Annotated in this window: 199 protein-coding genes, 1 tRNA gene, 1 pseudogene and 1 riboswitch (1 of these 202 cut by a window edge); of the genes and pseudogenes, 103 read left to right on the top strand and 98 right to left on the bottom strand. The window is 62.2% G+C overall.

The window, feature by feature from the left end:
- A protein-coding gene (putA, locus tag G7016_RS10145) for a trifunctional transcriptional regulator/proline dehydrogenase/L-glutamate gamma-semialdehyde dehydrogenase (RefSeq protein ID WP_181113603.1) crosses the window boundary here: on the bottom strand, positions 1-1,559 show its start. It extends 2,392 nt beyond the left edge of the window; only the first 1,559 of its 3,951 coding nucleotides appear in the window; its start codon is at positions 1,557-1,559; its stop codon lies beyond the left edge, outside the window.
- A 332-nt stretch (positions 1,560-1,891) separates the two neighbouring features.
- On the opposite strand from putA, the gene putP reads away from it, so the two are divergent.
- Positions 1,892-3,379 carry a sodium/proline symporter PutP gene (gene putP, locus G7016_RS10140; RefSeq protein WP_181113601.1) on the top strand — a complete coding sequence of 496 codons (1,488 nt, stop codon included), beginning with the start codon at positions 1,892-1,894 and terminating at the stop codon, positions 3,377-3,379.
- A 72-nt stretch (positions 3,380-3,451) separates the two neighbouring features.
- Positions 3,452-4,288 (top strand): 23S rRNA (adenine(2030)-N(6))-methyltransferase RlmJ, encoded by an 837-nt coding sequence (locus G7016_RS10135; protein WP_181113599.1) that lies wholly within the window; start codon positions 3,452-3,454, stop codon positions 4,286-4,288.
- Between the two features lie 15 nt (positions 4,289-4,303).
- On the opposite strand, the gene msrA is transcribed toward G7016_RS10135, so the two are convergent.
- The 4 genes from msrA to aceE form a co-directional block, all read right to left on the bottom strand.
- On the bottom strand, positions 4,304-4,951 hold the full coding sequence (msrA, locus tag G7016_RS10130; protein ID WP_181113597.1) for a peptide-methionine (S)-S-oxide reductase MsrA: 648 nt from the start codon (positions 4,949-4,951) through the stop codon (positions 4,304-4,306).
- A 59-nt stretch (positions 4,952-5,010) separates the two neighbouring features.
- On the bottom strand, positions 5,011-7,701 hold the full coding sequence (locus G7016_RS10125) for a sensor domain-containing phosphodiesterase (protein ID WP_181113595.1): 2,691 nt from the start codon (positions 7,699-7,701) through the stop codon (positions 5,011-5,013).
- Positions 7,702-8,097: 396 nt separating this feature from the next.
- On the bottom strand, positions 8,098-10,071 hold the full coding sequence (aceF, locus tag G7016_RS10120) for a dihydrolipoyllysine-residue acetyltransferase (protein ID WP_181113593.1): 1,974 nt from the start codon (positions 10,069-10,071) through the stop codon (positions 8,098-8,100).
- An 11-nt stretch (positions 10,072-10,082) separates the two neighbouring features.
- Positions 10,083-12,731, bottom strand: coding sequence for a pyruvate dehydrogenase (acetyl-transferring), homodimeric type (aceE, locus tag G7016_RS10115; RefSeq protein ID WP_181113591.1), 2,649 nt, complete (start codon positions 12,729-12,731; stop codon positions 10,083-10,085).
- A gap of 383 nt (positions 12,732-13,114) precedes the next feature.
- Between aceE and glnE the strand changes: the two genes are divergently transcribed.
- The 14 genes from glnE to G7016_RS10045 all read left to right on the top strand — a co-directional run bounded on the left by glnE (position 13,115) and on the right by G7016_RS10045 (position 30,567).
- Complete coding sequence (gene glnE / locus G7016_RS10110; RefSeq protein ID WP_181113589.1) at positions 13,115-16,033, top strand: bifunctional [glutamate--ammonia ligase]-adenylyl-L-tyrosine phosphorylase/[glutamate--ammonia-ligase] adenylyltransferase; 2,919 nt, start codon at positions 13,115-13,117, stop codon at positions 16,031-16,033.
- A gap of 53 nt (positions 16,034-16,086) precedes the next feature.
- Positions 16,087-17,136, top strand: a complete 1,050-nt coding sequence (gene waaF / locus G7016_RS10105) for a lipopolysaccharide heptosyltransferase II (RefSeq protein WP_181113587.1) — start codon at positions 16,087-16,089, stop codon at positions 17,134-17,136.
- On the top strand, positions 17,137-18,198 hold the full coding sequence (gene waaC / locus G7016_RS10100; protein ID WP_181113585.1) for a lipopolysaccharide heptosyltransferase I: 1,062 nt from the start codon (positions 17,137-17,139) through the stop codon (positions 18,196-18,198).
- Complete coding sequence (locus tag G7016_RS10095) at positions 18,198-19,322, top strand: glycosyltransferase family 4 protein (protein WP_181113583.1); 1,125 nt, start codon at positions 18,198-18,200, stop codon at positions 19,320-19,322. Before waaC ends, G7016_RS10095 begins: the two co-directional genes overlap by 1 nt.
- Entirely contained in the window at positions 19,319-20,125 is an 807-nt protein-coding gene (gene rfaP / locus G7016_RS10090; RefSeq protein WP_181113581.1) for a lipopolysaccharide core heptose(I) kinase RfaP, read from the top strand. The genes G7016_RS10095 and rfaP overlap by 4 nt, the downstream gene beginning before the upstream one ends.
- The gene (locus tag G7016_RS10085) at positions 20,125-20,859 is read left to right on the top strand and encodes a lipopolysaccharide kinase InaA family protein (protein WP_181113579.1); all 735 of its coding nucleotides are present in this window, start codon (positions 20,125-20,127) and stop codon (positions 20,857-20,859) included. The genes rfaP and G7016_RS10085 overlap by 1 nt, the downstream gene beginning before the upstream one ends.
- Positions 20,856-21,608: a lipopolysaccharide kinase InaA family protein gene (locus G7016_RS10080; RefSeq protein WP_181113577.1), complete on the top strand. Its 753-nt coding sequence runs from the start codon at positions 20,856-20,858 to the stop codon at positions 21,606-21,608. Before G7016_RS10085 ends, G7016_RS10080 begins: the two co-directional genes overlap by 4 nt.
- Entirely contained in the window at positions 21,609-23,045 is a 1,437-nt protein-coding gene (locus G7016_RS10075) for a lipopolysaccharide kinase InaA family protein (protein WP_181113575.1), read from the top strand.
- A 124-nt stretch (positions 23,046-23,169) separates the two neighbouring features.
- Positions 23,170-24,927, top strand: a complete 1,758-nt coding sequence (locus G7016_RS10070; protein ID WP_181113571.1) for a carbamoyltransferase family protein — start codon at positions 23,170-23,172, stop codon at positions 24,925-24,927.
- Positions 24,911-26,041 carry a glycosyltransferase gene (locus G7016_RS10065; protein WP_181113568.1) on the top strand — a complete coding sequence of 377 codons (1,131 nt, stop codon included), beginning with the start codon at positions 24,911-24,913 and terminating at the stop codon, positions 26,039-26,041. The genes G7016_RS10070 and G7016_RS10065 overlap by 17 nt, the downstream gene beginning before the upstream one ends.
- On the top strand, positions 26,041-26,937 hold the full coding sequence (locus tag G7016_RS10060) for a GNAT family N-acetyltransferase (protein ID WP_181113977.1): 897 nt from the start codon (positions 26,041-26,043) through the stop codon (positions 26,935-26,937). The genes G7016_RS10065 and G7016_RS10060 overlap by 1 nt, the downstream gene beginning before the upstream one ends.
- Positions 26,934-28,328, top strand: a complete 1,395-nt coding sequence (locus tag G7016_RS10055; protein WP_181113565.1) for a PIG-L deacetylase family protein — start codon at positions 26,934-26,936, stop codon at positions 28,326-28,328. Before G7016_RS10060 ends, G7016_RS10055 begins: the two co-directional genes overlap by 4 nt.
- A gap of 34 nt (positions 28,329-28,362) precedes the next feature.
- Positions 28,363-29,319: a glycosyltransferase family protein gene (locus G7016_RS10050; protein ID WP_181113562.1), complete on the top strand. Its 957-nt coding sequence runs from the start codon at positions 28,363-28,365 to the stop codon at positions 29,317-29,319.
- Between the two features lie 93 nt (positions 29,320-29,412).
- A complete protein-coding gene (locus G7016_RS10045; RefSeq protein WP_181113559.1) occupies positions 29,413-30,567 on the top strand; it encodes an O-antigen ligase family protein in 1,155 nt (384 codons plus the stop codon).
- Here G7016_RS10045 and G7016_RS10040 read toward each other — a convergent pair.
- On the bottom strand, positions 30,542-31,183 hold the full coding sequence (locus G7016_RS10040) for a lipopolysaccharide kinase InaA family protein (protein WP_181113556.1): 642 nt from the start codon (positions 31,181-31,183) through the stop codon (positions 30,542-30,544). The genes G7016_RS10045 and G7016_RS10040 overlap by 26 nt on opposite strands.
- 114 nt (positions 31,184-31,297) lie before the next feature.
- On the opposite strand from G7016_RS10040, the gene msbA reads away from it, so the two are divergent.
- The 3 genes from msbA to hldE all read left to right on the top strand — a co-directional run bounded on the left by msbA (position 31,298) and on the right by hldE (position 35,437).
- On the top strand, positions 31,298-33,100 hold the full coding sequence (gene msbA / locus G7016_RS10035) for a lipid A export permease/ATP-binding protein MsbA (protein WP_181113552.1): 1,803 nt from the start codon (positions 31,298-31,300) through the stop codon (positions 33,098-33,100).
- Positions 33,101-33,264: 164 nt separating this feature from the next.
- Complete coding sequence (locus G7016_RS10030) at positions 33,265-33,936, top strand: sulfotransferase family 2 domain-containing protein (protein ID WP_181113549.1); 672 nt, start codon at positions 33,265-33,267, stop codon at positions 33,934-33,936.
- 79 nt (positions 33,937-34,015) lie between these two features.
- Positions 34,016-35,437 carry a bifunctional D-glycero-beta-D-manno-heptose-7-phosphate kinase/D-glycero-beta-D-manno-heptose 1-phosphate adenylyltransferase HldE gene (gene hldE / locus G7016_RS10025; protein WP_181113546.1) on the top strand — a complete coding sequence of 474 codons (1,422 nt, stop codon included), beginning with the start codon at positions 34,016-34,018 and terminating at the stop codon, positions 35,435-35,437.
- A gap of 3 nt (positions 35,438-35,440) precedes the next feature.
- Here hldE and G7016_RS10020 read toward each other — a convergent pair whose 3' ends face one another.
- The 4 genes from G7016_RS10020 to G7016_RS10005 form a co-directional block, all read right to left on the bottom strand.
- Positions 35,441-36,412, bottom strand: a complete 972-nt coding sequence (locus G7016_RS10020; RefSeq protein WP_181113544.1) for a metal ABC transporter ATPase — start codon at positions 36,410-36,412, stop codon at positions 35,441-35,443.
- Between the two features lie 30 nt (positions 36,413-36,442).
- The gene (locus tag G7016_RS10015) at positions 36,443-37,255 is read right to left on the bottom strand and encodes an aldo/keto reductase (RefSeq protein ID WP_181113542.1); all 813 of its coding nucleotides are present in this window, start codon (positions 37,253-37,255) and stop codon (positions 36,443-36,445) included.
- The gene (locus G7016_RS10010; protein ID WP_181113540.1) at positions 37,252-38,424 is read right to left on the bottom strand and encodes an NAD(P)/FAD-dependent oxidoreductase; all 1,173 of its coding nucleotides are present in this window, start codon (positions 38,422-38,424) and stop codon (positions 37,252-37,254) included. Before G7016_RS10010 ends, G7016_RS10015 begins: the two co-directional genes overlap by 4 nt.
- Before the next feature lie 69 nt (positions 38,425-38,493).
- Positions 38,494-38,826 (bottom strand): DMT family transporter, encoded by a 333-nt coding sequence (locus G7016_RS10005; RefSeq protein ID WP_181113538.1) that lies wholly within the window; start codon positions 38,824-38,826, stop codon positions 38,494-38,496.
- 142 nt (positions 38,827-38,968) lie between these two features.
- Between G7016_RS10005 and G7016_RS10000 the strand changes: the two genes are divergently transcribed.
- From G7016_RS10000 to G7016_RS09975, 6 genes are all read left to right on the top strand, one after another.
- A complete protein-coding gene (locus tag G7016_RS10000; protein ID WP_181113536.1) occupies positions 38,969-39,208 on the top strand; it encodes a ribbon-helix-helix domain-containing protein in 240 nt (79 codons plus the stop codon).
- Entirely contained in the window at positions 39,208-39,618 is a 411-nt protein-coding gene (locus G7016_RS09995; protein WP_181113534.1) for a putative toxin-antitoxin system toxin component, PIN family, read from the top strand. The genes G7016_RS10000 and G7016_RS09995 overlap by 1 nt, the downstream gene beginning before the upstream one ends.
- 257 nt (positions 39,619-39,875) lie before the next feature.
- Positions 39,876-42,056, top strand: a complete 2,181-nt coding sequence (locus tag G7016_RS09990) for a TonB-dependent siderophore receptor (RefSeq protein ID WP_181113532.1) — start codon at positions 39,876-39,878, stop codon at positions 42,054-42,056.
- 58 nt (positions 42,057-42,114) lie between these two features.
- Positions 42,115-43,371, top strand: a complete 1,257-nt coding sequence (fes, locus tag G7016_RS09985) for an enterochelin esterase (protein WP_181113530.1) — start codon at positions 42,115-42,117, stop codon at positions 43,369-43,371.
- A gap of 35 nt (positions 43,372-43,406) precedes the next feature.
- The gene (locus tag G7016_RS09980; protein WP_181113528.1) at positions 43,407-43,619 is read left to right on the top strand and encodes an MbtH family protein; all 213 of its coding nucleotides are present in this window, start codon (positions 43,407-43,409) and stop codon (positions 43,617-43,619) included.
- Positions 43,616-47,581, top strand: a complete 3,966-nt coding sequence (locus G7016_RS09975; RefSeq protein WP_181113525.1) for an enterobactin synthase subunit F — start codon at positions 43,616-43,618, stop codon at positions 47,579-47,581. Before G7016_RS09980 ends, G7016_RS09975 begins: the two co-directional genes overlap by 4 nt.
- Positions 47,582-47,648: 67 nt before the next feature.
- On the opposite strand, the gene G7016_RS09970 is transcribed toward G7016_RS09975, so the two are convergent.
- From G7016_RS09970 to fepD, 3 genes are read right to left on the bottom strand one after another with little or no spacing between them, the layout of a single operon-like run.
- Positions 47,649-48,443, bottom strand: coding sequence for an ATP-binding cassette domain-containing protein (locus G7016_RS09970; RefSeq protein WP_181113523.1), 795 nt, complete (start codon positions 48,441-48,443; stop codon positions 47,649-47,651).
- A complete protein-coding gene (fepG, locus tag G7016_RS09965; protein ID WP_308812154.1) occupies positions 48,440-49,435 on the bottom strand; it encodes an iron-enterobactin ABC transporter permease in 996 nt (331 codons plus the stop codon). Before fepG ends, G7016_RS09970 begins: the two co-directional genes overlap by 4 nt.
- Positions 49,432-50,418 (bottom strand): Fe(3+)-siderophore ABC transporter permease, encoded by a 987-nt coding sequence (gene fepD, locus G7016_RS09960; RefSeq protein WP_181113521.1) that lies wholly within the window; start codon positions 50,416-50,418, stop codon positions 49,432-49,434. Before fepD ends, fepG begins: the two co-directional genes overlap by 4 nt.
- Positions 50,419-50,547: 129 nt before the next feature.
- Here fepD and entS point away from each other — a divergent pair, with 129 nt between their 5' ends.
- A complete protein-coding gene (entS, locus tag G7016_RS09955) occupies positions 50,548-51,783 on the top strand; it encodes an enterobactin transporter EntS (RefSeq protein ID WP_181113519.1) in 1,236 nt (411 codons plus the stop codon).
- 74 nt (positions 51,784-51,857) lie between these two features.
- Here entS and fepB read toward each other — a convergent pair whose 3' ends face one another.
- Positions 51,858-52,835, bottom strand: a complete 978-nt coding sequence (fepB, locus tag G7016_RS09950; protein ID WP_181113517.1) for a Fe2+-enterobactin ABC transporter substrate-binding protein — start codon at positions 52,833-52,835, stop codon at positions 51,858-51,860.
- 227 nt (positions 52,836-53,062) lie between these two features.
- On the opposite strand from fepB, the gene G7016_RS09945 reads away from it, so the two are divergent.
- From G7016_RS09945 to waaA, 5 genes are read left to right on the top strand one after another with little or no spacing between them, the layout of a single operon-like run.
- Positions 53,063-54,250, top strand: coding sequence for an isochorismate synthase (locus G7016_RS09945; protein WP_181113515.1), 1,188 nt, complete (start codon positions 53,063-53,065; stop codon positions 54,248-54,250).
- Positions 54,251-55,885 carry a (2,3-dihydroxybenzoyl)adenylate synthase gene (locus G7016_RS09940; protein WP_181113513.1) on the top strand — a complete coding sequence of 545 codons (1,635 nt, stop codon included), beginning with the start codon at positions 54,251-54,253 and terminating at the stop codon, positions 55,883-55,885.
- A 10-nt stretch (positions 55,886-55,895) separates the two neighbouring features.
- A complete protein-coding gene (locus tag G7016_RS09935) occupies positions 55,896-56,771 on the top strand; it encodes an isochorismatase family protein (RefSeq protein ID WP_181113511.1) in 876 nt (291 codons plus the stop codon).
- Between the two features lie 52 nt (positions 56,772-56,823).
- Entirely contained in the window at positions 56,824-57,579 is a 756-nt protein-coding gene (gene dhbA / locus G7016_RS09930) for a 2,3-dihydro-2,3-dihydroxybenzoate dehydrogenase (protein ID WP_181113509.1), read from the top strand.
- Positions 57,580-57,629: 50 nt separating this feature from the next.
- Positions 57,630-58,901, top strand: coding sequence for a lipid IV(A) 3-deoxy-D-manno-octulosonic acid transferase (waaA, locus tag G7016_RS09925; protein WP_181113507.1), 1,272 nt, complete (start codon positions 57,630-57,632; stop codon positions 58,899-58,901).
- Positions 58,902-59,068: 167 nt separating this feature from the next.
- Here waaA and G7016_RS09920 read toward each other — a convergent pair whose 3' ends face one another.
- Positions 59,069-60,502 (bottom strand): TolC family outer membrane protein, encoded by a 1,434-nt coding sequence (locus G7016_RS09920; RefSeq protein ID WP_181113504.1) that lies wholly within the window; start codon positions 60,500-60,502, stop codon positions 59,069-59,071.
- A gap of 102 nt (positions 60,503-60,604) precedes the next feature.
- A riboswitch (TPP riboswitch) is annotated at positions 60,605-60,711 on the top strand.
- 139 nt (positions 60,712-60,850) lie between these two features.
- Between G7016_RS09920 and thiC the strand changes: the two genes are divergently transcribed.
- A complete protein-coding gene (thiC, locus tag G7016_RS09915; protein ID WP_181113502.1) occupies positions 60,851-62,737 on the top strand; it encodes a phosphomethylpyrimidine synthase ThiC in 1,887 nt (628 codons plus the stop codon).
- A 52-nt stretch (positions 62,738-62,789) separates the two neighbouring features.
- Positions 62,790-64,088 carry a putative hydroxymethylpyrimidine transporter CytX gene (cytX, locus tag G7016_RS09910; RefSeq protein WP_308812153.1) on the top strand — a complete coding sequence of 433 codons (1,299 nt, stop codon included), beginning with the start codon at positions 62,790-62,792 and terminating at the stop codon, positions 64,086-64,088.
- On the opposite strand, the gene G7016_RS09905 is transcribed toward cytX, so the two are convergent.
- The gene (locus tag G7016_RS09905) at positions 64,048-64,791 is read right to left on the bottom strand and encodes an RsiV family protein (RefSeq protein ID WP_181113500.1); all 744 of its coding nucleotides are present in this window, start codon (positions 64,789-64,791) and stop codon (positions 64,048-64,050) included. The genes cytX and G7016_RS09905 overlap by 41 nt on opposite strands.
- A gap of 144 nt (positions 64,792-64,935) precedes the next feature.
- Here G7016_RS09905 and G7016_RS09900 point away from each other — a divergent pair, with 144 nt between their 5' ends.
- The 9 genes from G7016_RS09900 (at position 64,936) to G7016_RS09860 (ending at position 74,121) form a co-directional block, all read left to right on the top strand.
- Positions 64,936-65,553, top strand: a complete 618-nt coding sequence (locus tag G7016_RS09900; protein WP_181113498.1) for an NUDIX domain-containing protein — start codon at positions 64,936-64,938, stop codon at positions 65,551-65,553.
- Positions 65,544-65,996, top strand: a complete 453-nt coding sequence (locus G7016_RS09895; protein WP_181113496.1) for a DUF1249 domain-containing protein — start codon at positions 65,544-65,546, stop codon at positions 65,994-65,996. The genes G7016_RS09900 and G7016_RS09895 overlap by 10 nt, the downstream gene beginning before the upstream one ends.
- Positions 65,997-66,077: 81 nt before the next feature.
- On the top strand, positions 66,078-66,890 hold the full coding sequence (gene cpdA / locus G7016_RS09890) for a 3',5'-cyclic-AMP phosphodiesterase (RefSeq protein ID WP_181113494.1): 813 nt from the start codon (positions 66,078-66,080) through the stop codon (positions 66,888-66,890).
- Positions 66,891-66,944: 54 nt separating this feature from the next.
- Positions 66,945-67,553: a YqiA/YcfP family alpha/beta fold hydrolase gene (locus G7016_RS09885; protein ID WP_181113492.1), complete on the top strand. Its 609-nt coding sequence runs from the start codon at positions 66,945-66,947 to the stop codon at positions 67,551-67,553.
- A 29-nt stretch (positions 67,554-67,582) separates the two neighbouring features.
- Complete coding sequence (parE, locus tag G7016_RS09880; RefSeq protein ID WP_181113490.1) at positions 67,583-69,487, top strand: DNA topoisomerase IV subunit B; 1,905 nt, start codon at positions 67,583-67,585, stop codon at positions 69,485-69,487.
- Entirely contained in the window at positions 69,487-70,473 is a 987-nt protein-coding gene (locus G7016_RS09875) for an esterase-like activity of phytase family protein (RefSeq protein ID WP_181113971.1), read from the top strand. The genes parE and G7016_RS09875 overlap by 1 nt, the downstream gene beginning before the upstream one ends.
- The gene (locus G7016_RS09870) at positions 70,470-70,991 is read left to right on the top strand and encodes a retropepsin-like aspartic protease family protein (protein ID WP_181113488.1); all 522 of its coding nucleotides are present in this window, start codon (positions 70,470-70,472) and stop codon (positions 70,989-70,991) included. Before G7016_RS09875 ends, G7016_RS09870 begins: the two co-directional genes overlap by 4 nt.
- Before the next feature lie 7 nt (positions 70,992-70,998).
- A complete protein-coding gene (gene parC, locus G7016_RS09865; RefSeq protein ID WP_181113486.1) occupies positions 70,999-73,257 on the top strand; it encodes a DNA topoisomerase IV subunit A in 2,259 nt (752 codons plus the stop codon).
- 159 nt (positions 73,258-73,416) lie between these two features.
- Positions 73,417-74,121: a PqiC family protein gene (locus tag G7016_RS09860; RefSeq protein ID WP_181113484.1), complete on the top strand. Its 705-nt coding sequence runs from the start codon at positions 73,417-73,419 to the stop codon at positions 74,119-74,121.
- Between the two features lie 134 nt (positions 74,122-74,255).
- Here the strand turns inward: G7016_RS09860 and G7016_RS09855 are convergent, their stop codons facing one another.
- Positions 74,256-75,743 carry an AhpA/YtjB family protein gene (locus tag G7016_RS09855; protein ID WP_181113482.1) on the bottom strand — a complete coding sequence of 496 codons (1,488 nt, stop codon included), beginning with the start codon at positions 75,741-75,743 and terminating at the stop codon, positions 74,256-74,258.
- Between the two features lie 122 nt (positions 75,744-75,865).
- Here G7016_RS09855 and serB point away from each other — a divergent pair, with 122 nt between their 5' ends.
- Complete coding sequence (gene serB / locus G7016_RS09850; protein WP_181113480.1) at positions 75,866-77,071, top strand: phosphoserine phosphatase SerB; 1,206 nt, start codon at positions 75,866-75,868, stop codon at positions 77,069-77,071.
- Positions 77,072-77,097: 26 nt separating this feature from the next.
- On the opposite strand, the gene betA is transcribed toward serB, so the two are convergent.
- The 6 genes from betA to G7016_RS09820 all read right to left on the bottom strand — a co-directional run bounded on the left by betA (position 77,098) and on the right by G7016_RS09820 (position 84,288).
- Complete coding sequence (betA, locus tag G7016_RS09845; RefSeq protein WP_181113478.1) at positions 77,098-78,825, bottom strand: choline dehydrogenase; 1,728 nt, start codon at positions 78,823-78,825, stop codon at positions 77,098-77,100.
- A 75-nt stretch (positions 78,826-78,900) separates the two neighbouring features.
- Entirely contained in the window at positions 78,901-80,373 is a 1,473-nt protein-coding gene (betB, locus tag G7016_RS09840) for a betaine-aldehyde dehydrogenase (RefSeq protein ID WP_181113476.1), read from the bottom strand.
- Positions 80,374-80,447: 74 nt separating this feature from the next.
- Positions 80,448-81,047, bottom strand: coding sequence for a transcriptional regulator BetI (gene betI, locus G7016_RS09835; RefSeq protein WP_181113474.1), 600 nt, complete (start codon positions 81,045-81,047; stop codon positions 80,448-80,450).
- Positions 81,048-81,198: 151 nt separating this feature from the next.
- Positions 81,199-82,434 carry a choline ABC transporter ATP-binding protein gene (gene choV, locus G7016_RS09830; protein ID WP_181113472.1) on the bottom strand — a complete coding sequence of 412 codons (1,236 nt, stop codon included), beginning with the start codon at positions 82,432-82,434 and terminating at the stop codon, positions 81,199-81,201.
- Positions 82,431-83,276 (bottom strand): choline ABC transporter permease subunit, encoded by an 846-nt coding sequence (gene choW, locus G7016_RS09825; protein WP_181113470.1) that lies wholly within the window; start codon positions 83,274-83,276, stop codon positions 82,431-82,433. Before choW ends, choV begins: the two co-directional genes overlap by 4 nt.
- A 64-nt stretch (positions 83,277-83,340) precedes the next feature.
- A complete protein-coding gene (locus G7016_RS09820; RefSeq protein ID WP_181113468.1) occupies positions 83,341-84,288 on the bottom strand; it encodes a choline ABC transporter substrate-binding protein in 948 nt (315 codons plus the stop codon).
- Positions 84,289-84,717: 429 nt separating this feature from the next.
- On the opposite strand from G7016_RS09820, the gene G7016_RS09815 reads away from it, so the two are divergent.
- Both G7016_RS09815 and G7016_RS09810 read left to right on the top strand, forming a co-directional pair.
- Entirely contained in the window at positions 84,718-86,094 is a 1,377-nt protein-coding gene (locus tag G7016_RS09815) for an L-serine ammonia-lyase (protein WP_181113466.1), read from the top strand.
- A 406-nt stretch (positions 86,095-86,500) separates the two neighbouring features.
- Positions 86,501-87,604 (top strand): choline metabolism transcriptional regulator GbdR, encoded by a 1,104-nt coding sequence (locus tag G7016_RS09810; RefSeq protein ID WP_181113464.1) that lies wholly within the window; start codon positions 86,501-86,503, stop codon positions 87,602-87,604.
- 49 nt (positions 87,605-87,653) lie between these two features.
- Here the strand turns inward: G7016_RS09810 and G7016_RS09805 are convergent, their stop codons facing one another.
- The 5 genes from G7016_RS09805 to G7016_RS09785 form a co-directional block, all read right to left on the bottom strand.
- Entirely contained in the window at positions 87,654-87,908 is a 255-nt protein-coding gene (locus G7016_RS09805) for a hypothetical protein (RefSeq protein ID WP_181113462.1), read from the bottom strand.
- A gap of 106 nt (positions 87,909-88,014) precedes the next feature.
- Positions 88,015-88,503 carry a thioesterase family protein gene (locus G7016_RS09800; RefSeq protein WP_181113460.1) on the bottom strand — a complete coding sequence of 163 codons (489 nt, stop codon included), beginning with the start codon at positions 88,501-88,503 and terminating at the stop codon, positions 88,015-88,017.
- Positions 88,496-89,461 carry an L-carnitine dehydrogenase gene (locus G7016_RS09795; RefSeq protein ID WP_181113458.1) on the bottom strand — a complete coding sequence of 322 codons (966 nt, stop codon included), beginning with the start codon at positions 89,459-89,461 and terminating at the stop codon, positions 88,496-88,498. The genes G7016_RS09800 and G7016_RS09795 overlap by 8 nt, the downstream gene beginning before the upstream one ends.
- 3 nt (positions 89,462-89,464) lie before the next feature.
- Complete coding sequence (locus tag G7016_RS09790) at positions 89,465-90,361, bottom strand: BKACE family enzyme (protein WP_181113456.1); 897 nt, start codon at positions 90,359-90,361, stop codon at positions 89,465-89,467.
- A gap of 61 nt (positions 90,362-90,422) precedes the next feature.
- Positions 90,423-91,361 (bottom strand): choline ABC transporter substrate-binding protein, encoded by a 939-nt coding sequence (locus tag G7016_RS09785; protein ID WP_181113454.1) that lies wholly within the window; start codon positions 91,359-91,361, stop codon positions 90,423-90,425.
- A 163-nt stretch (positions 91,362-91,524) separates the two neighbouring features.
- Between G7016_RS09785 and G7016_RS09780 the strand changes: the two genes are divergently transcribed.
- Complete coding sequence (locus G7016_RS09780) at positions 91,525-92,457, top strand: GlxA family transcriptional regulator (protein WP_181113452.1); 933 nt, start codon at positions 91,525-91,527, stop codon at positions 92,455-92,457.
- 151 nt (positions 92,458-92,608) lie between these two features.
- Here the strand turns inward: G7016_RS09780 and G7016_RS09775 are convergent, their stop codons facing one another.
- Positions 92,609-93,358 carry a hypothetical protein gene (locus G7016_RS09775; protein WP_181113450.1) on the bottom strand — a complete coding sequence of 250 codons (750 nt, stop codon included), beginning with the start codon at positions 93,356-93,358 and terminating at the stop codon, positions 92,609-92,611.
- Positions 93,359-93,503: 145 nt separating this feature from the next.
- Positions 93,504-93,932, bottom strand: a complete 429-nt coding sequence (locus tag G7016_RS09770; RefSeq protein WP_181113447.1) for a lysozyme inhibitor LprI family protein — start codon at positions 93,930-93,932, stop codon at positions 93,504-93,506.
- Between the two features lie 273 nt (positions 93,933-94,205).
- On the opposite strand from G7016_RS09770, the gene G7016_RS09765 reads away from it, so the two are divergent.
- The 6 genes from G7016_RS09765 (at position 94,206) to etfB (ending at position 101,936) form a co-directional block, all read left to right on the top strand.
- The gene (locus tag G7016_RS09765) at positions 94,206-95,183 is read left to right on the top strand and encodes a dipeptidase (RefSeq protein ID WP_181113969.1); all 978 of its coding nucleotides are present in this window, start codon (positions 94,206-94,208) and stop codon (positions 95,181-95,183) included.
- Between the two features lie 60 nt (positions 95,184-95,243).
- Complete coding sequence (locus G7016_RS09760; RefSeq protein ID WP_181113443.1) at positions 95,244-95,774, top strand: DUF5943 domain-containing protein; 531 nt, start codon at positions 95,244-95,246, stop codon at positions 95,772-95,774.
- Between the two features lie 15 nt (positions 95,775-95,789).
- Positions 95,790-97,850, top strand: a complete 2,061-nt coding sequence (dgcA, locus tag G7016_RS09755) for a dimethylglycine demethylation protein DgcA (protein ID WP_181113440.1) — start codon at positions 95,790-95,792, stop codon at positions 97,848-97,850.
- A gap of 117 nt (positions 97,851-97,967) precedes the next feature.
- Positions 97,968-99,938 carry a dimethylglycine demethylation protein DgcB gene (dgcB, locus tag G7016_RS09750; protein WP_181113437.1) on the top strand — a complete coding sequence of 657 codons (1,971 nt, stop codon included), beginning with the start codon at positions 97,968-97,970 and terminating at the stop codon, positions 99,936-99,938.
- Entirely contained in the window at positions 99,935-101,155 is a 1,221-nt protein-coding gene (gene etfA / locus G7016_RS09745; protein WP_181113435.1) for an electron transfer flavoprotein subunit alpha, read from the top strand. Before dgcB ends, etfA begins: the two co-directional genes overlap by 4 nt.
- A gap of 10 nt (positions 101,156-101,165) precedes the next feature.
- Positions 101,166-101,936, top strand: coding sequence for an electron transfer flavoprotein subunit beta (gene etfB, locus G7016_RS09740; RefSeq protein WP_181113432.1), 771 nt, complete (start codon positions 101,166-101,168; stop codon positions 101,934-101,936).
- Between the two features lie 50 nt (positions 101,937-101,986).
- On the opposite strand, the gene G7016_RS09735 is transcribed toward etfB, so the two are convergent.
- Entirely contained in the window at positions 101,987-104,086 is a 2,100-nt protein-coding gene (locus G7016_RS09735; protein WP_181113429.1) for a TonB-dependent siderophore receptor, read from the bottom strand.
- Between the two features lie 168 nt (positions 104,087-104,254).
- Between G7016_RS09735 and G7016_RS09730 the strand changes: the two genes are divergently transcribed.
- Positions 104,255-104,965: an RHS repeat-associated core domain-containing protein gene (locus G7016_RS09730; protein ID WP_181113427.1), complete on the top strand. Its 711-nt coding sequence runs from the start codon at positions 104,255-104,257 to the stop codon at positions 104,963-104,965.
- Positions 104,966-105,011: 46 nt separating this feature from the next.
- On the top strand, positions 105,012-105,590 hold the full coding sequence (locus G7016_RS25570) for an RHS repeat-associated core domain-containing protein (RefSeq protein WP_258195130.1): 579 nt from the start codon (positions 105,012-105,014) through the stop codon (positions 105,588-105,590).
- 1 nt (position 105,591) lies between these two features.
- Here G7016_RS25570 and gbcA read toward each other — a convergent pair whose 3' ends face one another.
- The gene (gene gbcA, locus G7016_RS09720) at positions 105,592-106,887 is read right to left on the bottom strand and encodes a glycine-betaine demethylase subunit GbcA (RefSeq protein WP_181113422.1); all 1,296 of its coding nucleotides are present in this window, start codon (positions 106,885-106,887) and stop codon (positions 105,592-105,594) included.
- Between the two features lie 302 nt (positions 106,888-107,189).
- Here gbcA and gbcB point away from each other — a divergent pair, with 302 nt between their 5' ends.
- The 5 genes and pseudogenes from gbcB to G7016_RS25560 all read left to right on the top strand — a co-directional run bounded on the left by gbcB (position 107,190) and on the right by G7016_RS25560 (position 111,155).
- Positions 107,190-108,290, top strand: coding sequence for a glycine-betaine demethylase subunit GbcB (gene gbcB / locus G7016_RS09715; protein WP_181113420.1), 1,101 nt, complete (start codon positions 107,190-107,192; stop codon positions 108,288-108,290).
- A gap of 214 nt (positions 108,291-108,504) precedes the next feature.
- Positions 108,505-108,735 (top strand): hypothetical protein, encoded by a 231-nt coding sequence (locus G7016_RS09710; protein ID WP_181113418.1) that lies wholly within the window; start codon positions 108,505-108,507, stop codon positions 108,733-108,735.
- Entirely contained in the window at positions 108,732-109,034 is a 303-nt protein-coding gene (locus G7016_RS09705) for a cell division protein ZapA (RefSeq protein WP_181113401.1), read from the top strand. The genes G7016_RS09710 and G7016_RS09705 overlap by 4 nt, the downstream gene beginning before the upstream one ends.
- A 186-nt stretch (positions 109,035-109,220) precedes the next feature.
- Positions 109,221-110,291, top strand: a pseudogene (locus tag G7016_RS25565) (HAMP domain-containing protein); the annotation flags it as partial.
- A 126-nt stretch (positions 110,292-110,417) separates the two neighbouring features.
- The gene (locus G7016_RS25560; RefSeq protein WP_375139191.1) at positions 110,418-111,155 is read left to right on the top strand and encodes a methyl-accepting chemotaxis protein; all 738 of its coding nucleotides are present in this window, start codon (positions 110,418-110,420) and stop codon (positions 111,153-111,155) included.
- 81 nt (positions 111,156-111,236) lie between these two features.
- On the opposite strand, the gene G7016_RS09695 is transcribed toward G7016_RS25560, so the two are convergent.
- Positions 111,237-112,289 (bottom strand): threonine aldolase family protein, encoded by a 1,053-nt coding sequence (locus G7016_RS09695; protein WP_181113395.1) that lies wholly within the window; start codon positions 112,287-112,289, stop codon positions 111,237-111,239.
- Positions 112,290-112,481: 192 nt separating this feature from the next.
- On the opposite strand from G7016_RS09695, the gene glyA reads away from it, so the two are divergent.
- The 7 genes from glyA to fdhA all read left to right on the top strand — a co-directional run bounded on the left by glyA (position 112,482) and on the right by fdhA (position 121,311).
- Positions 112,482-113,735, top strand: a complete 1,254-nt coding sequence (gene glyA, locus G7016_RS09690) for a serine hydroxymethyltransferase (protein ID WP_181113392.1) — start codon at positions 112,482-112,484, stop codon at positions 113,733-113,735.
- Positions 113,736-113,750: 15 nt separating this feature from the next.
- Positions 113,751-115,001, top strand: a complete 1,251-nt coding sequence (locus G7016_RS09685; protein WP_181113389.1) for a sarcosine oxidase subunit beta — start codon at positions 113,751-113,753, stop codon at positions 114,999-115,001.
- A gap of 14 nt (positions 115,002-115,015) precedes the next feature.
- Positions 115,016-115,345 carry a sarcosine oxidase subunit delta gene (locus G7016_RS09680; RefSeq protein WP_181113386.1) on the top strand — a complete coding sequence of 110 codons (330 nt, stop codon included), beginning with the start codon at positions 115,016-115,018 and terminating at the stop codon, positions 115,343-115,345.
- Entirely contained in the window at positions 115,342-118,359 is a 3,018-nt protein-coding gene (locus G7016_RS09675) for a sarcosine oxidase subunit alpha (protein WP_181113383.1), read from the top strand. Before G7016_RS09680 ends, G7016_RS09675 begins: the two co-directional genes overlap by 4 nt.
- Positions 118,360-118,398: 39 nt before the next feature.
- Complete coding sequence (locus G7016_RS09670; protein ID WP_181113380.1) at positions 118,399-119,028, top strand: sarcosine oxidase subunit gamma; 630 nt, start codon at positions 118,399-118,401, stop codon at positions 119,026-119,028.
- A gap of 83 nt (positions 119,029-119,111) precedes the next feature.
- Positions 119,112-119,969: a formyltetrahydrofolate deformylase gene (gene purU / locus G7016_RS09665; RefSeq protein WP_181113377.1), complete on the top strand. Its 858-nt coding sequence runs from the start codon at positions 119,112-119,114 to the stop codon at positions 119,967-119,969.
- Between the two features lie 142 nt (positions 119,970-120,111).
- Entirely contained in the window at positions 120,112-121,311 is a 1,200-nt protein-coding gene (gene fdhA / locus G7016_RS09660; RefSeq protein ID WP_181113374.1) for a formaldehyde dehydrogenase, glutathione-independent, read from the top strand.
- Between the two features lie 116 nt (positions 121,312-121,427).
- Here the strand turns inward: fdhA and G7016_RS09655 are convergent, their stop codons facing one another.
- Complete coding sequence (locus tag G7016_RS09655) at positions 121,428-122,285, bottom strand: RHS repeat-associated core domain-containing protein (protein WP_181113372.1); 858 nt, start codon at positions 122,283-122,285, stop codon at positions 121,428-121,430.
- A 189-nt stretch (positions 122,286-122,474) separates the two neighbouring features.
- Positions 122,475-122,816, bottom strand: coding sequence for a hypothetical protein (locus G7016_RS09650; RefSeq protein ID WP_181113966.1), 342 nt, complete (start codon positions 122,814-122,816; stop codon positions 122,475-122,477).
- A 206-nt stretch (positions 122,817-123,022) separates the two neighbouring features.
- On the opposite strand from G7016_RS09650, the gene G7016_RS09645 reads away from it, so the two are divergent.
- Positions 123,023-123,586: a DUF2780 domain-containing protein gene (locus tag G7016_RS09645; protein ID WP_181113369.1), complete on the top strand. Its 564-nt coding sequence runs from the start codon at positions 123,023-123,025 to the stop codon at positions 123,584-123,586.
- Here the strand turns inward: G7016_RS09645 and G7016_RS09640 are convergent.
- Positions 123,583-124,470: an acyltransferase gene (locus G7016_RS09640; protein WP_181113366.1), complete on the bottom strand. Its 888-nt coding sequence runs from the start codon at positions 124,468-124,470 to the stop codon at positions 123,583-123,585. The genes G7016_RS09645 and G7016_RS09640 overlap by 4 nt on opposite strands.
- Positions 124,471-124,662: 192 nt before the next feature.
- Here G7016_RS09640 and rloA2 point away from each other — a divergent pair, with 192 nt between their 5' ends.
- Positions 124,663-125,166: a retropepsin-like aspartic peptidase RloA2 gene (gene rloA2, locus G7016_RS09635; RefSeq protein WP_181113363.1), complete on the top strand. Its 504-nt coding sequence runs from the start codon at positions 124,663-124,665 to the stop codon at positions 125,164-125,166.
- A gap of 4 nt (positions 125,167-125,170) precedes the next feature.
- Here rloA2 and G7016_RS09630 read toward each other — a convergent pair whose 3' ends face one another.
- Both G7016_RS09630 and G7016_RS09625 read right to left on the bottom strand, forming a co-directional pair.
- On the bottom strand, positions 125,171-125,878 hold the full coding sequence (locus G7016_RS09630; RefSeq protein ID WP_181113360.1) for a 3'-5' exonuclease: 708 nt from the start codon (positions 125,876-125,878) through the stop codon (positions 125,171-125,173).
- Positions 125,875-127,812 carry a putative nucleotidyltransferase substrate binding domain-containing protein gene (locus G7016_RS09625; protein ID WP_181113357.1) on the bottom strand — a complete coding sequence of 646 codons (1,938 nt, stop codon included), beginning with the start codon at positions 127,810-127,812 and terminating at the stop codon, positions 125,875-125,877. Before G7016_RS09625 ends, G7016_RS09630 begins: the two co-directional genes overlap by 4 nt.
- A 216-nt stretch (positions 127,813-128,028) precedes the next feature.
- On the opposite strand from G7016_RS09625, the gene G7016_RS09620 reads away from it, so the two are divergent.
- Both G7016_RS09620 and G7016_RS09615 read left to right on the top strand, forming a co-directional pair.
- The gene (locus G7016_RS09620; protein ID WP_181113354.1) at positions 128,029-128,472 is read left to right on the top strand and encodes a response regulator; all 444 of its coding nucleotides are present in this window, start codon (positions 128,029-128,031) and stop codon (positions 128,470-128,472) included.
- A 255-nt stretch (positions 128,473-128,727) separates the two neighbouring features.
- The gene (locus G7016_RS09615; RefSeq protein WP_181113352.1) at positions 128,728-130,065 is read left to right on the top strand and encodes an OprD family porin; all 1,338 of its coding nucleotides are present in this window, start codon (positions 128,728-128,730) and stop codon (positions 130,063-130,065) included.
- 131 nt (positions 130,066-130,196) lie between these two features.
- Here G7016_RS09615 and G7016_RS09610 read toward each other — a convergent pair whose 3' ends face one another.
- Positions 130,197-132,380, bottom strand: a complete 2,184-nt coding sequence (locus G7016_RS09610; protein WP_181113350.1) for a malate synthase G — start codon at positions 132,378-132,380, stop codon at positions 130,197-130,199.
- 276 nt (positions 132,381-132,656) lie between these two features.
- Between G7016_RS09610 and G7016_RS09605 the strand changes: the two genes are divergently transcribed.
- Positions 132,657-133,175, top strand: a complete 519-nt coding sequence (locus G7016_RS09605) for a glycine cleavage system protein R (RefSeq protein WP_181113347.1) — start codon at positions 132,657-132,659, stop codon at positions 133,173-133,175.
- A 205-nt stretch (positions 133,176-133,380) separates the two neighbouring features.
- Here the strand turns inward: G7016_RS09605 and rarD are convergent, their stop codons facing one another.
- From rarD to G7016_RS09580, 5 genes are all read right to left on the bottom strand, one after another.
- Complete coding sequence (gene rarD / locus G7016_RS09600; RefSeq protein WP_181113344.1) at positions 133,381-134,274, bottom strand: EamA family transporter RarD; 894 nt, start codon at positions 134,272-134,274, stop codon at positions 133,381-133,383.
- A gap of 50 nt (positions 134,275-134,324) precedes the next feature.
- Positions 134,325-135,299 carry a serine/threonine protein kinase gene (locus G7016_RS09595; RefSeq protein WP_181113342.1) on the bottom strand — a complete coding sequence of 325 codons (975 nt, stop codon included), beginning with the start codon at positions 135,297-135,299 and terminating at the stop codon, positions 134,325-134,327.
- Positions 135,300-135,349: 50 nt separating this feature from the next.
- A complete protein-coding gene (locus G7016_RS09590; RefSeq protein ID WP_181113339.1) occupies positions 135,350-137,254 on the bottom strand; it encodes a PhoX family protein in 1,905 nt (634 codons plus the stop codon).
- Between the two features lie 67 nt (positions 137,255-137,321).
- Positions 137,322-138,086 (bottom strand): TOBE domain-containing protein, encoded by a 765-nt coding sequence (locus G7016_RS09585; protein WP_181113336.1) that lies wholly within the window; start codon positions 138,084-138,086, stop codon positions 137,322-137,324.
- A 54-nt stretch (positions 138,087-138,140) separates the two neighbouring features.
- Positions 138,141-138,878, bottom strand: a complete 738-nt coding sequence (locus tag G7016_RS09580; RefSeq protein WP_181113333.1) for a ComF family protein — start codon at positions 138,876-138,878, stop codon at positions 138,141-138,143.
- A gap of 83 nt (positions 138,879-138,961) precedes the next feature.
- Here G7016_RS09580 and bioB point away from each other — a divergent pair, with 83 nt between their 5' ends.
- From bioB to G7016_RS09550, 6 genes are all read left to right on the top strand, one after another.
- Positions 138,962-140,020 carry a biotin synthase BioB gene (gene bioB, locus G7016_RS09575; protein WP_181113330.1) on the top strand — a complete coding sequence of 353 codons (1,059 nt, stop codon included), beginning with the start codon at positions 138,962-138,964 and terminating at the stop codon, positions 140,018-140,020.
- Between the two features lie 3 nt (positions 140,021-140,023).
- Positions 140,024-141,214, top strand: a complete 1,191-nt coding sequence (gene bioF, locus G7016_RS09570; protein ID WP_181113327.1) for an 8-amino-7-oxononanoate synthase — start codon at positions 140,024-140,026, stop codon at positions 141,212-141,214.
- Complete coding sequence (locus G7016_RS09565; RefSeq protein WP_181113324.1) at positions 141,207-141,917, top strand: alpha/beta fold hydrolase; 711 nt, start codon at positions 141,207-141,209, stop codon at positions 141,915-141,917. The genes bioF and G7016_RS09565 overlap by 8 nt, the downstream gene beginning before the upstream one ends.
- Positions 141,910-142,704, top strand: a complete 795-nt coding sequence (bioC, locus tag G7016_RS09560) for a malonyl-ACP O-methyltransferase BioC (protein WP_181113321.1) — start codon at positions 141,910-141,912, stop codon at positions 142,702-142,704. Before G7016_RS09565 ends, bioC begins: the two co-directional genes overlap by 8 nt.
- Positions 142,705-142,718: 14 nt before the next feature.
- Positions 142,719-143,399, top strand: coding sequence for a dethiobiotin synthase (gene bioD / locus G7016_RS09555; RefSeq protein WP_181113318.1), 681 nt, complete (start codon positions 142,719-142,721; stop codon positions 143,397-143,399).
- A 73-nt stretch (positions 143,400-143,472) separates the two neighbouring features.
- A complete protein-coding gene (locus G7016_RS09550; protein WP_181113315.1) occupies positions 143,473-143,763 on the top strand; it encodes a pyrroloquinoline quinone biosynthesis protein PqqE in 291 nt (96 codons plus the stop codon).
- 20 nt (positions 143,764-143,783) lie between these two features.
- On the opposite strand, the gene G7016_RS09545 is transcribed toward G7016_RS09550, so the two are convergent.
- The 3 genes from G7016_RS09545 to G7016_RS09540 form a co-directional block, all read right to left on the bottom strand.
- Positions 143,784-144,362 carry a hypothetical protein gene (locus tag G7016_RS09545; protein ID WP_181113312.1) on the bottom strand — a complete coding sequence of 193 codons (579 nt, stop codon included), beginning with the start codon at positions 144,360-144,362 and terminating at the stop codon, positions 143,784-143,786.
- A 796-nt stretch (positions 144,363-145,158) separates the two neighbouring features.
- Positions 145,159-145,635, bottom strand: coding sequence for a hypothetical protein (locus tag G7016_RS25555; RefSeq protein ID WP_258195135.1), 477 nt, complete (start codon positions 145,633-145,635; stop codon positions 145,159-145,161).
- An 81-nt stretch (positions 145,636-145,716) separates the two neighbouring features.
- Positions 145,717-146,718 carry a hypothetical protein gene (locus tag G7016_RS09540; RefSeq protein WP_181113309.1) on the bottom strand — a complete coding sequence of 334 codons (1,002 nt, stop codon included), beginning with the start codon at positions 146,716-146,718 and terminating at the stop codon, positions 145,717-145,719.
- Between the two features lie 316 nt (positions 146,719-147,034).
- Between G7016_RS09540 and tssI the strand changes: the two genes are divergently transcribed.
- From tssI to G7016_RS09515, 5 genes are all read left to right on the top strand, one after another.
- Positions 147,035-148,867, top strand: coding sequence for a type VI secretion system tip protein TssI/VgrG (gene tssI / locus G7016_RS09535; RefSeq protein WP_181113306.1), 1,833 nt, complete (start codon positions 147,035-147,037; stop codon positions 148,865-148,867).
- 166 nt (positions 148,868-149,033) lie between these two features.
- Positions 149,034-150,839: a phenylacyl-CoA dehydrogenase gene (locus tag G7016_RS09530; RefSeq protein ID WP_181113303.1), complete on the top strand. Its 1,806-nt coding sequence runs from the start codon at positions 149,034-149,036 to the stop codon at positions 150,837-150,839.
- Positions 150,840-151,053: 214 nt separating this feature from the next.
- Positions 151,054-152,340, top strand: a complete 1,287-nt coding sequence (locus G7016_RS09525) for a GGDEF domain-containing protein (protein ID WP_181113299.1) — start codon at positions 151,054-151,056, stop codon at positions 152,338-152,340.
- A 98-nt stretch (positions 152,341-152,438) separates the two neighbouring features.
- A complete protein-coding gene (locus G7016_RS09520) occupies positions 152,439-154,223 on the top strand; it encodes an acyl-CoA dehydrogenase C-terminal domain-containing protein (protein WP_181113296.1) in 1,785 nt (594 codons plus the stop codon).
- Between the two features lie 375 nt (positions 154,224-154,598).
- Complete coding sequence (locus G7016_RS09515; RefSeq protein WP_011063854.1) at positions 154,599-154,757, top strand: YqaE/Pmp3 family membrane protein; 159 nt, start codon at positions 154,599-154,601, stop codon at positions 154,755-154,757.
- Here G7016_RS09515 and G7016_RS09510 read toward each other — a convergent pair.
- The 25 genes from G7016_RS09510 to G7016_RS09390 form a co-directional block, all read right to left on the bottom strand.
- Positions 154,754-156,589 (bottom strand): S9 family peptidase, encoded by a 1,836-nt coding sequence (locus tag G7016_RS09510; RefSeq protein ID WP_181113293.1) that lies wholly within the window; start codon positions 156,587-156,589, stop codon positions 154,754-154,756. The two genes, G7016_RS09515 and G7016_RS09510, sit on opposite strands and share 4 nt — an antisense overlap.
- Complete coding sequence (gene pqqE / locus G7016_RS09505; RefSeq protein ID WP_181113290.1) at positions 156,555-157,703, bottom strand: pyrroloquinoline quinone biosynthesis protein PqqE; 1,149 nt, start codon at positions 157,701-157,703, stop codon at positions 156,555-156,557. Before pqqE ends, G7016_RS09510 begins: the two co-directional genes overlap by 35 nt.
- Positions 157,675-157,950, bottom strand: coding sequence for a pyrroloquinoline quinone biosynthesis peptide chaperone PqqD (pqqD, locus tag G7016_RS09500; protein ID WP_181113287.1), 276 nt, complete (start codon positions 157,948-157,950; stop codon positions 157,675-157,677). Before pqqD ends, pqqE begins: the two co-directional genes overlap by 29 nt.
- Positions 157,947-158,735, bottom strand: coding sequence for a pyrroloquinoline-quinone synthase PqqC (gene pqqC / locus G7016_RS09495; RefSeq protein ID WP_181113284.1), 789 nt, complete (start codon positions 158,733-158,735; stop codon positions 157,947-157,949). Before pqqC ends, pqqD begins: the two co-directional genes overlap by 4 nt.
- A gap of 60 nt (positions 158,736-158,795) precedes the next feature.
- Complete coding sequence (gene pqqB, locus G7016_RS09490) at positions 158,796-159,707, bottom strand: pyrroloquinoline quinone biosynthesis protein PqqB (protein ID WP_181113281.1); 912 nt, start codon at positions 159,705-159,707, stop codon at positions 158,796-158,798.
- A gap of 66 nt (positions 159,708-159,773) precedes the next feature.
- On the bottom strand, positions 159,774-159,845 hold the full coding sequence (pqqA, locus tag G7016_RS09485) for a pyrroloquinoline quinone precursor peptide PqqA (protein ID WP_003243383.1): 72 nt from the start codon (positions 159,843-159,845) through the stop codon (positions 159,774-159,776).
- 134 nt (positions 159,846-159,979) lie between these two features.
- The gene (gene pqqF / locus G7016_RS09480; RefSeq protein WP_181113278.1) at positions 159,980-162,454 is read right to left on the bottom strand and encodes a pyrroloquinoline quinone biosynthesis protein PqqF; all 2,475 of its coding nucleotides are present in this window, start codon (positions 162,452-162,454) and stop codon (positions 159,980-159,982) included.
- Positions 162,455-162,563: 109 nt separating this feature from the next.
- Complete coding sequence (locus tag G7016_RS09475) at positions 162,564-163,646, bottom strand: polysaccharide biosynthesis/export family protein (protein WP_181113276.1); 1,083 nt, start codon at positions 163,644-163,646, stop codon at positions 162,564-162,566.
- A 52-nt stretch (positions 163,647-163,698) separates the two neighbouring features.
- Complete coding sequence (locus G7016_RS09470) at positions 163,699-165,111, bottom strand: undecaprenyl-phosphate glucose phosphotransferase (RefSeq protein WP_181113273.1); 1,413 nt, start codon at positions 165,109-165,111, stop codon at positions 163,699-163,701.
- Positions 165,112-165,172: 61 nt separating this feature from the next.
- Positions 165,173-166,375 carry a glycosyltransferase family 4 protein gene (locus tag G7016_RS09465; protein WP_181113270.1) on the bottom strand — a complete coding sequence of 401 codons (1,203 nt, stop codon included), beginning with the start codon at positions 166,373-166,375 and terminating at the stop codon, positions 165,173-165,175.
- Positions 166,372-167,487 carry a glycosyltransferase family 4 protein gene (locus G7016_RS09460; protein WP_181113267.1) on the bottom strand — a complete coding sequence of 372 codons (1,116 nt, stop codon included), beginning with the start codon at positions 167,485-167,487 and terminating at the stop codon, positions 166,372-166,374. The genes G7016_RS09465 and G7016_RS09460 overlap by 4 nt, the downstream gene beginning before the upstream one ends.
- 53 nt (positions 167,488-167,540) lie before the next feature.
- Complete coding sequence (locus tag G7016_RS09455) at positions 167,541-168,791, bottom strand: hypothetical protein (RefSeq protein WP_181113264.1); 1,251 nt, start codon at positions 168,789-168,791, stop codon at positions 167,541-167,543.
- Entirely contained in the window at positions 168,757-170,067 is a 1,311-nt protein-coding gene (locus tag G7016_RS09450; protein WP_258195129.1) for a hypothetical protein, read from the bottom strand. The genes G7016_RS09455 and G7016_RS09450 overlap by 35 nt, the downstream gene beginning before the upstream one ends.
- Positions 170,036-171,283, bottom strand: coding sequence for a glycosyltransferase family 4 protein (locus G7016_RS09445; protein ID WP_181113261.1), 1,248 nt, complete (start codon positions 171,281-171,283; stop codon positions 170,036-170,038). Before G7016_RS09445 ends, G7016_RS09450 begins: the two co-directional genes overlap by 32 nt.
- The gene (locus G7016_RS09440) at positions 171,280-172,281 is read right to left on the bottom strand and encodes a glycosyltransferase (protein ID WP_181113964.1); all 1,002 of its coding nucleotides are present in this window, start codon (positions 172,279-172,281) and stop codon (positions 171,280-171,282) included. Before G7016_RS09440 ends, G7016_RS09445 begins: the two co-directional genes overlap by 4 nt.
- Before the next feature lie 19 nt (positions 172,282-172,300).
- On the bottom strand, positions 172,301-172,834 hold the full coding sequence (gene rfaH / locus G7016_RS09435; protein ID WP_181113258.1) for a transcription/translation regulatory transformer protein RfaH: 534 nt from the start codon (positions 172,832-172,834) through the stop codon (positions 172,301-172,303).
- Positions 172,835-172,844: 10 nt separating this feature from the next.
- A complete protein-coding gene (locus G7016_RS09430) occupies positions 172,845-173,630 on the bottom strand; it encodes a WbqC family protein (protein ID WP_181113255.1) in 786 nt (261 codons plus the stop codon).
- 32 nt (positions 173,631-173,662) lie between these two features.
- Positions 173,663-175,873: a polysaccharide biosynthesis tyrosine autokinase gene (locus G7016_RS09425; protein ID WP_181113252.1), complete on the bottom strand. Its 2,211-nt coding sequence runs from the start codon at positions 175,871-175,873 to the stop codon at positions 173,663-173,665.
- 111 nt (positions 175,874-175,984) lie between these two features.
- Positions 175,985-176,914: a glycosyltransferase family 2 protein gene (locus G7016_RS09420; RefSeq protein ID WP_181113249.1), complete on the bottom strand. Its 930-nt coding sequence runs from the start codon at positions 176,912-176,914 to the stop codon at positions 175,985-175,987.
- Positions 176,911-178,434 carry a lipopolysaccharide biosynthesis protein gene (locus tag G7016_RS09415; protein WP_181113246.1) on the bottom strand — a complete coding sequence of 508 codons (1,524 nt, stop codon included), beginning with the start codon at positions 178,432-178,434 and terminating at the stop codon, positions 176,911-176,913. Before G7016_RS09415 ends, G7016_RS09420 begins: the two co-directional genes overlap by 4 nt.
- A gap of 21 nt (positions 178,435-178,455) precedes the next feature.
- Complete coding sequence (locus tag G7016_RS09410; RefSeq protein WP_181113243.1) at positions 178,456-179,571, bottom strand: DegT/DnrJ/EryC1/StrS family aminotransferase; 1,116 nt, start codon at positions 179,569-179,571, stop codon at positions 178,456-178,458.
- A 65-nt stretch (positions 179,572-179,636) separates the two neighbouring features.
- Entirely contained in the window at positions 179,637-180,404 is a 768-nt protein-coding gene (locus G7016_RS09405) for a hypothetical protein (protein ID WP_181113240.1), read from the bottom strand.
- A 626-nt stretch (positions 180,405-181,030) separates the two neighbouring features.
- Positions 181,031-181,837: a carbon-nitrogen hydrolase family protein gene (locus tag G7016_RS09400; RefSeq protein WP_181113238.1), complete on the bottom strand. Its 807-nt coding sequence runs from the start codon at positions 181,835-181,837 to the stop codon at positions 181,031-181,033.
- Positions 181,838-181,841: 4 nt separating this feature from the next.
- A complete protein-coding gene (locus G7016_RS09395; protein WP_181113234.1) occupies positions 181,842-183,524 on the bottom strand; it encodes a flavin monoamine oxidase family protein in 1,683 nt (560 codons plus the stop codon).
- A 243-nt stretch (positions 183,525-183,767) separates the two neighbouring features.
- On the bottom strand, positions 183,768-184,226 hold the full coding sequence (locus G7016_RS09390; protein ID WP_181113230.1) for an Lrp/AsnC family transcriptional regulator: 459 nt from the start codon (positions 184,224-184,226) through the stop codon (positions 183,768-183,770).
- Between the two features lie 445 nt (positions 184,227-184,671).
- On the opposite strand from G7016_RS09390, the gene G7016_RS09385 reads away from it, so the two are divergent.
- The 3 genes from G7016_RS09385 (at position 184,672) to G7016_RS25095 (ending at position 186,802) form a co-directional block, all read left to right on the top strand.
- On the top strand, positions 184,672-186,105 hold the full coding sequence (locus G7016_RS09385; protein WP_181113227.1) for a DUF2723 domain-containing protein: 1,434 nt from the start codon (positions 184,672-184,674) through the stop codon (positions 186,103-186,105).
- 188 nt (positions 186,106-186,293) lie between these two features.
- Positions 186,294-186,470: a hypothetical protein gene (locus G7016_RS25100; RefSeq protein ID WP_258195128.1), complete on the top strand. Its 177-nt coding sequence runs from the start codon at positions 186,294-186,296 to the stop codon at positions 186,468-186,470.
- A 32-nt stretch (positions 186,471-186,502) separates the two neighbouring features.
- On the top strand, positions 186,503-186,802 hold the full coding sequence (locus G7016_RS25095) for an alpha/beta hydrolase (RefSeq protein ID WP_258195127.1): 300 nt from the start codon (positions 186,503-186,505) through the stop codon (positions 186,800-186,802).
- On the opposite strand, the gene G7016_RS09375 is transcribed toward G7016_RS25095, so the two are convergent.
- The 6 genes from G7016_RS09375 to rpsU form a co-directional block, all read right to left on the bottom strand.
- Entirely contained in the window at positions 186,799-187,944 is a 1,146-nt protein-coding gene (locus G7016_RS09375; RefSeq protein ID WP_181113224.1) for a Fic family protein, read from the bottom strand. The two genes, G7016_RS25095 and G7016_RS09375, sit on opposite strands and share 4 nt — an antisense overlap.
- A 147-nt stretch (positions 187,945-188,091) precedes the next feature.
- A tRNA-Ile gene (locus tag G7016_RS09370) sits at positions 188,092-188,168 on the bottom strand.
- A 59-nt stretch (positions 188,169-188,227) separates the two neighbouring features.
- Complete coding sequence (locus G7016_RS09365) at positions 188,228-188,947, bottom strand: GNAT family N-acetyltransferase (protein WP_181113221.1); 720 nt, start codon at positions 188,945-188,947, stop codon at positions 188,228-188,230.
- 174 nt (positions 188,948-189,121) lie between these two features.
- Entirely contained in the window at positions 189,122-190,972 is a 1,851-nt protein-coding gene (gene rpoD, locus G7016_RS09360) for an RNA polymerase sigma factor RpoD (RefSeq protein ID WP_181113219.1), read from the bottom strand.
- Positions 190,973-191,039: 67 nt separating this feature from the next.
- On the bottom strand, positions 191,040-192,998 hold the full coding sequence (gene dnaG, locus G7016_RS09355) for a DNA primase (protein WP_181113216.1): 1,959 nt from the start codon (positions 192,996-192,998) through the stop codon (positions 191,040-191,042).
- A gap of 225 nt (positions 192,999-193,223) precedes the next feature.
- Entirely contained in the window at positions 193,224-193,439 is a 216-nt protein-coding gene (gene rpsU / locus G7016_RS09350) for a 30S ribosomal protein S21 (RefSeq protein WP_002551877.1), read from the bottom strand.
- Positions 193,440-193,641: 202 nt separating this feature from the next.
- On the opposite strand from rpsU, the gene tsaD reads away from it, so the two are divergent.
- A complete protein-coding gene (gene tsaD, locus G7016_RS09345; protein ID WP_181113213.1) occupies positions 193,642-194,667 on the top strand; it encodes a tRNA (adenosine(37)-N6)-threonylcarbamoyltransferase complex transferase subunit TsaD in 1,026 nt (341 codons plus the stop codon).
- A gap of 34 nt (positions 194,668-194,701) precedes the next feature.
- Here the strand turns inward: tsaD and plsY are convergent, their stop codons facing one another.
- The gene (gene plsY / locus G7016_RS09340) at positions 194,702-195,271 is read right to left on the bottom strand and encodes a glycerol-3-phosphate 1-O-acyltransferase PlsY (RefSeq protein ID WP_181113210.1); all 570 of its coding nucleotides are present in this window, start codon (positions 195,269-195,271) and stop codon (positions 194,702-194,704) included.
- 72 nt (positions 195,272-195,343) lie between these two features.
- Here plsY and folB point away from each other — a divergent pair, with 72 nt between their 5' ends.
- Together folB and folK are read left to right on the top strand one after the other, a co-directional pair.
- Positions 195,344-195,697: a dihydroneopterin aldolase gene (gene folB / locus G7016_RS09335; RefSeq protein ID WP_181113208.1), complete on the top strand. Its 354-nt coding sequence runs from the start codon at positions 195,344-195,346 to the stop codon at positions 195,695-195,697.
- Positions 195,688-196,188, top strand: coding sequence for a 2-amino-4-hydroxy-6-hydroxymethyldihydropteridine diphosphokinase (gene folK / locus G7016_RS09330; RefSeq protein WP_181113205.1), 501 nt, complete (start codon positions 195,688-195,690; stop codon positions 196,186-196,188). Before folB ends, folK begins: the two co-directional genes overlap by 10 nt.
- 34 nt (positions 196,189-196,222) lie before the next feature.
- Here folK and G7016_RS09325 read toward each other — a convergent pair whose 3' ends face one another.
- The 11 genes from G7016_RS09325 to G7016_RS09275 form a co-directional block, all read right to left on the bottom strand.
- Complete coding sequence (locus G7016_RS09325; RefSeq protein WP_181113202.1) at positions 196,223-197,338, bottom strand: multifunctional CCA addition/repair protein; 1,116 nt, start codon at positions 197,336-197,338, stop codon at positions 196,223-196,225.
- Between the two features lie 51 nt (positions 197,339-197,389).
- Positions 197,390-198,952, bottom strand: coding sequence for a SpoVR family protein (locus G7016_RS09320; protein ID WP_181113199.1), 1,563 nt, complete (start codon positions 198,950-198,952; stop codon positions 197,390-197,392).
- Entirely contained in the window at positions 198,949-200,223 is a 1,275-nt protein-coding gene (locus tag G7016_RS09315) for a YeaH/YhbH family protein (RefSeq protein WP_181113196.1), read from the bottom strand. The genes G7016_RS09320 and G7016_RS09315 overlap by 4 nt, the downstream gene beginning before the upstream one ends.
- 121 nt (positions 200,224-200,344) lie before the next feature.
- A complete protein-coding gene (locus G7016_RS09310) occupies positions 200,345-202,267 on the bottom strand; it encodes a PrkA family serine protein kinase (protein ID WP_181113192.1) in 1,923 nt (640 codons plus the stop codon).
- 305 nt (positions 202,268-202,572) lie between these two features.
- Positions 202,573-202,899, bottom strand: coding sequence for a thiosulfate sulfurtransferase GlpE (glpE, locus tag G7016_RS09305; RefSeq protein WP_181113189.1), 327 nt, complete (start codon positions 202,897-202,899; stop codon positions 202,573-202,575).
- 17 nt (positions 202,900-202,916) lie between these two features.
- Positions 202,917-203,738 (bottom strand): symmetrical bis(5'-nucleosyl)-tetraphosphatase, encoded by an 822-nt coding sequence (locus G7016_RS09300; RefSeq protein WP_181113187.1) that lies wholly within the window; start codon positions 203,736-203,738, stop codon positions 202,917-202,919.
- The gene (gene apaG / locus G7016_RS09295) at positions 203,738-204,118 is read right to left on the bottom strand and encodes a Co2+/Mg2+ efflux protein ApaG (RefSeq protein ID WP_181113183.1); all 381 of its coding nucleotides are present in this window, start codon (positions 204,116-204,118) and stop codon (positions 203,738-203,740) included. The genes G7016_RS09300 and apaG overlap by 1 nt, the downstream gene beginning before the upstream one ends.
- A gap of 82 nt (positions 204,119-204,200) precedes the next feature.
- Positions 204,201-205,007 (bottom strand): 16S rRNA (adenine(1518)-N(6)/adenine(1519)-N(6))-dimethyltransferase RsmA, encoded by an 807-nt coding sequence (gene rsmA / locus G7016_RS09290; protein ID WP_181113181.1) that lies wholly within the window; start codon positions 205,005-205,007, stop codon positions 204,201-204,203.
- Positions 205,007-205,993, bottom strand: a complete 987-nt coding sequence (pdxA, locus tag G7016_RS09285) for a 4-hydroxythreonine-4-phosphate dehydrogenase PdxA (RefSeq protein ID WP_181113178.1) — start codon at positions 205,991-205,993, stop codon at positions 205,007-205,009. The genes rsmA and pdxA overlap by 1 nt, the downstream gene beginning before the upstream one ends.
- Positions 205,990-207,282, bottom strand: a complete 1,293-nt coding sequence (locus G7016_RS09280; RefSeq protein ID WP_181113962.1) for a peptidylprolyl isomerase — start codon at positions 207,280-207,282, stop codon at positions 205,990-205,992. The genes pdxA and G7016_RS09280 overlap by 4 nt, the downstream gene beginning before the upstream one ends.
- Positions 207,263-210,046: an LPS-assembly protein LptD gene (locus tag G7016_RS09275; protein ID WP_181113175.1), complete on the bottom strand. Its 2,784-nt coding sequence runs from the start codon at positions 210,044-210,046 to the stop codon at positions 207,263-207,265. The genes G7016_RS09280 and G7016_RS09275 overlap by 20 nt, the downstream gene beginning before the upstream one ends.
- Before the next feature lie 128 nt (positions 210,047-210,174).
- On the opposite strand from G7016_RS09275, the gene G7016_RS09270 reads away from it, so the two are divergent.
- The 3 genes from G7016_RS09270 to G7016_RS09260 are packed head-to-tail and all read left to right on the top strand — an operon-like array spanning position 210,175 to position 212,632.
- Positions 210,175-211,200 (top strand): aminoglycoside phosphotransferase family protein, encoded by a 1,026-nt coding sequence (locus G7016_RS09270; protein ID WP_181113172.1) that lies wholly within the window; start codon positions 210,175-210,177, stop codon positions 211,198-211,200.
- Positions 211,197-211,868 carry an N-acetylmuramate alpha-1-phosphate uridylyltransferase MurU gene (gene murU, locus G7016_RS09265; protein ID WP_181113169.1) on the top strand — a complete coding sequence of 224 codons (672 nt, stop codon included), beginning with the start codon at positions 211,197-211,199 and terminating at the stop codon, positions 211,866-211,868. The genes G7016_RS09270 and murU overlap by 4 nt, the downstream gene beginning before the upstream one ends.
- Positions 211,868-212,632 (top strand): TerB family tellurite resistance protein, encoded by a 765-nt coding sequence (locus G7016_RS09260; RefSeq protein WP_181113166.1) that lies wholly within the window; start codon positions 211,868-211,870, stop codon positions 212,630-212,632. The genes murU and G7016_RS09260 overlap by 1 nt, the downstream gene beginning before the upstream one ends.
- A gap of 81 nt (positions 212,633-212,713) precedes the next feature.
- Here the strand turns inward: G7016_RS09260 and G7016_RS09255 are convergent, their stop codons facing one another.
- On the bottom strand, positions 212,714-213,673 hold the full coding sequence (locus G7016_RS09255; RefSeq protein WP_181113163.1) for an alpha/beta hydrolase family protein: 960 nt from the start codon (positions 213,671-213,673) through the stop codon (positions 212,714-212,716).
- A 139-nt stretch (positions 213,674-213,812) separates the two neighbouring features.
- On the opposite strand from G7016_RS09255, the gene rpe reads away from it, so the two are divergent.
- From rpe to G7016_RS09220, 7 genes are all read left to right on the top strand, one after another.
- Entirely contained in the window at positions 213,813-214,487 is a 675-nt protein-coding gene (gene rpe, locus G7016_RS09250) for a ribulose-phosphate 3-epimerase (RefSeq protein WP_181113160.1), read from the top strand.
- Positions 214,484-215,302: a phosphoglycolate phosphatase gene (locus tag G7016_RS09245; RefSeq protein WP_181113157.1), complete on the top strand. Its 819-nt coding sequence runs from the start codon at positions 214,484-214,486 to the stop codon at positions 215,300-215,302. Before rpe ends, G7016_RS09245 begins: the two co-directional genes overlap by 4 nt.
- Before the next feature lie 66 nt (positions 215,303-215,368).
- Positions 215,369-216,850: an anthranilate synthase component I gene (trpE, locus tag G7016_RS09240; RefSeq protein ID WP_181113154.1), complete on the top strand. Its 1,482-nt coding sequence runs from the start codon at positions 215,369-215,371 to the stop codon at positions 216,848-216,850.
- 53 nt (positions 216,851-216,903) lie between these two features.
- On the top strand, positions 216,904-217,503 hold the full coding sequence (locus tag G7016_RS09235) for an anthranilate synthase component II (RefSeq protein WP_181113152.1): 600 nt from the start codon (positions 216,904-216,906) through the stop codon (positions 217,501-217,503).
- Between the two features lie 9 nt (positions 217,504-217,512).
- Complete coding sequence (gene trpD, locus G7016_RS09230; protein ID WP_181113149.1) at positions 217,513-218,562, top strand: anthranilate phosphoribosyltransferase; 1,050 nt, start codon at positions 217,513-217,515, stop codon at positions 218,560-218,562.
- Positions 218,559-219,365: an indole-3-glycerol phosphate synthase TrpC gene (gene trpC / locus G7016_RS09225; protein ID WP_181113146.1), complete on the top strand. Its 807-nt coding sequence runs from the start codon at positions 218,559-218,561 to the stop codon at positions 219,363-219,365. Before trpD ends, trpC begins: the two co-directional genes overlap by 4 nt.
- A gap of 36 nt (positions 219,366-219,401) precedes the next feature.
- Positions 219,402-220,118 carry a lipoate--protein ligase family protein gene (locus G7016_RS09220; protein WP_181113143.1) on the top strand — a complete coding sequence of 239 codons (717 nt, stop codon included), beginning with the start codon at positions 219,402-219,404 and terminating at the stop codon, positions 220,116-220,118.
- On the opposite strand, the gene crp is transcribed toward G7016_RS09220, so the two are convergent.
- Positions 220,103-220,741 (bottom strand): cAMP-activated global transcriptional regulator CRP, encoded by a 639-nt coding sequence (gene crp, locus G7016_RS09215; RefSeq protein WP_181113140.1) that lies wholly within the window; start codon positions 220,739-220,741, stop codon positions 220,103-220,105. The genes G7016_RS09220 and crp overlap by 16 nt on opposite strands.
- A gap of 186 nt (positions 220,742-220,927) precedes the next feature.
- On the opposite strand from crp, the gene G7016_RS09210 reads away from it, so the two are divergent.
- Together G7016_RS09210 and speD are read left to right on the top strand one after the other, a co-directional pair.
- Positions 220,928-221,371 carry an OsmC family protein gene (locus G7016_RS09210; protein WP_181113138.1) on the top strand — a complete coding sequence of 148 codons (444 nt, stop codon included), beginning with the start codon at positions 220,928-220,930 and terminating at the stop codon, positions 221,369-221,371.
- A 208-nt stretch (positions 221,372-221,579) separates the two neighbouring features.
- Complete coding sequence (gene speD, locus G7016_RS09205) at positions 221,580-222,374, top strand: adenosylmethionine decarboxylase (RefSeq protein WP_181113135.1); 795 nt, start codon at positions 221,580-221,582, stop codon at positions 222,372-222,374.
- 56 nt (positions 222,375-222,430) lie between these two features.
- Here the strand turns inward: speD and coq7 are convergent, their stop codons facing one another.
- The 4 genes from coq7 to hemJ all read right to left on the bottom strand — a co-directional run bounded on the left by coq7 (position 222,431) and on the right by hemJ (position 224,811).
- Positions 222,431-223,078 carry a 2-polyprenyl-3-methyl-6-methoxy-1,4-benzoquinone monooxygenase gene (gene coq7, locus G7016_RS09200; protein ID WP_181113132.1) on the bottom strand — a complete coding sequence of 216 codons (648 nt, stop codon included), beginning with the start codon at positions 223,076-223,078 and terminating at the stop codon, positions 222,431-222,433.
- 41 nt (positions 223,079-223,119) lie between these two features.
- Positions 223,120-223,458 (bottom strand): histidine triad nucleotide-binding protein, encoded by a 339-nt coding sequence (locus G7016_RS09195; protein WP_181113129.1) that lies wholly within the window; start codon positions 223,456-223,458, stop codon positions 223,120-223,122.
- Positions 223,459-223,529: 71 nt separating this feature from the next.
- Positions 223,530-224,303, bottom strand: coding sequence for an SDR family NAD(P)-dependent oxidoreductase (locus G7016_RS09190; RefSeq protein ID WP_181113126.1), 774 nt, complete (start codon positions 224,301-224,303; stop codon positions 223,530-223,532).
- 82 nt (positions 224,304-224,385) lie between these two features.
- Positions 224,386-224,811: a protoporphyrinogen oxidase HemJ gene (hemJ, locus tag G7016_RS09185; RefSeq protein ID WP_181113123.1), complete on the bottom strand. Its 426-nt coding sequence runs from the start codon at positions 224,809-224,811 to the stop codon at positions 224,386-224,388.
- A 132-nt stretch (positions 224,812-224,943) separates the two neighbouring features.
- On the opposite strand from hemJ, the gene argC reads away from it, so the two are divergent.
- Positions 224,944-225,978, top strand: coding sequence for an N-acetyl-gamma-glutamyl-phosphate reductase (gene argC, locus G7016_RS09180; RefSeq protein WP_181113120.1), 1,035 nt, complete (start codon positions 224,944-224,946; stop codon positions 225,976-225,978).
- Positions 225,979-226,098: 120 nt separating this feature from the next.
- The gene (erpA, locus tag G7016_RS09175; protein WP_181113117.1) at positions 226,099-226,449 is read left to right on the top strand and encodes an iron-sulfur cluster insertion protein ErpA; all 351 of its coding nucleotides are present in this window, start codon (positions 226,099-226,101) and stop codon (positions 226,447-226,449) included.
- A 49-nt stretch (positions 226,450-226,498) separates the two neighbouring features.
- Here erpA and G7016_RS09170 read toward each other — a convergent pair whose 3' ends face one another.
- The gene (locus tag G7016_RS09170) at positions 226,499-227,590 is read right to left on the bottom strand and encodes an anhydro-N-acetylmuramic acid kinase (RefSeq protein WP_181113114.1); all 1,092 of its coding nucleotides are present in this window, start codon (positions 227,588-227,590) and stop codon (positions 226,499-226,501) included.
- Entirely contained in the window at positions 227,590-229,017 is a 1,428-nt protein-coding gene (locus tag G7016_RS09165; protein WP_181113111.1) for a peptidoglycan DD-metalloendopeptidase family protein, read from the bottom strand. Before G7016_RS09165 ends, G7016_RS09170 begins: the two co-directional genes overlap by 1 nt.
- Before the next feature lie 219 nt (positions 229,018-229,236).
- On the opposite strand from G7016_RS09165, the gene tyrS reads away from it, so the two are divergent.
- Positions 229,237-230,436 carry a tyrosine--tRNA ligase gene (gene tyrS / locus G7016_RS09160; protein WP_181113109.1) on the top strand — a complete coding sequence of 400 codons (1,200 nt, stop codon included), beginning with the start codon at positions 229,237-229,239 and terminating at the stop codon, positions 230,434-230,436.
- Positions 230,437-230,686 lie beyond the last annotated feature (250 nt).

Genomic DNA, 230,686 nt, shown 5'->3' with positions numbered 1-230,686 from the left:
TCGTACAGCGGCTCGCCCATGCCATGCAGGCACTGGAACTCGTACTGGCCGGGGTAGTAGTTCTGGCCGGCAATCTGATAGATAGCCGCCAGGGTATGGGCGTTGTGAGTGGCGAACTGCGGGTAGATCGCTTCGGGCACCGACAGCAGCTTGCGAGCACAGGCGATGTAGGAGACGTCGGTGTAGACCTTGCGGGTATACACCGGGTAGCCCTCCAGGCCTTCAACCTGGGCACGCTTGATCTCGCTGTCCCAGTACGCACCTTTCACCAGGCGGATCATCAGGCGATGACGGCTGCGGCGAGCCAGGTCGATCACATAGTCGATCACGTACGGGCAGCGCTTCTGGTAGGCCTGGATCACGAAGCCGATGCCGTTCCAGCCTGCCAGCTGAGGTTCGAAGCACAGGCGCTCGAGCAGGTCCAGCGACAGCTCCAGGCGATCGGCTTCCTCGGCGTCGATATTCAGGCCGATGTCGTATTGCTTGGCCAGCAAGGTGAGCGACAGCAGGCGGGGATACAGCTCATCCATCACGCGCTCGTACTGGGCGCGGCTGTAGCGCGGGTGCAGGGCGGAAAGCTTGATCGAGATGCCCGGGCCTTCGTAGATGCCACGGCCGTGGGATGCCTTGCCGATGGAGTGGATCGCTTGCTCGTACGAAGCCAGGTATTTCTGCGCATCGTGTTCGGTGAGCGCGGCCTCGCCCAGCATGTCGTAGGAGTATCGGAAACCCTTGCTCTCGAACTTGCTGGCATTCGCCAACGCTTCGGCAATGGTTTCGCCCGTGACGAACTGCTCACCCATCAGGCGCATGGCCATGTCCACGCCTTTGCGAATCATGGGCTCGCCGCGCTTGCCGATGATCCGGCTAAGCGAGGACGTAAGCCCCGCTTCGTTATGGGTGGACACCAGCTTGCCGGTGAGCAGCAGCCCCCAGGTGGCGGCGTTCACGAACAGGGACGGGCTGTTGCCCAAGTGTGGCTGCCAGTTGCCGTTGCTGATCTTGTCCCGGATCAATGCATCGCGGGTACCCTTGTCGGGAATACGCAACAGCGCTTCGGCCAGGCACATGAGCGCGACGCCTTCCTGGGAAGACAACGAGAACTCCTGCAACAGGCCTTGTACCAGGCCTGCGCGGCCGGTGGCGTTCTTTTGATTGCGCAGCTTTTCGGCGATACCGGCAGCCAGCTTGTTGGCGGCCTCGGCCATCGGCGCGGGCAGGCGCGCCTGCTCCAGCAGCATGGGGACCATTTCCTGCTCGGGGCGGCGGTAGGCACCTGTAATGGCCGCACGAAGTACCGACTGCGGAAGGATGCTTTCGGCGAACTCCAGGAAGCATTGGTGAGCGTGGTCTGGCTGCACTTCGCCCGCGTCGTCATTGACGCTGGCTGCACTACCGTCGAGTTCGGTCAGGGACGCGCCACCCTCGAGTTTTTCGAGGTAATTGAAGATCGCTTGCTTGATCAGCCAATGCGGAGTGCGGTCGATGGACTGCGCCGCGGCTTTCAGGCGTTCGCGGGTAGGGTCGTCGAGTTTGACCCCAAGAGTGGTCGTCGCCATTTAATTATCCTCATAGGGTTGCCACTGTCGTGTGGCTTGTGCGTGGCGGCAAGATTATCCGTGGCCTTTGCGGGGTGCAACCCAGTGCAACCCAAAAAGTTGAACTATTTACGCCACGCAGGACGAGCGGGATTCAACGGCCGGATGCACAAAAAAGGTGCGAGATGCCGGTATTTGGTCAAGTTCGTTCGCAACCTTCGGCTGTAGGCGTGTAGGACCATTCTGAAACTGCCTAAGTCGCCTTGAAACGTCCGTTGGCGAGTCCCTAGGATGCCCCCTCTCGGTGCAACCAAGGTGCACCTCCAATAACAAGGACATGAGTATCCCGCCGAATGAGCCTTAGTAACCCTACGTTAATTTCTTTTCTGGTCTATATCGGCGTGATGTTGCTGATTGGCTTGCTGGCCTGGCGCGGCACACGCGATCTTTCCGATTACATTCTGGGCGGTCGCCGCCTGGGTGGCCTGGTCACGGCATTGTCCGCCGGTGCTTCTGACATGAGCGGCTGGCTATTGATGGGGCTCCCGGGCGCCATTTACGTCAGCGGCTTGTCCGAGGGGTGGATTGCCCTTGGCCTTGTGGCCGGCGCTTACCTCAACTGGCGGCTGGTGGCGGGCCGGTTAAGGATTCACACCGAGCACTGCGGCGATGCGCTTACCTTGCCGGATTATTTTGCCTCGCGCTTCAACGACACCAGCGGCGTTCTGCGGATTATTTCAGCGGTCGTGATTCTGGTGTTTTTCACCATTTATTGTGCCTCCGGCATCGTCGCCGGTGCCCGGCTGTTCGAAAGCACCTTCGGCCTGCCCTATGAACAAGCGCTGTGGGTGGGCGCCCTTGCGACGGTTGCGTACACCTTCATCGGTGGCTTCCTTGCCGTAAGCTGGACCGACACCGTACAAGCCTCGCTGATGCTGTTTGCCCTGATTCTCACGCCCATAGCGGTGCTGTTGGCCACGGGCGGGGTAGATACCACTTTCCTGCACATCGAAAGCGCCCACCCCGAAAGTTTCGATATGCTCCGGGGCACTACCTGGATCGGTATTGTTTCTCTGCTGGCCTGGGGCCTGGGCTATTTTGGCCAGCCGCATATCCTGGCCCGTTTCATGGCGGCCGATTCGGTAAAATCCATCGTCAAGGCACGGCGCATTTCCATGACCTGGATGATCCTCTGCCTGGCCGGCACTTGCTCTGTAGGCTTCTTCGGCATCGGTTATTTCCAGGCTAACCCTGAGCAGGCGGTGGCGCTGGCGGGTAACCCCGAGCGGATATTCATCGAGCTGGCGAAGATCCTGTTCAACCCCTGGGTAGCCGGTGTGCTGCTGTCGGCCATTCTGGCGGCGGTGATGAGTACGCTGAGTTGCCAGCTGCTGGTGTGTTCCAGCGCCCTGACCGAAGACTTTTATCGCCATTTCCTGCGCAAGTCGGCTTCCCAGCGTGAGCTGGTGTGGGTAGGCCGTGCCATGGTGCTGCTGGTTGCCGTGATCGCCATTGTGCTTGCGGCCGATCCGGATAGCCGGGTACTGGGGCTGGTGAGTTATGCCTGGGCCGGGTTCGGCGCCGCATTCGGGCCGGTGGTGATCATTTCGGTTCTGTGGAAAGGCATGACCCGTTATGGCGCGCTGGCCGGCATCGTCACAGGGGCCGTGACGGTCGTGCTATGGAAAATGTACGGGCACAGCGCCGTCTACGAAATCATCCCCGGCTTCGTGCTCGCCTGCCTGGCCATTGTGCTGGCAAGCCTGCTGAGTGAGCCTGGCGAAACCGTCAAACGGCAGTTTGAGGTAGCAGACAAAGCCTGGCGAGGCGACCGCGGCTGACCGCCACCCGGCCCTTCGCCTTTGGCGACAGGGCCGGGGCACGGTAAACTCCAGCACCCTGCAGGAGTAACCATGAATTACCGCCACGCCTTCCATGCCGGCAACCATGCCGATGTCTTCAAGCACTTGGTGCTTAGCCGCCTTATCGCGTCAATGTCGCGAAAGGAGCAACCCTTCGCTTACCTGGACACCCACGCCGGGGTCGGCTTGTATGACCTCCAAGGGGACCAGGCGAGCCGGACGGGGGAGTACCTGGAAGGCGTTACACGGCTGTGGGCGGTGGAAAACCCGCCTGAGCTGGCTGCGGATTACCTCCATGTTCTGCGCAAGCTCAACCCTGACGGCGATCTGCGTTATTACCCCGGTTCGCCGGAACTGGCCCGCCGACTGGCGCGGCAGCAGGACAGCCTGCAGTTCAACGAAAAACATCCCGACGATGGCCTGGCGTTAAAGGAAAACATGAAGCGCGACCCGCGCGTGGCGGTTCACAGAGGGGAAGGGTGGCATGTACCCCGGGCACTGCTGCCTACTCCCGAAAAACGCGCGGTCATGCTGATCGACCCGCCGTTCGAGCAGCCCGATGAACTGCAGCGCTGCACGCGTGCGATCAAGGAAAGTATCGCTCGCATGCGCCAGACCGTGGTTGTGGTGTGGTACCCGATCAAGGACGAGAAAGGCTTGCGCCGTTTCTATCAGGAGCTGACCAGTACCGGCGCGCCCAAGCTGCTCAAGGCCGAGCTGTTCGTGCATCCTGCGGATACAGACACCCGCCTCAATGGCTCGGGCCTTGCCATCGCCAACCCACCATGGGGGCTGGAGGAAGAACTGAAGGCCTTGCTGCCGTGGTTGGCCCAGTTGCTGGGCCAGACCCAAGGCAGCTGGCGCGTGGACTGGCCGATCCCCGAGTAACCGGGCGGGCAGCCCTTACGCGGGCAGGCAAACCCCGGTGCCACCGATACCGCAGTAACCGCCCGGGTTCTTGGCCAGGTACTGCTGGTGGTAGGCCTCGGCATAGTAGAAGGCCGGGGCGTCCTGAACGTCAGTGGTGATGTCCGGGTGGCCTGCCTTGCTCAGTTCGGCCTGGAACGCTTCGCGGCTGCCCAGTGCTGCGTGCAACTGAGCTTCGCTGGTAGTGAAGATCACCGAGCGGTACTGCGTGCCGATGTCGTTGCCCTGGCGCATGCCCTGTGTTGGGTTGTGGGATTCCCAGAACACCTTGAGCAGGTCCTCGTAGCGGGTTTCCTGCGGATCGAACACCACCATCACCACTTCGCTGTGGCCGGTAAGGCCGGAGCACACTTCTTCGTAAGTGGGGTTGGGCGTAAAGCCACCGGCATAGCCTACCGCCGTGGTGTACACGCCCGGCTGTTGCCACAGGCGGCGCTCGGCGCCCCAGAAGCAGCCCAGGCCGAAGTAGGCGACTTCCAGGCCGGCCGGGAAAGGCGCTTGCAAGGGGCGGCCGTTTACAAAGTGTTCGCCGGGCACGGCCATTGGCGTTTCGCGACCAGGCAATGCCTGCTGCGCGGTAGGGAGTTCGTTCTTGTTCACAAGGATTTCCGAGCGCAGGACCATGGTCTTCTCCGCGGTAGGTCAGTAACAGCCCTACAGTGTGCCTCAGGTGCGCGCTTGTGTCAGGTCGCCGGGCCGCGCGGGTATCGCTTGAGCGCGTCCACCAGGCGTGCCGACGGGATCGGTCGGTCGAACAGGTAGCCTTGGCCAACGTCGCAACGGTGGCGGCGCAGGAAATTCAACTGCTCTGCCGTTTCGATACCCTCGGCCACCACCTTCAGCTTCAGGTTATGGGCCATGGCAATCACCGCCGAGGTGATTTCCATATCGTCCTGGCTGGTGGGGATGTCGTTGATGAAGCTGCGGTCGATCTTGATGATGTCGATCGGGAATTTCTTCAAGTAGCTCAGCGAGGAGTAACCGGTACCAAAGTCATCCATGGCCAGTGACAGGCCCAGGCCCTTGAGTTGCCCAAGCAGTTGGCGAGTGTCTTCCGTGGCTTCGAGCAGCAGGCCTTCGGTAAGCTCGAGCTCGAGCAGGTTGGGGGCGAGCTTTTCTTCGGTCAGGATCTGGCTGATGGATGCCACCAGGTCCGGGTCGGAGAATTGTTTGGGCGAAAGGTTGATAGCTACGTGCAATGGGCCGTAACCGGCCGCGGTCAGCTGCTTGCTCATGCGGCACGCCTGGCGCACCACCCATTTGCCAATGGGGATGATCAGGCCGGTTTCCTCGGCCACGCTGATGAACTGGTCCGGGCGGATCATTCCTTTTTCAGGGTGGTTCCAGCGTAGCAGTGCTTCCATGCCCAGCAGCCGGCCCGTGCGCAGGCACAGCTTGGGCTGATAGAACACTTCCAGTTCGTTCTGGGTCAGTGCCCGGCGCAGGTTGTTCTCCACGAACAGCTTGTAACTGGCTTCCGCGTTCAGCGCTTCGGTAAACACCTGAACCTGATGCTTGCCGTTGGCCTTGGCCTTGTGCAATGCCAGGCCGGCGTTTTTCATCAGGGTTTGCGGGTCGCGCCCATGCAGTGGCGCGCAGGCGAGGCCAACCGAGGCGGTCACGTTGATCAGCTGGTTGTCGACGAACATTGGTTTGTCGAGCGTTTTAAGCACCTGCAGCGCCAGCTGCTGGCCGGCTTCGGGGTCGGTGTCATCCAGCAGAACGGCAAATTCATTACTGGCGAAGCGCGCCAGTGTGCCTGAAGGGCTCAAACTGTTGCGTAGCCGGCGGGCCAGGCTGATCAGCAGTTTATCGCCGGTCTGGTGCCCGAGGCTGTCGTTGATGCGCTTGAAGTTGTCGATATCCACCAGCATGAGCGCCAGTGGTGTGTCCACGTCGCTGGCGAAGCGCTCATCGAGGCTGCGGATGAATGCCGGCCGGTTCCCCAGGTTGGTGAGGTTGTCGGTATACGCCAGCCGCTCGATGCGCTGCTGGGCAAGCTTGGATTGCGTGATGTCCTCGTAGATACCGATGTAATGGGTGAGCTCGCGATGGTCGTTGAACACCTTCGAGATCGACAGCTGCCCCCAGTAGGGTTCGAGGTTCTTGCGCCGGCTTTTGAACTCTCCCTGCCAACTGTTGCTTTTGGCAAGGCTGGACGGTGCGTCGAACAGCAGTTCGCTGAGGTTTTCGAGGGCCGGCAGCTCGGAGAGGCGGTGCCCATGTACTTCATCTGAGGTGTACTGGGTGATTGCGGTGAAGCTGGGGTTCACGTACTCCACCACACCATCGCAGTTCACCAGCAGGAACGCGTTGGCGCTCTGTTCCACCGCGCGCTGGAACAGATGCAGCGCGCTGGTCGCAGTGCGGCGATTGTGATTGGTAATCACCTGGGCGAACTGGTCTGCCAGCTCGCCAGCGAAGGCAATCTCCTCGGACTGCCAGGCGCGCTCGGTGTGCTGCTCCAGGCACAGGATGCCCACTACCTGCCCGTCGACACGAATACTCGCGTCCAGCACCGATACGATGCCTCCATGCCGCGCCGCCGCCGTGAGGTTGCGAATGCGTGGATCGCCTGTTGGGTTGTTGGCATCTACCGCTCGGCTTCGATGCAAGGCATCCAGGTAGTCGGGATAACGGCTGGCATCGATCGGTGCCGGTACGCTGTAGGTCCGGGTGCCCGCGCTATACGCCAGGATCGGGACCAGCCGATGCCCTTCCAGGTGCCAAAGGCTGGTACCGTCAATCTCGAAGATCTCGCACGCGCTGCGGGTAATCAGCTCTGCCGCTTCGCGCATGGGGTCGTTGGTGGTGTAGCGCTGCCGCGCCAGGCGCAGGATCAGGTCCTGCTGGGCCCGAACGCGCTCCAGATGATGTAACTGCTCGCGCTGTGCCCGGTGGTTGACCTCCAGTGCAACCTGCAACTGGCCACTTGGGGAGTTCAGGTCCGCTTGCCCGACGTCGAAGGTATCGCCCGCCAGGTCATCCACGCCCAACAGGTAGCCGCGCAGCAGCTGGCGGTTGTGCTGCTTGAAGGGTTCGCCCACTTCAAGGATGTTCACCGGGCCATTGGCCGAGTGCAGCACGTAGCGCACCAGGTAGTAGGCGCGCCTGGCGAGCTGGGCCTGGATGGCGTCATGCAGCTGATAACGCGCTTCGGGCTCCATCAGGCTGGCATACGGCGAGCCGATCAGGGCGCACAGTTCGCTTGCTGGCAGGCCAAGGTCTTTCTCGCAGGCAGGGTCCAGGTACAGCAGGGCCCAGTTTGCCTCGTTCAGCCGTTCGAAACGGAGCATGCCCAGGCGCGAAGGCACGGGGAGCTGCGTAACGACCTCGGCCGCCATTCGAGTGGCGGCATCCGGGTGGCTTTTCATCGAGAACTCGCTTGAGAAATACGGTTTACACAGATCCGTCTGGTGGCAGTTGCTACGTGCAGCAAGGTTGCATCATGGCGCCTCGGCTGACAAGCGCTACAGTGGCCCTGTGCCTTCATCTGGCAGGTTAAGCGTCGGTTTTCCGCATTCCCTGCGTCGGTATAACGGCAGCACAAGCGGTTTACTGTAGTCGACGTTGAATTGGCGTCAAATGCACGGGCAATTGCCAAGCTGGAGGCGAGAGTAGCAGGTCTTCGCGACAGTCGGTGTATCCGTCATGAAACTTTGGGCACCGATCGAAAATGATAAAAAAACCCCGCCGAAGCGGGGTTGAGGTTTCGAGCGTAGCAGCTCAAAACAGGGTTGCCGCGCCACAGGGCAGCGCGGCGAAGTGGCTTAGAGCAGCATGGAGCGAATATCGCCCAATACGTCGCTCAACCGCTTGGTGAAGCGTGCGGCGGCAGCACCGTTGATCACGCGGTGATCGTAGGAAAGCGACAGCGGCAGCATCAGGCGCGGCTGGAATGCCTTGCCGTCCCACACCGGCGCCATGGCCGCCTTGGATACGCCCAGGATGGCAACTTCAGGCGCATTGACGATCGGCGTGAAGCCGGTGCCGCCAATGTGCCCAAGGCTTGAGATGGTGAAGCAGGCGCCTTGCATGTCGTCCGAGGCCAGCTTTTTGGTGCGCGCCTTTTCCGCCAGGGCGGCAGCTTCGGCAGCCAGTTGCAGCAGGCTCTTCTGGTCAACGTTCTTGATCACCGGTACCAGCAGGCCGTCCGGCGTATCCACGGCGAAGCCGATGTTCACGTACTTCTTGCGGATGATGGCTTTGCCGCTCGGTGCCAGCGAGCTGTTGAAGTCTGGCAGTTCCTTGAGCAGGAATGCGCAGGCCTTGAGCAGCAACGGCAGCACGGTGAGCTTCACGCCCGCTTTTTCGGCCACGGCTTTCTGGGCCACCCGGAAAGCTTCGAGCTCGGTGATGTCGGCCTGGTCGAACTGGGTCACGTGAGGCACGTTCAGCCAGCTGCGGTGCAGGTTGGCGGCGCCCACTTGCATCAGGCGCGTCATCGGCACTTCTTCGATTTCACCGAAGCGGCTGAAGTCCACCACCGGAATCGGCGGAATGCCGGAGCCACCTGCGGCCGCGGCGGCGGCAGGCGCCTCCTTGGCCTTGGCCATCATCGCCTTGACGTAAACCTGTACGTCTTCCTTGAGGATACGGCCATGCGGGCCAGTGGCGCCGACCTGCGCGAGGTCCACACCAAACTCGCGCGCCAACAGGCGAACGGCCGGGCCAGCATGGACCTTGCCGCTTGGCGCGGCGACGGGCGCCGAAGCAGCGGCAGGCGCGGCAGCAGGCTTGGCGGCCGGAGCGGGAGCTGCCGGTGCTGAAGCAGCGGGCGCGGCAGCAACAGGGGCGGCCGCGGCGGGTGCCGGGCTGCTTCCTGCAACTTTGAGCTTGAGGATCAGGTCACCCGTGCCAACTTCACTCTCCAGCTGGGCGATCACGCTTTCCACCACGCCCGCCTCGGGGCATGGAATTTCCATGCTGGCCTTGTCGGATTCCAGGGTGATCAGCGACTGATCTTTCTCAACCTTGTCGCCGGCTTTCACCAGCACTTCGATGATCTTGGCCTTGCCCGACGAGCCGATGTCCGGCACGTGGATATCTTTTACGGTGTCACCGGCCGGTGCGCTCGGGGCTGCAGCTGGCGCGGCGGCAGCGGGTTCCTTGGCCGTGGGCGCGGGTGCGCTGGCAGCCGGGGCAGCAGCGGAACCTGCGCCCTTGAGCTTGAGGATCAGGTCCCCGGTGCCCACTTCGTCGTTCAGGTTCACGCTGATGCTTTCGACCACGCCAGCGGCAGGAGACGGGATCTCCATGCTGGCCTTGTCCGATTCCAGGGTGATCAGCGACTGGTCCGCCTCAACGGTATCGCCAACCTTTACCTGGATCTCGATCACCTGGGCCTTGCCCGACGATCCGATGTCCGGCACATGCACGTCCTGGCTCGCGCCGCCGCCGCCGCTTGGCGCAGGTGCGGACGGCCGGGTTTCCTCGGCTTCGTCCGGCGCGCTCGGCTTGGCGACCACGGTAGGCTCAGGTGCAGCAGCCGGCGCGGCAGACGCCGAAGCGCCTTCGATTTCCAGCTCCAGCAACTCGTCGCCTTCTTTCAGGCGGTCGCCCAGCTTGACCTTGATGGCTTTGACCACGCCGGCCTTGGGGGCCGGCACTTCCATGCTGGCCTTGTCCGATTCGAGGGTTACCAGGCTTTGTTCGGCTTCGATACGGTCGCCGACCTTTACCTGAATCTCGATGACTTCCCCTTCACCGCTGCCGATGTCGGGTACGCGAATAAGCTCGCTCACGAATGTTCTCCTCAGCAGTCCAGGGGGTTGCGTTTGTCAGGATCGATGCCAAACCGGGCAATGGCTTCAGCCACTACTTTCGGTTCGATATCGCCACGGTCTGACAAGGCTTCGAGGGCGGCCAGCACAATGAAATGGCGGTCCACTTCGAAGAAGTGGCGCAGTTTCTTGCGGCTGTCGCTGCGGCCGAAGCCATCGGTACCCAAGACCTTGAATTCCTTGCTCGGAACCCACTGGCGGATCTGTTCGGCGAACAGTTTCATGTAGTCGGTAGAAGCGATAACCGGCCCTTTGCGGCCGCTCAGGCATTCTTCCACGTAGCTCTGCCGAGGCTTCTGCTCCGGGTGCAGGCGGTTGCTGCGCTCCACGGCCAGGCCGTCGCGGCGCAGTTCGTTGAAGCTGGTAACGCTCCACACGTCAGCGCCCACGTTGAACTCATCGCGCAGGATTTTCGCTGCCTCACGCACTTCGCGCAGGATGGTGCCCGAGCCCAGCAGCTGCACATGATGCGCGGCGTCACGGGTGTCGTCTTCGAGCAGGTACATACCCTTGATGATGCCGTCCTCGGCGCCGGCCGGCAGGGCAGGCTGAGCGTAGGCTTCGTTCATCACAGTGATGTAGTAGAAGATGTCCTGCTGCTCTTCCATCATCTGGCGCATGCCTTCGCGGATGATCACCGCCAGTTCATAGCCATAGGTGGGGTCGTAGCTGCGGCAGTTCGGAATGGTCGCCGCCATCAGGTGGCTGTGACCGTCCTCGTGCTGCAGGCCTTCGCCGTTGAGCGTGGTGCGGCCAGCGGTGCCGCCGACCAGGAAGCCACGGGTACGGCTGTCGCCGGCTGCCCAGGCAAGGTCACCGATGCGCTGGAAGCCGAACATCGAGTAGAAGATGTAGAACGGCAGCATCGGCTGGTTGTGGCAGCTGTAGGCGGTACCGGCGGCAATGAACGACGACATGGCGCCGGCTTCGTTGATGCCTTCTTCGAGGATCTGGCCCTTCTTGTCCTCGCGGTAGAACATCACCTGGTCTTTATCCACAGGCTCGTACAGCTGGCCTACGGACGAGTAGATGCCCAGTTGGCGGAACATGCCTTCCATACCGAAGGTACGGGCTTCGTCCGGGATGATCGGAACGATGCGGTGGCCCAGCTCCTTGTCCTTCACCAGTTGGGTCAGGATGCGCACGAACGCCATGGTGGTGGAGATTTCGCGGTCGCCCGAACCGTCCAGGATGGCCTTGAGGGTTTCCAGCGGCGGTACCGGCACGTTGAAGCTCTTGGCGCGGCGCTGGGGTACGAAACCACCCAGGGCGGTGCGGCGCTCGCTCAGGTACTTGGCTTCGGCGCTGCCAGGTTCGGGCTTGTAGAACGGCAGTTTTTCCAGGTCTTCGTCGCGTACCGGGATGTCGAAGCGATCGCGGAATTTACGCAGGCTGTCCACATCCACCTTCTTGGTGTTGTGGGCGGTGTTTTTCGCTTCACCGGCACCGGTGCCATAACCCTTGATGGTCTTGGCCAGTACCACGGTCGGTTGACCGTTGTGGTTGTTCACGGCGTCGTGATAGGCGGCGTAAACCTTGTACGGGTCGTGACCGCCGCGGTTGAGCTTCCAGATCTCGTCGTCGGACAAGTCGGCGACCATTGCCTTGAGTTCCGGGGTGTTGAAGAAGTGCTCACGGACGAACGCGCCGTCCTTGGCCTTGTAGTTCTGGTACTCGCCGTCGACCACTTCGTCCATGCGACGCTGCAGGATACCGTCGGTGTCCTTGGCCAGCAGTGGGTCCCAGAAACGGCCCCACACCACCTTGTTGACGTTCCAGCCGCCGCCACGGAACACGCCTTCGAGTTCCTGGATGATCTTGCCGTTGCCGCGAACCGGGCCGTCGAGGCGCTGCAGGTTGCAGTTGATGACGAAGATCAGGTTGTCCAGCTTCTCGCGGCCGGCCAGGGAGATAGCGCCGAGGGATTCCGGCTCGTCGCACTCACCGTCGCCCATGAAGCACCATACCTTCTGCTTACCCGCCGGGATGTAGCCGCGGGCCTCGAGGTACTTCATGAAGCGTGCCTGGTAGATCGCCTGGATCGGGCCCAGGCCCATGGACACGGTAGGGAACTGCCAGAAGTCGGGCATCAGCCAAGGGTGCGGATAGGAGGACAGGCCCTTGCCGTCCACTTCCTGGCGGAAGTTGTTCATCTGCTCTTCGCTGATCCGGCCTTCCATGAAGGCACGGGCGTAAACGCCTGGCGAGGCATGGCCCTGGAAGAAGATCAGGTCGCCGCCGTGCTCTTCGGTGGGGGCCTGGAAGAAGTAGTTGAAACCGATGTCATACAGCGTCGCGCTGGAGGCGAAGCTGGAGATGTGTCCGCCCAGGTCCGAATCCCTGAGGTTGGTGCGAACGACCATGGCCAACGCGTTCCAGCGAACCAGCGAGCGGATGCGGCGTTCCATGAACAGGTCGCCGGGCATGCGTGCTTCGTGGGTAACTGGAATGGTATTGCGGTATGGCGTGGTGATTGCGTAGGGGAGTTGCGAACCACTGCGGGTGGCCAACTCGCCCATGCGAGTCATCAGGTAGTGAGCGCGGTCTTCGCCTTCTTTGTCGAGAACCGACTCCAGGGCGTCCAGCCATTCCTGGGTTTCGACGGGATCGAGGTCTTGCATGGCTTGCTCCAGGGCGGAAAGGCCACCAGAATCGATGACCTGAGTTTGCGACTGGCCTTGTGGGCAGACGACATGAATTCTTGGATCACCGGTGGGTTGGCCCGGTGTCCTGTAGTTTTACTACAAATCAACGCTCATTTCATGTACCGCAGCGACCACGACAGTAGGAAAACTACAGGTAGTGGCTTTCCCACCCGGCGCCAGCCTGTAGCCGTTGCCGGTTCGTTAGACTAAAAACCAGCCTTGGAAAGGTTCCCTGTGATGCCTGCTGCCAAATTTATCCAGCTTTCAGCTATTTCTAGCCTTTGTTGGACAGTCCTGTCAGCTGCGATCTTTCATGCAAGTAGCGAGGCCTGCCGTGTAGGCGACCTGAAGGATAGACCATGAGCCGTCCAGCACTGATCCCCTTGCCCGACGTATTGCAGGCCACCGCGAGCAGCCGCGTGGCCGATTTCAAACTGGCGCTGCAAGGAATTGGCGGGCAATGGCCGGCGCACCACGAGCCAGCCCTCGCTCGGGTATTCGCCGCCAGTGACTTTGTGTACGAGCAGGCCAGCCGAGACCCCGCCATGCTGCTGGAGCTGGTCGCCGGTGATATCGATCGCGCATATGAAGTGGGCGAGTTGCGCAGGCGTATACACGAGGCAGTAGCCACGAGCGAAAACGAGGACGCCCTGGGCCGCGCGCTGCGTCGGCAGCGGGCCCGCGAGCAAGTGCGCATCATCTGGCGCGACCTGAGCCGCGTCACCGATCTTCAAGCCACATGCCGCGACCTGTCCGACCTGGCCGATGCCTGTATAGATGAGGCGTATCAGTGGTTATACCCCAGGCACTGCCAACAGTTCGGTACGCCCGTGGGGCGCCATTCAGGCAAGCCTCAGCAACTGATCGTGCTGGGGATGGGCAAGCTGGGGGCCGGGGAGCTGAACCTCTCCTCGGACATCGACCTGATCTTTGCCTATCCGGAAGGCGGCGAAACCGAAGGCGCGCGGCGCTCGGAAGATAACCAGGCGTTCTTTATCCGGCTGGGTCAGCGTTTGATCAAGGCATTGGACCCGGTGACCGTCGACGGCTTCGTGTTCCGGGTCGACATGCGCCTTCGCCCATACGGCTCGGCGGGGGCGCTGGTGCTCAGTTTCAATGCGCTGGAGCAGTATTACCAGGATCAGGGCCGCGACTGGGAGCGCTACGCCATGATCAAGGCCCGGGTAGTGGCGGGCGATCAGGAAGCCGGCGCGCAACTGCTCGACCTGCTACGCCCGTTCGTGTACCGGCGTTATCTGGATTTTTCCGCCATCGAAGCCCTGCGCACCATGAAGCAGCTGATCCAGCAGGAGGTTCGCCGCAAGGGCATGGCGGACAACATCAAGCTAGGCGCTGGCGGTATCCGCGAGGTGGAGTTCATCGCTCAAGCTTTTCAGCTTATTCACGGCGGGCGTGACCTCAGCCTGCAACAACGCCCCCTGCTTGGCGTGCTGGCGACGCTGGAGCGGCAGGGTTATTTGCCCGCCGAGGTGGTAGACGAGCTACGGGAGGGGTATGAATTCCTTCGCTACACCGAGCATGCCCTGCAGGCCATTGCAGATCGGCAAACCCAGATGCTGCCTGATGGCACCCTGGACCAGGCACGGGTAGCGTTCATGCTTGGCTTTGCAGACTGGCAAACCTTCCATGCCGAGCTGATGCGCTGGCGCGAGCGGGTGGATTGGCACTTCCGCGGGGTGATCGCCGACCCCGACGAAGATGAAGATAGCGGTGACGTGATGGTGGGCGCCGAATGGCTGCCGCTGTGGGAGGAGCGCCAGGACGATCAGGCCGCCATCGCGCAGCTGGCCGAAGGAGGGTTCCAGGCGCCAGCCAAGGCGCTGGAGCGATTGGCGAGCCTGAGGGCCAGCGGCCAGCTGCGGGCCATGCAGCGGATGGGTCGCGAGCGGCTGGACGCCTTTATCCCAAGGCTGCTGGCGCAGGCAAGCGAGCATGCCGAGCCCGACCTGGTGCTCGAGCGCGTGTTACCGCTGGTAGAGGCAGTGGCGCGGCGGTCTGCCTATCTCGTGCTGCTGACCGAGAACCCGGGCGCGCTGCGTCAGCTGCTGACGCTGTGTGCCGCCAGCCCCTGGATCGCCGAGCAGATTACCCGCTTCCCACTGCTGCTCGATGAGTTGCTGAACGAGGCGCGGCTGTTCCATCCGCCGCTGGCGCCGGAACTGGCCGCTGAGCTACGCGAACGGCTGACGCGCATCCCTGAAGACGACCTGGAACAGCAAATGGAAGCGCTGCGGCATTTCAAGCTGGCCCATAGCTTGCGCGTGGCGGCTGCAGAAATTGCCGGCACCTTGCCGCTGATGAAAGTGAGCGATTACCTCACCTGGCTTGCCGAGGCGATCCTCGCCGAGGTGCTGGCGCTGGCCTGGCGGCAGACCACCGTACGCCACGGGGCCCCCGCGCGGCCGGATGGCAGCCTGTGCGATCCAGGTTTCATCATTGTGGGCTACGGCAAGATGGGCGGGCTGGAACTGGGCCATGGTTCGGACCTTGATCTGGTGTTCATCCACGACGCCGATGGTGCAGCGGAAACCGACGGCGAGCGGCCTATCGACGCCGGCCAGTTCTTTACCCGGCTCGGCCAGCGGATCATCCACCTGCTCACGGCGCAAACCAACTCCGGGCAGCTGTATGAGGTAGACATGCGCCTGCGGCCTTCCGGCGCGGCTGGGCTATTGGTCAGTTCGCTGGGTGCTTTCCAGCGCTACCAGCAGCAGGAAGCCTGGACATGGGAGCATCAGGCACTGGTGCGCGCCCGGGTGTTGGTGGGGGACGCCAGCGTGGCCCGCGCATTCGAGGGCATCCGAGCCGAAGTGCTGGGGCGCGAGCGGGACCTGGCCCAGCTGCGCGAAGAGGTGAGCGAGATGCGCGCCAAGATGCGCGATAACCTGGGAACCCGTATCACCGCCGCCGGGCGTGGCGACAATGCCTTCGATCCGCAGGTGCCCTTCGACATCAAGCAGGACGCCGGAGGTATCGTCGATATTGAATTTATGGTGCAATACGCGGCCCTGGCCTGGTCGCGCGAGCATCCCGCGCTGCTGCGCTACACCGATAACATCCGTATTCTCGAGGGGCTCGAGCAGGCAGGGTTGCTACCGCCGTTCGAGGCCAGCCTGCTGAGAGAGGCGTACAAGGCCTACCGCGCTGTCGCGCATCGGCGTGCCTTGCAGAAGCAGGCAGGGGTAATCGCCGGGGACCAGTTTGTCGCCGAGCGCCGCGAGGTCATGCGAATCTGGGCCTGGTTCGGGCTAGGTTAAACTGAGAATCCACGGGGAAGGCGCCCGCTTCCCCGATCGTTTGCGGAAAACCCATGAGAATTCTGATCATCGGGCCCAGCTGGGTCGGCGACATGGTGATGGCCCAGACGCTGTTCCAGTGTCTGAAGGCCCGCCATCCCGATTGCCAGATCGACGTGCTCGCCCCTGAGTGGAGCCGCCCGATCCTGGAGCGCATGCCCGAGGTACGCCAGGCCCTCAGCTTCCCGCTGGGGCATGGCGTGCTGGACCTCGCCACGCGGCGCAAGATCGGCCGGTCGTTCAAGGGCCAATACGATCAAGCCATCGTGCTGCCCAATTCGCTCAAGTCCGCGCTGGTGCCTTTTTTTGCCAGCATCGCCCGGCGCACGGGCTGGAAGGGCGAGTTCCGCTACGGCCTGTTGAACGACATCCGGCCGCTGGACAAGGACCGCTACCCGCTGATGATCGAGCGCTTCATGGCCTTGGCGTATCCACCGGGCGAAGCGCTCCCTACGCCTTATCCACAGCCACGCCTGCGGATCGAACCCGCCAGCCGGGCCGCCGCGCTGGAGCGCTTCGGGCTGCAACTTGATCGCCCGGTGCTCGCGCTGTGCCCCGGGGCGGAGTTCGGTGAATCGAAACGCTGGCCGGCAGAACATTACGCTGACGTCGCCGAGGCGCGCATTCGTCAGGGTTGGCAAGTGTGGCTGTTCGGCTCCAAAAAGGATGAGCCCGTGGCCGAGGCGATTCGCGAACGGTTGATCCCGGGGCTGCGGGAAGAAGCAGTGAACCTGTGCGGCGATACTTCGCTGGCCGAAGCCATCGATCTGATGTCCTGCGCCGCAGCGGTGGTGTCCAACGACTCGGGCCTGATGCATGTGGCCGCCGCGCTCAATCGGCCGCTGGTGGCCGTGTACGGCTCGACCTCGCCCGGCTTCACCCCGCCGCTCGCCGATCAAGTGGCGGTGGTGCGCCTGGGCATCGACTGTTCGCCTTGCTTCGACCGAACGTGCCGCTTCGGCCATTACAACTGCTTGCGCCTGTTGGATTCGCAGCGGGTCATCGAAGCCTTGAAAGGCATGGACGCGACCGACACCGTCAACCTGATGGCAGGGGCCGAGTAAGTGCGGGTATTGCTGATCAAAACCTCTTCCCTGGGCGATGTGATTCATACGCTGCCGGCACTCACCGATGCCGCGCGAGCCATTCCCGGGATCCGTTTCGACTGGGTGATCGAAGAGGGCTTTCGCGAAATACCCACCTGGCACCCTGCCGTAGACAAAGTGATCCCGGTCGCTATCCGGCGCTGGCGCAAGAACCCTTGGCAAACGGTCAAGAGCGGTGAGTGGCGGGGTTTCAAACAGCAGATGCGCGAGCGCAGCTACGACCTGGTGATCGACGCCCAGGGGTTGCTGAAAAGCGCCTGGCTCACCCGGTACGCACGGGCGCCAGTGGCGGGGCTGGACAAACGCTCGGCGCGCGAGCCCCTCGCCAGCCGCTTCTATGACCGCAAGCTAGGGGTGGTGCGTGGCCAGCACGCGGTAGAGCGCGTGCGCCAGCTATTCGCCCTGGCGCTGGGCTACGACCTGCCCAATACCTTCGGCCAGTATGGCCTGAACCGTTCACGCCAGCTGGCGGTGCCTCATCCGGTACCGTTCGTGGTGTTCCTGCATGGCACCACCTGGGACAGCAAACACTGGCCCGAGGCCTACTGGCGTGAGCTCGCCGAGCGGCTGGGGTTGGCGAACATCGGCGTACGTTTGCCGTGGGGCAACGAAACCGAGTTTCGCCGTGCCCACCGTATTGCCGCCGGGCTGAGCAACGTTTCGGTGCTGCCCAAGCTCAACCTGGCAGGCGTGGCCGACGTGCTGATCAAGGCCCGCGCATGCGTGGCAGTCGATACCGGCCTGGGCCACTTGGCCGCAGCACTGGATGTGCCTACGTTGTCGCTCTATGGCCCCACTAACCCAGGGTTGACCGGCGCCTATGGCCGTACTCAGGAGCACCTGGGCAGCGATTGGCCCTGCGCGCCCTGCCTGCAGAAAAACTGCACCTACAAGCCCACCCCTGAAGACCTGCGTAAACACAACATCAAGCGTGAGTGGCCCCTGTGCTTCACTCGCGTAAACCCAGAACGAGTGGCAGGACGCCTGAGCGCGCTGTTATTGGCCGAGGACCTGCGTTGATGCAACTGGCTTTTGTGCTGTACAAATACTTCCCGTTCGGCGGGCTGCAGCGAGACTTCATGCGCATTGCCCTTGAATGTCAGCGGCGCGGCCACCAGATCCGTGTGTATACCCTGATCTGGGAGGGCGACGTGCCCGCTGGCTTCGAAGTGCTGGTAGCGCCGGTAAAGGCGCTGTTCAATCATCGCCGCAACGAGAAGCTGAGCGCCTGGATGGCGGCCGACCTGGCGCAGCGCCCGGTGGACCGCCTGATCGGCTTCAACAAGATGCCCGGGCTGGACGTGTACTACGCCGCCGATGGCTGTTACGAAGACAAGGCGCAAACCTTGCGCAACCCGCTGTACCGCCGCTGGGGCCGCTATCGCCACTTCGCCGAATACGAGCGCGCGGTGTTCGCACCCGAGGCCCGCACGGAAATCCTGATGATTTCCGAAGTTCAGCAACCGCTTTTCGTCAAACATTACGCAACGCCACAGCAGCGCTTCCATCTGTTGCCGCCGGGTATTTCCCAGGACCGCCGCGCGCCGGCCAATGCGGCCGAAGTGCGCGCGCAGTTTCGCCAGGAATTTGGTCTGGGTGAGCAGGATCGGCTGCTGGTACAGATCGGCTCGGGCTTCAAGACCAAAGGCGTGGACCGCTCGCTCAAGGCGTTGGCGGCATTGCCGGCCGCCCTGCGCCAACGCACTCGTCTGTTCGTGATTGGCCAGGATGATCCCAAGGTGTTCCAACTGCAGAGCACCGCCCTGGGCCTCAACGAGCAGGTGACGTTCATGAAAGGCCGCAGTGACATTCCGCGTTTTCTGCTGGGCGCCGACGCGCTCATTCACCCGGCCTACAACGAGAACACAGGTACCGTGTTGCTCGAGGCGGTAGTCGCTGGGCTGCCAGTACTGGTCACGGCGGTATGCGGGTACGCCCATTACATCGAGGAAGCGCGTGCCGGGGTTGTGTTGGCCGAACCGTTCGAGCAGGCCGAGCTCAATCGTGAGCTGCAACACCTGCTTGAAGATGACGCCGCCCGTGCCGAATGGTCGCGCAACGGGCTGGCCTTTGCCGACAGCGCCGACCTGTACAGCATGCCGCAGCACGCGGCCGACGTGATCCTGCAGGAGCGGGCCGCATGAAGCTGGTCCTTGCCGAGCCGTTCAAACACCTGTGGGCCAACACCGATCCCTTTGTTGCCGTAGAAGGCTTGCAAGGGGAGGTGTACCGCGAACTCGAAGGGCGTCGCACCTTGCGTACCGAGGTCGAGGGCCGGGGGTATTTCGTCAAGATCCACCGCGGCATCGGCTGGGGTGAAGTATTCAAAAACCTCTTCAGTGCCAAGCTGCCGGTACTGGGCGCCGGCCAGGAGTGGGCTGCCATCCGCCGGCTGCATGAAGTAGGCGTACCCACCATGACCGCCGTGGCGTTCGGTGAGCGGGGGGCAAACCCGGCCACGCAGCATTCGTTCATCGTGACCGAGGAGCTGGCGCCCACGATCAGCCTGGAAGACTACAGCCTGGACTGGCGCACCAACCCGCCGCTGCCCCTCACCAAGTGGGCATTGATTCAACGGGTGGCGCAGATGACCGGCGCCATGCACCGGGCGGGCGTGAACCATCGTGACTGCTATATCTGCCACTTCCTCCTGCACACCGATCGGCCGTTCAATGCAGCGGATTTCCGCTTGTCCGTGATCGACCTGCACCGTGCGCAAACCCGCCAGCGCATCACTCGCCGCTGGCGCGACAAGGACCTGGCCGCGCTTTATTTTTCCGCCCTGGACATCGGCCTCACCCAGCGTGACAAGTTGCGGTTCCTGCGGGCCTACTTCCAGCAACCGCTGCGCCAGGTGCTGCGCGACGAAGCCACACTGTTGGCCTGGCTGGAACGCAAGGCTGGCAAGCTGTACGCCCGCAAGCAGCGTTACGGGGACGCGCTCTGATGGCCGGCTGGAAGCTGGACCCTGCCGACGAAGACCTGGCTACGGTATTTGGCAGCCTGGATGCGGTCTTCGCCCTGGAAGGCGAGCGCCTGACTCGTGACATCTTGTCTGAATTGGTCAAGGTCGATCATGAGGGCGTGGCCTATTACGTCAAGCGATACACCGGCGCGGGTAAAGGGTTGCGCCGCTATCTGGGCAAGCCTCGGGTGAAAGCCGAATGGCAGAACCTCAAGCGGTTCGCCAAATGGGGCATTCCTACCGCGCATGTGGTGGGCTTCGGGCTGGAACGTGACAACGTGTCATTTGAGCGCGGCGCCATGATCACGCGTGAACTGCCCGCCACGGAGGACCTGCTGGCACTGGTGAAGCGCCAGGACCCCCGCCTGAAGGATCGGCAGTGGGTGGGGCATGTGAGCGCGCAACTGGCCCGCCATACGCGAACCCTGCACGATCACCACTTCACCCATAACGATTTGAAATGGCGCAACCTGCTGGTGGATGACGCGGGTACGCTTTACCTGATCGACTGCCCCAACGGGGCATTCTGGTGGGGCTTCATGCTGCGGTATCGCATCACCAAGGACCTGGCCTGCCTGGACAAGGTTGCCAAATACGAGCTTTCCGCTACCCAGCGGCTTCGGTTCTACCTGGCGTATCGCCGGCGGGAACGGCTCAATGCCTCGGATAAAAAACGCATCCGGCACATCGTCAGTTTTTTCGAGGGCCGGGAATGAAGCTCTTTATCGCACCAGGGGATCAGCCCCTGCTTGCCAGCCGTGGCTTGACCGATTTCGACACACTGTGGGCGCTACCGCTTACAGCCGTGGATGATGCGAACGTAGGGCGTGGCGGCTGGAGCCAGGTATTCCGGCTGGACGTGGGCGCGCAGGGCTTCTACCTCAAACGGCAGGCCAATTATCTGATCCGCAGCCTGCGCCACCCCCTCGGCGAGCCTACCGTGGCCCGGGAGTTTCGCAACATCCGCCGCTACGAGGCATTGGCCGTCCCGGCATTGGAAGCCAGTTATTTTGCCGAGCGGCGGCAGGGCGGTGAATGGCAGGCCATGTTACTGACCCGCGCCCTGGATGACTGGAGCGAACTGGGGGCCTGGCTGGCGCAGTGGCCCGTGCTCACGCCGGCCCGCCGTGCAGCGCTGGTACAGGCCTGTGGGGAGCTTGCGCGCAAGCTGCATTGCGCGGGGCTGGTTCATGGCTGCTTCTACCCCAAGCACATTTTCCTGCGCGCCGAGGGCGATGGCTTCGAGGCACGCTTGATCGACCTGGAGAAAACCCGCTCGGCCTGGCTGGGCCAGCGTGATCGGGTGCGAGACCTCGAGCCGCTGCTGCGCCGCGCATCGGCGTGGTCGGAGGTGGACATTCGGGGGTTTCTCGCCGCCTACCTGCAGGCGGCGCCCACCGATACGCAGATTACGGCGTGGATGGAGCAACTGCTGGTTCGTCGACGCCACAAGGAGACCCGTTAAATGACGTTGCTACAGCTGGCGCGGGCAGGCCGAACGCCGGAATTGCCTATCACGCTGTCGCTGGCCGACGCCGCCGGCCCAGCGGACCTGCAGCTGCTTTCTCTCTTGCGAGTGCTTCCGGGCCAGCGCTATGTAGGGGCGGGCGTATGGCGGGGCCGGGCGGTGCTGGCGAAATTGCTGGTAGGCCCCCGGGCGGCGCGCCAGTTTCAGCGTGAGCGCGACGGCGCGCGGCTGCTGGCTACGCAAGGCATTGCCACGCCCACGTTGCTGGCCGAGGGCTTGCGAGAAGGCGAGGGCGGCTGGTTGCTGTTCGAGTTCCTTCAGGGTGGGCAAAGCCTGGGCACCGCCTGGGACCAGGTAGAACGCCTGCCCCTGCTGGCTGACGCACAGGCCGAAGTTCTCGGCCAGGCGCTAGAATCGATTGCCGGCTTGCACGCCAAGGGCCTGTGGCAGGAAGACCTGCACCTGGACAACCTGCTGCGCAGTGGTGGGCGCGTTTATGTGGTGGACGGCGGAGGGGTGCGTGCCGAACAGCCTGGCCTGCCCCTGTCACGCCAGCGCGTGCTGGAAAACCTCGGAGTGTTCTTCGCCCAGCTGCCTCAAGGGCTTATGCCGTTCGTCGAGGAGCTGCTGGTGCATTACCTTCTGGCGAACAGTGAGCACGCGCTGCCACTGGAGGCGCTGGAAAAACAGATCGCCAAGGTGCGTGCCTGGCGCCTGCGGGATTTGCTCGCCAAGGCCGGCCGTGATTGCACGTTGTTCAGCGTAAGCCGAGGCCCATCGCTACTCAGGGCAATACCGCGCAGCGAAGAAGCCGCCATGCTGCCGGTGCTGGCCAATGCCGACCAGTTGATAGATCACGGCCACCTGTACAAGACCGGCGGCGCGGCTACCGTGGCCAGGGTTAACGCCAACGGCCGGCCGCTGCTGATCAAGCGCTACAACATCAAGGGCGTGGCGCACTGGTTCAAGCGATTCTGGCGGCCCAGCCGGGCCTGGCATTCCTGGATCGAGGCGCAGCGGCTGCGCTTTCTCGGTATCGCCACCCCCACGCCGCTGGCCGTGCTGGAAACCCGCACGTTCGGGCTGCGCGGGGTGGCTTATCTAGTGACCGAACACCTCGATGGCCCCGACCTGATGCAGTGTTTCAGCGGCCATATTGCAGATGGGCAAGTGCCCGAGGCGCAGTTGGTCGCGCTCGACGCCCTGTTCGCCGCGTTGATTCGCGAGCAAATCAGCCATGGGGACATGAAGGCCCATAACCTGTTCTGGTGGCAGGGCCAATGGGCCTTGATCGACCTCGATGCGATGGAGCAGCACGCGACCGCCAGTAGCTTCGCGGCGGCCTATGGCCGTGATCGCGCCCGCTTTCTGCGCAATTGGCCAGCCGACAGCCCGCTGTACCGTTTGCTGGACGAGCGCCTGCCGCGGTTGTGATAGCAGGGCTGCAACGGGACAGCAGGTATTGGGGCGCGGACGGTTGGGTTATACTCGCGCGCTTTCGATCAACAGCAATATTGGCGCCTTCGGGCGCGTATTGAGTACACAGAGGCACTGACCCTTGGCACTGACGATTCTCGGGCTGTCCGGCGCCCTCAGCCACGACCCTTCCGCTGCGTTGTACATCGACGGCAAGCTGGTCGCGGCCGCCGAAGAAGAACGCTTCGTGCGGGACAAGCATGCCAAGAACCGCATGCCGTACGAGTCGGCGAAGTTCTGCCTGGAGCACGCCGGCATCAAACCTGCCGATGTGGACGTGGTAGCCATCCCGTTCGCGCCCATCAGCCTGTTCGGCAAGGCCCGCTGGCACTATGCCAAGCGTTACTGGTATGCCCCCGACCGCGCGCTTGACGCCCTGCTGATGGGCAACCGGCGCTACAAGCGTTACCGCAAGAAGATCGTATGGTGCCTGGAGCAACTGGGCTTCGATCCGAAAAAGATCAAGATCGAGCCGGTGGAGCACCATCTGGCTCACGCCTCCAGTGCCTACCACTGCTCGGGTTTCACCGAGAAAACCGCCATCCTCGGCATCGATGGGAAGGGTGAGTACGCCACCACCTTCTTCGGCTACGGCGAGAACGGCAAGATCCACAAGATCAAGGAATTCTTCGACCCGGATTCCCTGGGTGGGCTTTACGGCGCGATCACCGAGTTCCTCGGTTTCGAGATGCTGGACGGCGAGTTCAAGGTCATGGGCATGGCGCCGTACGGCGATGCCAGCAAGTATGATTTTTCCCGCCTGGCCAGCTTCGAGAATGGCGAACTGGTGATCAACACCGAGTACGCGAACGTGATCGGCCTGCGTCGCTACAAGGAAAACGGCAAGGGCTTCTATTTCTCGCCCAAGCTGATCGAGTGGCTGGGGCCCAAGCGTGAAGGCGATATCGCCGACGAGCCTTACATCCACTACGCCGCGAGCATGCAGGCCCTGTTCGAAAAGCTCGCGCTGCAGATGATCGATCATTACCTGGGCGATGTGCTGAAGGAAACCGGCAAGCTGGCCTTCGCCGGTGGCTGTGCGCTGAACGTGAAGCTGAACCAGAAAATCATCGCCCGCCCGGACGTGAAAGAGCTGTTCGTGCAGCCGGCGTCCGGCGATGCTGGCACCGCAGTTGGCGCGGCGGCGTATGTTTCCCATGCCCGTGGCGTGCCGGTGGAGAAGATGGAGCATGTTTACCTGGGCCCGTCGTACTCCAACGAGGATGTGATCGCGGCCTGTGCGCGCCATCCGAACAAGCCCAAGGGCCGCAAGCTGGAGAACATGCCCAGGGAAATCGCCCAGATCATGGTCGAGGGCAACCCTGTTGCCTGGTTCCAGGGGCGCATGGAGTTTGGCCCGCGCGCGCTGGGCGGCCGTTCGATCATCGGCTGCCCGAGCGTTCCCGGCGTAGCCGACCGCATCAACCATCAGATCAAGTTCCGCGAACGCTGGCGCCCATTCTGCCCGTCGATGCTCGACACCGTGGCGCCGCAGATGATCAAGGTGGACCACCCGGCGCCCTTCATGACCTTCACCTTCGAAGTGGCGGAAGAATGGAAAACCCGCGTACCGGAAGTGGTGCACGAGGATGGTACCTCGCGTGCCCAGGTGCTCAAGCGTGAATACAACCCACGCTACTACGACATGATGAAAGCGCTCGAAGAACTTACCGGCAATGGCGTGTCGCTCAACACGTCGCTCAATCGCCGGGGTGAACCGATGATCTGCTCGCCAACCGATGCCCTGAACATGTTCTACGGCTCGGACCTGCAGTACCTGATCATGGAAGACATCCTGATCACCAAGGACGGCGCGAGCCCTCATGACCCAGTCGCCTGAGCGGCGAGTGCTGCAGTTCTGCCACGGCTATGACGGGCCTTTCCTCGATTGCGCCCGTCAATACGCCCGCCTGTTCGCAGGCCGCGGCTTTGCAGTCACAACTGTGTTCCTCACCGGCCGTGCCGACCCCCAGGTGGCGGCGGGCTGTGAGTCGAGCGAAGTGCTCTTCATGGGGCTTTCTTCCCGTGACGTGCGTGGCCTGAAGCTGGGCGCGATTCGCCAGCTTCGGGCGATCGCCGCCTCGCGAAATTTCGAATTTTGCATCGCCCATCGTTTCAAGCCGATCTATGTCGCGTTGTTGGCCACCGCACTGCCGGTGCTGGGCGTTCATCACGCCTTCGGGGATTATCAGCGGCGCGGGCGGCGCCTGTTCGCTCAGATCTTCAAGCAGCGCCTGGCCCTGCTCGGCGTTTCCGACGCGGTTCGCGACGACATACGCCGTTGCCTGCCGGGTTGGCCAGCCGATCGCATCCAGACCCTTTACAATCGAGTGGACGTTTCCGCCCGCGAGCAGGCCCTGATGAGTGCCAGCCAGGCCCGTGAAGCATTGGGGTTGCCGGCGCAAGGCTGGATTGTCGGCAACGCCGGTCGCCTCCACCCCGACAAGGATCAGGCCACCCTGCTGCGCGGGTTTGCTCAGGCCCTGCCTCGCCTGCCGGAGCATGCTCGGCTGGTGATCATGGGCGAGGGCAGGCTGGAGGTCCCTCTCAAGCAGCTGGCCGTTGAACTGGGGATCGCCGACCGAGTTACCTTTTCCGGCCAGGTCCCGGGGGCTTCGCGCTATTTCCGCGCTTTCGACGTCTTCGTGCTCAGTTCTGATCATGAACCCTTTGGGATGGTGCTGCTGGAGGCGATGGTGGCGGGTGTGCCGGTGGTCGCCACGGCGTGCGGGGGCGCGCGCGAAGTGGTCGAAGGGGCCGGTCTACTCTTCCCCCTCGGGCACGCTGCTGCGCTTGCCGACTGCCTCGCCGAGGTCGCCAGCTATGGTGACGAATGCCGAGCGGCGCTGGTAACCGCCATGGCCGAGCAGGTGAAAGCGCGGTTCAGCGATGAGTCGGTGAGCAAGCTGTTCTGGCAGCTGCCCGCGGTGGCCTGGTTGAGCGCCCAGGCATGATATTGAACCGAGTCCGGCAATGGCGAGAGCGTGGGTGGGAAGCTATAGACGCTCCTGCCTATGCCGATGCGTGGGCGCGCTTCGGTGGAAGCGTGGCAACCCATCCCGTATTCGTGGAGCGGCTGGCCACCTTGGCCGACATTCCAGTCCGTTACCTGGGCTGGCGACGCAACGGTGAATTGTGCGCTGCGATCCCGACTTGGGGGCGACACCTGGCGTTATCCAAAGAAGTGCTCAAACGTCACGGAAAGAAAGGGCTGTTCGATTTGGGCAACGCCGAAATCATCCTGCCAGCTCAGGCCGGGATCTTGGCACCGCTGCGTCATCTGGGCCGTTATCTGGGCGAACCGAACGTCGGCCGCTTCCAAGGGTTATCGGAACAGGCAGAGGCGCTGGCCCTTGCGCGGGAGCCCGAAGCGCTTTCCAAGAAGTTTCGTTACAACCAACGCCGTGAACTGCGGTTGCTGGAAGAGGCGGGCGGTCAGGTGCGCGCCGTGAGCGACTTCGCCCCGGCCGAGTTCGCCGCGTTGTATTGCGACCTGTTCGAGCGCCGCTGGGGGTTTCCTGCGACCGGCGCCGCCCGCATGGCTGAGGTGCTGGCCCTGTTGCAAGAGTTCATGGTGGGGTCGGTGCTGCTGCTCAATGACGCGCCCATCGCCGTGCAACTGATCTTCCGCGTAGAAGCCCCAGAATGGGTCAGCGTGGAATACGTGAACGGCGGCGTGGACCCCCAGACCCGGGAGTTCAGCCCCGGAAGCGTGCTCAGTTTCCTTAATACTCAAGCGGCCTGGGAAGACGCCCGGGCCCTTGGTAAACCGCTGCGGTTTTCCTTTGGGCGCGCGGATAGAGAGTACAAGGCCCGCTGGTGCAACCCGGCACAGGTGTTCAAGGTATGAGCCGCAAGCAAGCCTTGCTCAAACGCCACCGGCGCAACAAGCGCGTTGCGCTGCTGGCCGGCGTGGTTGTGTTGGTGCTTGCCGGGGTGTTTCTGGCCTGGTGGGTGCCGATCCTGCTAGGGATGCTGGGCTGGATGGCGCATGAGGCTTGGTTCGCGGACCATCTGTTTTATTCGCCCCGGCAGGATTATCAGTACCGCTTTCCTGAGGGCGCCGGCCGGCTTGACACACTTTGGGAAGGCGGCACCCTGAGCCTGGGTGAGCCATTGCCAGGTACGCAGTGGACGGTCATTGCTCAAGTGAACGTGCGTAGCACCTGGCTGGGACGTTTCCTCGACCCCGTGATCGAGATCGACGCAGGCACCGACAAGCAGACGTTCGAGCGGGGCTGTGCTGGCTTGCGCTATCTGAACCTCTCTGCGCACGGCCCCAGCTTGGGCGAGGGTGTTCGATTGGCCGGCCGTTTTTGTCGAATCAGCGGTACACCGAAGCTATGGGCCTTCGCCCAGCCGGATTACCGCGAGCAACGGTTGATGATTATCGCCCCGCATGCCGATGACGCGGAGCTGGCAGCGTTCGGGCTGTACAGCCAGGCTCGGGACCGTTGGATCGTTACGCTTACCGCGGGCGAAATCGAAGCCGAGCATTACCAGGCCATGGGCCTTGGACGCGAAGACGCGGCGCGGCTCAAAGGTCGGTTGAGGGCCTGGGACAGCGTCACCGTGCCGCGTTGGGGAGGGGTGCCGGAATCGCGTTGCGTGCAGCTGGGCTATTTTTGCCTACAGCTTGAAGCCATGCGCGCCGCGCCGCAGGAAGCAGTAGCCTCCCGTGAGGCTGGGATGGCTGATACTCGGCTGTTCCGCCAGTTCAACCCTTTGGCGCTGCCAGGGGATGACGGCCGCCCTTGCTGGGATAACCTCATAGCCGACCTTCGCGCGCTCATCAGCCTCGCTCGGCCTGACGTCATCGTGCTTCCACATACAGCCCTCGATCCTCACCCCGACCATATTCAGGCGCACCATGCTGTTCGCGAGGCCTTGCAGGGGCTGGAATGGCAGCCTTCGGAATTTCTCGGCTACGCCAACCATTTGCATGACAACGATCGCTGGCCCATGGGTAGCGCTCACGACGGTGTGGCGCTGCCGCCGGCCTTTGACAGCGAGGCCATTGCCTGGCCGGTCAGCCTGCCAGTGGAGGCCGAGGCGCGCATGAACAAAGCCATGGCGCTGGGCATGATGCATGATTTGCAGCCGCCGTTGCCGTTCAAGCGACGGCTGCGCCGGGCTTTGCAGCGTGTGCTCGCCGCTCGCCGCTGGGCGGTGGAAGGCGAAAACGAATTCTTCCGCAAGGCGGTGCGGCGGCACGAACTTTTCTGGCGTCTCGATCCATGACAGATGGCGGCCGCTGGTGCTTCGAGAGATGTCTATGAACGTTTTGTTTCTAGTGCAGAAAGATCAACGCGCCATTCTTGATGAGCTGTATCAGGGCGTTGCTGCTCACTGTACGTGTGATCTGCGGTGGCTGGACAGCGCGGATCAGCGCAACCTGCGCGCGTGGTTCAAGCGAAACGTAGACGTTACCCGTTACGACCGCATCCTGTTTTTCCTGCGGTTCAAGCAGGAAATCCGGCAGGTATCGTTCATCCGCACGGTGCCCAACCTGGTGATTCTCGAGCATGACGCTTATCAGAACTACATCACCTGCAAGTACACCGGTAAATTCAGCGAGCATTACCGGCACCTGCCATGGGTGCGAGTGATCAGCTCAGGCGCTCAGGTTACCCGGCGGCTGCGCGAAGAGGGTGTGGATGCCCATTTTGTGCCCAAGGGTTACGACCATACGCTGGTCGGTGAATTGGGTCTGGTTCGGGACATCGAGCTGGGCTTCGTGGGCAGTCTGAAAAGCGTTGCCTACGCCCAACGCAAGGCGTTCCTGGAATCCCTCGCAGCGGTGGAAGACCTGTTGATCACGCGTACCGAATCAGGCGCCGAGTACAACCACATGCTTAACCGCATTCGCTTTTTTGTGAGCGCGGATGTGGGCATGGGTGAATACATGATCAAGAATTTCGAAGCCATGGCTGCAGGCTGTGTTCTGTTCGCCTACGACCAGGGGGAAGAAGAGAACGCCGCTCTGGGGTTCACCGACATGGGCAACGTGGTGCTTTACCGGGACCTGGCGCAATTGCGGGAGAAGCTTTCCATACTGCGTGAGCAGCCAGCGCTCGCCGCCAGGATCGCCGCCCAGGGGCAGGCATTGGTGCAAGGCCGCTATGGGTTCAACAGCATAGGCGCACAGGTCGTGGAGTGCATGCGCGCTCCGTTACGTCCCACGCCGGTACCTGGTCGGCTGGCCCGCTTGCGCAATGCGTTGGGAATCTGAGCACAGCTTAATGGAAGCGTTCGGCACGAAGATGGTATCTACCAAACAAGCGACGCATGCCGATGAACATTCTAGAGAGGCTAAGGGGTCGTTTTGCTAAGCCAGTCCTTCCAACGTTATTTCACTGCGCTGCTGGTGGCTTTCGTCCTGAGCTTTGTTGTTCAAGGTTCGGCGAAGTGGACCAATAACCTCTTCTACGCGTTCATTGCGCTACCTGGCCTGGTCGCGTTGATCCGTAACCGCGGCTTCGGCCTGTTCAAGCAGCCACTGGCTGTCGGATGGCTGGTATTCCTGGGATGGTGCCTGATACCGGCGATGCGGGAGGAGGGCATGCAGTTCTATAAACACATCGTTTATACCGGCCTGTTCGTGTTTATCGTCGCCGCCCTGGCGCAGGGGGAGTTTTTACACCGAGGCGAGGTGGCCCGGGCGCTGTTCTGGATCATCAGCCTGTATATCTACGTGTGTGCCGGCTATGCCTACCTTGAGCACGGCGTAGCGTTGGGCGCACGGGTGGACCTTTTGCCCGCACGCATGGAAAACGTGATCTACACCAGCATCTGGCTGGTCTGTGCGTTGGGATTGAGCTTGCCGGTCTGGACCCGCGAGCGCCGCCATGCGGAAATGGTAGCCGCGGCCGTGCTGTCATTCATTGCCGTGGCGTTCGTGTTGCAAACCCGTACGGGTATCGTCGGCGGCGTTTTCCTGGCCGGGATCTGGAGCCTGTACAGCATTTACCGCAGCCCGCGCGTCGGCGGTGCAGTGGTAGCGGTACTGGCGCTGGGCGTGGCGCTTACGCTGTGGTGCCTGTGGCACGAGCCATGGGTTGCTTCGTTGATAGGCCGGGGTGATTCATACCGAACCGACTTGTTCCGGATCATGACAGGCGAGTGGGAACGGTGCGGATGGCTGCTGGGTTGCGGGGTGAATTTCCACACCACGCAAACTCTGCCAGGGGGCATACCTATCCCTCACCCGCATAACATCTTCGTGTCGCTGGGGCTTTATACCGGGGGGGTATCGCTGGCGATCTTCCTTCCCCTGATGGCCGCAACCCTTTGGCAGGCCTGGCGGCAGCGCAGCCCCTGGGGCCTTTACCTGGCGGCCGCGCTGCTGATGCTCAACTTCGACGGCAGCAAGATCGTAGGCAACCCCGACGAGTTGTGGCTGCTGGTGCTGCTGCCAGCGGCGGTGATCCTTGGGGGTACCCTTTCCCGCGGGGTCAGGCCGCCGCCAGTGCCTCATTGACCGCCGCTGCGGGGCACACATGCTGCCCTGCCATATACCCGGTGACAAAGGCCTCGCTATCGGCACATAACCAGGCGCGATCCTGAGGGTAACGCAGCATATGCTTGAAGTTGCGCTCACGTAACGAGCGTTTGAGCGGGCGCCGATAGAGGCGCAAGTCTGCAATGTCGATCAGGCCCAGCTCACCTGTGGGGGTGAGCACTACGTTACCCAAGTGAGCGGAGCGGAAATACACGCCGTTTTCGTGCAGTTGCGCAATGAACTCGCCCAGTTGCGCCCGCAAGGGGGCATGAGCGGTGCCAGCCTCGATCAGCTGCCGCAATGTCACGCCGGGCAGGGGTGCGTAATGCACCGCGTCGCGCTCGATCTCGCCAATGCGATATACGGCGTTCACCTGCGGGCAGGGTATTCCCCTGGCCGCAAGGTGACGGCAGTTGTCGGCGAAGCGCCGGGCATAGGGATACCAGGCGGCCGAGGTCAGCAGCCGCTTGCGCCTGAACAGCTTGAGCATAGAGCCATCCTGGAGCCGCAGCACCTTGTCGCCCGAGCCATCGGCTTCCAATACCTTGGCCCCGTTTCTCAATGCCAGATAACGGCGGTGATCAAGCGCTTGCATCAATACTCCTGCATAGGCCCTCTGACGCGGGGCAGGCGCGTATGGTAGCGCACCCGGGCTGCATGATGGCCCCCTGTGCTACACTGCGCGGCTCTTTCAATACGATGATTTCTCATGAGCAACCCTGAGCCCTCCGCGCCCTCGAGCCTGAAGATCTATCTACGGCTGTTGTCTTACATGCGGCCGTACGTAGGCCTGTTCAGCTTGAGCATCGTCGGTTTCGTGGTGTTCGCCTCTACTCAGCCGATGCTGGCGGGCATTCTCAAGTACTTCGTCGATGGGCTGAACAACCCCCAGGCCGTGCTCTTTCCCACGGTGCCTTACCTGCGGGAGCTGCACCTCCTGCAAGCCGTACCTATATTGATCGTGCTGATCGCGGCCTGGCAGGGGCTGGGCTCGTATCTGGGCAACTATTTCCTGGCCAAGGTATCCCTTGGGCTGATCCACGACCTGCGCCTGGCACTGTTCGATAAGTTGCTCGTGCTGCCCAACCGGTACTACGACACGCATAACTCTGGCCACCTTATTTCACGCATCACCTTCAACGTCACGATGGTCACCGGTGCGGCCACCGACGCCATCAAGGTGGTCATTCGCGAGGGGCTGACTGTCGTATTCCTGTTCGGCTACCTCTTGATGATGAACTGGCGGCTGACGCTTGTGATGCTGGCCATTCTGCCGGTGATCGCCATCATGGTGAGCAGTACCAGCAAGAAATTCCGCAAGCAGAGCAAAAAGATACAAGTCGCCATGGGCGATGTAACCCATGTCGCCTCCGAGACCATCCAGGGCTACCGGGTGGTGCGCAGCTTCGGTGGCGAGCGCTACGAGGCCGAGCGCTTTCGCAAGGCGAGCCAGAGCAATACCGACAAGCAGCTGCGCATGACCAAGACCGGAGCGGTCTATACGCCGATGCTGCAGCTGGTGATCTACACCGCCATGGCCGTGTTGATGTTCCTGGTGCTTTGGCTGCGCGGAGACGCCAGCGCGGGGGATCTGATTGCCTACATTACCGCCGCCGGCCTGCTGCCCAAGCCCATCCGCCAGCTTTCGGAAGTAAGTTCGACCATTCAACGTGGCGTGGCGGGCGCCGAGAGTATTTTCGAGCAGCTCGACGTGGCTCCTGAGGTGGATACCGGGACCATCGAACGCGAGCAGGTCAGCGGCCGGCTGGAGGTTCGTGGGCTGAACTTCAAGTACCCGGACACCGATCGGCAGGTGCTGCGAGACATCAGCTTCACGGCAGAGCCCGGCCAGATGGTAGCGCTGGTCGGCCGCTCGGGCAGTGGTAAATCGACCCTCGCCAATCTGATTCCGCGCTTCTACCACCATGGGGACGGGGAGATCCTCCTGGATGGCGTTGAGGTGCAGGACTACCGGCTTCGCAACCTGCGCAAGCATATCGCTCAGGTGAACCAGCAGGTAACACTGTTCAATGACACCGTAGCGAACAACATTGCCTATGGCGACTTGTCGGGGGCGCCTCGAGAGCAGATCGAAGCTGCCGCGACTGACGCCTTCGCCCGGGATTTCATCGAGCAATTGCCCCAAGGGTTTGATACCGATGTCGGAGAAAACGGTGTTCTGCTATCTGGCGGTCAGCGCCAACGCCTGGCCATCGCCCGGGCACTGTTGAAAAACGCTCCGTTACTGATCCTCGATGAGGCCACCTCAGCCCTCGACACTGAATCGGAGCGGCACATCCAGGGCGCGCTGGACCATGTGATGAAGGGCAGGACCACACTAGTGATCGCCCATCGCCTGTCCACCATCGAAAAAGCCGACCTTATTCTGGTGATGGACCAGGGCCGCATCGTAGAGCGCGGAACGCATCAGGAACTGCTTGCCTTGAATGGTTTCTACGCCCGCCTTCATGCGATGGGTCTGGAAGAGCCTGGCAAAATGAACCTCGCTTGAGAGTGGGCTAGCCGACCAGCGTGAGGGATTGCCTCCCGCTGGCCGTGCGTACTGCTCCTGATACGCTAACGGACGAAGCGGTGATGTATCTTCAATGGCAGTTTGCTAGTGTCGGCTATAGCCGATACGGCACGGGCCGGGAGGGGATATTTTCCTGTTTTATAGTGAAGCGATTTCTACCTGCAAGCACCTCCGGCCGCCTGGCCCGCAACGAGCCCCTCAACCCTGCTTTATTGCGGGGGCCGGCGCGGCTTCCCGAGCCATTCCGCGCCAACCGCTGCTTGTTCATCAATGTGTTCGGCTGCGAGGGTGACGCTGTCCACGCCGCCTTGTTCGGCCACACCAATCCTGGCCACGTACCGCTGCGCTGGTACGAGCACAAGTTTCCAGAGCACTACGCCGGTGCTTTCAAATTCGCCTTTGTGCGCGACCCGGTAGAGCGGGCATACGTCGCCTGGGCGCGGTTGATGGAGGCACGCCTGTTTCAGGCTGCCGAAGCCTGTGAGGACATGGATGCGGATGAGGGCTTCGACGGGTTCGTGGCGCACACTCTGACGCCGGAGGTTCTGCGCACCTACCCCGAATTCGCCCCGCAGACAGACTTCCTGGTCGATGCCCAGGGCGTGCTTCGGCTCGACTTTATCGGCTACTACGAAACCCTGATGCGTGATTTTGGCTCATTACGGGATTTTCTCTGCATTCCCGCCGTACTGCCCTGGTCTGCTCCTGCTTACGAACGTACCCCGCAGCGGGTGCGCTATGCGGTTGGCCCGGCGGCCCGCAAGCGCCTGCGCCAATTGTATGCGCGGGACTACGCGCTGTTGGGCTACGACTGAGCCGCCGGGCACTGGGGCTCGGGCCACGCTCGGCCCTGTGATACTATCGCCGGCCTGTTAACTGTAGATGGGTTGGGCCATGAAGTTGTCGATGCCGCGTTTCGATCAAGCACCTGTCCTGGTGGTCGGTGATGTGATGCTCGACCGCTATTGGCATGGCGGCACTTCACGCATCTCCCCGGAGGCGCCCGTGCCGGTGGTGCGGGTAGAGCAGATCGAGGACCGCCCCGGCGGCGCTGCCAACGTTGCCCTGAACATCGCCGCCCTTGGCGCGCCTGCGTCGCTGGTTGGCGTTACCGGCGAGGACGAAGCCGCCGAAAGCCTTGCCGCGAGCCTGCGTGCCGCCGGGGTGAAGGCCAGTTTCCAGCGTATCGGCCACCAGCCCACCATCGTCAAGCTGCGGGTAATGAGTCGTCATCAGCAACTGCTGCGCATCGACTTCGAAGAGCCCTTTGCCACCGACCCGGTGCAATTGAGCAACGATGTAGAAGCATTGCTGGCGGGCGTGAAGGTGCTGGTGCTCTCTGATTACGGCAAGGGCGCGCTGCAGAACCACCAGGCGCTCATCGAAGCCGCCCGCAAGCGTGGCATCCCGGTATTGGCCGATCCCAAGGGGAAGGACTTCACCCGTTACCGCGGCGCGACCTTGATTACCCCCAACCTGAGCGAGTTCGAAGCCATCGTGGGCCGCTGCGCCGACGAAGCCGAACTGGTGGCCAAGGGCGCCACGCTGATGGCTGACCTGGAGCTGGGCGCCTTGCTGGTCACTCGCGGCGAGCATGGTATGACCTTGCTGCGCCCAGGCCACCCGGCGCTTCACCTGCCCGCCCGTGCCCGCGAAGTATTCGATGTGACGGGTGCCGGTGATACGGTGATTTCCACGCTGGCCGCTGCCATCGCCGCCGGAGAAGAGCTGCCCCATGCCGTGGCACTGGCCAACCTGGCGGCTGGCATCGTGGTCGGCAAGCTGGGTACCGCCGCCATCAGCGCACCGGAGCTGCGCCGGGCTATCTCTCGCGAGCAGGGCTCGGAGCGCGGCGTGCTCACGCTGGATCAGCTGCTGCTGGCCATTGATGATGCCCGTGCGCACAACGAGAAAATCGTGTTCACCAATGGCTGCTTCGACATTCTGCATGCCGGCCACGTGACCTACCTCGAACAAGCCCGGGCTCAGGGCGATCGGCTGGTGGTTGCCATCAACGATGACGCTTCGGTCGCCTGCCTGAAGGGGCCGGGCCGCCCGATCAACAGCGTGGACCGGCGTATGGCCGTGCTTGCCGGCCTTGGCGCGGTGGATTGGGTAGTGAGCTTCCCTGAAGACACGCCCGAGAACCTGCTGCGCCAGGTAAAGCCAGACGTACTGGTAAAAGGCGGCGACTATTCTGTAGACCAGGTAGTGGGTGCGGACATCGTCAAAGGGTATGGCGGAACCGTGCGGGTGCTGGGGTTAGTGGCAAACAGCTCCACCACCGCCATCGTCGAGAAGATCCGCAACCGCTGACCTTCAGCCTTTATCACCCCGGCCGAAGCGCGCCAGCCGAATAAGCGCCTTGGCCCGGGTGGTAATGCGCCGCAGCCGGGTTTTCGGCCTGGCTGGGGCATTCACCCCTTGGCGTGCCAGCCATTCCCGCCAGCGCACCCGCTCCTCGCGTACCACCCAGCCTTCCTGGCGGCCGAAACTTTCGGCCAGGTACAGGCCGCGGGTGGGCGCAGGCACCAGTTTGCCCTTGCGCAGGGTATAGAGCTCGGCCAGCGGCGCGCCGTTTTTCAGCGGGATGAGGTACAGGTCGGGCCGGCTGCGATTGAGCCGGGTCACCAGTTCGCCTTTCTCCAGCCGCTCGTCCACGTGATACAGGCTCAGCCCGCGAACCTCCTTGGGTATCTCCAGGCGCATGTCATACACCAGCTGCAACGAGGCAGTGGGCTGATGAACATAGGCGCGCGGGCGTTCGATCAAGGTCAGGCTGCCGCTGCGTACAGGCAGGGCATCGCCGTTGCAGGGGCGCAAGCTGAAGGGCGCGGTTTCCCGATAGCGCAGGGCAGGGCTGTAGGGGGCGGGTAGCCAGGTGTCCTTGAACCGCCCATTCAGCCAGCCCTCAGGCGTTTCGAGCAGGCATTCTTCGGCTATTTCCTGTACAGCGGTGTGCAGTGGGATATTGAGCTCGTGGGCCGGCACATACCCCGATATCAGCTTGAGCACCACATCGCCCCGGTCGATCCGCTGCTGGCGCACCAGTACCCAGTATTCCCGCCCTTCCCAGGCGAGGGTAAGGCGAACGGAGATGCCAAGGTTGGCCAACTCCAGGCGAAACCGCTGCGGATCCTCGATCGTCACGGGCTTGCGCTTTTCGAGGGTCTGGCTGAAGTTGATCGGCATGCCGGTGCCTTGGTAGGCCAGGCCATCAGGCCCGGCTTCGACCATCAGGGGCAGGGTCTTGAAGTTGCCTGGGTTGCTACGGCGAAGGGTGCGCGGCATGAAAATTCCTTATCGACGTGCCGCCCCACCTCAGCGCTTGCTCAGGACCGTGGCGGCGGTGGCCACGTTATGGGCCAGATGCACAGGATTGATGGTGCCGACTATCGCAGCGGTAACGCCGGGCTGCATGAACAGGGCCTCGAAGCTCGCCCGTACCGGGTCGATGCCCGGTTGCTGACACGCATGGCCGCTGGCCAAGGCTTTCTTGATCAGAATACCTTTGCCATGTGACGACGCGTATTCAATGACCGGCCGCTCCGCCTGTTCGTTCAGATTGTAGGTGACCATGGCACAATCGCCGATTTCCAGGGCCTTCAGGCCACCGGCAACGGTCTTGCCGGAAAAACCATAGGCGCGGATCTTCCCTTCCTGCTTCAGCCGGGCAAGGGTTTCATAGACATCGGTGTGCTCGAGAATGTGCAGGTCATTGCCGTCCGAGTGCACCATCACCAGGTCGATGCAGTCCGTTTCCAGCCGTTGCAGGCTGCGCTCTACCGAAAACCGCGTGTGCGCGGCGCTGAAGTCGAAGCGCGACTGGTTGTTCTCGAACTCTTCCCCCACCTTGCTCACGATCACCCATTGGTCACGCTGGCCGCGCAGCAACGGGCCCAGGCGGGTTTCGCTGTGGCCATAGGCGGGCGCCGTGTCCAGCAGGTTGATCCCCAGCCCCTGGGCCTGGCGGAGCAGGGCAGCAGCTTGCTGGTCATCCGGGATGGTGAAGCCGTTGGGATACTTCACGCCCTGATCGCGGCCGAACTTCACGGTGCCCAGGCCCAGCGGCGAAACCATCAGGCCAGTGGAGCCCAGCGGCCGTTGCAAACCGTGCAGCGTAGGCAGGCTCATGGCAGCACCGCCCAGGCGGGTACGCCCAGCGGGGGCTGTGGCAGCTCTGGCAGGCCGGGGGTGGAAATGGGTTGCAGGCCGTCGTGGGCGAGGGCGGCGATCACCCGGTCGGCGAAGTCCGGGGCCAGCGCCAGCTTGGTGGGCCAACCCACCAGCAGCGGGCCTTCTGCCGCGAGGAAGGCATTGTCTGGGCGCACAAGCCCGGACTGTGCCGGCTCGGCGCGGTCCACACGCAGCGTGGCCCAGTGCACATCGGTGAGGTCTACCCACGGCAGCAACTGGCTCACTTCGTGACGCGCCGCGGCGATCTGTTGCGCCTCGTCCCGGGCCACGCCTTCGGCTTCGGCCAGGTCGCCACCGAGGTACCAGACCCATTGCCCGTCCGGCGCCGGGTGCGTGGTCACGGTCATGCGAGGCTTGGGCCCGCCACCCAGGCAGTGGGCATACAGCGGTTTGAGTGCGGCCCCCTTGGCCATCACCATGTGCAGCGGGCGGCGTTGCATGGCAGGCTGTTTTATCCCCAAGGCGGTGAGCAGGGCCTCGTTGCCCGCGCCTGCGCTGAGCACGATGCGCTGTGCACGTATTTCCCGGCCATCCACCAACAGCCCCACAGGGCGGCCATTTTCGGTCAGTGGTTCGATATGCCCGGCGGCCAGCAGGCTGCCATCGGCGAGTTCACCCAGGCGCTGTACCAGGCTGGGCACATCCACTACCAGCTCGGCCAGGCGGTACACCTTGCCTTTGAACGCCGGGTTCTGCAGAGCGGGCGGTAGCTGATCACCCTTTACGGCATCCACGCGGCCACGTACGGCCTTGCTGGCGAAAAAGCTGGTGAGGTTGCCGGCCAAGGTGCCGGGCGACCACAGGTAATGCGCTTCGGAGAGCAGGCGCACGCCGCGCAGGTCCAGCTCGCCGGTGCCGGCCAGGGCTTCGCGCCAGCGGCGTGGCATGTCGGCGATGGCTTCGGAGGCGCCAGTGAGCGCACCGTGCAAGGCGTATTTGGCGCCGCCGTGGATGATGCCCTGGGACTTCAAGGTTTGGCCGCCGCCCAGGCTGCCTTGCTCCACCAATACGGTGGACCAGCCAGCCCGGCGCAGGCGCGCGTTCAGCCATAGGCCCGCGACGCCAGCGCCAACGATCAGCACATCAGTGGAAATAGGGGTGGGCATTGGGTACCTCGGTGCGCCAGACAGGCGCCCAGTATACCTGACAGGCTTTCCCGGGGCGGTTACCGCGCTTCAGTGCCCTGCCGTGCGCGAGAACAGCTGGATCACCACCACACCGGCCACGATCAGCGCCATGCCCGCCATGGCAGGTACGTCCAGCCGCTGCCCATAGATGAACAACGCCGCGATGCTCACCATCACGATCCCCATGCCCGCCCAGATCGCATAGGCGATCCCCACCGGAATGCTGCGCACCACCAGGGTCAGCATAAAGAAGGCAATGCCATAGCCCACGATCACCAACACCAGCGGCAGCGGCGTGCTAAAGCCCTTCACGGCCTTCATCGAAACGGTGGCGATCACTTCGGCGCAGATGGCGATGGCAAGGTAGTAATAGGCGGTCATGGGATGTCCTTGTTTGTTTTGGGGCATTCTAGAGACCTGCTAGATGCAGTGATAGCCGCTTGGCACTGTATGTCGCGGGCTGGATTGCCGACAGCCCTCCCGTGAGTGTATAAGTGCATAAACACCTATCTGGAGGTATCTCATGAATACTGTGCGTTGGAATGTGGCGGTCTCGGCTGATACGGACCAATCCTTACGTATGTTTCTCGCTAGCCAAGGCGGCGGGCGCAAGGGTGACTTATCGAAGTTCATTGAGGAGGCAGTACAGGCGCACATTCTGGAGCTCAGTGCAAAGCAAGCCAAAACGGCGAATAGCCATTTGAGCGAGGCAGATATCGACGAAGCAGTAGAAGAAGCGCTTACGTGGGCACGTGGTCACTGATGCGGGTTGTGTTGGATACCAATATTCTGTTCAGTGCTTTGATCTCGCCTCGTGGTGCCCCGGACACGATTTATCGAGCGTGGCGCGACGCCAGGTTTGAAGTAGTGACCTCTCGCGTCCAGCTCGATGAGATTCGACGAGCCAGTCGCTATCCCAAGCTCCAGGCCATACTCCACCCTGCCAAGGTGGGCACCATGATCAACAACCTGCAACGGGCCGTGGTGCTGGAGCGTTTGACAACGGAGGCAGAGGCGGCCGATCCGGATGACGCATTTCTGCTTTCAATGGCGATTGAAGGAATGGCTGATTATCTCGTAACTGGTGATCGCCGGGCGGGGTTGCTGCAACGAGGCCACATAGGCCGGGCCCGCATCGTTACTGCCCTTACATTCTGCAAAGAAGCGCTGTAACCCCTCCCCTCCAAATGTATCAATCCGCAAATAAGATGCTATGGATTTGCGGATGTTATTGAGATTGATTACCATCCGAGCGCCTTGGCGATGCAGCGTACTGCGTCGCCAGGGGGATTGCATGCTGCCACTACTCTTGGCTGGCCGGCCTGACCATAGACGGGTTGGACGCTGCCCGCAGCGCCGCCGGGGCTGAACGCTCCGTGCAAGGCCCGCGCGCCGGCTTGCTTTACCGTTCGGAATACAAAGGACAATCGATGAACGTTCACCGGGGAATCACGCACTTATTCACAGGCAGCCGCCCGCAGCGCCTGCTGCTGGCCAGTTTGCTGGTACCGTTTCCGCTGAGTGCCTTGGCCGAAACCGTTACCCTGCAAGCGCCTGCCGTGGAGTTGGACACGCTCACCGTAGAGGGCAACCGGCTGTACGACATGCCGCCCTCCGAGCAGACCGGCGGCTATACCACCGAATCCGCCACCGTGGGCACCAAAACCCCGGCCGCCCTGCGTGACATTCCCCAGTCCACCACCAGCTACACCAACGAATACATCCGCGACCGGCAGTTCGTGCACCTGGACGACCTGGCCAAGTACACCGCCGGCCTGCGCGTGCTCACCAACGACAGCGGGCGTTCGTCGATCTATGCCCGCGGCTACGAGTATGATGAATTCAATATCGACGGCCTGCCGGCGCCCATGGCCAGTATCTTCGGCACCGTCCCGTCGCTGGTGGCGTTCGACCGGGTAGAAGTGATGCGTGGCCCGTCGGGGCTGTTCAACAGCACCAGCGAACTGGGCGGCGTGGTGAACATGGTTCGCAAGCGCCCCACCGCCGAGTTCCAGGGCCACGTGGAAGCGCGCTATGGCACCTGGGACCAGAATTACCAAGAGGTGGACGTGTCCGGTCCGCTGGATGAAGCCGGGCGCGTGCGTGGGCGCTTTATCGCCTCGCGCTCGGACACCAATGGCGAAGTCGATTACAACGCCAACACCAGCAATACCTACTACGGTGCGCTGGATGTCGACCTGAACGACAGCACCCAAGTCTCGTTCGGCCTGCTGCATGAAGTGAAGAACATCACCCCCAACAACGGCTACCCAACCGACGCGAAGGGTAACTTGCTGGACTTCAGCCAGTCGAAATTCTTCGGCGCCGACTGGAACTACTTCGACGGCAAGACCACCGACCTCACCGCCGAGCTGACGCACCGCTTCGACAACGGCGGCTACGGGCGTATTGCCCTGCGCGGGTCGCAGCGCGAAACCAACTACATGTATGCCTTTACCGGGGCGGCAGTTCAGGCCAACGGCAATACCACCCTGCGCGCCAGCAACCGCGACTTCGAGCAGGATGCGTTCTCGATGGACGCCAGCTACAGCCAGCCGTTCGCGGCGCTGGGGCAGGTGAGCGAGTTCGTGGTGGGTACCGACTACAAGCACTACAACACCACCTACAAGGACGGCAGCAAGGTCTTTGGCACGATCAACGTCAATACCTACGACCCGACGGATATTGCCAAGCCGGCCAAGTTCTATACCACTCAGGTCGATACCGACGAGCAGGAGCTGGGCCTGTACTCGAAGGTCACCTTCCGGCCGATTGCCCGCCTCGCCTTGATCGGTGGCGCGCGCCTGAGCAGCTATCGTGGCGAGGGTTACACCACCACGCTGGCCAGCGGCGCCAAAACCGGCAGCGACCGCGACGTCAACGGCCACGTTACCCCTTACGGCGGCATGGTCTTCGACCTGGACGAGCACCATTCCCTGTATGCCAGCTACTCGCAAGTGTTCAAGCCGCAATCCAACGTTGGCCAGAACGGGAAGCTCATCAAGCCCCATGAGGGCGAGCAGTTCGAAGTGGGGATCAAGGGCAGCTACTTCGACGGCGGCCTGAACGCACGCGTGTCGGCCTTCCAGCTGAACGACAAGAACCGCGCGGTGAACCCGGTCGACGCTAATGGCACCAGCATCACCAGCTATTACGTGGCAGGGGGCAAATCCCGCATCCGCGGCGCCGAGTTCGAAGTGAGCGGCAACCTCACCCCCAACTGGGATGTGCTGGCCGGCTACACCTACATGAAGACCGAGAGCCTGGAAGGCGCACCCAACACCACCTTCATGACGATGCCGCGGCACCAGGCCTCGCTGTGGACCAAGTACACCCTCGATGCTGGCCTGCTCTCGGGCCTGAGCGTGGGTGGGGGTATCACCGGGATGAGCGACTTCTACATGGAAAGCAACAACACCAAGGTGGCCGCCCCAGGCTATGCCACCGTGGATGCCAAGTTGTCCTACCCGGTCACCAAGCAGCTCACCGCCACCCTGGACGTGAACAACCTGTTCGACCGCGAGTACTACTCGCGCGTGGGGTCGGTCTCCACGTTCAACTTCACCGGGCCTTCTCGTAGCATGACCGTAGGCGCCCGCTACGACTTCTGATCGCCCCCGGGCCGCTGCCAGCACCTTAGCCGGCAGTGGCCACGCCTGGAACGAGCTGATGCCAAACGCGATACGCAGCCCTGTGCTGCAACGCAGCGACACCGGAACCGAGCAGTGGTGGCAAGCCATTGCCGCGCAGGGTACGCCGTTGATCGAAGCGGCGAGCCCTGGCCACTGCCGGCTCACTTTTTTATGGCGCGACCCACAAGGGTTGGCTGAACACTCCACTACCCAACGGGTGTGGATCAACATCACCGGCGTGACCGATCACCACCAGGCAAAAGGCCCGCAAAGCCTCGAGCGGCTGGCCGGCACGGACGTGTGGCATTTCGAGATTGAGCTGGCCGATACCTGGCGCGGCAGCTACAGCCTGATACCCAGCCAAAACGCCAACGGCCCGGGCGAGGGGCGCGAAGCACTGCGTAGCTGGTGGAAAACCCGTTTTGCCGCCGCCCGCCGAGACCCCCTCAACCGCCAACGGGGCTGGACAGGCCAACGCGGGATCGAAGTGTCCACCGCGCAGTTGCCCGATGCGCCACCGCAGCGCGCCTGGGCGGCGTTTGACCGTGGCGACCTGTGGCCGGCGCCGGGCTTCCCTGAGCTGCACCGCCTTGAATGGAACAGCGCACGGCTGGGCAATCAACGCCAGGTTTGGATTGGTGGCACTGGCGCAGCGGGAGATGCGCGTCGGCCTTTGGCAATGCTGCTGGATGGGCGGTTCTGGGCCGAGACGGTGCCCGTGGGCCCGGCGTTGAGCCAGCTGACCGCCGCAGGTGAGCTTCCTGGCGCCGTTTACGTGTTGATCGACAACATCGACAGTGCCCACCGCGCCCGTGAACTCACCTGTAATCCCGACTTCTGGATAGCCGTGCAAGAAGAATTGCTGCCGCTGGTACGCCAGTGTGCCGCGTTCAGCGAGGCGGCGGGCAGCACCGTTGTCGCGGGCCAGAGCTTCGGCGGGTTGTCGGCACTGTATGCCGGCCTGCATTGGCCTGAACGGTTCGGCTGTGTGCTGAGTCAGTCTGGTTCGTATTGGTGGCCACGGCGCCCGGCTGAACACGCGGGAGCGCCGGGCGGCTGGCTCATCGAGCAGATCGAACAAGGGCTGGGCGCAGGCGCCGGCCTCAAGCTGTACCTGGAAGCCGGCACCCGCGAGCCATTGATCCAGGCTGCTCATCAGCAGTTGCTGCCCCTGTTGGCGAAGCGGGGCTGGGCCCACGTCTGGCGGCCGGTAGATGGCGGCCATGATGCCCTGTGCTGGCGTGGCGGGCTGCTCGATGGGCTTGCCGCGCTGTGGGCGGATATGCCCCGCTAGCTGCATTTGTTTTTGACTTGGAAAAGGATACGCACGTGGAACAGCTCAACCCCTTCGATGACCCTCAACAGGTGTGTTTCGTCCTTGCCAATGCGCGTGGGCAATACAGCCTGTGGCCGGACGTCGCCCCCGTGCCCGCCGGCTGGCGCCAGGTGCACGGCCCGGCAAGCCGCGAGGCCTGCGGGGCGTGGGTTGAGCTGACCTGGACAGACCTTTGCGCGCCCGCCGCCAGCGGGGTGGCCAAATGAGCGAGAACGCGTTGATGAATCCGGTTCGCCAGCAGTTACGTGAAATGCCCCTGGTGGCCGCGCAGCCCGGGATCTGGATCGCCGACCAGCTGACCCCTCACCACAACGCTTATGCCGTGGCGCACTACGTCGAGCTGGAGGGCACGCTTGACGTTCCGGTGCTGTTGCAGGCGATCGATGCCGGGGTGGCAGAGGTAGATACCCTGCGGCTGGTGTTCACCGAGCACGACGGCGTGCCTGCCCAGCGGTTCGATCCAGGCGCACCTTTGCCGGCAGCGGCGTGCGTAGACCTGCGCGGCCATCCTGACCCGCATGGCGCCGCCATGGCCTGGATGCAGGCCGACCTGCGTCAAGACCTGCGTGCCCAGGGCAAAGGGCTGCAATGGGCGAACATGCTATTGCGCACCGGCGACCAGCAGTGGTGCTGGTACCAGCGTTATCACCACCTTGCCTTGGACGGTTACAGCTTCGCCGGCCTTACTCGGCGCATAGCGCAGCGTTATACCGCGGCCATGCGTGGCGAAGAGCCAGGGCCGTCGCCGTGGACGCCGTTCGCGAATGTGGTGGAGGAATACCAAGCTTATGAAGCCTCGGAAACCTGCCGGCAGGATCGCGATTTCTGGGCAGAGAAAGCGCGCCAGCTGCCACCGCCTGTGACTCTTTCGCCCGCGCCGCTGAGCGGCCAGGTACCGACTACCCAATTGCTGCGTGAACGCTGCGTGGTGCCACCAGAGCTGATGCAGCCGCTGCTGGCCGCCGCCGAGCCCCGCCGCCTGGGCACCGCCGATATTGCAGTGGCGCTGGTGGCGCTGTGGCTTTCGCGGCTGGGCGGGCAGGACGACTTTACCGCGGGCTTCATCTTCATGCGCCGCATGGGTTCGGCTGCGGCCAGCGCCGCGGGCGCCGTAATCAACGTGCTGCCCATGGAAATGCACATTGGTGCCGACGACGACCTGTTCGACCTGGCAAAAAGCGTATCGAAGGAAATGAAAACCCTGCGCCGGCGCCAGCGCTATGAAGCCGAGCAGATCCAGCGCGACCTGGGCCGCGTGGGCGACGCGGAGCCTTTGTATGGGGCCGTGGTCAACCTCAAGTTGTTCGAATTCCAGCTGGATTTCGACGGCGTGCCGGGTATTACGCATGCCCTGGCTGCTGGCCCTGTAAGGGACCTGGAGATCACCCTTTACCTGGACCAGGCCCAACAGCTCACCGTTGAGGTGCTCGCCAACGCCGAGCGTTATGACGCCCAGGCCCTGGCGCGCCATGTGCAACGGTTTGCCTTGCTGGCCCGCCAGTTTGCCCAGCAACCGGCCCTGCCTTGCAGCGCGGTTGACCTGCTGCATGCCGAAGACCATTCGCTGCTGGCAACCGTCAACAGCACTGCTCGGCCGCTCACGGATGACACCCTGGTTACGCTCCTGCGCCGCCAAGCGGAGCTCACCCCGGCTGCGGCGGCCTTGTCCGACGCCGAGCATCAACTCAATTACCGAGAGGTCCGTGAGCAGGTAATCGCCCTTGCCCAACGGCTGGTGCAGCAAGGTGTGCAGCCAGGCGATACCGTGGCCGTGGCGCTGCCGCGCTCGGTGTTTCTGTCCCTGGCGTTGATGGCAATCGTGGAGGCGGGCGCGGCGTACCTCCCTCTGGATACGGGCTACCCGGATGATCGCCTGGCGCTCATGCTCGAAGACGCCAACCCGCGGCTGGTGCTGGCGTCCGAGGATCAAGCCACGCGGCTGGCGGGCTTCAGTACCAGCCCCATGCTGCGGTATGACGCGCTGCTACAAGCCGATTCGGCCCTGCCGCGCAACTTCAGCGGCCCGCAACCTTACAGTGCGGCCTACATCATCTATACGTCGGGCTCCACCGGCCGCCCCAAAGGGGTAGTGGTAGGGCACCAGGCAATCGTCAACCGGCTGCTATGGATGCAGCACCAATACCCCATCGGCCTGGCCGACACCGTGTTGCAGAAAACGCCGAGCAGTTTCGACGTGTCGGTGTGGGAGTTCTTCTGGCCGCTGATCGTCGGCGCGCGGCTGCACATGGCGCCACCCGAGGCCCATCGCGACCCTGAAGCGCTGCAGCTGCTGATCGAGCAGCAGCGGGTTACCACGATGCACTTCGTGCCGTCGATGCTTGCGGCCTTCGTCGCCACCCTTGACGACCCTGTTGCGGTTAAGCGGTGCAAACCGCTGCGGCAGGTCTTCTGCAGCGGTGAGGCACTGCCCGCCGACCTCTGCCGTCGCTGGCAGCGGCGTACAGGCGTGGCGCTGCACAACTTGTATGGCCCTACCGAAGCCGCCGTGGACGTGAGCTGGTACCCGGCATACGGCGAGGCATTGGCGGGGGTAACCGGGGCCAGCGTGCCGATTGGCTACCCCGTATGGAACACCGGCCTGCGCATCCTTGATCGCTGCCTGCGCCAGGTGCCGCCAGGCGTGGCCGGGGACCTTTACCTTACCGGTGTGCAGCTGGCCCACGGGTATCTCGGCCGAGCGGAGCTTACCGCCAGCCGGTTCGTGGCAGACCCTTATGGCAACGGCGAGCGTATGTACCGCACCGGCGACGTGGCGCGCTGGCTGGAAAGCGGAGCGGTAGAATACCTTGGGCGTAGCGACGATCAGTTGAAGATCCGCGGCCAACGCATCGAGCTGAACGAAATCGACCACGCCTTGTTGGCCTTGCCCGGTATCGCGCAGGCGGTCACCCATGCTCGCGTGCTGGGCGAGGCGGCCAACGCCACCGGCGGCGATGCACGCCAATTGGTGGGCTACGTGATCCCGCAGGCCGGTGCTCAGCTGGACTTGCCTGCTCTGCGCGCCACGCTGGCCGACCGCTTGCCGGCACACATGGTGCCGGTCGCTCTGGTCGAGATGGAGGCGTTCCCCCTTGGCGCTACCGGGAAGCTGGATCGCAAGGCATTGCCGTTGCCAAGCGTGCAAGGTGAAAGCCGAGGCAGGGTGCCAGCGCAGGGGTTGGAGCAAACCATCGCGCACGCGTTCGGGCGCATTCTGGAACGCGATGAGGTAAGCGCCGACGACGATTTCTTCGCGCTGGGCGGGCATTCGTTGCTGGCCATGACGCTGGCGGCGAACCTGCGGCGTGAATTGCAGCGGCCGGTCTCGGTAGGCCAGGTAATGATCGCCTCCTCTGTGGCGCGGCTGGCCAGCCTGCTCGAAGCGCAGCAAAGCGAAGCCGAGGCACAGGCCGCCGGTACCGATAGCTTGCTGCCGCTGCGGCAGGGCAATGGCCCTACTTTGTTCTGCTTCCATCCAGCTTCCGGGTTCGCCTGGCAGTTCAGCGTGTTGCAGCGCTACATCGACCCGCATTGGTCCCTGCTGGGCATCCAGTCGCCCCGCGGCATCGGGCCGTTGCAGCATGGGCAGCACCTGGACGACGTGTGCGATGCTCACCTCGAATTGGTTCGCGGTGTGCAGCCCAAGGGGCCGTATCATTTCCTGGGTTATTCACTCGGCGGCACCCTGGCCCACGGCATCGCGGCACGGCTTCGCGCCGCAGGTGAGGAGGTGGCATTCCTGGGGCTGCTGGATACCTATCCGCCCGAGACGCAGAACTGGGACGAGCGCGCTGGCAAGAACCAGCTCGATCCCGAAGTGCTGGCGGAAGTGAACCGTGAACGCGAGCAATTCCTTGCCGCGCAACGGGGCGTGCTGGGCGAAGCGGGAGGCGAGGGCGGCACGCGGCTGTTCGACCATATCGAAGCCAACTACGCCGACGCTGTGCGCCTGCTGGCCACGGCGCGCAGTGCCCGCTTCGAAGGCATCGCTACTCTGTTCGTGGCGGAGAAAACCCTGCCATCAGGGATGGAGGTTACTCAAACCTGGGGCCGCTTCGTGAAAGGGCTTGAGGTGCAGCGGCTGGATTGCGCTCACGTGGATATCATTTCGCCGGCCATGCTGGCGCAGGTCGGCCCCATGATCAACCGCGCGCTGAAGGCCCTGTAGCGCTTATTCGCAAGCTCCGCCTGCGGCTTCGCCGGATGGCCGGCCCCGTTGCTACAGAGGCCGCTGCCTAGCGGCTGCCCAACGGAATGATCAGCGGCGTATGCGCTACCGGGTCTTCGATGATCATGCAGCGCAGGTCGTATACCTGCTCGATCAGCTCCACGGTAACGATGTCCCGGGGAGGGCCGCAGGCGACGATCTTGCCGTCGCGCATGGCAATCAGGTGGGTCGCGTAACGGCACGCCTGGTTGAGGTCATGAAGAACCACCGCCAAGGTATGCCCATGGTCTTCATTGAGGTGCTGGAGCAATTCCAACAGTTCGATCTGGTGGGTGATGTCCAGCCAGGTGGTGGGCTCATCCATCAACACCAACGGCGTTTGCTGGGCCAGTACCATGGCGATCCACACCCGCTGGCGTTGCCCGCCCGACAACGTATCCACCGGCTCGGCCCATAAGTTATCCACACCTGTGGCCTGCATCGCCTTTTGTACCGCGCGTTCGTCTTCGTCGCGCCAGCGGCTCAGCAGGCGCTGGTGTGGATAGCGGCCGCGGGCAACCAGGTCTTTCACAGTAATGTCGCCCGGCGCGCTGGCGCTCTGGGGCAGCAAGCTCAAACGGCGCGCGACTTCCTTTGTGGGGTATTGCTGAATGGCCTGGCCGTCGAGCCACACTTGGCCGCTGGCCGGTTGCAACAACCGGCTGAGGCTGCGCAGCAAGGTGGACTTGCCGCAGGCATTCGGGCCGATGATCACCGTCAGCTCGCCTTCAGGGATGCTGACCGACAGGTCCTTGGCAACCACTTTGCCGTCGTATGCCAAGGTGAGATCGGTGGCGTAAAGGCGGCTGGACGGTACGGTCATTTACGGGCCTCGCGAATCAGCAGAGCAATAAGGTACAAGCCGCCAACGCTGACGGTAATCAGGCCAACAGGCACTTGGTAGGGGCTAAGCAAGTGCTGCGCGGCAACGTCTGCACTGAGCAGCAAAAAGGCGCCGCACAGCGCGGCCATTGGCAGTGTGAGCGCCTGGCCGCTGCCAAGGCGGCGGGCAATCTGCGGAGCTGCCAGCGCGACGAAGGCAATGGGGCCTGCAACAGCGGTAGTGGCGGCGGTAAGCACAATACCTGCCAGCATCAGCCACAGGCGCGACCGTTCTACCGGCACGCCCAGCGCGCAGGCTGTGTCGTCGCCCATCTCCAGCAGGCGCATGCGGCGGCTGAGCAGCAGCGCGGCGGCCAGCGCCCCGGCGATGATCAGCAACGCCGGAAGCGCCTTCGCCCAGGTCACGCCGTTGAGCGAACCCGCGTTCCACAGGCCTGCGGACACTGCGGTATCGAGCGTGGTATTGGTGACCAGCCAGTTGTTGACCGCTAGCAAAAATGCACGCATGCCCAGGCCGATCACGATCAGCCGGAGCGCGCTCATGCTGCCGGTCCAGGCCAACTGGTAAACCAGCAGGGCAGTCACCAGGCCACCAGCGAGGGCTGCGCCAGTGCTGGCAAGCATGCCGCCCTCGAACATCACCACCCACACCAGTACACCGGTATACGCGCCCAGGTTGAACCCCAGAATGTCCGGGCTGCCCAGCGGGTTACGCAGCAGCGACTGGAAGATCGCACCGCTCACGCCCAGCGCGGCGCCCAGGCAGAGCGCAACCACCACCCGCGGCAGGCGCCATTCCATCACGATCATTCGCGTGCCTTTTGGCCCTTGGCCAAGCAAGGCGTCCAGCAACTGTTCGGGGCTTAGCGGCAGGGTGCCTTTACCCAGGGAGTACACGCCCAGCCACAAGCACGCCGCCATCAGTGCCAGCGCACACCCTTGTACGCGGCGCCGCTGCGTGACCCGGCTCACAGTGCCACCAGCCGGCTGCGCCGCGCCAGCAGCACCAATACCGGTGCGCCAATCAGGGCGGTCATGATGGACACCCGCAGTTCGGTGGCGGTGAGCAAGCGCCCAAGTGTGTCCGCCAGCAACAGCAGCAGGGGCGTGATCAGCAAGGCCGCTGGAAGCAGCCGTGCGTGAGATGGCCCGGCGACTCGCCGGGCCATGTGGGGCACCATCAGCCCAACGAACGCGATCGGGCCAACCAGCGCCGTAGTGGCACCGCACAGCAGGGTGATACAGCCTAGCCCCAGCAACTGCGTACGCAGCACGCCGGTGCCCAGCGCGGCGGCGAGATCATCACCCAGGCCAAGGCTGTCCAGTGAGCGCGCCAGGGCCAGGCTGAGCAGCACACCGGCCACGATGGGCGGCGCCGCCCAGCGCAATAGCGTCAGTTCGCGGATATCCAGCGAGCCCGCTTGCCAAAAACGCACCTGGTCGTGGACCAACGGGTTGAGCAACGAGATGCCGGAGGCAATGCCTTCCAGCGCAGCGCCCAGGGCCACGCCCACCAGCAGCAGGCGCACGGGGCTGAAGCGCCGGCCGCTGGCCATGCCGGTAAAGGCGACCAGCAGCGAAGCCGCGAGCGCGCCGGCACAGGCGAAGGTGAGATATGCAAACGGGCTGTGCGCTGAAAAGAACGCAATGCCGACCACAATGGCGAAGCTGGCGCCGGCATTCACGCCAAGCACGCCGGGGTCCGCCAGCGGGTTGCGAGTAAGGGTTTGCATCAGCACGCCCGCAGTGCCGAGCGCCATGCCTGCCACAAGCCCAGCCAGCGTGCGGGGCAGGCGAGCGTCGGTTACCAGTGTGCAAACGGGAGTGCCGCAGTCGGTGGTGAGGGCTTGCCAAACATCAGCCAGGGGGACATGGCTGGCGCCCACTTGCAGGCTCAGCGCGATAGCGGCCAGCAGCGCGACTACCAACCCCGCGAGGGAAAAAACAAAACGCATGAAGTCACGATACTCAGTGAATACGGATGTATCTTCGCTAATACGAAGCATTCTCTGATGAGATGAGTTGTCAGAATGCTAACATGGCCCGCAACCCCAAGGTAGAAACCTTTCCCCACCGTGGTGCCCATGAGTAAACCTTCACTGTTCATCGACCTGAGCCTGCTCAAAACGCACGCTGCGTTTCGGACCGTATTCATTGCCCGGCTGATCTCCATTCTTTCTCTCGGATTGCTGGCCATCGCTATCGCTGTGCAGGTGCAAAGCATTACCCAGTCGCCGGCTCAGGTTGGCCTGTCGGTCACGCTTACAGGGGCAGGCATGTTCCTTGGTTTGATCCTCGGCGGCGTGATGGCCGACCGGCACGAGCGGCGCCGGCTGATCCTTCTGTCCCGGGCCAGTTGTGGGCTGGGCTTTCTGGGCCTGGCGGCAAACGCGGCATTGCCCGAGCCTTCATTGCTGGCGATCTACGTATTGGGCTGTTGGGATGGCTTCTTTGGAGCTATCGGCGTAACCGCCTTGTTGGCAGCGACGCCGGTATTGGTAGGGCGAGAGAACATGGTGCGCGCTGGGGCCATCAGCATGCTTACCGTTCGCTTCGGTACCATCCTGTCGCCCGTGATCGGCGGTGTGCTGCTCGCCCGTGGCGGCGTGCTGTGCAACTACCTCGCCGCCGCGCTGGGTACCTTGATCACAGTGTTGCTGCTGTTGCGCTTGCCGGCTTTGCCTGCGCCGGCCGTTCAAAAAGAGCACCCGCTGCGGGCACTGGTGAGCGGCTTCGCCTTTTTGGGTACCAACCGGGTGGTGGGCGCGGTGGCGTTGGTAGGCGCCCTCGTGACCATGGCGAGCGCGGTACGGGTGCTGTATCCCGCGCTTGCGCCCCACTGGGCGGTAAGTGCGAGCGAGCTTGGCCTGATGTACGCCGCCACGCCTTTGGGTGCCGCCTTGGGCACCATCACCAGTGGGCGCGTTGGAGGCTATGCCCGGCCCGGTCGGTTGATGTTGCTCACGGCGGTCGGCGCGTTTGCCTGCATCGGCGTGTTCGGGCTGGTGCCGAATCTCCCACTGGCGTTGCTGTGCCTTGCAGTGTTCGGCTATCTCAGCGCAGTGAATGCCCTGTTGCAGTACGCCGTGATTCAGGCGCAAACCCCTGACGCATTGCTGGGCCGTATCAACGGCCTGTGGACCGCCCAGAACGTGTGCGGCGATGCCATCGGCGCTGCGTTGCTGGGCGCCCTGGGTTCGCTACTGATGCCCGCGCCAGCGGCAACAGTGTTCGGCATCGCGGCAGTGGTGGCAGGGTTGCTGATCGCGGTGGGCATGACCGGGCTGCGGCGCCTGCGCAGTGAGGCGGTGAGCGCTTAGCGGCATTCAGCCTGGGCATGCCTGTTGCCGGAACCGCATGCCGCGTAGGAGTGGGCGTAGCCCGCGAACCCGACCTACCGGCCGAACGCCGCTTCCAGCCGATCCAGCAGGTGCCCGGAACTGTAGTAGTCGAGGCGGAAGGTGTCGTTACCCAGCGCATACACGTGCTGATCTTTCACCGCAGGCAGGTGGGCGAGCAAGGTATTGCCTTTGATAGCGTCGGCGTCGGCCTGCTCGCCGGCGAACATGAGCCAGGTTTTCCCGGTCAGGCCGCTGGCCAGGTGTTCCCCACCTATCTGAAGAATATCCTTGCGCTTGCCCTGGCTGATGACAGTGGGCAGGTCGGTGGGTGGCGGCGTGAGTTCAAACCCCAGCGATGCCAGCAACCGACCTTGGGCAGATTCAGCTGTCCACAGGTTCGCCTGGCGTGCCGGCGCGTTGTACACAAATGCCGAAACCGGCTGCGGCGGCAACTTCAACCGCCCCTTGAGGGCAGCCACCCGTGCGTCGAAGTCGTTGATGCGCGCCGTGGCCTGGGCTTCGTGGCCCGTGGCGCGGCCGAGCAATTCCACCACGCCTTGCCAGCTATGGTCGTCGTAATCCACCACAAGTGTGGGGGCGATTGCGGAGAACTGCTCATACAGCGCCAAGGCCGAGTCGGCGCCCGAGGCGCTCACAATGATCAGGTCCGGCGCTTCGGCCGCTACCGCTTCAGCGCTGGCCTCGCCGATATACAGGCGTTTTACCTGGTGCTGCGCGGCTACGTCGCTCCACTGGCGAAAGAAGCCTTGGCTATCGGCGAAACGGTTATTGGGCGCGGTAGCCCCGCTGGCGACCACCGGCGCGTCAATGGCCAGCAGCGAACCGGTAAGCGTCACGCTGGTGGACACGATGCGCTGTGGTGGTTGATCGAGCGTTACCGCGCCATTGCGGGTGACCACCTTTCGTGGCCAGCCTTCCTCGGCCTGAACGCCAAGGGATAGCCCGGCAAGCGCAATGAATGCCAGCGCGGCGACGGTGCGACAAAACAGGCGGGGGGCACGCGAGATCATCCGAACTCCAGGCTATATGCGAAAGGCTCGCATTCTCCCCGCCACTCGGCCGCAGCGCAACCTGTGCATTCCCCCGTATCAGTGGCCGTTGCGTACATCTTTGTAATCAAAGCCTTACATCTCGGAACGGGCCGTTCCGCTCGGTTGCCATCATTGACAGTGGCACCCCGGGTACTTACCCTGAAATAGATTGATAACAATTCTCGTTAAGCTTTTGGTGACATTCAATGACCAAACTGACGCCGGCTGCGCACCTCTCTAACACAGAGGCAGCGGCCAAGGACCCTGAATTCCTGTTTCGCTCAGGCACCCGCTGCTTGCGTGGCCAAGGTGTGTTCTCGGCTATCACCACCCCGGCTGCGGGTGCCGAGCGCGATGGTGGCGCCTTGCTTGCCGCGGTGGAGCAAGCGTTCGCCGACGCCCGAGCTGCGGGTATCGAGGAGCCGGTGCTGATGGGTGCGATCCCGTTCGATACCACGCAGCCGTCTTGCCTTTATATTCCGCGCAAGCATCGCTGGATCGAAGGCGAGCCTGCGGCCATCGTGCCAAGCGTCGAGGCGACGTTGCCCGTGGTGGTGAGGCAGCGCAGCGTGCCTGACGAAGCAGGCTTCAAGGGGGCGGTAAGCCAGGCTATCGCCAACTTCCGCAGCAGCACCATTCGCAAGGCAGTACTGTCGCGGATGTTGGAAGTGGAGCTTGACCAACCAGTGAAGGTCGAGGAGGTGCTTGGCCGGCTCGCGAGCCAGAACGCCCATGGCTACCACTTCCGCATTCCTCTGCCAGAGCAGGGCGAACTGATCGGCGTAAGCCCTGAGCTGCTGGTACGCAAGCGCGGTAGCCGCGTGTACAGCAACCCGCTGGCGGGCTCGGCCAAGCGCCAGGCGAACCCCGAAGAAGACCAGCGCACCGCAGATGCCTTGCTGGATTCGGAAAAAGACCACTACGAGCACCGTCTGGTGATCGAGGACATCCGGGCAGTCATGGCGCCGGAGTGCAGCAGCCTTAACATTCCGGACCAGCCGTCACTGCTCAGTACGGCGGCCATGTGGCACCTGTCCACGGCCATCGAAGGCGAGCTGCGCGACCCCCGCCGCTCTTCGCTTCAGTTGGCGTGCCAGCTTCATCCCACCCCCGCCGTATGCGGCGCGCCAACCGACCTGGCCCGCAAGCTGATCAACCTCGTGGAGCCTTTCGAGCGAGGCTTGTTCACCGGCATGGTGGGCTGGTGCGACGCCGCCGGTAACGGGGAGTGGGTCGTCACCATTCGCTGCGGAACGGTCGTGGAAAACTGCCTGCGCCTGTTCGCCGGTGCCGGTATCGTCGAAGCATCCGACCCTGCGGCCGAATGGGCCGAAACCCAGGCAAAGCTGGGCACTATGCTGGCCGCGTGCGGCCTGGCCACGGAGAAGCACTGAATGACCATCGCCTTTACTCCCTGGCCCGCCGACCTGGCCGCGCGCTACCGTGAAAAGGGCTACTGGCTGGACGTGCCCATGACGCACATCCTCGAGCAGCAGGTTGCGGCTCGCCCGAACGCGCCCGCCATCATCTGCGGCGAGCGCACCTTCAGTTATGCCGACATCGATGCCAGTTCCACCCGCCTGGCGGCTGCGCTTTACCGCCAAGGCTTGCGCACCTATGACACGGCGCTGGTGCAACTGCCCAACGTGGCTGAATTCTTCGTCACTTACCTGGCCTTGCTCAAGCTGGGCGTGGCCCCAGTGAACGCGCTGTTCAGCCATCAGCGCCTCGAATTGCTGGCGTATGCGAAGCAAATTCAGCCCAAACTGCTGATCGGCTCGCTGAATCACGGCCTGTTCGCCAACGAGCAATTCTTGCAGGAACTGCGCGAAGTGGCGCCGGCCCTGGGCACAGTAGTAGTGGACGCAGGCGCACACACGATGCCGTCGGGCGCGCTGAGCCTGGCTGATTGCCTGGCCGAGCCCGCGGACGGTTTTGTGGCGCAACCCACAGCTGCCGATCAGGTTGCCTTTTTCCAACTTTCAGGCGGCAGTACCGGCACGCCGAAGCTGATCCCGCGCACTCACAACGACTACTACTACAGCGTGCGGCGTAGCGTGGAAATCTGCGGGCTCAACCCTGCAACGCGCTTCCTTTGCGCCTTGCCCGCCGGCCATAACTACACCATGAGCTCCCCGGGTGTGCTGGGCGTATTCGTGGCGGGCGGCTGCGTGGTGATGGCCCGCGACCCGGAGCCGCTTAGCTGCTTCGCGCTTATCGAGCGCCATCAGGTGAACTGGGTACCGCTGGTCCCGCCCGCCGTTGCCCTTTGGCTAAAGGAAGCACCCGCGCACCGGCAACGCCTGGCGTCGTTGAAGGTAATCCAGGTCGGGGGCGCGAACTTCGCCGAGGCGCTGGCACGTCGCATTCCGCCGGAACTCGGCTGCCAGTTGCAGCAAGTATTCGGGATGGCCGAAGGCCTGGTGAACTACACCCGGCTGGATGACGACGCCGAGCGCATCTTCACCACCCAGGGCTGCCCGATGAGCCCCGACGACGAAGTACGGGTGATGGACGCGCAAGGCAATCAGGTGCCTCAGGGCCAGCCCGGAATGCTGGCTACCCGCGGCCCCTACACCTTCAAAGGCTATTACCTGAGCCCGGAACACAACACTCAGGTATTCGACGCCGAGGGCTTCTATTACTCCGGCGACCTGGTAGAGCAGGACGCACAGGGCTACCTGCGGGTAGTGGGGCGAGTGAAGGACCAGATCAACCGAGGTGGCGAAAAAATCGCCGCCGCCGAGGTGGAAAACCTGCTGTTGCAACATCCCGGCATCACCCATGCCGCCGTGGTGGCCATACCCGATGAACTCATGGGCGAAAAAAGCTGCGCCTGCGTGGTGGTCAGCGACACCAGCCTCAAGCCCGCCGCGCTTCGCAAGTATTTGCGCGCTCAGGGCGTAGCCGAGTTCAAGCTGCCGGATCGCTTCCAGTTCCTGGAGCAGATCCCCCTGACCGCAGTTGGCAAGATCGACAAGCAGCGCCTGCGCACCGCGCTTCAGGCTACTCACTCAGAACAGGTATAAGGTTCGTTCAATGGCTATTCCAAAACTGGCTTCCTACCCGCTGCCAACGCCGGACACCTTCCCGGCCAACAAGGTCAAGTGGACGCTGGAACCTTCCCGTGCCGTGCTGTTGATTCACGACATGCAGGCGTATTTCACCGCCTTTTACGGCGAAGACAGCCCGCTGGTGGCCGCGCTGATCGAGCGCATCGGCAAGGTACGCGACTGGTGCCATGCGCAAGGCATCCCGGTGGTGTACACCGCGCAGCCTACCGAGCAAAGCCCGCAGGATCGTGCCCTGCTCAATGACATGTGGGGCCCGGGCCTGACTACCGCAGACCCTGCCTTGCAGGATGTGGTCGCCCCGCTGGCGCCCGCGCGCAACGATACGGTGCTGGTGAAGTGGCGCTACAGCGCCTTCCAGCGCTCGCACCTCGAGGACCTGATGAAGGAATGGCGCCGCGACCAGCTACTGATCTGCGGTGTGTACGCCAACATCGGCTGCATGGTCACCGCCACCGACGCCTTCATGCGTGACATCCAGCCCTTCTTCATCGGCGATGCATTGGGTGATTTCTCCGAGGAAGAACATCGCCTTGCCCTTCGCTACGTGGCCACCCGCTGCGGCAGCGTGATTGGTTATCAAGCCGTGATCGGCGAAGCGGCCACGCGTTTTGATCAGGCCTGGCTGCTGGGCCAGCTCGAACCCTACCTGGATGCCGAGGATGACCTGCCTGAAGGCCCGGACAACCTGATGGATTACGGCCTGGACTCGGTACAGGTGATGACGCTCGTCTCGGCCTGGCAGCGCCAGGGCCTGAACGTCAGCTTCGCCGAGCTGGCGGGCCAGCCCACGCTGGATGGCTGGTTGAAGATCATTGCGAGCAAGCAGGCTTCGGCCGCCTGACCCTTCCTTGAACACGGCCAGGCTGCACGCCTGGCCGCTGGAGCTTTTACGTATGAACACTCTGGATTTTGCCGGCAAACGTGTATGGGTCACGGGCGCGGGCCAAGGCATCGGCCTGCACACGGCGATGCGCTTTCAGGCGGCGGGCGCCGAAGTCGTTGGGCTGGACAAGCACTTCGCCGAGTCGGACTACCCGTTCCGCACGGTGGTGATGGATGTGACCGACCCCCAGCAGGTGGAGCAGGTGTGCCAGCAGCTGCTGAACGAGCGGCGCCGCGTGGATGTGCTGGTCAATGGCGCGGGCATTCTGCGCCTGGGGAACAGCGATGATCTTAGCCTGGAAGACTGGAATGCCTCGATGGCGGCAAACGCCACCGGGCCGTTCCTGTTGTTCCGCCAACTGGTGCCGGTATTCAAGGCCCAGCGCAGCGGCGCCATCGTGAGCATCGCGTCCAACGCGGCCCATGTTCCGCGCCTGAACATGGCCGGCTACTGCGCGTCCAAGGCAGCGCTGGTGGCTCTGAACAACTGCGTAGGCCTTGAGCTCGCGGCCCATGGCGTGCGCTGCAATCTGGTGTCGCCCGGTTCCACCGATACCCCCATGTTGCGCGCCATGGTGGGGGATGAGGCAGGCCTTCAGCGGCTGGTGGACGGGCTGCCGGAGCAGTACAAACTGAGCATCCCGCTGCGCAAGATCGCCCGGCCGGATGAAATCGCCAACACCGTGCTGTTCCTGGCCTCGGACCTGGCGAGCCATATCACCATGCAGGACATCGTGGTGGACGGCGGCGCTACCCTCGCTGCCTGACGCGGCAGGGGCGGTGTAAGGGGAAGGGGCTTGGGGTACACTTTCGCGCCATGAACAGAACCCTCTATACCGCCCTGTTTCACCTCGGTTTGCCTTTGATCGCCGTGCGCCTCTGGTGGCGTGCGCGCCGTGCCCCGGCGTACGCCAAGCGTATCGGCGAGCGCTTCGCCCATGGCCTGCCACCCATGGCGAAGGGCGGGCTGTGGGTGCACGCGGTGTCCGTTGGAGAGAGCATTGCCGCAGCGCCGCTGGTGCGAGCGCTGCTGGAACGCTATCCCGACCTGCCGCTCACGCTCACCTGCATGACACCCACCGGCTCGGAGCGCATCCGTGCATTGTTCGAAGGCAACCCGCGGGTGCAGCACTGCTACCTGCCCTATGACTTGCCGTGGGCAATGGGGCGCTTTCTCGACCATGTACAGCCTCGGCTGGGCATCGTCATGGAAACCGAGCTCTGGCCGAACCTGGTGAATCAGTGCGCCAGGCGCGGTATTCCCGTGGCGTTGGCCAATGGGCGGCTATCCGCGCGGTCGGCGCGGGGTTATGCCCGTTTCGCCGGGCTTACCGCGCCCATGCTGCAGCAAATGAGCCTGCTCGCTGTGCAGACCGAAACCGAAGCGCAGCGTTTTCGTGACCTGGGCGCCCGGCCGGAAGCCGTGACTGTTACCGGTTCGATCAAGTTCGACCTGCACCCGGCCCCTGATTTGCCTGAGCGCGCCCAGGCGCTGCGCGCCCAATGGCAGGCGCTCGGCCGCCCGGTGTGGATCGCGGCCAGCACACATCAGGGCGAGGACGAGATTATTCTCGCGGCGCACCGCGAGTTGCTGCGCACCCACTCCGATGCCTTGCTGGTGCTGGTGCCCCGCCACCCTGAGCGCTTCGCACAGGTGGGTACCCTGGTTGAGCAAGCGGGCATGAGCGTGGCTCGTCGGGCGACCAACGAAGCAGTCGGGCCCGGTATACAGGTGTTGCTGGGCGATACCATGGGCGAGTTGCTGCTGCTGTACGGCACGGCGGACATCGCCTTCGTGGGCGGAAGCCTGGTCCCCAACGGTGGGCATAACCTGCTCGAACCCGCCGCGCTGACCAAGCCCGTACTCAGCGGCCCGCACCTGTTCAACTTCCAGGACATCGCCGAGCGGCTGACCGAGGCCAAGGCGCTGCAAGTGGTAGACGATGCCAGCGGGCTGGCCGACGCCGTGCGCAACCTGATCGAACTGCCCCAGGCGGCTCGCCGCATGGGTGAGGCCGGCCTGGCGGTGATGCGCGCAAATCAGGGGGCTCTGGAGCGGCTGCTACGGGCAGTAGGAAAGCTGGCCTGACCAACTACAGGATTTGCAGGAGGCTTTAACCCTGTAGGAAGCAACTGTCTTGAGCTGTTTTCTGCCCATATTCGCGAGCTCCGCCTGCGGCTCCGCCCGTCTCCTACACCCGCACTGTTCAGCCTGTGGGAAGCGGGCGTCAGCTCGCGAATAAGGGCTTCAGGCGCTCACCGATTCGGCTTGAGCAGCGCCTTCGCCTGGGCTTCCAGGTCGGGCGGCAGAAAGTCCTTGTCCGGGTTGTAGTTGGGGTTAAGGTACTGCCCCAGGTCTTGCAGGTCTTGCGGGCTCAAAGTGCCCGCGGCCTGCTTCAGGCGCAGGTTGTCGAGGATGTAGTCGTACCGGCTGTCGTTGTAGTCCCGCACGGAGGCATACAGCTGGCGCTGGGCGTCCAGCACATCGACGATATTGCGCGTGCCCACCTGATAGCCGATTTCGGTCGCTTCCACCGCGCTCTGGTTCGAAATGATCGACTGCTTGCGCGCCTTCACCAGTTCCACATCCGTGTTCACCGCCCGATGCAGGTTACGCGTGTCCTCCACCACCTGGCGGCGCAGGCCTTCGCGGCGGTATTCGCTCTGGCTGAAGCGTTGATAGGCCTCGCGAACCTGGGAGCTGGTCAGCCCGCCGCTGTACAGCGGGATCTCCAGCCGCAAACCGATGGTGCGCCGCTCTACATCACCGCCATACACCACGCCATTGTTCGACGGGTTGCTCAGCTCGAAATTATCGTTGTCACCTTTTTCGTACTGGGCAACCGCATCGAGCGTGGGCGCGTGCCCGGCTTTACGCTGACGCAGGGTTTGCTGCGCCGCGTCCACGGCGAAGTTACTGGCCAGCAGTTGCAGGTTCTGCTGGGTCGCGGTGTCTACCCAGGCACGAGCATCGTTGGGCAACGGCGGTAGCACCGGCAGGGTATGGACCACGCCCTGCAAGGCGTTGTATTCCCGGTTGGTGAGGGTGATCAGCGCCTGAAAGGCATCGGATACCTGGCGCTCGGCCGTGCTGCGGTTGGCCCGGGCCGTGTCGTAGCTGGCCTGCGATTGCAGCGTGTCGGTCTTGTCGGTGAGGCCCACGTTGAACCGTTCATTGGACTGGTCCAGCTGCCGGCGGAAGGCATTTTCTTCGGCGCGTGCGGTCGCCAGCCCGTCCTGGGCGCGCAGTACGGCAAAGTAGCGTTCAGCGGTTTGCAGAATCAGGTTCTGCTCGGTCGCCGACAATTCCAACCCGGCCTGCTCATCGGCGGCTTCGGCTGCCTTGAGCTGGAACCAGCGGTCGGCGCGGAAGATCGGCTGGCTCAGCGTGGCGCGGTAGGACGTGCCGCTGCGGTTGGCGGTCATGGCGGGTTTGTCCAGCGCCTGGCGCGTGTCGTTCACGTCCGCGCCGGCCGACAGGTTCGGCAGCAGCCCGGCGCGGGCCTGGGGAACGGATTCCTGGCGGGCGGCAAAATCGGCGCGGGAAGCCGCCAGGTCGGCGTTGTTTTCGACGGCCTGCTGATAAACGCTCATCAGATCGGTCTGGCTGGCCAGCGGCGCGGTTGCGGCCTGGGCCCCGGTAGCCAGCACGCCGATTGCACCTACCGCCATCCGTATCGCGCGAAACATAGTCAGTCCCTTGTCATGAATTCAGCCCAGCTTCGGACCGCTGGCGAGGCAGTATTATCCAGGGAGGTTGGCGTTGCCACTGGTATGTCGCTAGACTCTGCCTCGTTCTTGTCGGGGTGCCCCAAGCGAGGGGCTGAGATCGGATAATTCCGGATCCCGTTGAACCTGATCAGGTTGATGCCTGCGTAGGGAACAAGATTTCTCGCTTTCCCGGCGAGTCCTCTTGTGCTCGGTCCGGGAATGTCGTTTGCAAAAACGCATTGCTCCGTTCCGGCACAACTCCGCTGCCATAGGGCTATTCCGTTCCAGGTTCACTCCGACGCCCCTTTGCCTGGCTGGAGAACCTGTATGAGCGAACAACGCCACAACGCATCCCACCTCAGTGAGTCGGCCCAGGTCGACCAGCAATCGGTGCAACCTTTCCCGCGGTCTCGCAAGGTGTATGTACAAGGCTCACGGCCCGACATTCGCGTGCCGATGCGGGAAATCAGCCTCGAGGCAACGCCTACGGATTTTGGTGGCGAGATCAACCCGCCGGTGTTCGTCTACGACACGTCCGGCCCCTACACCGACCCTTCGGCGCACATCGACGTGCGCAAGGGCCTGGCCGATGTGCGTTCAGGCTGGATCGACGACCGTGGCGACACCGAGCGTTTGCCCGGGCTGAGTTCCAGCTTTGGCCAGCAGCGCCTGGCGGATGCCGAGCTCACCCGGCTGCGTTTTGCCCATGTGCGAAATCCGCGCCGGGCGAAGGCGGGGGCGAACGTAAGCCAGATGCACTACGCCCGGCAGGGCGTCATCACCGCCGAGATGGAATACGTCGCCATCCGCGAAAACATGAAGCTGCAAGAAGCACGAGCAGCTGGGTTGTTGGCCGAGCAGCACGCAGGTCACAGCTTCGGCGCCAACATCCCGAAAGAAATCACCGCCGAGTTCGTGCGCGATGAAGTGGCCCGCGGCCGCGCGATCATCCCCGCCAACATCAACCACACCGAACTGGAGCCGATGATCATCGGCCGCAACTTCCTGGTGAAGATCAACGGCAACATCGGTAACAGCGCCCTGGGCTCGTCCATCGAAGAAGAAGTGGCCAAGCTCACCTGGGGCATCCGCTGGGGCTCGGACACCGTGATGGACTTGTCCACCGGCAAACACATCCATGAAACCCGCGAGTGGATCATCCGCAACTCCCCGGTGCCGATCGGTACTGTGCCCATCTACCAGGCATTGGAAAAGGTAGGGGGCGTGGCCGAAGACCTGACCTGGGAGCTGTTCCGCGACACGCTGATCGAGCAGGCGGAGCAGGGCGTGGACTATTTCACCATCCACGCTGGCGTGTTGTTGCGCTACGTGCCCCTCACGGCAAAACGGGTAACCGGGATTGTCAGCCGTGGCGGTTCGATCATGGCCAAATGGTGCCTGGCCCATCATCAGGAGAACTTTCTGTACACGCATTTCGAAGAGATCTGCGAAATCATGAAGGCCTACGATGTGAGCTTCTCGCTGGGTGACGGTTTGCGCCCGGGCTCCATCGCCGATGCCAACGACGCCGCGCAGTTCGGTGAGCTGGAAACGCTGGGCGAATTGACCAAGATCGCCTGGAAGCACGATGTGCAATGCATGATCGAGGGCCCGGGCCACGTGCCCATGCAGCTGATCAAGGAGAACATGGACAAGCAGCTGGAATGCTGCGACGAGGCGCCGTTCTACACCCTTGGCCCGTTGACCACCGACATTGCGCCCGGCTACGACCACATCACTTCGGGCATTGGCGCCGCGATGATCGGCTGGTTCGGCTGCGCCATGCTGTGCTACGTCACACCCAAGGAGCACCTGGGGCTGCCCAACAAGGATGACGTGAAAACCGGGATCATTACGTACAAGATCGCCGCCCACGCCGCCGACCTCGCCAAGGGGCACCCCGGCGCGCAACTGCGCGACAACGCGTTGTCCAAGGCGCGCTTCGAATTCCGCTGGGAAGACCAGTTCAACCTCGGGCTGGACCCCGACACGGCCCGGGCCTATCACGACGAAACCCTGCCGAAGGAATCGGCCAAGGTCGCGCATTTCTGTTCCATGTGCGGGCCGAAGTTCTGCTCGATGAAAATCACCCAGGAAGTACGCGAGTACGCCGCCAACCAGATCCCCAGCGTGGAAGTGAGCGCTGAAGAAGGGATGCGGCAACAAGCGCAGCGGTTCAAGGCTGAAGGTAGCCAGCTGTATCAGAAACTCTGACCCGTGCGCCTGGCATGGCCAGGCGTTCTCCCTTGCTCGCGAGAAACACCCCGTGACTCAATATTCCCCTGATATTCCCGTTACCCAGGAGCGCCGCGTATTCGGCGCTCGCGACCTGTTTACGCTGTGGTTTTCCCTCGGTGTGGGCCTGATGGTGCTACAGACCGGCGCGCTGCTTGCGCCCGGGCTGGGCCTGGCCCATGGATTGTTGGCGATTGTGCTGGGCACGCTGGTAGGTGTGCTGTTGCTGGCCGCCGCTGCGGTGATCGGCACGGACACTGGCCTGTCCGCCATGGCCTCGCTGAAAACCAGCCTTGGGCGTCATGGCGCGGCATTGCCCGCCGTGTTGAACCTGCTTCAGCTCATCGGCTGGGGCGCGTTCGAGCTGATCGTGATGCGGGACGCAGCGAGCCTGTTGGCGACCACACGGTGGGGCGAGGCCAGTGCGTGGGCCAATCCATTGCTTTGGACGCTCGCCTTTGGCGCATTGGCAACCCTGCTGGCAGTGAGCGGGCCGCTGACCTTCGTGCGTCGTGTATTACGCAAGTGGGGGATCTGGCTGCTGCTGGCGGCGTGTGCCTGGCTTACCTGGAACCTCTTTGCCACCGCAGACCTGGCAGGCCTGTGGCAGCGCGCTGGCGATGGTTCGCTGGCATTCGCGGCAGGCTTCGACATCGCCATTGCCATGCCGCTGTCGTGGCTGCCATTGATTGCCGACTACTCGCGCTTCGGCCGTTCGGCGGGCAAAGTGTTCAAGGGCACCGCGCTTGGCTTCCTGCTTGGCAATGTGTGGCTGATGGGCCTAGGCGTGGCTTACACGCTCGCCTTCGCGCCCAGCGGCGAAACCAATGCCCTGTTGCTGGCGCTTGCAGGCGCCGGGCTGGGCATTCCGCTGTTGCTGATTCTGCTGGACGAATCGGAGAACGCCTTCGCGGACATTCATTCGGCGGCAGTATCCAGCGGGCTGCTGGTGCGGCTGAAAGTGGAACACCTGGCCGTTCTGGTAGGCGTTGTGTGTACCCTGATCGCCGCGTTCGCGCCGCTGGCCCAGTATCAGAACTTCCTGTTCCTGATCGGCTCGGTGTTCGCGCCGCTGTTCGGCGTGGTGCTGGTGGACCATTACCTGCTACGCCAGCGCCGCGCGCCAAACGCCTCCCCTACGTGGCGAGGCGCTGCGCTGGTGGCCTGGGGCGCGGGTATCGTGCTTTATCAAGCCTTGGCCCATTACTGGCCAGACCTTGGCGCAACGCTGCCCTCGCTGATACTTGCCGGGCTGCTGCATCTGGCGCTTTCGAAGGTACTGGGCCCGGTCAGCGGCGGGGGCGTAGCTCCGGCCGGATCACCCCGTTGAGGCGCGCATAAGGAATCTTCAGCTCCACGTGCCCCATGGCATACGGGGCGATGCTATAAACATTGTATTTGAGCACGACGGCGTCGGATGCCAAGGCAATGTTTTCGGTGCGCTGGAAGGGCCAGTTCTTGACGAATTCGGCGTCCTGGTCCAGCTTTTGGGCTATCAGCCAGCCCCGGTGGGCTTCCTGGGCCGCCAGCCAGAATGTGGCTTCCTGGCCTGGAACCACCATATCGGCCAGCGTCAGCGCCTTGTGCTGTTGGCGCGACCAGGTCACGAACCCTCTGCCCGGCAGGCCATGGGCGCCGCCGGTGTCCAGGTAGCTGGACAGCTCCACGATCACCAGCCCGTCATGCTGTTCCCTTACCTTTGCCTGCAGGTAAGTGGAATAGCTGGCCTGGGCCGTACTCAGAAATTGCTGTTCATACGCCGGTAACGAGGTTGCCGGCGCCAGGTCAGGGTTGTCGCGGGTCATTTGCAGCAGGCGCTGCTGTACCAGCGTGTCGAGCGCCGGTTCATCGGGAAAATGCACGGTATCCAGGTTCACCAACGGGCAATCTGCGGTGGTGCAGCCGGGCTTGATGTGCTCCCACGCCTCGCGCTCGGTTTTCAACGGTTTGTCGTAATCGGGTTGAAAAAGGCTTTGGCAGGCGCCAAGACTCAACGCGAGAAGCGCCAGCGCTGAAACTTTCAAGGGTGACATGGAATTCCCTGGCAATGATGAAGTCGGGGTTGGACTATAAACGCAACGATGAGTTCGCCATAGCTTGGGCGCTCTGGATCAGGCACGCGGGTTGCACGCCACTGAAGGAAGATGCAACTTTGATGATGGAAAAAGAGGATTCGTATGACAGACGCTAACCATTCGTTGCCAACAAAGGTCGAAATTACCCGGCGCGAGAACTGCTTCACCGGTTTCTACAAGGTCGACAAGCTGTTCCTGCGCCACGAGTTGTTTGCCGGTGGGCTAGGCAAGGAAATCAGCCGGGAATTGTTCGTCCGCCATGACGCCGTGTGTGTGCTGCCCTACGACCCCCAGCGCGATGAAGTGGTGCTGATCGAACAGTTCCGGGTAGGCGCGATGGGCAAGGTGGGCAACCCCTGGTTGATCGAGATGGTTGCTGGTCTGATCGACAAGGATGAAACCCCCGAAGCGGTTGCGCACCGCGAAGCGGAGGAGGAAGCTGGGCTGGAATTTCAGGCGCTGTGGCCGATAACCAAGTACTTTCCTTCGCCCGGCGGCAGCGATGAGTACGTCCACCTGTACCTGGGGCGTTGCACCAGCGAAGGGGCCGGTGGGTTGCACGGGCTGGAGGAAGAAGGCGAGGACATTCGCGTACGGGTGTGGGCATTCGAGGATGCGCTGCAGGCGGTACGGGATGGCAGGATCATCAATGCGGCCGCGCTGATTGCCATTCAATGGCTGGCACTGAACCGCGAAGAAGTCAGGGGGTTGTGGAAGTGAATCTGTTGCGCGAACGCTACCGGGTCGATCTGGCCGGGTTGCAGGCGGCCTGCGAGGCCAACTACGCACGCCTGATGCGGCTGTTGCCTGGCATGCGTGGCGAGCAGCGTTCGCGCCAGATCGGCATGACCCAGGGCGATCAGGCCTTGGGCGTGCTGAGTATCGAAGTGACCCAGGCCAGCCCTTACACTACTACCTTGAGTGTGAGCCAGAAGCACAGCCTGCCCTGGCTGCCGGTGCCGCGCATGGAAGTGCAGGTGTACCACGATGCACGCATGGCCGAAGTGATCGGCGCCCAGCATGCCCGCCGCTTTCGCGGCATCTATCCCTACCCCAACGCGGCCATGCATCAGCCCGATGAAAAAGCCCAGCTGAATCTGTTTCTCGGCGAGTGGCTGAGTCATTGCCTGGCGTGTGGCCACGAATACGAGCACGTCAGGTAGGTAATGGCGCGCTACCCGCATATCGCGCTTTTCTCGTAACCGCACCATAATCCCCCCAGTATCCGTACCGGGAGACGGCCCTTGCCGAACCGCCAACTCACATCCGAATCCTCCGTGTTGCTGCTGCAACTGACCGACAGCCATCTTTTTGCCGAGGCCGAGGGTACGTTGCTGGGCATGAACACCGCCGACAGCCTGCGTCAGGTCATGGCGCAAGTGATGGCCGAGCAGCCGGCCGTGGACCTGATGCTCGCCACCGGCGACCTGTCCCAGGACGGCACGCTGGAGTCGTACAAGCGCTTCCAGGAAATGACCGCCAGCATCAAGGCGCCACACCGCTGGATGGCGGGCAACCACGATGAAGCAGCCGTCATGGCAGATCATTTCGGCCACACCGAGCTGATGGAGCAGGTGGTCGATATCGGTAACTGGCGCATTACGCTGCTGGATTCTTCCGTGTCGGGCTCCGTGCCCGGGTGGCTTGCCGACAGCCAGCTCGCGCTGCTGGAAAAGGCCCTGAAGGAGGCACCCGAGCGGCACCATCTGGTGTGCCTGCACCACCATCCGGTGTCCATCGATTGCAAATGGATGGAGCCCATTGGCCTGCGCAACGCTGACGCTTTTCTCGCGATCATCGACCGCTATCCACACGTTCGGGCACTTCTATGGGGGCATATCCACCAGCACCTGGACCGCGAGCGCAACGGCGTGCGCCTTCTGGCCACACCTTCGACGTGCGTGCAGTTCGAGCCATTGAGCGAAGATTTTTCCGTTGACCGTGTAGCGCCGGGCTATCGTTGGCTGCAACTGCATCCGGATGGTCGCCTGGATACCGCTGTTTCAAGGGTGCCGGATTTCGAATTCGCACCAGGCTTCGGCGGCAGCGGCTATTGATTCTGTACGGCTGAGATACACTCGGCCGTTTCGATTTATCCGCAGGAGGCCCGCGTGGCCGCTTCTATCTTATATATCCACGGGCTGAACAGCTCACCGGCCTCGCAGAAGGCGCGCCAGCTTATTGCCGCTGCGGCGCAGGTCGATCTGCACGACCGCTTGCAGGTGCCGGCGCTGCATCACCATCCGCGGCAGGCCATGCTGCAGTTGGAAGAAGCAATTGTAACCCTGGGTGAACCGTTACTGGTCGGTAGCTCCCTTGGCGGCTACTATGCGACCCACCTGGCACAGCGGCACGGGCTGCGTGCCCTGCTGATCAACCCGGCGGTGAATCCGCATCGGTTGTTCGACGGCCACCTTGGGATGCAGCGCAACCATTACACAGGCGAGCAGTGGCAACTCACTGAAAGCCACGTGCACGCCCTGGCTGATCTGGAGGTGCCACCACCGGTAGCCGGAGCGCGTGTTCAGGTGTGGCTGCAAACCGGGGACGAAACCCTCGACTATCGGCGTGCCGAAACGTTTTACCAAGGCTGCACCGTGGATGTGTGCCCGGGTGGCGATCATGGCTATCAAGGCTTCGCCCAGCGCTTGCCGGAACTGTTCCTGTTTGCCGGCCTGGAGCCAGCACGCTGCGCGGCCATCGACCTGGCCGCCCTGTGAACCTTTATTACGATTGACGAAGAGAACCCATGGCCACTCCCAGCGCTAGCTCTTATAACGCCGACGCCATCGAAGTCCTCTCGGGCCTCGACCCGGTGCGCAAACGCCCGGGCATGTACACCGACACCCAACGGCCCAACCACCTGGCCCAGGAAGTCATCGACAACAGTGTGGACGAAGCCCTGGCGGGGCATGCCACGTCCATTCAGGTCATTCTGCACGCCGACCACTCCCTCGAAGTAATCGACGATGGCCGCGGCATGCCCGTGGACATTCACCCCGAGGAAGGCGTCCCGGGCGTTGAATTGATCCTCACCAAGCTGCATGCGGGCGGCAAGTTCTCCAACAAGAACTACCAGTTCTCCGGCGGCTTGCATGGTGTGGGCATCTCGGTGGTCAACGCTTTGTCCACGCTGGTGCGCGTACGTGTGAAGCGCGACGGCCAGGAATACGAAATGTCCTTCGCCGACGGTTTCAAGGCCAGCGACCTCAGGGTCATTGGTACCGTGGGCAAGCGCAATACCGGGACGAGCGTGTATTTCTCGCCCGACCCGAAATACTTCGATTCGCCAAAGTTTTCCATCAGCCGTCTCAAGCATGTGCTCAAGGCCAAGGCGGTGTTGTGCCCGGGGCTGTCGGTCACCTTCGAAGACAAGGCCAGCGGCGAGAAAACCGAATGGCACTACGAAGATGGCCTGCGCTCCTACCTGGCAGACGCTGTCAGTGAATTCCCGCGCCTGCCAGCCGAGCCGTTCTGCGGCAGCCTGGCCGGTAACAAGGAAGCCGTGGACTGGGCGCTGCTGTGGCTGCCCGAGGGCGGCGATTCGGTCCAGGAAAGCTACGTCAACCTGATCCCCACCGCCCAGGGCGGTACGCACGTGAACGGATTACGCCAGGGCTTGCTCGATGCCATGCGCGAGTTCTGCGAGTTCCGCAACCTGCTGCCGCGTGGGCTGAAGCTGGCGCCGGAAGACGTGTGGGAGCGGATCGCCTTCGTGCTGTCCATGAAAATGCAGGACGCACAGTTCTCGGGGCAAACCAAAGAGCGGCTGTCCTCCCGCGAGGCTGCGGCGTTCGTGTCGGGCGTAGTGAAAGATGCCTTCAGCCTATGGCTCAACGCTCATCCGGAGCTGGGCCTGCAATTGGCCGAACTGGCGATCAACAACGCCGGCCGCCGGCTGAAGGCCAGCAAGAAAGTCGAGCGCAAGCGCATCACCCAAGGCCCGGCACTCCCGGGCAAGCTGGCCGATTGCGCCGGGCAGGACCCGGCCCGCGCCGAGCTGTTCCTGGTGGAAGGGGATTCGGCCGGTGGCTCTGCGAAGCAGGCGCGCGACAAGGAATTCCAGGCGATCCTGCCCCTGCGCGGGAAAATTCTGAACACCTGGGAAGTGGACGGCAACGAAGTGCTCGCCAGCCAGGAAGTGCACAACATTGCCGTGGCCATCGGGGTAGACCCCGGCGCCAGCGACATGAGCCAGCTGCGCTACGGCAAGATCTGCATCCTTGCCGACGCCGACTCCGACGGGTTGCACATCGCCACGCTGCTGTGCGCCCTGTTCGTGCAGCACTTCCGCCCGCTGGTAGACGCAGGCCATGTGTACGTGGCCATGCCACCGCTGTACCGCATCGACCTGGGCAAGGAGATCTACTACGCCCTGGACGAAGCCGAGCGCGACGGCATTCTCGATCGCCTGGTGGCCGAGAAGAAACGCGGCAAGCCCCAGGTTACGCGCTTCAAGGGGCTGGGTGAAATGAACCCGCCGCAGCTGCGTGAAACCACCATGGACCCGAACACCCGGCGCCTGGTGCAGCTCACTCTGGATGATTTCGCGCAAACCACCGAAATGATGGACATGCTGCTCGCCAAGAAGCGCGCGGGCGATCGCAAGAACTGGCTGGAAGCCAAGGGCAACCTTGCCGAGGTGCTTAGTTGATCCGTGCCGCGTTCGCGGCCTGGTTGTTGCTCGGTAGCATCGCGATCGCCCAAGGAGGCGAAGCGGTGCCCGAACTCACCTTGCAGGGCGAATACCCGGTGGAAGGCATGCGCGGCGGTAACCTGTCCGGCTTGGCATTGTGCGCGGGCGAGTTATGGGCCGTGTCAGACCGCGACGACGATCAGGTATACCGCATGGACCGTACAGCGGCAGTGTGGCAAGGCCGGCCGCTCGCCTTCGAAGCGCCAGCGGCGCCTGACATGGGCTTACCCTGGAGCATCGTGCTTCGGGCCACGGCGGCCGGCTGGATCCGCGGCGGTAGCCAGGATTTCGAGGGCATCGCCTGTGATAACCAGCAGCAGCTGTATCTGGTAAGCGAAGCCAAAGCCAGTGTGCTGCGCGTTACCCAGAGTGGCGACGCGCAGTGGTTGCCTCTGCCGGCCGGTATGGTGGCCGAGGCGCGTCAGCAGGGGCTGTTGCATCACTTCAACGCGATCTTCGAAGGGCTTGCCATTACACCTGACGGCAAGCGCTTGTGGCTGGCGGCGGAGCGGGAGCAGCGCGGCCTGCTGGGTTTGACCTTGGGCGCGGATGGCTGGGCGTGTGGAACACCTTGCGTGTTACTAAGCGAGGGCGGCTCGGAAGAGGTGCCACCACCGATGCGGATCGGCCTGAGCTACGCCAAGGATTTTTCGGACCTGGCGTACTTCCAGGGAAAACTGTTTACGCTGGAGCGCAATGCCTACAAGGTTTGCCGACGCAACCCTGAAACGGCTGCGGTAGAGCGCTGCTGGTCCTTCGCTGAGGCGGGCTTGCAACCTTCAAGGCGTTACGAAAAACCCTACGGCCTGACCGAAGCCCTCGCACTGGATGACGACGGCGCCTGGATCGGTACGGATAACAACGACTGGGTGCGCGCCGACGGCGAGCAACGCCCTGTGGTATGGCGCTTCGCTGCGCCCGCCGGCGGCTGGGGCGCCCCGTGAATTCCCCTCCGGGCCGCCTGGCAGGGCGCTGGTTGCTGGCCTTGGCGTGGATCGCCGGGTTGTTCCTGGCGTCGCGCTTCTTTGGTGACTGGGAACAGAAGCAGGAAAACCCCAACCGGGAGGTGGCGTCCACGCACGGCGCCGGTTTTGTGGAGGTACGCCTGCAAGGCAATCGCCAAGGCCATTTTGTCGCGGACGGGCGGGTGAACGGCCAGGCCGTGAGCTTTATGGTCGATACCGGCGCGACCGAAGTCGCGATCCCTTCCCAGGTGGCCGGCCGGCTCAGCCTTGAAAAAGGCGCCCCGGTGATGCTCAACACAGCCAACGGTGCTACCCAGGGTTACCGCACCCGGCTGTCGAGCCTGGAGCTGGGCGATATCCGCTTGGCTCAGGTGAGCGCCGTGGTAGTGCCCGGGTTGCCGGGCGAACAGATATTGCTGGGCATGAGTGCCCTGAAACGACTTGAATTTACCCTGCGTGACGGCAACATGCTGTTGCGCCAGAACACCCAACGATGAGGCTTGCATGAGCGAATCAACCGATCTCAGCCTGGACGGCGTTGAGCGCCGGTCCCTGGCTGACTTCACCGAACAGGCCTACCTCAACTATTCCATGTACGTGATCATGGACCGCGCCCTGCCGCACATCGGCGATGGGCTCAAGCCCGTGCAGCGGCGGATCGTGTACGCGATGAGCGAACTGGGGCTGGACGCCGACTCCAAGCACAAGAAATCCGCGCGTACCGTGGGTGACGTGCTCGGCAAGTTCCACCCTCACGGTGACTCGGCCTGTTACGAAGCCATGGTGCTGATGGCGCAGCCCTTCAGCTACCGCTACACGTTGATTGACGGGCAGGGCAACTGGGGAGCGCCGGACGATCCCAAATCCTTCGCCGCCATGCGCTATACCGAAGCGCGCCTGTCACGCTACTCCGAAGTGCTGCTCAGCGAGCTGGGGCAAGGCACGGCGGATTGGGTGCCCAACTTCGACGGCACGCTGGACGAGCCGGCGGTGCTGCCTGCACGGCTGCCCAACATCCTGCTCAACGGCACTACCGGTATTGCCGTAGGCATGGCAACGGACGTTCCGCCGCACAACCTCAGGGAAGTGGCCACGGCCTGCGTGCGCCTGCTGGACGAACCCCATGCCACGATCGAGCAGCTGTGCGAGCACATGCCAGGGCCTGATTACCCCACCGAGGCCGAAATCGTCACGCCGCGGCACGAACTGCTGAAGATGTACGAGAACGGCCGTGGTTCGGTGCGCATGCGGGCGGTTTATCGGGTGGAAGACGGCGATGTTGTGGTCACTGCGCTGCCGCATCAGGTGTCCGGTGCCAAGGTGCTGGAGCAGATCGCCGCGCAGATGCAGGCCAAGAAGCTGCCCATGGTGGCCGACCTGCGCGACGAATCGGACCACGAACACCCTTGCCGCATCGTGATCATTCCGCGCTCGAACCGCGTGGATGCCGCCGAGCTGATGCAGCACCTGTTCGCTACCACCGACCTGGAATCCACCTACCGGGTCAACATGAACATCATTGGCCTGGACGGCCGGCCGCAGCTGAAAAACCTGCGTACGCTGCTGCAGGAATGGCTGGAGTTCCGGGTACGCACGGTGCGCCGTCGCTTGCAGTTCCGCCTGGACAAGGTCGAGCGCCGCCTGCACCTGTTGGAAGGCTTGCTGGTCGCCTTCCTCAACCTCGATGAAGTGATCCATATCATTCGCACCGAGGACCATCCAAAGGCGAAGTTGATCGAACGCTTTGCCCTGTCTGAAACTCAGGCCGATTACATCCTTGATACCCGGCTGCGCCAACTGGCGCGCCTGGAAGAAATGAAAATCCGCGACGAGCAGGATGCGCTCGCCAAGGAGCGAGAGAAACTCCTGGCCCTGCTGGCCAGCGAGAGCAAGCTGAAGAAACTGGTGCGCGGTGAGCTGATCGCTGATGCCAAGACCTACGGCGACGACCGCCGCTCGCCGATCGTGGAGCGTGCCGAAGCCCGGGCGCTGTCTGAAAACGAGCTGATGCCGACCGAGCCAGTCACCGTGGTGCTGTCGGAAAAAGGCTGGGTGCGTTGCGCCAAGGGGCATGATATCGACGGTACGGCGCTGTCCTACAAAGCCGGCGATGGGTACAAGGCGGCGGCGCCGGGCCGCTCCAACCAATATGCAGTATTCATCGACTCGACCGGCCGCAGCTACTCGCTGCCTGCCCATAGCCTGCCCTCCGCGCGGGGCCAGGGTGAACCCCTGACTGGTCGCCTTACGCCACCGCCTGGGGCGCAATTCGAATGCCTGTTGCTGCCAGACGACAACGCCCTCTACGTGATTGCTTCCGACGCCGGCTACGGCTTCGTGGTGAAAGGCGAAGACCTGCAAGCCAAGAACAAGGCCGGCAAAACACTGTTGAGCTTGCCGAACGGAGCCAAGGTAATGGCGCCGCGGCCGGTGAAAGACCGAGAGCATGAATGGGTCGCGGCGGTCACCACTGAAGGCCGCCTGCTGGTATTCAAGGTGGCGGACCTGCCTCAGCTGGGCAAAGGCAAGGGCAACAAGATCATCGGCGTGCCAGGTGATCGCGTGGCGAGCCGAGAGGAATATGTCACCGACCTGGCGATCATTGCCGACGGCGCGACCCTGGTGCTTCAAGCCGGCAAGCGAACGCTGTCACTGAAAGCCGACGATCTCGAGCATTACAAAGGTGAACGCGGGCGGCGCGGCAATAAACTGCCGCGTGGCTTCCAACGCGTGGATGCGTTGCTGGTGGAACCCTCCGTCTGAATCCTGCCGCGCGGGGAGTACTTTCTGGCGGGCGGTCATGGGATGCTGGAGTCCTGCGCGGTATTCACGGATGATATGGGCCCTGTGGCGCTCTGCTGATAGCGCCCTTTGGTATCGGTATCACTGCGGCCAGCCGAATCGGGCTGCCTGGACGGAATCATGACTTTTCTGCGCCTCCCTTTCGCTGTACTTCTGACCGGTGTGCTCGGCCTGGCCGGCTGCAGCGTTCACCAGCCGGTGGCCTTGTATCAACTCAACGGTGGTAATCCGGGTCAGCCAAAGCACACTACCGGTATGGCGGTATTGCTGGGGCCAGTCTCGGTGGCTGATTACCTTCAGCGCGAAACCCTGCTGCAACGGCAGAAAGACGGCAGCCTGACCGCCGCCACCGATGGCCGTTGGGCGGGTAGCCTCACCTCCGACATCGACCAACTGCTATTGCGGCAACTGGCTTGGCGGCTGGATACCCAGCGCGTGATGCTGGCGCCTACTGTGGCCAACTTCACGCCGGATGCCCAGGTGCTGTTGTCCATTACCCGGCTGGACTCCGGGGCTAACCAGCCTGCGATATTGGATGCCCAGTGGCGCGTGCTGGATCGGCGTGGCCAGGTGCGAGACAGCCGCCTTGTGCACCTTGAAGAAAAACACACCGGTGACACTGCCGCGCAGGTCCAGGCTCAGGGCGTACTGCTGCAACGCTTGGCTGAACAGTTGAGCGCAGCGGTCAAGCCCCTGGCGAATCAGCCAGCACTGGCCGATGAGCGCAAGTCCGCGCCCGCTCAGGTGAAAAAAGAAGAGCCCGAAAAACAGAAAATCCCGCTGGCCACGCCCGTGCGGACGAACATGGAAGTGTTCAGGTTCTGATTCCCTCAATGCCATAAGGCCTGCGCAGCGCGCTGTAGGAGGGGGCGATAGCCCCCGAACCTAGCGTGTGCAGGTCCATTCCCGGGCTCCGACCGGTCTCACAAGGGTCCGGCCCTCTTAGGAAGGCCCCCGCCTCAGGGCTTGACGCGGCGCTCTGCGATGCGCGCCAGCTGACGTTCCAGCAGCGACGGGTAAGGCTCCAGCAAACGCTCTACGCAGGAAGCACCCTCGGGGCTTGCGATGGAGCGGATGCGCGCGCGTTGGCGGATGAGCGGGTCTTCGTTCACCTTGCGCTCTACCAGCAGCAGGTTGCGGCTGTGTTGCGACAAGGCCAGCGCGGCGCGGGCTGGCTCGGTTGCCAACACCGCCGCCTCGTCCATGCCGTGCAGCTCGCCAGCAAGGGCGAGGCCCAATTGCAATTGGAGCGTGATGCCGCTGTCCGCCACTTCGATCTGAAGCTCGTGGCCCAGGGCGCGCAGCAGTTCTCCACAGCAAATCGCATTGGTGAGGTAATCATCACCGCCATCGTTGCTGTGGAAAAGCACCAGGCTGCTGCCATCCGAGGGGTGTTGTACATGGCCTTGGTACAGGGAGGCTGCCTGGTTCAGGAAGGAACGGTAGCGATCAACCAACTCCTGCAAGCGGGCGCGAGGCAGCCGCTTCAGTTGCTCCTGGGAACCCAGTTGCACCGCCAGCACAACACTGTGCTGGGGAATGGAAGGGGCGAGCGGGGCAGCAACCTCGGTTGCGGGGCCGGGCACAGACAGATCGCCCAGATCGGCAAACGCGTCATCGTCCTCTTCATCTTCATCAGCCAACACTCGCCGGCCAGCGGCTGCTGGCTTGGCGGGGGTGCCGGTGAATGGCGCGAAGGCAGGTGCAGCTTCCTCCTCCTCGTCCACAACCTCGGGTTCAGGCTCTGGCGGAGGCTCGGGCGCATAGCGGGCATGCAGGTCGCGAGCAACGTCGCCGATCTCATCCTGCCGTTCGATCGCCGGCGTGTAAGGGTCGATATGGCGCAGCCACACCCGCAACTGCAGCAATGGCGTGGTGAGGTGGCGACCAATACGCAGGCTGAACGCCAAGGCCAGGGCGAGCAGAATGGCACTGAGAATGCCCATACTCTGCAGGCTGATGGTCATAGGCTGCTGGAATTCTTCCATGTTCAGGCTGACCCGCAGCGTACCGGTGGTCACGTCCTGGAACGACAGGCGGGTTTCATATACCCCGCCCGACATGGTCAACAGACCCGGCTTGGGCTTCTGCCCTGCTTCGGCGATCACCCGGTTGTCACCGCTGTAGATAGCCGCATGGGCTACCAATGGGTTCTTGGCCAGGTTATTCAGCAGCACGTTGAGGCTGAGGATGTCATTGGACACCAGCAGCTCGGTGGCGGAGACGGCGGTTTGCGTGGTCAGGCTTTGCCCTAGCGCATCCGCCTGCTCGTGCATGGCCTGCTTGAACTGCAAACCCATCACGCACGCGTAGATTACCAGCGCCACGGCGACCAGAATCACATTGTGGGTAGCGATGCGCAGGGCAATCGGCACGCGGCGATGACGCAAGGCCCGAAAGATCAGCAGGAAGAAATTATCGTTTTTGACTGGCGTGGGCCGGTTCACTGCGCTCGGCTCTTGAGGCTGGAAGTGCTGCGCAGTATAACGACCGACCCCTGGGGTTCAAAGCGCCGCCAGGCCTGGAAACTGGTTAGAATGCGCTTTTTTTGCCAATACCGAGGTGGGTCGTGCCTGAATTCGTCCTGATCAACATCACCGGCCGCGATCGGCCAGGGCTGAGCACCGCACTGATGGGCGTGCTCGCCGAGGGCGGCGCGAGCCTTCTGGACGTCAGCCAGAACGTGACCCACGGCGCGCTTGCATTCACGGCCGTGGTCGAGCTCACGGTGACCCCCGCGCAAACCCTGCAGGCAAGCCTCGAGGCTGCCTGCACGGGCCTTGGTGTTCAGGCGCACATTCAAGCGGTGGCCATGCCCGAGTATGCCCATTGGGCGCAGGCCCAGGCTCAGCCCAGGTATGTACTCAGCGTGCTGACCCATGGCCTTGTGGCGGCCCAGCTACACGAGGTAACCCGGATTGTCGCCAGCCACGGGTTGGAAGTGGAGCGCATTGACCGCCTGTCGACACCGGCTTACCTGGACGGCGCCACCTCGGCCACCCACGGTTGTGTGGACGTTCGCCTGCAGGGCTCGCCAGCCGACCCCCAGGCCTTGCGCGCCGAGCTCCTGGAAGCCGCACGCGTTTTGAACGTGGACATCGCGCTGCAACTGGATGATATCAATCGTCGCCATCGCCGGCTGGCTGTGTTCGACATGGATTCCACACTGATCCAGGCCGAAGTGATCGACGAGCTGGCCAAGGCTGCGGGCGTAGGCGAGCAGGTTTCGGCCATCACCGAGCGGGCGATGCGTGGCGAGCTCGACTTCCGCGCGAGCTTCACAGAGCGCATGGCACTGCTCAAAGGCCTGGACGTTAGCGTACTGGATGAAATCGGTGCCGCGCTGCGCCTCACCGACGGCGCCGAGGCGTTGTTCGCGGGGCTGAAACGGCTGGGTTACAAGACGGCCATTCTGTCCGGAGGGTTCACCTATTTCGCCCGGCAGGTACAGGCCCGCCTCGGCATCGACTACGTGTACGCCAACGAGCTGCAAGTGGAAGACGGCAAATGCACGGGTGTGGCGGTGGAGCCCATCGTGGATGCCCAGCGCAAGGCTGACCTGCTGCGCGAACTTGCGGCCCGGGAAGGCTTGAGCCTGGAGCAGACCATTGCCGTAGGGGACGGCGCGAACGACTTGCCGATGCTGGCAATTGCCGGCCTGGGCGTGGCCTTCCGTGCCAAGCCCCTGGTGAAGGCCTCGGCAAAGCATTCCATCTCGACGCTGGGGCTGGAAGGCGTGCTCTACCTGCTGGGCGTGGAAGACCGGTTGTTGTAGCGCCTGGTCGCGGGCAAGCCCTGCTGCTACGAGAAGCTTGGGTGCTCCCTAGCCGGCTCGGTGGGCAGTATCGGCCGCATCGGCTTGCCCCGTACCGGCGCATCGCCTGCCACGTAGTAGCTGGCCGTGCTGCGTGGCAGCGGCTGGCGGCCGCGAATCCGGTCGGCGATTTTCTCGGCGATCATGATGGTCGGGGCGTTCAGATTGCCGGTGGTGATGATCGGCATGATGGACGCATCCACTACACGCAACCCTTCCATGCCGTGCACGCGGCCCTGCTCATCCACTACCGCCATGTCGTCCGTGCCCATCTTGCAGGAGCATGAAGGGTGGAACGCTGTTTCCGCATGTTCACGAATGAAAGCGTCCAGCTCTTCGTCGCTTTGCAGGTGTGCGCCGGGTGAAATTTCGCGGCCGCGGTAAGGGTCCAGGGCTGGCTGGGCCATGATCTCCCGGGTGATGCGAATGCCATCGCGAAATTCCTGCCAGTCCTGCTCGGTGGCCATGTAGTTGAACAGGATGCTGGGGTGCTGGCGCGGATCGCGAGACTTGATCTGTACCCGACCACGGCTAGGCGAGCGCATCGAGCCCACGTGCGCCTGGAAGCCATGTTCCTTCACGCCGTTGCTGCCGTTGTAATTAATCGCCACCGGCAGGAAGTGATACTGAATGTTCGGCCAGGCGAATTCCGAACGGGTACGGATAAAGCCACCGGCCTCGAACTGGTTGCTTGCGCCAATGCCGGTACCGTTGAACATCCACTCGGCGCCGATGGCCGGTTGGTTCCACCACAGCAACGACGGGTACAGCGACACCGGTTGGGTGCAGGCGTACTGAAGGTACATTTCCAGGTGATCCTGGAGGTTTTCGCCAACGCCCGGAAGGTCGTGTACCACCGGAACGTCCATTGCCTTGAGCAGCGGCGCGGGGCCAACGCCGGAGCGCTGAAGGATCTGTGGCGAAGCGATCGCGCCAGCGCACAGCAGCACTTCCTTGCGAGCCCGGGCTTCCACAAGCGTGGTGCCTTCGCCCTGCAAATACGCCACGCCCACGGCGCGTTTGCCGTCGAACAGAATGCGGTCCGTGAGGGCGTGGGTGACGATGGTCAGCGTTTTGCGCGCGCGGGCCTGATCCAGGTAGCCGCGGGCGGTGCTGGCGCGGCGGCCTTTGGGGGTCACGGTGCGGTCCATCGGGCCGAACCCTTCCTGCTGGTAGCCATTCAGGTCTTCGGTGCGCGGGTAACCCGCTTGCACACCTGCTTCGACCATGGCGGCGAACAGCGGGTTGTTGCCGGCCTTGGGCGTGGTAACGCTCACCGGGCCGTCGCTGCCGTGGTAGTCATTGGGCCCGATGTCGCGCGTTTCGGCCTTGCGGAAGTAGGGCAGGCAGTCCAGGTATGACCAGTTCCCCAGCCCGGGCAATTGCGCCCAGCCGTCGTAGTCCAGCGCATTGCCGCGGATGTAGCACATGCCGTTGATCAGCGACGAGCCACCTAGGCCCTTGCCGCGCCCGCATTCCATGCGGCGGTTGTTCATATGGGGTTCGGGGTCGGTTTCATAGGCCCAGTTATAGCGGCGCCCTTGCAGCGGGAAGGCCAGGGCGGCGGGCATCTGGGTACGAAAATCGGCGCGGTAATCGGGGCCGCCGGCTTCGAGCAGCAGCACGCTCACGTCAGCGTCTTCGGTGAGGCGGGTAGCCAGTACGTTCCCGGCCGAGCCGGCACCGATGATGATGTAGTCGTATTCGTTTTTCATAGGGCACCTTTTGGATGCGGCGGCTTGCCAAGTAGGCAAGCCGCAGGAGAACACCAGGCGTCAGAGCACTAGGGTTTAAAACACGGAGGCGTAGTCGCCCAATTCCACCTGAACGGATTTGATCCGGGTGTACTGGGCCAGGGACGAAATGCCGTTTTCACGGCCCACGCCCGACTGTTTGTACCCGCCCACTGGCATTTGCGCGGGCGATTCACCCCAGGCGTTGATCCAGCAGATACCGGCTTCCAGGCGATGGATAAGGCGGTGGGCGCGGTTCAGGTCGGGTGTGACCACGCCAGCGGCCAGGCCGAAGTCCGTGTCGTTGGCGCGGCGGATCACTTCGTCTTCATCGCTGTAGGCAAGGATGCTCATCACCGGCCCGAAGATCTCTTCGCGCACGATGGTCATCTCGTCGGTGCAATCGGTGAACACGGTTGGCGCAACGTAGGCCCCCTGGGCCAGGGCACCGGTCTGCAGGCGGTCGCCGCCACACAGCAAGCGCGCGCCTTCGGCCTTGCCCTTGGCGATATAGCCGAGCACGCTTTCCATATGCTGGAAGCTCACCAGCGGGCCGAAGTTGGTGGCTTCGTCCAATGGATCGCCCACCCGAATACGCTGCACGCGTTCCAGTACCTTGGCTTCGAAAGCATCCTTGAGCGCGGCTGGCACGAAGACACGGGTACCGTTGGTGCAGACCTGCCCCGAGCTGTAGAAGTTGGCCATCATTGCGATGTCCGCGGCCTTGTCCAGGTCGGCATCTGCGCAGATGATCAGCGGGGACTTGCCGCCCAGCTCCATGGTCACTTCCTTGAGCGAGGAGCTGGAAGCGCTGGCCATAACCTTTTTGCCCGTGTCGGTACCGCCGGTGAACGACACCTTTTCAATACGCGGGTGCTCGGTCAGCCAGGTGCCCACTTCACGGCCGCTGCCGGTGAGCACGTTGAACACACCGGCGGGCAGGCCGGCTTCGGTGAAGATCTCCGCCAGCTTGAGCGTGGTAAGCGAAGTGACTTCGCTCGGCTTGAAGATCATGGCGTTACCGGCGGCCAGTGCCGGCGCGGATTTCCACAAGGCAATCTGGATCGGGTAGTTCCACGCACCGATACCGGCGGTGACGCCCAGCGGCTCGCGACGGGTATAGACGAAGGAGGTGTCGCGCAGCGGAATCTGCTCGCCTTCGATGGCAGGCACCAGGCCGGCGTAGTACTCCAATACGTCGGCGCCGGTCACGATGTCCACGTAGCGGGTTTCGGAATAGGCCTTGCCGGTGTCCAGGGTTTCCAGGGTGGCAAGCTCATCGTTGCGTTCACGCAGCAGATCAACGGCGCGCCGGAGGATGCGCGAGCGCTCCATGGCGGTCATCGCGGCCCACACCTTCTGGCCTTTTTCGGCGCTGGCCACGGCTTTTTCCACGTCTGCCGCAGTAGCGCGCTGCACCTGTGCGAGCACTTCGCCGGTTGCCGGGTTGATGGCATCGAAGACGCCGTCACCGCTGGCGTCCACGTAGCCGCCGTCGATATAAAGTTTTTGCAAGCCGAAACGGGCCATGTCGTTCCTCGCAGTGTCCGAGGGTGCTCCGCAACAGGCAGGAGCACCAGGTTAAGGCGAAACGGCCCGCCAGCTCAGGCGGCGAGCTCGGGTTTCGCCAGTTGCATGTCCAGGTATTCATAGGCGATGCGCAGCGCCTGCTCGGTATCGAACGCATCCCCGGAAAGCGCACCGCGCAGCCACAGGCCGTCGATCAGCGCAGCCAGGCCCCGCGCGGCATTACGCGCTTGGGTCACGGGCAGAACCCGGCGAAACTCGCAGCACAGGTTCGAATACAGCCGGTGGTCGTTGATCCGCTGCAACCGGTGCAGCGACGGTTGATGCATGCTGGCGGCCCAGAAGGCCAGCCAGGTTTTCATTGCCGGGCCGTTGACTTGGCTGGCGTCGAAGTTGCCTTCGATGATCACCCGCAAATGCGCCCGGGGGCTGTTGTCTTCCAGCGCACGGCGGCGCTCGGCGACACTGATTGCCAGGGCACGCATCAGGTAGCCCATGGTGGCCGCGATCAGGCCGTTCTTGTCCTGAAAGTAATGGCTGATGATGCCGTTGGACACGCCGGCGGTCTTGGCGATTACCCCGATACTGGCGTCGGCCATGCCTACCTGATCCACCGCCTGCAAGGTGGCTTCGATCAGTTGCTGGCGACGTATGGGCTGCATTCCCACCTTTGGCATCGGTGCTCTCCTCATGGCCCGGCAACGAGCAGTGCTCGACAACAGCGGGGCCAGTCTAATTTATTTTGATTGACCGTTCAAATAACAAAAGCGACCTCGGGGGTCGCTTTTGGGGTGGAGTGCAGTTTACCGCGTGGGCCGCGGCTGCCTGTCAATTGGCTTTGCGCAATGGCACTACCGCGTCATGAAGGGGGGGCGCCTCAGCCGGATGCCCCAGGCTTTTACCCAGCAGCGCGTGATACAGCTCGGTGTCTCCGAGTATGCCGACGATACGGTTCTGCTCATGTAGCACCAGCTTGTGGCCGGTGTGGTAACGGATCTCCAGCGCTTCGCGCATACCGATTTCAGCGCCCACAAGCGTTGGGCGGCGGCCGAGGCTTTCCACGGGCTGGCCGGGTTGCCAGGTTTGCACATCCATCGGGCCATCGCCCAGGCGGCTGCTTTTGAGCGTGTTCTGTTCGCTCAAGCCGAACCAGGCGTTGCTGCCTGGGTCCAGGCATACCTCGCCGTCCAGGCGGCTGCAGGCGGACAATGGTCGCATCAGGCTGCGGCCGCAGAGCACGTTCAACGGGTTGGTGTGGGCCACGAAAGTGCGTACGTAATCGTCGGCCGGGTTGAGCACGATTTCTTCCGGGCGCGAATACTGGATGATCTTGCCGTCTTTCATGATGGCGATGCGGCTGCCCAGCTTGAGCGCTTCGTCCAGGTCGTGGCTAACGAACACGATGGTTTTCTGCAACTTGCGCTGCAGGTCCAGAAGCTCATCCTGCAGGCCTTGGCGAATCAACGGGTCCAGCGCGGAGAAGGGCTCGTCCATCAGCAGGATGTCGGCATCCATGGCCAATGCCCTGGCCAGCCCCACTCGTTGCTGCATGCCGCCGGAGAGTTCGTCCGGCTTTTTATTGCGCCACTGGGTCAGGCCCACCAGCTCGATCTTTTCGTCCACCAGCCGGCGGCGTTCTTCGCTAGGCCGTGCCTGCATCTCCAGGCCGAAGCTGATGTTCTCGCGAACGGTAAGCCAAGGCATGAGGGCGAACTTCTGGAACACCATGGCGATACGCTTGGTGCGCATCATTTTCAGTTCAGCGGCGGTGCAGGAGGCAATGTCGATCTGGCTGCCTTCGTGCTCCACGAACAGCTTGCCGCGGCTGACCGTGTTCAAGCCGTTGATGCAGCGCAGCAGGCTCGATTTGCCGGAGCCCGAAAGCCCCATCAGTACGCAGATCTCGCCCTTGTTTACCTCGAGGTTGGCTTTCTCCACCCCCACCACCTGGCCGGTGCGCTTGAGGATTTCCGGCCGGCTCAGGCCTTCGTCCAGCAGCTTGAGCGCTTCCTTTGGATGCTTGCTGAATACGACGTCTACGTCTTCGAAGCGAATGATGCTCATGCGTCACCTCCGATTTTTACATCGGGTTGTTTGCAGATACGGTCCAGCATGATCGCCAGCAGCACGATCGCCAGGCCCGCTTCGAAACCGAGGGCAATGTCAGCGGTGTTCAGAGCGTTCACCACCGGCTTGCCCAAGCCGTCTGCGCCTACCAGGGCGGCAATTACCACCATCGACAGCGACAGCATGATGCATTGGGTTACCCCGGCGGCGATGCTGGGCATGGCGTGGGGCAGCTCGATGCGTGATAGCAGCTGCCTGCGCGAACACCCGAAAGCCTTGCCAGCGTCCATCAACTCTTGCGGCACGTCGCATATCCCCAGGTAGGTCAGGCGAATCGGCGCAGCGATGGCGAACACCACCGTTGAGATAAGCCCCGGCACCACGCCCAGCCCGAACAGGGTGAGGGTAGGGATCAGATAAACGAAGGTGGGTACGGTCTGCATCAAATCCAGCACAGGCCGCATGAAGGTATAGAACAGCGGGCGGTGGGCCGCAATGATGCCCAGCGGTACCCCAACGGCGACGCACACCACGGTGGCGAAGGTCACTTGGGCAAGGGTTTCCATGGTTTCCTGCCAGTACCCCAGGTTGAGGATGAGCAGGAATGACAAGGCGACGAATATCGTGAGACTGATCTTGCGCTGAATGTAGTACGCCAGCCCGGCAAAGATGGCGACCAGCGCGAGCGGCGGGAACCACGTGAGCCCGGCCGTGAGGCCATGAATCATTGCCTCTAGGGTCGAGGCGATCCAGTCGAAGACGCTGGCGCCGTGCTGGGTCAGCCAGTCGACGAAGGCGGCGATGTGTTCGCCTAGCGGAAGTTTATGGTCTGTCAGCATGGTATCGGTACCTGCCTGCGGTGGAGAGCGGTTCCCGGCAGGCTGGCTGCCGGAGGTTCAGCAGTTATTGCGCAAGTTTGGCCTTGGCGGCTTCAAGCCCTGGCTTGCCATCGAGCGTGGTTACGCCGGCGAGCCAGGTGTCGAGCACCTGAGGGTTCTTCTTCAGCCAGGCCTTGGCGGCAGCGTCTGGCTTCATCTTGTCGTCCAGCACATTGCCCATCAGCCCGCTTTCCATGTTCAGGGTGAAGGACAGGTTTTTCAGCAGTTGCCCAACGTTGGGGCACTGCTCGGCATACCCCTTGCGGGTATTGGTATAGATGGTGGCCTGGCCGAAGTTCGGGCCAAAGTAGTCGTCGCCGCCGGTCAAGTACTTGATCTTGAAACGGGTATTCATGGGGTGTGGTTCCCAACCCAGGAACACAATGCCGGTGTGGCGCTTCTCGGCACGGTCCACCTGGGCCAGCATGCCCGCCTCGCTGGATTCCACCATCTTGAACCCTGCATCTTTCAAGCCGAAGGCGTTTTTATCGATCATCGACTGGATCAAGCGGTTGCCGTCGTTACCGGGCTCGATGCCGTAGATTTTCCCGTCGAGCTTGTCCTTGAATTTTGGCAAGTCGGCGAAATCCTTGAGGCCGGCGTCCCACAGGTCCTGGGGCACGGCCAAGGTGTACTTGGCGTTTTCCAGGTTTGCCCGAAGGGTTTCCACGGTGCCGGCCTCGCGGTACGCCTTGATGTCGTTTTCCATGGTGGGCATCCAGTTGCCCAGGAACACATCCATGTTCTTCCCGTCCGCCAGCGACTTGTAGGTCACTGGCACCGAGATCATGGTGGTTTTGGTCTTGTAGCCCAATGATTGCAATACCGCGCTGGTCACCGCGGTGGTCACGGTGATGTCGGTCCAGCCGACATCAGAGAAGTTCACGGTGCTGCATTGCGCCGGGTCCGCGGCGTGGGCGGCCACCGGTAGACACAACGCGGCGGCCAGCAATAGCGATGGTGCAGCTCTCATCGGGTGGACTCCTTGGTGTTTTCTATGCGGCGAATGCCGTTATGGGAAGTGCGGGCCGTCGCTGTCGCCAGGGCGGACAATCGCGCCAGCCAGGGCGCCGTTCAAACGGGACGCTTTTGATCATCCAACAGCGCCGGGCAAACGCCTACTGGGTGGGTCGCATCCAGTACAGGGGGGGTCGTATCCAGTACCGATGAGGTCGTATCCAGCCACCGGCCGGCCTCGGCGTGCCCCGGAATCCCGTTACAGCCGCGTTCGGACGGGTAAAACCCTGAGAGGGCGCTGGGCGCTGGCGAGCAAGGCTGGGTCGGTTGCAGACTCCTCGCGCCCTGGCAAAAGGCGAATGATGCAGCCAAAGGGCGGCTGCCGATCTAGCCTGGCGGCCGTTTCAACCGGCGCTCAACGGCGCATTCAGGAGGTTTGCCGGCCATGGCAATCAGCGTGTTCGACCTGTTCAAGATCGGCATCGGGCCATCCAGCTCTCATACCGTAGGCCCGATGCGCGCGGCAGCGCTGTTCGCCGCGCGTTTACGTGAACTCAAGGTGCTTGCCCGGGTAAAGCGTGTGGAAGTGCGGCTATACGGTTCGCTGTCTGCAACCGGTATTGGCCATGGCAGCGACAACGCCGTGATCATGGGGCTCAGCGGCGCCTGGCCTGACACAGTAGCCCCGCACACCATCTTGCCTGCGGTGGCGGCGCTCAAGGCCGGCGAACCCCTGATGCTCGACGGCCAGTTCCCGGTGGCGTTCGACTGGCAACGGGACATGCGCCTGCTCGATGAAAACCTGCCGTATCACCCCAATGCGATGACCCTTGTGGCGGAAGGCGCCGAGGGGGCGCTGCTGGAAGAAACCTATTACTCGGTGGGTGGCGGGTTTGTAGTGGATGCCGCGCAGGCCGCGTCCGGCCGGCTGGACAACGACTCCACCGAGCTGCCCTACGATTTCGATACGGCCGCCCAACTGCTCGAGTTGTGCGAGCTGCACGGCCTGCGCGTTTCGGCCCTCATGCTGGAGAACGAAAAGGTGTGGCGCAGCGAGGAAGAGATCCGGGCGGGGCTGTTGACCATCTGGGCTGCCATGCAGGCTTGCGTGCATCAGGGCTTGGCGGAGGAGGGCGTACTGCCGGGCGGGCTGAACGTACGCCGCCGCGCCGCGCGGCTGCACCGAAGCCTGCAGGAGCTGGGCAAGCCCAACGTGATCGGCTCTACGCTCACCGCCATGGAATGGGTGAACCTCTTTGCCCTGGCGGTGAATGAAGAAAATGCCGCCGGTGGCCGGATGGTTACGGCGCCCACCAACGGCGCTGCGGGGATCATTCCCGCCGTGCTGCACTACTACATGAAATTCAGCGAACACCCTAGCGACGATGACGTGGTCAATTTCCTGCTCGCCGCGGCAGCTGTGGGAATTCTTTGCAAGAAGAACGCGTCCATTTCCGGCGCTGAAGTGGGCTGCCAGGGGGAGGTGGGTAGTGCCTGCGCCATGGCCGCGGCGGGCCTGGCGGACGTGCTTGGGGCTACCCCGGCGCAGTTGGAAAACGCCGCTGAAATCGGCCTTGAACACAACCTGGGCCTGACCTGCGACCCTGTGGGCGGGCTGGTGCAGGTGCCGTGTATCGAGCGAAACGCGATTGCCGCAGTCAAGGCCATCAATGCCGCGCAAATGGCGCTGCGGGGCGACGGCAGCCACTTCATTTCCCTGGACCGGGTTATTCGCACCATGCGCGACACGGGTGCCGATATGCACGACAAGTACAAGGAAACCTCCCGGGGTGGCTTGGCGGTAAGTGCTATCGAGTGTTAAGGCTAGCGTGTGTGCCTGCGGCGCTCCTCAGGTGCACAGGCGCCCGTTGATGGCCATGTGCAATGCATGAGGCTGCGCGTTTTTTGCCCATTAGCCCACGGGCCGCTGCCTTTTGGCGCGTCGAGACGCCCTTCAGCGGCTGCAGATGCGTCCCTGGGTGACAGCGCTTCCCTGGGTGGGCCACGCTTGCGCCGAGCATTGCTACCGAAGTGCTCAACGCCGGTGGGTGACGGCGCGCCGTGGGTGGCGGGCGCGGTAATGGCGACGTCGGCCCTAGACTGATTGCGACGTCGTTTTTAGTCTTTATTGAATGCGCATTCAACTTTCGGCATGGCAATTGCTCCGGTTATCTGCAGAAAAAGAACCCTTAGCCTGGGGTCAACCTTCCGCATGAGGAGATACCGCGATGATGTCGTTCAACTCCGGGGCCCAACCTCAGACCCGTACGCCACAATCCATCGGCTTTTTGCTGCTGGATAATTTCACGCTGATTTCCCTCGCTTCGGCGGTCGAGCCCCTTCGTATGGCAAACCAGCTCTCGGGCCGAGAGCTGTATCGCTGGACCACCCTGAGTGCCGATGGCGGGCAGGTGTGGGCAAGCGATGGCCTGCAGATCACCCCGGACGCCGCGATGCACCAGGCCCCGGTGATGGACAGCGTGATCGTGTGTGGCGGGGTTGGCATCCAGCGTACCGTCACCCGCGAGCACGTGACTTGGCTGCAAAGCCAGGCACGGCAATCCCGACGCCTGGGCGCGGTATGCACAGGAAGCTGGGCACTGGCCTGTGCTGGCCTGTTGGATGGCTTCGATTGCAGCGTTCACTGGGAATGCCTGGCCGCCATGCAAGAGGCTTTCCCCAGGGCCACCATGAGCACCCGCCTGTTCACGCTGGACCGTAACCGTTTCACCAGCTCCGGCGGTACTGCGCCACTGGACATGATGCTTCACCTGATCAGCCGTGATCATGGCCGTGAGCTGTCAGCCGCCATTTCGGAAATGTTCGTGTATGAGCGTATTCGCAACGAGCAGGACCATCAGCGCGTGCCGCTCAAGCACATGCTGGGGACTAACCAGCCCAAGCTTCAGGAAATCGTGGCGTTGATGGAGGCCAACCTGGAGGAGCCGATCGATCTCGACGAGCTTGCCGTGTATGTGTCCGTGTCTCGCCGCCAGCTGGAGCGGCTGTTCCAGAAATACCTGCACTGTTCGCCGTCGCGCTACTACCTCAAACTACGCTTGATCCGGGCGCGGCAGTTGCTCAAGCAAACCCCGATGTCGATCATCGAAGTCGCCTCGGTGTGCGGCTTTGTGTCCACGCCTCACTTCTCCAAATGCTACCGGGAATACTTCGGTATCCCGCCTCGCGACGAACGTGCAGGCTCCAACACTGCCCAGCAGGTGGCCATGCTGCCGATTCCCCAGGCCATGGTGCTGGCGCCGTTGTCCGGCCCGTTGGCCGCGCTCAGCCAGGCGCGCAATGAGTCCACGTTCGCGAGCGTCAGGGTTTAGCCCTCAACGCGCCGCTTTAATAATGTAGGAGGAGGGCCGAGACTGCGGATCAGGCCCGCCCGAACTGTGCCAGCGCGGGCAGCAGGTTACGGTCTATAGCCTGGCGCACGGCCGGTAAAATGGTCGCGCTGCCACCCAGCAGTTGCTCCACAAGGCCGCGCAGCGCCTTGGCGCGGTGAGCATCCAGCCCACGCACAGCGCATTCACATGCCTGTTCCGCACTGGCCCCCGCGGGCATCTCGAAGCCCAGTGCGCGCAATTTTCCCAACAGGTCATCCTGGTCGATCAGGTCGGCGTGCATCATGGTCGGGTACTCTCGTTCGGTGAGTTTTCCCGATTGTGGTCAGCGCTACCCATGCCTGCAATAGCGAGCCGCAATCGTGGCACGGGCGGGCATGAACACGTCGTTTTCAGCCATGATTCGTCAGCCCGGGGGCTGTGATCACTCGGCCGATGTAGCGGGCTGGAGAAAGGCTCGGCTGCTGATGCTTCATCATCGCCAACTGCTTCAGCGCCTTGGTTCCAAACGGTGCGGATCTGGGCCCTTCGAGGGCCACATGCAATAACACCTGTTCGCTCGCTGCCAGTGTCTCCGGGTCAGCGGGGCGATGCAGGCTGTGGTACAGCCATACCCGCTTCTGGTCATGGGCGAGCAGCTGCGTATGCACCTGCACTGGCTCGTCACGCTTCACCTCGTGAAGAAAGTTAAGGTGGCATTCGAGCGTAAACAATGAATGGCCGCTGGCCTCGCGGCCGTCGGCGTCCAGCCCGATACTGTCCATGAAACCATCGGTGCCATAGCTGAACACCAGCAGGTAGTATGCATCGCGCAGATGGCCGTTGTAGTCCGTCCATTCAGGCAGCACGCGGCCTTCCCAGGTAACCCAGGGTTCACTCATGGTCGCCGATCCCGTGTTGGTGTTTGGCCTGTGCCACGGCCGCCAGCACACCTAACAAGGCATCGTCCCGGTAACGCTCCAGCGCGGCGATGCTGTGCTCTCCGAGCTGCGCCGAGGTGCCGTCCACTACATCGTCGATCAGCCGCTCGGTAAGGGGCGGGGCGGACAGGTACGTCCACGGCAATTGCAGGGCCGGGCCGAACTGCTGCATGAAGTGGCGCATGCCTGCATTGCCGCCCGCCAGGGTGTAGGTGAGGAAGGTGCCCATGAAGGCCCAGCGCAGCCCGGCGCCAAAGCGGATCGCGTCGTCGATTTCCCCTGTGGTAGCCACGCCGTCATTGACCAGATGCAAGGCTTCACGCCATAGCGCTTCAAGCAACCGGTCGGCGATAAACCCTGGCACCTCTTTGCGCACATGCAGGGGGCGCATGCCCAGGCTGCGATAAATGCTTTGTGCTGCTTCGATCGCTTCGGGCACCGTGTGCTGGCCGCCGACCACCTCTACCAGCGGCAGCAAATAAACCGGATTGAACGGATGCCCGACCAGGCAGCGCTCAGGGTGCAGGGCGCTGGCATAGAAGTCGCTGGGCAACAGGCCAGAAGTGCTGGACGCAATGATGGCCAGAGGCTTTGCCGCTGCGCTGATGGCAGCGTGCAGTTCAAGTTTCAGTTCCAGCCGTTCGGGCGCGCTTTCCTGGATAAAGTCGGCGTCGGCCACGCAGGCTTCAATGCTGTCTACCACGCGCAGCTTGGCGGGCGAGGCGCCCGGTGCGAGGCCTTGCTTTACCAGCGCCGGCCAGGCGTTGGCGACTCGCTGGCGCAGATTTGCTTCGGCGTTGGGCGCGGGATCCCAGGCGATCACATCAAGGCCGTGGGCCAGCGCCCTGGCTACCCAGCCACTCCCGATCACGCCACCGCCCAGTGCGGCAAAGGTTTTTACCTCAGTGATGAGTTCCATGGCTTATACCCCTTCGCCGCGGCGAGCGAGCTTCATCTTTGCGCGCCCCTGGGCCGGCGTGAGTACGCGGGCGCCCAGGCGGGTAAGGATCTCTGCGGCCCGCTCCACCAACTGGCCATTGGTAGCCAGCACGCCTTTTTCCAGCCACAGGTTGTCTTCCAGCCCCACGCGCACGTTGCCGCCGAGCAGCACCGCTTGTGCCGCCATGGGCATTTGCATACGGCCAATGCCGAACGCGGCCCAGGTCGCACCGACGGGGATGTTGTCCACCATGGCTTTCATCGTGGTGGTGTCCGCCGGGGCGCCCCAGGGAATGCCCAGGCACAGCTGGAACAGCGGATCGTCCAGCAGCCCTTCGGCGATCATTTGTTTGGCAAACCACAAGTGGCCGGTGTCGAAAATCTCCAGTTCGGCTTTCACGCCGAGCTCGGTGATCCGCCGCGCTCCAGCGCGAAGCTGATCGGGCGTGGACACATAAATGCTGTTGCCGTCGCCGAAATTCAGGGTGCCGCAATCGAGCGTACAGATTTCCGGCAACAGCGCTTCTACGTGGGCGAGCCGGGTCAACGGCCCCACCAGGTCGGTATCAGGGCCGAATTCCATGGGCTGTTCGCCCGGGCCGATCTGCAGGTCGCCGCCCATGCCCGCGGTGAGGTTGACGATGATATCCACGTCCGCTTCGCGGATGCGCTCCATCAATTCTCGGTACAGCGACACATCACGGCTGAAGCGCCCGGTATGTGGGTCGCGCACATGGCAATGGACCACCGTGGCGCCCGCCTTGGCAGCCTCTACCGCCGCTTCGGCTATCTGCTTGGGGGTTACGGGCACAAAGGGGCTTTTGCCGGTGGTGTCGCCTGCGCCGGTAAGGGCACAGGTGATAATCACGTCGTGGTTCATGGCATTTTCCTTGAGACGAGCCTGCCCGTGCGCTGAAGTCAGCACATAGGCAGGAGCAGGGTCAGTTGGCGGTGAGGCGCAGGTTGCTGTCGCCGGGCTTGCCGTCAAAGGTGGTCACACCCTGGAGCCAGCGGCTGCGGTCCTGGGGGTGGTCCTTGAGCCACTGGCGCGCGGCATCGAGCGGATCCTTGTGGTCGAGGATCGGCTGCATCATCCGGCTTTCGTCGGCGGCGCTGAAGGTGAGGTTGGTCAGCAAGCGGTCCACGTTGGGGCAGCGGCTGGCGTAGTCGGGCGCGGTGACGGTCCACACGGTCGCTTGCCCTTCATTCGGGCCGAGGGCGTTCTCGCTGCCGCTGAGGTACGTCATGTCCAGGTTCACATTCATGGGGTGCGGGGCCCAGCCGAAGAACACTACGGCTTCCTTGCGCTTAACCGCCCGGCTGACCGCCGAGAGCATCCCGGCCTCGCTGGATTCCACCAGCTGGAAATCCCCCAGGCCGAAGCGGTTGCTGGCGATCATCTGCTTGATCTGGGTGTTGGCGCCCGAGCCCGGTTCGATGCCATAGAGCTTGCCGCCCAGTTGCGTTTTGAAACGAGCGATATCGCTGAAGCTTTTAAGCCCCTGATCGGCCAGGTAGGTCGGCACCGCCAGCGTGGCGCGGGCATCCGCCAGGCTAGGCGCTTGCAGTACGCGCACCTGCTTCTGCTCCACGAATGGCGTGAGGGTAGCGGTCATCAGCGGGTTCCAGTACCCCAGGAACAGGTCCAGGCGTTGATCGCGAATCCCCGCGAAGATGATCTGTTGGGAGGCGCTGGTCTGGCGGGTTTCATACCCCAGCCCATCCAGCAGCACCTGGGCCATGCCACTGGTGGCGATTACATCGGTCCAGTTCACCACGCCAAGGCGCACATTCTTGCAGCTCTCCGGCTCTGCGGCTTGGGTGAGGGGAATAGTGGTAGCGGTAAGCATCAGCAGACAGCAGCGGATCAACCTCTTCATGGCGGTAGTTCCTCTGGCAGGGCATTTATAGGTAGGGGTGTCTGTGCACCTTGAGCGAGAGGTTACCCCCGCAGGCGCAGCGGCAAGCGCACTGTGGCGACGGGGAGTTGCACGCCGTCGACCGCCGCGTTATTAACCAGGCCATACCCGCGGAGCCGAGCCGATGCCTGAAGTGTTCCATTTTTTGCTGCTGCCTGGTTTTTCGGCGCTGGGTTTCATCAGCGCGATCGAGCCCCTGCGAGTCGCCAATCGCTTCCGCCCGGGGCTTTACAAGTGGGAAGTGCTTAGCCTGGATGGCGGGGCGGTATTGGCCAGCAATGGCATGTCGGTGAACGTGGATGGTGGCTTGAGTGAGTTGCTCGCACCCGCGCGCGTGTTTGTGATTGCCGGCTTTGACCCACTGAAAAGCGTGTCGCTGCCCTTGCGGGGATGGTTGCGCCGGATTGCGGCGCAGGGCGGCACGCTTGGCGGTATTGATACTGGCGCCTTTGTGCTGGCGGCCACCGGGGTAGTCGATACGGCCCGGGTGACCTTGCACTGGGAGGCGCTGGATGCCTTCAGGGAGCGCTGGCCGACCATCGAAGCCACGCAGGAACTCTTCGAGATCGATGGCCGTATTATCACCTGCGCCGGTGGCACCGCCTCGATCGACCTGATGCTGGACCTGATCGCCCAGGCCCACGGGAGTGAGTTGGCCATCGAAGTGTCCGAACAGTTCGTGCTGGGGCGGATCCGGCCACGCCAGGATCACCAGCGCATGGCGGTGGCGTCGCGCTACGGTACGCGCAACCGCAAGCTGGTGCAGGCCATCGGGGCCATGGAGCAGCGCATTGAAACCCCGCTGAGCACGCTGGCACTGGCTGACTGCGCGGGTGTTACGCGGCGCCAGCTGGAACGGCTGTTTCGGCTGCATTTGCAGGAAACGCCCAGCAGCTTTTATCTGGGTATACGCCTGGAAAAAGCCCGCCAATTGCTTCGGCAAACCGACATGAGCGTAACCGAGGTAAGCATTGCCTGTGGCTTCGAGTTGCCGTCCTATTTCACCCGGCGTTACAAGGCGCGGTTTGGTCGGCCGCCGCGTGAGGATCGACTGTAGCTATGGTTCTGCCCTACGGCGAACGGGTCATCGGCAGTGGCCCGCAGCCATCTGAGCGTTTTTAGATAACGTGCAGCGTGAGTCGCTCAGTCGTCTTCGCGTTCCCGCCGCAGCACCAACAGCAGGGCCACTGGTGCTTTGCGAGGGGGCGTCAGATACCCAGGTCCAGGAGGTCATCGACTTGGGATGCCAGTTTCTGGCGGACTCTGTTGCGCTGGCCTTCGAAGGTCCGAACGCTGAACGTGCCTTGTTGTGAAGCGTGATACACACGAGTGGACGCTTTCTCGAACTCCCGGTTCACCGGGTCGCCAACGGTTACCGTGCGGTCGTAGACGATCTGGAAGCTTTTCATGTGCATGAGTGGTATGCCTTGCGGGCTCATTTCGCAATCCACGGCCTGAAAGGTGCTCGACTTGCCCGACATACTGGTGGAGCTGTGCTCGAACATGCGGTTGGCCTTCGGCGCGTGGGCAATGGCACGGAAGCCTCGGCCCAGGCAGCGCGTCATGCGATGGCCTGGGCTCAGCTCCCGAGCAATGAGGCTTACTGCCACCTGCGCAAGGGTGGACTTCTCCTGCTCCATCGCTGCTTCGGTGTGCGCCGCGCCCGTCATGTTCCAGCCCAGCTTCGTCAACCCAGAGGTGTAGAAGTTGTACCACTCTTGTTGCTGGGTTTCCTTGTTGAAGACTTTTTCGGACGCCAGCCCCATCAGTCGCATGCTGGCCGCTACATCCTCGGCTACGATGGCTGGCACGTCCTTGGCGAAGATACAGACAGTATTGCCGATGAGCAGTACTCGCTCCCTGCCTTCTTTCCTCAGCGCATCGATAGCGGCTTCGACGTGGGTTTTGGGCACTTGCAGCCCATCTACAAATGCTTCCCTGACGGTGTCGTCAGCCATTATTACGTTCCTTGTGCAGGGAGGCGAATGCCCCGTTGAGTGACGGCCGCCCTCGGCGGGGACCGGCGTGCACTATGATGGGAACGAAGAATGGAGATAACAGGCAAGGCTTTCCGGCCAACAGGTATGGCCGGGGGAGGTTCGATCACTGATCGGGCGCGTCGTTTTCGTCGCCCTGGGTGCCGATGGTTTGCAGGTACTCGCTGCGCTCGTCGCTGCGTTGGGCCATGCAATCGTTGAGCGCGGTCTGGCTGGACGTGCCGTCCTTGTCGGCTTCCAGTATTTCCACGGCGCAGTCGGCGTCGCGCAGCTTGTGCCACAGGTCCTGGGCGGCTTTCACCTTGGCCAGGTACTCCTTGAGCACAGCTGGCTGGTCGCCATATTGCGCACTGACACGGGCGTTCAGGCCGTTGTAGGCATCGTTGAGCTCAGCCTCTGCGGTTTTTCGGTTATAGACCGAGCAATCCAGGCTCTGCTGGCTGGTTTCCACGTTGTCGCACGGCGTAGGGCCGTCTTCGTCGGCCGCCTGAGCACCCACGGCGATGAACGCCAGTATCCATAACCACGATTTCATTACCACGCCCCTGGGCCGTGCGAAAAGATTCACGGATTCTGGCTCAACCTCCGCCTGCTGAACAGCCAGGGGGATGGATTTCATGTTCAGAAGCGCTGTACAGCCCTGCATGTGGCCTGCTTTGGCCGGGTACGGGCCACCTTGACGCTTTTGGCATTTGATCGGTCGCTTTTGCATCCGGGCCCGCAGGCGCGGGGGCATATGCTGGCCCCCAAAGCGCCGGCAAACGATCTGGCGTACCGCTGACAAGGGGACAGCCTGATGAGCCCAGCTTTGAGCCCGGCCGAACTGCACGCCGACAGCATCGTCATCGACGGGCTGATCATCGCCAAGTGGAACCGCGAGTTGTTCGAGGACATGCGCAAAGGCGGCCTTACCGCCGCCAACTGCACGGTGTCGGTATGGGAAGGTTTCAAGGCCACCTGCGACAACATTGCCGCCAGCCAGAAGCTGATCCGTGAAAACAGCGACCTGGTGATGCCGGTACGCACCACCGCCGATATCCGTCGCGCCAAGGAGCAAGGCAAGACCGGCATTCTGTTCGGCTTCCAGAACGCCCATGCGTTCGAGGACCAGCTCGGCTACGTGGAAATCTTCAAGCAGCTTGGCGTGGGCATCGTGCAGCTCTGCTACAACACCCAGAACCTGGTAGGCACTGGCTGCTACGAGCGCGATGGCGGGCTGTCGGGCTTCGGCCGCGAAGTGGTCGCCGAGATGAACCGCGTTGGCATCATGTGCGACTTGTCCCACGTGGGCTCGAAAACATCGGAAGAAGTGATCCTGGAATCCAGGAAGCCAGTCACTTATTCCCACTGCCTGCCGCTGGGCCTGAAGGAGCATCCCCGCAACAAGTCTGACGCGGAGCTGAAGTTCATCGCCGACCACGGTGGCTTCGTGGGCGTGACCATGTTCGCGCCGTTCCTGGCCAAGGGCATCGATTCCACCATCGACGACTACGCCGAAGCCATCGAATACGTGATGAACATCGTAGGCGAGGATGCCATCGGCATCGGCACCGACTTCACCCAGGGGCATGGGCAGGAGTTCTTCGAGTACCTCACCCACGACAAGGGCTACGCCCGCCGCCTGACCAACTTCGGCAAGATCATCAACCCGCTGGGCATCCGCACCGTGGGTGAATTCCCCAACCTGACCGAAACGCTGCTCACGCGCGGGCACAGCGAGCGGGTGGTTCGCAAGATCATGGGCGAAAACTGGATGAACGTGTTGGCCGACGTCTGGGGCGAATAGCGGTACGGCTACACCGCTGATCACGATTGATAGCAACTTTTTTGACTGGAGTTAAGTTCCATGGCCAAGCACGCCCCTGAATTACCCATCGAAGTCGACAGCGAAACCGGCGTCTGGACCAGCGATGCCCTGCCCATGCTCTATGTGCCCCGCCATTTCTTCGTCAATAACCACATGGGCATCGAGGAAGTACTCGGCGCCGATGCCTACGCCGAAATCCTTTATAAGGCGGGTTACAAGTCGGCCTGGCACTGGTGCGAGAAGGAAGCCGAATGCCACGGCCTGGAAGGCGTAGCGGTATTCGAGCACTACATGAAGCGCCTGAGCCAACGCGGCTGGGGCTTGTTCAAGATCCAGGACATTGACCTGGAGCAAGGCACCGCCAGCGTGAAGCTGGAGCACTCCTGCTTTGTGTACGTGTACGGCAAGGTTGGCCGCAAGGTGGATTACATGTTCACCGGCTGGTTCGCTGGCGCCATGGACCAGATTCTTGCCGCCCGTGGCAGTGAACTGCGCACCGTGGCCGAGCAGGTGTACAGCGGTGCCGAAGAAGGTCACGACGACGGGCTGTTCGTAGTCAAGCCGCGCTAGGGTCGGAGAAAGCAAATGGCGTTCGAAGCGATGTTCCAGCCGATCCAGATCGGCAAACTGACGATCCGCAACCGCGTACTGAGTACGGCGCACGCCGAGGTGTATGCCACCGACGGCGGCATGACCACCGAGCGTTACATCAAGTATTACGAAGAAAAGGCCAAGGGCGGCATCGGCCTGGCCATTTGCGGTGGGTCGTCCAGCGTTGCCATCGATAGCCCGCAGGGCTGGTGGAAGTCGGTAAACCTGTCCACCGACAGGATCATCCCGCATTTCCAGAACCTCGCCGACGCCATGCACAAACACGGCGCCAAGATCATGATCCAGATCACCCACATGGGCCGACGCTCGCGTTGGGATGGGGAACACTGGCCTACCTTGATGTCGCCGTCCGGCATCCGCGAGCCTGTGCACCGCGCCACCTGCAAGACCATCGAGCCGGAAGAGATCCAGCGGGTGATCGGCAACTACGCCCAAGCTGCGCGCCGAGCGAAGGCGGGCGGGCTCGACGGCGTGGAGCTTTCAGCCGTGCACCAGCACATGATCGACCAGTTCTGGAGCCCCCGGGTCAACAAGCGCACCGACGAGTGGGGTGGCAGCTTCGAAAACCGCATGCGCTTCGGCCTGGAAGTGCTCAAGGCCGTGCGTGCCGAAGTGGGCGATGATTTCTGCGTGGGCCTGCGCATTTGCGGTGATGAATTCCATCCCGATGGCCTCAGCCATGAAGACATGAAGCAGATCGCGGCCTACTACGACGCCACCGGCATGGTCGACTTCTTCGGGGTAGTGGGCTCGGGCTGTGACACCCATAACACACTGGCCAACGTTATCCCCAACATGAGCTACCCACCCGAGCCGTTCCTGCATCTGGCAGCCGGCATCAAGGAGGTGGTGAAAGCGCCGGTACTGCACGCACAGAACATCAAGGACCCGAACCAGGCAACGCGGATTCTGGAAGGCGGCTATGTGGATATGGTGGGCATGACCCGCGCGCATATCGCCGACCCGCACCTGATCGCCAAGATCAAGATGGGGCAGATAGACCAGATCAAGCAATGCGTGGGCGCCAACTACTGCATCGACCGCCAGTATCAAGGGCTGGACGTGCTGTGCATTCAGAATGCTGCCACCTCCCGTGAATACATGGGCGTGCCCCACATCATCGAGAAAAGCACCGGGCCACGCCGCAAGGTTGTGGTGGTGGGCGCAGGCCCGGCAGGCATGGAGGCCGCGCGTGTCTCCGCCGAGCGGGGCCATGACGTGACCCTGTTCGAGAAGAAAGAGCAGATCGGCGGCCAGATCACCATCGCCGCCAAGGCCCCTCAGCGCGACCAGATCGCCGGCATTACCCGGTGGTTCCAGCTGGAGCTGGCCCGCCTGAACGTGGACCTGCGCCTGGGCACCGCGGCCGATATCGACACCATCATGGACCTGCGCCCGGACGTGATTGTGCTGGCCAACGGTGGCCACCCATTCATGGAGCAGAACGAGCACTGGGGCGCGGAAGAAGGGCTGGTGGTCAGCAGCTGGGACATCCTTGACGGCAAGGTAGCGCCGGGCAAGAACGTGCTGGTGTACGACACCATCTGCGAGTTTACCGGCATGTCCGCGGCCGACTTTTTGGCCGACAAAGGCAGCCAGGTAGAAATCGTCACGGACGACATCAAGCCCGGCGTGGCCATGGGGGGTACCACCTTCCCTACGTACTACCGCAGCCTGTACCCCAAGGAAGTGATCATGACCGGCGACCTGATGCTGGAAAAGGTCTACCGCGAGGGGGACAAGCTGATCGCACTGCTGGAGAACGAATACACCGGCGCGAAGGAAGAGCGCGTGGTGGACCAGGTGGTGATCGAGAACGGCGTGCGGCCAGACGAAGCCTTGTATTACGGCTTGAAGGAAGGCTCGCGCAATAAAGGCCAGATCGACGTGGAAGCGTTGTTCGCCATCGAACCGCAACCGTCGCTCAGCCAGCCGGGCGAGGGCTACCTGCTGTTCCGGATCGGCGACTGCGTAGCCCAGCGCAACGTGCACGCCGCCCTGTACGACGCCCTGCGCCTGTGCAAGGACTTCTAAGGCACAACACCCCCTGTAGGAAGCGGGCGTAGCTCGCGAATCTGGCTACATGAAATCGCGGCGAGCCGTTCGCAGGCTGGCGCCAGCTCCTACAGGATTATCAGAGGCTTGCGCCCTATGCTCGACACCATTCTCCCCATCCTGCTCTTCGCCGCCGTGGCGCTCACGCTGTTGGGCGCCGCCCGCCGGGTTGCCCTGTGGCGCCAGGGGCGCGCGGCCAAGGTCGACCTGCTCGGCGGGTTGCTGGCCATGCCGCGCCGCTATCTGGTGGACCTGCACCATGTGGTGGCCCGCGACCGCTACATGTCCAATACCCACGTGGCCACGGCGGGCGGCTTTGCCTTGGCGGCAGTACTTGCCATTGCGGTGCACGGTTTTGGCTTGCACAACAAGGTGCTGGGCTACGCGCTGCTGGTGGCCACGGCGGTGATGTTCTGTGGCGCGCTGTTCGTATACAAGCGCCGTCTCAACCCGCCGTCGCGCCTGTCCAAGGGGCCGTGGATGCGGCTACCGAAAAGCCTGCTGATGTTCGCCGCCAGCTTCTTCATTGCCACGTTGCCAGTGGCGGGCCTGTTGCCAGCGGACTTCGGCGGCTGGGTGCTGGCGGCCATTCTCTTCGTTGGCGTGCTGTGGGGTGTGAGCGAACTGTTCCTCGGCATGACTTGGGGTGGCCCGCTCAAGCACGCCTTTGCCGGCGCGCTCCACCTGGCCTGGCACCGCCGCGCCGAGCGTTTCGGTGGAGGCCGTTCCAGCGGGCTCAAGCCGCTGGATCTGGCCGACACTGCCGCGCCACTGGGCGTGGAAAAACCCAAGGACTTTACCTGGAACCAGCTGCTGGGCTTCGATGCCTGCGTGCAGTGCGGCAAGTGCGAAGCCATGTGCCCCGCCTTTGCCGCAGGGCAACCGCTGAACCCGAAAAAGCTGATTCAGGACATGGTAATTGGCCTGGCTGGCGGCACCGATGCGCGCTTCGCCGGCAGCCCGTACCCATCTGCCGATGGCAAGGGCAGGCCGCTGGGCGAGCATGGCGGCAATGCGCACCAGCCAATCGTCAATGGCCTGGTGGAAGCGGATACGTTATGGGCCTGCACCACCTGCCGCGCGTGTGTGGAAGAGTGCCCCATGATGATCGAGCACGTGGACGCCATCGTGGACATGCGCCGCCACCTCACCCTCGAAAAAGGTGCCACGCCGAACAAAGGCGCCGAGGTGCTCGAGAACCTTATCGCAACGGATAACCCGGGAGGCTTCGCGCCGGGCGGGCGGCTGCATTGGGCAGCGGACCTGGACCTGCCATTGATGGCCGAGGTGAAACAGGCTGACGTGTTGTTCTGGGTAGGCGATGGTGCGTTCGATATGCGCAACCAGCGTACCCTGCGTGCCTTCGTGAAGGTGCTACGGGCAGCGAAAGTGGACTTTGCCGTACTTGGCCTCGAGGAGCGGGACAGCGGCGACGTGGCGCGTCGGCTGGGGGATGAGGCCACCTTCCAGCAGCTGGCCAAACGCAATATCCACACCTTGGGGCAGTACCGGTTCAACCGCATCGTAAGCTGCGACCCACACAGCTTCCATGTACTGAAGAATGAATACGGCGCCTTCGGTGGCAACTATGAGGTGCTCCATCACAGCACTTACATGGCCGAGCTGATGGCAGCGCGGAGGCTTAACGTTGGCACGCACCGCGGTGGCAGCGTGACCTACCACGACCCGTGCTACCTGGGCCGCTATAACGGGGAATACGAAGCGCCGCGCCAGGTACTGCGTGAGCTGGGCATCGAAGTGAAGGAAATGGAGCGCTCTGGCTTCAGGTCCCGTTGCTGCGGCGGCGGAGGTGGCGCCCCCATTACGGACATTCCGGGCCGGCAGCGCATTCCAGACATGCGTATGAACGACATTCGCGAAACCGGCGCCGAGCTGGTAGCGGTGGGCTGCCCGCAGTGCACCGCCATGCTTGAGGGTGTGGTTGCGCCCCGCCCGGACATCAAGGACCTCGCAGAGCTGGTGGCCGATGCCTTGATCGATGATGCGCCTGCCCCTGTCAGAAAGCCCGACATCACCCAGCGAGCCCCGGCGGAGGTTAACCCATGAGCGATGTGATACGGCGTGACCCACACGCGGAATGGATTGCCCGCAACCGCCTGCATCCGCTGCACGCCAGCCTGCAAGCCCAACAAGCAAGCTGGAGCGGGCCCACGGGCGTAGTACGCAAGAACCCTCATGCAGTAGGGTTCATCGGGCCAAACGGCATTCGGCGCATCGACCGCAGCGGCGCCGAACAAGGTGGCAACGTCCGGCGCATGGCCACTGCCCAGGTTCAGTTGCCGCTGCATCAAGTACCCATGCCAGCGTTCTACGTGGCGGTGGTGCCTGACATGGTCGGCGGCCGCCTGACCGCTCACGACCGTGATCTGCTTGGCCTGGCACGCCAGTTGGCGGGCGCGGATGGTGCGGTGCTCGCCGTGGTGTTCGGCGAGCACAAAGAGACGACCTTCGATACGGCGGGGGTAGACCGCTTACTGCGGCTCGAGGGGCATGAATACACGGGTTATGCGCCGGAGCAACGCATCCAGGCGCTGCACGCGCTGGAAAGCCAGCTCAGCCCGCGCCACTGGTTGCTCCCCGATAGCCGTGACGGCGGTGGGGAAATGGGCCGTCGCCTCGCCGCGCGGCTGGGTGAACGGCCCGCCACAAGGGTGTGGCAGGTCAAGGATGGCCAGTGCACCGGCCGCGCCGGTGCCGGGTATCAGGACCTCACGCAAGCGTTGCCACGGATGATCCTCGCTGCAGCCGAATGTGCCGAGCCGGTGAGCGAGACCCGCCATGAAGCACTCCCGCTGATGCTGGAGCCACCGGCGGTGCGTACGTTGTCGCGGATCGAAGACGGCGGCGCGGTAGCCGTGGACCCTGCCGCGATCCCCATGGCCGAATCCGAATTCATTGTGTCGGGCGGCAACGGCGTGAAGGACTGGACGTTGTTCCACCAGGCCGCAGTCGCCTTGGGTGCCACCGAAGGCGCCTCGCGGGTGGCCGTGGACGATGGCTTCATGACGCGCGACCGGCAGGTCGGTGCCAGCGGCACCTGGGTAACTGCGCGGGTGTATGTGGCGATTGGAATCTCCGGGGCCATTCAGCACCTTCAGGGGATCGGTGCCTGCGACAAGGTGGTCGCGGTGAACATGGACCCGACCTGCGACATGATCAAGCGCGCTGATCTTTCGGTCATCGCGGACAGCAGTGCAGTGCTGCGTGCCTTGATCGAGGCGATGGCCAAACGGCGCAATGGCGCCGAACGAAACGCTGCCTGAGGCCTGCCCAATGAAAAGCAAGATCGTAACCCTGGTATCCGTAGGCGCTCACCCCGCGTCCGGCCGCGCCCGCCGGGCCGAGCATGACGCTCGCGCCGTTGAGCTGGGCCTTCGCCTGGCGGGCGAAGCGCTCGAGGTATTGCATGTGGGTGACCCCGCCGAGCCGGCACTGCGGGACTACCTTGGCATGGGCCTGTCACACCTGGATGTGCTGGAACAACCGGCCAACGGCGACGCGCTGCCCGGGCTGGTTGAATACCTGCGTGATGCCAGCGTTCAGATGGTGCTGGCGGGTAGCCGGTCAGAAACAGGCGAAGGCTCTGGCATGCTGCCCTATCTGCTGGGCGAGCGGCTGGGCTGGCCGGTGATCACAGGGCTGGCGGAGATCGAGCGGATCGACAATGGCATCGCGCAGGTGTTGCAGGCATTGCCTCGCGGCCAGCGACGCCGCTTGAACGTGCGCCTGCCGTTGATTGCGACGGTGGACAACGCCGCGCCCAAGGCTCGGCAAAGTGCTTATGGCCCTGCCCAGCGCGGTGAACTGCTGGCCCATGAAGTGGAAATCGTGCAGGACGAATTGTTGACCACCGTGGAGCTTCAACCGGCCCGGCCCCGGCCCAAACGCCTGAAGGTGATCAAGGCCAAAAGCGGTGCAGACCGGATGAAAGCCGCCACCGCCAAGGCCAGCGGTGGTGGCGGCAAGGTGCTCAAGGGTGTAAGCCCCGAGGAAGGCGCCGAGGCGATCCTCAAACTGCTGGTTGAAGAGGGTGTTGTTCGCTGACCCGTTGCAGGAGGGGCGGGGCCGGCATCCGGCGAAGCCCCCGAACCGCTTCAGAACGTCACACTGGCTGTCAGCCTCGCCGTGCGTGCTTCCCCTACGTTCACCTGCAGCTCGCTACCCGTGCTGGAGGGGTAGTACTGCTTGTTGAACAGGTTATCCACGTTCAACTGAAGGCGGGTTTTGTAGCCGGCGGTGGGCAGGTCCCAGCGCAGAAATGCATCGGCGACGGTGTAGCTGCTCATCCAGTAGCTATTGTCATCAGCCCCGGCCCGCTCGCCTACGTAACGAGCACCTGCGCCTGCATGCCATTGGCCGAAGTTGTCCGGCACCATGAGGTGATGGCTCAGGTAGAGGCTGGCGGTGTGCTTTGGCGCATCGGCCAGGCGATGGCCTTCATTGTCAGGGTCGTCGAGGATTTCCGTATGGGTGTAGGCATAGGTGCCGATCACATCCCAGCGTGGCGCCAGTTGCCCGGTCACGTCCAGTTCCAGGCCGCGCGAGCCTACCTTGCCAGCCGCTTCCGCGTCGTCATCAGTGCCGGTAACCACATTGGTCTTCACGATATCAAACAGCGCCACATTGACGTTAAGCGCCTGTGAAGGCGTGAACTTGGCGCCCACTTCGTAGCTGCGGCCTTCCTCGGGGTCGAAGGTGCGGCCGGTACCGTCATTGGCGTCGACCACCGTATCGTTGGGCACGAATGAGCGGCTGTAGTTGCCATACAACGCCCACGTATCGGTTGGTTGATACACCATGCCGGCGAAGGGGATGAAGGCTTCGCCGTTGTCGTCGCGGTTGACCACCTTGGTGACCAGGCCCTGAGCGCTGTACTGGTCATAATGCTGCTGGCGAGCACCAAATACCGCGATCCAGCGATCGTTCAGGTGCCAGTTGTCCTTGAAGTACACCGAGGTGGAAGTCAGCTCGTTGCGCAGGTTGCTCGTGGCAGGGCTTACCACGCTGGGCTCGGCCAAATTTCCATAGGTCGGGTTGTAGATATCGAACCCTTTCACGGCTGTATTGCGATACGTCTTGCCCCGGTACTTGTCGCTGGCTTCGTTATCAATGCCCACCAGTAGCTCATGGCGCTGCCCGAGAATGTACTGCTCGCCGATGAAGTCCAGGCTGGCGTAGCGGGTTTCGTAGTCGTAATGGCCGCCATTGGCCGCGCGTGTGAGTTTGCCGTTAACAAGCGTGCTCGGTTGCGCGATAGCCAGGCTGTAGCGGTCGTTGTTCCAGCCGTAGGTGACGCGGGTTTTCCAGGTGTCGCTCAGCTGGTATTCAAATCGGGCCTGCGCCGTTTCCGAAATACCGACGGTTTTCGCCCATTTTTCGTCCAGCCGCTTGCTGTAACTCACCTCGGCAGGGTGCCCGTTCACGAACACCGTGCCGCGGTCGAAGGGGCTGCTGTAGTCGGTGTATTCGTACGACAGTGTAAGGGTGGCGCGGTCCCCGGTCCACGTCAGGGACGGTGCCACCAGCGTGTGCTGATCTGTGCCGTAGTTGCGCCAGTAATCCTCGTGTTTCTGCTCCGCAATCAGCCGGTAAGCCAAGCCCGTGTCACCCAATGGGCCCGTGGTGTCCACGCTCAGGGTGCCGCCCCCTTCGCTGTAGGCGGACCCAGTGACCGTGGTGCTTTGGACGTATTGCGGCTGCTTGCTGATGACATTGATCAGCCCTCCGGGGTCAAGCGCGCCGTATAGCAAAGAGGCGGGCCCCTTGAGGACCTCCACATGGTCGGTGGTAGCGTTCAGGTTATGGCCTACTACCGAGCGTACGCCGTCGCGCAGGATCGAGCCGTCGTCGTTCGTGCCGAAGCCACGCTTGACCAGCGCATCCTTGGTATTGCCCAGGGTATTGCCCTGCGAAACGCCGCTGACGAATTTCATGGCATCGTCCAGCGAAGTAGCGCTGAAATCCTGGAGGGTTTGCTGGGTGACCACGTTTACGCTCTGGGCTTCGTCACGCACGGGCACTTCAGACTTGCTTGCGGTGCTGGCGCTTGCGCGGGTGTAACCCTCTTCCACAGGTAACGCGCTTTCCTGTACCTGAGTAGGTGCCAGTTCGACGGTATCGGCGTGTGCGAGGGTGGCGGGTGGTAGCGAAAACAGCGCGACCGCCAGAGCGGACCTGGAGACGTTGAGGTGCATGAAGAGAGAAGCCTGGGAATGGACTGATTTTAATGAGAACGATTCTAATTCGTTCCTGAGGGTGGGTATAGGTAAATCGTTTCATCTGGCAACTACCTGACAGAAGTGCCAGGTAGCCGCGCAGGGAAGACTTACCTAATCTTCCAGCCAGGCTCAGGGGAAGATGGCATGCCTGATAGATTGTTGATGGCCGACCGTGCCGGCACTGTCTTGGCCAGGCGGTGGGGCGTACGTACTTGTCGCCACGGCTATACCCCCTTCGGCGCGTTGCAGCCTTGTGGGGTATGTAGCCAATCAGCGTTTACCGGCCAATGGATGGAGCGGACGGCAAGGCTGTACATGCTGGGCGAGGGGTATCGCGGCTATCAAACAACGCTGGGCCGATTTGCCCAGCCTGATCGGCACAGCCCGTTTGGTGAGGGCGGTCGCAATGCTTACGCCTATTGCGCGGGGGACCCTATGAACCGAGTGGATTGGACAGGCCGCGCTTTCACGCCTCTTATACTCGGCGGCCTTGCGAGTGGTATCGCCACCACGGCCCTGCAGCTGGCAAGCCTGGGTAGCAAAAGCGTGAAATCCACACCACGTCCGATGCTATGGGGTACCAGGCTCGCACTCTTGGCAGGGGCGGCCTCAGTGGTGTCTGCGGTGATCGCGGGCGTCCAGCAAGGGGACCGCCCCGCCCAGGATTCCCTGGCCTGGGTGAGCATCGGCCTGGGCGTTGCCTCGTCGCTGCTTCGCGCCTCCGTTTACGCCCCAATGGCTCGAAAGGCAGGCTGGCGAAAGGTTTTAGGGCGTGTATCCGGGCTGCGAAGGGAAAACTATTACCAAGGGGCCTATCAAGTTGGAGTGGAGGAGGTCGGCTATGCCCTGCGCTGATCACAGCCGGAAGGCCCTTTTGGGCCATGACTGCGCAGGGACCGTATTGCGCCGCTTGAAACTACGGGTCGTATACCAGCCGTTCGGGTACGAAGCCGTTCCAGACACGGCAGGCCTGCTCGGCTACACAGGGCAGCGACGCGAGCCGTGGGGCGGGTACCAGCTGGGCAATGGCCGCCGCCTTTATCAGCCCGCCACGATGCGGTTCTGCCAGCCGGATGCCCTGTCACCGTTTGGCCAAGGCGGCCTTAATGCCTATACCTATTGCCAGGGCGACCCGGTTAACCGACATGACCCGAGTGGCCAGGAAGCCTTGGACCTGCTGAGCGATATCATGGGCGCGCTGGGGATCGTGGCCTACGGAGCGATGATGTTCACAGGGTACCGGGTTTCGCCCCCCTCGAAACTGATGGTCGGGGTAGACGTCACGCTGATGGCGGGCAGCAGCGCCGCATGGGTGATCGGCATGGTTACTGACAGCGATGCCGCAAAAATCGCATCCGTTGCCGCCACTACCCTTACCGCGCTAGGTAGAGGGGCACTGGCGGTGCAATGGGGGCGCCAGGCCTTTGGGCGTCGGCCCCCTCGAGCTATCGAGCTTGTTGCCGTGCGTAGGCCACAGTGACCTACTCGTGCGCCGCCACACCCTTTAAATACGCCGCCGGCTCGGCGCCAAGGTTATTAAGCATCCGCTCGCTGTACCAGTCGATGAAATTGACCACGCCAAACTCATAGGTTTTCGAATACGGCCCAGGTTGATACGCCGTTGAATTGATGCCCTTCTGGTTTTCTTCGGCCAGGCGACGGTCTTGGTCGTTGGTGGCGTCCCATACCTGGCGCAGGCGAGCAGGGTCGTAATCCACGCCTTCCACGGCGTCCTTGTGCACCAGCCACTTGGTAGTAACGATGCTCTCCTGCGCGCTGATCGGCCATACGGTGAACACGATCACGTGGTCGCCCATGCAGTGGTTCCAGGCATGGGGCAGGTGCAGGATGCGCATCGAGCCCAGGTCCGGGTTCTTGATCCGACCCATGAGCTTGCTGCACCCAGGCTTGCCGTCCATGGTCATGGAAACGGTGCCCTTGAGCAGCGGCATGCGCACGATGCGGTTGCGCAGGCCGAAGCTGGTGTGCAAGTAAGGGATCTTCTCCGCTTCCCAGGCCGCAGCGGATTCGGCCACATGGTCCTTGAAGGCCTGGCTGGCGCGCGGGTCGTTGGTGTCGTCCCACTCCAGCAGGGTGTTGAGCAGTTCCGGATGAGAGCCGTTGCAGTGGTAGCACTCGCGGTTGTTCTCGAGCACCAGCTTCCAGTTGGCTTTTTCACGCAGGGTGGTTTGCACAGCCACTTTGGTGTTCTCCATGTCGTAGGGCTCCATGTAATGAGCCAAGGTATGGAGGAACTCGTCGATGGCGGGCGGGTTGTCCGCCAGGCTGATGAAGATATACCCACCGGCGTTCTTCACGTGCACGGGCTTCAAGCCGTACGCCTTCATGTCGAAGTCATCGCCCATTTCGCTGCCGGCGAACAGCAACCGGCCGTCCAGCTCGTAGGTCCATTGGTGGTAAGGGCATACCAGCTTGGCGACCTTGCCTTTTTCGCCCGCGCACAAGCGCGAGCCGCGGTGGCGGCACACGTTATGGAAGGCATGGATGGCGTTGTCTACGCCGCGCACCACGATCACCGGGTTTTTGCCGATCTCCAGCGTGAGGTAGTTACCCTTCTTCGGGATTTCACAGGTCATGCCAGCGATCAGCCACTCCTTGTGGAAGATCTCCTGCATATCGATCTCGTGGAGCCTTTCGTCGGTGTAGAACGGCTGCGGCAACGAGAACGTGCGCTCCCGGGTTTGCAGCATATGGGCGGTGGCACTGCGCGCGGGTTCCAGCGGATCGCCAAGGCTCAGGTTCTGGGTGACGTCCATCGTTAAAATCCTCAAGGCCGGCGCGCCGGCGGCAGGGCTGTAGGGGCGCGCGGGATCGCGCTTCACGGTGGCGCCGCAACCTTGCATCGAGGCTGCGACCGATATGTGGCGAGTGTGCTTGGGAGCAGGCGGCGAACCTTATCCATGGGCGACATGGCCGAATCCGTTCCCGACCACCCGAGCCAGTGCTGGCAAGGCTGGTCGCCATGAGCATGCCGATGTCGCGAACAGGAAAGTTCGCTGCACGGGCGCCACGCAGAATCGGGACCACAAGGCCGGTGGTCGGCTATGGAGTGGCAAGCATGTCTGATAATTTCCTGAACCCGGTCACCACCCAGACCTGGGCCAATGGCCGTCATGTCGTTCGCTGCGTCAAGGTGATTCAGGAAACCTGGGATGTACGCACGTTCTGTTTCATGGCCGACCAGCCGGTAATGTTCTTCTTCAAGCCCGGGCAGTTCGTGACCCTGGAGCTGGAAATCGACGGCCAGCCGGTGATGCGCTCCTACACCATTTCGAGCTCACCCTCGGTGCCCTACAGCTTCTCCATTACCATCAAGCGTGTGCCGGGCGGGCGCGTTTCCAACTGGCTGCATGACACCCTGCACGAGGGCCAGGAGCTGGCGGTGCATGGCCCGGTGGGGCTGTTCAATGCCATGGATTACCCCTCTACCAGGGTGTTGTACCTGAGCGGCGGGGTGGGGATCACCCCGGTGATGTCCATGGCCCGTTGGTTCTATGACACCAACGCCAATGTGGACATGATCTTTGTGCACAGCGCCCGCTCTCCCAAGGACATCATTTACCACCGCGAGCTGGAGCAGATGGCGGCGCGTATTCCCAACTTCGCGTTGCATATCATTTGTGAGAAACACGGCCTGGGTGAACCCTGGGCTGGATACCGGGGTTACCTGAACCGCCCGATGCTCGAGCTCATGGCACCGGACTTCCTCGACCGGGAAGTGTTCTGCTGCGGTCCTACCCCGTACATGACGGCAGTGAAACGGCTGCTTGACCAGGCCGGCTTTGACATGCGGCGCTATCACGAAGAATCCTTTGGCGCCACGCCCCCCGAGGCGCGCGCGGATGCGGTGGAACAAGCCGAGCAAGCCGCCGACGCGCCGGAGGTACCCGCCGCAGACCTGCACCAGGTGGAGTTCGTGGACACCGGCAAGAGCATCCGCGTAACCCCGGGGGAAACAGTCCACGCCGCAGCCGCCAAGCTGGGGCTTACCATTCCCAAGGCCTGTGGGATGGGCATCTGCGGCACCTGCAAGGTGCTCAAGCTCAGCGGCGAGGTAGAGATGGAGCACAACGGGGGCATTACAGAGGAAGACGAAGCCGAGGGGTACATCCTGGCGTGCTGCAGCGTGCCCAAGGGGGATGTGCGGATCGAGTATTGAGGGAGGGTGGAGCTGCGGGGCATGTCGTCGACCGTTGGTCCGTTGTCACCGTAGCCCGGGAACCCGGCATCTATCCTCGAGTCCATGCCCAACGCGAAGCGGCAGGCTTCATCTTGTATTTTCATGCCTGTTCATACCTTCGCGCTGGCGAGGCGCGCGCTTTTTTCTTATCGTACGCGCCCTTCATCTTCACCCCTGGTTTCGAGTACCTCTCATGTTGGAAGCATCCCTTAACAAACTAGAAACACTGGTCGGCGAACTGCTCGAGCAGAACCGTCAATTGGCCGAGGCGAATGGCAAGCTGAGCGCCGAGCTGGCGCAAGCCCGGGATGAGAACGACAGCCTGCAGATCTCCCTGCTGGAGCAGGAAGAACAGCAAGGCGCTACCGCGGCGCGCATTCAGGCCCTGATCCAGCGCGTCAGCCCCGAACCGGCTGGCGCATGAGCCAGAACACCACGCGGGTAGTCGAAATCCTCGGCAGCGACTACACCCTGCGTGCCCCGGCCGATCAGGAACAAACCTTGTTCGATGCGGCAATGATGCTCAAGGCGAGCCTGGCCGAGACCAAGAAGAAGCACCCCACATTGCTGGGCGACCGCTTGTTGGTGCTCACCGCCATGAACATCTGCTCTCAGTTGCTGGAGGCTCGTCGTGAGCACCAGCTGGCGCTGGAAGAATACGAAAGCCAGGTCAACGCCACGGTAGAACAGCTCGAGCGGACCGTGGGAAAGGCGGCGGAGTAATCAACGCCGCTTCGCTCACTCAGCCAGCATAAGCCGCTTGGTCGCCCCGCTGCAGCAGGGTTGAGCAGTGAAGCGCTGCTTGCGGTCCACTGAGGGCAAGGCGCGGTGCCGTACCGCGCCGCTGGGCGCGCGAGCTACTGGCAGTACGCCTGTGGGCGCGTGGCAGGTACGCCTCGAGGAGCCACCATGCAGCTTTGGCAACGCAGTATCCAGTGGAAGTTGATCTTGAGCATGGGCGCAGCGCTGATTATCAGCCTGCTGATCGTGGTGGGCTTGTATACCGCTGTGATCGACCGCCTGGCCAAGCGTTACCTGGTTGACACGGCGTTGCCGGCCAGCATCGAGGCGACTCGCAACGACATCGAGCGCCTGCTGGCCGGGCCTCTGGGTGCTGCGAGCGCCATCGCCAGCAATGCCCTGCTGAAGGAATGGCTGGCGAGCGGTGAAGACCCCTCCCAGGCAGATGCCTTCGTGCGTTATCTCGCCGGCGTAAAGGCCGAACAACAAGCATTCACCACGATGATCGCTCCGGCAGGGTCGGGGCATTACTACACTGCGTCTGGCCTGGAACGCACGCTAGATCGAAAAGACCCCAAGGATGCCTGGTTTTACAGCTTCCTGGACAGCGGCCAGGCACGCTCGCTGGCCATTGATACCGATGCCGCCACCGGTGCGCTCACGCTGTTCATCGACCAACGGGTTGAGGCCAACGGCCGGCCATTAGGCGTGGCGGGGCTAGGGCTGAGCCTGGAAAAGCTGGCCACGCTGGTGCGCAACTATGCCTTCGGAGCTAGCGGCAAGGTTTACCTGGTACGTCCCGATGGCATGATCCAGGTGCATCCGGATGCCCACTTCAGCGGCAAGCGAACCCTTACCGAGCAGATCGGCGCCGCCGCCGCCGGTGCGCTATTGGGTAAAACCACCCTGACGGACGCTCGTTTCGAGCGCAACGATGAGCCCTGGATCGCGCTTGCCTTGCCCCTGCGAGAAGTGAACTGGACATTGGTTGCCGAAGTGCCGGAAGCGCAGATCTTTGCCGAAGCTCATCAAGCTACCGTTACCGCCAGCCTGATCGGCCTGGGTGTAGCGCTGCTGTGCCTGGCCCTGGTGGTATGGCTGGCGCGCAGCCTGGTGCGGCCTATCCGCCAGGTTACCTCGGCACTGGTGCAGATCGGCAGCGGCGGCGGGGACCTTACCCACCGCCTGGACGAGGCACGCAAGGACGAACTCGGCGATCTGGCCCGGGGCTTCAACCGTTTTCTGGCAAGCCAGCGAACGCTTATCGGCGAGGTGCTGACCACTACCGAGCGGCTGGGCCAAACCGTAACCCGGGTGAGCGAAGTGGTGGAGAACACCACGGCCCGCGCCGCCCGGCAGCAGGAAATGACCGACATGGTCGCCACTGCGGTGCATGAAATGGGGCTGACGGTGCAAGAGATCGCCCGAAACGCGGGCACGGCGGCAGGTGAATCACAAGCGGCGAGGGATGAAGCCGCGCAGGCGGGCCGGGTGGTCGAGGGATCGCTCACGCACATCCAGCGCATGAGCGACGATATTGGCCTGGCTGCCGAGGCGGTGGAGCAGCTCGCCAACGAGGTTGCCTCTATCGACCAGGTGCTTGGCGTGATCCGGGGTATTTCTGAGCAAACCAACTTGCTGGCGCTGAACGCCGCAATCGAGGCGGCGCGCGCCGGGGACCTCGGCCGAGGCTTTGCGGTAGTGGCCGATGAAGTGCGAACCCTGGCGCAGCGTACCCAGGCCTCCACCGACGAGATCCAGGCCATGATCCAGCGCTTGAAGCAGGGCGCGGAGAACGCGGTCGTTTCCATGCAGGCCGGGCAAGCGGCGACCGGTACGGGGGTAGCCGCGAGCCAGCGCACAGGAGCGTCGCTCGCGGCGATCAGCGGCCAGGTGGAACGAATCAGCGATGTGAACCATCAAGTTGCCACCGCTACCGAAGAGCAGTCGGCGGTCACCGAGGAGATCAACCGTAACGTGCAAGGTATCTCCGACCTGGCCAGGTCGACTGCGGCTGAAGTGCGCGACTGCCGCGAGCAATGCCAGACGCTGATGGCCCTGGCCGAGGCGCTCCGGCGGCAGATGGGTGGTTTCAAGCTGTAGTCGCCCACCGATCGCTGTGGGAGCAGCTTCGCCTTATTGGAAGCGGGCGAAGCTCGCGAAATGTGTCGCCCTAAAGCAGATTTACAAGGGCGCAGCGATGCCGTCCACTACCGCACGAATGTCCGCTGCCAGCTCCCGCACCCGGGCTTCACTGGTGTCCCACGAGCACATGAAGCGCGCGCCGCCGCCGATAAAGGTATAGAACCGCCAGCCACGGCCCTGTAGTGATGCCAGCGCTGGCTGAGGCATATTCAGGAACACGCCGTTGGCTTCTACCGGGAACATCAGGCTCACCTGAGGGATGTCGGCAATCAGCTCTGACAACAGGCGGGCACAGCCGTTGGCGTGCCGGGCATGGCGCAGCCATGCGTCGTTTTCCAGCAAACCTACCCACGGCGCCGATAGGAAGCGCATCTTCGACGCCAACTGGCCTGCTTGTTTGCAGCGGTAATCGAAGTCCTCGGCCAGTTCCTTGCGGAAGAACAAAATCGCCTCACCCACGGCCATGCCATTCTTGGTGCCGCCAAAGCACAGTACGTCCACGCCAGCCTTCCAGCTCAGCTCGGCCGGGCTGCAACCCAGCGAGGCGCAGGCGTTGGCGAAGCGGGCGCCGTCCATGTGCAGGTTAAGCCCCAGTTCGCGGCAGGTTGCACTGATGGCCTTCAACTCATCGGGCCGGTACAGCGTGCCCACTTCCGTGGCCTGGGTCAGCGTGACCACACGAGGCTTGGGGTAGTGGATATCCTGGCGCTTCAAGGCAATCTCACGGATAGCCTCAGAAGTGAGCTTGCCGGCTTCGCTGCGAGCGGTCAGCAATTTGGAACCGTTGGAGAAGAACTCCGGCGCACCGCATTCGTCGGTTTCCACGTGGGCGACGTCCGAGCAGATCACGCTGTGGTAGCTCTGGCACAAGGCCGACAAGGCCAGCGAGTTCGCGGCCGTGCCATTGAAGGCGAAAAACACCTCGCAGTCGGTTTCGAACAAGCGGCGGAAATGGTCCGCCGCCCGGGCCGTCCATTCATCATCGCCATAGGCGCGCTGATGGCCCTGATTGGCCAATTCCATTGCCGCCCAGGCTTCCGGGCACACGCCAGAGTAGTTGTCGCTGGCGAATTGTTGGCTTTGCTCGTACATGGGGCACTTCCATAGTAGGTACCCGGGCTACTGTACGCCGCGCAGGGCTGGAGCGGTATGGGAGTGAAGGTTCCGTTCATGTCGTAATCGCACCGATGCGTGGCGCCCATAGGCATCTGACGCACCGGGGCCGAGCCTACCATCGACCCCACTGCACCTATGACAGGCGCCATCCGCGCTGGGAGATCCGCGATGTTCAGCAAGCAAGACCAGATTCAGGGATATGACGACGCACTGCTGGCAGCCATCAACGCCGAGGAGCAGCGCCAGGAAGACCATATCGAGCTGATCGCGTCGGAAAACTACACCAGCAAGCGTGTGATGGAAGCCCAGGGCAGCGGCCTTACCAACAAGTACGCCGAAGGCTACCCGGGCAAGCGCTACTACGGCGGTTGCGAGCATGTGGACACGGTAGAGCAACTGGCCATCGATCGCGCCAAGGCGCTGTTTGGCGCCGACTACGCCAACGTCCAGCCGCATTCCGGCTCGCAGGCCAATGCCGCCGTGTACCTGGCGCTGCTGCAACCGGGCGATACCGTGCTGGGCATGAGCCTGGCGCACGGTGGCCACCTTACCCACGGCGCCAAGGTGAGTTTCTCCGGCAAGTTGTACAACGCCGTGCAGTACGGCCTGGACACGGCCACCGGGCTGATCGACTACGACGAGGTCGAGCGCCTGGCCCTGGAATGCAAGCCGAAGATGGTCATCGCCGGTTTCTCCGCCTACTCCAAAACCCTGGACTTCGCCCGCTTCCGTGAAATCGCCGACAAGGTAGGCGCCTACCTCTTTGTGGACATGGCCCACGTGGCTGGGCTGGTGGCGGCCGGGCTGTATCCGAACCCGCTGCCCTATGCCGACGTTGTGACCACCACTACCCACAAGACCCTGCGCGGCCCACGCGGCGGGTTGATCCTGGCGCGCCATAACGAAGAGCTAGAAAAAAAGTTCAACGCCGCGGTGTTCCCCGGTGGCCAGGGTGGCCCACTGATGCATGTGATCGCCGCCAAGGCCGTGTGCTTCAAGGAAGCCTCGGAGCCGGGCTTCAAGGTGTACCAGCAACAGGTGATCGACAACGCCCAGGCCATGGCCGGGGTATTCGTGGACCGTGGTTACGACGTGGTATCCGGCGGCACCGACAACCATCTGTTCCTCGTTAGCCTCATCCGCCAGGGGCTCACCGGCAAGGCAGCGGATGCGGCCCTGGGCCGTGCCCATATCACGGTGAACAAGAACGCCGTGCCTAACGACCCTCAATCCCCGTTCGTGACCTCGGGCCTGCGCATCGGCACCCCGGCGGTCACCAGCCGCGGCTTCAGGGTGGAACAGTGCCAGGTGCTGGCGGGCTGGATCTGCGACATTCTCGACAACCTCGGCGACGCCGACGTGGAGGCCAACGTGGCTGCCCAGGTCAGCACCCTGTGCGCCGAATTCCCGGTTTACCGCTGAGCTGGAGTACCGATCATGCAGCGCTATTCAGGCTTTGGCCTCTTCAAGCACTCCCTCAGCCACCACGAAAACTGGCAGCGCATGTGGCGCACGCCCACGCCCAAGCCTGTGTATGACGTGATCATCGTAGGCGGTGGCGGCCACGGCCTGGCTACGGCGTACTACCTGGCCAAGGAACACGGCATCACCAATGTGGCCGTGATCGAGAAAGGCTGGCTGGGCGGCGGCAACACCGCCCGTAACACCACCATTGTGCGTTCGAACTACCTGTGGGACGAATCCGCCCACTTGTACGAGCACGCGATGAAACTGTGGGAAGGGCTGTCCCAGGACATCAACTACAACGTGATGTTTTCTCAGCGTGGCGTGTACAACCTGTGCCACACCCTGCAAGACATGCGCGATTCCGAGCGCCGGGTGAGCGCCAACCGCCTCAATGGCGTGGACGGCGAACTGCTCAATGCCCAACAGGTTGCCGAGGAAATCCCTTACCTGGATTGCTCGAAAAATACCCGCTACCCGATTATCGGCGCCACGGTTCAACGCCGGGGCGGGGTGGCTCGCCACGACGCGGTCGCCTGGGGGTATGCCCGTGCCGCCGACGCGCTGGGCGTGGACCTGATTCAACAAACCGAGGTCACCGGTTTCCGCAAGGAAAACGGCGTGGTCATCGGCGTGGAAACCAACCGAGGCTTCATCGGCGGCAAGCGTGTGGGCGTGGTTACCGCCGGTAATTCGGGCTACATGGCCAGCCTGGCCGGCTTCCGCCTGCCGATTGAATCCCACCCGTTGCAAGCGCTGGTGTCCGAGCCGCTCAAGCCCATCATCGACAGCGTGATCATGTCCAACGCCGTGCACGGTTACATCAGCCAGTCCGACAAGGGCGACCTGGTGATCGGCGCCGGTATCGACAGCTGGGTCGGCTACGGCCAGCGCGGCTCGTACCCGGTGATCGAACACACCTTGCAAGCCATCGTGGAAATGTTCCCCGTGTTGTCGCGGGTGCGCATGAACCGCCAGTGGGGCGGCATCGTCGACACCACGCCCGACGCCTGCCCGATCATCAGCAAAACGCCGGTGAAGAACCTGTTCTTCAACTGCGGCTGGGGTACCGGCGGCTTCAAGGCTACGCCGGGCTCGGGCAACGTGTTCGCCGCCAGCCTGGCAAAAGGCGAAATGCACCCGCTGGCCAAACCGTTTTCCATCGACCGCTTCTACAACGGCGCCCTCATCGACGAGCACGGCGCCGCCGCCGTGGCCCACTGACCGGAGACACCACCATGCTGCATATCTTCTGTCCGTATTGCGGCGAAGCCCGTTCCGAAGAGGAATTTCAGGTGGCCGGCCAGGCGCATATCCCGCGCCCACTCGACCCTGCCGCCTGCACCGACGAGGAGTGGGGCACCTACATGTTCTTCCGCGACAACGTGCGCGGGATTCACCATGAGCTGTGGCTGCATGCCACCGGTTGCCGCCGCTACTTCAACATGAGCCGCGACACGGTCACCTACGAGATTTTCGAAACCTATCCGATCGGTGCCAAACCGCAGGTCACGCAAAAGCCCTCCGCGGCGCAGCCAGTGACCCGCGCGCAAGGGGAAAAGGTATGAGCCAGGTCAATCGCCTGTCCAACGGCGGCCGTATCGACCGCAACAAACGCATCGAATTTACCTTCAACGGCCAGCGCTATACCGGCTTTGAAGGCGACACGCTTGCCTCGGCCCTGCTGGCCAATGGCGTGGATGTGATCGGGCGCAGCTTCAAGTATTCGCGCCCGCGCGGCATCGTCGCCGCTGGCGCCGAAGAGCCCAACGCCGTGTTGCAGATCGGCGGCACCGAAGCCACCCAGATCCCCAACGTGCGCGCCACGCAGCAGGCGCTGTACGCCAACCTGGTCGCCAGCAGCACCAACGGCTGGCCGAACGTGAACAACGATTTGATGGGCATCCTCGGCAAGGTGGGCGGCAAGCTTATGCCGCCGGGCTTCTACTACAAGACGTTCATGTACCCGCAATCCTTCTGGATGACCTACGAGAAGTACATCCGCAAGGCTGCCGGGCTTGGCCGTTCGCCGACCGAGATCGACCCCGACAGCTACGACTACATGAACCAGCACTGCGATGTGCTGATTGTGGGCGCGGGCCCGGCCGGGCTTGCAGCGGCGCTGGCGGCCGCGCGCAGCGGGGCGCGGGTGATCCTGGCGGACGAGCAGGAAGAGTTCGGCGGTAGCCTGCTGGACACCCGGGAAACCCTCGACGGCAAGCCTGCGGCCGAGTGGGTCGCCACCGTGCTGGCCGAGCTGAGCGGTATGGCGGACGTGACCCTGCTGCCACGCTCCACGGTCAACGGTTACCACGACCATAACTTCCTCACCATTCACCAGCGCCTTACCGACCATCTGGGCGAGCGCGCGCCAATCGGGCAGGTGCGCCAGCGGGTTCACCGTGTGCGGGCCAACCGCGTGGTACTGGCAACCGGTGCTCACGAGCGGCCGCAGGTGTACGGCAACAACGATTTGCCCGGCAACATGCTGGCCGGGGCGGTTTCCATCTATGTGCGCCGCTACGGTGTGGCGCCTGGCAAGCAGCTGGTACTGGGCACCAACAACGATCACGCTTACCGGGCTGCGCTGGATTGGCTTGATGCAGGCCTGCAAGTGGTCGCCATCGCCGATGCCCGTCCCAACCCGCGGGGCGCACTGGTAGAGGAAGCTCGCGCCAAAGGCGTACGAATCCTGACCAGCAGCGCGGTACTTGAAACCCGCGGTACCCGCCGGGTAACCGGGGCCCGCATCGCTGCCATCGACGCCAAGGCCATGAAGGTACTCAGCCCGGGCGAATGGCTGGAGTGCGACCTGGTCGCGAGCTCCGGTGGCTACAGCCCTGTGGTTCACTTGGCGTCCCACTTGGGCGGGCGGCCGATCTGGCGCGAAGACATCCTCGGATTCGTACCGGGCGAAGCGGCGCAAAAGCGTGTCTGCGTCGGCGGCATCAACGGTGTGTACCCGCTGGGCGACGCCTTGGCGGACGGCTTTGAAGGTGGCGCGCGCGCTGCGGCGGAAGCAGGCTTCAAGATCGTGGAAGGCGTGGTGCCCACAGCCGTAAGCCGCCTCGAAGAACCTACCCTGGCGCTGTTCCAGGTGCCCCATGACAAATCCACCGCACGCGCACCGAAGCAGTTCGTGGACCTGCAGAACGACGTGACCGCAGCGGCGATCGAGCTGGCCACCCGCGAAGGCTTTGAATCCGTGGAGCACGTGAAGCGCTACACCGCGCTGGGCTTCGGTACCGATCAGGGCAAGCTGGGCAATATCAACGGCCTGGCCATCGCGGCGCGGTCCCGTGGCATCTCCATCACCGAGATGGGCACCACCATGTTCCGCCCCAACTACACGCCGGTGACCTTCGGCGCGGTGGCTGGGCGCAACTGCGGCCACCTGTTCGATGCCGTGCGCTTCACCGCGCTGCATGCCTGGCACGTGAAGCAGGGCGCGGAGTTCGAGGATGTGGGCCAGTGGAAGCGCCCTTGGTACTTCCCGCGCCGTGGCGAGGACCTGCACAGCGCCGTGGCCCGCGAGTGCAAGGCCGTGCGCGACAGCGTGGGCCTGCTCGACGCCTCCACCCTCGGCAAAATCGACATTCAGGGCCCGGATGCCCGTGAGTTCCTGAACCGCGTGTACACCAACGCGTGGACCAAGCTGGACGTGGGCAAGGCCCGCTACGGCTTGATGTGCAAGGAAGACGGCATGGTGTTCGATGACGGCGTGACCGCCTGCCTGGCCGACAATCACTTCCTGATGACCACCACCACCGGTGGCGCGGCGCGCGTGCTGCAGTGGCTTGAGTTGTACCACCAGACCGAATGGCCGGAACTGAAGGTGTACTTCACCTCGGTCACCGACCATTGGGCCACGCTCACGCTGTCGGGCCCCAACAGCCGCAAGCTGCTGAGCCATGTCACCGACATCAATCTGGACAAGGAAGCGTTCCCGTTCATGACCTGGCAGGAGGGCAAGGTGGCTGGCGTGCCGGCGCGTGTCTTCCGCATCTCGTTCACAGGTGAGCTGTCCTACGAGGTGAACATCCAGGCCGACTACGCCATGGGCGTGCTCGAGGCCATCGTCGAAGCCGGCAAGGCCTACAACCTCACGCCGTATGGCACCGAGACCATGCACGTGCTGCGGGCCGAGAAGGGCTTCATCATCGTGGGCCAGGACACGGACGCCTCCATGACGCCGGACGACCTGAACATGGGCTGGTGTGTGGGCCGTACCAAGCCCTTCCCGTGGATCGGTTCGCGCGGCATGAGCCGCGAAGATTGCGTGCGTGAAGACCGCAAGCAACTGGTAGGCCTCAAGCCGGTTGACCCCAACCGCGTACTGCCTGAAGGCGCGCAACTGGTGTTCGATCCCAAGCAGCCCATTCCCATGGACATGGTGGGCCACGTGACCTCCAGCTACATGAGCCCCACGCTGGGCCGTTCCTTCGCGATGGCAGTGGTGAAAGGCGGGCTCAAGCGCATGGGCGAAAAGGTGTGGGCCCCGCTCGCCGACGGCAGCGCCATCGAAGCGGAGATCTGCGGTTCAGTGTTCGTGGACCCAAAAGGCGAGCGGCAGAACGTATGACCGGCACCGGCACCCACGACATTTTTGAAGGGCTTTGAAATGAGCACAGCCAACGTATACCAACAGCGCCCCGATGCCCCGGTGAAGGCCGAGACCCCTCTGCATCATGCAGACCTTGCCAGCCTGGTTGGCAAGGGTAGGGCAAGTGCAGGCGTAACCCTTCGGGAAAAGAAACTGCTGGGCCATCTCACCCTGCGCGGCGATGGCAATAACCCCGCATTCGCAAGCGGGGTGCATAAGGCGCTCGGCCTGGAGCTGCCGGTTGCGCTCACCGTGGTGGGCAGTGGCGATACCACCCTGCAATGGATGGGGCCGGACGAGTGGCTGTTCATCTGCCCACGCGGTGAGGAATTCGCCGCCGAGCAGCGCCTGCGCGATGCATTGGACGGGCAGCACATCCAAGTGGTGAATGTGAGTGGCGGGCAAACCGTACTGGAGCTTACCGGGCCGAAGGTCCGTGAGGTGCTGATGAAATCTACCAGCTACGATGTACATCCAAACAACTTCCCCGTGGGCAAGGGTGTGGGGACGGTGTTCGCCAAGTCGCAGTTGATTATCCGGCGCATGGGCGAGGACACCTGGGAACTGGTGATTCGCCGCAGCTTCGCCGATTACTGGTGGTTGTGGCTGCAAGATGCCAGCGCGGAGTACGGGCTGGCTGTGGTGTAGGGGTGGGCGTAAGCCCGCGAACAACTGATCTACCCCGTTCGCGGGCTATCGCCCGCTCCTACGGCTTTTTTACGGAGAACCCCATGAGCCGCGCCCCTGATACCTGGATACTCGCCGCCGACTGCCCCAGCCGGCTCGGCACAGTGGACGCGGTCACCCGCTACCTGTACGAGCAGGGTTGTTACGTCACCGAGCACCATTCTTTCGATGACAGGCTCTCCGCACGGTTTTTCATCCGGGTGGAATTCCGCCAGCCCGAAGGCTTCGATGAGCAGGGCTTTCGCGCCGGTCTGGGCGAGCGCGTCAGCGAGTTCGGCATGCGCTTCGAGCTCACTGCGCCGCAGTATCGGCCCAAGGTGGTGATCATGGTGTCCAAGGCAGACCACTGCCTGAACGACCTGCTGTACCGCCAGCGCATCGGGCAGCTACCCATGGACGTGACGGCGGTGGTTTCCAATCACCCCGACCTTGAGCCCCTGGCGCGCTGGCATGACATTCCGTACTACCACTTCCCCCTGGACCCGGCCGACAAGCCAGCCCAGGAACGCAAAGTGATGGAGGTGGTGGAAAGCACCGGCGCGGAGCTGGTGATCCTTGCTCGGTACATGCAAGTGCTCTCGCCCGAGCTCTGCCGGCGCCTGGATGGCTGGGCCATCAACATCCACCATTCACTGCTGCCCGGCTTCAAAGGCGCCAAGCCTTACCATCAGGCCTATAACAAGGGCGTGAAGCTGGTGGGCGCCACGGCGCATTACATCAACAACGACCTGGACGAAGGGCCGATCATTGCGCAAGGCGTGGAAGTGGTAGACCACGCCCATTACGCCGAAGACCTGGTCGCCAAGGGCCGAGACATCGAATGCCTCACCCTGGCCAGAGCAGTGGGTTATCACATCGAGCGGCGGGTGTTCCTTAACGCCAACCGTACAGTCGTTCTGTAGGCGCCTTTCACTTCGTAGGAAGCGGGGCCGGCCATCCGGCGAAGCTCGCGATTAGATTTTTACCCCTATTCGCGAGCTTCGCCCGCTTCCTACCGGTAAGGATCCTACAGCCAACAAAACAACAATAGCGAGGTGAACGAGCATGGCTGACAATCGTGGCGTGGTGTACCTGGGAACCGGCAAGGTCGAGGTGCAATCCATTGCGTATCCCAAGATGCAAGACCCCCGCGGGCGCAAGATCGAGCATGGGGTGATCCTGCGCGTCGTTTCCACCAACATCTGCGGCTCGGACCAACACATGGTGCGCGGCCGTACCACTGCCCAGGTTGGGCTTGTGCTCGGCCATGAAATCACCGGCGAAGTGATCGAAAAAGGCAGTGACGTCGAAAACCTGCAAATCGGCGACCTGGTATCGGTGCCGTTCAACGTGGCGTGCGGCCGTTGCCGCTCCTGCAAGGAGCAACACACCGGCGTATGCCTGACCGTAAACCCGGCCCGTGCTGGCGGCGCTTATGGTTATGTGGACATGGGCGACTGGACCGGCGGCCAGGCCGAATACGTGCTGGTGCCGTATGCCGACTTCAACCTACTCAAGCTGCCTGACCGCGACAGGGCCATGGAGAAGATCCGCGACCTCACCTGCCTCTCGGACATTCTGCCCACTGGCTACCATGGGGCGGTCACCGCAGGCGTCGGGCCTGGCAGTACCGTATACGTGGCCGGCGCCGGCCCGGTTGGCCTTGCGGCTGCCGCCTCTGCTCGTTTGCTGGGCGCCGCCGTGGTGATCGTGGGCGACGTGAACCCGACCCGCCTGGCCCATGCCAAGGCCGTAGGCTTCGAGATCGCCGACCTGAGCCAGGACACCCCATTGCATGAGCAGATCGCCAACCTGCTGGGCGAGCCTGAAGTGGACTGCGCGGTAGACGCCGTAGGCTTCGAAGCGCGCGGCCATGGCCATGCAGGCGCTCAGCAGGAAGCCCCGGCCACTGTGCTCAACTCGCTGATGCAAATCACCCGGGTGTCCGGAAAGATCGGCATTCCTGGCCTTTACGTTACCGAAGACCCGGGTGCCCACGACGCTGCCGCCAAGGTGGGTGCATTGAGCATTCGCTTCGGCCTGGGCTGGGCAAAATCCCACAGCTTCCATACCGGCCAAACCCCGGTGATGAAGTACAACCGCCAACTCATGCAAGCTATCATGTGGGACCGCATCAACATCGCCGAAGTGGTAGGGGTGCAGGTGATCAGCCTCGACCAGGCCCCGCAGGGTTACGGCGAGTTCGATGCCGGTGTGCCGAAGAAATTTGTAATCGATCCGCATCGGTTGTTTAGCGTGGCTTGATTGCAGTAACTGGCGATAGCGTGAAAAGAGCAGAGCCTAAAACCTGATATTTCTGGTTGCAGGCTTTGCCTGGATGTTGATTACGGTCATTATCTCTCGGGTAATGACAGCAGATATTAAGGATCGAAATAAACAGGCTTATAGCTATTGACGGGGTTAGGAAACTTTGCAACGGTATGGCTGCTTTTGAAATCAAAACTACCATCTATATTTGCACGGATTAACTGCCTGGATCTGGTAGGGGACTTGATATCGTACGAAATCCCGTGGACAGAAATCGGCCCTTTGTAAGATTTCGTGACGAGACCGGTGCGCTCTGCCACGACCTTGCCGATTGGCTTGCCAATCTTGGGTATGTCACCTGAGTAACAGATTAACGTTCTTGCCGTTCGGTATGAACTGAAATCCGGTATGTGGTTCGAAATTAGCCGCATCATTTGCTCGGGGCTTCCTGCCATATCTTTAGTAATCTCGGTATAGGATCTATCATCAATAATATTGCCATGGCTGACAATATTAAGCCGTTTGCCCTGCTTGGTGAAATCATCGAAGGTATATAAGGCATCGGTAATTAGCATGACGCTATTGGTCTCACCTATCCCGAACGCATCTCCGACAAAACCTAGAAAACTTGATTTCCATTTTCCAAGTGTATTGAAGAGCTGAGGAAATCTTCCATTCGTATCATGATAATTCGCCGGATCTTGGGCGGCATAACCGTAAGCATTAACCCCTCCCCTGCCGAAGGGGCTGAGCTTATCTGGCGAGCCAAACCGGCCCAGTGTTGGAAAATACGGCCTGTAGCCGTTCCCAAAGAGGTAAATCTGCCCGCTACGCTCCTTCCAATGGCCGTTCAGGCTGGTTGAGATAGCGGACGGACCGCACCAACCGAAGGGTAGGTAGCGCCGTCTGGATTGGCCCTCACTGAGCACGGTTTGACTGTGAGCACAGCTAAGCACGATCAGTTCGCGCATGGGACTTTTCTCCAGAGAGCAGGGAATGAGTCAAACATGCTGATCACATTCGGTAAACCTGGCAAAACGCTAGGTAGGAAGCATTTTGAGGGAGCTTAGCGTTTCCTGGGCCTCGCCCAGTTAGTCGGCTGCGCCGGGCCATCGGTACGCCGGCGCGAGCAGGGCTGGTGAAGAATCAGCTGGCAATGTTCACGCCCGAAAACTCCAGACGATTTCTATAACGCGCACAGAAATCACGACATAAAACAGAACAATCAGTATCTGTAGAATCAGGTGATAGCGCAGCTTGCCCAATCGACGAACGCCGTCGCTGATATTCAGAATCATCAGCACGGCCGATACGGCAATGATTCCCCAACCTGCCAGGTTTGTAGCGATGGGGCTAAAGAACACACGATGGTCGGTTTGTATGGCGTTGGTGCCTGCTGCGAATAACAGTGCGCAAAGCACCATATTCTTGAAACTGTCGAATACCCGGGTGTTCAGGTCGTTGTCGAGCAAGTCCAAGTAGCGCGTCCAGTATTTTTTCAATGCCATGGCTCCCATCGGGCCGGCGCTCCGGTGGCCGCAGCCCGGCGGCCGGCGTTCCGGTTTCACCGGTGATTATAGGGCATGCTCAGTTGGAGCCTGGTTCGCCGGCTGCGCTGACTCTTACAAGTTGGCCTGACAGACCAGCGGTTGAACCCTTCGGCTGTCTCGCGTCCAATGGGGGTCTTTTGTATCAGGAGCAGTACCCGATGCGTATGTCCCCCAGCCTGTTGGCTTTTTCCTTCGCCCTCGTGGCAAGCCAGGCCATGGCTTTCAACCTCAACGACGCGGTCAACGCTGCGTCCACTCTGCAAAATGGCAACCAGAACGGCGCGCCGGTAGCCGCCGCGGCGCCAGCGGCGGGGTTGCTCAACACCCTGGGTACCCAACTCAAAATTACTCCCGAACAGGCCATCGGTGGCACCGGTGCGATGCTGGGGCTGGCCAAAAATCAGCTGCCACAATCGCAATACACCGAATTGACCAAATCCGTACCCGGGCTGGACAAGCTCTCTGGCAATAACGCGCTGGGCGGCCTGGTAGGGCTAAGCGGGTTGATGGGCAAGGCGGACAGCAACAAGGCGAGTGCGCTGAACAACGCCCTTACCAATGTGAAAACCACTCAAGACATGAACAGCGCGTTCAGCCAGCTGGGCATGAACAGTGGAATGGTGACGCAGTTCGCGCCAATCATCCTTCAATACCTCGGCCAGCAGGGTGCTAGTGGCTCCGCCTTGCAGAGCCTGGCCTCGGTGTGGGGCACCCAACCTTAACCGTGCCGTGCCCGCAGCGCTTCGATGCGGGCATCCTTCTCTGCCCACAGATGGTTGATCCAGCCCTGAACATGCTGGCGGAACGCAGGATCGTTCTCGTAATCGCCCTGCACCAACGCCGGGTCAATGGCCCTGGATTGAATATCGATGATTACCTTGGGCACGCGCCCGCACAGCAGGTCCCAGAACCCGGGAATGCGCTGGCTGGGGTACACCACGGTTACATCGAGCAGCTGATTGAGCTGTTCGCCCATGGCTGCCAGCACGAACGCCACGCCGCCGGCCTTGGGCTTGAGCAGGTGGCGGAAGGGGGACGCCTGCTGGTCGTGCTTGGCCTGGGTAAAGCGCGTGCCTTCCAGGTAGTTCACCACCGTCACGGGCTGGCGCTTGAACAGCTCGCAGGCCTTGCGGGTGATTTCCAGATCCTTGCCACGCAGTTGCGGGTGCTTGTCCAGGAACGCCTTGCTGTAGCGCTTCATGAAGGGGTAATCCAATGCCCACCATGCCAGGCCCAGCAAAGGTACCCAGATCAGCTCTTTCTTGAGGAAGAACTTGAAGAACGGCGCGCGGCGGTTGAACGCCTGGATCAACGCAGGAATGTCTACCCACGATTGATGATTGCACACCACCAGGTACGAGGCGTCCAGATGCAGGGCTTCAAGGCCGCGGATATCCCAGCGGGTAGGCGTGCATAGCGCAAAGATTGCCTTGTCGATTTCTGCCCACGTTTCGGCGATCCACATCACTCCACGTGAAGCGCTGTCGCGCAGGGCGGCAGGCGCGATCAGCTTGAGCAAAGCCAGGATGATCAGCGGGCCGATCAGCACCAACGTGTTGAGCAACAGCAGCGAGGCGGTAAGGCAGCCTTTAAGCAGGTGGAGCATGGAAAAACTCGTATGCATGGTCAGGGCCGCAATGATACGGGCCCGCCGTGGCCGCGCCAAATACAGACGGCTGAGCGGGACTTCACCAAATTTTTACTTTTTGTAAAGGGCATAGCCCTTACCTTAGGCGTTTGGCGAACTAATGCAGGTGCCGGAATCTAACTCCTCGCGCCCCTGAAAAGGAATGAACACGTGAAAGCTGTCTTTGCCCTGCTGTCCTTGCTGTCGCTCTCCGCCATGGCCGCCGAGCCAACGCTGTATGGCCGCTACGAGTACTTCAAGTTGCCGGAAATCGGGCAAACCCTCAAAGCCAAGATGGACACCGGGGCGCTTACAGCCTCGCTGTCGGCACGCAATATCGAAACCTTCACCCGCGATGGCGAAGACTGGGTGCGTTTTCGCCTGGCTACCCGGGACGCGGATGGGAAGGTGTACGAGCACAAGGTCTCGCGCATGAGCCGGATCAAAAGCCGCGCCGATGAAAACGAAGGCGAAGAAGAGAGCGTGGAAGTGGCCCACCGCCCGGTGATCGACCTGGAGCTGTGCCTGGGGGACGTGAAGCGCACCATCGAGGTCAACCTCACCGACCGCAGCGGCTTCAATTATCCCTTGCTGATTGGCGCCAAGGGCTTGCGCGAATTCGATGCTGCGGTGAATCCAGCGCGGCGTTATGTGGCGGGCCAGCCTGAGTGCTGATGAGTCAGAAACGCGGCTGATGCTGTAACCGGTGCCAGCGCGCCAAGGCTTCCTGCAGCGCCAATGGCGTGGCCAGCCCTTGCCGACGTGCCCGGCTGAACAGCATCAGCGCAAGTTCGGCGGTGAGCAGGGCATCGGCGCTGGCGTTATGGCGCTCCCCGGTTTGCAAGCCGAACTGGCCTGCCCAGTCATCCAGGCTGTGGTTGTGGGTGGCCAGCTCAGGGCACAGAAGTGGGGCTACCTGCGCAAGGTCGATGAAGGGCGCGCCCCACTGCAACCCAAGGGTAAGCTTGATCGCTCGGCTCAACATGGATTGATCGAAGCTGGCATGAAAGGCCAGCAGCGGGCGGCCCTGCAACCATTCGAGAAAGCCCAGCAATGCCTCGGCGGGCGGCGTTCCGTTGGCAACTGCGGAGGGGCTGAGCCCGTGGATCAACACGCTCGGCCCGGGCTTGCTCCAATTGGCGGCCAAGGTGCATTCGAACCCTTGCCCGAGCGGAATAATCTGGCCCTCCAGCGCAACCACGCCAATGGCCAACAGCTGATCCTTTTGCGGGTGCAGGCCTGTGGCCTCGACATCTACCACGGCCCAGGGTTGTGCCTCCAGCGGGGTATTTGCCAGGGGCGCAGGAGGTATCAAAGCGGCCAAGCGGCGTGCCTGCTCTGGTGAAAGCTTCACGGGGCGGGGCTTGAATCGGTCGAACAGGCTCACAGCTGGTACCGTGCGGCGAGGCTGCCTTGCAGCCGCTGAGCCTGACGCAGGGATTCACGCAATATGCGCCGGTCCAGCTGGTTGAGCGTATCGGGGTCCAGGCGGTTGGACCACGGCAAGTGTTCCCGGCTCTGCGCCTGGTGATGTTGCAGCCGCAGTTGCTGAATAAACGCATACGCTTCCTCGTAGGCCGCTGAATCCTGAGCATCAATGATGCCCCGCTGGGCCAGTTGGCGAAGGCGCTCTACCGTGGGCGTTGCACTGATGCCATTGGCCAGGGCCAGCAGCCGGGCGCCGTCGACGAAGGGCCCCAGGCCCTGTGTTTTCAGGTCTAGGGTAGCGGTGCGCTCGCTGCCTTTACGCGCCAGCACAAACTCCCGAAAGCGCCCTACCGGGGGGCGCTGGCGTAAGGCATTGCTGGCCATCATGCGCTGGAAAATCCCGTTATCTGCCACCTGTGCCAATAACCGCTGCTGCAGCCAGTAACCCGGGTCCGGATCACCCCATACCGTTCGCAGGTCGAAAAAGATGCTCGAAGCCAGCAGGTTTTCAGGTGTGGTTTCTCGCACGAAGGCCGCGAAGCGTCGCGACCATTCGGCACGCGAAAGGCACAGCTCGGGGTTGCCGGCCATGACGTTTCCGGCACAAAGGGCAAAACCGCAGTGGGCGAGCGCCTGGTTGATCTGATGAGCCAGCGGCAGCAGCTTGCCGCGCAACTCTGCGGCGTGCACGGCATCGTCCGCCTCGAACAGCAGGCCGTTGTCCTGATCGGTGTACAGCGTTTGCTCGTGGCGGCCCTCGCTGCCGAAGCTGAGCCAGCTGAACGGCACGCCGGGATCGCCATACGCCGCGACCGTGAGCTCGATCACGCGGCAGACGCTGTGGTCGTTCAGCAGCGTCACGATCCGGGTGATCTGAATGGACGATGCGCCAAACGCGAGCATTCGTTCTACCAGCGGGCCGATGTCCTGGCGGATTGCAGTAAGGCTGTCGAGTGTCGGCGCGGTGCGGATGGCCCTGGCCAGGTGAACCAGGTCCACGCGCTGCAACGAAAACAGGTCTCGCTCGGAGATCACGCCACATAGCCGCCCGTCCTTCACCAGGCACACATGTGCGATGTGCCGCTCGGTCATCGCCAGCGCAGCTTCAAAAGCGGTGGCGTCCGGTGACAGCGTGAACGGGGCGGTTACCATCCGTTCCGCTATGGGCTGGTTGAAGTCGGCATCGCTCTCGGCCGCAAGCTCGCGCAGATCGCGCAGGGTGAATATGCCCACGGGCGCCTGCTCGGCATCCACCACCACAATGCTGCCTACTTGCTGCTCGTGCATGGCCTTGACCGCGAGCCTTACGGGCAGGGTGCTATCGCAACTCACAGGGTGGCGCAGGGCGAGATCGCCCAGGCGGGCGTTCAGTGAGTACTGGCTACCGAGGGTTTCTGCGGCTTGCCGGCGCACTTGCTGATTGACCTGGTCCAGCAAGCTGCTCACGCCGCGCAAGGCGAAGTCCCTGAAGGGCGCTGACAGGGCAAACAGATGAATGAAGCTCGCCTTGGGTAACCGCAGGCAAAAGGTGTCGTCACCGGCAAGGTGCTTGGTACGGGTGGCCCGCTCGCCCAGCAGCGCGGCCAGGGGGAAGCATTCGCCGCTGGCGATCTCGAAGGTGGTTTCGTTGCCGCCGCCCGCGATTCTTGGTCGCTCACCCACTACACGGCCCTGTTTGACGATGTAGAAGTGCTCTACCGGGCCTTCATCGGGCTTGAGAATGCTTTCGCCGCTGGCGTAGAAGCGCAGGTGGCATTGCTCTACCAGATAAACCAGGTGTGCCTGTTCCATCTGGCTGAAAGGCGCAAAGCGCTGAAGGAACTGCAACGTGCCGTGCACGTTCTGCAGAACTGCGGTTTTTCCTGCCTGAACGTACGCGTCTGCCTTGCTCATGGTGTGTATCGTTTTTTTTATGTTCTGTGGTCATCGTCCGCCCGCTGGCTACTGCTGCCCATTGGACGTAAGTAGTAGGTATCGGTTGTGAAATATGCCTTTTTTCCGTTGGCAACCCGGGGGCTATGCTTCACCTTATGCACCCGACCCAGCGTGGCCGTGGCGGTTAGCCAAGGCCTGCGGTCGTATGTTTGCATGTGACGGATGGCGAGGCTGATGTCTGATCTGGATATCCTCAGCGACGAGGAACGCGAGGCGCTCAATGAGCTTTTACGGGTGCCCACACTGGCGCCCCTGCGTGCGTTGGTGGTGGACGACGACCGGGATTCCCGCGACCTGTTAGCTGAAATACTCGCCTTGCACGGTATCGAGTGCACCACTGCGAGCAATGCCAGCACCGCGTTCGAGCTGCTGATGCAAGACCGGGGGCTTGGCTTGCTTATCACCGATCTGCGGATGTTTCCCGCTACAGGGCTGGACTTGATCCGCCAGATACGCGAATCGGAAAGGGCTGCCCTTCCGATCATCATCATTTCGGGCGACGCGGCGGTGCAGGACGCGATCGAGGCTATGCATCTCAGCGTGGTGGACTTCCTTCTGAAGCCCATCGACGCTAACCAATTGCTGCAGCTGGTCCGCCGAGAATTGGGTATTAGCTGAGAAATTTTAAGATTTATTAGCTATAACCATGTGCTCGCATGGCAGGGCGTTGCGAAACCTATAAATCTCTATAAAACATAGACTTATAAGCATTGAAACGGCGCCCTCTGCTATCGGAGGGTTGCGCTGATCGGAAAAAAACCTCTTTAAAGGTGCAACCTTTGTTGCAACTCCTGCAAGGCACCGTTGCAAAGGCTGTATTGGTGCTGATATTTATGCTCCCGCAAAAATTAGAAACACAATGGGGAGCACCAAATGACCGTTACCAACAAGGCCGCGCTTGGCGCGTTCGCCGCACTCAGCGCAAGCCTTCTGCCTTCGCTGGCACATGCCGATTTCATCAAGGACAGCAAGGCCACGCTGGCACTGCGTAACTTCTATTTCAACAATGATTACCGGGAGCAAACCTCCAGTGCCGGCAGCAAGCTAGCTGAGTGGGGGCAAGGGTTTGTGCTGGATTACAAGTCGGGATACACCGACGGCACTGTAGGCTTTGGCCTGGATGCGCAGGCACTGCTCGGGTTGACCTTGGACAGTGGCAGCGGCCGCCATCAAGGCAGCAGCATGATCCCGTCCGAATCCAATGGTGACCCAGTGGACTCCTGGAGCCACGCAGGCGTGACCGGGAAAATGCGCTTCTCCAAGACCGAGCTGCGCTACGGCAACCTGCAGCCCAAGCTGCCAATCCTTGTTTCCAACGATGGTCGTGTACTGCCCCAGACCTTCGAAGGTGGCATGATCACTTCCAACGAGATCGACAAGCTCAAGCTGGTGGCAGGGCGCCTGGAACACGCGGTGGGGCGTGCTTCCACCAACCGCACCGGGTTGGCGGTAGCAGGCGGAACCCAGGAAAGTAACGAGTTCTGGTTCGGCGGCGGTGATTATCTGGTCAACGATCAACTCACCGTGCAGTACTACTACGCCAACCTCGAGGACTACTACAAGCAGCACTTCGCCGGCCTGGTGCACGTGTACCCGATCAGCAAGGACTCCTCGTTCAAGACCGACCTGCGTTACTTCAAGACCGATGCAGACGGCGCCAACGATTCGGCCGCTGGCCGTACCGCAGGCTACAAGCTGAGCGGCTACAGCAATGGTACCGGCGGCAAGATCGACAACGACACCTGGAGCGCCATCTTCACTTACAGCCTGGGCGGCCATGCGTTCACGGCCGGTTATCAGAGCGTGTCGGAGAACAGCAACTTCACCCAGCTGAACCAAGGCGGGCTTCCTAACGAAGGTGCGACCGGCACCAGCGTGTATCTGTTCACCGACCGGTTGATCTCCAGCTTTATCCGCGCCGGCGAGCAAACCCGCTTCGGGCAGTACGCCTATAACTTCAGCGAGGTGGGTGTACCCGGCCTTACCGCTTCGGTTACCTACCTCAAGGGTACCCAGATCACCGCTGCTAACGGCAACGGCCACGGTGAAGAGTGGGAGCGCGACATTGCTGTGGACTACGTGGTCCAGAGCGGTTCGTTCAAAGGCGTTGGCCTGGGCTGGCGTAACGGCATGCTGCGCACCAACGTGGGCGGCGACTATGACCAGGACCAGAACCGCCTGATCCTGAGCTACACCCTGCCGTTGTTGTAATAGAAGGCCCGGCCCGCTACGGGCCGGGCCGAACGCTGTAGCAGCCCGCCTTGGCGGCGACCGGCCCGACAGGGCCGCTTGTGTCGGGGCGGCTTCGTCGCGAGCAGGCCAGCGTGGCCCGCCCTTCGCTGCTACAGGGTGGTGCGCTGTAGGGCCTTGTACTCCCGGCGCCGGCGGTGCAATACCGGCTCGGTGTAGCCATTGGGCTGTTTGGCCCCTTCGAGTACCAGCTCCAGCGCAGCCTGGAACGCGATGTTGCCATCGAAGCCCGGGGCCATTGGCCGGTAGGCCGGGTCGTTGGCGTTCTGCCGGTCCACTACTGGCGCCATGCGCTTCAGGCTTTCCACTATCTGAGCCTCCGTCACCACGCGATGGCGCAACCAGTTCGCCAGCAGCTGGCTGGAAATGCGCAGCGTCGCGCGGTCTTCCATCAGGCCGATGTCGTTGATGTCCGGCACCTTGGAACAGCCCACACCTTGATCGATCCAGCGCACCACATAGCCGAGAATGCCTTGTGCGTTGTTATCCAGTTCATTGCGGACCTCATCGGCCGACCAGTCGGTATTCGGCGCCAGGGGAATGCTCAGGATGGCGTCCAGTGAAGCGCGTTCACGCGTGGCCAGTTCGGCCTGGCGAGCGAAAACATCTACCTGGTGATAGTGAAGTGCGTGCAGGGTAGCCGCAGTAGGCGAGGGCACCCAGGCGGTATTGGCGCCGGCCTTCGGATGAGCAATTTTCTGCTCCAGCATGGCGGCCATCAGGTCTGGCATGGCCCACATGCCTTTGCCGATCTGCGCACGCCCTTGCAGGCCGCAAGCCAGGCCAACATCCACGTTCCAGTTTTCGTAGGCCGCGATCCAGGGCTGCGCTTTCATCTCGGCCTTGCGTACCATCGGGCCCGCTTCCATGGAGGTATGGATCTCGTCCCCGGTGCGGTCCAAAAAGCCTGTGTTGATGAACACCACGCGTTCCCGCGCGGCCTGGATGCACGCCTTCAGGTTTACGGTGGTACGCCGCTCCTCGTCCATGATGCCCATTTTCAGGGTATTCGCGGGCAGGCCGAGTACGCCTTCCACGCGGGCGAACAGCTCATTGGCGAAGGCCACTTCTTCCGGCCCGTGCATCTTGGGTTTCACGATATACACCGAGCCGGTGCGGCTGTTGCGGCGGCCCCCGTTGCCCTTGAGGTCGTGGAGCGCCGCCAGGCTGGTGAACAGCGCGTCGAGAATGCCTTCTGGCACTTCGTTCCCGTGTTTGTCGAGCACGGCATCGATGGTCATCAAGTGGCCAACGTTGCGCACGAACAACAGAGAACGGCCGTGCAGGGTGAGCTCGCCGCCGCTTGCGGTGCGGTACACCCGGTCCGGGTTCATGGTGCGGGTGAACACCTTGCCCTGTTTGCTCACCTGCTCGGCCAGGTCGCCTTTCATCAAGCCAAGCCAGTTGCGGTAAACGATGACCTTGTCGTCCGCGTCCACGGCGGCAACCGAATCTTCACAGTCCATGATGGTGGTAAGCGCCGATTCCATCAGTACGTCTTTAACGCCTGCCGCGTCGGTCTGGCCGACAGGGCTGTGGGCGTCGATCTGGATTTCGAAGTGAAGCTGGTTGTGCTTGAGCAGCACGCCGGTGGGCGCTTCGGTGTTGCCCAGGAACCCCACAAACTGCTCAGGGACGGCCAACCCGACGCGTTCTCCGTTGGCCAGCGAAACCACCAGCGCATCGCCTTCAATGACATAGGCGGTAGCGTCGGCGTGGGAGCCGCTCGCCAAGGGCGCGGCCTGATCAAGGAAAGCTTTGGCAAAGGCGATTACCTTGGCGCCACGTGCCGGGTTATAGCCGCGGCATTTCTCTGCGCCTTCGGCCTCGCTGATGGCGTCGGTACCGTAGAGCGCGTCGTACAGCGAGCCCCAGCGCGCGTTGGAGGCGTTCAGGGCGAAGCGCGCGTTCATCACTGGTACCACCAACTGAGGCCCGGCGAGGCGGGCGACCTCTTCGTCTACGCCTTGTGTAGTGGCGTGGAAGTCGGCCGGCTCTTCCAGCAGGTAGCCGACCTCCTTGAGGAAGCTTTTGTACGCGACCGGATCGTGCGGCTGGCCTTGACGCTCGCGATGCCAGCCGTCCAGCGTTGCCTGCAGCGCATCACGGCGCGCCAGCAGCGTGCGGTTCTTTTCGCCCAGCTCATGGATCACCCGATCGGCCCCGGCCCAAAACGCCTCGGCAGTAACGCCGCTGCCTGGAATGGCTTCGTTGTTCACGAAGTCCAGCAGTACCCTGGCAACCCGCAGGTCGCCTACGTTGACGTAATCGGTCATTGCTTGCCTCACTCTGTGCCAGTGGCGTCGAAGGACGAAATTGGTGGTATGTAGTGCTTTTTTCGCGATACTACATGAGCTGTTCCATAAGGCAAAACAAGACTGAACAGTCACGCTCCAAGGCTCTGTGGAAGCCGTTGCCGCCTCGCCGCCCAAGCATAACCCGGACAGTCGCCAGGCTGAAGTTTCTTGTCTGGTTGGTCAACAAATTACCTGGCATCAGCGGTATCGCCCTACCGGCCTATACTAGCGGTTCACTTCACAGGGAGACGCACCGTGGACCAACTGGTATTGACCGTATTGGCCCAGGACAAGGCCGGGCATGTGGAGCGCATTGCTAATTGCGTCGCCGAACACCATGGCAACTGGCTTGAAAGCCGGATGGCACGAATGGCAGGGCAGTTCGCGGGCATTCTGCGGGTGGACGTGCCCGCCGTGAACCGAGCGGAACTGGTGGACGCCCTCCAGCAACTGAGCACGCACGGTATACGGGTACTGGTGGAACAAAGCAGTAGCGCCCAGAGCGAAGTGCTCAAGCGCGTGATCCTGAGCGTAACGGCCAATGACCGGCCCGGCATCGTGCGGGACATTTCCCGGGTGCTTGCCGCGCAGGGCGTGAACGTGGAGCGTTTATCCACAGACGCATCGCCCGCGCCCATGACCAATGAATTGCTGTTCACGGCCGAAGCCCAGCTGGCCGTGCCGGAAACGGTCAATCTCGACGCACTGCAGGAGAGCCTGGAGGCACTGGCGGATGAATTGATGGTGGATTTGAAGCTGCGACCCGAGCCTTGAGGTTATTCATGGAAAACTTGAACGGGGCTGTGGATAAGCTGGGGGGTGACGGCTGCAAGCCAGCAATGGCGCGGGCTCCAACGAACAGGTCAAAAAACGAGCAATTTCAGAGGCTTGTGCACAAACTGCGTGGACCAGCCTGTGGATAAGCTTGGGAGACTCCTCTGAAAGCCAGGCGGGCCAAGGCTTTCAGAGGGTTGATCATTTAATGACCAGCGTTTCGACGCAGCACTTGCCATACGTCCACGCTATACACCGCCAGCGCCAGCCAGATAAACCCAAAGGCGGTCAGGTTCGCCGCGCTGAGGTGTTCGTCATAGAAGGTCACTGCCAGCAGCAATACCAGGGTAGGGGCTACATACTGGAGAAAGCCCAGGGTGGCGTAGGGCAGGTTGCGAGCCGCCGCGGTGAAGCACAGCAAAGGCACCAGCGTGACCGGGCCCGCTGCAACCAGCAGCAGCGCCACCGGTGTGCTCCAGAACGCAGGCTGGGCGGTCATGGCGTCGCCATGGAACAGCAACCAGCCGAGCGCCAACGGCAGCAACATCCAGGTTTCCACCAGCAAGCCGGGCAGGGCGGGCACCGGCGCCTGTTTGCGGATCAGCCCATAAAACGCAAAGCTCAACGCCAGCGCCAACGACACCCAGGGCAGGCTGCCCACCAGCCACAATTGTTGCACCACACCGATAACTGCCAGGCCGACCGCCACCCACTGCAAACGGCGTAGCCGTTCTCCCAGCAGCAACATCCCGAGCAGCACGTTTACCAATGGGTTGATGTAGTAGCCAAGGCTGGCTTCGAGCATGCGGCCGTTGTTCACGGCCCACACGTACACCAGCCAGTTGCCCGCAATCAGGGTGCCGCTGGTCATGAGGATCAGGAACCGTTTCGGGTTATCCACAAGGGCTTTCCACCAACCCGGATGCCTCCACACAAGAATGGTGGCGACCGCAAACACGGCCGACCACACTACGCGTTGGACGATGATCTCCATCGAGGGAACGCTTTGCAGGGTTTTGAAGTAGATGGGGAACAACCCCCAGGTGATGTAGGCAATCAGGCCCAATACGTACCCGCGCCGCGGGTTGGCGGTTTGCATGGTGCTTCCTTGTGGTTTCTTGTGGTTCTACGGTGTTACGGATGAGGCGGTCAGAACAGCCGTAGCGGTTCTTCATTCAAGGCCGCGAGCTGCTCGCGCAGGGCCAGCACCTGGTCACCCCAATAGCGCTCGCTCCCGAACCAGGGGAAGCTACGGGGAAACGCCGGGTCGTCCCAGCGGCGCGCCAGCCACGCGCTGTAGTGCAGCAGGCGCAGGGCCCGCAGGGGTTCGATGAGGTTGAGCTCGCGTGGGTCGAAGTCGTTGAACTCGTTGTAGCCGTCCATCAGTTCGGCCAGCTGGCCGAGCTTTTCATGCCGCTCGCCGGCAAGCATCATCCACAGGTCTTGAACGGCCGGGCCGGTGCGGCAGTCATCCAGGTCCACGAGGTGGAACACTTCTTCGCGGCACATGATATTGCCGGGATGGCAGTCACCATGCAGGCGAATGCTGGTAAAGCGCGTGCTGGCGAATACGGCTTCGACGCGCGCCAGTAAATCCCGTGCTACCGAGGAGTAAGCAGGCAACAGGCTTTTGGGGATAAACCCGCCATCCAGCAACGTGGCAAGGGAAGCACTGCCGAAGTTATCCACCGTCAGCGCTTCGCGGGCCTGGAACGGGCGGCTGGCGCCTACCGCATGCAGGCGGCCCAGCAGTTGGCCGAGACGGTAAAGCTGGTCAAGGTTGCCAGGCTCCGGCGCCCTGCCGCCACGGCGGGGGAACAGCGCAAAGCGAAAGCCGGCGTGCTCGAACAGGCTCACCCCGTCGCGCACCAGGGGCGCAACCACGGGCACTTCACAGTCGGCCAGCTCGGCGGTAAACGCATGTTCTTCCAGAATTGCCGCATCGCTCCAGCGGCCGGGCCGGTAGAACTTGGCGATCAACGGCTCGCTGTCCTCGATCCCAACCTGATACACGCGGTTTTCATAGCTGTTGAGGGCCATTACACGCGCATCGCTCAGGTACCCGATGCTTTCTATGGCATCGAGTACCCGGTCGGGAGTAAGTGTGTCGAAGGGGTGGGACATTTCAGCTCCTGGGTGCGCCTGGCTTCACATGGTAGCGCAGACGCCTGTGCTCAGGTGCCTATCAATCCGCCGTCTTCACGGGTAATCGCCATGACGGACGAACGCGGCTTGCCGTTGGGCAGGTGCTCGGGGAACGTCGAGCCGCCGTTTTCGCCAGGGTGCTGGATGCCCACGAACATCGTGCGGTAGTCGGGCGCGAACGCGATGCCGGTCACCTCGCAACCTACCGGGCCCACCATGAAGCGGCGGATTTCGCCGGTAGCCGGGTCAGCCGCGAGCATCTGGTTGTTGCCCATGCCGGCGAAATCACCGCTGTTGCTCATGTCGCCGTCGGTCAATATCCACAGGCGACTGCTGGCGTCGAAGCCAAGGCCGTCGGGGCTGTTGAACATGTTCAGGGCGGTGATGTTCGAGGAGCCACGCTTGGCCCCGTCCGGGTGGGCGCTGGGGTTGCCCGCTACCACGAACAGGTCCCACTCGAAGGCCAGGGCGCCGTGGTCACCGGCCTGGGGCTTCCAACGCAGGATCTGCCCATACACGTTTTTTTCCCGAGGGTTAGGGCCGCCTACTGGCTGGCCGTCTTCGCCACGCTTGCTGTTGTTGGTAAGCGTGCAATACACCTGGCCGTCCAAAGGGCTGACCACAATCCACTCGGGGCGGTCCATGCGTGTAGCCTTCAGCGCGGTAGCGGCAAGCCGCGCATGCACCAGCACCTCAGCCTGGCTGGCGAACCCGCTGGCGGCGTCCAGGCCGGGCTGGCCATGGGCAAGGGCTACCCATTCACCGTGGCCTTTGGGATGGTCGGCATCGCCGTTGCCAGCGTCGAAGCGCGCCACATAGAGCGTGCCGTGATCGAGCAAGTCCCGGTTGGCCGCCGGATTGGCATGGTCGATCCGGTCGCGGCTCACAAACTTGTAGATAAACTCGCCACGTTCGTCATCGCCCATGTACACCACGGCGCGGCCATCGCGGGTTTCGCTCACGGCCGCGTTTTCATGCTTGAAGCGCCCCAACGCCGTACGTTTCACGGGCGTGGACTTCGGGTCGAACGGGTCGATCTCCACCACCCAGCCGTGGCGGTTCAGCTCATTGGGGTTGCGTGACACATCGAAGCGTTCGTCGTGAGGGTGCCAGCCGATGTCCTTGCTGGCCGGGGCCAGGCCGTAACGTTTCTGCGCCGCGTCCAGCGGTTGATCGGGCTGGGTGCAACCGAAGCAGTCGGTGAAGTTCTCTTCGCACGTGAGGTAGGTGCCCCAGGGGGTTTTGCCGTTCGCGCAATTCTGGAAGGTGCCCAGCACCTTCAGGCCGCTGGGGTCGGCGGCGGTCTTGAGTAACGCATCGCCGGCTGCCGGGCCACTGAAGCGCAACGGGCTGTTGCCATGGATACGGCGGTTGTAGGGGGAGCCCTGGACGAATTGCCAACGGCCGTCCTGGCGGCGTACTTCGATCACCGATACGCCTTCCACGGCCAGTGCCTTCTGCACCTCTGCGGCCGAAGCCGGCATGCCGCCGTGCTCGAACAGGTAGCGGTAGTTGGTGTACTCGTTGTTAATGGCCATCAAGGCGCGGTTGGGGTCGTCCGGGAACGGGAAGAAACTCATGCCGTCGTTGTTGTCGCCGAACTGGCCGGCATGGGTAGCGGCATCGGCGCGGCCGCTGGGATCGAACGCCGGGCTGTCGGCATGCAGGGGCTGGCCCCAGCTGATAAGCACCTGGGCCTTGTAGCCCGGCGGGAGCGTGACGGTATCGGTGGTGGCTGCAGCGATCGGGCCGAAGCCCAGCAATGCACTGCCGGCCTTCTCTACAGCTTGGGCGAGCGTGCTGCGAGCCAGCAGGCCGCCGCCTAAAAACATCGCAGCCCCGCACAGCGCGCCGGCACCGATGAAGCGCCGGCGGCTCAGGCCTACATATCGCTCCAGATCAGTGGGGCGGTCATCTTCTTGATAGTGTTCCATGGTCAGGCTCCCGGCGGTTCAGCCAGCCACGTTAACCACGCACCATGAAGTTTTTGTTACTTAAGTCTCAGAAAGGCCGGCCCAGCAACACCGAGCCGGGCTCGAAGCTGACGGCAACCTCGGCACCGCTTTCCAGGCCAAGCGTGTGCCGGGTGGTGTTATCCACAAGCGCGCAGAGGGTTTGCCCGTTGGGGAGGTTCATCCGTACTTCGCTGGAGCCGGCGTCGGTGGGCTCGATGGAATTGACCTGGGCGGCCAGCCTGTTGGCCGTTCCGTCGCAGGGGGCGTGCCGATCATGCACCGTCAGCCAGCCAGCTTTCATCAGGGCTACCACGTGGGTGCCCGCGGTGAGGTGCAGCCGATGGGTGCTCTCACGGGTAATGGCCGCGCAGATGTGCAGGCCCCCGCCGAGGTCCAGATGAACCCTATCGTGCGCGCCATCTTCCTCGACCGAGGCCACCGTGCCTGCCAACTGGTTGCGCGCGCTGGTCTGGAGCATCAGGCGACCCAGCAGGTCGAGGTCGGCACTGTCCTCCGCGGCTTCGAGCACCTGCGCCTGCAAGGCTTGCAGCCGTTGATACAAGCGCAGCAGGCGCTGACCTTCTTCGCTCAGGCGCGCGCCGCCGCCGCCCCGGCCGCCAACGCTGCGCTCGACCAGAGGCCGAGCGGCGAGGTTGTTCAGCTCGTCGATCGCGTCCCACGCGCCCTTGTAGCTCAGCCCTGCGGCCTTGGCGGCCCGGGTGATCGAGCCTTGCTCGGCGATGTGCTGCAACAGGGCAATGCGCTGCGGGCGATGGGACAGGTAATGGGACAATGCGGCAGGTAGCGACATGGTAACGGTACGAGAGGGGCAAAGCCGAGACCTTGCGCCCCTGCCTTCGAGGCGTCAAGCGCAGGGCGGCGCTGGCGTACGGGCCAGGCAGTACACGTCCACCCGGCGTGCCCCGGCCTGGCGCAGCAGCGTGGCAAGCGCCTTTACCGTCGCGCCGGTAGTAACCACATCATCCACAAGCGCCAGGTGCAACCCTTTCACCATGGCGCCCGGCGACATGGAAAACGCGCCCTGCAGGTTGCGTTGGCGCTCCGCCAGGTTCAAACCCTGTTGAGAGCGGGTGTCGCGGGTGCGCAATAACATACGGCTATCCCCTGTGAGCCCCAGCGCGGCGGCCAGCCACTCGGTCAGCAATTGGCCTTGATTGAAGCCGCGCGTACGCAGCCGTTTCGCCGACAGCGGAACGGGCAGCAATCGGTCCGGCCGCGGCAGGCCTTCGGCGTAACGGTGTTCGAGCCAGGCCGCCATCCGATGGCCGAGCAGGTGGCCCATGGGCCTGTCGGCCTGATGCTTGAAGCGTTTGATGGCAGCGTCCAATGGAAAGTCATACGTCCAGGGTGCTTCCACGCATTCGAAGGGGGGCGGTGACCATTGGCAGGCCGAACAGGCCGGGCCCTCAAAAACCAGCGGCAGCGCACAGTGTACGCACGCGGCACCCGCCCATGGCAGGTCGCCTTCACATCCGCTGCACAGCGGATAGGGGTTGTCCCCTCCGCCCCCGCACAGATAACAGCGTTGATTAAATTTTGAGCATATGTCGACCAGCAGGTCGCGTAGCGGTTGACAGCGCATAAGGCCTTCCTTGACCATTTGTTTCATACCGTGACCCGCCCGGCGTTCGCCTGGGCACCTCAGCATAGAACAAGGAACCCCCGATGAGCGCCAGCCTGCAAAGCCCGCTGCGTCATGACTGGACGTTGGCCGAAGTAAAGGCCCTGTTCACCCAGCCGTTCAACGACCTGCTGTTCCAGGCTATGAGCGTTCACCGCGCGCACTTCAACCCTAACGAGGTTCAAGTGTCCACGCTGCTGTCGATCAAGACCGGCGCCTGCCCCGAGGACTGCAAGTACTGCCCGCAATCCGGCCACTACAACACCGGCCTGGAGAAGGAAAAGCTGCTTGAAGTGCAGAAGGTGCTCGAGGAAGCCGCGCGGGCCAAGGCCATCGGCTCTACCCGCTTCTGCATGGGCGCCGCCTGGAAGCACCCTTCGGCCAAGGACATGCCCTATGTGCTGGAGATGGTGCGCGGCGTGAAAGCGCTGGGCCTGGAAACCTGCATGACCCTGGGTAAGCTGGATCAGGAGCAGACCGTGGCGCTGGCCCAGGCCGGCCTGGACTATTACAACCATAACCTGGACACCTCGCCAGAGTTCTACGGCAGCATCATTACCACCCGTACCTACGGTGAGCGCCTGCAAACGCTGGCGTATGTACGTGACGCGGGCATGAAGATCTGCTCCGGTGGCATTCTTGGCATGGGTGAGTCGCTGGACGACCGCGCCGGGCTGCTGATCCAGCTCGCCAACCTGCCAGAGCACCCGGAATCGGTGCCGATCAACATGCTGGTGAAGGTCGCCGGCACGCCGCTGGCCAACGCCGAAGACATCGACCCGTTCGACTTCATTCGTATGCTGGCCGTGGCCCGTATTCTGATGCCGCAATCCCACGTGCGGTTGTCTGCCGGGCGCGAGCAGATGAACGAGCAGATGCAGGCCCTGGCTTTCATGGCCGGCGCGAACTCCATTTTCTACGGCGACAAACTCCTCACCACCGCCAACCCGCAGGCCGACAAGGACATGCAGCTGTTCGCGCGCCTGGGCATTCGCCCCGAAGCCCGCGAAGAGCACGATGACGAAGTTCATCAGGCGGCGATCGAGCAAGCGCTGGTGGAGCAACGCAGCGGCGAGCTGTTCTATGACGCAGCGTCTGCCTGAGGCATGGCAGCGGACCTTCAGGCGCGCATTGCCGATCGCTTGAGCGAGCGGCGCGCCAACAGCCTGTATCGCCAGCGACCCTTGCTGGGCAGCCCGCAGGGGCCCGAAGTGATCGTGGACGGCCAGCCGTTGCTGGCATTCTGTAACAACGACTACCTGGGCCTGGCCAACCATCCGGATGTGATCGCTGCCTGGCGCAGCGGTGCCGAGCGCTGGGGCGTTGGGGGCGGTGCGTCGCACTTGGTGATTGGCCACAGCGCGCCTCACCATGCACTCGAAGAGGCGCTGGCGGACCTTACCGGTCGGCCTCGTGCGCTGTTGTTTTCCACAGGCTATATGGCCAACCTTGCTGCGGTCACCGCGCTGGTGGGGCAGGGCGACAGCGTATTCGAAGACCGGCTTAACCACGCCTCCCTGCTGGACGCCGGCTTGCTGAGCGGCGCGCGGTTTTCGCGCTACCTGCACAACGACCCTGCCAGCCTGGCATCCCGGCTTGAAAAAGCGCCCGCTGGCGGCGCCTCGCTGGTGGTCACGGACGGTGTGTTCAGCATGGACGGCGATGTTGCCGAGCTGCCGGCACTGGCGCAGGTAACCAAGGCCCGCAACGCCTGGCTGATGGTGGACGATGCGCATGGTTTTGGCGTGCTTGGGGCGCAGGGCGGTGGGGTGGTGGAGCATTTCGGCCTGGGGCTGGATGACGTACCGGTACTGGTCGGCACCTTGGGCAAGGCGTTCGGTACCGCTGGCGCTTTTGTGGCCGGCAGCGAGGCGCTGATCGACTACCTGGTGCAGTTCGCCCGCCCTTATATCTACACCACCAGCCAGCCGCCCGCGCTGGCCTGCGCCACGCTTAAAAGTGTGGAGCTGGCGCGCCATGAAGGCTGGCGGCGGGAGCATCTGGCCGCACTGGTGCGGCAATTCCGTAGAGGCGCCGAAGCATTGGGGCTTAGTCTGATACCCAGTGATACCCCCATTCAGCCAATCGTTATTGGCGATAGCGGCCGGGCCATGGCCTGGTCCCGGCGGTTGCGCGACCAGGGCTTGCTGGTCACCGCCATCCGCCCGCCCACGGTGCCGGCCGGCAGCGCGCGTTTGCGAGTGACCCTGTCTGCGGCGCACACAGAAGCGCAGGTAGCCCGGTTGCTCGATGGCCTGGTGGCTTGCCAGGCACTGCCGGAGCTGGGCAATGAGTGAAACGCTCGCCCTGCTGCCGGGGTGGGGGCTTGGCCCGGCGGCATTGGCACCCTTGGCCACGGCGTTGCGTGCGGCGCGGCCGCAGGCCATTGTCACGGTCCATTCGCTGCCTCAGTCGGCCGACCCTGAGCAAGCCCTGGCCGAGCTTGATCAGGCCATTCCTCCGGGCGCTTGGCTGCTCGGCTGGTCGCTCGGCGGCATGCTTGCGGTGAAGCTGGCCGAACGTCGAGCCCGCACTTGCCCGGGTGTCATCACGTTCGCCAGTAACGGGTGTTTCGTGGCGCGCGACGGTTGGCCCGCTGCCATGGCCTCGGAGACGTTCAAGGCCTTTTCAGCCCATTGCACGGCAGACCCGGCCGGTACACTCAAGCGTTTCGGCTTGCTATGTATTCAAGGCAGCCAACGCGGGCGCGCACTGCTTAAAGGCCTGAACCCCGACACCACCTACGCCACGGCCCAAGGCTTGGCACTGCTGGCTGCGTTGGATAACCGCGCTGCATTACAAGCGATCAGCCAGCCGCAACTGCACGTTTATGCCACTGCCGACGGGCTGGTGCCCACGAGCGCTGCATCTGCAGCCGAGCGCATTGCCCCGGCAGCTTGTATCGAGACGTTTGAAGGCAGCCATGCCCTGGTGCTGGAAGCCCCTGACGTATTGGCCAGCCGGGCATGGGCATTTATCGAGGAAGCAACCTATGAATGACGCGACGGCGACGTTGCCGGACAAACGCCAGGTGGCGGCGTCGTTCTCCCGCGCTGCCCACACCTATGACAGTGTGGCGGGCCTGCAGCGTGACGTGGGCGAGCATTTGCTCGCGCTGCTTGGCGGCGCATCGGCCCCCGCCCGCTGGCTCGACCTCGGCAGCGGCACGGGTTACTTCAGCCGCAAACTGGCTCAGCGCTGGCCGGATGCCGACGGGCTGGCAGTGGATATTGCCGAGGGCATGCTCACCCATGCGCGCACCCAGGGTGGGGCCCGCTGGTATTCGGCGGGAGACGCGGAAAGCCTGCCCCTGCGCGATGGCTGCGTGGATCTGGTATTCACCAGCCTGGCCGTGCAATGGTGCGAAGACTTCACAAAAGTGCTGGCCGAAGCCCATCGGGTGCTGCGCCCGGGCGGGCGGTTCGCTTTCGCCAGCCTGTGCACCGGCACTCTGGGCGAATTGCGGGCGAGCTGGGAAGCCGCAGACGGCCAGGTGCACGTGAACCGCTTCCGTCCGTTCGAGGCGTATCAACAGCTTTGCGACCACAGCGGCCTGCGGGTGGAAACGCTGGTTTGTAACGCGCATGTGTTGCACTACCCCGACGTTCGCGGGCTTACCCACGAACTGAAAGCACTGGGTGCCCATAACCTCAACCCCGGGCGCCCCGGTGGGCTCACTGGCCGCGCGCGTATTGCCGCGATGGTCGCCGCCTACGAAAGCTTTCGCCAATCGGCCGGCCTGCCCGCCACGTATCAGGTGGTGTACGGGGTGCTAAGTAAGCCATGACACAGGATCACACCATGAAACACGCCTATTTCATCGCCGGCACGGACACCGAAGTGGGCAAGACCACCATTTCCGCAGGGTTGCTTCAGGCAGCACGGCGTAACGGCTGGACCACCTTAGGAGCCAAGCCGGTGGCGTCTGGCTGTGATCTCACGTCGGGCGGCCTGCGTAATAGCGATGCCCTGGCCTTGATGGCCGAAAGCACGCTCCAGCTGCCGTATAGCGCCATTAATCCGTTCGCGTTCGAGCCGGCCATTGCCCCACATATTGCGGCGCAGGAAGCAGAGGTAGCTTTGACAGTGCAAGCGGTGTTGCCCGCCATGCGCAGGGTGCTGGCACAGCCTGTCGACTTCACCTTGATTGAAGGCGCCGGCGGGTGGCGCGTGCCGTTGGCCGGGCAGGACAACCTGTCAGACCTGGCCATCGCACTCGGCTTGCCGGTCATCCTGGTCGTAGGCGTGCGGTTGGGTTGCATCAACCATGCGGTGCTCACCGCCGAAGCCATCGCCCGGGACGGCCTGGCGTTGGCGGGGTGGGTTGCAAACATCATCGATCCCCGCACGTCGCGGTTGGAAGCCAATCTGGCGACCCTCGCGGAGCGCCTGCCTGCACCGTGCATCGGCCAGGTGCCTCGCTTGCCGAGGGCCGATGCCGCCGCAGTCGCCGACCATCTGGACCTCAGCCGCCTCGCCTGACCAGCGTCGCTTTACGGCGACGCGGAACGGCGTACACTGATGGCCAATAGCCAATTAGCAACAGGACAGTGCCATGCAGATTTCGTCCGCCATGACCTCCGGCCTCAGCGCCATCCAGGCCGCCAGCACCCGTTTCGACAATGCCGCCGCTAAAGTGGCCGGCGTGGCCAACGACAGCCCGGCGCTCACCCAGTCCACCGGCTACCAGGCGCAACGCCTCAACGCCGTGGACGCCAGCCAGCAGACCGACCTCGCCGCGCTTACCGTACAAATGACCCAGGCTGCTTTGCAGGTAGAAGCAGGGGCCAAAGTCGAAAAAGCCTCGGATCGCGCGCTGGGCACGATGATCGATACGTACGCTTGATGTGTGCTGCACTGGCTTTTTTATTTAAGAACCGGTGCAGGCGCCTTCCAGGCGTCTAGCTGAATACAAAGTTCCTTATCGTCGATTTTCTTGCAAGGCCAATTGTGGTTAATGTAATGGTCGGGTTTGAAACATAAGTTTTCGTTGTTGACCCATAATGAAGGCCCCCTTGTCCCGGGCTTTCTAAGTTCGGGGCAGTCAAAATAGTCGGAGTATGACGAGAAGAGGGTAGTTAAGATAATCGCGCCAGGAATTATACTTAGGCAACTATAAATTGTGGCTTTAAGCATAACATTTTGGAAGGTGTCAAGAAAGCTCCCTTCCTTTGGGTTAAATTTTTTACCAGTCCAGGCTGCTATGCTTATGGCCGGTATTCCAAGTATGGAAATGAGTAGCATAGGTAGCATTATTATTGCTGAGAAGGGGAGTTCTATCACCGGCGCCCCTCTCTTTAAACCATCGTAGAATAAATCAATTTCTGTCCATGATAGATAAACGAGAAAACCTGCCAAGAGCAGCATGCCCGGAATAAAGCCCGCGGCTATCATCCTCAGCTTGGTGGGTGACGGTTCTACTGGATAAGACTTATGCCTGGCCATGGGTGCCTAGAATTTAAAAAATATCAGTGCTTCGGTATGAGTAGTTCTGTTGAATCGTCACATATGAATCAATACGATCCCCAAGATCATCGTCCGTCTACCCGGATGCATACGTCCTTTCCATTAACTATCTTGCATGGCCAGTTATCGTTTATGTAGTGGTCGGGCTTGAAGCATAAGCGATCGTCGTTGACCCAAAAAACCTGCCAAGCTGAACCTGAGACGAGCAGTTTGGAACAGGGTGAATAGCCTTTGGCGATCAGGAGTGCTGTCGTTACTACTATGGCGAATGGGATTATATAAACGAGTATCTTGAATGAGGCGGCAAACATCAAACTTTGAAATTTAAATAAGCGAGAGTTTTTAGGCGTGTCAAAGCTTTTACCCGTCACTGCTGAGATTACCAACCCTATAATCAAGGCGAGCAGGCCTGGCGGTGCCATCAGAAGCCAGAAGAATAGATAGGGTGTTTCTAGGACGGGCGCATTTCTATAAAGCCGGCCATAAATTGGCAGTACGCCGTGCCACGTCCAATAACAGGCGAGTACGCCTGCAGTCAACAAGATCGTTATGAGAATGGCTGCGAATAGTCTAATTTTATTTGGTGATGGCTCTAAAGAATAGCTTGTCGGCTTCATAGTGCTATGCCTTATTATCGAAACTTTATGAATCCTCCATTGGAAATGTAAGATGCACATTTTGAGTTGGACGCTTCAGCTGTCTGGTCAATCTTGAATCCCGGTCGCCATAGCAGCTATGGGGATGGCAGTCGTGGTATAAATGCCGACTTATTGAATTACCGCCCGTCTACCTGAATGCATACGTCCTTTCCATTAACTATCTTGCAGGGCCAGTTATCGTTTATGTAGTGGTCGGGTTTGAAGCATACGCGATCGTCGTTCACCCAGAAGAGCTGCCAGGCAGACCCGGAGATGAGCAATTTAGGGCAAGGAGAGTAATCGCGCATTAGCAGTGCCAGTGTGGTAAGAATTGCGATCGCGGGCACGGCATAAACTAGCGTATAAACCGAAGACTTCAGCATTAAGGTTTGAAAGCGAAATAGGAATGATTTGTTAGGTGGATTGAATTGCCTGCCCGTGAAGGCGCACGATAATATACCCACCGTCCCGAGGACCGCCACGGGCGGGACCATAAGCAGGCCGTAGGCTAAATAGGGGGTTTCTACTACCAACGCATCCCGATAGATCCTCCCATATATCGGAATAATGTGTGTCCATAGCCAATAGATAGAGCAAATTCCCACTGCTGACATGGTAAGTGCGGCCGGTATTGCAAGCCATCTGGCTCGACTTGTGAGCCTTGGGCTAGTTGGTAAATAGAAGTTCGAAGGCATTTATAGCCCCGGCAGCTTGAGTGCTGGGAAATTTGGCAATCTCGGTGCGCTAGGCCATGGTGCTATAATTTCACCGTCTATCTTTCTCAGTGCCCATCTCTTTGCTTCTTCATATAATCCATTCGCGAGATTTGCGGCGAGGTTGGCAGCTTTATTTTCTATGTCGGGCTTCACGTTCGATGGATGAACTTTTATAAATGTGGCCTGGAGGTCTTGAATGTTTTCAATCGCATGACGAAGTGCGGCCTTCGTAGTGTCTTTGATTTTATATTCATTATCAAGTATGTTGAGCCCGATTCCAATCGCTAAGACTAATCCCGCGCCAATGATGAGGGGCGTAGCTGCAGCACCAATGTAGAGTCCGGCTACAAGTGCAGCTGCATAACCAACCGCAGAAGCAATCCCTGCCTTGACGAGCTCTACCCCAATCCCTGCAAATAAGTCACTCATTACCGCTTCGTCATTAAAAACCCATTCTAGTACCTCAATTCCTACGGCCACATAACAAGAAAGCTTGAATCCTGCGATTGAGCTTCCTCGTATGCCGTATTTGCCGATACCCATTTCGATAAGTTGTGGATTACGGATGCCATAGCGTGTGCCTTTCAACTTGTTCCGTAGCCCCGGGTAGCCCGTAAGAATTAGATAAAGTCGGCCGTTATGGGTCGATACTCTCACCTTGGTACCGAAGCCGTTAATGTCCCGCAATAGCCTGCCAACGTTGTAGGCATCGTAAATGCCCAACGCAACCGGAACGGGCCAGGGTTTCGCCAGGTATTTATGAACCGTCCCATCATAGGCTGCCTGTGTTCTGCCCCAGGCGCCATCCAGTAACCCGGGCTGTGTCCGGGTACATATTTGGGGCACCTGGGTTGGGGTTGGCACCGTGGTGAAAGGGGGGATGCGTGTGACGGGCCCGTCCATGGGCAGGATGATCAGTTCACGCTGGTTTTCGTCGAGTTCGCGGTCCAGCTGTTCGAGCTGGGCATTGCTTGGGCTCATGACGGGCTTTCCTTGTCGGCATGGCTTTGTGGCTAGGTCGTTAGCCTTGTAGGAGGCGGAGGGTACAGCCGGGGCCGGCGGATTTCAAACCGATAGGATCCGATTGCAACGGGCTATCTCGGTGAAGCCCAACGACTATACGGTGCCTTGAAAAGCCCGTCTCAGAGGTATTTGGTGTGTATTGGGATGGGTAGATCAAGCGCGGAGGCCAAGGCTGGTCGCAACATTTTCTGACGCTTTTTGGTAACGTTTTATTGACGTTTCACGGCTGGGAGCGGTTCCATGGGGCCGTTTCGATAGGCGCAGGAAGCTCATCATGATTACGGAAAACCTTGGGTCATTGCTTACCCAGGAAAATCGCTTGTTCACCTTTGATTCGCCATTGCCTTTTCACCAGGCGCTGCAACTGCTTCGGTTCGAAGGGCGGGAGGCGATGTCCGAGCTGTTCCGCTTCAATGTGCAGCTGATAGCCCACGATCCCAAGATCGAGCTGAAGAAGCTGATCGGGCAGCAGGTGCGGATTGGCATCACACTGGCCGATGGCAGCATGAGGTACATCAGCGCGCTGGTGTCGAACTTTGTTCATGTGGGTGTCGATGAGCAGGTCGCGCATTACCACGCCGAGCTGGTGCCATGGCTATGGGTGCTCAGCCGCCGCCGCGATTCCCGTATCTTCCAGGACAAATCCACCGAGGAAATCGTGAGGGAGGTCCTGGCCCATTACCCAGCCTTGGCCGACTACGAATTTCGCTTGAGTAAGCCGCTCAAGCCTGTGAGCTATTGCACGCAGTACGAGGAAAGCGACCTTAATTTCGTTCTGCGGCTGTTGGAAAGCGAAGGCCTGTTTTTCATGTTCCAGCATCGCGAAGACGGCCACCGCCTGATCATTGCCGATGACAGTGACCGGCTCAAGCCGCTGGTGGCGCAACCGGTAATCCGCTATCACGGCGCCTCTGCTGTTGAAACCGAGGATTCGATCACAGAATGGTCGGGCGCTCGGCATTTCCAGCCAAGCGCCTTGTCACTCAAAACCTTCAACTACAAATATCCCAGAGACTCGAATTGGGTTCATTTGAAATCGATCAATGAACAAGGCGACGTTGGCGAACTGGAGGTCTTCCAGTACGAGGGCCTCTACGGTTATGCCAATCTCGAAGCAGGGGATGCCAAAGCAAGGCACCGGCTCGAGGCAATGGAAGTCCAGGGCAAGGTATTCGACGGCAAGAGCACGTGCCGGGCAATGGAGCCCGGCCATACCTTCGAACTGACGCAACACTACGATCATGATAATGGCCGACTCGAAGACCGGCACTTCCTGCTGCTTTCGGTAGACCACTATGGCCACAACAACTACAGCAACCAGGGTGGGGCCGGTTACAGCAACACCTTCACCTGTATCCGCCGCAAGATTCCGTTCCGGCCGAGCCTTGATACGCCAAGAGGCGTGATCAGCGGGCCCCAGACTGCGATCGTGACCGGGCCCCGTGGCGAGGAGATCTTCACAGATGAACTGGGCAGGGTGAAGGTGAGGTTCCATTGGGACCGTAACGGCACGTCCGACGACCGCAGCTCGTGCTGGGTTCGTGTAGCGCAGGCTGCTGCCAGTGGTGGTTTCGGCAGCATCCAGATACCGCGGGTGGGAGACGAAGTGATCGTGGCCTTCCTGGACGGCAACCCTGATCGCCCGTTGATCATCGGTAGCTTGTACAACGGTATCAACTCGCCGCCTTGGGCGCTGCCAGCGAACAAGACGCAGAGTGGCTTTCTCACGCGCTCGATCAAGGGCAGCGCCCGTACGGCAAACGCCTTGCGGTTCGATGACAAGGACGGTGCCGAACAGGTCCTGGTGCATGCTCACCGTAATCTGGATATCAGCGTCGAGGCGCACGAAAGCCGCTCTGTAGGTGGCGATCGCAGAACGAACGTTCGTGGCAGCCACTTGGAGATCATCAAGCTGGAAAGCAGCGTGGTGGTCGAGGACGGCAACTATTGCGTCTCGGTCGAACAGGGCGTGCTATCGCTCAAGGCTGCCACGGCCATCAGCCTGGAGGTGGGTTCGAGCAAGTTGGTAATGCACCCCGATGGGCGGATTCTGTTATCCGGTGTGACGGTCGATATAAAGGGATCGACCGCCCTCAATCTCAATTAAGGCCTTTCACTGGCGCGACAGTCGATCAGCGGCCCAGCCATGGCCCTTGACAACCCATCTGGCATAAACGTATGTTTCAAACACCTGTTTGACGCGTCCGCCGCGGGTGGATGAGTCGATTATTTGCGGTTCACTCCCTACCGGATTCAGCACAGAGGTTTTCGTTATGCCCGACTACAAGGCCCCCTTGCGTGATATTCGCTTCGTTCGCGATGAGCTGCTCGGCTATGAAGCGCACTATCAAAGCCTGCCTGGCTGCCAGGATGCTACCCCGGACATGGTCGATGCCATCCTCGAAGAAGGCGCCAAGTTCGCCGAGCAGGTGCTGGCGCCGCTGAACCGTGTAGGCGATCTCGAAGGTTGCACCTGGTCCGAGGGTGGAGTGAAAACGCCGACGGGTTTCAAGGAAGCCTACAAGCAGTTCGTTGAAGGCGGCTGGCCGAGCCTGGCCCATGACGTGGACCACGGTGGCCAAGGCCTGCCCGAGTCGCTGGGCCTGGTCATCAGTGAACTGGTGGGCACCGCCAACTGGTCCTGGGGCATGTACCCCGGCCTGTCCCATGGCGCGATGAACACCATCTCCGCCCATGGCACCACGGAACAGCAGCACACCTACCTGACCAAGCTGGTGTCCGGCGAATGGACCGGCACCATGTGCCTCACCGAGCCTCATTGCGGTACCGACCTGGGCATGCTGCGCACCAAGGCCGAGCCTCAGGCCGACGGCAGCTACAAGGTCAGCGGCACCAAGATCTTCATCTCCGCTGGTGAACACGACATGGCCGATAACATCGTCCACATCGTACTGGCTCGCCTGCCTGATGCTCCGGCTGGCACCAAAGGCATTTCGCTGTTCATCGTGCCCAAGTTCCTGCCCAACGCCGAAGGCGGCGTGGGCGAGCGCAACGGTGTGTCCTGTGGCTCGCTCGAGCACAAAATGGGCATCCACGGTAACGCGACCTGCGTGATGAACTTCGACGGCGCTACCGGCTACCTTATCGGCGCGGCGAACAAAGGCCTGAACTGCATGTTCACCTTTATGAACACCGCTCGTTTGGGGACCGCCCTGCAAGGCCTGGCCCATGCCGAGATCGCCTTCCAGGGTGGCCTGAAATACGCCCGTGACCGCCTGCAGATGCGCTCGCTCACCGGCCCGAAGGCGCCAGACAAAGCCGCTGACCCGATCATCGTGCACCCCGACGTACGCCGCATGCTGCTGACCATGAAGGCATTCGCCGAAGGCAACCGCGCCATGGTGTACTTCACTTCCAAGCTGGTAGACATCGTCAAGTACAGCCAGGACGAAGAAGAGAAGAAGCGCGCTGACGGCCTGCTGGCCTTCATGACCCCGATCGCCAAGGCGTTCATGACCGAAGTAGGCTTCGAAGCGGCCAACCATGGCGTGCAGATCTACGGCGGCCACGGCTTCATCGCCGAGTGGGGCATGGAGCAGAACGTTCGCGACAGCCGCATTTCCATGCTGTACGAAGGCACCACCGGCGTTCAGGCCCTGGACCTGCTGGGCCGTAAGGTACTGATGACCCAGGGCGAAGCGCTCAAGGGCTTCACCAAGATCGTGCACAAGTTCTGCCAGGCTCAGGAAGGCAACGAAGCCGTGAAGGAATTCGTGACGCCCCTGGCCCAGCTGAACAAGGAGTGGGGCGAGCTGACGATGAAAGTCGGCATGGCGGCCATGAAGGATCGCGAAGAAGTGGGCGCGGCCTCCGTGGATTACCTGATGTACTCGGGCTACGCCTGCCTGGCGTACTTCTGGGCGGACATGGCCCGCCTGGCTGCGCAGAAACTGGCCGAAGGCACGTCCGAAGAAGCCTTCTACACCGCCAAGCTGCACACCGCGCGCTTCTACTTCCAGCGCATCCTGCCGCGCACCCGCACCCATGTAGCAGCGATGCTGTCGGGCGCAAGCAACTTGATGGCCCTGGAAGAAGCGGCGTTCGACCTCGGCTACTGATACTGCCCGCTGCTCCCAAAGCCGCTACCTTCACGGGTAGCGGCTTTTTTATTGCTCGCAAAAAAGGTGTTCTCGATGCTCCAGGCCAACCAAGGGAATGTAAGCGCCGGCTTTTGGTCCGACCTTTGACGGGTGCCTCATTCTTTAAGAGGCACGGCCGATACAAATAAAGGCACAATGCCACATACCATTTGCTGGGCCGGAGCCAGTCCCTTTGCCGCGTTCATCTGCCTATCGCTATAGCCACTTTCTGCCGTCCGCTCTGTTATTGCTGGCGGGGCTGGCTGCAGCCTATGTACGTGACCTGAGCACATTCTTTACCTCGCTGTTCAACGTGCTGCCTACGTTGGTGCTGTTGTTGGGTGGTGCTTACTGCGCGGTGTACCGCCGCCAGCGTGAGTTGTTCCTGATGGTCACGGTATACGTTGCCTATTTCCTCCTGGACACCCAGACCGACTATTACCGGGACAACGGCAAGGTCCGCGATGACGCTGCGGTGATCTTCCACCTGTGCTGCCTGTTATTGCCCCTGCTTTACGGCTTGTTCGGCGCGTGGCAGGAGCGCACGCACCTGGTACAGGACATGGTGGCCCGCTTCGCCGTGCTGCTGGCAGTGGGCGCAGTGGCGCTCGGGTTTGAGCAGAGTTTCCCGCAGGCGCTGCTCAGCTGGCTGGCGGACATTCGCTGGCCCGCGTTGCATGGGCAGTGGATGAGCTTGATCCAGCTGGCCTACCCTGTGTTCTTCCTGATGTTCGTGCTGCTGGGCGTTCAATACGTCCGCCAGCCTCGCCCGCTCCATGCTGCCCAACTGGTAGGGTTGGTGGGGCTATTCTGGATGTTGCCCAAGACCTTCATCCTGCCGTTCACGCTCAATATCATGTGCAGCCAGGTGATGCTGATGATCGCCGCAGCGGTAGCGCATGAGGCCTACCAGATGGCGTTCCGTGACGAGCTCACCGGCTTGCCGGGCCGTCGCGCGCTGAACGAGCGGCTGCAGCGGTTGGGGCGCAACTACGTGATCGCCATGAGCGACGTGGACCACTTCAAACGCTTCAACGACACCCACGGCCATGACGTAGGCGACCAGGTGTTGCGCTTGGTGGCCAGCAAACTGGGCAAGGTGAGCGGCGGGGGCCGGGCCTATCGCTATGGCGGCGAAGAGTTCGCCCTGGTGTTCGCCGGCAAAACCCTGGAAGAGTGCCTGCCTCACCTGGAAGCCGTGCGAGGCGTGATCGCCGCCTACACCATCCACCTCCGAGACCCGGATCGTCCCGCCGACGACCTGCAAGGCAGGCAACGCCGGGGTGCCAGCGCTGCCTCTCAGGTTTCGGTCACCATCAGCATTGGCGTCGCCGAGCGGCAACTCGAACAGCGCAACCCCGAAGAAGTGTTGAAGGCTGCCGACCAGGCGCTGTATGCCGCCAAGGGGGCCGGCCGCAATTGCGTGGTAGCCCATGGCCAGAATCGACGCGGAGCCATTCGGACGCGGAATGCAGCGTGACCGAGCTAAACCGTCCAGTCACACCATGACGCTACGTCTCTGATTTGTTGTTGGGCTACACTGGCGCCATCTCCTTTTTTGTGTTCTGAGAGGTTGCCATGGCCGAGTACAAAGCCCCGTTGCGCGACATGCGTTTTATCCTTGAAAACGTATTCGACGCACCTGCTCAGTGGGCCAGCCTGCCTGCGTTGGCCGAGGTCGCGGACGCCGAAACCGCCCTGGCCGTGCTGGAGGAAGCCGGCAAGCTTACCGGTACCGCCATTGCTCCCCTCAGCCGCGCCGCCGACGAAGAAGGCTGCCATTACGCTGATACCGTCGTCACCACGCCCAAAGGGTTTGTGGAGGCGTACAAGCTGTATGCCGAAGGCGGGTGGGTGGGTGTAGGGGGCGATCCGGCCTTTGGCGGCATGGGCATGCCCAAGGCCATTTCGGCCCAGGTCGAGGAAATGGTGAACTCGGCCAGCCTGGCCTTTGGCTTGTACCCGATGCTCACGTCCGGGGCGTGCCTGTCCATCAGCGCTCACGCCAGCGAAGCGCTCAAGCAGCAATACTTGCCGAACATGTACGCCGGTGTATGGGCAGGCTCCATGTGCCTCACCGAGCCCCATGCCGGCACCGACCTGGGCATCATCCGTACCCGCGCGCTGCCCCAGGCCGATGGCAGCTATAAGGTCAGCGGCACCAAGATATTCATCACCGGCGGCGAGCACGACCTTACCGAGAACATCATCCACCTGGTGCTGGCCAAGCTCCCCGACGCACCGCCCGGGCCGAAGGGTATCTCGCTGTTCCTGGTGCCCAAGTTCATGGTCAACGCCGATGGCAGCCTGGGCGAGCGTAATGCCGTGAGCTGCGGCTCCATCGAGCACAAGATGGGCATCCAGGCGTCTGCCACCTGCGTAATGAATTTCGACGACGCGGTCGGGTACCTGGTGGGCGAAGAGAACAAAGGCCTGGCGGCCATGTTCACCATGATGAATTACGAGCGCTTGGGTGTGGGTATCCAAGGGTTGGCCTCCGGTGAGCGCTCATACCAGAACGCCGTGGAATACGCCTGCGAGCGCCTGCAAAGCCGTTCGCCCACAGGCCCACAGGCCAAGGACAAGCCGGCCGACCCGATCATCGTGCACCCGGACGTGCGCCGTATGCTGCTCACCATGAAAGCCATGAACGAAGGCGGGCGAGCCTTTTCCACCTATGTGGCGATGCAGCTGGACGTGGCTAAATACGCAGAAGAACCCGAACGCCGTACCCGTGCCGAGAACCTCGTAGCGTTGCTTACGCCTGTGGCCAAGGCATTCCTCACCGATGCCGGCCTTGAAACGACCGTTCACGGCCAGCAGGTATTCGGTGGCCATGGCTATATTCGTGAGTGGGGCCAGGAACAGCTGGTGCGCGATGTGCGCATCACGCAGATCTACGAAGGCACCAACGGCATTCAGGCGCTGGACCTGGTGGGCCGTAAAGTCGTGGGCAGTGGCGGGGCATTCTACCGGTTGTTCTCGGACGAAATCCGCGCGTTTGCCAGCGGCGCCTCCAGTGACCTTGCCGAGTTCACTGCGCCGCTGACGGCCGCCCTCGATACCCTCGACGGCCTTACGGAGTGGGTGCTCACGCGTGCCGCCGGCAACCCGCAGGAAATCGGCGCTGCCTCGGTCGAATACCTCCAGGCCTTTGGTTACACGGCGTACGCCTATATGTGGGCGCGCATGGCCCGGGCTGCGCTGGCAGGGGGCGAGGAAGCGTTCTACGCCAGCAAGTTGGGCACCGCGCGGTTCTACTTCGCACGGCTGTTGCCCCGTATCCATTCGCTCGCCGCTTCGGTAAGGGCAGGCAGTGAATCCTTGTACCTGCTGGAAGCCGAGCAATTTCTGGCTGTCTGACGGCGTGTAAGCCATCGCTTACACGCACCGGTGTCGATAGCTGATTGGCGCCCGCCGCTGCGGTGCGTATCTTGTGCACATGGACGTAGCGCAGGAAGCGCCGAACAGAAAAGGGACACGAAAAGGATCACTGCCAAGGTTGGCGGGACGATATGGATGTCAGGGAAACAAGTCTGCAAACCCCGCCTCGGCGGGGTTTCTTGTTTCTGGGAATATGAATCGATGGACCCCCTGCGAGAAGCGCGAAAAACGGCCTTCCTGCGGCGCTGGCAATTCGCGAGCTCCGCCCGCTTCCTACAGGGCAGGAGGCGCCAACCGCTGAACCGCAGCGGCGGGCCGGGGTCTGTGAGGTATACCTTTTGGAGGCATTATCCCATGGACCTTATCCGCATCATTTTCGCCATCCTGCTCCCCCCGCTGGGCGTTTTCCTGCAAGTGGGCTTCGGGGGCGCCTTCTGGCTCAACATTCTGCTCACGCTCTGTGGCTACATTCCGGGCATTGTGCATGCTGTCTACATCATCGCGAAACGTTAGACCAGCCCCTTGTAAAACAGCCACTCCTGCTCCAGTGCGTGCGCCAGGTTCTTCGCCTGGCGAAAGCCGTGCCGCTCCTCGGCGTAGTAGAACGCTTTGACCGGTACGCCGTTGGCCTCTAGCGAAGCGACCATCGCCTCGGTCTGTTCGGGCACCACCACCGTATCGAGCTCGCCTTGGAAGAAAATCACCGGGGCCTTGATACGGTCAGCGTGTTGTAGCGGGGTACGTTCGGCGTAACGCTGGGCATCCTGGTCAGGGTCGCCGATCAGCCAGTCCAGATAATCGGCCTCGAACTTGTGGGTTTCGCGCGCGAGCGTCATCGGATCGCTTACGCCATACAGGCTGGCACCGCCGCTGAAAATATCCAGGAACGCGAGGGCGCACAGCGTGGTGTAGCCACCGGCGCTGCTGCCACGGATGAAGGCGTGGGCGTCGTCTACCCAGCGTTCGGCGCGCAACCAGGCTACAGCGTTCCCGGCATCCTGTACGTCCGTCACGCCCCAGTTATGCTGCAACGCCATGCGATAGGCGCGGCCATAGCCGCTGCTGCCACGGTAGTTCAGGTCGGCAACGGCAAAGCCACGCTGGCACCAGAACTGTATGCGCGGGTCTAGCACGGGGTAGCAGGCGGAGGTTGGGCCACCATGAATGAACACCAGCAAGGGCGCGTTCGCCGGTTCGCCGTACGCAGGGTAAAAGAAGCCGTGTGCCTCGCCGTCGCCGCTGGGGTAGGTGAACGGCCGGGGTGTTGTGATCGCTGAGGCTGGCAGTAATGGCTCGCTACCTGCGATTACGTCAAGCTCGCGGTCAGCTCGGTTGATGGCGATCACCGCAGGCGGAAGCAGCGGGGAGGCGGCAATGGCATACAAGTATTCGTCAGTGGCAGCGATGCTGCGAAAACGTGTGTAGTGATCGGTGTAATCGGTCAGCTCTCCCGCATCGCTGACAACGCCGAGGTAGCCGAAGCCTTTCTCCAGCCAGCTCGCGGCATAGCCGCCTTCAGGCAGCGGCAACCAGCTGGTGGCACCCAGTTGCCAAGGCGCGCTGGCGTGGTCCGCCGCTTTGCCGGGCAGCATGGCCCAACCATCAGCGGTTTCGCCCCAGGGTTGCCAGAACCCTTTGCGATCGCTCAGGCAATACAGGCGGCTTTGGCTGTCGAACCGTGGCTGCTGCAGGGATTCGGCTGTTCTGTTGCCCGCCACGCAGGCCGGCGCATTCCAACCCTCGCTGCCCGCGCGTTCCGCACACATCAAGCGAGTGCGCGTCCACGGCTGCTCGGGGCGGTCCCATTCCACCCACGCCAGGCGCTTGCCGCACGGGCTGAGTGTGGCCGCGCCGTAGAAGTCCGCGCCCTCGGCCAGTACCTGGCGCTCGCCGGTTTGGGCGTCGAGTGCCACCAGGCGGTGGCTGGGATAAGGCAGCCCTGGCCATTCCTCTACCGCCAGCACCAGGCCGCGATGCCATGCCAGGCCACCATAATGGCAGCCACCCTGGCTCAGCAGCTCGGGCTCGCCCAAAGGCGTGACCGCTTGCCGGTAGATCTGCTGGTCTTTTTCATTGACGAAATACACCGCCTCCGGCCCGGCACAGAAGGCCCCACCGCCGTACTCGTACACCCGGCTGCGTACGCTGAACCCTTCAGGTGTGACGCAGTGGGTGGCGCCTTCCTGCCAGCGATAGAGCCGGGAGCTACCTTCTTCAGGGCGGAATTCGTTCCAGAACAGCCCGGCGCTGGTAACAGCAAGTTCGGCGAAGTCGCGGCCAGCGGCAACCACTTCCGGTGCGCCAAGGGGCTCAGCCCCGGGCGATGACGTGTGAATTTCGCTCATTTCGGTAGGTCAGCCCTTCGATAGGAGTGGTACTGCGCTCGGCTTCCTCCCGCGCTGCCAAAATCACCCCATGGTGGGCCGATTTGGCACACACCGGGTCGGCATTGCTGGCGTCGCCGGTCAGCATGAACGCCTGGCAGCGGCAGCCGCCGAAATCCTGCTCTTTCTCGTCGCAGGAGCGGCAAGGCTCGGGCATCCAGTCATAGCCCCGGAAGCGATTGAAGCCAAAGGAGCGGTACCAGATATCATCCAGCGACTGTTCCCGCACATTGGGGAACTGCACCGGCAACTGGCGCGCGCCGTGGCAAGGCAACGCGGTGCCGTCAGGCGTCACGGTCAGGAAGATACTGCCCCAGCCGTTCATGCAGGCCTTGGGCCGCTCTTCGTAGTAATCCGGCGTCACGAAAATCAGCTTGCACGGATGGCCCTCGGCTTCGAGCCGTGCACGGTATTCGTTGGTGATACGCTCGGCCCGGCGCAGCTGCTCTTGTGTCGGCAGCAAACCTACGCGGTTCAGCTGTGCCCACCCGTAGAACTGGCAGGTGGCAAGCTCCACGAAGTCAGCTTCCAATGCCAGGCACAACTCGATGATCCGGTCGATACGGTCGATGTTGTGCCGATGGGTCACGAAATTGAGCACCATCGGGTAGCCCCGTGCCTTCACCGCTCGCGCCATCGCCAACTTCTGCGCGAAGGCTTTTTTCGAGCCCGCGAGCAGGTTGTTCACGTCCTCGTCGCTGGCCTGGAAGCTGATCTGGATATGGTCCAGGCCAGCCGCCTTGAAGGTATCCAGGCGGGCTTCGGTGAGGCCGATGCCGGAGGTGATGAGGTTGGTGTAATACCCCAGCCGGCGAGCCTCACCGATAAGCTCGGCAAGGTCCTGGCGCACCAGCGGCTCGCCACCGGAAAAGCCCAGCTGGGCCGCGCCCATCTCGCGGGCCTCGGCCATCACCCGGAACCATTCCTCGGTGGTCAGCTCTTTCCCCTGGGCGGCGAAGTCCAGCGGGTTGGAGCAGTACGGGCACTGCAGCGGGCAGCGGTAGGTCAGCTCCGCCAGCAGCCACAGCGGCAGGCCCACTGCGGGCTCAGGCGAGCTGGAGCCAGTGCTTTTCACGCGCCACCTCCATGAACTGTTCGACGTCGTCGGCCAGCTCCGGTACACCCGGGAATTGTGAATTCAGGCTGTCGATGATTGCCGCGACACTGCGCTGGCCGTCGATCATCGCGCCGATGGCGCCCGCGCTCTCGTTGAGCTTGATCATGCCCTCAGGGTAGAGCAACACATGGCCTTTCTGCGCCGGCTCGTATTGAAAGCGATAGCCGGGGCGCCAGGCGGGGACCCGGTTACGGTCGAAACTCATAGTGTTATTCCTTTGTGCCAGACCCGCTCGCGGGTCACGCTGTGGTAAGGCGGGCGATCGAGTTCATAGGCCATGGTCATGGCATCCAGCATGCTCCACAAGATATCGAGCTTGAACTGCAGAATCTCCAGCATGCGCTGCTGGCCTTCGATCGTAGTGTAGTGGGCCAGGGTAATCGCCAGCCCATGCTCTACATCCCGGCGCGCCTGGCCCAGGCGGGTACGGAAATATTCGTAGCCTGCCGGATCGATCCACGGGTAATGCGCCGGCCAGCTGTCCAGCCGGGACTGGTGAATCTGTGGCGCGAACAATTCCGTCAGCGAGCTGCTGGCTGCTTCTTGCCAGCTCGCACGGCGGGCGAAGTTTACATAAGCGTCCACGGCAAAGCGCACGCCCGGCAGCACCAGCTCCTGGGAACGCAGCTGGTCGGGGTCCAGCCCCACGGCCTCCCCCAGCCTTAACCAGGCTTCGATGCCACCGTCCTCGCCCGGCGCGCCGTCATGATCCAGCAGGCGCTGAATCCACTCGCGCCGTACCTCGCGGTCCGGGCAGTTGGCAAGGATGGCCGCATCCTTCATGGGGATGTTGACCTGGTAGTAGAAACGGTTGGCCACCCAGCCCTGGATCTGCTCGCGGGTGGCGCGCCCTTCGTACATGGCCACATGGTACGGGTGGTAGATGTGGTAATAGGCGCCCTTGGCGCGCAAGGCCTGTTCGAATTCGGCCGGGGTGAGGGGTTGTTCGCTCACTGGAATGCCTCTTGTGATCGGTGTAGGGCGCGTCATCCATTCGCGAGCTACGCCCGCTTCCTACAGGTTGAAAGCTCCTGCAAGGCGCAGGCGTACCTACAACTGGATGCTCATGCCGTCGAAGGCCACTTCTACGCCGCGCCGCTCCACTTCGGCGCGCTCGGGGGAGTCTTCGTCGAGAATGGGGTTGGTGTTGTTGATGTGGATCAGCACCTTGCGCGCAACGTTCAGGCCGTCCAGCACTTCAAGCATGCCGCCGGGGCCGTTCTGCGCCAGGTGGCCCATTTCCCGCCCGGTACGGGTACCCACGCCACGGCGTTGCATCTCGTCGTCTTCCCACAGGGTGCCGTCTACCAGCAAGCAGTCTGCCTGCGCCATGCGCGCCAGCAGTTCCTCGCTCACCTGGCCCAGGCCTGGTGCATAGAACAACCGGCCGCCGGTGTTCAGGTCTTCCACTATCAGCCCGATGTTATCGCCGGGGTGCGGATCGAACCGGTGCGGGGAATAGGGTGGGGCAGCGCTTCGCAATGGCAAAGGGGTGAAGCGCAGCGCCGGGCAGGCCGGTACGGTGAAGCTTTCGTCCAGGCCGATCCGTTGCCACTGCAAGCCACCGTTCCAGTGGCTGAGCATGTTGAATAGCGGGAAGCCTGTGGTGAGGTCCTGATGGACCATGTCGGTGCACCACACCTGGTGTGGGCAACCTTCACGCAAACTCAGCAGCCCGGTGGTGTGGTCGATCTGGCTGTCCAGCAGGATGACCGCCCCGATGCCCGTGTCGCGCAGCGCGCGGCCCGGTTGCAGCGGCGCGAAACTTTGCAGCTGCGCACGAATGTCCGGGGAGGCGTTGCATAGAATCCAGTTCACGCCGTCATCGGACAGGGCAATAGAGGACTGGGTGCGAGCCTGGGCGCGCAAGGTGCCGTCACGCAGGCCACGGCAATTGGGGCAATTGCAGTTCCACTGAGGGAAGCCACCACCCGCCGCCGAGCCGAGGATTTGAACGTACATGTGGGCTCTCGAATAGCGCAAATAAAAACGCCCCGGCGAACCGAGGCGTCATGCCGATCGTTGAGATCAACGATTAGCGAAGTACATCGTTACTTCAAAACCAATACGCAGATCAGTGTAAGCAGGTTTGGTCCACATGGGCGTCATCCTCTGTAGGAAAGAAAAAAGCCGGCAATGTTTAGTCCGCGCGTGGGCGCGGACGTTCATGCGAGGTTGGCCGCCATTGTACTCAAAGTAACCAGCCGGTCAGGTGAAAAATAAAGGAAAGCTCATTACCGTTCCGGTAAGAATGTTCCCATTGCCTCCCACCCTTTCGGTGCTTCACCCCCGTTTGCCAGTACCAGCCAGCCGTGGTCGGCGTTGGCCAACCGCCAGGCCGCGCTCACCAGCTCGGTAGAGCGCAACTCCCCCATGGCCTGCTGCAAGCGCTTGAGGTAATCCCCGTCGTGGCTACCCAGGTGTGCCTGCCATAGCGTGTCCGCCAGCTGGCTGGTGTCCATCTCCTCCGGTTTCAAGCGGTTGATCAATGCCTGCCGCTGGCCGAGCAGTTTCTCGCTGCCCAGGTTGCCGATCAGCCGCGGCAGTTGCTTGAGGAACTGATCGAAATGGCCAAGCAACGCGGGCTGGTCCGTGCCGGGTGACTGCACGCCAAACACCAGGCCCGGCAAGCCGGCGATCTGTCGGAAGCTGCTGAACACCGCGTATCCAAGCTGCAACTCTACCCTTAACCGTTGGTAGAACGGCGCCTGGGCGATCTGTGCGATCAACCGCCAGGCAGCGTCCTCGCTGATCGACCCCGGCGGTGCGGGGCAGAACAGCAACAGGGCATGCTCGCTACCGGGCGCGGGCAGCACGCTCCAGCGCTTGCCTTGCATGCGCCGGGCGCGGGCGGCCATCTGTGGGTCGGGGTGGCCCGGCATGGCCCGCAGCGCCAGGTTGAGCGCACTGCGGCTCGAATCATTGAAGCCCAGCGCCAGGCCTTCCCAGGTAGCCACGCTCCAGACCTTCTGAAGTTTGCCCGGCTGCACGTCTTCTGGCTGATGACGGGCGCTGCCACGACTATTGCCCAGGCAGTGCTCGGGCAATTGGCGCAGCAATTCGCGAATAGGCGTTTGTGCTGGCGGCGTCAGCGGCTCGGCATAGCGCCATACCTCTGGCGGCGGCGCATTCAAGACAGCCAGCACCTGCTCCAGCAGCGGCGCCATCGGCTCGCTGACGCCGCTGAGGCGTAGCTGCCAGTCTTCACCCAGGCTGGTGAACAGCACCTTCACCCCGGCTTGCCGTGCTTCGTGCACCAGCCGCTGCAAGGCGCGGTCCAGCACCTGCCATAGGCCAGCCTGGTGGGATGCGCCTACGTTCCAGCGCAACAGCAACTCGGCCTCATGGGCGCTGTTATCCACACCCTGTGCGTAACGCATGGCACGAATGTCGGCCACGGGTTGATCGGGGCGGCGGCTTGGCCGCAGGAAGCGGTTGCGTTGAGGCAGCCGCCAATGAGCGCCAGGTGCGGAGGCGACAAACGCATCTGAGGGTTTGGGCAGCGGATGAAGCACGCGTTCGGGCCGCAACTGGGCAAGCAGGGCACGCAAGGCAACCAGGCCTTGGTTGTCCAGCACTTCGGCGTGTTCTTCAGGCTGAGCCAGGCGCCTGGCCAGGGCCAGGGCGCCGCTGGTCAGGGCCTGGCGCCTTTGCAACAACGCGTACTCCTCACGAAGCATGGGCCAGTCATCCACAGCCTCGAAAAACTCAAGCCAGTCGAATGTCAGCGCACTCAGGGTTGGCAAGTGCCCTTGGCCATGGGCGGTAAGCGTGAACTCGATATCGATCAGCGCCTGCCCTTGGTACAGGTAGTGAGCGCTTACCCGCATGCTTTCGATCAGTTCGCGCCGTAGCAACTCCGCCTGCAATCCGCCGGGCTGGGCATTGGCGAACCAGGTGCTGAAAAACGCCACGGCCGCTGGCGCCCCTTCGGGCAGCTCATCGCAGGCGAACGCCAGGTTGAAGCGGCTGCCTTCGGCTTGTGGCTGAGCGTCCCCGGTACCGTCGAGTAGCGGCGGTGGCGCGGGACGAAGCCGTGGTTTTCCCCTTGGAAGGATGGCACAGGCACGTTGCGCCAGCCGGATCAGGTAATCCTCCGGCTGGGGGCCCACGAGGGTCAGGGTCATCTGCCCGCTGTGGTAGTGGTCCAGGTGGAACTGGCGCAGCGCTACCTGGAACTCGGCGCGCTCGAGCGGCAGGCTATAACGATTACCGGCGTGGAAGGCACGCAGCGGATGGCGCGCCGACAGTGGGCTGGTCAGCCATAGCTCATGGTGGGCCTGGTTGTCCCGTGACCAACTGATGAATTCGGCGTGGAGTACTTCACGCTCACGGCGCTGGTCGGTGGCGCTGAGCCGCGGGTTGGCGAACATTTCGCACATTCGCTCCAGCGCGCCGGAAAAGGCCGGCACCGGAACTTCGAAGAAGTAATCCGTGGTTCGCTCGCGGGTTGAGGCATTGAGTTGCCCGCCATGGCGCTGGACGAACGGCATCAATGCCTGATCGCCGGCGAAGCGGGTGGTGCCGAGAAAGAAGAGGTGTTCAAGGAAGTGCGCGAGGCCAGGCCAGGCCAGGTCGACATCGTGGCTACCTGCATCAACCCGCAAGAATGCAGCCGCGCGCTTGAGGCGTGGCTCGTGACAGATACGTACGCGTAGCCCGTTGTCGAGCACCAGAGTCGCGCTGGCGGCTGATTGAGCAGCAGACATGGGGATCCGATCCAGAGGCAACAGGCCTTCATCGTAGCGGATCCCTGAAAGGGAAGGGGGAAATATTGCGTAACGGTACCGACATGGCGTGCCCGTTACGCAAGCTTCCTTAGTTGCGGAAGGCAGCGCCCGTGGCGACCACGCTGGCCGACGGCAGCAACTGGCTGATGAAGCGGTTCCAGCGCGTGATATTAGCGGGCCCCACGAACACCACGTCGGCGCTTTGCAGGTCGAACTGCCGAGCCAGGAGGAAGGCGGTGGGCTTCTTGGCGTTGAGGTAGAACACCGTGGGCGGCTGGCTGGTTTCCGGTTGCGCGCTGCGGATCACATAGATCGCCTCGGCGTTGGCGGTTTCCTGGCTGATGCCGCCGGCATTACCCAAGGCTTCCATCAGGTTGAAGGTGCTGCCGCCGTAGTTCATTACCTGCGGGTTGTGTACTTCGCCCAGCACGTACACCTTGTTTGCGCGGTAGTTGCCCAGGTGCAGCTGGTCGCCGTTTTTCAGGTAGATGCGGTTGAGCGGCGAGTCCTTGCGGTTGAGCGTATCGATATCCAGCAGGTATTCCTTGCCATCGCGCTTGAGGATCAGCCCGGCAAGGTTGGCGTTGTCCGCCTCGCCGCCAGCCTTGCTGATGGCGCTGACCATCGACAGCGGTACGTTGGTCAGCGGCTGCACGCCGGGGCTGCGAAAGGCCCCCGACAGCACCACGCGCTGGCTTTCATAGCCCTGCACGTTCACATCCACTTTCGCCACGGTGAGGTACTGCGACAGCTTTTGCTGAAGCTCGGCGCGAAACTCTTCGATCGTCTTGCCGCCGGCCACGATGGAGCTGATGTAGGGGTAGTAGATGGTACCGTCACCACGCACCACACGCGCCGCCGAGCTGCCCTGATCCGGGCCCGACGGGGCGTTCAGTTCCTCGTGTTCCCATACCGTTACCACCAGTGCATCGCCCGGGCCGATGCGGTATTCCTCGGGCTTGTACGTCAGCAGTTCAGCCGGCACGGGCTGTGGCTGGTAGATGGTCTTTTCTTCGTTGACGCTGTTGTTGGTGATCTGCACCACGCGCACCGGGCCGTTGATGCCAGTGTCCTCGGAGGCATCGTCCGGTGTCATGTGTTGCCCTGGGGCGAAGGCACAACCTTGAAGCACCGCGCTCAACAGCATGGCAACCAATACATTGCGATTCATTTCAATCTTCCTTGGAGAAACAGACTTCTCGCGTGAGTAATGCGCGGCGGCATCAGTAGGCATTCTTGTTCACGAAGCCCTTGAACAGCGTGAGCGCGATGATTTTCAGGTCCAGCCATACCGACCAGCGTTCGATGTAATCCAGGTCGTATTCGACCCGTTTCTGCATCTTGTCCAGCGTGTTGGTTTCGCCGCGCCAGCCGTTCACCTGGGCCCACCCGGTGATACCGGGTTTCACCTTGTGGCGCAGCATGTAGCAGCTCACCAACCGCCGGTATTGCTCGTTATGCGCCACGGCATGCGGGCGCGGCCCCACGATGGACATGTCGCCCATCAGCACGTTGAAGAATTGCGGCAGCTCGTCCAGCGACGTGCGGCGCAGCACCTTTCCCAATGGCGTGATGCGTACATCGTTACGGCTGGCCTGGCGTACATCGCTGCCGTTTTCCTGAACCGTCATGCTGCGGAATTTCCATACCTTGATCGGGCGGCCATCCAGCCCGTAACGCACCTGGCGGAACAGCACCGGGCCAGGTGAAGTAACCTTGATTGCGAGCGCGATGAGCAACATGGGCACGGCAATCATCGCCAGGATCAGGCTGGAGGCGGCGATATCCTCGACGCGCTTGATCAGGCTGCTCGAGCCTTCCATGGGGCTGTCGATCAGGCTGATGCTAGCCAAGCCGTTGATGCTTTCGCTACGTGCATGCAGCAGATCGAACATGAACACATCGGGGATCAGGTACACCGAGGTGGTGGTGTCGCTCAGGGATTTCACCAGCTCCTGGATCACCGGCTCCTGCACCATCGGCAGGGTGATGTACACCTTGTCGATACGGCCGTCGCGGGCGTGGTCGATGAGTTGATCCAGCCCACCGCGCACAATCACGCGTCGGCCGATCCCTGAAAGGTCCATCTGTTGCGGCTGGTCGTCATAGAAGCCGAACAGCCGCAAGCCCATCCACGGTGCCTGGGCCATGGACAACGCCAGCCGCTCGCCTACCTGGCCAGTGCCCACAATCGCCACATTGCGCGTGTTGTAGCCGCGCTTGCGCAGGGCGTGGAGGGTGCTGCGGATCGCCAACCGGTAGCCACCGAGTATCGCCAGTACGAAAGCGAAGGCCTGCAGGTGATGGGCTGCTGGCAGCGCGCTGTTCTGCGGCAGCAACTGATCGGCCAGCAGGAGGCACACGAACGTCAGCGCCCAATAAGTGGCCACCCGCCGTAGCTCGCTGCTAATCCGCTCGCCGCGCCAGGAGCCATAGAGTTTGTGGTACTCGCTCAACCAGTGGAATACCAGCACGGCCAGCAACACCTTGATCCAGGTTTCACTGGTAATCGGATGCTGGTTGGCCCAATCGGCCCAGAGCGTACCGGCGACGATCACGGCCAGGTCGAGCAAGCGGTGGGCCAGGGAAAGGAAGGACTGGTGGGCGTGAAGAATGCCCTTGTGAGGTGTCGTCATGGTGTCGTCCTGTCAGTGAAACGTGCATCGGTTCAATGTGGCCAATTGCGGGAAAGCCCGGTTACATCGGTGTCACCACCGCCGGGGCGGCCTTGTTCAAGGAGGCCAGGGTGAGGCGTGGCGTAGCGGCCAAGGGTGCCGGCAGGTTGGCCTCGGCGTAACGCACCTCCACGAAGTGGCGGATCTGGCGTTCGAAGCGCCGCTCGCCAAACAGCTCTGCCTGCTCACGGCAGGCCCGCGCGGAAATACGGTGGCCTTCACGCTCGAACGTTTGCACGGCGGCGATCAGCGCTTCCACGCTTTGCTGCGGGTAGAACACCCCGGTGGGTGCCGTGTCGTCCAGGCCCCGTACGGTTTCCAGCACGCCGCCACGGCCATAAGCGATTACCGGCGTGCCACACGCTTGCGCCTCCACTGGCGTAATGCCGAAATCTTCCTCGGCGGCAAACACGAACGCCTTGGCGTTCTGCAAATGCTGGCGCAGCACCTCGAAAGGTTGCTGGCCAAGGATGGTCACGTTCGGCCCGGCCACGGCGCGGGCCTTGGCCAGTTCGGGGCCGTCGCCAATCACCACCAGGCGCTTGTCCGGCATTGCGGCGAAGGCCTGCACGATCATCGGGATTTTCTTGTAGGGCACCATGCGCGAAGCAGTGACGTAGTAGTCCTGCTTCTCGCTGTTGAAGCTGAAGCCACTGGTGTCCACCGGCGGGTAAATCACCGTGGACGGCCGACGATAGGCCTTGTCGATGCGGCGGCCGATGAAGCGGGAGTTGGCCACGAAATCATCGACAGCGGCGGCGGTGCGCTGGTCCCACATGCGCATGTAATGCAGGATCATCCGCGCCAGCTTGCCCTTCAGGCCGGTGTTCATGCCGCTTTCGGTCAGGTACTGGTGTTGCAGGTCCCAGGCATAGCGAATGGGCGAGTGCACATAGCTGATGTGTAGCTGGTCGGGGCCGGTGAGCACACCTTTGGCCACCGCATGGCTGCTGGAAATGATCAGGTCGTAGCCTGAAAGGTCCATCTGCTCGATAGCCAACGGCATCAACGGGAGGTATTTCTGGTACTTGGTACGCGCTTTGGGCAGGCGCTGGATGAAGGTGGTTTTCGCCTGTTTGCCACCCAGGCGGGCGCGGTCTTCATCGCTGAGGAAATCAATCACCGCAAACAGGTCTGCCTGCGGCCAAACTTTCAGCAAAGACGCCAGTACTCGCTCCGCTCCGGCAAAGGTAACCAACCAGTCATGGACGATGGCGATTTTCATTGATGCTCCCTGGCGTGCTGTTCAGCGCCTTTAGTGGTGATGTGCAAAGGGGTGCGGCCGTTTGGCTGCAGCGTATCCAGGCGGTCGCTTATCAGCCGGGCCGAGGCCTGCCAGCTGAACCGCGCCACGTTGCGTAGCCCGAGGGTTCTCAGGTGTTCGCCAATGGACGGGTTATCCAGTACCAGCGCCATGGCGCGGGCCATCTGGTCCACGTCCAGCGGGTCGAAGTACAGCGCGCTGGACTGCAACACCTCCGGGATGGACGCGGCGTTGGCGGCCAGTACCGGGCAACCGCAGGCCTGCGCCTCCAGAGGGGGAATACCAAAACCCTCATACAGCGAAGGGAACACGAAGGCGCTTGCATGTTGGTACTGGTCGATCAACTGGGCGTCGGTCAGCCGCCCCAGGAAGTGAATCCGAGGGTCGCCAGCTGCCTGTTGCTGCAGGCTGGGGTCGGCGAAAATGCCGTTCGCCGCGCCCACGATGCGCAACTCCACTTCCGGGTGGCCCTTGAGCCGCAGAAACGCCTCGATCATCCGTGCGAAGTTCTTGTGCGCGCTGGGCGAGGACACTGCCAGCAGGTACGGCCGCGGGATCTCCAGGCGATGGGGCTGGAACGCGCCGCTCACCGCATTGGGCACCACCAGGATGCGAGCGGAAGGCACGCCGTAGAACTCGCCGATTTCCCGCTTCGAGAACTCGCTGACCGTGATCAGCGTGTGAGCCCGCTTGAGCATCAGTGGGGTCATCCGGCGGTAGGCCGTGCGAAACGCCAGGCTGTAGCTCTCCGGGTGCCGCACATAGGTAATGTCGTGATGCGTGACTATCTGGCGGCGGTAAAAAACGGGTGCGGTGGCGCACAGCGACAACAACCATGGGCGCCCGTTGCGGTGCAGGTACATGGGCAGATCCAGCTGTTCCCACAAGTGCCCCTTGTTGCGGCCGATCACCTGGGCGCCCAGCGTGTGTGCGGTTTCTTCCATACGGATGCCCGGGGGCGATACAAACACCACGTCATTACGCAAGGTTTTCAGCGCGAGGCAGATCTGCTCGGCAAAACGCTGCACACCACGAAGTTCCTGGGTCAAAAAACGCGCATTGATGACAATCATCTTCGATACATCCTTGTGCAGCGGGTCGGTGTTGAAAGGGCCTGCCTGGCCGGTCATGTTCTTGGGGTGCTACTGTCGTCGAGCCGAATCAGTACCGGCATGCCGCTCACCTGGACCGGATGCGTCGGCGCGCCGGGTGACGAAAGGGTCACAGGGCCGGGCTGCCCCTGTGTCCATACGGCTAGCAGGCGATGGCTGCCCCGGCGAAATTCCAGTTCGATCAGCGGCTCGCTTCCTTGGGTAGCCGGCAGTGGCTGCGTTGGTACATAACGGTAGTAATTGAGCACCGGCGCGATACGCCTGAGTGCGGCGTAGGCGGGCTTGATGCTCAGGTCCCGACGCAACAGGCCGAAGTTGTGTTCCGGGTCAGCCGGGTTGTTGCCGTCGTTGCTCAGGTCGTACCACCACAGGCCCTTGATGGCCGGCAGGGTCTTGGCCAGCAGGTATGCCCGCGCCAGCCAGGCCGCCTGCGTGGCTTCGTCTATGCCGCAAGGGTCCAGGTCGCCAGTGCTGTGCCAGGCCATTTCAGTCAGGTACAGCGGGACAGGCTCGCCCGCCAGGTTGTCGAGCCGCGTGGAGACTTGCCGCATCCAGCGAATCCAGCTTTCCGGCGTATTGCCGCCGTTGGTTTTTTCGCAATGCACATAAGGGTGCAGCGACAGCCCGTCCACGTACTTCATCACGCCATTGCGCACCAGCCGGTCGGCAAAACCCACTTTGATGCCGCGGGTGGTCACCGCGCCGGCGAGGACGCGCGCGCCCGGATCGAGGCGCCGTAGCTGGCGGGAGGTATCTCGCACCAGGTCCAGGTACGCCTCGCCAAACGCCTGGGTAATCGGGTCCTCCACGTCCCACTCGTTGTACACCTCGTAGAAACCTACCTGGCCCTTGAGCCGGCGCGCTACGAAGTCGACGTAGCGAGCGAAGCCGGCGCGCACGGTCGGTGATACAGGCTTGCTGTTGTTGGAATAGAACCGGTTGCCATACCCCAGCACCAGGATGTTGCTCATGTCGCTGGCGCGCTGCTCGCGCAGGTATTTGTACCAGTCCGGCGAAACCATCAGCTGGCCGGGCAGTTGTTCCACCGTGGACCAGAACGCGTCATCGCGTACCGAACGGATCTGCGCGTCGCGCATCATCGCGAAGGGCGCCTCGACCTGCTTTTGCTGGTTGAACAAGTGGGTACCCACACCGAGGATGAAGCCTGCGGAAGCCGCCGGTGCCTCTTCTGCAAAGGCACCTGCCGGGCAGCACAACAGCAACGCGGCACTACAGAGCGCGCGGCGCAGGAAATACAGGTTCATGGGACAACTCCCGCAAATACAGCTCAAAGGTCGGAACAGCGGGGCGCCTCAGGAGATGCGACACGGCCAGGCCGACGGCCAGGGCCGCGACAGGCACCTCCAGAACGTCAGTGGTCCAACTGATCAGGGTGATGCAGAACGTGATCGTCATCAGTGCGCCGCTCATCCAGTCCCGCCGCGCAGCCAGGCCACTGAGCAACGGCAGCAGGCTACCGAACAGGAGGATGCCGGCCACCCCCAGGGTGCTCCACAGGTACAAGGCGGTGCTGTCGGTCACCGCGGGCATCTGCGCCGAGTACACCGGGAATAACGCCACGCTGCTGCCGATCATGCCGAAGCCGGCGCCCATGACGCCCCAGCCCTCGCGGGTAATGGTGGTGATCACCATCGGCCAGGTATTCACCAGGCGGTCATAGAACGAGGCCATTACGCTGTCGCCCGTGGTGGCGTGGCCGTCGAAATCCGACAGTACCGATAGCACGGGGAGGGCGATTCCCATGCCTACTACAAGCAGGAACAGCACCCGGCACAGCAGCGGCTGACGCAAGATGGGCAATAGCAGCAGCGCGATGGCAAACGCGGCCGCAGTGGATTTGTTCGTGGTCAGCAGGATGCTGCCAAAGGTGGCGGCGAACAGCAGGCTCATCAGCACCCGGGAGCGGGTGAAGGCAGTCAGGTACAGGGCGTAGATAGCCATCATCATGGCGGCCGTGGTGGACATCCGGGCAAACCCGGCCAGGCGATCGGTGCCTCCGGTCGACCAGGCGGTGTTGCCACGCAGGGTGGTATCGCCCAGGTTGTAGCTGTACCCCTTCCACGGCACGCTGGTGTACTTGTCGAGCAATATCCCTACCATCGAGGCCACCAGGCACAGCCCCACTATCCAGACCATCAGGTGCTTGCGCTGCTGCAGGTACGCCCCGCACAGCATGCCGAACAACAGCGGGCTGTAGATGAACAGGCTAAAGCCGACATTGCTGGCGCTGGCCCCATGCAGCATCCCCATCAGGCTGGAGGCGGCGAGCAACAGCAACGCCAACCAGAAGCTGCGGCTCAGCCGGGCACTGAACAGTTCCAGGGCAAACAGCGCCAGGCAGGCGGCCTTGGGCAAGTAGAGCAGCGCCGAGGCGCCCGCCATGTCCAGGTAGTAGCGAAGCGCACCGGAGAAGGTCTCCACGCCCATCAGGCTCAAGGCGGTCCAGGCCATGACCGTGGATTTGTCGAAGGCCAGCCAGGCCCGGCGCTCAACGGCTGTGTACGGCAATGTCGTTGCCATGACGTGGCGACCCCTTGGTAACAACCTGTTTGAAGAGTTCTTGATACGCGTCCAGCATCCGCTCCATGTCCAGCAGATGCTCCACGCTGCAGCGCGCCTGGTCAGTCAAGCGCTGGCGCAGGGCAGGGTCCTGCGCCAGGCGCTTCATGGCTTCGGCCAGCGAGCCAGGCTGCTCGGGATAGCACAGCAACCCGTTCACCCCGTCCTCGATGATTTCCGGCAAGCCGCCCCGGCAACTGGCGATTACCGGCACCGAGTGGGAACAGGCCTCAACGGCCACCAGGCCGAAGGGCTCGTTCCACACCGAAGGCACCACGGCGACGTCGATGTGGCGGTAAAAGTTTTCCGGGGACTGGTAGCCCACGAAGCGGATACGCGGTGTATCGCCGGCCAGGGCCCGGAGCTGCGCCTCGTAGTCGGCCTGCCCGCGCCCTGCGATTTCCAGGGTGGCGGGAAAGTCCAGGGTATTGAACTGACGGATCAGCCAGGCCAGCCCTTTTTGCTCCGACAGTGTGCCCAGGTAGCCAAACCGAACAGGCGCCGACGTGGGTTGCGCAGGCGGCTGGTAGGCGGCGATGGTGGTATCGGCGCGCGGCGTGGCGTTGTACACCACGCTGGCGTCAGCCTTGCTGAAAAAGCCCGCGGCCCGCACTCGCTGTAACAGAAACTCGCTCACGCCCACCACCGCGGTCACCTGCGCGGAGCGCTCGGCATGGCCCTGGCGAAAACTGCGGCAGAGGGTGCAGGGGGTTTTGCAGGCGTTGCCCTTCTTGAACATGTTGCTACCCGGGCACAACAGGTAAAGGTCGTGCAGCACCTGGACAGTGGGCAGCCCTGCTTCGGTGATTTCATCCCAGGCCGCGACCGACCACCCTGCAAGGTTGTGGCACACCACCACGTCCACCTTTTCCCGCTTGATCACTTCGCGCACGTACTGGCGCATGCCGGTGTTGTAGCGGTCCCGCAGGTGCCAGCCAAGGCGCACCAGCGCGCCGGGGCGTTGAGGGCTGAAATGCCAATAAGCGTTCAACAGCCCGGCCCGGTACACCTTGACGCCGCGAACGTCAGTGACGTGTAACCCGGGTTGAGGGCCGGTGGCCAGCACGCAAACGTCATCACCACGCCTTTGCAGCCCTTCCACGGTGCGTTGCAGCACAATCTCGGCGCCCCCGCCAATATGCGGGGCGTACAGGCTGTTAAGGAACAGTAGCTTCATAGCGGATAGGACTCGTGAGTGCCCAGCCGTCCCGACTCACCGTCGCGGATCGCCTGCTCGATAAGGTTCAGCCGCTCCAGCGAGCCCTTGCGACGGGCTACCTGGCGCAGCAAGAAGAGGAACAGCGACCGGTTGAGGTAATACAGCCAGCCAGACGCGGCCCAGACATGCTTGTCGAACCACGCCTGATTGCGTGCGGCGTAATACGCTCGAAACTCCGAGTTACCCAGCAGGAAGGTCTCGTAGATGTTGCCGGTGCGCTCCTTGATGTTCCACGAATGCTCCAGGTCATCCAGCACGGCCTCGGTGGCCAGGAAAATCTCGCCCCCCGACGCGGTGATGCGCCAGGTGTATTCGGTGTCATCGGCATACAGCAGCAGATCGCCCAGTGGCGTGCCGATGCGCTCATACAGCGAGCGGTGAGCCAGCAGCCCGCCATAGGTGGTGAACGGCAGCTTCACCAGCGAGGCCTGCTTGCGCTGAGCGTTGGGCCGGCCCCAAGGGGTGCGGCGCCAGACCTTGTACGGCAGCTGCGCGATATGAAAGCCGAAGCAGCTGGAGCGCCATTGCACGGCGAACGGCCGGGGTACGCCAGCGGCGATGTCCGCCTGATGCGTGGGGCGGAAGCCGATCACCGCGGCCTTGTCCCAGCCGCGCCCCTGGGCGCATTCGAACAAGCGTTGATGCAGGGCGTCGATGGCGCCGGGCGTGGGTGCGTTGTCGTCATCCATCAGCCAGATGTACTCGGCGCCTCGCTCCAGCGCGGCTTCTATCCCTACCTTGTAACCCACGGCCGAGCCGGTATTGGTGGGCAGGTCGATCACCTCCACCTGGCCAGGCCACGCCTCACACAGTGAGCGCAGGTTGTCGGTGGAGGCGTTGCTCACCACGATCACTCGCTGGATGCGCCAGCTGCCCAGTGACCGGTTAACCAGCGTTCGCAGGTAGTTCAGGCGCTGCCCGTAAGTGAGTGTCACCAGGGTAGTGGTACCGTTCATGTTGCGTCTGCGCTGCGATTCAGTACGCATGGCTGACCACCCGTTGCAGGTTCTGGCGAGCCAGCACCACGCGTTGCTGGCGCTGCAGCAGATTGAGCAGGATCACGGCGCGCTCCTCCCCGTCATTGCACAGGAAGATCGCTTCCATCTCGCTGTCCCCGGTGACCACGCGGACTTTCTCGCCACGATGAAAACCCGGTGTGTCGGTAGTAACATGAGCGCGCTGGCGAATTTCGTCGATCAGCTTGTCACTCACCGGGCATGGGTTGGGGCCGAACGCCACGATGCGCGACACGCCGCGGGTCGAGCGGATCGGGTACCAGCTGTCGTCGCGATGCATGTGAATGAACAGGTAGCCGGGGAACAGCGGTTGTTCCACCAGGCGGCTTGCCCGGGTACTGGCGGGGGCGCTGGCGGCGGTGCTTTCAGTCAGCGGGCGATAGCACTCGAAGCCTTGACGGGCCAGGTGCTCCTCGGCGCGTGCTTCCTGGCGTGGCTTGGTCTGGATCAAATACCAGTTGGTGTTCAAACGGTTGGCGACAGCGGCATCCATGGCGTGTGTCCTATGTCAGAGAGAGGGGGGCACGGGCGGCGACCGGCGCGCTGGCCTGGGCCCGAGGTGCGTCCATGCGCGGCGCAGGCAGCAGCAGGCTGTAGTGGTCGAGCCATTGGCGGATCTGCTCCACCGGGTTGAACATCAGCACGTCGATGATCGACAGGTGCGACACGAACGGCTGGCCGAACTGGGCATAGCTGACGTCTCCCATGTGATGGAAGCGCAGGCTCAGCCCGGCCTGGCGGAAGCGTTCTTCTTCATACAGCTCGCGCCCGCCGATGGGGTTTATGTAGCGGTTGCCGCCCAGGCGGTGCATGGTCTTGATCACACGGTCCTGTTTATCGGCGATGTCGCGAATATCCAGTTCGGAGGCCAGCAGAATGGGGGTGTCTATCTTCAGGTAGGCGCACACCTGGCGCAGGCTGTACTCCAGATAGCGGGCCAGGTTGGCATCCGGGTAGCGCATGATGCCTTCGAGCAAGGGCATCACTTCTGCCCGCTGGGGTGCCCGTGCGTAATGCAGCGCGAGCGTCTTGAGCAGGCTGTCCAGGTTGCCGGTGGCGGTGTCGGCCAGGCGCCGCTGGTTGATCGAAAGGCCGTGAACGTCCCGGGCCAGCGGCAGGCTGAACAACCAGGGCTTGCCCCCGCACAGCACACGGTTGCGGTTGATCCAGCCGTCTTTCACGTATTGCAGGTCGTCGCCCAGGACGAACACATCGGCGCCGGCAATCAATTGGAAGTAGCCCAGGTAAGGGAACCAGTAGGGCTGCATCATGGCTATCGTCGTATTCATCCTGTGTCTGTCCCTGGCGAGTCAATGAACGGTTACGCGCGGCTGTCGCCGTAGTCGTAGCCATACGAAGCGCAGTCGTATTCGGCGGTAGAGGCCTTGCGAACCACGCCATTGAAGATGGCGCCCTTGAGGGTCACGCCGTTCTGCAACAGGCGGCGGCGGGCCACGTCGATCTCCTTCACCGTGCTTTGGCCGAAGCGGCTGACCATCATGCAAGTGCCTGCCTGACGGCCCACCAGCGTTGCGTCGGTCACAGCCATCACGGGCGGGGTGTCGATGATCACCAGGTCGTAATGCGGCGCCAGTTCACGCAGCAGGCGAGTGAAGTTTTCATGCATCAGCAGTTCGGACGGGTTGGGCGCCGCGAAGCCGCACGAAATGAGCTGCAGGTTCTTCACCGCGGTGTCGTGGACCACGTCGGCAAAGGGCAGCTTGCCCGCGAGTGCATCAGCCAGGCCGTGGCGCGGCTGCACACCGAACTGCTGGTGCAGGTAGCCTTTGCGCATGTCGGCGTCGATCAGCAGTACGCGCTTGCCCGATTGTGCATTGACCACCGCCAGGTTGGCGCACACGAAGGACTTACCCACGCCCGGGGTAGGGCTGGTGATCATCAGAATGTGGTTGCGTGCTTCAGCCATCGCGAAGTGCAGGCTGGTACGCAGGCTGCGCAGTGCCTCCATGGTCGCTTCGCGAGGCGCCACCACACCGAGCAGCCGGGAAGGCGCCTGGCCCTTGCGGGTTTGCCCGCGGTTGAGGCGTTCCTGCTGGCGCGACAGCGGCAGCGAGGCGTACACCGGCAGCCCAAGTTGCTCGACGCTCTCAGGGTTCTCGACGCCGCGGTAGAACGCCTGGCGAACGAAGATGATCGAGATCGCGAACAGCGCACCCAGCAACGCGGCCAAGGCCACGATGAGCTTGCGCATGGGTTTCACCGGCTCTTCCACATTGGCGTCGGCGGCGTCGATCACGCGCACGTTACCGATGTTGCCCGCGCGGATGATGTCCTGTTCCTGCACACGGTTGAGCAAGTTGGTGTAGGTCTGGGTGGTCACCTGCATGTCTCGGCTCAGGCGCAGCAGTTCCTGCTGGGTCTCGGGCAACTGGCCCACTTCAGCTTGAAGCTTGGCCTTCTGAGCTTCGAGCTGGCCGATTTGCTGGGACATCGCCACCGACTGCGGATGTTGGCGTGTGTACAGGCGATCCAGATCGGTACGCTTGAGGCGCAGCTCGGACAATTGGTTGTCGTAGTCCACGACTTGGTCCAGCAAGGTACGGGTTTGCTGGCCGATGTCCACGGCATGGGTGCGCAATTGGAATTCGTGCAGCGCTTCTTCGGACTTCTCCAGCTCGGCGCGTACCACCGGCAGCTGCGAGCGGAGGAAGTCCAGCCGTTGCGCGGCCTCGGCAGAGCTGCGTTCCACGTTCTGGCGTACGTAGCGGTCGCTTACTTCCTTGACCAACATCACGGCGCGAGCGGGGTCGGTGTCCTGGATGGACATGTACACAATGCCCGAATCCTTGCCGGCCTCGCTGACCTTCAGGCGTTCCTGGTAGTCCAGTGCGGTGGCCAGCTCCCGGTTACGCACCAGGCGAAACTCGGTGCCCGGGCGCGCTTGCAGGGAGGTGATCAGCAGGCTCACACCATTGCTTGCACTCGCCACGCCTACCTTGCCGTCCAACACGGCGTTGCCGTCGGCGTCCTGCACGCTGTAGCTGCCGTTGGCGCCAGCGACCAAAGTAAGCGGCAGGCCCAGCATGGCCTTGGGCACTTCCAGCGCATCGACGGCAATGGCTTCGCCACCCCAGGCAAAGCGGTTCAACCCGAAGGGCGCTGCGGTAACGTGACCCTTGGCGGGCTTGAACTGGCGCGCATACCACTTGCCAATCAACGGCAGGTAGCGGGGGGTGGCGACGATGTCCAGTTTCAGGTCGCTGATCACACGCCCAAGCACGGCGCGCGATTTGATCAGTTCGATTTCAGTAGCCGCTTCGGACACCGAGGTCGGCTTGCTGTTGAACACTGGCGTGGCATCAAGGCCGATCTTTTTCGGCTCGATCTGGATCATCGCGTTGGCCTGGTACACCGGCGTGGCGACGATCGCGTAAATGCCCCCAACCAGGGTAAAGAGCCCGACCACCCAGGCAATCAACACTTTGTGGTCGAACAGCATGCGCAAGATACTTGCCACGTCGATCCGAGTGTCCTGCTGATACTCCAGGCTGGAGCGGGTCATTGCGGTCATGTGAAGCTCCTGGCCAAGGCGCGCGGCGTTGGCAATCGTGTCCGTGATAATGAAGCAGTGCTTGAAGGTGCCAGGCAGGCGATGCCGGCCGTCAATCGGGGGCAGGCATCGCTAGCTCCTTCCCATGGGTATCGCCAGCCGGCGGAACAGGTTGCGGCTTACGTTGGCAGCCACCAGCCCCAGGGCGCTGAGCTTTTGCCAGGGCGATACCGCGGCCAGCGACAGGCCGAACACCTGGGTAAGGAAGTGCTCGTACAAGGGCTGGTTGCCGCGGTTGTGGTAGTAGTTGGCCAGGCAGGCGGCGGTCTGCAGCGACATGTGCAGTTTTTTCTTTTCGCCACGCATGGAGAACATCCCGCCGCAGTGCACGCGGTAGCCACCTGGGGTGATGTCTGCCAGATATTTGCCCTTGCCGTGCGCGCCGAGCATCGACCACCAGCACACGTCCATCAGGGGTGCCAGTTCAAGCTCGCGCGGCAGCTCGCGCAGCACGTTACGGAAGCACGCGGTAAGGGTTGAAATGCGCCGGCCTTGCATCAGCTCCACGCTGGTCGCGTCACGCTGCCAGGCACGCCCGAGCTGAAGCCCTTGTTCGCCCTGTTCGCTGACCATCACCGCGTCGTGATAAGTGATCACGTAGTCGGGGTGGCACTCCAGGAAGTCCACCTGCTTTTGCAGCTTGAGCGGGTCGGTCCAGAAATCGTCGCCATCGCAATACGCCAGGTAGCGCCCCTTGGCCATGTTGAACAGGGCAGGGTAGAACAGCTTGCCCTGACGGTACTGATTCTGCTCATGAAGCACCGGGCGAATAAGGGTGGGGTAACGCTCGGCATAGGCTTGGATGATCTCCCGGGTACCGTCGGTGGAGGCATCGTCGTTGATCAGGATCTCGAACGGAAAATCGGTTCGCTGGGCAAGAAAGCTGTCCACCGTCGCGGCGATGAACGCTTTCTGGTTGAAAGCCGGGCAGACCACGCTGACAAGCGGAATCCTTGCCCCGCCCCAGCCTTGCATGATGTCTCGTTCGGTTCGAATGTTCATCGTCCTACGCTCGGTTTGCTGAACAGAAGAATCACCCGGGCGGCGAGCAAGCGGTCGCTGCCGGCCACGATAGCCAGGGTGACAAGGCCGCAGATGGCCAGGCTCGCCAGGGTAAGCAGGCGATCTTCGCCGGCCATCAGGCGCACAATCGGTTCGGTCAGCCCAAGGCCCAGCAGGGTCATCAGGCTGATCCGCAGAATGTCTTTCAACCACACGCCATGCAGGGCCGGCGCCAGGTGGTGGTGCACCACGCGCGGCCAGATGGCGAAGGACAGCAGCCGCAGTACGAACCACGCGGCAGCGGCGCCCAGGGCGCCACAACTGTCGATGGCCAACACCATCACCGGGACGGTGACGGCGGCAGAAATCACGCTGTACCACACGTGCAGGCGGATCTGCCCGTAGGCGTATTGCAGGTGGTACTGGAAGGTGCTGGCGGCCATGATCGCGCTGCCCAAGGCGTACCAGAACAGGATCGGCCTGCCCCAGTCGGCTGCGGCGCGGTCACCACTCCAGGCGTACAGCAAGTCGCCGGCGTGCACCGCCATCACGCTCGCCAGTGGAAACAGCAAGGTGCAGGTAAAGCGGCTGGCAGCCAGGTACAGCTGGTGCATGTCCTTGTCCCGCCCCTCGGCCAGCAGCACGGTCATGCGTGGCAACAGGGTTTGCACCAGCGGGTTGATCAGCATCAGGATCCCGGTGGTCATCAGCGCGACGAGTGAGAAGTAACCGTACTCGGTCAGCAACAGCCGCTCGGACAGCAGGATCTTGTCCAGCTGGGTGAGCACGATCCACAGCACCGAGGTGAACGACAGGCTGAGGGCGAACGGCACGATGGGCTTGACCAGCGCCCAATTGAAGCCACTCCACCAGCGTGGCGTGGGCAAGCGGCTATAGGCCTTGCTGGCGAAGATCAACGTTTCGATCACCGCCACGCACAATTGGAACTTGAAGAATACCAACGCGTCCTGCGACACCACTGCCACCAGGAACAGGCCACCAAAGTAGCGCAAGGTGGTGATCACCACGTTGGCACCGTTGAGCCAGGCGTGCATTTCCAGGCCTTGCAGGCCGCTCTTGTACAGGGTGGCATACAACCGCAGCGCAACCATCCAGCCCATCAGCGTGATGCATTGCACAATAGTGGACGTGTCCAGCGCCTGGGCATTGAGCCAATGCGCGGCAATCCACGGGCTACCCAGGTATACCGCCACCACGGTCAGCAGGGCGAGCGGAAGGAAGATCAGCTCGAATGAGCGCAGCAACCAGCCGCCCTCGCGGCAACTTTCATTGCCCGCGTGCTGGTGGTGCGCAATCTGCCGCACCAGCGAAGGCGACAGGCCAACGTCCAGCAGCTGCAGCCAGGTTTGCAGCACCGTATAGAAACCGATCAGCCCATACACCTCCGCGCCGAGGTGGCTGAGATAAAACGGCATGATCACGATACCGATCAACAGCGTATAGGCCTGCCCAACGTAGTTGAGGGTGGTGTTGCGAAATATCGATCGGTTTGTGCTCATGACCGGCCCGGCTACGGATGATTAAAGGGCCCGGCGCAGCGGCGCCAAGGGTAGGAGTGGCGAATCACATTGGCGTAGCAGGGTGTCGACGATGCGTTGCTGAATGTTCCGTCCCAGCCCCGGATAGATCGGCAGGCACAACACACGCTGCGCCAGCCCGCGGGAGATCGGTTGCGCCTGCTGCGGTTGCAGGTAGTCGATCGTGTCCAGGGACGGGTAGAAGTAACGGCGCGGGTTGATGTCGGCGGCTTGCAGCGCGGCCCGGGCCGATAACATCGCCCGATGGTTGGCCAGGGCCACCGGGAAATAACTGAAGTTGGGTTCGCTGTCGGGCGCCACGCGTTGCAGTTGAAGGTAGTCGCCCAGGTGGCGGGTGTAGAAGTGGGCGATCTCCGAGCGCTGCTCAAGGATCAGCTCGATGTCGTCGAGGATGCACAGCCCCATCGCTGCGGAAAACTCGTTCAGCTTGGCGTTGGTGCCCAGGCCTTCGATGGTTTCGTAGTCGGCGATACCGAAGTTGGTCATCAGCCGCACACGCTCGGCGAGGTCGTCATCGTTGGTCACGATGGCGCCGCCTTCGATGGTGTGGAACAGCTTGGTCGCATGGAAGCTCAGGGTGGTCACGTGGCCCCGGTTGAGCACCGACTGCCCGGCCTGTTGCACGCCAAACGCATGGGCGCCGTCGTAGATCACCTTCAGCTTGTGGCGCTGGGCCACGGCATCGATCTCATCCACTGCGCAGGGGTTGCCGAACACATGGGTGGCCACGATCGCGCCGGTGTCTTCATGCAGGCTGGCCTCGATGCGGGCGGGGTCCAGGTTCCAGGTATCCGGGCAGATGTCCGCGAACACTGGCCGAATGTGCTCCCACTGCAACGTGCTGCTGGTGGCCACGAAGCTGAAAGGCGTGGTCACGGCGCTGCCGGTGAGGCCGAGCGCGCGGTAGGCGACCTGCAACGCCATGGTGCCGTTGCTCACGACCACAATGTTACGCACGCCGAGGTAATCCTTCAGGCGCTCTTCCAGCTCGCAGCACAGCGGGCCTTGGTTGGTCAGCCAGCGCGAGGCGTAGATACCATCTACGTATGCCTTGAATTTTTCCAGGTTGCCCATGTACGACTTGGTGACATTGATCATGCGGATCGTCCTTGCGCAAGCCTTGCGCGGATGGCTGTCGAGGTGACGGCGAAGTCCAGTGCGGGTCAGGCGACGGTGTCGGAACGGGCAACGCTGCGGCGGGCGCGCTGCTGGTTGAGCTTGAGGATCAGCCGGGTGGCCAGGCTGCCGGCGTGAGGGTCGCCGTAGTGGAACAGCGCGGTAGCGCGACGTACCTCCGGGCTGCACGGCTGGTTGGCGTGAAGGCTGCGGTAGCCCCAGAACAGGTAAAGGTTGCCCGGCACCAGCGGCAGCGTGCGTGGCTTGAACCAGCCGGCCTGGATGCCGTGGGTGAGCACGCGGCGGCTGAGCTTGTTCTGCAGCACGGCCTTTTCAATAACATTGGCCGCCACGCTGGAACGCACCGAGCGCAGGTTGGGGAACATGATGAGATCGCCGCGTTCCTCGCCTTGCTCCGGGATAAACACGGGTACCAGCAGGGTGACGAGGGTGGCGTCATAGTGGAAGGCGTTGGATTCGCGGGCGCCAGTGCCGCCCTGGACGCAGCGCAGCACGGGGAAGATTTCGCTGCTGGTTGCAGGGGCGCCGGTGGCGTGGCGATGCAGCTGGTCGAGGATCGCTGCCAGCTCGGGGGATGCCGCAAGCCGAGCCATGGGGCTGCCGGCAAGGGCCTTCAGGCCGTGGTAGGCGAAATATTGGCCGTGGTGCCGGCCGGCTTCACGCTCCACGTATTGGCGCATTTCATCCAAGTCATCAGAGGAAAATGCATGTTCGATAACAGCATGCCCTTGCTGGTCCATATCATTGACCAGAAGTGCAATTGAAGTAGGGTCGTTGCGGAACAATGGCGACATGACAAGACACTCTATCCGTGAATGAACGCTTAACTTTCAAACCGAAGTTGCTGACTTCGGACAAAGCTACCGCCAGGTCCTGTAATCCGTGGGACCCAAACTTCGTACTGCCTATATGTAATGTTTCAGGAACGCTACCGCCCTCCCGTTACAAATCGGGTGCTGATGTAGGCGGCCAAATCAATAACAAGCCGATACCCTGGGCGCTCAAAAAAAAGTGAGTGCTTTTCGTGGCGGCTTGTGGGGTGTTTCAGATTTTATGATGGCTGGCGTTGTGCGAGCCGACCAAGGTCTTCGCCCTGGGTGAGTGATATATCGGTTTTTAGTCGCTAGCTGTCAATCATTTCGGACGAAAAAAGTGGCGTAAACACGATAACGTGGAATGTAAGCTTGTAACCATATGATAAATATATAAATTTAATTTTGACGCCATCATTTTAGTAGCGTTTTGGCTTGCAGTGATGGCCATCAGGCGGAAATCATTGATTTTTCTAGTCAAACACCGCTGCTCCCCCTCTGGCAGGGGCTTTCAGGGGGTGTCAACGATGTACTGTCGCCCGTTAGGCTTTTGAATTTACGTCGCCAGATATATGGCGACGCCTGTCAGGGGCTTCGAGGCGCTGTCGTTAATTTGACTGCGGGCCGTGACGGCCGTAAAGATCGTTACGCCGGTCAGCGAGATAAGGGGTAGCTATGCGGGTTGCGTGCAGATGCTGCCGGTCCAGATCGGCTACCAGCAGGGCTTCTTCTGTTCCCGCAATGGCCAATTGCTCACCACCTGGGCCGCACAGGCTACTGAGGCCGCAGTAATGCAGGCCGGCTTCCTCGCCGCAATAGTTGGAATAGGCGAGATAGCAGCCATTTTCGTAGGCCCGCGCCCGTACCGTGACTTCGGCCACCAGTTCGAAGCCCGCCATGTTGGCCGTTGGTACCAGTACCAGCTCGGCTCCATTCAACGCCAGATGGCGCACGGCCTCCGGGAACTCGACGTCATAGCAGATCAGCAGGCCAAGCTTCCATCCGTTGAGCGTGGCTACCGGGAAACCACCATCGCCTGCGCTGAACATGGCCCGGTCGAGGTCGCCGAACAAGTGCGCCTTGCGGTAGTCGATCAGGCGTTGGCCTTGCCCGTCCACAAGCTGCGCAGCGTTGTAGACTGCCCCGGCGGGGCCTGCCTCGGGGTAGCCATAGGCAATGGCGATGCTGTTCCTGCGTGCAATCGCGGCAACTCGCGCCGGCGCTTCTCCATCGGGCGCATGAGCCAGCGCCTGGGCGGCCTGGGCCCCGATGTTGTAGCCGCTGAGGAACATCTCAGGGAATACCACAAGGTCGGCGCCACAGCGCGCCGCCTCGGTTGCCCAGTGCTCGAGCCTGGCCAGGTTTTGCGCTGGCAGGTTGGGCCCCGCAGGGCCCTGATACAAGGCGATTCGCATGGCGTCAATCCGCAAGGGCGACCGGGCCAAGCGTGTCGAACACGTCGCCAGGGCCTGGGTTGGTGGGGAATGTGTTGCCGCCGAAATGGTTCATGATCCCCCACACGGCATTGAGCGAGGTTTGCACGGCCCCCTCCACCCAGGCTGGGGTCCAGGACACATCGTCGCCGGCAATGAAGATCCCGCGTTGTTCGACGGGCATGTCGCGCTGGATGAAGTGCGCGTACATGCGCTGGTTGTAGCGGTAGTGCCCCGGCAGCGCGCCCTTGAAAGCGCCAAGGAAGTGCGGGTCTGCCTCCCAGGACACAGTGATGGGGTCACCAATGATGTGCCCGGCGATGTCTACGGTGGGGTAGATCTTCTTCAAGGCATCCAGGGCAAGCTTCACCCGCTTTTCTACAGGGTGAGGCAGCATCTTCAGGGCATCGCTCATCCATGAATAAGACAGGCAGATCACGCCAGGCTTGCCTTCCCCGTTATCGAACAGGTAAGTGCCACGGGTAAGGCGGTCGGTGAGGGTCATGCTCATGGTGTCACGGCCGGTGACCGGGTCTTTGTCCTTCCAGAATGGCCGGTCGACCATCACAAAGGTTTTCGAGGACTGCATGTAGCGGGTACGGTCCAGGGCCATCCACATCTTCTGGGAAAACAGCGACTCTTCGCATTCGATCTGGGTGGTAAGCAGCCAGCTCTGGCACGTGGCGAGCACGGCCGGGTAAACACGGGTGTGGCCCCACACGTCGGTCACGGCGAACTGGCCGTTGTCGGCGCGTGCGACCTTTTGCACGCCGCAGCGGGGCGCGCCACTGTGCAGGCTGCTCAGGCTGGTGCCTTCAGGCCAGTGGGCGCAGCGCTCCGGCACATGCCGCCAGATTCCCAGGGGCACCTGCTCTACACCGCCTACTACCAGATGCTGGTGATCGTCACAGTTGGTCATCACTACCCGAAGGATTTCGAGCATGGAATTGGGGAAGTCCGAGTCCCAGCCACCGGTGCCGAACCCTACCTGCCCGAACACCTCACGGTGCTGGAAGGTAAGCCCGGCGAAGGATTTGGACGTGGCCACGAAATCGTAGAAGGTGCGGTCGTCCCATAGGGGCACAAGGCTGTCCCAGAGGGCCTTGAGGCGGGTAACGTCGCGGTCGCGTATGGCTTGCTGGATTTCCCTGAAATGCGCCCGCTCTTCCAGTGCATCAGCCCAGGCATCGGCAACTTCGTGGAACAGCTTGGGCAAGTCCGCCACGTTTTCGGCGTAGTAGGTTTGCCCTTCAAGGTCGATCACGGTACTGCCCGATGCTGAAGTGAGCGGGTTTGGGAAGGGGCGGGTTTCCAGCCCCAGCATGTCGACGTAGTGATAGAACGCGGTAGAGGAAACCGGGAAGCGCATGCCGCCCAGCTCGGCAATGATGCCTTCAGCCGCTTCGAAAGGCTGCGAGCGAAGGCGCCCGCCCAGGCGTGAGGCTTCATATACCACCGGGCGCAACCCGAGCTTCATCAGCTCATACGCCGCCACCAGGCCCGCGATGCCCGCGCCGATGATGGCCACTTCCTTGCCGTGGTTCGCTTCCGGAATGCTGCCCAGCCCCTCGGGATGCTCGATCCACTGGTCGAAGGCAAAGGGAAAGTCAGGCCCGAATACGGTAATCGGCTTCTCGAAACCAGCAGGATGGCGGTTGGGTTTGAGCATGGGCACCTCGCAGGAATGCAGTCTGGTCAGTATAGAAAGGCTGACGGGCATTCTAGGGAGGTGCTGACACGTTATTAAGACGCAGAGTGCGGTCTTTTTGCCTGATTTTTCGTCGAAATGATAAACGCGCTGGTCATTTTTGCCGTAGGAAGCCTCCAGCCCTGTGGGAAGCGGGCGCCAGCTCGCGAATGGCTCATGTCAGCGGGCTTCCCGGATATGGCAAACCCTACAGGGAATATCGCGCTAACCGCGACCGCGATCGATCTTGGTGCTGAGGATGATCGACGTGGTGGTCTTGTCTACGCCTTCAAGGGCGCCGATCTGGTCCAACAGCTCATCCAGCGCCTCAGGGCTGTCGGTATGCAGCCAGGCCACATAGTCGAACTCGCCGCTTACCGCACTCAGCTGCTGGATCTGTGCCATGGCGCCAAGACGCTTGAGCACATCGCGGCCGGCCTTGGGCTGTACCGTGATGCCCACATAGGCTTGCAACCCGCCGGTCAAGGCGCGCTGTGCCAGGCGAACGCCATAGCCAACGATCACCCCGTTGCGCTCCAGGCGGGCGAGGCGCGAGGTTACTGTAGTTCGGGCAATCCCCAGTTTTCTGGCAAGGGTAGCAACGCTTTCACGCGCATTTACCTGTAGGGCGGCAATCAATTGACGGTCAACCCCGTCGAGGGAAAAGGCGCTGTGGTCTGTCATCGGTGCTCAAACACATGAAGGCATAGGGCTATCCTAGTAAACCCCGCGCTCCGAGTCACTCGTTATCGCAAAACGTCGAATAGCCGTGAAAATTATTTTTTGTGCAGTTTTGACGTGGCAGGAAATTGAGAAAGGGACTTTCCAGTTTTTTGGCGCCAGCTAGGTGGCGAAACGCCATCGTCTCATATATTAATTTGCGGTGGCTTTAAAATAAATGTCGTTATAGTTGCGGGTTATACGAAGGCTGTTGGCGATGGCGATCGCTCATGGAAGTTGTTAGAAGTCATCCTGCCTCTGCTACGCGATAGGGGTGCAAACTTTAATCTTTTCAAACTTATTAGTTGAAACCCCGCTTGCGGCTGTGCGCAAAGGCTTGAGCTGGAGCGGGCCAGAATCGACACGCGTACCGGCCGCTTTACTCGGTTTGTATCAAGGAGAACACTCGATGGGCCAAGGATATTCAAACCATTTCAAGGGGCCGTGGCCGCTGCTGTTGCTGTGCGCCGCCATCATCGCCAGCTTCCTGGCCTCCAGCGGCCCGGTGCAATGGATGGACAATGGCATGGCCATCGCCGACGCCACCGTGGGCCGGTACTTCAGCGAAACCCTGGGGGCGGCGGATCACCCGCTCTATCAGTTTTTCAGTACGGCGGTGTTCGAGCAGTTCGGCATTCAGGTGCTGGGCCTGCTCAATTCCATCCTTCTGATCCCCCTGGCGGGAAGTGTGTACTGGTTGGCCCGTAACCTGGGCCTGCAGCGCAACCTCGCGTTCCTGGCCGCTACCGTGATGGTGCTGTCACATGCCGTGTTCTGGGTGTCGACCAAGGCCGGCGTGTACATCTTCCACGCGCTGTTCGTGGTGCTCGCCTATGCGTTGTACTTCGAGCGCCGCAGCGGCCTGGGCGACATCGGCAAGCTGCTGGTGATCGGGCTATTCACCGGCCTGGCCGCGAGTACTCATCCGTTGACGTTCGTAGTGATGCTGCCGCTGTACCTGCGACTGGCAAGGGAGCAGCGGTTGTTCATCCTGCTGACCGTACCGGCCTTTGTGGTGGGCTTTCTCACGGCGTACCCGGCGATGTTCAATGACCTGGACTCGGGCATGAGCCTGCTGCAGGTCGCCCGCCATTACCTTACTGGCGCCTCCCCGTTCGCCCCTGACCAAAGCTGGGAAGGCAGCATGCTGCGCTTCGACGTGATGTGGCACGAAAAGAACTCCGTCATGTTGCTTTGCCTGTCGCTGATCGGGCCGCAGCTGTTGGGGTTGGTGCTGGTCCCTAAAGACCGCAAGCTGCGCCTGGTGTGGTGGGCGCTCTTGTTGAATTTCGTATTCGCGGTGTCATTCAACGTGTATGAGCGTTTCGCCTTTTTCCTGCCCGGTGTCATCTTCGCAGCGGTGCTTGGGGTGATTCAGCTGCGCGAGCTGCTACCCAATACTCGCCTGGGCGCTTGGCTGCTTGGGCTGTCGGCGCTGTGTTCACCGGCCGCGCTACTGGGTATGTGGCTGTTGTACACCGCTGGCGCGGTGCCGTTGCCGGTGCACGCCGAGGCGCTGCCTATGCGTAACGACATCCACTACATCATGGTGCCGTACCTGCGTGATCGCTCCGCCGAGGAGTTCGCGCATTTCTATGCGGCCTCCGCCCCCGTGGGCGCGCTGATTGTCTCGGACTGGATTCCCATGGGCGCACTGCGCTCGGCTCAAGCCGCAGGCATACTCACCGACCGCTCTCTCATGTCCTGTGAGAACGCCCAGGACCTTAGCCTGTACCTGCAAGGCCCAGGTGCATTCCTGCCGCGCACTAGCTACTGCGAAGGTATCAAGGCGCGGTTCAAGCTGGAGAAGCTGGTGGTGGGATATCAACTGCTCGGCAAGTAAGGCTTCGCTTACCGCTGGTCTGCGGTATGGCAATTTGCCTTGAACGGCGCCTCGTTTCGCTCGGCCAAAAGTCGGGAAGGGTGTTCGCACCCGCCCGCCACGCCTGTGGCCTTACTGCTGAGCGACAGAGGACCTTCTTATGCTTTCACCGCGTTATCGCGCGCAAGCAGCCCACCGTTGCTGATGCAGTGAAGCGTGTACTGGCCGACCAGAACCGCGACAGCAGCCCGACCGCGCTGGTGCCTGGCGTAACCACCAGGGACATTACCGTCTCCGGCGCCGCTGGCTCGTTGCCGGCCACGGTGTACACCCCCGCGGGCACCGCTTCGTTCCCGGTGGTGCTGTATTTACTGAAAGCTACCTGAAATACGCCGATGCCAAGCCGCTCAACCGGCCGATGATGCTGTGGTTCGTGGCACACGTGACCAACAGCGCGGCGGACCTGAAAGACCCACGTATCGACCTTGTGCATGCCGACCTGCACGGGCTGCCGCCGGTGACCCTCATAAACGCCGAGATCGACCCGTTGCGCGACGACGGCGCGCAGTTGGAACAAGCGTTGCGCACGCAAGGCGTAAGCGTGGAGCGCAAGCTGTATGACGGCGTGACCCACGAGTTCTTCGGCACCGCGGCCGTGGTTGAGAAAGCGCAGCAAGCGCAGGCATATGCGGGGGAAAGGTTGAAGGCTGGTTTCTAAGGAAGAGGGATACAGGTGGTGGGGGTGCTGACCCGGTAACGGGTGCTACGCCCGCCGCCTGGCAGCCGTTCCAGATACCCTTTGGCTAACAGGTGGGCCAGGTGGCGAGTGGCCGTTGCCTTGGAAACCTTGGCCACGGCCTGATACTGCGCCGCGCTGATACCGCTTTCGACACCCCGCTCCCCACCATCGAGCAAGCGATTGAGAACCTTGACCTGTTCCTCGGTCAGCTCCGCGCCGCGGTGTGTTTGCCAGAAGCGGGCCTTGGCCATCACCCTCCCTATGCGAGCCATTGCGGCAGTCTGGCTGCGCAGCAGTGTGTGAAGAAACCATTCCAGCCAGGCCGTAATGTCCAGGCCGCCCTTTTGGCTGGTTTCCAGTACATGGTAATAGCCCGCTCGGTCATCCAGGATGCTGGCAGACATGGCATACAGGCGAATCCCTTGGTTGTCTGCCTGCGCCAATGCAAGGTCGGTCAGGGCGCGGGTAAGCCGGCCATTCCCGTCGTCGAACGGATGGAGGGTCACGAACCAGAAGTGCGCGATGCCGGCACGTAGCAGTGGATCAAGTGCTGCATCTGCCCGGCTGCTGTCGAACCAGTCTATAAAGGCTTGTAATTGAGCCTCCGGCCCTTCTCGCGGTGGTGCTTCGAAATGAACAGTGGGTCGATCCAACCGGCCCGATACAACCTGCAAGGGTTCATTGCCCCGCAACATGCCTACCCGAACAGGTGCAGTCATCAATGGCTCGTCAGCAGGAAATAACCACTTGTGCCAAGTGAATAACCGGTCAAGCGTCAGGGCGTGGTTGTAGTTGCGGGTGGCATCCAGCATTAGGGCGGCCAGCCCCTCGCTACGGGGGCTCGGTTTACCGCTGTCTCGCACACCCAGCCGGCGAGCAAGGGATGATCGTACCGCACCAGCATTCAATTCTTCGCCCTCGATGGCAGAAGACGTGATGATGTTCTGCAGTAATGCATCGAGATATTGCTGTGCGTCTGTGGCTTCTTCCACGGCACCGGCCATCCCCAAAAGACGGCCCTGCGCTTGGGTACAGGCGCGTACCAAAGGCAAAAGCGGCTCGACCTGCCACGTGAAAGCTGGCCAGCCGGGGTATTGCCAGATCCAGGCAGGGGGGGTCACGGGTAAATCTCCGGGAGGCGATGAGCCGAATAATAGCGCTATTCGGCTCAGGATCCGGGCTGAGGGAAGCGACGCAGGCGGCTATCGAGTGTGCCTATAGAATACCAACAGACACAAAAAAACCGCGCAGTGCGCGGCTTTTGAAGTTGGTGGGCCCACACGGACTTGAACCGTGGACCAAAGGATTATGAGTCCTCTGCTCTAACCAACTGAGCTATAGGCCCATAGAGACGGGCGATTATAACGAGGCTTTTGGTTGGGTGCCATCCGAAAGAACCGTTTGTTACTTATTGCCTGCTGGCTTGCGCAAGGCCGCGAGGGCATGCCGCTGTTGGCCCTGCTCATCGAAGTTCTCCGGAGCGAGCCACGCCTTGAAGGCGCTCTTAACGGCTGGCCATTCCTCACTGATGATCGAATACCACGCCGTATCGCGGTTACGCCCTTTGTAAACCACGGCACGGCGGAAGGTGCCTTCATAACTGAAGCCAAGGCGTTCTGCCGCTTTGCGAGAAGGGGCATTGAGATCGTCGCATTTCCATTCGTAGCGGCGATAGCCAAGCGTGTCGAACGCGTAGGCCATAAGCAGGTACTGGGCTTCGGTAGACAGTGGAGATTGCTTGAGCAAGGGAGAGAAGGTCACGCTGCCCACTTCGATTGCGCCGTGGGTAGGGTCGATGCGCATCAGGGCCAGGGTGCCGACGGCTTTGCCGGTGCCCAGGTCAATCACGGCGAAGTGGCGGGGATCGGTGCTCTGGGCGGCGGCTTCGGCATAGGCTCGGTAAGTTTCGAGGCTATCAAATGGACCAACGAACAGATACGTCCAATCACTCCCATCCTTGGCTTGGGTGTAGGCGGCATGCAGGTCAGCGGCGTGGGTGTCGGCGTCCAGCGGCTCGAGGCGGCAGTAGCGGCCGGGGAGGGTGACTGCGGCAGGTTGGGGCCTGGGCGTCCAGCCGCCTATAGGGAAGCCAATGGGTTGACTGTATTCATTCTGCCTGGCCATGGTGCCTGCCTTGTTATGGGGATGCACCACTGTAGCGGAGCAATGGTTCTATTAAAGATCCATTGGAGAGAATTTAAAGGGAGCCAATAGCTTGCCCATATAGGCGTCCAAGCGGGATGTTGTGGGCAATAAAAAACCCCGAGCAAGCCCGGGGTTTTGTGACGCGCGTGAAGCTTACTCGTCCAGGAACGAGCGCAGGTGCTCGCTACGGGTCGGGTGGCGCAGCTTACGCAGTGCCTTGGCTTCGATCTGGCGGATACGCTCACGGGTAACGTCGAACTGCTTGCCCACTTCCTCGAGGGTGTGGTCAGTGTTCATGTCGATACCGAAACGCATACGCAGCACCTTGGCTTCGCGGGCGGTAAGGCCGGACAGCACTTCGCGGGTCGCTTCCTTGAGGCTTTCTACCGTAGCCACGTCGATCGGGGACTGCATGGTCGAGTCCTCGATGAAGTCGCCCAGATGGGAGTCTTCATCGTCGCCGATTGGCGTTTCCATGGAGATCGGCTCTTTGGCGATCTTCAATACCTTGCGGATCTTGTCCTCAGGCATTTCCATGCGCTCACCCAGCTCTTCCGGAGTGGGCTCGCGGCCCATTTCCTGCAACATCTGGCGGGAAATACGGTTGAGCTTGTTGATCGTCTCGATCATGTGCACCGGAATACGGATGGTGCGCGCCTGGTCGGCGATGGAGCGAGTGATCGCCTGGCGAATCCACCAGGTGGCATAGGTCGAGAACTTGTAGCCGCGACGGTATTCGAACTTGTCCACCGCTTTCATCAAGCCGATGTTGCCTTCCTGGATCAAGTCGAGGAATTGCAGGCCACGGTTGGTGTACTTCTTGGCGATGGAAATCACCAGACGCAGGTTCGCCTCGACCATTTCCTTCTTGGCGCGGCGAGCCTTGGCTTCGCCGATGGACATGCGACGGTTGATGTCCTTGATTTCCGCGACGGTGAGGCCGGTTTCGGCTTCAAGGTCGATCAGCTTCTGCTGGCAGCGCTCTACATCTGCTTGCACGCGGCCGATGGCTTCGGCGTATTTCGCCTTGCCGCGGGCCAGGAAGGCAGCCCAGCCCTGGTCCACTTCGTTGCCGGGGAACAGGCGCAGGAAGTCTGCACGAGGCATGCGGGCGTCACGTACGCACAGTTGCATGATTGCGCGTTCCTGGGCACGAACGCGATCCAGCGCGCCGCGTACCTGCTCTACCAGCACTTCGAACTGCTTGGGCACGAGCTTGATCGGCATGAACAGTTCGGCCAGAAGCAGCATTTCGGCTACGCCTTCCTTGCTGTCGCGGCCGTGCTTCTTCAGGACCTTGCGAGCCACCTGAAGCTGTTCGGCAACCGCGCCGAAGCGCTGACGAGCAACTTCCGGATCCGGTCCGCTTTCGCCTTCTTCCTCGTCGTCGGTCGCGTCGCCGTCTTCCTCTTCGTCTTCTTCCTTGTCAGCGGCGGGCGCTGCCTTGGGATCGACGGGAGGTGGCATGTCCGACGGGCTGGCGATCACGTCGTCAGGGTCGATGTAGCCGCTGAGAACGTCCGACAGGCGGCCACCTTCGGTGGTGACGCGATCGTATTCGCTGAGGATATAGTCGACGGTGCCCGGGAAGTGGGAGATAGCTCCCATGACTTCACGGATACCCTCTTCGATGCGCTTGGCGATTTCGATTTCGCCTTCGCGGGTGAGCAGCTCCACGGTACCCATTTCACGCATGTACATGCGAACGGGGTCGGTGGTGCGACCGATATCGGTCTCGACGGCGGCCAGCGCAGCGGCGGCTTCTTCCGCGGCAGCCTCATCCGTGTCGGCTTCGGCCAACAGGAGGGCATCCGCATCCGGAGCAGTCTCGAATACGTTGATCCCCATGTCGTTGATCATGCGGATGATGTCTTCCACCTGCTCCGGATCTGAAATATCCTCGGGCAGGTGGTCGTTGACCTCGGCGTAAGTCAGGTAGCCCTGCTCACGACCACGGGTGATCAACTCTTTGATACGAGATTGCTGTTGCGCTTTTCCGGACATAACACCCTATCCACTGAAGGTCTTGGCGGGCAAAAAACAAGCCGAGGATTATACCCGAGCTAGGACCTCACACGCCAGTTGAGGTCGGGTTTTGTGCGTTTGCATTGCGGCTAAGCAGCTCGCGCAGCAGGTTTTTTTCCTCTGCGCTGAGTTCACCTTGCCTGGCCTTTCGAATCAGGTTTTCCAGGCTGCGCTCACGTTGACGGGCTGACAGGCTGGAAATGGTGTCGAAAAACTGTTGTTCAAGGTTATCGGCCTCTATCAGCCATTCTTTCTCGGCCAGAGCGCGCAAAAGGCGCCCCTGGTCCGTCCCGTGCCACCGGGCGATCAATTGCAGAGAGCGTAGCCGAGGATTCTTCTGAAGCGCCTCGAGCAGCGCGACCAGCAATTGGGCGTAAACATGATCTTCATCGGCCAGATGGCTGGCATCTTCAACTTTTGTGGCCAACTGCGGGTGGTGCAACAGCGTGCGCAACGCGCTGAGCGTGGGCGGCTCCACACTGGTTGGCGTACGTGGCGCCCTGGGCTCGAAGTCCCGGCGCTGGCCGCCGCGCTCCCACGGCTTGCCGTCCCTTTTCTTTCCGCTGCCCTTGCGCGGTTGCCATGGCTGGTTGGGCTCGATGGTCGGCGCGTCAAGGTAGGCCGGTACGTAGTCGGCGGGGCCTTCGAAGTCCACGTAACCCCCGGGATCACTGCCTTGGGCGGTGTCTCGCTGAGGTTGCCGTTGAGCCAGCTGGCTCATTGCTTCACCACTCAGGCCGGTGATTTCACCAAGCCTTGCCCGCATCAATGCCTTTAAATTCGCCCCGGGCACCCGATCAATCAGCGGCGCCGCCAGCGTGGCCATATGCGCCTTGCCTTCGAGTGACCGCGGGTCCGCTTCTTCGGACAACTGCTGGAAGAAATAATCCGCCAGCGGTTGTGCATGCTGCGCGATACGCGCTTTGAACGCGTCCAGGCCCTCGGCACGGACCAACGTGTCCGGGTCTTCCCCTTCCGGCAGAAACAAAAAGCGTGCCTTGCGCCCATCCTGAAGGCTGGGCAGCGCAGCTTCCAGTGCGCGCCAGGCAGCATTCCTGCCCGCCTGGTCCCCGTCGAAGCAGAACAGAATGCCAGGCACAATACGGAACAATCGCTTGATGTGTTCCTCGCTGGTAGCGGTACCCAAGGTAGCCACTGCGTTGCGCAGGCCTTGCTGAGCCAGGGCAATCACATCCATGTAGCCTTCGACAACGATGACTTCGTCGAGGTTGCGATTGTATTTGCGAGCCTCGAAGAGGCCGTAGAGTTCCTGGCCTTTATGAAACACCGGTGTTTCTGGCGAGTTCAGGTATTTGGGCTTGTCGTCGCCGAGCACCCTGCCGCCGAAAGCGATGACCCGCCCCCGGCTGTCGCGTATCGGAAATATCACCCGGTCCCGGAAGCGGTCATAGCGCTTGCCGGTTTCGGCATTCTCGATCAGCAGCCCGGCATCGATCATCGCCCGCTGCTGCAGGGTATCGCTGCTAAGGTGGCGCAACAGGTTGTCCCAGCCCGGTGGAGCGAAGCCCAGGCCAAAGTCCCGAGCGATTTCCCCGGTAAGCCCGCGGCCCTTGAGGTATTCCACCGCGCTTTTGCGTGCCGGGTGTTGCCGCAGGGCCTGGCGATAATAGTCTGCGGCTGCGGCCAGCAACGGGTAAAGCGGCGAATCCGTAGGCTGGCGCGGCTTGCTGCCACGACGTGATTCTTCGCGCGGCACTTCCATGCCTGCTGCTTTGGCAAGCTCCTCGACAGCCTGGGGAAAGTCCAGGTTGTCGTGGTCCATCACGAAGCCCAAGGCGTTACCGCCGGCGCCGCAGCCGAAACAGTAATAGAACTGCTTGTCTGGGCTAACGCTGAACGACGGGGTTTTTTCCTTATGGAACGGGCAGCATGCGGTGAAATTCTTGCCCGCTTTTTTCAGTTGAACGCGTGAGCTCACTACATCGAGGATGTCAGTGCGGTTCAGCAGATCGTCAATGAAACCTTGCGGGATGAGCCCGGCCATGCCATGCCCTCAGGCTAGACGTGCGTTTGGTCAAGTGATGGTGCGGAATGTTAGCACCGAGGCAGTGCCAATCGCAGCGAGCGCTGTGCAACGAAAACGGAGGGGGAACGCAGTTGGATCGCGGTTGGCGGCACAGGGCCACCCGCCGGAATTACGTGATCCGCAATTGCCAATGGCCCGGCTTTGAAGGCCGGGCCAGACAAATGCTTGCAGCGAACGCCGGTATTAGTACAGGCGAACGGCGCGGCGCTGTTCGCGCTGAACTTTCTTGGCGTGACGCTTGACTGCGGCTGCAGCCTTGCGCTTGCGCTCGGAAGTCGGCTTTTCATAAAACTCGCGGCTACGAACTTCAGCCAGTACACCGGCTTTTTCGCAGGAGCGCTTGAAACGACGCAGAGCTACGTCGAAGGGTTCGTTCTCTTTAACTTTGACGGCTGGCATCCAGGGCTACCTTAATTCATTACCGGGGCAACGTACCCCTGCTTTAAAGCGCGGTGGAATACGTCGGTTTTCAAGGGTTGCGGATGTTACCCTTTGAAGGCACGGATTGCAAAGCCTCTGATCGAAAACCGCTGGTCGGCACGACGGGGCGCGACTATCATGCGCGCCTTCGTTACCGCCTCGGCAAAGGCTATTGATACCCATGCTAGTACTGGGACTGGAAACATCCTGCGATGAAACGGGCGTCGCGCTGTACGACAGCGAGCAGGGCCTGCTCGGCGACGCGCTATTCAGCCAGATCGACCTGCACCGTGTCTATGGCGGCGTGGTGCCCGAGCTCGCTTCGCGCGACCACGTGAAACGTATGCTGCCCTTGATTCGTGAAGTGCTGGGGCAGGCCGACCGTACCACGGGCGATATCGACGCCATTGCGTATACCGCAGGCCCCGGGCTGGTCGGCGCGCTGCTGGTCGGTGCGTCCTGCGCGCAAGCCATGGCGTTCGCCTGGGGTATTCCCGCATTAGGTGTGCATCACATGGAAGGCCATCTGCTGGCGCCCATGCTGGAAGATCAGCCGCCGGCGTTCCCGTTCGTGGCCTTGCTGGTTTCCGGAGGGCATACGCAGCTGGTTCGGGTCGACGGCATCGGTCGCTATGAGCTGCTGGGCGAAAGCCTGGACGACGCCGCAGGCGAGGCCTTCGACAAAACGGCCAAACTGATGGGGTTGCCTTATCCCGGCGGCCCGGAAATAGCCCGCCTGGCGGAATTCGGCACTGCGGGTCGCTTTACCTTCCCGCGGCCGATGACCGACCGCCCCGGGCTGGACTTCAGCTTCAGCGGGCTGAAAACCTTCACGCTCAATACCTGGCAGCAGTGCAAGGCAGCTGGCGACGACGGTGAACAAACTCGTAACGACATTGCGCTGGCGTTCCAGCAGGCAGTCGTTGAGACTCTCGTCATCAAATGCAAACGTGCCCTCAAGCAAACCGGGCTGAAAACCCTGGTGATCGCCGGTGGTGTGAGCGCCAACAAGGCCCTGCGGGCCTCGCTGGAAAGCATGACCGGCCAATTGGGCGGTGGCGTGTTTTATGCCCGCCCCCGGTTCTGCACCGATAACGGCGCAATGATCGCTTATGCGGGCTGCCAGCGGTTGCTGGCCGGGCAGCATGAGGGCCTGGGCATCCAGGTGCATGCACGCTGGCCGATGGAACAACTGCCCGCGGTGTAGCAAGGTATGTGTGACAGGGCTTGGGTGATGGCGCCTAGAAGTGCCGCTCCCGCCCTGCCAGCAGGTCTCGCAGGTTCGCTCGGTGGCGCCACACTACCAATACCGTGAGTACGGTCATTGGCAAAAGTGCCTGTGGTGCCTGCCAGGCCAGTAGCGGTAGGGTGAGCGGAATTGCAGTCAGGGCAGCCAGAGAGGCCGTGCGGGTCAGCTGGAAGGTCAGCAGCCACACGATTATTGCCAGCAGCAGGGCGGGCGGGTACAGGCCCAGCAACATGCCCGCGGCAGTAGCTACACCCTTGCCACCCCTGAAGTTGAAGTACAGCGGGAACAAATGGCCGATCACCGCGCACAGGCCGATCCACGCCTGGGCTTGCAGGCCGAACCCCAGGGCCTTGGCCAGCAACACCGGTGCAAGGCCCTTGGCGAGGTCACCAAGTAGGGTCAGCATGGCCAGTTTACGCCCTGCAACGCGCAGCATATTGGTGGCTCCAGCGTTGCCGGAACCGCTGGCGCGGGGGTCGGGCATCCCGGCCCCTCGGCTGAGCAGGATGGCGAAGGACAGTGAGCCGAGCAGGTAGGCCACAAGGGCCAGTAACCAAGGCATGCTAACTATTCCGGGCGTGGACGTTCGGATTCTAACGGCGCAGGGCGCCTTTGTCGTCAGGGGAGAAAAAGCTTGGACATCGTGTTCATCGAAGGCCTTGAGGTAGACACCGTGATTGGTGCCTATGACTGGGAGCGCGATATTCGCCAGTGCCTGCGCCTGGATTTCAGCTTTGGCTGGGATAACCGGCCCGCAGCGGCCAACGATGACCTGACCAAGGCCCTCGATTACGCCAAGGTGTCCGAAGCCGTGCAGGCATTTGCCCAGGCAGCGCGGTTCGAACTGGTGGAAACCTTCGCCGAACGGCTCGCTGCGAAACTGATGAGCGATTTCGGGATGCCCTGGCTGCGCCTGCGTGTCACCAAGCCTGGCGCCGTTCCGGCCGCCAAGGGTGTGGGTGTGGAGATCGAGCGCGGATGTCGCTGACCAGGGTTTACCTGGGGCTCGGTAGTAATATCGACCGCCATACTCATTTGTGCGCCGGGCTCGACGCGCTGGCCGAAATCCTCCAGGGCCTGCAGTGCTCGCCGGTGTTCGAAAGCGAGCCCATCGGCATCAAGAGCGGGCCCTTCCTCAATTTGGTCGTCACCGGGCTCACAGCCATGCCGCTGATGGCGCTGGACCGCAAGCTCAAGTTCATCGAGGCGGACAACGGCCGCTATGCGCCGCAGCGCAAAGGCCTGCCGCTGGACATCGACGTGCTGATGTACGGCCAGCAGGTGGGTAGCTTCGACGGGCTGGTATTGCCGCGCGCCGAAATACTGCGCAATGCTTTCGTACTGTGGCCACTAGCCCTGCTGGCGCCGGATGAAGTGCACCCAGGGGCTGGGCGCACCTTTGCCGAGTTGTGGAGCGAAGCGTCCATCGACCAGCGCCTGGCGCAGGTGCCGTTTGATTGGCAGGCGCCCACTCATTAGGCTCATATGCGTGGGAAGCGGCGGGTACGAGTATTTACAGAAGTTTTGTCAGGGCTGCGAGGCGTGCTTGCTTTAGCGCGTCGCCCAATGCCTGCCCGGTATGGCCCGCATCCACCAGAGGCTTCACCGGGACGGCACGTGCTGCCGCTGCGGCACCGTGCAGATACGCTCCCTCGGGCCAAGATGGCTTGCCCTCCGCTCGCGCCGCCATCTCACAGGCATGAAGAAACCCTTCAAAGCGCTGGGGCCTGCGGTACACATCGAACGCTTGCAACAGTTGCAGTAGCGCTTCGGCGTCCATTTCGCGAGCGTGTTCTGCCTGCGTGTGGTATTCGGCAGCCAGTTGGGCCAGCTCCTGGCAATCGCGAGGCACCTTGAAGCGTGCGCTCAGCGCGGCAGCGGCCTGGGTGTTCAGGCGCAGCAGCAGTGCCGACCAGCGCACCGCCAACGGGTGTTCCTCTGCAGCCGCCTGATGGAGGGCTTGCAAGCTGAGCTTGCGCAGAGGCTTCGGCAATGCGCTGAACTCGGCGAACAGCACTTCCAAAGCCCCGCACGCTTCAAGCGTATCGAAAAACACCTCCGGGGTAGCTTCAAGCAACGCCCGGGAAATTTCCTTCCAGCTGCGCTCAGGCGTTAGCGCCTCCAGCTCCCCGGATTCGCTCAGTTGCTGCATCAGTTCCAGTGTTTCTGGGGCCACCCGAAAGCCCAGCGGGGCATATCGCGCCGCAAAGCGGGCTACACGTAATACACGCAGGGGATCTTCGGCGAACGCCGGGGAAACATGACGCAACCAGCGCTGTTCGAGGTCAGCTTGGCCTCCGTAGGGATCAATGACATGGCCGTCATCGTCCTCGGCCATGGCATTGATAGTGAGGTCTCGGCGCCGCAGGTCGTCCTCGAGAGTAACGTCGGGGCTTGCATGGAACACGAAGCCGCCATAACCCCGGCCGTTCTTGCGTTCAGTGCGTGCCAGCGCGTATTCGGCGCCAGTGTCGGGATGGAGGAACACAGGAAAATCCGCCCCTACAGGACGGTAGCCCAGCGCAAGCATCGCTTCGGCCGAGGCCCCGACCACCACCCAATCGATGTCTGCCACGGGCAGGCCCAGCAGGCGGTCGCGCACAGCGCCGCCAACCTTGTAAATCTTCATGCAGTTCTCCTTCAGCGCTACAGGATATACCGGCAGCGCCGAAGGATCAGCTCAGAGGTGGACCACAGCCATGTCCAGGCGGCCGTAGTCGCCCTCGCCGTGGTCATTGCGCGGAGGTACATGGTGAGTCTTGACTACCTGATCGCCTTGCACGGTTTCCAGGTGTACATCAAAGCCCCACAGGCGGTGCAGGTGCTTGAGCACCTCTTCGGTAGATTCCCCAAGCGGCTTGCGGTCGTGCTGTTGGTGGCGCAGCGTCAGCGATCGGTCGCCCCGGCGGTCGATGCTCCAGATCTGCACGTTGGGTTCACGATTGCCGAGGTTATACTGCGCGGCGAGCGTTTCCCGGATGAGCCGATAGCCACTGTCGTCATGAATGGCGGGTACGAGCAGGTCATCCCGCTGATCGTCATCCAGAATGCTGAACAGCTTCAGGTCGCGAATGACCTTCGGCGATAGGTACTGCAGGATAAAGCTTTCGTCCTTGAAGCTGCTCATCGCGAACTTGAGTGTGGACAGCCAGTCGCTGCCGGCAATATCCGGGAACCAGCGGCGGTCTTCTTCGTCAGGTTTTTCACAGATCCGGCGAATGTCCCGGTACATGGCGAACCCAAGCGCGTAAGGGTTGATACCGCTGTAATACGGGCTGTCATAGCCCGGCTGGTATACGACGCTGGTATGGGACTGCAAAAATTCCATCATGAAGCCGTCTGTTACCAGGCCCTCGTCATACAGGTCGTTCATCAAGGTGTAGTGCCAGAACGTTGCCCAGCCCTCGTTCATCACCTGCGTCTGGCGCTGTGGATAGAAGTACTGGGCGATCTTGCGAACGATCCGGACCACTTCCCGTTGCCAGGGCTCCAGCAGCGGCGCATGTTTCTCGATGAAGTAGAGGATGTTCTCCTGGGGCTCAGACGGGAAGCGCACGTGATCCTGCTCGCTTGCCTTTTCAGTCGCCTTTGGAATGGTGCGCCACAGGTCGTTGATCTGCCGTTGAAGGTGCTCTTCCCTGTCTTTCTGGCGACGGCGCTCTTCTTCCGCGGAAATAGGGTAGGGGCGCTTGTAGCGATCTACGCCGTAGTTCATCAGGGCATGGCAGGAATCGAGCAGGTCCTCCACGGCGTCGATGCCGTGGCGCTCCTCGCACTGCATGATGTACTGCTTGGCGAACACCAGGTAATCAATGATCGAGCTGGCGTCCGTCCAGGTGCGGAACAGGTAATTACCCTTGAAGAAGCTGTTATGGCCGTAGCAGGCATGGGCGATCACCAAGGCCTGCATGCCGATGGTGTTTTCTTCCATCAAGTAGGCAATGCACGGGTCTGAGTTGATCACGATCTCGTAGGCCAGGCCCATCTGCCCACGGGTGTAGGATTTCTCGGTACTGAGGAAGTGTTTGCCGTAGGACCAATGGTGATATCCCAACGGCATGCCCACCGACGCATAGGCGTCCATCATCTGCTCGGCGGTGATCACTTCGATCTGATTAGGGTAGGTATCCAGTGCATAACGCTCTGCGATACGGCCGATCTCCCGGTCGTAGGTCTGGATAAGCTCGAATGTCCACTCCGAGCCAACGGACAAAGGTTGGCGCTTCTGCTCTCTCGCGGTCATGTCACTAGCCTGCGTTGGAAGAGTTCACGGAAGACCGGATAGATGTCCCCGGCGGTCACCAGCTGTTGCTGGGCGAAGGTGTCGGGGAAGTGATCGCCGATCCGCTCGTATTCGAACCACAGGGCCTGATGCTCCCGGGGGGTGATTTCCACGTAAGTGTAGTACTGCACATGGGGCATGATCTGCTTGGTGAGGATCTCCCGGCAGATGGGGGAATCATCGTTCCAGTTGTCGCCATCCGAAGCCTGAGCGGCGTAGATATTCCATTCGTTGGTCGGGTACCGCTCCGCCATGATTTCCTGCATCAGTTTCAGCGCGCTGGACACAATGGTCCCGCCTGTTTCACGGGAATAGAAGAACTCTTCCTCGTCGACTTCCCGGGCGCTGGTGTGGTGGCGGATGAACACGACTTCGATCTTGTCGTAGTTCCGCTTGAGGAACAGGTACAGCAAGATGAAGAAGCGCTTGGCGATGTCCTTGGTGGCCTGGGTCATGGAACCGGAAACGTCCATGAGGCAGAACATCACAGCCTTTGAGCTGGGGTTGGGGTGTTTGACCAGCAGGTTGTACTTCAGGTCGAAGGTATCGAGGAAGGGTACCCGGTGAATACGCGCGCTGAGTTTTTCCACCTCCGCTTCCAGTGCCTGGATATCGCCGAAGTTATCAGGCTCATCCCGACGAAGGCGCTCAAGCTCGGCCTTCGCCTCACGCAGCCGCGCACGGCTGCTGCCAGATAGCGCGATACGCCGGGCATGGGCCGAGCGCAGGGTGCGGATAATGTTGATGCGTGACGGGTTGCCCTCGTTGGCGATACCCGCACGAACAGTCTTGAATGTTTCAGAGCCAGTAAGGTGCCGCTTGACCAGGTTCGGTAACTCGAGGTCTTCGAACATGAATTCCAGAAACTCTTCCTGAGTGATCTGGAATACAAACTCGTCCATGCCCTCACCGGAGTTGCCAGCCTTGCCGGCACCCTTGCCACCTCCACCGCCACCTTGAGGGCGGGGAATATGCTGCCCGGAGGTGAACTCCTTGTTACCAGGGTGGACGGTGGTCTGCTTGCCGCCACGGCCGTGGTGCAGCACGGGTTCGTCGATGTCGCGGCCGGGGATGCTGATCTGCTCGCCGTGTTCCATGTCGGTGATGGAGCGCCGGCTGACCGCTTCTTCCACGGCTTTCTTGATGTGATCACGGTACCGCCGCAGGAAGCGCTGACGGTTTACCGTGCTTTTGTTCTTGCCATTCAAGCGTCGGTCGATCACATAACTCATAGGCCCCTCCGGGGCAGCTTCAAGCCTCAAGCCTCAAGCTGCAAGAATTCGGCATCCGCAAGGCTACCCGGCAGTACCGGGCAGCTTGCCGCTTGGAGCTTGTCACTTGCCGCTCGCGGGCTTATTGCGACTTGCGAACACGCAGGTACCACTCGGAGAGCAACCGCACCTGTTTGTCGGTATACCCGCGTTCGACCATACGGGTAACGAAGTCGTTGTGCTTCTGCTGGTCTTCCTTGCTGGCCTTGGCGTTGAAGCTGATGACCGGCAGCAGGTCCTCGGTGTTGGAGAACATCTTCTTCTCGATCACCACGCGCAGCTTCTCGTAGCTCAGCCAGGTCGGGTTCTTGCCATTGTTATTGGCACGGGCACGCAGCACGAAGTTGACGATCTCGTTGCGGAAATCCTTCGGATTGCTGATGCCGGCCGGTTTTTCGATCTTCTCCAATTCCTCGTTCAGGGCCACCCGGTTGAGGATTTCGCCGGTTTCCGGATCGCGGTACTCCTGGTCTTGTATCCAGAAGTCTGCGTACAGCACATAGCGATCGAAGATGTTCTGACCGTACTCGCTGTAGGATTCCAGGTACGCGGTCTGGATTTCCTTCCCGATGAACTCGATATAGCGAGGCGCCAGGTATTCCTTCAGGTACCGCAGGTAGCGTTCTCGTACCTCTGCGGGGAACTGTTCCTGCTCGATCTGGTGTTCCAGCACGTACAGCAGGTGCACGGGGTTGGCCGCCACTTCGTGCGGGTCGAAGTTGAACACTTTGGACAGAATCTTGAAGGCGAAGCGAGTGGAAAGGCCGTTCATGCCTTCGTCCACACCTGCCGAATCCCGGTATTCCTGGATCGACTTCGCCTTGGGGTCGGTGTCCTTCAGGTTTTCGCCGTCATACACCCGCATCTTCGAATAGATATTCGAGTTTTCCGGCTCCTTGAGCCGCGACAGTACGGTGAACTGGGCCAGCATCTTGAGTGTGTCCGGGGCGCAGTGTGCCTTGGACAACGAGCTGTTGATCAGCAGCTTGTCGTAGATCTTGATCTCGTCGCTGACCCGCAGGCAGTACGGCACCTTCACGATATAGATACGGTCAATGAAGGCTTCGTTGTTCTTGTTGTTGCGGAAGGTATGCCACTCCGATTCGTTGGAGTGCGCCAGCAGTACCCCGGTGAACGGTATCGCACCCAGGCCCTCGGTACTGTTGTAGTTGCCTTCCTGAGTGGCAGTCAGCAAGGGGTGCAGCACCTTGATCGGTGCCTTGAACATTTCCACGAATTCCATCATGCCTTGGTTGGCGCGGCACAATGCACCGGAATAGCTGTAGGCGTCGGCGTCGTTCTGGGGGTATTCCTCGAGCTTGCGGATGTCCACCTTGCCCACCAGAGCGGAAATGTCCTGGTTGTTCTCATCGCCCGGCTCGGTCTTGGCCAGTGCGACCTGGTTCAAGATGGAAGGGTAGAGCTTGACCACCTTGAACTGGCTGATGTCCCCGCCGAACTCCTGCAGCCGTTTCGTGGCCCAGGGGGACATGATGGTGTTGAGGTAGCGGCGGGGAATGCCGAAGTCTTCTTCGAGAATGGCCCCGTCTTCGGTCACGTTGAACAGCCCCAGCGGGGATTCAAATACCGGCGAACCCTTGATTGCATAAAAGGGTTCTTTTTCCATCAACTGTTTCAATTTTTCTGCGAGCGAGGATTTACCGCCGCCGACCGGGCCAAGCAGATAGAGGATCTGTTTCTTTTCTTCCAGGCCTTGGGCGGCATGGCGGAAGTAGGACACGATCTGGTCGATGCAGTCTTCCATTCCATGGAAGTCCTTGAACGCCGGATAGCGACGAATGGTCTTGTTGGAAAATATGCGAGACAGACGGGAGTTGGCAGCAGTATCTACCAGCTCGGGCTCGCCGATGGCCGTGAGCAAGCGTTCGGCCGCCGACGCGTAGGCGTTGCGGTCTTTTTTGCACAGCTCCAGGTATTCCTGAAGCGTGAGCTCTTCCTGTCGCGTGCTTTCGAAACGTTGTTGGAAGTGGCTAAAAATACTCATGACGTCACCTCGCTCGATACCGGAGCCGACGTCGGATCACTCAGCCGATGCTTGGTGGCAGCCGGAGCCGACCTGCTGCCATTACCCCCCAGAACACCTGAAAATTGCTACCGATGACCCGCGCGCCGGTATACCGGCTCTCCCCTGTTTTGGATGGCCTGGGCTTAAGGATAGTTGGTAATCCAGAAATTCAAGGGCGCCCCCGCATTTAGTTAGGGGGCTGGGAGGCATGGGGAGGCAGCGAGGCCCCGGAAACCGTGACCCCGTGGAGCGCTTGTCAGGTATGGAACATGACAAAAAAAATTTCACTCAGCCTGCTTTGAAACCTCCTGCGGGAAGGTCTGGCGCCAGAGCTCGAAGCCACCGTCGAGGCTGTACACATCCGAAAACCCCTGGCTGATGAGGTAGGCGGCTGCAGCCTGGCTTGAATTACCGTGGTAGCACACCACCACCAGTGGCGCGTCCAGGTCGGCCTTGGCGATGAAGTCGTGCAAGGAATGGTTGTCCAGGTGGCGCGACTCGCTGATATGGGCAGTGGCATAAGTTTGCGGGTCGCGGATATCGACCACCACTGCGCCCTGCTCGCGAAGGCTTTGCGCCTGTTGAGGGGCGATACGCTTGAATTCCGACATGATGGCTCCTGTGCCGCTCAGCGATTGGGTGAACACTTGCAGCGGTGCATGTGCAAGGTATCGATGTTCATCAGGGTCATGGCGTTGCCCCACACGCAGCCGGTGTCCAGGGCAAATACGCCGGGCTCGTTGCAACGGCCTTCCAGCGCCGCCCAATGGCCAAATATGATACGGGTGTGGCGGGTGCGCCGGTCTTTGTGGCTGAACCAGGGCGCATAGCCCGGCGGCGCGCTGTCAGCGCCTTCCTTGCCCTTGAGGTCCAGCTTGCCGTCACGGGTACAGAAGCGCATGCGCGTGAAGTAATTGGTGATCACCCGCAGGCGCGTCACGCCGTGCAAATCCTTGTTCCACTTGGCGGGCTCGTTGCCGTACATGCCATCCAGATAAGGTTTTACCAGGTTATCGTCGCGCAACGCGCTTTCCACTTCGGCGGCATGGCGCAGCGCTTTGCTCAGCGGCCATACAGGCGGAATACCCGCATGCACCAGGGCGATGTTGCGCGGCTCATCGTAGTGGAGCAGCTTCTGGCCACGCAGCCATTGCATCAATTCGGGTGCGTCAGGGGCTTCAAGCACTTCGGCGAGGGTGTCGGCTTTTTTAAGCCGTTCGATGTTGTACCAGGCGGCCAGCAGGTGCAGGTCGTGATTGCCGAGCGTGCACACGAACGAATCGCGAATGGAGTAAAGAAAACGCAGGGTTTCGAGCGACTGGGGGCCGCGGTTGACCAGGTCGCCCACGCTCCAGAGCGTATCCCGGGCGGGGTCGAAGTGAACCTCATCGAGCAAGCGCTTGAGTGGGTCCAGGCACCCTTGGAGGTCACCTACCGCGTACACTGCCATCAGTGCAGGGCCCCGGGAACAGCGAGGCGGAACGGAGCGATGACGGCTTCGAAATGCTTACCGTCTTCGGCAATCATCTGGTAGCTCCCCTGCATGTTGCCCACTTTCGTGGCCATGACGGTACCGCTGCTGTAGGTATGCGCCTGGCCCACACCAATCAGCGGCTGCTGGCCCACAACGCCGGGGCCGCGCACTTCCTCGACCTTGCCATCGCCATCGGTGATCACCCAGTGGCGTGACATGAGCCGCGCAGGCACCTTGCCCTTGTTGCGAACGGTCACCGTATAGGCGAATGCGTAGCGGCCCTGGTCAGGGCTGGATTGCTCCGCCAGGAAGCGTGTGTCAACGGAGACGTCTATGTGATAACGCGGGTCAGACATAGGTGCAGCCTTTAAACCGGATCGAATGAACAATGCGTCGCCATGAGTCTAGGCCATCCTGCCGTGGATGGCCTTGCCTGGGCTATGACGCCTCGGGGAGGTCTGCCAGCTGGTCGGCCAGGCGTACGAACGCTGCGATGTCCAACTGCTCCGGGCGCAAGCTTCCATCCACGCCCGCCGCCTCGATGGCCGCGGCCGGCAGCAGTGCCTTGAGGGTGTTGCGCAGGGTCTTGCGGCGCTGATTGAACGCCTCGCGCACTACCCGCTCAAGCAGCCGGTGGTCCTTCGCCGGGTGGGGCAGGGTTTCGTGAGGCACCAGGCGCACGATGGCCGAATCCACCTTCGGTGGCGGGTTGAACGCACCGGGGCCGACGTTGAACAGGTGCTCCACGCGGCAGTGGTACTGAACCATGATCGATAGCCTGCCCCAGTCACCACCGCCAGGCCCCGCGGCCAGCCGTTCGACCACTTCCTTCTGCAGCATGAAGTGCATGTCCTTGATCAGGGCAGCGTTGCCAAGCAGATGGAAGATCAAAGGCGTGGAGATGTTGTAGGGCAGGTTGCCGACCACTCGCAGGCTGCGCGGGGCGGCGCCGAGCCGGGCGAAGTCGAACTTCAATGCGTCGCCCTGGTGCAGCGCAAAATTGCCACGGCCTTCGAAGCGTTGATGCAGCAAGGGCACGAGGTCCTTGTCCAGCTCGATCACGTCCAGTTGCGCGCCGCTGTCCAGCAGGCCTTCGGTAAGGGCACCTTGCCCGGGGCCGATCTCGAGCAGCCGATCGCCTTCGCGGGCATGGATCGCGCGCAGGATGCGGTCGATCACGCCGGCGTCATGGAGAAAGTTCTGACCGAAGCGTTTACGCGCCCGGTGTTGGTATTGCTCGTTCATCAACGTGCCTCGGCCATTTGATAGGCAGTTTCAAGTGCGACCTGCAGGCTGCCGGTATCGACCTTGCCGCTACCGGCCAGGTCCAGGGCAGTACCATGGTCGACGGAGGTGCGGATGATCGGCAGGCCCAGGGTGACGTTGACCGCCGCGCCGAAGCCTTTGTACTTCAGCACCGGCAGGCCCTGATCGTGATACATGGCGAGCACCGCGTCGCAGTGCTCGAGGTGTTTGGGGGTAAACAGCGTGTCGGCCGGAAGCGGCCCTGTGAGGTCCAGGCCTTCAGTACGCAGGCGCTGCAGCACTGGCTCGATAACGTCGATTTCCTCATGCCCCAGATGGCCGCCTTCACCGGCATGGGGGTTAAGCCCGCACACCAGGATACGCGGCGTGGCAATGCCGAACTTCTCTTGCAGGTCCCGGTGCAGGATACGGGTCACCCGCTCCACACGTTCGTCGGTGATGGCGTTTGCAACATCCTTGAGCGGGAGGTGAGTCGTCACCAGGGCCACGCGCAGGCCACGGGTTGCCAGCATCATCACTACCTGCTCGGCACCGCACAGTTCCTGGAGAAACTCGGTATGCCCGGAAAAAGGCGTGCCAGCCTCGTTTATCACACCCTTGTGGACGGGGGCGGTGATCATGCCGGCGAAGTGGCCCTGCAGGCAGCCTTGCCCGGCCAGCGTAAGCGTAGCCAGTACGAAGTCAGCGTTGGCGGGGTTCAGGGCGCCGGCAACAACCGGTGCGGCGAGCGGCACATCCAGGACGTACAGCGCACCCGCAGGAGCGGCTGTGTCAGGGAGTGCCGCGAGGGTAACGCTCCTCAGGTCCACCGCCAGCCCCAGCTGCGTAGCCCGCTCGGCGAGCAGGTCACGGCTGGTGATGGCAATGAGAGGGTAGGGCTGAGCCTCGGAGGCCAGCAGCAGGCAAAGGTCAGGACCTATGCCGGCTGGCTCGCCGGGTGTAAGCGCGAAGCGAAGGGCGCTCACTGCTTGATTTCGACGTAGGCCTCGTCACGGATCTGACGGAGCCAGTTTTGCAGTTCTTCGTCGTACTTGCGGCTGCGCAGTACGTTCAGCGCCTGCTGTTCACGAGCTTGCTGGGTAGCGTCGGTGGCGCGGCGGCCAAGCACTTCGAGAACATGCCAGCCGAACTGGCTCTGGAAGGGCTGGGATACAGTGCCTACCGGCGTTTGGGCCATCACGTCACGGAACTCAGGCACCAGCGATTGCGGGTCGATCCAGTTGAGATCGCCACCGTTGAGCGCAGAGCCTGGGTCTTCCGAGAAGTTTTTGGCCAGCGTGGCGAAATCCTCTCCGTCCTTGATGCGGGTGTACAGCGTCTTGATCAAGCGTTCGGTTTCAGCCGGGCTACGGATTTCGCTTGGCTTGAGCAGGATGTGGCGAACGTGGACTTCTTCGCGCATTTCTGCCTGGCCACCGCGGCTTTCCACCAGCTTGAGGATAATGAAGCCACCAGGAGTACGTACCGGCTGGGTCACTTCGCCCGGCTTCATCGAAGCCAGCATCTGGTCGAACGGGGCTGGCAGTTGAGCAGCCTTGCGCCAGCCCATGTCACCGCCTTCGAGGGCGTTGTCACTGGCCGAACGCGTGGTAGCCAGCTGTGCGAAGTCCGCGCCTTCGCGTAGCTGTTGGTACAAAGCCATTGCCTGGTTGCCCGCGGCCTGGATCTGCTGCGAATTCGCGCCATCCGGTGTGGCAATCAGGATGTTGGCCAGGTGGTATTCCTGCGACAGCTGAGCCTTGCCGAGATCGGACGCCAGGAAGTTCCTCACTTCCTGCTCGGTTACCTGGATACGCTCGGCAACGCGACGCTGGCGCACCCGGCTGATGATCATTTCGCGGCGTACCTGCTCACGGGCCCCGTCGTACGACAGGCCGTCGTGGGCCAGGGCAGCGCGGAACTGATCGAGGCTCATGTTGTTGCGCTGGGCAATGGTGCCCATCGCGCCGTTGAGCTCTTCATCGGTAATGCGAATGCCGGAGCGTTCACCGATCTGCAGCTGCAGGTTTTCCAGGATAAGGCGGTCGAGCACCTGCTTCTGCAGTTCCTCGATCGGCGGCTCGCCACCGCCACGCTTGGCGATGGTTTGCCGAACTTCCTGCATACGCTGGTCCAGCTGGCTTTGCATGATCACGTCGTTGTCGACGATGGCCGCTACCTTGTCCAGTTGCTGAACCTGCGCATGCGCCAGGGTACCTATAAACAGTGCGCCCAACAGCAGGGGGCGCAGTCGATCACATAGCTTGGTCTTCACGTTCACGATAACCCTGAATGCCTTTGTCGAGGAAACCTTCGACTTTATTGCCTACTACGCCACCCAGGCCCTTGAGCACGATCTGGAGGAAGATGCCGTGATCGCCCTTTTCGTTCTCTGGGGCGTTCTGGCTGTATTCGTCGTAATCAACCCAGTAGCGGTTGATCAGGCGCAGTTTCCAGCAGCAATTGTCGTACTCGAAGCCACCGAAGGCTTCCAGCGTGCGGTTGCGGTTGTAGTCGTACTGCCAGCGGCTGATGAGGTTCCACTGCGGAACCAGCGGCCACATGACCGAGAAGTCATGCTGCTGGATCTTGTAGTAGTCCTTCACGTAGTTGTCGTTGCCTGGGGTACCGTAGTCGCCACCAAACTGCCAGCGGCCGGTGGCCGTGTCGTAGTGGATAGTATCGTCACGGTAGCGGAAGCCGGCGTTGATGATCTTGTTCGGGTTGTCTTCTGGCTGGTAGTGGAACATCGCGCTACCCGAGCGGGTGCTGCGGCTGTCCGGGTCCCAGTTGAAGTCCGAGGTGAAGCGCCAGTCGCGGTTGAAGCGGTACTCGTATTCCAGCGCGTACGGAGAAACATCCGACTGCGCGTCATCACGGTCCTGGTAAGCGATCTGCGGAAGCTGAACCTTGCGGTCCTTGAAGTACACGGCCTGACCAATCGCGAAGCGTTGGCGTTCGAAGCCGTTGTCTTCGATCCAGCGGCTGGTTACGCCCAGGGACAGTTTGTTCTCGTCACCGATGCGGTCGCCGCCACTGAAGCGGTTGTCCCGGAACAGCGAGGCGTAGCTGAACACGCTTTCACCCGTATCGAAGACCGGAATGTCGTTCTGGTTCTCGTAGGGAACATAGAGGTAGAACAGGCGTGGCTCGAGCGTCTGGCGGTAATCGGTGCCGAACATCTGGGTGTCGCGGTCGAAGTACAGGCCGCTGTCCACGCTGAAGATCGGTACGCTGATGTCCTGGGAGCTGCTGTAAGACTCGCCGGTAGTGTTGGCGGTGCTCAACAGATCCGCCTTGCCCTTGGAATCCAGGTCAAGGTTGTACTTGGTGTACTTGTACTTGACGGTCGGGCGGATGTAACCGTAGGTCCAATCCATTGGCAGGCTCATGGCCGGAACCAGGTCCAGGCGGTCGCCGTTGGCGCGCGCAAGGCCGAAGACGTTACGGTCGATGCGCGGGGTTTCAAACCCGTTGTCGTCGGTATAGGTACCTGTCCGCAAATCACGATCGAAGCGTACGGCTTCGGTGTGATAGCTGAATTGCAGGCCCGCCGGGCGGAACGGCAGCGCGCCATCGAGGGTGAGCTGTGGCAGGCGGTCGTACGGGGTGATGTCCGAAACGGTCGCCAGCTGGTAGCTCTGCACGTTCAGCCGCGCGGTATAACCCTGGCCGCGATAGGTGAGCGCACCCTGCTGGTTGACGAAGTCGCGGTTCTCGATGCCGATCTGGTCCGATTGCAGGTCCTGGAAGTAGTACGGATCGCTGATGCGGGTGTAGTCCACTTCGCTCAGCAGGCGCGTATCCAGGCCGCCCTTGTGCTGCCAGTTGATCATCCAGCGACGCTTGGCGTAGTCGGACTGGTTTTCCCGGTCGTCGTTCTCGTCGTTCAGGTAACCGCCGCCGAACTGGCCTTCGCTGGTGGGCGTGAGGTAGCGGAACTCGCCTTCCATCAGCAAGCCACGCTTGGCCATGTAGTGCGGGTACAACGTGGCGTCGTAGTTGGGCGCCAGGTTGAAGTAGTACGGCGTGACCAGCGTAAGGCCGTTGTCGCTGCTGGTGGAAATGCTCGGCGCCAGGAAACCGGACTGGCGACGGTCGTCGATCGGGAAGTAGAAATACGGCGTGTAAAGGACCGGAATGTCCTTCACGCGCAACGTGGCGTTGGTCGCCGTGCCGAAGCCGGTGGCCGGGTTCAGCGTGATGTTGTTGCCCTTGACGGACCAGGCGTTGCTGCTCGGTTCGCAGGTGGTGTAGGTACCATCCTTGAGGCGAATGATCGCGTTTTCGGCCCGCTTGGCGTAGAGCGCCGAACCACGGGCTCGCTGCTTGTGCAGTACGTATTCGGCGTTGTCGATCTGGGCGGCACCGGTGTCCAGTTGGACTTCGGCGTGATCGCCCACGATCAGCGCACCGTTGTCACGCAGCTTCACATTGCCGTTCAGCTCGCCACGGTTCTCGGCCTGGTGCAGTGCGGCTTCGTTGGCTTCGACCTGCATGCTGCCCTGGCGCATGACCACATCGCCCGCGAGGGTAGCGGTTTGCGACTGCTCCTCGTAGCGCGAGGCGCGAGCATTGATATAGGTAGGCGCATCGGACTTCGACGTTTTGTCGTTCATGCCGGGGCGCAACGGCTCTACGTAGGTGCCGGAGCAGTAGGGGCCGGTTTCCGCGAGTTGCGCGGGCGTGAGCTTTTCCCGGGGTACCCAGTCCAGATGGCTGTAATCGGCGCTGCGGGACTTGAGAACACGGCCCTTGCTTTCGGTTACCAGCGTGGTGGCCGGGGCGGTGTCTTCACCAGCGGTGCCGCCTTCATCGCCTGCCGCTGCGCTTACCGAAGAGGCGGTATGCTGGGGGCGGGGTGGAAGTGCGGCGCTGGTGTCGCGGGTTTTGCAGTCCCAGGAACCCGAAGCGGACACCTGGCAGTCATACTGCGGAGCGGCGCTGACGAAAGACGATGCAAAGGGTTGCATCGCCAGCAGGCCGCCGGTAACCAGCAACGGAAACTTTCTACGAAACGCGGGGGATTTCAATGCCATCTTATTAGTCCGGGCTTCCTGCGTGCCATCTGCCCGTGCGGGTGTGCACGCCTCTCGATGGTCTGAAAAAGATGCTGGATAATAAAGCATGACCCGCTTGACGGCTAGCGCCGTCGGAGACTCCTTAAATGCCCGATCAAGATGTACGCCTCGAACAACTTCAGCCATGGCTTGAGTTGCAACTCAAGAACCTGTACCAGGCCCAGGGCTGGGGCGAGGTGCCCGAGGGCGAATTGAGCGCCGCCAGCAGCGACGCGAGCTTCCGCCGTTATTTCCGCTGGGCTACCCCTGAGCGAAGCTTCATCGTGATGGACGCCCCGCCGCCGCAGGAGAACTGCAAGCCGTTCGTGGACATCGCCGCGCTGCTGGCCAGCGCCGACGTACATGTGCCTTTTATTCATGCGCAGGATCTGGAGCGGGGCTTTCTGCTGCTCAGTGACATGGGGCGCAAAACCTACCTGGAGGTGATCTCCACGGATAACGCCGACGCGTTGTTCGATGCGGCGATACAGGCCTTGCTGAAGTTCCAGCAGCTGCCCATGGCCGCACCCTTGCCCAGCTATGACGACGCGCTGTTGCGCCGCGAGCTGGAGCTGTTTCCGGAATGGTACGTTCGCCGCCACCTGGGCGTGGAGTTTGACCAGAACCAGCAGGCGCAGTGGGCTGCAGTCAGCCAATTGTTGATCGACAGCGCCCTGGCTCAGCCCCGGGTGTTGGTGCACCGGGACTACATGCCCCGCAACCTTATGTTCAGCACGCCCAACCCTGGGGTGCTGGATTTCCAGGACGCTGTGTATGGGCCGGTGACCTATGACATTACCTGCCTGTTCAAGGATGCGTTCCTCAGCTGGCCCGAGGCTCGCGTAGGCGATTGGCTAAGCCAATACTGGCACGCGGCCCGTGAGCAAGGCGTGCCAGTGCAACCCAGCCTTACCGATTTCCTCCGGGCCAGCGACCTGATGGGGGTTCAGCGCCACCTTAAGGTCATCGGCATCTTCGCCCGCATCTGCCATCGCGACGGCAAGCCTCGCTACCTGGAGGATGTACCGCGCTTCTTCGCCTACATCAGTGCGGTGTGCAAGCGGCGCAAGGAGTTGTCGGGGCTGGCCGAGCTACTGGGCACCCTGCCACAACCCGCCGAGGCGAGCGTATGAGGGCGATGATTCTCGCCGCCGGCAAAGGCGAGCGCATGCGCCCACTTACCCTGCACACGCCCAAGCCCCTGTTGCCAGCGGGCGGCGTGCCCTTGATCGAGCATCAGTTGCAGGCCCTGTTGACTGCCGGTTACAGGGACATCGTGATCAATCACGCCTGGCTGGGTGAGCAGATCGAAACCTACCTCGGCACTGGCGAGCGATTTGGCGCGCACATCCGCTATTCGCCTGAGGGCGAGCCTCTGGAAACCGGCGGCGGGATTTTCAAAGCCTTGCCGCTGTTGGGCGATGGCGCCTTTGTAATCGTCAACGGTGACGTATGGTCCGGTTATGACTATTCACGTTTGCGCTTGCCTGAGGGCGCCCTGGCGCACCTGGTGATGGTGAACAACCCGGCGCACCATCCCTCGGGGGACTTTGCTTTGAATGAAGGGCGGCTCGCCGACTTGCCTGCACCGGGCCAACCCTTGACCTACAGCGGTATTGCTGTGTTGCACCCTGCGTTGTTCGAGGGCTGCGCCGAGGGTGCTTTCAAGCTGGCCCCCTTGCTGCGCAAGGCTATGGCTGACGGCCGCGTGACGGGTGAGCACTTTGACGGCCCTTGGGTAGATGTAGGAACCCCGGAGCGCCTGGCAGAGGTTGAGCAACTGCTTGCGGAGCGCCATTGATGTTGTGGCCGGTGACAGTGGTAGGCGTGACGGCGGGCTTTGCGTTGGCTCACATTCCGGGGGCGATCCTGGGCGGCTTGCTGGGCCAGGCGGTGGACCGCCGCCTGGATGTTCACCGCTGGGCCGAGCTTTGGGCCCGCATGAATGGGCGAGCGGGGCTGGCCGAGGATGAGCTGCTGTTCGTGCTGCTGGGGCGGCTGGCCAAGGCCGACGGCCGTGTTGAGGAAAGCCACATTGCCCAGGCACGCAACGAAATGGCCTTGCTGGGGATGGACGCGCCTGCGCGCAAGCGAGCCATTGCCGCGTTTGGCCGTGGCAAGGCTGGCAAGGATTCGCTCCGCAGCCACCTGCGCCGATTGCAAGGCCAGCCAACCACGGCGGAAGGGCTGTTGCGGGCTTGCTGGCGGATGGCCTGGGCAGATGGCCGCGTAGGCCCGGCCGAGCAGCAGCTTATGCTCGACTGGGGTAACTGGCTTGGCTGGACCGCGCCCCAGTTGCGGGCCCTGGGCCAGGACTACGCGCCTGCGTCACGCACACTGGCGGGGCCGGCCGGGGCCTACCACGATGCCTTGCGGGTGTTGGGCGTTAACGCGGCGACCGACCCGGAACAGATCAAGCAAGCGTATCGGCGATTGCTCAGCCGCCACCATCCCGACAAGTTGCAGGGCAAAGGCGCCAGCCCGGCTCAGGTAAAGGCCGCGACCGAACGCACCCGAGAGCTACACGGTGCCTATGAGGTCGTGCGCCGGCGGCGGGGGTTCTGAGCCAGCGTGTCAGCCGTCGCAGGATCTGCGGCCCTGCCGGGCCGGTCGCCGCCAAGGAGGGCTGCCACAGCGCTCCCAGGTTTACGACTGCGGGCTTAGCCAGCCGCGGATCCGACGGTACAGTTGCTCCTGCTCGGCCGCGCGGTCGCCGGGCAGGGCATTGAGCTCGGTCTGGCTGTATTGGCTACCGGCCTGGCGCTTGCTGGCTTGCAGGCGCTGAGCCGCGGCACTGCGCAGGTTGGGATTGGTCGCGTAATAAATGTCTGCTACTGGCACCTTCAGCTGCGGTGCCAGCAGGTCTAGCCCGGCCGGGGCTGATTCGGGTGTTCTGCCCGCTACCATCACCAGGCGCTGAGCGCGTGAGGGCTGGCGCTCGCTCAAATAGCGTGCGGCCCAATAAGCGCCGGTCCCATGGCCCAGCAGCACGATGTTGCGTGCCTTCACTTGCTGGGCGAAGGCAATGCCGGCGTCGATACGCGCAAAGATTCGGGCGGCGTCCGTTTTCAACTGATCATCGGTGCTGTTCTCGCCCTCTGCCGGTGCGGTGGTATCCGAGCCGCTGGCCGCTGCCTGTTCGATCGGCGCGTTGGCATCGGGGGGCGTTGCCGAACTTCCCGCTGCCGCCGGGGCGGGCGGTTCGATGCCGCGCGGTTGCACCGCTTCGCTGACAAGGTCGGGGAGGGTAAGGCTGAGCGTGCCCCAGCGGGCATCCGGCAGGCGTGTGCGCAGGGGCGCCACAACGTCGGGCCAGTTGGCGCTTTCTCCGGCCCCCGGAACAATAATCACCATGCCCACCGGGTCGGCGTCGTTAGCCGGGTGCCACAGGGCCATGAAGTTATCCCCGCTGGCCTGCAGCGTTTGTACTTCCTGGGCTGGAAGCTGGCGCGCGATAGCCTGGGCTTCTTGTTCGCTGCGCTCGAGCAAGGGCGCACGCTCTACGGCCGCAGGCGGCGCGGCGGGCTCATCAGCGGCGATGGCATGAAGTGAGATGGGGAGGGCGGTCGCCAGCGCGAGCAGCCTGGCACAGTAAAAAGCGCGCATCGTGGTTTCCATATCGGTTGCTTGACCGCAGCCTAAGGCCATTCGGCGGCCACCGCCAGTGCCCTCGGCCGCGCTACTGCCCGCCTTGGGCCGCCATCGGCTACAATGCGCGCCACCGTGTTCAGCCTACAGGTCCAGCATGCAACCCTTCGCTATTGCGCCGTCCATCCTCTCCGCCGACTTCGCTCGCCTGGGCGAGGAGGTAGACAACGTACTCGCCGCTGGAGCGGATGTGGTGCATTTCGATGTGATGGACAACCACTACGTCCCCAACCTGACCATCGGCCCGATGGTGTGCGCCGCGCTGCGCAAGTACGGCATCACCGCGCCTATCGACGTGCACCTGATGGTCAGCCCGGTAGACCGCATCATTGGTGACTTCATCGAAGCCGGCGCCACCTATATCACGTTCCATCCTGAAGCCACCCAGCACATCGACCGCTCCCTGCAGCTGGTGCGCGAAGGCGGCTGCAAGTCGGGGCTGGTGTTCAACCCGGCTACCCCCCTGAGCGTGCTCGAATACGTGATGGACAAGGTGGACATGATCCTGCTGATGAGCGTGAACCCGGGCTTTGGCGGGCAGAAGTTCATCCCCGGCACGCTCGAGAAACTGCGCCAGGCGCGGGCGATCATCGACGCCAGCGGTCGGGATATCCGCCTGGAAATCGACGGCGGCGTGAACGTGCACAACATTCGTGAGATCGCTGCCGCGGGCGCCGATACCTTCGTGGCCGGCTCGGCCATCTTCAACGCCCCGGATTACCGCGTGGTGATCGACAGCATGCGCGCCGAGCTCGCCCTGGCCCGCCCATGAGCGGGTTCGAACGGTTGTTCCCCGGCCAGTTGCCCAGGCTTGTGATGTTCGACCTCGACGGCACGCTGGTGGACTCCGTGCCCGGCCTGGCCGCCGCGGTCGATCGCATGCTCGTCGAACTCGGCCGCCCGCCGGCGGGTATCGATGCCGTGCGCCTGTGGATCGGCAACGGTTCGAAGGTGCTGGTGCGTCGGGCGCTGGCCGGTGGTCTCGAACATAGCGCGGTCGATAATGAGCTCGCCGACCGCGGGCTTGCGCTGTTCATGGCCGCTTACGGCGAGGATCACGGCCGCACCGAGGTATACCCGGGCGTTCGCGATACTTTGAAATGGCTGGCCAAGGAAGGCGTGGAAATGGCGCTGATCACCAACAAGGCCGAGCAGTTCGTGGCGCCGCTGCTGGATGAGCTGAAGCTGGGACGATATTTTCGCTGGATCATCGGTGGCGATACGCTGCCGCAGCAGAAGCCCGATCCGGCCGCGCTGTTCCATGTAATGAAAATGGCCGGGGTAGCCCCGGAACACGCCCTGTTCGTGGGCGATTCGCGCAACGATATCCGTGCAGCCAAGGCCGCTGGCGTGGCCTGTGTGGGCCTTACCTATGGCTACAACCATGGGCGGCCGATTACCGAAGAGCAGCCCTCACTGGTGCTGGATGACCTGCGGGCACTTTTGCCTGGTTGCTTCGAGCGTGCCGCTGAGATAACGTTGCCCGACACCCCTGCCTCTTCAGGTCGAGAATCCCCCGTGGCGGTTACCTGCAAACTCTGGATGAAAGTCATCAAGGCCCTGGCCCGCTGGCGCTGGCGCGCCTGACTTCCCCTGGCCGGTCCGCCGGCGCGTTTGCTCGTACTCCGTTCTTTCCTCCGCCACGAGGCTGCTATGACCCGCGAAGAATTCCTGCGCTTGGCCCAATCCGGCTACAACCGCATTCCTCTTGCCCACGAAACCCTGGCCGACTTCGATACGCCGCTGTCGATCTACCTGAAGCTGGCTGACCAGCCCAACTCCTATCTGCTCGAGTCCGTGCAGGGCGGGGAAAAGTGGGGGCGTTATTCCATCATCGGCTTGCCCTGCCGAACCGTATTGCGGGTGCACGGCCATGCGGTAAGCGTCACCCGTGACGGGATCGAGATCGAGCAGCACGAGGTCGAGGATCCGCTCGCCTTCGTCGAGGCGTTCAAAGCCCGCTACAACGTGCCCACCATTGCCGGCTTGCCACGCTTCAACGGCGGCCTGGTCGGGTATTTCGGCTATGACTGTGTGCGGTATGTAGAGAAACGCTTGGGCGCTTGCCCCAACCCGGACCCTATCGGTGTGCCAGACATCCTGCTGATGGTGTCGGATGCCGTGGTGGTATTCGACAACCTGGCGGGCAAGATGCACGCCATCGTGCTGGCCGACCCTGCCCAGGCAGACGCCTACGAACAAGGCCGTGCTCAACTGGCAGAACTGATCACTCGGCTGCGCCAGCCCATTACGCCACGCCTTGGGCTGGACTTTTCCCGGCCAGCAGGCGCGGAGCCGGCGTTCCGCTCCAGCTTCAGCCAGGAAGACTTCGAGCGCGCGGTGAGCACCATCAAGGATTACATCCTGGCGGGGGACTGCATGCAGGTGGTGCCCTCCCAGCGCATGTCCATCGACTTCGCCGCGGCGCCCATCGACCTGTACCGCGCCCTGCGTTGCTTCAACCCCACGCCCTACATGTACTTCTTCAACTTCGGTGATTTCCACGTGGTGGGCAGTTCGCCCGAAGTACTGGTGCGGGTGGAGGACAATCAGATCACCGTTCGCCCCATTGCAGGTACCCGGCCACGGGGTGCTACCGAAGAGGCGGATCACGCGCTGGAAGTGGACCTGCTCAGCGACCAGAAGGAGCTGGCAGAGCATTTGATGCTGATCGACCTGGGCCGCAACGACACGGGCCGGGTATCGGAAATCGGCAGCGTGAAGCTCACCGAAAAGATGGTGATCGAGCGTTATTCCAATGTGATGCATATCGTTTCCAACGTGACCGGCCAATTGAAGGCAGGGCTGACTGCCATGGACGCGCTGCGCGCCATACTTCCAGCGGGCACCCTGTCGGGGGCGCCGAAAATCCGCGCCATGGAAATCATCGACGAGCTGGAACCCGTCAAGCGTGGCGTGTACGGCGGCGCCGTGGGCTACTTCGCCTGGAACGGCAACATGGACACCGCCATTGCCATACGCACCGCGGTCATCAAGGGTGGCGAGCTGCATGTGCAGGCGGGCGCGGGCATCGTGTCCGACTCGGTACCGGCCCTGGAATGGGAAGAAACCCTGAACAAGCGGCGGGCGATGTTCCGCGCCGTCGCACTGGCCGAGCAGGCCACGGCTGAATAAGCGGAGCGGGCCGCACAGGGCTCGCCCTATTCCCGATTCGAGAGGTTCGCGCCATGCTGCTGATGATCGATAACTACGACTCCTTTACCTATAACGTTGTGCAATACCTGGGCGAGCTGGGCGCCGAGGTCAAGGTGGTGCGCAACGATGAACTGACCGTTGCGCAAATAGAGGCGCTGGCGCCGGAGCGCATCGTGGTGTCCCCGGGCCCCTGCACGCCAAGCGAGGCGGGTATCTCCATCGAGGCTATCCTCCACTTTGCAGGCAAGCTGCCGATCCTGGGCATTTGCCTGGGTCATCAGGCGCTGGGCCAGGCCTATGGCGGTGAAGTGGTTCGCGCCCGTCAGGCGATGCACGGTAAAACCAGCCCGGTTACCCACCGTAACCTGGGCGTATTCGAGGGGCTTGCGCAGCCACTGACCGTGACCCGTTACCACTCGCTGGTGGTGAAGCGCGAAAACCTGCCGGGCTGCCTGGAAATGACCGCCTGGACACAACACGCCGACGGCAGCGTGGACGAGATCATGGGGCTGCGCCACAAAACCCTGAATATCGAGGGCGTGCAGTTTCACCCGGAATCGATCCTCACCGAACAGGGCCATGAGCTGCTGGCCAATTTCCTCAAGCAAACCGGCGGCACTCGCCAGGGTTAAGGACACCAGATGGATATCAAGACAGCCCTGGGGCGCGTGGTCAGCCAGCTGGACCTGAGCACCGAAGAAATGCGCGACGTGATGCGGCAGATCATGACCGGCCAATGCACGGAGGCCCAGATCGGCGCGTTCCTGATGGGCATGCGCATGAAAAGCGAAAGCATCGACGAGATTGTCGGTGCTGTGTCTGCCATGCGTGAGCTGGCTGGGAAGGTAGAACTCGGCACCTTGGACAAAGTGGTCGACATTGTTGGCACCGGTGGCGATGGCGCGAATATTTTCAATGTGTCCACCGCCTCGGCGCTGGTAGCGGCCGCTGCTGGTTGTACGGTGGCCAAGCATGGCAATCGCGCGGTGTCCGGCAAAAGCGGCAGCGCGGACCTGCTCGAGGCCGCCGGGGTGTACCTTAACCTTACACCTGTTCAGGTGGCGCGCTGCATCGACAGCATCGGCATCGGGTTCATGTTCGCCCAGGCCCACCATGGCGCCATGAAGTTCGCCGCCGCGCCCCGAAAGGATCTGGCCCTGCGCACGCTGTTCAACATGATCGGGCCGCTGACCAACCCCGCAGGCGTGGTGCATCAGGTGGTGGGTGTGTTCACCCCGGCCCTGTGCCGCCCGTTGGCTCAGGTGCTGCTGCGCCTGGGCAGCAAGCACGTGCTGGTGGTGCACTCGCGCGATGGCCTGGATGAGTTCAGCCTGGCCGCCCCTACCACCGTGGCGGAGCTGAAAAACGGCGAAGTGATCGAATACACCGTGGAGCCTGAAGACCTTGGCTTGCGCAGCCAGAGCCTGCACGGCCTCACGGTCGATAGCCCGCAAGCGTCGCTTGAGTTGATTCGCGATGCGCTGGGGCGCCGCAAGACCGAAAACGGTCGCAAGGCTGCCGAGATGATCATCCTCAATGCTGGCGCCGCGCTCTATGCCGCAGACCACGCCTCCACGCTCAAGGAGGGGGTGGCCTTGGCCAGCGACGCGCTTCACACGGGCTTGGCCCGGGAAAAACTCGAAGAACTGGGCGCCTTTACCGCCGTATTCAAGCAGGAGAACGAAGCATGAGCGTGCCAACAGTGCTGGAAAAGATCCTGGCCCGCAAAGCCGAGGAAGTGGCCGAGCGCAAGGCGCGGATCAGCCTTAGCGAGCAACAGGCCGCTGCCCGCGTTGCCTCGCCGGCTCGCGGCTTCGCCGAAGCTTTGCTGCGTCAGCGCAAGCTCAAGCAACCTGCGGTGATCGCCGAGGTAAAGAAGGCGTCCCCGAGCAAGGGGGTGATCCGTGAGGAGTTCTTCCCTGCAGAGATTGCCAAAAGCTACGAGGCCGGCGGCGCCACTTGCTTGTCAGTGCTCACGGATATCGACTTTTTCCAGGGCGCCGACCACTACCTCCAGCAGGCGCGCGACGCGTGCTCGCTGCCGGTGATCCGCAAGGATTTCATGATCGACCCCTACCAGGTGTATGAAGCCCGGGCCCTGGGCGCCGATTGTATTCTGCTGATCGTGTCCGCACTGGACGACGGCCTGATGGTTGAGCTGGCAGGCGCCGCCAAGGACGCCGGCCTCGACGTGCTGGTGGAAGTGCATGATGGCGCCGAGCTGGAACGGGCGCTCAAGCACCTGGATACTCCGTTGATCGGCGTGAACAACCGCAACCTGCATACCTTTGACGTGAGCCTGGAAACCACCCTCGACCTGCTGCCAGGCATTCCGCGGGACCGTATGGTGATCACCGAAAGCGGCATCCTCAATCGCGCCGATGTGGAGCTGATGGAGATCAACGACGTGTACGGCTTCCTGGTGGGCGAAGCCTTCATGCGCGCGGAGCACCCGGGCGACGAGCTGGCGCGGTTGTTCTTCCCCCAGCGCTAAGCTCGGGCTATCAACTGGAGCGCAAGGAGCACCTTCATGGATGACGTTCAGCAACTTGCCACCGAACAAGGCTTGCAGGCTGAGCTGGCGTTGCTCGCCTCGGTATGTGATGGCGAGCGCGCCGATGGGCTATTGCTGTGGCAACCCATTGACCAAGCCTTGGTAATGCCTCGGCGCATGGAGCGCTTGCCTGGTTTTTCAGACGGTGCTGCGGCCGCTGCGGCGCTTGGTTGGCCAGTATTGCTGCGCGAAACCGGCGGTGAACCGGTGCCACAATCCTCGGCCACCATCAACGTAGCGCTGGTGTACGCGGCGCCGCGCGTCGAAGGTGATCTCAACAGGCTGGAGCGTGCTTACCTTCGGCTATGTGATCCGTTGTGTGCAGTGGTTCGCGAGCTGGGCGCGCAGGCAAGCCTGGGCGAGGTGCCAGGGGCTTTCTGCGATGGGCGCTACAACGTGAATATCGACGGGCGCAAATGGGTTGGCACCGCGCAGCGTTGGCGGCAGTCACGCCACCATGGAGGGCCGGTTGTGCTGGTGCACGGGGCCATGCTCATGGAAAACCAGCGTGAAGAGATGATCGCGGTAGTGAATGCGTTCAATGAGGGCTGTGGGCTAGCCCAGCGCTGCAACCCTGCAAGCCATCTTGCCTTCGAGGAGCGTTTCGCGGGCGTGCATGCGCTGGGCGAACTGCAAGCGGCCCTCGAGGCAGAGCTTGCAGCTGTTCGCGTGCTGAATCAGCGAGTACCGTAGACCACCATTGTTTTGCCTTTAACGTGGATCAGCTGGCGCTCTTCCAGGTCTTTCAGCACGCGGCCGACCATCTCGCGGGAACAGCCTACGATCCGGCCGATCTCCTGACGGGTGACCTTGATCTGCATGCCGTCCGGGTGTGTCATCGCATCCGGTTCCTTGCACAGGTCGGTAAGGCAGCGCGCCACGCGTCCGGTAACATCGTGGAAGGCCAGGTCGCCCACCTTGCGGGTGGTCCTGCGTAGCCGATAAGCCATCTGCGTGCCCAGGCTGTACAGTATTTCCGGGTCCAGGCGCGCCAGCTCACGAAACTTCGCGTAGCCCACTTCGGCAACTTCGCATTCGGTCTTTGCGCGTACCCAGGCGCTGCGTTCGCCCTCCATATGAGGTGGATCGAACAGCCCCAGCTCACCAAAGAAGTCACCCTGGTTGAGGTAGGCAATCACCATTTCCCGGCCATCGCTGTCTTCGATCAGAATAGTGACCGAGCCTTTGATGATGTACGAGAGCACGTTCGACTTGTCGCCCGCACAGATAATAGTGCTCTTGGCGGCATAGCGGCGGCGTTGGCAATGAGCCAACAGCTTGTCGACAGGGTTGATTTTGGCGGCTAACGCGACCATGGGCTGGGGTTCCGGTACGGGGCGACAGGGTAGTGTGGCTGCATGCCATCATCTTGACGTCAGCTTACCAGCACTTCATCTGTATCGCGATATTTACCGATAACTTGAGCCCGCCGGGCATTTGCGTCTGATTTGGCCCAAGGAGGCCTGTGCTAAGCTGGCGGCCTTTTAAGCGGAGAGCCAGCAATGAAGGCACGAATTCAATGGGCCGGCGGGGCCATGTTTATCGGTGAATCCGGCAGCGGGCACGCTGTGGTCATGGACGGCGCGCCGGAAAACGGCGGTCGCAACCTGGGTGTGCGCCCTATGGAGATGGTGCTGATCGGCCTGGGCGGGTGCAGCAGCTTCGACGTGGTTGCCATCCTCAAGAAGGCCCGCCAGCCTGTGGAAAGCTGCGAGGCGTTCCTGGACGCTGAGCGCGCCGAGGATGATCCGAAGGTCTTTACCCGCATTCACCTCAACTTCGTGGTGCAGGGGCGTGGCCTGAAGGAATCCCACGTGAAGCGTGCCGTGGAGCTGAGCGCCGAAAAGTATTGCTCGGCGTCTATCATGCTGGCGCGCGGCGGGGTGAGCATCACTCACTCGTACGAAATCGTCGAGCTGGGCGACAGCGACATCCAGACATCATAAAAGCCGCTCATACTCTGGCATACAGTGGCGCGGGTCTGCATAATGCGCCACTTTTTCAAGGCCGACCTTGAAGCCGGGAACCCCCGGGCAAGACAACCAAAATCGCCATCGCGAAGAGGTGTAAACCGTCCTACGCAGACGCCAGCCGGCGCCTGACGGGCATGCTTGATCACGCGGCCGGGCCGCATTCAAAGAGAGTTTTCCAACGGTGAAAAGCAAACTCAAGCTCCATGGGTTCAATAACCTGACCAAGACCTTGAGCTTCAACATCTACGACATCTGCTATGCGCAGACGCCGCAGGACCAGCAGGCTTACGTCGAGTACATCAACCAGGAGTACGACGCCGCCCGCCTGACCCAGATCCTTACGGATGTTGTAGATATCATTGGTGCCAATATCCTGAACATCGCGCGTCAGGACTACGAGCCACAGGGCGCCAGTGTGACCATCCTCATTTCCGAGCAACCGGTTACCCCTACCGAGAGCCAGATCGAGGAATCCCCCGGCCCGCTGCCGGATACCATCCTCGCGCACCTCGACAAGAGCCACATCACGGTGCATACGTACCCGGAAATCCATCCGGATAACGGCATCGCGACCTTCCGTGTGGACATCGACGTTTCCACCTGCGGGGTGATTTCACCGCTCAAGGCGCTGAATTACCTGATCCACCAGTTCGACTCGGATATCGTGACCGTGGATTACCGCGTGCGAGGGTTTACGCGTGACATCGAAGGGCGCAAGCACTTCATCGACCATGAGATCAACTCGATCCAGAATTACCTGTCCGAGGACACGCGCGACGCCTACCAGATGGTCGACGTGAACGTGTATCAGGACAACCTGTTCCATACCAAGATGTTGCTCAAGGAGTTCGAGCTGGACAACTACCTGTTCGGCGACGCTACCAGCAACTTCTCCGCCGAGCAGCGCAGCCAGGTAACGGAGCGGGTGAAGCACGAAATGCTGGAGATCTTCTACGGGCGTAACTTCGCCCAGTAAAAGCGAGCGGTATCCGGCCGGGCTTTGTGCCCGGTTGCGGGTACCGCCCTCGGCGGTCAGATCCGATAGGTACTCTTGGTCATCACCTTAGCCATCAGGCTCATGCCCAGCTTCACCGGCAATGGGAAGCGCAAGCCCCCGGCATCCAGCGCCGCTTGTGCATGATGGGCTTCGTCCGACCGCATCTGCTCCAGAATCGCGCGAGACTTCTGGTCCTCAACAGGGATTTTCTGCAGGTGCTCATCGAGGTGCTTGCATACCTGTTGCTCGGTTGCAGCAACAAACCCAAGGCTCACCTTGTCGCTGATCAGCCCGGCAACCGCGCCCATTCCGAATGACGCACCATAGAACAGCGGGTTCAGCACGCTCGGGCGGCTGCCCAGTTGGCGGATGCGTTGCTCGCACCACGCCAGATGGTCCACCTCTTCATCGGCGGAATGCTCCATGGCTTCCCGGATTTCCGTGCGCCGCGCCGTCAGCGCCTGGCCCTGGTACAAGGCCTGAGCGCAAACTTCTCCGGTATGGTTCACGCGCATCAGCCCGGCCACGTGCTTGCTCTGGGCGTCGCTCAAGGTAACGTCCGGCTGTAGCAGGGCGGGCGATGGGCGAGCAGGTTGCCCGCTGAACGGCAACAGCGTGCGGGCGACGTTATCCGCCTGGAGCAGCAGTTTGTCGATAGTCGAATAGTGACGGTCGTTGGCCACGAAAACCTCCTGGGATAAGAATGGCGGGGCGCGCGTGGTTATCAGCCCGGCGGCCAGTGCATCTGGCGCTGGCCAAGCACATGCATGTGGATGTGATAAACCGTTTGGCCGCCCAGTTCATTGCAGTTCATTACAACGCGGAAGCCCTTCTCGCAGCCAAGTTCCTTGGCCAGCCGTTGCGCGGTGAACAGAATGTGCCCGGCAAGCGGTGCATCTTCCTCGGTGAGGTCGGCCAGGGTAGCGATGGGCTTCTTGGGTACTACCAGAAAATGCACCGGGGCTTGGGGTGCGATGTCATGGAAGGCGATGACCTGATCATCTTCATAGATGATATTGGCAGGTATTTCCCTTCGGATGATCTTGTCGAAAAGCGTGTCCACAGCGTTTCTCCCTGGCTGTCAGTGTGGTGCAGTTTACCTATCCGGGCGCGCTTGCGCCCAGCGCTCTCTGTTCAGGCCCTTGCAGCGGTGCGGTTGAACGAGGAAAGGGCCTTGCGTACCAACCATCGGGGCGCCACTCGCGAAGCGCGAACCAGCCAACGGTTACGCCAGCCGGGAATAATCAGCGCCTTGTTGCGCTCCAGCGCCAGCACCGCGGTAAGCGCCACTTCTTCCGGCGTCATCGGCAGGCGGCTACCGCGTTTTTCACGCTGCTGTTCGCCGTGCACGCGCAGAGGGCCCGGGCAGAGCACCGATACACCGATACCACTCTGCCGGAGTTCTTCGCGCAGCCCTTCCGAAAGATGCAGTACGTAAGCCTTGCTGGCAGCATAGCTGCTCATCCAGGGCCCCGGCTGGAAAGCCGCTATCGAGGCTACGTTGAGAATCTGGCCGCCGCCCTGCACGGCCATGGCGTTCCCGATTGAATGGCACAGGCGAGCCAGGGCCAGCATGTTCAACTCGATGAGGTCCTGCTCACGCAGCCAGTCCTGGGCCAGAAAGTGCCCCTGCGAATGCAGCGCTGCGCAATTCACCAGCAAGTCGATGTGCTGCCCGCTTTCCTCGAGCTCCAGCAGAAAGCCGGTCAGCCGCAGGGGCTCGCTGAGGTCGCAGCCGCGGAAAAGCACTTCCACGCCGAAGCGCTGGGTAAATTCGATCGCGATCGGTTCAAGGTCGTCACGGTAACGTGCCACCAGCAGCAGGTTGCGGCCTCGCCGGGCCAAGGCTTCGGCCAAGGCCAGGCCAAGGCCGCTCGAGGCGCCTGTCACCAGGGCGTAGGAAGGCATAGGGGTACCGATTGCGAATGAAGATGAGCGCCGCAGTTTAACGCCACGGCTGAAGCGTGTCACAAGCCGCAGCGCTCACCGATCAGAAGGGCTTGACCACTACCAGCACCACGATCACCAGCAGCAACACCACCGGCACCTCATTGAACCAGCGATAAAACGTGTGGCTATGGCGGCTTTCGTTGCGCTCGAACCGCTTGCGGTGGGCGCCGCACACATGGTGATAGCCGATCAACAGCACTACCAGGGCGAGCTTGGCATGCAGCCAGCCCATGCTCATCCAGCTGGGGTTAAGGTAAACGAGCCAGGCGCCGAAGATCAGGGTCAGCAGCATGGACGGTGTCATGATGCCCCGATAGAGCTTGCGCTCCATGATAACGAAGCGCTCCCGGCTGGGCGTGTCCTCACTCATGGCGTGGTAAACGAACAGTCGGGGCAGGTAGAACAGCGCCGCGAACCAGCACACCAGGCTCACGATGTGCAGAGCTTTGATCCAGAGATAGAGCATTTCCAGGCTTCCACGGTTTAGACCGTCACGATAGTAGAGCGCCAGCGCCCACGCGTCACGCCAACAGTTGTCGCCCTTGCCGCTCGCCCCTATCATCCGGGCTTTCCGATCGTGTTCAGGGTGGGCAGGCAAATGGTCAAGGTGGGTATCGTTGGCGGCACGGGTTACACCGGTGTCGAGTTGTTGCGCCTGCTGGCCCAGCATCCCGAGGCTGAAGTCGCGATTATTACGTCCCGGTCGGAAGCTGGCGTATCGGTGGCTGACATGTATCCGAACCTACGCGGCCATTACGACAATCTCAAATTCAGCGTGCCAGACACCGCCGCCTTGGGCGCCTGCGATGTGGTGTTCTTCGCCACACCTCATGGTGTCGCCCATTCCCTTGCAGGCGAATTGCTGGCAGCCGGCACCCGTGTGATCGACCTGTCTGCAGATTTTCGCCTGCAAAACGCCGAAGAATGGGCGCAGTGGTATGGGCAGCCCCACGGTGCCCCTGAATTGCTGGGCGAAGCTGTGTATGGCTTGCCGGAAGTGAACCGCGAACGCATTCGCTCCGCTCGCCTGATTGCAGTGCCAGGTTGCTATCCCACCGCGACTCAATTGGGCTTCCTGCCGCTGCTCGAAGCCGGGCTGGCGGACAACACCCGCCTGATCGCAGATTGCAAATCTGGTGTAAGCGGTGCTGGCCGCGGTGCGAGCGTAGGCTCATTGTTCTGCGAGGCTGGCGAAAGCATGAAGGCCTATGCCGTGAAGGGGCATCGGCACCTTCCCGAGATCACCCAGGGGTTGCGCCAGGCAGCGGGCGGCGAGGTCGGTCTGACCTTCGTTCCTCACCTTACCCCAATGATTCGCGGCATTCACGCCACTCTCTACGCTACCGTTGCGGATATGTCCGTGGACCTGCAGGCCTTGTTCGAGCGCCGCTATGCGCAAGAACCGTTCGTGGATGTGATGCCTGCGGGCAGCCATCCGGAAACCCGGTCCGTGCGTGGCGCCAACGTCTGCCGCATTGCGGTTCATCGCCCTCAGGGCGGGGATCTGGTAGTCGTGCTTTCGGTGATCGACAACCTGGTCAAGGGCGCTTCCGGGCAAGCCGTTCAGAACCTCAACATCCTCTTCGGCCTCGACGAGCGCCTGGGCCTGGCGCATGCGGGCTTGATGCCGTAATTACGGCCGGTGCGGAATGAGCCGGCGCCATGCCCTGAGCAATTGTTGACCATTTTGCTCGGGAAAGCGGATAATGCCCGCATTTCGCATTAGAGTTCGGCTAGCGCCGGGAGAGTCAACATGAGTGTCGAAACCTTCACGCCCACGGTGTTGCAGTTCACGCAGGGTGCCGCCCACAAGGTGAAAACCCTGGTCGAGGAAGAGGGCAACGATCGTTTGAAGCTTCGCGTATTCGTGACCGGTGGCGGCTGCTCGGGCTTCCAGTACGGCTTCACGTTCGATGAAGACATCGCCGACGATGACACCATCGTAGAGCGCGAAGGCGTAAGCCTGGTGGTAGACCCGATGAGCTTCCAGTACCTGGCTGGCGCGGAAGTGGACTACCAGGAAGGGCTTGAGGGGTCCCGGTTCGTGATCAACAACCCCAATGCCAGCACTACCTGCGGTTGTGGGCAGTCGTTCTCGATCTGATCCTTCGCACCAGTTGCAAGAACGCCGCGCATTGTCGCGGCGTTTTCGTTCATGCGGGGTAGATCGCGCCCAGCACCCGCAGCCCGCTTGCGCCGGTAACTTCAGGGCGATTGGCCGGGATACCTTCCAGGCAACAGTGGGCCAACCAGGCAAACGCCATGGCTTCCATCCAGTCCGGGTCCACGCCCAGGGCGTCGGTGCTGAGCACTCGGCTTTCCGGCAGCAGGCTTTGCAAGCGGGCCATGAGCGCCGCATTGTGAGCGCCGCCACCGCACACGAATACTCCTTCGGGGGCTGGCATCACTTTGAGCAGGGCATCAATGACCGTGCGCGCCGTGAGTTCCAGCAATGTTGCTTGCACGTCCGCTTGGCTGACCTGTGGGTGTTTCGCCAGCTGTCGCTGCAGCCAAGCCAGGTTGAAGACCTCTCGGCCGGTGCTTTTGGGGCCTGTGGCGGCGAAGAATGGGTCTGCCAGCACTGTATTCAGCAGGGCCTGATCTACCACGCCACTGGCTGCCCATGCGCCATCCCTGTCGAACAACTCGCCACGGCAGGCGTTTATCCAGGCATCCAGCAGTACGTTGCCAGGGCCGCAATCGAAGCCGCGAACGGGATGCCCCGGGCGGATCAGGCTCAGGTTGGAAAAGCCTCCCACATTGAGCACAGCGACCGCGCTGCCTTGGGCCGCGAACAGCGCTTCATGGAAGGCGGGAACGAGAGGGGCGCCTTGGCCGCCAGCGGCCACATCACGGCGGCGGAAATCCGAAACCACCGTAATGCCAGTGCGCTCTGCCAGAAGAGCCGGGTTACCGATCTGGACCGTAAAGCCACGGGCGGGCTCATGGCGAATGGTCTGGCCATGGCTACCAATGGCCCGTATCTCAGGCGCTGCTATTCCGGCTTCGGAGAGCAGGTAGTTGATGCCGTCGGCTGCCAGGGTGGCCCAGGCGTTTTCAGCCAGCGCTACGCGGGCGACTTCATCGTTGCCACTGGCACACAAGGCCAGCAGCTCGGCGCGTAGCGAATCAGGAAGGGGTACATAGCGAGAGGCGATCAAGCGGGTGGTGCCCTCTTGAGACACTACTGCGATGTCGAGACCATCCAGGCTGGTGCCCGACATGACCCCGACATACAGGCTCATCAGCGCTTGCTCGCCACGAGGGTAGAGCGCTCCTGGTCCATGCGGGCCATAAGCGGTTGGGCAACCTGCAGGAAGCGCTGGCGTTCATTGCGGGCGATGGGGTCTGCCATCGGGAGCTTCTGGCCCAGAGGGTCCACATGTACGCCGTTTACCTGGAATTCGTAGTGAACATGCGGGCCAGTGGACAGGCCGGTAGTGCCGATGTAACCGATCACCTGGCCTTGCTTCACCGGGCTGCCATCACGAATGCCTTTGGCGAAGCCTTGCATGTGCCCGTAGAGGGTGCGGTAGGTATTGCCGTGCTGGATGATCACGGTGTTGCCATAGCCGCCTTTGCGCCCGGCGAGAACGACCTTGCCGTCCCCGGTGGCCTTGATCGGGGTACCCCGTGGCGCGGCGTAATCCACCCCTTGGTGAGCGCGGATCTTGTTCAGAATGGGGTGTTTGCGGCCGCCGGAAAAGCGCGAACTGATGCGGGCGAAATCCACCGGGGAGCGCACGAATGCCTTACGCATGCTGTTGCCGTCGGCCGTGTAGTAGTTCGTGTTGCCCTGCTTGTTGGTGTACCGAACCGCCGTGTAGGTTTTGCCCCGATTGATGAAGCGGGCGGATAGCACGCTGCCGGTACCGATCACCTTGCCGTCCAGAACGCGCTGCTCGTAGACCACGTCAAACTGGTCGCCAGGGTGGATGTCCTGAGCGAAGTCCACGTCGTAGCCGAAGATGTTTGCCAGATCCATGATCTGGGCATGGGACAGCCCGGCGCGCTGCGCTGACACCGACAGCGAACTGGTAATCGTGCCGTGGGCATAGGCCGCACGCGTGACAGGGGTTTCGACCGCGCGCTGGAAGGCGAACATGCCGTTGCTGCCGCGCTCCAGGCGTATGGATTCAAGGTGCGACAGCTTGGTGTGCAGTGTTTGCAGCTTGCCGTCGGGCGTGAGTTCGAACTCGAGGATCTGGCCTTTGCGCAGGTGCGTGAACTGTTTCGCCTGCTTGTCGCTGTCCAGCGCCGACTGTACTTCGGCGGCCGAGAGGCCCACTTTTTCAAACAGCGCCGAAAGCGTATCTCCGCGGCCGACCACGACCTGCCGATGAAGCTCCGCAGGCGCCGCGGCTACTGCAGGCGCCGGTTCCGGCTGGGCCGGGGTTTCGGGAGCGGAGGCCGTTGCGTCATCGGCGTCACCTTCTATCTGCGCAAACGGCGAATCCCCGTTGTCGGGTGCGGTTGAGAGCGTATCCGGGCTCTGTTCCTGCAGGCTTTGGCTTGGCGGTTCCAGATCGATAGCAAGGGAGGTTTTCTTGGCTTCAACCTCTGCGGAGGGAAATACGAGCAGAGCCAGGCTAAGCAGGGCGGCGATGCCGCTGGCGGCCAGCAGGTGCGTTTTGGGGTACAGGGGCGGCGCTTTGGTTGGGGCGTCGGTCATGGGTTCTGGACTTTATAAATGAGAATGGAAATGACTTGGAAAAGATGAATGACATGATGAAGATGAAATAACTGCCTAAAATATAACCAATTCATCTGTGAGGCAAGCTTTCCCAGACGCTTTTGCCCAAGCGCCGAGTCACATCGCTGTGCTGCTTGGGTTTGGGGCGGCGATCTTGTATGTTGGGCGTTTTTGAATCGCAGCCTTGTGGGGCTTTATATGCACTCTATTGACGAGCAGCTGGCGCTGATCAAGCGCGGCGCGGAAGAGGTATTGGTCGAGGCTGAGCTCATCGAGAAGCTCAAGCGCGGGCAGCCGCTTCGAATAAAGGCCGGTTTCGACCCGACGGCACCCGACCTCCACTTGGGCCACACCGTGCTTATCAACAAGCTGCGGCAGTTCCAGGATCTGGGGCATCAGGTGATCTTCCTTATTGGTGACTTCACCGGGATGATCGGCGACCCCAGCGGCAAGAGCGCCACGCGCCCGCCGTTGACGCGAGAGCAGGTGCTCGAAAACGCCGAGACCTACAAGACCCAGGTGTTCAAGATTCTCGACCCCGCCCGCACCGAGGTGGCGTTCAACTCCACTTGGATGGACCAGATGGGCCCGGCGGACTTCATTCGCCTTACTTCCCAGTACACCGTGGCGCGGATGCTGGAGCGCGATGACTTCCAGAAGCGCTACACCGGCAACCAGCCGATCGCGATCCACGAATTCCTCTACCCGCTGGTGCAGGGGTATGACTCCGTTGCCTTGCGGGCAGACGTGGAGCTGGGCGGTACCGACCAGAAGTTCAACCTGCTGATGGGCCGCGAGCTGCAGCGGGGTTATGGGCAGGAAGCACAGAACATCGTGACCATGCCGCTGCTTGAAGGCCTCGACGGCGTGAAGAAGATGTCCAAGTCCCTGGGCAACTATATAGGTATCCAGGAAACGCCCGGCGTGATGTACAGCAAGCTGCTGTCTATTCCCGACACCTTGATGTGGCGCTACTTCGAGTTGCTGAGCTTCCGCTCCATGGCCGAGATCGACGGCTTCAAGGCCGACGTTGCTGCCGGCGCGAACCCGCGGGATATCAAGATAAAGCTCGCCGAGGAAATCATTGCACGCTTCCACGGTGAAGAAGCTGCCGCGAATGCGCATCGAGGTGCGGGTAACCGCATGAAGGAAGGGGAGCTGCCAGAAGACCTTCCGGAGGTAGCACTGGTTGCCGCCGAACCTATGCCTATTGCCGCGGTGCTCAACCAGGCAGGCCTGGTGAAGAACTCGGCGGCGGCGCGCGATCTGCTCAGTGCGGGCAGTGTGCGTATAGATGGTGAAGTAGTGGACCGCTCCTTTGTATTCCAGCTGGGCGCAACGCACGTTTGCCAGGCGGGCAAAAAGGCCTTCGCACGCATCACGCTGAGCGGCGAGTAAGTTTTTCAAGAAAGGTGTTGACGCCCTCTCGAAAGCCCTTATAATGCGCCCCACTTCCAGCGACAACGGAACGGCAAACTTCTTGAGAATCAAAGAGTTAGCAGTTCGGGTAAGCGGGAAGTTGCTTCGATCTCCGGATCGGATGCGGTGAAAAAGGGGGTTGACAGCAGGTGGTAACGCTGTAGAATTCGCCTCCCGCTTCGAGAGGTAAGTGAAGCGGTCAAGTGTTTGAAGTTGAACGAGAAATTCT

It is taken from the genome of Pseudomonas japonica (assembly GCF_013522925.1).
Classification (GTDB): Bacteria; Pseudomonadota; Gammaproteobacteria; order Pseudomonadales; family Pseudomonadaceae; genus Aquipseudomonas; species Aquipseudomonas japonica_A.
The sequence above is the reverse complement of the archived record's forward strand: the minus strand, read 5'-3'. Positions and strand labels throughout refer to the sequence as shown.

Excerpts from the sequence above, each read along its gene's own strand:
- putP (WP_181113601.1), top strand. The coding sequence starts at position 1,892 with ATGAGCCTTAGTAACCCTACGTTAATTTCTTTTCTGGTCTATATCGGC.
- G7016_RS10135 (WP_181113599.1), top strand. The coding sequence starts at position 3,452 with ATGAATTACCGCCACGCCTTCCATGCCGGCAACCATGCCGATGTCTTC.
- msrA (WP_181113597.1), bottom strand. The coding sequence starts at position 4,951 with ATGGTCCTGCGCTCGGAAATCCTTGTGAACAAGAACGAACTCCCTACC.
- G7016_RS10125 (WP_181113595.1), bottom strand. The coding sequence starts at position 7,701 with ATGAAAAGCCACCCGGATGCCGCCACTCGAATGGCGGCCGAGGTCGTT.
- aceE (WP_181113591.1), bottom strand. The coding sequence starts at position 12,731 with ATGCAAGACCTCGATCCCGTCGAAACCCAGGAATGGCTGGACGCCCTG.
- glnE (WP_181113589.1), top strand. The coding sequence starts at position 13,115 with ATGAGCCGTCCAGCACTGATCCCCTTGCCCGACGTATTGCAGGCCACC.
- waaF (WP_181113587.1), top strand. The coding sequence starts at position 16,087 with ATGAGAATTCTGATCATCGGGCCCAGCTGGGTCGGCGACATGGTGATG.
- G7016_RS10095 (WP_181113583.1), top strand. The coding sequence starts at position 18,198 with ATGCAACTGGCTTTTGTGCTGTACAAATACTTCCCGTTCGGCGGGCTG.
- rfaP (WP_181113581.1), top strand. The coding sequence starts at position 19,319 with ATGAAGCTGGTCCTTGCCGAGCCGTTCAAACACCTGTGGGCCAACACC.
- G7016_RS10085 (WP_181113579.1), top strand. The coding sequence starts at position 20,125 with ATGGCCGGCTGGAAGCTGGACCCTGCCGACGAAGACCTGGCTACGGTA.
- G7016_RS10080 (WP_181113577.1), top strand. The coding sequence starts at position 20,856 with ATGAAGCTCTTTATCGCACCAGGGGATCAGCCCCTGCTTGCCAGCCGT.
- G7016_RS10075 (WP_181113575.1), top strand. The coding sequence starts at position 21,609 with ATGACGTTGCTACAGCTGGCGCGGGCAGGCCGAACGCCGGAATTGCCT.
- G7016_RS10065 (WP_181113568.1), top strand. The coding sequence starts at position 24,911 with ATGACCCAGTCGCCTGAGCGGCGAGTGCTGCAGTTCTGCCACGGCTAT.
- G7016_RS10055 (WP_181113565.1), top strand. The coding sequence starts at position 26,934 with ATGAGCCGCAAGCAAGCCTTGCTCAAACGCCACCGGCGCAACAAGCGC.
- G7016_RS10050 (WP_181113562.1), top strand. The coding sequence starts at position 28,363 with ATGAACGTTTTGTTTCTAGTGCAGAAAGATCAACGCGCCATTCTTGAT.
- G7016_RS10040 (WP_181113556.1), bottom strand. The coding sequence starts at position 31,183 with ATGCAAGCGCTTGATCACCGCCGTTATCTGGCATTGAGAAACGGGGCC.
- msbA (WP_181113552.1), top strand. The coding sequence starts at position 31,298 with ATGAGCAACCCTGAGCCCTCCGCGCCCTCGAGCCTGAAGATCTATCTA.
- hldE (WP_181113546.1), top strand. The coding sequence starts at position 34,016 with ATGAAGTTGTCGATGCCGCGTTTCGATCAAGCACCTGTCCTGGTGGTC.
- G7016_RS10020 (WP_181113544.1), bottom strand. The coding sequence starts at position 36,412 with ATGCCGCGCACCCTTCGCCGTAGCAACCCAGGCAACTTCAAGACCCTG.
- G7016_RS10015 (WP_181113542.1), bottom strand. The coding sequence starts at position 37,255 with ATGAGCCTGCCTACGCTGCACGGTTTGCAACGGCCGCTGGGCTCCACT.
- G7016_RS10010 (WP_181113540.1), bottom strand. The coding sequence starts at position 38,424 with ATGCCCACCCCTATTTCCACTGATGTGCTGATCGTTGGCGCTGGCGTC.
- G7016_RS10005 (WP_181113538.1), bottom strand. The coding sequence starts at position 38,826 with ATGACCGCCTATTACTACCTTGCCATCGCCATCTGCGCCGAAGTGATC.
- G7016_RS10000 (WP_181113536.1), top strand. The coding sequence starts at position 38,969 with ATGAATACTGTGCGTTGGAATGTGGCGGTCTCGGCTGATACGGACCAA.
- G7016_RS09995 (WP_181113534.1), top strand. The coding sequence starts at position 39,208 with ATGCGGGTTGTGTTGGATACCAATATTCTGTTCAGTGCTTTGATCTCG.
- G7016_RS09990 (WP_181113532.1), top strand. The coding sequence starts at position 39,876 with ATGAACGTTCACCGGGGAATCACGCACTTATTCACAGGCAGCCGCCCG.
- fes (WP_181113530.1), top strand. The coding sequence starts at position 42,115 with ATGCCAAACGCGATACGCAGCCCTGTGCTGCAACGCAGCGACACCGGA.
- G7016_RS09975 (WP_181113525.1), top strand. The coding sequence starts at position 43,616 with ATGAGCGAGAACGCGTTGATGAATCCGGTTCGCCAGCAGTTACGTGAA.
- G7016_RS09970 (WP_181113523.1), bottom strand. The coding sequence starts at position 48,443 with ATGACCGTACCGTCCAGCCGCCTTTACGCCACCGATCTCACCTTGGCA.
- fepD (WP_181113521.1), bottom strand. The coding sequence starts at position 50,418 with ATGCGTTTTGTTTTTTCCCTCGCGGGGTTGGTAGTCGCGCTGCTGGCC.
- entS (WP_181113519.1), top strand. The coding sequence starts at position 50,548 with ATGAGTAAACCTTCACTGTTCATCGACCTGAGCCTGCTCAAAACGCAC.
- fepB (WP_181113517.1), bottom strand. The coding sequence starts at position 52,835 with ATGATCTCGCGTGCCCCCCGCCTGTTTTGTCGCACCGTCGCCGCGCTG.
- G7016_RS09945 (WP_181113515.1), top strand. The coding sequence starts at position 53,063 with ATGACCAAACTGACGCCGGCTGCGCACCTCTCTAACACAGAGGCAGCG.
- G7016_RS09940 (WP_181113513.1), top strand. The coding sequence starts at position 54,251 with ATGACCATCGCCTTTACTCCCTGGCCCGCCGACCTGGCCGCGCGCTAC.
- G7016_RS09935 (WP_181113511.1), top strand. The coding sequence starts at position 55,896 with ATGGCTATTCCAAAACTGGCTTCCTACCCGCTGCCAACGCCGGACACC.
- dhbA (WP_181113509.1), top strand. The coding sequence starts at position 56,824 with ATGAACACTCTGGATTTTGCCGGCAAACGTGTATGGGTCACGGGCGCG.
- waaA (WP_181113507.1), top strand. The coding sequence starts at position 57,630 with ATGAACAGAACCCTCTATACCGCCCTGTTTCACCTCGGTTTGCCTTTG.
- G7016_RS09920 (WP_181113504.1), bottom strand. The coding sequence starts at position 60,502 with ATGTTTCGCGCGATACGGATGGCGGTAGGTGCAATCGGCGTGCTGGCT.
- thiC (WP_181113502.1), top strand. The coding sequence starts at position 60,851 with ATGAGCGAACAACGCCACAACGCATCCCACCTCAGTGAGTCGGCCCAG.
- G7016_RS09905 (WP_181113500.1), bottom strand. The coding sequence starts at position 64,791 with ATGTCACCCTTGAAAGTTTCAGCGCTGGCGCTTCTCGCGTTGAGTCTT.
- G7016_RS09900 (WP_181113498.1), top strand. The coding sequence starts at position 64,936 with ATGACAGACGCTAACCATTCGTTGCCAACAAAGGTCGAAATTACCCGG.
- parE (WP_181113490.1), top strand. The coding sequence starts at position 67,583 with ATGGCCACTCCCAGCGCTAGCTCTTATAACGCCGACGCCATCGAAGTC.
- parC (WP_181113486.1), top strand. The coding sequence starts at position 70,999 with ATGAGCGAATCAACCGATCTCAGCCTGGACGGCGTTGAGCGCCGGTCC.
- G7016_RS09860 (WP_181113484.1), top strand. The coding sequence starts at position 73,417 with ATGACTTTTCTGCGCCTCCCTTTCGCTGTACTTCTGACCGGTGTGCTC.
- betA (WP_181113478.1), bottom strand. The coding sequence starts at position 78,825 with ATGAAAAACGAATACGACTACATCATCATCGGTGCCGGCTCGGCCGGG.
- betB (WP_181113476.1), bottom strand. The coding sequence starts at position 80,373 with ATGGCCCGTTTCGGCTTGCAAAAACTTTATATCGACGGCGGCTACGTG.
- betI (WP_181113474.1), bottom strand. The coding sequence starts at position 81,047 with ATGCCAAAGGTGGGAATGCAGCCCATACGTCGCCAGCAACTGATCGAA.
- choV (WP_181113472.1), bottom strand. The coding sequence starts at position 82,434 with ATGAGCATCATTCGCTTCGAAGACGTAGACGTCGTATTCAGCAAGCAT.
- choW (WP_181113470.1), bottom strand. The coding sequence starts at position 83,276 with ATGCTGACAGACCATAAACTTCCGCTAGGCGAACACATCGCCGCCTTC.
- G7016_RS09820 (WP_181113468.1), bottom strand. The coding sequence starts at position 84,288 with ATGAGAGCTGCACCATCGCTATTGCTGGCCGCCGCGTTGTGTCTACCG.
- G7016_RS09815 (WP_181113466.1), top strand. The coding sequence starts at position 84,718 with ATGGCAATCAGCGTGTTCGACCTGTTCAAGATCGGCATCGGGCCATCC.
- G7016_RS09810 (WP_181113464.1), top strand. The coding sequence starts at position 86,501 with ATGATGTCGTTCAACTCCGGGGCCCAACCTCAGACCCGTACGCCACAA.
- G7016_RS09805 (WP_181113462.1), bottom strand. The coding sequence starts at position 87,908 with ATGATGCACGCCGACCTGATCGACCAGGATGACCTGTTGGGAAAATTG.
- G7016_RS09800 (WP_181113460.1), bottom strand. The coding sequence starts at position 88,503 with ATGAGTGAACCCTGGGTTACCTGGGAAGGCCGCGTGCTGCCTGAATGG.
- G7016_RS09795 (WP_181113458.1), bottom strand. The coding sequence starts at position 89,461 with ATGGAACTCATCACTGAGGTAAAAACCTTTGCCGCACTGGGCGGTGGC.
- G7016_RS09790 (WP_181113456.1), bottom strand. The coding sequence starts at position 90,361 with ATGAACCACGACGTGATTATCACCTGTGCCCTTACCGGCGCAGGCGAC.
- G7016_RS09785 (WP_181113454.1), bottom strand. The coding sequence starts at position 91,361 with ATGAAGAGGTTGATCCGCTGCTGTCTGCTGATGCTTACCGCTACCACT.
- G7016_RS09780 (WP_181113452.1), top strand. The coding sequence starts at position 91,525 with ATGCCTGAAGTGTTCCATTTTTTGCTGCTGCCTGGTTTTTCGGCGCTG.
- G7016_RS09775 (WP_181113450.1), bottom strand. The coding sequence starts at position 93,358 with ATGGCTGACGACACCGTCAGGGAAGCATTTGTAGATGGGCTGCAAGTG.
- G7016_RS09770 (WP_181113447.1), bottom strand. The coding sequence starts at position 93,932 with ATGAAATCGTGGTTATGGATACTGGCGTTCATCGCCGTGGGTGCTCAG.
- G7016_RS09760 (WP_181113443.1), top strand. The coding sequence starts at position 95,244 with ATGGCCAAGCACGCCCCTGAATTACCCATCGAAGTCGACAGCGAAACC.
- dgcA (WP_181113440.1), top strand. The coding sequence starts at position 95,790 with ATGGCGTTCGAAGCGATGTTCCAGCCGATCCAGATCGGCAAACTGACG.
- dgcB (WP_181113437.1), top strand. The coding sequence starts at position 97,968 with ATGCTCGACACCATTCTCCCCATCCTGCTCTTCGCCGCCGTGGCGCTC.
- etfA (WP_181113435.1), top strand. The coding sequence starts at position 99,935 with ATGAGCGATGTGATACGGCGTGACCCACACGCGGAATGGATTGCCCGC.
- etfB (WP_181113432.1), top strand. The coding sequence starts at position 101,166 with ATGAAAAGCAAGATCGTAACCCTGGTATCCGTAGGCGCTCACCCCGCG.
- G7016_RS09735 (WP_181113429.1), bottom strand. The coding sequence starts at position 104,086 with ATGCACCTCAACGTCTCCAGGTCCGCTCTGGCGGTCGCGCTGTTTTCG.
- G7016_RS09730 (WP_181113427.1), top strand. The coding sequence starts at position 104,255 with ATGCCTGATAGATTGTTGATGGCCGACCGTGCCGGCACTGTCTTGGCC.
- gbcA (WP_181113422.1), bottom strand. The coding sequence starts at position 106,887 with ATGGACGTCACCCAGAACCTGAGCCTTGGCGATCCGCTGGAACCCGCG.
- gbcB (WP_181113420.1), top strand. The coding sequence starts at position 107,190 with ATGTCTGATAATTTCCTGAACCCGGTCACCACCCAGACCTGGGCCAAT.
- G7016_RS09710 (WP_181113418.1), top strand. The coding sequence starts at position 108,505 with ATGTTGGAAGCATCCCTTAACAAACTAGAAACACTGGTCGGCGAACTG.
- G7016_RS09705 (WP_181113401.1), top strand. The coding sequence starts at position 108,732 with ATGAGCCAGAACACCACGCGGGTAGTCGAAATCCTCGGCAGCGACTAC.
- G7016_RS25560 (WP_375139191.1), top strand. The coding sequence starts at position 110,418 with ATGACCGACATGGTCGCCACTGCGGTGCATGAAATGGGGCTGACGGTG.
- G7016_RS09695 (WP_181113395.1), bottom strand. The coding sequence starts at position 112,289 with ATGTACGAGCAAAGCCAACAATTCGCCAGCGACAACTACTCTGGCGTG.
- glyA (WP_181113392.1), top strand. The coding sequence starts at position 112,482 with ATGTTCAGCAAGCAAGACCAGATTCAGGGATATGACGACGCACTGCTG.
- G7016_RS09685 (WP_181113389.1), top strand. The coding sequence starts at position 113,751 with ATGCAGCGCTATTCAGGCTTTGGCCTCTTCAAGCACTCCCTCAGCCAC.
- G7016_RS09680 (WP_181113386.1), top strand. The coding sequence starts at position 115,016 with ATGCTGCATATCTTCTGTCCGTATTGCGGCGAAGCCCGTTCCGAAGAG.
- G7016_RS09675 (WP_181113383.1), top strand. The coding sequence starts at position 115,342 with ATGAGCCAGGTCAATCGCCTGTCCAACGGCGGCCGTATCGACCGCAAC.
- G7016_RS09670 (WP_181113380.1), top strand. The coding sequence starts at position 118,399 with ATGAGCACAGCCAACGTATACCAACAGCGCCCCGATGCCCCGGTGAAG.
- purU (WP_181113377.1), top strand. The coding sequence starts at position 119,112 with ATGAGCCGCGCCCCTGATACCTGGATACTCGCCGCCGACTGCCCCAGC.
- fdhA (WP_181113374.1), top strand. The coding sequence starts at position 120,112 with ATGGCTGACAATCGTGGCGTGGTGTACCTGGGAACCGGCAAGGTCGAG.
- G7016_RS09655 (WP_181113372.1), bottom strand. The coding sequence starts at position 122,285 with ATGCGCGAACTGATCGTGCTTAGCTGTGCTCACAGTCAAACCGTGCTC.
- G7016_RS09645 (WP_181113369.1), top strand. The coding sequence starts at position 123,023 with ATGCGTATGTCCCCCAGCCTGTTGGCTTTTTCCTTCGCCCTCGTGGCA.
- G7016_RS09640 (WP_181113366.1), bottom strand. The coding sequence starts at position 124,470 with ATGCTCCACCTGCTTAAAGGCTGCCTTACCGCCTCGCTGCTGTTGCTC.
- G7016_RS09625 (WP_181113357.1), bottom strand. The coding sequence starts at position 127,812 with ATGAGCAAGGCAGACGCGTACGTTCAGGCAGGAAAAACCGCAGTTCTG.
- G7016_RS09620 (WP_181113354.1), top strand. The coding sequence starts at position 128,029 with ATGTCTGATCTGGATATCCTCAGCGACGAGGAACGCGAGGCGCTCAAT.
- G7016_RS09615 (WP_181113352.1), top strand. The coding sequence starts at position 128,728 with ATGACCGTTACCAACAAGGCCGCGCTTGGCGCGTTCGCCGCACTCAGC.
- G7016_RS09610 (WP_181113350.1), bottom strand. The coding sequence starts at position 132,380 with ATGACCGATTACGTCAACGTAGGCGACCTGCGGGTTGCCAGGGTACTG.
- rarD (WP_181113344.1), bottom strand. The coding sequence starts at position 134,274 with ATGCAAACCGCCAACCCGCGGCGCGGGTACGTATTGGGCCTGATTGCC.
- G7016_RS09595 (WP_181113342.1), bottom strand. The coding sequence starts at position 135,299 with ATGTCCCACCCCTTCGACACACTTACTCCCGACCGGGTACTCGATGCC.
- G7016_RS09590 (WP_181113339.1), bottom strand. The coding sequence starts at position 137,254 with ATGGAACACTATCAAGAAGATGACCGCCCCACTGATCTGGAGCGATAT.
- G7016_RS09585 (WP_181113336.1), bottom strand. The coding sequence starts at position 138,086 with ATGTCGCTACCTGCCGCATTGTCCCATTACCTGTCCCATCGCCCGCAG.
- G7016_RS09580 (WP_181113333.1), bottom strand. The coding sequence starts at position 138,878 with ATGCGCTGTCAACCGCTACGCGACCTGCTGGTCGACATATGCTCAAAA.
- bioB (WP_181113330.1), top strand. The coding sequence starts at position 138,962 with ATGAGCGCCAGCCTGCAAAGCCCGCTGCGTCATGACTGGACGTTGGCC.
- bioF (WP_181113327.1), top strand. The coding sequence starts at position 140,024 with ATGGCAGCGGACCTTCAGGCGCGCATTGCCGATCGCTTGAGCGAGCGG.
- G7016_RS09565 (WP_181113324.1), top strand. The coding sequence starts at position 141,207 with ATGAGTGAAACGCTCGCCCTGCTGCCGGGGTGGGGGCTTGGCCCGGCG.
- bioC (WP_181113321.1), top strand. The coding sequence starts at position 141,910 with ATGAATGACGCGACGGCGACGTTGCCGGACAAACGCCAGGTGGCGGCG.
- bioD (WP_181113318.1), top strand. The coding sequence starts at position 142,719 with ATGAAACACGCCTATTTCATCGCCGGCACGGACACCGAAGTGGGCAAG.
- G7016_RS09550 (WP_181113315.1), top strand. The coding sequence starts at position 143,473 with ATGCAGATTTCGTCCGCCATGACCTCCGGCCTCAGCGCCATCCAGGCC.
- G7016_RS09545 (WP_181113312.1), bottom strand. The coding sequence starts at position 144,362 with ATGGCCAGGCATAAGTCTTATCCAGTAGAACCGTCACCCACCAAGCTG.
- G7016_RS25555 (WP_258195135.1), bottom strand. The coding sequence starts at position 145,635 with ATGTCAGCAGTGGGAATTTGCTCTATCTATTGGCTATGGACACACATT.
- G7016_RS09540 (WP_181113309.1), bottom strand. The coding sequence starts at position 146,718 with ATGAGCCCAAGCAATGCCCAGCTCGAACAGCTGGACCGCGAACTCGAC.
- tssI (WP_181113306.1), top strand. The coding sequence starts at position 147,035 with ATGATTACGGAAAACCTTGGGTCATTGCTTACCCAGGAAAATCGCTTG.
- G7016_RS09530 (WP_181113303.1), top strand. The coding sequence starts at position 149,034 with ATGCCCGACTACAAGGCCCCCTTGCGTGATATTCGCTTCGTTCGCGAT.
- G7016_RS09520 (WP_181113296.1), top strand. The coding sequence starts at position 152,439 with ATGGCCGAGTACAAAGCCCCGTTGCGCGACATGCGTTTTATCCTTGAA.
- G7016_RS09515 (WP_011063854.1), top strand. The coding sequence starts at position 154,599 with ATGGACCTTATCCGCATCATTTTCGCCATCCTGCTCCCCCCGCTGGGC.
- G7016_RS09510 (WP_181113293.1), bottom strand. The coding sequence starts at position 156,589 with ATGAGCGAAATTCACACGTCATCGCCCGGGGCTGAGCCCCTTGGCGCA.
- pqqD (WP_181113287.1), bottom strand. The coding sequence starts at position 157,950 with ATGAGTTTCGACCGTAACCGGGTCCCCGCCTGGCGCCCCGGCTATCGC.
- pqqC (WP_181113284.1), bottom strand. The coding sequence starts at position 158,735 with ATGACGCGCCCTACACCGATCACAAGAGGCATTCCAGTGAGCGAACAA.
- pqqB (WP_181113281.1), bottom strand. The coding sequence starts at position 159,707 with ATGTACGTTCAAATCCTCGGCTCGGCGGCGGGTGGTGGCTTCCCTCAG.
- pqqF (WP_181113278.1), bottom strand. The coding sequence starts at position 162,454 with ATGTCTGCTGCTCAATCAGCCGCCAGCGCGACTCTGGTGCTCGACAAC.
- G7016_RS09475 (WP_181113276.1), bottom strand. The coding sequence starts at position 163,646 with ATGAATCGCAATGTATTGGTTGCCATGCTGTTGAGCGCGGTGCTTCAA.
- G7016_RS09470 (WP_181113273.1), bottom strand. The coding sequence starts at position 165,111 with ATGACGACACCTCACAAGGGCATTCTTCACGCCCACCAGTCCTTCCTT.
- G7016_RS09465 (WP_181113270.1), bottom strand. The coding sequence starts at position 166,375 with ATGAAAATCGCCATCGTCCATGACTGGTTGGTTACCTTTGCCGGAGCG.
- G7016_RS09460 (WP_181113267.1), bottom strand. The coding sequence starts at position 167,487 with ATGATTGTCATCAATGCGCGTTTTTTGACCCAGGAACTTCGTGGTGTG.
- G7016_RS09455 (WP_181113264.1), bottom strand. The coding sequence starts at position 168,791 with ATGAACCTGTATTTCCTGCGCCGCGCGCTCTGTAGTGCCGCGTTGCTG.
- G7016_RS09450 (WP_258195129.1), bottom strand. The coding sequence starts at position 170,067 with ATGGCAACGACATTGCCGTACACAGCCGTTGAGCGCCGGGCCTGGCTG.
- G7016_RS09445 (WP_181113261.1), bottom strand. The coding sequence starts at position 171,283 with ATGAAGCTACTGTTCCTTAACAGCCTGTACGCCCCGCATATTGGCGGG.
- G7016_RS09440 (WP_181113964.1), bottom strand. The coding sequence starts at position 172,281 with ATGAACGGTACCACTACCCTGGTGACACTCACTTACGGGCAGCGCCTG.
- rfaH (WP_181113258.1), bottom strand. The coding sequence starts at position 172,834 with ATGGATGCCGCTGTCGCCAACCGTTTGAACACCAACTGGTATTTGATC.
- G7016_RS09430 (WP_181113255.1), bottom strand. The coding sequence starts at position 173,630 with ATGAATACGACGATAGCCATGATGCAGCCCTACTGGTTCCCTTACCTG.
- G7016_RS09425 (WP_181113252.1), bottom strand. The coding sequence starts at position 175,873 with ATGACCGCAATGACCCGCTCCAGCCTGGAGTATCAGCAGGACACTCGG.
- G7016_RS09420 (WP_181113249.1), bottom strand. The coding sequence starts at position 176,914 with ATGAACATTCGAACCGAACGAGACATCATGCAAGGCTGGGGCGGGGCA.
- G7016_RS09415 (WP_181113246.1), bottom strand. The coding sequence starts at position 178,434 with ATGAGCACAAACCGATCGATATTTCGCAACACCACCCTCAACTACGTT.
- G7016_RS09410 (WP_181113243.1), bottom strand. The coding sequence starts at position 179,571 with ATGATCAATGTCACCAAGTCGTACATGGGCAACCTGGAAAAATTCAAG.
- G7016_RS09405 (WP_181113240.1), bottom strand. The coding sequence starts at position 180,404 with ATGTCGCCATTGTTCCGCAACGACCCTACTTCAATTGCACTTCTGGTC.
- G7016_RS09400 (WP_181113238.1), bottom strand. The coding sequence starts at position 181,837 with ATGCGAATCGCCTTGTATCAGGGCCCTGCGGGGCCCAACCTGCCAGCG.
- G7016_RS09395 (WP_181113234.1), bottom strand. The coding sequence starts at position 183,524 with ATGCTCAAACCCAACCGCCATCCTGCTGGTTTCGAGAAGCCGATTACC.
- G7016_RS09390 (WP_181113230.1), bottom strand. The coding sequence starts at position 184,226 with ATGACAGACCACAGCGCCTTTTCCCTCGACGGGGTTGACCGTCAATTG.
- G7016_RS09385 (WP_181113227.1), top strand. The coding sequence starts at position 184,672 with ATGGGCCAAGGATATTCAAACCATTTCAAGGGGCCGTGGCCGCTGCTG.
- G7016_RS25095 (WP_258195127.1), top strand. The coding sequence starts at position 186,503 with ATGATGCTGTGGTTCGTGGCACACGTGACCAACAGCGCGGCGGACCTG.
- G7016_RS09365 (WP_181113221.1), bottom strand. The coding sequence starts at position 188,947 with ATGGCCAGGCAGAATGAATACAGTCAACCCATTGGCTTCCCTATAGGC.
- rpoD (WP_181113219.1), bottom strand. The coding sequence starts at position 190,972 with ATGTCCGGAAAAGCGCAACAGCAATCTCGTATCAAAGAGTTGATCACC.
- dnaG (WP_181113216.1), bottom strand. The coding sequence starts at position 192,998 with ATGGCCGGGCTCATCCCGCAAGGTTTCATTGACGATCTGCTGAACCGC.
- rpsU (WP_002551877.1), bottom strand. The coding sequence starts at position 193,439 with ATGCCAGCCGTCAAAGTTAAAGAGAACGAACCCTTCGACGTAGCTCTG.
- tsaD (WP_181113213.1), top strand. The coding sequence starts at position 193,642 with ATGCTAGTACTGGGACTGGAAACATCCTGCGATGAAACGGGCGTCGCG.
- plsY (WP_181113210.1), bottom strand. The coding sequence starts at position 195,271 with ATGCCTTGGTTACTGGCCCTTGTGGCCTACCTGCTCGGCTCACTGTCC.
- folK (WP_181113205.1), top strand. The coding sequence starts at position 195,688 with ATGTCGCTGACCAGGGTTTACCTGGGGCTCGGTAGTAATATCGACCGC.
- G7016_RS09325 (WP_181113202.1), bottom strand. The coding sequence starts at position 197,338 with ATGAAGATTTACAAGGTTGGCGGCGCTGTGCGCGACCGCCTGCTGGGC.
- G7016_RS09320 (WP_181113199.1), bottom strand. The coding sequence starts at position 198,952 with ATGACCGCGAGAGAGCAGAAGCGCCAACCTTTGTCCGTTGGCTCGGAG.
- G7016_RS09315 (WP_181113196.1), bottom strand. The coding sequence starts at position 200,223 with ATGAGTTATGTGATCGACCGACGCTTGAATGGCAAGAACAAAAGCACG.
- G7016_RS09310 (WP_181113192.1), bottom strand. The coding sequence starts at position 202,267 with ATGAGTATTTTTAGCCACTTCCAACAACGTTTCGAAAGCACGCGACAG.
- glpE (WP_181113189.1), bottom strand. The coding sequence starts at position 202,899 with ATGTCGGAATTCAAGCGTATCGCCCCTCAACAGGCGCAAAGCCTTCGC.
- G7016_RS09300 (WP_181113187.1), bottom strand. The coding sequence starts at position 203,738 with ATGGCAGTGTACGCGGTAGGTGACCTCCAAGGGTGCCTGGACCCACTC.
- apaG (WP_181113183.1), bottom strand. The coding sequence starts at position 204,118 with ATGTCTGACCCGCGTTATCACATAGACGTCTCCGTTGACACACGCTTC.
- rsmA (WP_181113181.1), bottom strand. The coding sequence starts at position 205,007 with ATGAACGAGCAATACCAACACCGGGCGCGTAAACGCTTCGGTCAGAAC.
- G7016_RS09275 (WP_181113175.1), bottom strand. The coding sequence starts at position 210,046 with ATGGCATTGAAATCCCCCGCGTTTCGTAGAAAGTTTCCGTTGCTGGTT.
- G7016_RS09270 (WP_181113172.1), top strand. The coding sequence starts at position 210,175 with ATGCCCGATCAAGATGTACGCCTCGAACAACTTCAGCCATGGCTTGAG.
- murU (WP_181113169.1), top strand. The coding sequence starts at position 211,197 with ATGAGGGCGATGATTCTCGCCGCCGGCAAAGGCGAGCGCATGCGCCCA.
- G7016_RS09260 (WP_181113166.1), top strand. The coding sequence starts at position 211,868 with ATGTTGTGGCCGGTGACAGTGGTAGGCGTGACGGCGGGCTTTGCGTTG.
- G7016_RS09255 (WP_181113163.1), bottom strand. The coding sequence starts at position 213,673 with ATGCGCGCTTTTTACTGTGCCAGGCTGCTCGCGCTGGCGACCGCCCTC.
- rpe (WP_181113160.1), top strand. The coding sequence starts at position 213,813 with ATGCAACCCTTCGCTATTGCGCCGTCCATCCTCTCCGCCGACTTCGCT.
- G7016_RS09245 (WP_181113157.1), top strand. The coding sequence starts at position 214,484 with ATGAGCGGGTTCGAACGGTTGTTCCCCGGCCAGTTGCCCAGGCTTGTG.
- trpE (WP_181113154.1), top strand. The coding sequence starts at position 215,369 with ATGACCCGCGAAGAATTCCTGCGCTTGGCCCAATCCGGCTACAACCGC.
- G7016_RS09235 (WP_181113152.1), top strand. The coding sequence starts at position 216,904 with ATGCTGCTGATGATCGATAACTACGACTCCTTTACCTATAACGTTGTG.
- trpD (WP_181113149.1), top strand. The coding sequence starts at position 217,513 with ATGGATATCAAGACAGCCCTGGGGCGCGTGGTCAGCCAGCTGGACCTG.
- trpC (WP_181113146.1), top strand. The coding sequence starts at position 218,559 with ATGAGCGTGCCAACAGTGCTGGAAAAGATCCTGGCCCGCAAAGCCGAG.
- G7016_RS09220 (WP_181113143.1), top strand. The coding sequence starts at position 219,402 with ATGGATGACGTTCAGCAACTTGCCACCGAACAAGGCTTGCAGGCTGAG.
- crp (WP_181113140.1), bottom strand. The coding sequence starts at position 220,741 with ATGGTCGCGTTAGCCGCCAAAATCAACCCTGTCGACAAGCTGTTGGCT.
- G7016_RS09210 (WP_181113138.1), top strand. The coding sequence starts at position 220,928 with ATGAAGGCACGAATTCAATGGGCCGGCGGGGCCATGTTTATCGGTGAA.
- G7016_RS09190 (WP_181113126.1), bottom strand. The coding sequence starts at position 224,303 with ATGCCTTCCTACGCCCTGGTGACAGGCGCCTCGAGCGGCCTTGGCCTG.
- hemJ (WP_181113123.1), bottom strand. The coding sequence starts at position 224,811 with ATGCTCTATCTCTGGATCAAAGCTCTGCACATCGTGAGCCTGGTGTGC.
- argC (WP_181113120.1), top strand. The coding sequence starts at position 224,944 with ATGGTCAAGGTGGGTATCGTTGGCGGCACGGGTTACACCGGTGTCGAG.
- erpA (WP_181113117.1), top strand. The coding sequence starts at position 226,099 with ATGAGTGTCGAAACCTTCACGCCCACGGTGTTGCAGTTCACGCAGGGT.
- G7016_RS09170 (WP_181113114.1), bottom strand. The coding sequence starts at position 227,590 with ATGAGCCTGTATGTCGGGGTCATGTCGGGCACCAGCCTGGATGGTCTC.
- G7016_RS09165 (WP_181113111.1), bottom strand. The coding sequence starts at position 229,017 with ATGACCGACGCCCCAACCAAAGCGCCGCCCCTGTACCCCAAAACGCAC.
- tyrS (WP_181113109.1), top strand. The coding sequence starts at position 229,237 with ATGCACTCTATTGACGAGCAGCTGGCGCTGATCAAGCGCGGCGCGGAA.